A 229,491-nucleotide genomic window follows, 5' to 3' on the forward strand; every position below is an offset into this window, starting at 1 on the left:
TGTTGATACCAAAAAATCTGCTAAACGATTAGATCGTAAAATTAAATTAACCGATATTGAGGTAGCTGATGGTTACGTTGGAACCCTTGCTACATATGACGATTAATATCTGCTGTTAAATGATTTTCCGGGGTAATGGGATGTTCAAACATTAAACGAATCAAATCATGAAAATTAGATAATCTCTAATGAAAAAACGGCAAAATAGATATACATTCAACCATGTGTCACATAAGGTAATATACGTAGAATGCCGCTATAACAACGTTTTATTTATTTTAAGTAATAAAAAGAGTCTTGTGCGTTGTAACTTAGTATGGTAATTGTTAAACTTATTTATGTTGATTAGTTCATCTAGATATCAAAACTAGATGAAGAGGTAATCAATAATCCTATTGGATTAGGATCATAAATTAGATTAATAAAAGACGTTTAATTGTTAAAATTTTGAATTATATATGAGGAGTGCTTATTGTGAGTGTTTTAAATACAACAGAAATTATGGATTTAATTCCAAACAGATACCCAATTCTATACATCGATAAGGTTGATGAATTAATCCCTGGTGAAAAGGTAGTTGCTACCAAGAACGTTACTATCAACGAAAACTATTTCCAAGGTCACTTCCCTGGAAACCCAGTTATGCCTGGTGTTTTAATCATCGAAACTATGGCTCAAACTGCTTCAATCCTTATTTTGAAGAGTGAACAATACAAGGATAAGACTGCTTACCTTGGTGAAATTAAGGGTGCTAAGTTCAGAAAGATGGTTAAACCTGGAGACGTTGTACGTTTCGAAGTTACTATGGGTAAACAAAAGAAGAACATGGGACAAGTTGACTGTACTGCTTACGTTGGCGACAAGAAGGCTTGTTCAGCTCAACTAACATTTATTGTTCCAGACGTAAAACGTAAATAAGGAGGATAACTCTTATGGAAAAGCGTGTTGTAATTACAGGTATTGGTGCCGTTAGTCCATTGGGTAACGACGCTAACACATTCTTAGACAATATTTTTGCTTCAAAGACAGGTATTGCTCCAATTTCAAAGTTTGATGCTTCAGAAACTGGTGTTACTCTAGCTGCTGAAGTTAAAGATTTTGATCCACTAAAACGTATCGACAAGAAGATTTCAAAACGTATGGATGACTTCTCACGTTACGCTTTATACTCAGCTTACGAAGCTATGGAACAAGCTGGCCTAAAAGAAGGCGAATTTGATCCAGATGAATTAGGTGTTATCTATGGTTCAGGTATTGGTGGTTTAACAACTATCCAAGAACAAGCTATTAAGATGTCAAAGAAGGGTCCAGGTCGTGTATCTCCATTCTTCGTTCCTAACTCAATCATTAACATGGCTGCTGGTAACATTTCAATTAACTTAAATGCTAGAAACACTTCTCAAGCTATCGTTACTGCTTGTTCATCAGGTACTAACGCTATCGGTGATGCATTTGACTACATTCGTTTTGGTAAAGCCAAAATGATGATTACTGGTGGTTCAGAAGCCTCAGTTAACGAATTAGGTATTGCAGGTTTCGCTGCTCTATCAGCTCTTTCAACTTCAGAAACAGTTGAAGGTGGTTCAATTCCATTCGATAAGGATAGAAATGGATTCGTTATGGGTGAAGGTGCCGGTACTTTAGTTCTTGAAGAACTAGAACATGCCAAGGCTCGTGGTGCTAACATCTTAGCCGAAGTTGTTGGTTACGGTACTAACTCAGATGCTTACCACTTAACTGCTCCAAGACCTGATGGTTCAGGTGCTGTTGATGCTATGAAGTTAGCTCTTAAGGATGCTAACGTTGATCCTAAGGACGTTGACTACGTTAACGCTCACGGAACAAGTACTCATGCTAACGATTCAGCTGAATCACAAGCTATCAAGAAAGTATTTGCTGACAACGACCACATCAAGGTAAGTAGTACAAAGGGTATGACTGGTCATGCTCTAGGTGCTGCCGGTTCACTAGAAGCCGTTATCATGGTTGGTGCATTACAACGTCAACAAATGCCAGTTAACTACGGTGTTAAGAACATCGATCCAGAAGTTGAAGTAGAACTAGTAAACGAAGACAACAAAAAGTCACCAGTTAACTACGAAATTTCAAACTCATTTGGTTTTGGTGGTCACAACGCAGTTCTTGTATTCAAGAAGTACGAAAACGACTAATAAAACAATTAAAAGACGCGGTATAATACCGCGTCTTTTTTTCTGGAATTTATTGAATTTTTAAGGTTCCTGTTTGATAATGATAATATAAGTAATTTAAAAGGAGCATTCTTATATGGCAATTTTAGTACCAGGTGGAGCCGGCTACATCGGTTCTCACACCGTAGATCGTTTAATTGAAAAGGGTTACGATGTTGTCGTTGCAGATAACCTAGCAACTGGACACTTAGCTAGTGTCAACAAAAACGCAAAGTTTTACGAAGGAGACATCAGAGATGCTGACTTCCTAGACAAAATCTTTAACAATGAAAAGATTGATGGAATTATCCACTTTGCTGCTAACTCAATCGTTCCAGAATCAATGGAAAATCCATTGAAGTACTTTGATAACAATACTGGTGGGATGATTACTCTGCTAGAAGCAATGCAAAGACACAACGTTAACAACATTATCTTCTCTTCTACCGCCGCTACTTATGGAGAACCTGAAAGCATTCCCGTTAAGGAAACTGATTCTCAAGTACCTACCAATCCTTATGGTGAAAGTAAGCTAATGATGGAAAAGATGATGAAGTGGGCTGACGTTGCCTATGGCATCAAGTACACTGCACTACGTTACTTCAACGTTGGTGGTGCCAAGATGGACGGATCAATTGGTGAAGACCATGGTCCAGAAACTCACTTAATCCCAATCATTCTACAAGTTGCTCAAGGAACTCGTGATAAGCTACAAATCTTTGGTACTGACTACCCAACCAAAGATGGTACTAACGTCCGTGACTACGTCCACGTTGTCGATTTAGCAGATGCTCATATTCTAGCCCTAGACAGATTGATGAAGGGTGGAGAATCAGAAGCATTTAACCTAGGTTCATCAACTGGTTTCTCAAACAGAGAAATGCTAGAAACCGCTCGTAAGGTGACAGGCAAGGAAATTCCTGCCGAAGATGCACCAAGAAGAGCTGGTGACCCAAGTACACTAGTTGCTGACTCAACTAAGGCCCGTGAAGTACTAGGTTGGAAGCCTCAACATGACAATGTTGAAGATATTATCGCTAGTGCATGGACTTGGACTCAAAAGCACCCACACGGTTACGAAGATTAATATTTAATTATATTTGATTATAATCACATCTTTTTTCTTGAAAATAAATCATATGAGTTTTACCATGAGATTGAACTTAAGAAATAGGAGGCTGAATTTTCTATGAACAGATTAGAAGGACTTGAAGAAACAACCACTCTAAACAATGGCGTTGAAATGCCACGTCTTGGATTAGGTGTTTGGAAGACAGATAATACAAGTGCTAAAGAATCAGTTAAAGAATCAATCATCAAGGGTTACCATTTAATTGATACTGCAAAGCAATATGGTAACGAAACTGGTGTTGGTGAAGGAATTAAAGAAGGTTTGGCTGCAACCGGACAAAACCGTAAAGATTTATTTATTACAACTAAGTTATTCAACGGTGATCAAGGTTATGAAAGTACAATCAATGCCTTAAATGGTACACTAAAACGTCTAGACTTAACTTACATTGACCTATACTTAATGCACTGGCCAGTTGATGGAAAGTACATTGATACTTGGAAGGCAATGGAAGAACTATACCGCCAAGGTAAGATTAGAGCTATCGGTATTTCAAACTTCGATAACGAAAGATTACAAAACCTACTAGATCACAGTGATATTGTTCCTGCCGTTAACCAAATGGAATTCAATCCAGTTAACCAAGAAAAGGATATTTTAGAATTCAATAACCATGCTGGTATTCAACTAGAAGCATGGTCACCACTTGGTGGTGGGGAAGCCTTATCTAATGAAGAAATCAAGAAGATTGCTGACAAGTACAACAAGTCAGTCGCTCAAGTAATTCTTCGTTGGGACTGGCAAAAAGGTGTTGTAACCATTCCTAAGTCATCACATGAAGAAAGAATTATTCAAAACTCAGATATCTTTGACTTCAAGTTATCAGAAGATGACATGAAGACCATCGAAGGTATCGACAAGCAAAAGCGTAGTTTATGGTACCCTGATTTTGAATGGCACACTACCGGTAAAATGACAGATACTGTAGATAAGTGGGACGATTCTCCTGCTAACTACAAAGACTAGTTATACTAACTATTCAGAAAAAAGCGTTGTCTTTAATGACAACGCTTTTTCTTTTGTCCTATAATAGTATTAAATAACAAGAGAAATGGAGAATTGGATTGGAAAATAAGACACAAGCGCAAAAAAGATTAATCGGTGGAATTCTAGCCGTGACTGGGGCAATTCTTTGGGGGATTCAAGGTCCAGTATCACAATTTTTATTCCAAGATAATAACCTATCACCGGAATGGTTAATGGGAATTAAGATGGGAATTTCAGGGATTGTGATTCTACTATTCACTAACTTCATTAAAAAAGAACCAGTAATGGATCTTTGGAAGAAGCCAAAGAATCTGGGTGTGTTTGCTGTCTATGCCGTATTTGGTTTAGCTGCTGTGCAATATTTGTACCTAGTGACAGTTAACTTAAGTAACGCCGGAACGGCGACAGTTCTACAAAGTTTGGGAACGGTATTGATTGTTATCTTTACCGCCATTTTTTACCATCAATTGCCAAATAAGTACGAAGCATTCGCCGTATTAGTTGCCTTAATCGGAACATGGTTATTGGTAACAAAGGGACACTTGACTCAATTGGCCATCTCAACACCTGCATTAACTGCAGGACTATTGTTAGCGTTAGCGGGAGCAATTCAAACCATGCTACCGGTAAACCTATTGAAACGTTTTTCAACATTAGTCGTAGTCGGGTGGGCAATGCTAGTCGGTGGAATCATCTTTACCATCGTTCATCCTTTCTGGGTGGACGTTCCTAAGTTAACCTTAGGAACCGTATTAGGTGTCGGTTTTATTGTATTCTTTGGAACAATGATGTCATTTATTTGTTTCATCAATAGTTTGAAATTCATTTCACCTACGGTTGCAGGGATGCTTGATACATTTGAACCATTATCAGCTACCATCGGTGCCGTAATTTTCCTTAATACATCATTTAATGGCGCAGAAGTTATTGGAGGAATTTTGGTGCTAAGTACGGTATTTATCCTAGCTTTTGGAAATAAAAACGAATAAAAATAAAAAAAGATAATGAACAACGTGTTGACTTTCTCAGCACGTTGTTTTTATAATGTAATTGAATTATTAGATAAAGTGATTTTTGAGGGGAGACGTAGGTATGGTTAAACAAGATCGTAGAACAATCCAGACCAAGTCCCAGATTACTGATGCCCTAATTGAATTAATTCATACAAAGGGATTCAATAATTTGAGTGTTACTGACTTAACTAGAACAGCTGGAATTGGTCGCGGTACGTTTTACATTCATTATTTAGACAAGTTTGATTTATTGTCCAAAACAGAAACACGTTTATTGAATGAGATTCAAGATATTTTAAACGCGATTGTTCCAGAAGAATTAAAAACATTTTCTGAGAATAGTGAAAGTGCTCCATCAGAATTAGTAATCAAGACACTTGATTACTTTTACCAAAATTCCAAATTATTGTCCGCCTTACTATGCCCGGATGGTGATCCATATCTAATCGGCAAGATTAAGAAGATGTTTAAAGAAGTGATTGTTGAATCATTTCATGCAGCACCTTCTGAAATTGAATTCCATCCAGGAATTCCAAAAGATTATGTGATGGAAATAATTTTGGATAGGTTGATGAGTATTGTTGTTTATTGGATGAGCAAAGAATATCCAGAGTCTCCTAGTCAAATCGCTGAAATCATTAAGACGACGCAAAGAACTGCGCCTCAAGATTTAATTAATATTAAAAAATAAGGGGGAGAATTCAAATGCCAAAGTTTATTAAGAAGTATACTGGTAGCTTGATTGCATGGTTGGTTGTAGTAATCCTAAGTGTAGTCTTTTTACCAAACATGTCTAACTTAGTAGCACAAAAGGGCCAAACTAAGATTCCAGCTACTTCTCAAAGCCAAGTCGCCGAAACCATTCAAAAGCATTGGGGTCACGGTATTAGTAATACCATGGATACAGTTGTTGTTTTCAACAACGGTAATAGTAAAATCACTTCAAGTGACCAAAAGAAAATCGATGCTACAATTCAAAAATTAAAGGACAACAAGTCCAAGTACGGTATCAAGGGTGTAACCGCTCCATTTGATAACGACGCAACTAAGAAGCAATTAGTTTCAAAGGATAACACCACTGAAATTGTGCAATTAAACGTAACTAAGAAACGTTCAATACAAAGTGTTAACAACCAACTTAAGGATGCTGTTAAGACCTCTGGAATTAAGACTTACGTTACTGGTGGGGATATCCTAAACGATGACTTTAGAGTTTCTACACAAGAAGGAATTCAAAAGACTGAGATTATCGCCGCAGTATTTATCTTAATCGTATTGATTATTGTCTTTAGATCACCAATCGTGCCATTAGTATCACTATTGACTGTGGGTGTCTCATTCATCGTTTCATTGAGCATTGTTATGAACCTTGTTCAATACTTCGGTTTCCCACTTTCAAACTTCACTCGTGTATTCATGGTGGTTGTACTATTCGGTATTGGTACTGATTACAACATCTTGTTATACAACCAATTTAAGGAAGAATTGAGTAGGGGTAAGGATCAAATTCAGGCAACTATCGACGCAAGAAAAGTTGCCGGAAAGACAATCCTATACTCAGGTACATCAGTATTGATTGGTTTTGCAACATTAGCACTAGCTAAGTTCTCAATTTACCAATCAGCCGTTGGTGTAGCTGTTGGTGTTGCCGTATTACTACTTGTATTGGTAACATTGAACCCATTCTTCATGTCAGTTCTAGGTAAGAACATCTTCTGGCCTTCAAAGAACTTTGATGGTGAAGGAGAAAACAAGCTATGGAGCTTCTTATCAAACAAGTCAACCAAGTGGGCAATTCCAGCTATCGTTTTGGTACTAGTTGTAACTGTTCCATTCATGGCTACTTACAAGAATAATCTAAACTACGACAACAGTGTGGAACTACAAAACAATGTTCCTGCTAAACAAGGACTATTGACTGTTCAAAAGCACTTCTCAAAGGGTACTGCTGAACCTTCAACTATTTACATTAAGTCCGACCACAAGCTAAATAACGAAAAAGACTTGAATGAAATTGATCGACTAACCAAACAATTGGGTAAACAATCTGGCGTAAAGACTGTGGCATCTGTAACTCAACCAAGTGGTATGCCAATTAACCAACTATACGTAAACGACCAACTAGAAACACTAAATTCCAAGATGAAGACAGCTAAGAAGGGTATTAGCACCATCAAACAAGGTACTAAGAACTCATCATTCAACGCTACTCCATTAGAAGATATCGGTTCTTCAGCAATGACAATTGGCCAATACCTAAAGAATATTCAAGCAATGAGTAGTCAAACTGGTAACACCAATGGTCAAGCTGTATTGACTCAATTACAACAAAAGATGGCTTCAGTGGGTCAACCACTAAGCCAAGCACAACTACAAATTGTAGGTGCATTGTTACAACAAAGCGCAACTAAGCAACAAACACTAATGAGTGGTTTACAATCACAACTACAAGGCATTGCTTCAAATACCCAAGGTATTGGTGACAACGCCAAGGCATTAGCCGCTCAATTGAAAGAAACCCAAGCTAAGCTAAAGAAGGCTGGCGTTGGTCTAGATAAAATCGAAAAGGGAATGGGTAGTGCAAACTCTTACCTAAGTTCTCTATCAAACTCACAAGCTTCTGATTCATTCAATATTCCAGAAAGCGTTCTAAAGAGTGACACATTCAAGCGTTCAGTTAACACTTATCTATCAGAAGATAAGAAGACCGCTAAGATTACTGTTGTTCTAGACAAAGACCCTAACTCTGAAAGTGCAATGAACCAAGTTGATAACCTACAAACTAAGGTATACAACAATATCTCAGGTACCTCACTAGATCACAGTGTGGTTGCAATTGGTGGTCAAACTGCAACTACTTCTGATACTCACCACATCGCAAGTTCTGACTTCTTGAGAACTGCAGTTATCATGGTTATCGGAATTATGATTGCATTAATGGTTATTACCAGATCAATTCTTCAACCATTCTACATCTTAGGTACTTTAATCATTGCTTACATTTCATCACTAAGCATCACTAAGCTAATTAGTTCTGCTGTATTAGGTGAAAAGTTCCTAACTTGGAACACACCATTCTTTACATTCGTAATGCTAATCGCATTGGGTGTTGATTACAGTATCTTTTTGATGATGAAATACCGTGAATTCGGTAGCGTTGATGCTACACCTGAAAAACAAATTCAACATGCTTGTGCCGTTATCGGTACGGTGGTTATCTCAGCAGCTATCATTTTAGGTGGTACTTTTGCGGCACTAATGCCATCAGGAGTATTAACTCTAATTCAAGTTGCTATTGGGGTAATTGTTGGATTAATCATCCTAGTATTTATCATTCCAATGCTAATCTCAGCATTAATCAAATTGACCTATGGTCAGTCTGAAGATAAAGAATAGATGAAAATAACACGAATGAGAGACGATGGATTTTCCATTGTCTCTTTTTTAGTATAAATTATTTCATTTGAAAACATAAAAGGGTTATAATGAAAGCGCAATCATAATTAAAAATAAACATAAGAAGGTATAAATATGAAAAACATTTCATACGATAATTCAAAAAACGTCATTAATAAACCATTAGATTTTTTGTTACGTGCCATTATGTCATTAATAGGGGTTACCTTAATTGCTTTAGGTGCCGCCTTTATGCGCTCAGGACATGTCGGAATTGATCCTTTTACTGCTATGAATGCAGGGATGGCAAATAAGTTAGGAACTTCATTGGGTTCATTTCAACTATTCGCTAACTTAGTATTATTCATTATCGTTTTAATTTTCGATCGTAAACAAATTGGATTAGGTACCATTTTTAACATGGTGCTTGTGGGTTATGAAATTGAATATTTCAGTACTTTTTACTCAATGATTTTCCCAGGTAAGATTAGCATTCCAATGATGGTTTTCGATGCGATTGTTGGAATTTTGGTGTTTACACTAGGTACTTCTATTTACATGGCTACCAAATTAGGGGTATCCCCTTATGATGCATTAGCACCAATTATTTCAAATAAAACACACATTGAATACAGAAAGGTCAGAAGTGCTCAAGACATTATCTTTATGATTGTTGCAATTGTGGTATCTGGACCATTTGGAATTATGACCATCTTCACTGCATTCTTTGCTGGTTCATTGATTAGTTTCTGGAATAATACTGTTAGTCGCGAACTAATGACTCATATTGATCACTTCAGTCAAAGACCAAGTCTACACGATGCAGCTGGCGGATTGGTTAGTTTAGGAAAACGTGGTTACGATATCGTAAGCAGTGCATACCAAGATACCTACATTATGCAAAAGCAAATGTCTGGATACACTAACACCGAGATTGAAGAATTAATTAAGAAAACTAACGATAATATGAGAAAAAATCAACAAGTCCAATTAATTCTTAATAAGCGTTTGGAATCATTAAACGCTGAATTAAAGGAAAGAAAAGATAAAGATAAATAAAAAACTTGCATTCTTCATATATTTTCGGTAAGATTATTACAAATAAATGAACGAATAAAAATTGGAGGTTCAATCATGGCTGCTTGTTGTATTCTGACAATAAAACAAGATAATAATAATTTCTTCTTTAATCTGAACTAGTTGTTTAGTATAGTACGTAGAAGAGATTATTTCGCTATGAAAACTTCGGAAGCACTAGAAAAATGACTGGTAAGCAGTTATTCTTTCTAGTGCTTTTTTACCGCACTAGTTAGGAGAACTAGTGCGGTTTTTATTTATTCATGTAAAAAGGGGGATTTTTATGAATATTCTGTCTAAGGTGAATCGTAAGACATCATTGGCTAAGTTTATCGATAGGGATCAAAATTTACAAAGGACTATCGGCACTAAAGATTTAATCATGATGGGAATCGGTGCGGTTATTGGTGCAGGGATTTTCGTAATACCAGGAACGGTTGCAGCTACCACAGCTGGACCAGGAATCATCCTATCATTCGTAATTGCGACAGTTGTATGTTCACTTTGTGCAATGTGTTATGCTGAATTTTCATCAGCATTACCGGTTGCAGGGAGTGCATACACATTCGGTAACGTTATCTTCGGAGAAATTACTGGATGGATTATCGGATGGGGATTAATTCTTGAATACATGCTTTCAGTAGCAACCGTTGCATCAAGTTGGTCAGCATACTTGCAATCATTACTGGCTAATTTCGGAATCCACATGCCAAAGGCCTTATCAGCTAACTATGATCCGAATCACGGCACATATGTTAACCTGATTGCGATTCTAGTAGTGTTATTGATTTCATGGATTTTAACTAGGGGTGTTAAATCATCCACACGTTTAAACGACATAATGGTTTTAGTAAAAATTGCGATCATTATTGTCTTTGTAGTTGCCGGGGCATTCTTTGTTAAGCCTACTAACTGGAACCCATTTATGCCATTCGGTGTTAGTGGGGTCTTCACAGGGGCTTCGTTAGTATTCTTTGCGTACCTAGGTTTTGATGTTATTGCAGCCTCTGCAGGTGAAGTAAAGAACCCTAAAAAAACGATGCCAATCGGAATTATTGGGACATTAATCATTTGTACAATCTTGTACATATTAGTTTCAATTGTTCTTACAGGAATTGTACCTTATACAAAATTAAACGTTTCTGATCCAGTAACATTTGCACTACAAATGATTCACTTGGACAAACTTGGAATTTTAATTTCATTGGGTGCGCTAGCAGGTATGTTTACAATGATGGTAAACATGGTATTTAGTAGTTCACGTCTAATTTATTCCATCGGTCGTGATGGACTTTTACCCAAAAATTTGAGTAAAATAGACACTAAGAAGAACGTTCCAATTCACAGTGTTATCTTCGTAACAATTGTAATCGCCCTAATGGGTGGTATCTTCTCACTAGATAAGCTAGCCAGCTTAGTTAATATTGGGACATTAATTGCCTTTACATTCATGTCAATTGGGATTTTATTCCTAAGAAGACGTAAAGACATTAAAAATGATGGATTCAAGGTTCCATTATATCCAGTCTTACCAATTGTATCTGCGGTAGCATGTATTTACTTGTTAACACAACTACCACTTGATACATGGATTTTAGCAATCATCTGGTTTGCTGGAGGATTATGTATTTACTTCGGTTATGGAATTAAACATAGCCGTTCAAACAAATCATAATAACAATTTTGCTATTATGAACAAACGGGGAGTTTTAAAAATGGAAAAACAACATACAACGACTGAAAACGTCATGAAAGGTATTTTCTGGTCTGCGATGGCTTCAACCCTATGGGGTTTCTCAGGAGTTATCATGCAATTCGTTGCTAAAAACGAAGCAGTTCCTACTCAATGGTTCATTTCAGTTCGTACATTATTTGCAGGTATTTTATTGTTAGCTATTGGTTCAATTCACGTTGGTAAACATATTTTTGATGTTTGGAAGTCAAAAGAATCAATCATTAGATTATTCATCTATGCAATTTTTGGTTTAGCAGTTAACATGTCAACTTTCTATGTAAGTATTCAAGAAGGTAACGCTGCTACTGCCACAATCCTACAATACTTAGCACCAATCTTTATTGTTCTATATGGTTTAATCTTTATGAAGAAGAAACCTCTAAAGGCTGATGTTATTTCATTCTTACTAGCTTTAGTAGGGGTGTTCTTGATCATCACTAACGGACACATCGGTGAACTATCAGTTCCATTGACTGCCGTTATCTTTGGTTTACTATCAGCTGTTTCAGCTGCTGTATACTACTCAGTTCCAAAGCCATTATCAAAGGAAAACTCACCATTCGTTGTTCTAGGTTGGGGTACTTTGATTGCTGGTATTGGTTTTAACGCATACCACCCATTCTGGACTGATGCTCCTAAAATCACACCAGGTATCGTATTAGGTATCGGTGGAGTTATCTTAGTTGGTACTATCTTCGCATTCTCAGCTGTTCTATACAGTTTGAAGTTTGCTCCATCAGAAGTTTCAAGTATCGTTGATGCCGTAGAACCAGTGGTTACTATCATCTTAAGTATGATTGTATTCCACTTGATTCCAACACCAATCGAAGCACTTGGTGCAATCATCATCATCGTATCTATCTACTTCCTACAAAGATCTCACCAAAAGAGAGACAAGGAAGATTCAGATATTAGATAGCTTGTATAAAAAAGCTATCGAAAAGACCGTTTTTACGTATTATTTCGTGGAAATGGTCTTTTTCTATTTTCAAGCTTTCTTACTTGTGATATCTTTTTAATATAAGTTTCAAGTAAGAAAACTTTACATCTGCTGGAATTATAGCTTTATATGGGGTGAAAATATGGAAAACGAAACAGGCCTTTTAGAGACTAATGTCATGAAAGGTATCTTCTGGGCTTTCTTAGCTTCAGCACTTTGGGGTGTTTCAGGTACAATTTTACAATTCGTATCTCAAACAGAACATTTGGAAGCTAACTGGTTCTTATCAACTAGAACTATGATCTCTGGAATTGTGTTATTGATTATTTCTGCAATTATTTATAAAGGACACATTTTCAATGTCTTTAAGTCATGGAAATCATTCATTTGCATCGTGGCTTACGGAGTCTTTGGTCTAGGCGCCAACCTATACACTTTCTACATGAGTGTACAAACTGGTAACGCCAATGCATCAACTATCTTGCAATACTTAGCACCATTATTTATTCTATTGGGATCAATCATATTCCAACACAGAAAACCATTACCAATTGATATCATGGTTTTCGTAATTGCTTTGGCAGGAGTTGTATTATCTCTAACTAAGGGTGATTTCTCATCACTTTCAATTACTCCTGCATCATTAATCTGGGGAATTTTATCTGGTGTAACGGCAGCGCTATACGTTGTGCTTCCACGTCCAATCGTTGGACAAAGTTCACCAATGGTAATTCTAGGTTGGGGTACTCTAATCGCCGGAATTATCTTTAACTTAAAACAACCAATCTGGGTGCACATGCCACATTTAACTACTGGTATCGTATTCGGAGTTGGTGGAATTATTCTATTCGGAACAATTCTTCCATTCATGCTATTGCTACATGCTTTGAATTTTGCACCATCAGAAGTTGTTAGTCTAGTTGACGCAACACAACCTGTGGTTACTTTTATTTTAAGCATTATCTTCTTCCAAATTTCAATTAGCTTTATTGAAATTGTCGGTGCGGTTCTAGTTATTTTAGCAATATTCATTTTACAAAAGTCACATCGTAAATTAACGATTGATAAACATAGCGAAGCCTAAAAAATAAATAAAAAAAGGTCACTAATTAAAGTGACCTTTTTTGTTTGGCTTTATTTATTTTGGTTAGCAAATGCTGTAGCAGTCTTTGCAAGTTGGGTAGGAACGTCCTTAACTGCCATATTAACTTGAATTAATACGAACTTATCTGTTTCTTCTTTAGCTGTAGCCATTGCATCAAGCAATTCTTTTTCTGTTGATACTTCAATGAAATCATATTCATCTTCTTTAGCACCAAAAGCTTGAGGCATTAAACCATAGTTCAATTTAGGGACATCGTTATAAGGTTCGGTCATACCGTGGATAACTCTTTCAACTGTGTATCCGCTATTTTCAATAACGAACATTATAGGATTCAATTTTTCGCGGAAAGCTAAACCTAGTTCTTGAATTGTTAATTGCAATGAACCTTCACCAGTAGATAGAACAACTCTACGATTCTTGTTAGCAATTTGACTACCTAATGAAGCAGGGAATGCATATCCAATAGATCCCCATAGAGGTTGTCCGAAGAATTTTGCTCCCTTAGGCATTCTTTTATCTGCTAAACCAAAGAATGAGGTTCCTTGTTCAGCAACGATTGTATTGTTTTTTGATGCAAAATTTTGAATTGCATTATCATAAAAACTTTGTGTTAAAGTATTGTTAGATGGGGTTAATTCAATTTCTTTATTATTACCGTTAACTGCATTTAATGAAATTTCCAATTTGGTTGTTGATAAAGCATTTATAATGTTCTTGAAATTATAATCAGAGTCGACATCTTTGCCGTAAATTCTTGCGTTATCATAGTTAAGAACAATAGTGTTTGATTCGTCGAATTGTTGGGTGAATCCACCAGTAACTGAATCAGTTAGTCTGGCTCCAACAAGGATTACTGTATCCGCGTTTTCGACATATTTGTTGATATCTTCATCTGAAATTTGACCGTTGTAAGTTCCTACGAAGTTATCGAAACTTTCATCGATATTTCCTTTACCAAGTCCTAAGTCTAAAACTGGTATATTATTATTAGATGCAAAAGACTTAATATCATCAAATACATTAAAACGATCTACTTCGTGTCCCATGATGATAACAGGACTTTTACTGTTATTAATCGCTGATACTATTTGTTTTTCTGATTTATCTGAAATGATGGTATCTTTAGTAAATAGATTTTGAATATCATTTTGTAGGGATTTATTAACTTCCATTTCAACTAGGTTGGTTGGTAGAATGATGTAAGCAGGATTTTTAGTTTCATAAATATACTTAGCTACTTCGTTAATTTGATTGATAGCATTTTCACTGTCTAATCTTGCTGACTTGATACCAAGTGCACGATGAGCTTTTTCAAATCTATCAAAATTATGGTCTCCAAAAGTATGGTGGACTAAAGAACCGTTATTTTGAACCTTATTTGTAGGAGCTCCGACAATTTCTAATACAGGAACATGTTCGGCAATGCTTCCTGATAATCCGTTGATGGCACTCAATTCACCAACTCCAAATGTTGTGATGAATGTAGCAAATCCTTTTTCACGTGCATAACCATCAGCCATGTATGAGGCATTTAGTTCATTAGCGTTACCTTTCCAACTTAAATCAGGACGGTGTGTGATATGATCTAGTAATTGAAGATTATAGTCTCCAGGTACTCCAAAAATATCATCTGATCCCATATACTTAACAACATCAAGTAAATAATCTGATAATTTATAATTATCTGTCATTTAAAAAACTTCCTTTCTAGATTATGTCAATTTGATTGACATAATTGTTATTAATTATAGGATCAAAAAATAAAATGTCAACTAGATTGACATAAAAAGGGGAAATTTATATCAACAGTCAAGAAAAACTTTCAACCATATTCTTTGCATATCAACAGTTTTCATCGATGATAGATTTGAAAAAATATAATTTAAATAAAACTCAGCACAGAATAATTTACCTAGTTTCAGAATTGAACATAGCAAGTATCGGAAAAATTCAAAAACTCTTAAATATTTCGAGACAGGCATTTAATGTTAATCTTAGGGAACTAGTAGAAAGACAATTAATAAATGAAGTTACTTCTAAGAAGGATAAAAGAATCAAAACACTAGAATTAACCGAAAAAGGAATCGAATTAAATAATAAAGTTAATGCAGAACAGAAGAAAGAAATAGAAGCATTATTTGATAGAGTTAATAATGATTGGGAAAAGGCAATGATTGAATTGTCTAAAGAATATATAAATGAGTTAGATAAATAAAGAATTGCTGATATTACACTAAGAAGCGGCCTAATTTTAAGGTTCGCTTCTTTTTTATGTGTTAATATTGAACTTGTAAATTATATTTTAAGGAAGAATATCGATGAAAAAAGCGATTAAATTTTGGCCATACATGACAATCTTCTTGGTTGCTGTGTTAATAATGTTGCCACAAATCGTGACCGGATCATATATTTTAGGGGTCGACTCCATTTTTCACATGAATCGATTCTACGATGCGGCGATGCAACTAAAAACTGGCCATTTAAGTTACTTTATATCCATTTATGGATACCAACAGTCAGGAAGAATTATTAACGCTTTATATGGGCCATTAGCGGCTTATTTTAATGGTTTAATTCTCTTGATTGCCGGCAATTGGGTTAGGTACCAGATTGTCGCTTCATTGTTAACGTTATGCGTTAGTGGAATGACAATGTATAACCTAGCAATGAGAACTCACATTAAGAAAATATATGCACTCTTTGTCGGAATTGCTTACATGTCATCTTATTTGATCATGGGATGGGTTGTAGGGATGCAATTCACCGGATGGGGTGCTTCCTTATTACCTTGGTTACTAGCTGCTGGTTTTGACATGGTTGATTACAAATCAATCAACATGTTAAAACTAGCGATTCCAATGTCGATTCTGTTGCAGACTCATATGCTGAGCAGCTTGACTGGTGCATTGGCACTGGTTCCAATGTTTACCTATGGTGTAATTCATAGTGGTGAAAAACTAAAAATGTGGCGTAACGCCATCTTGTCAGTTTTACTAACATTGTGTTTGACAGCAAACGTTTGGTACGGAATGATGCAAATTTCATTCACTAACCACGCGTTAGGGGTGGCCCCACAACTTGATATGTATGAAGACTCGGTTGCTTTGTTTGGTAAGAACGTCTTCGTATTACCACCAATTTATTCAATTGGCTTTATCATTGTGGCGATTTACTTTGCGATTAACTTTAAAAAGATTAGCTCATCTCGAAAGATTATCTTTATTACTGGATTATTCTTCATGTGGATTTCCTCTGTGTTATTCCCATGGGGACCACTAGACAAGAAGTTTCCAAGTATTTCATACCTAATTCAAATGCCACGTCGTTTTGTCGTAATTCCATTCATCTTGCTATTAATCTGTGCAGGAATCATGATTAACGACACTTCAAAGAAAGAATGGATTAACTCATTTAAGAACTACGCGTTGTTGATTTTAACCTTCTTCATTATCTACGATGCGGGTGGACCAGTGAGAAAGGGTGTGCACTACTTCTTCTCACCTAAGGTAGTTCAAAACGATTACAACCTTCATTACCAAACGACCGACACTAATGACATCAGAAATAGTTTGTCATCTAAAGACACTGGTGCCGTTCTTAAGATGTTAACGAAGGCAACGCCGGATTACTTGCCGGTGCAATACAAGATGACCGCCTATAACTACTTTGATTATCATCCATATGGTAACTATGGTGATCAAATCATCAATTATAAGGGTGAGGTCGAAAAGACGATCAAACGAAATGGGCACTTATTGTTAACATGGGATAATGACTCTGACGACAATAAGTCGATGCAATTACCAATCTTTAAGTATGACGACACCAAGCTGATTTTAAACGGTAAGCACATTGGTAATGTTAAGCAAACCCAAATCGGTAGTGTGATTGTTAACTCAAAGCCTGGCCATAACAAACTTGAAATTTACTATCACGCAACACCAATCCTACTAGCTTTACTATGGGTTACTGTATTTAGTTGGATGGGATTGATTGCGGGAATTGTGATTTATCTAATTCTAAGATGGAAAAAACATATAAAAAGAAGCGCTTCGTAAAAAAACGCTTCTTTTTTATTTTTCAAAATGTTTTTGAATTTGGGTATTAATGTTTTCATTATGCTTTAGAGATGGGAAAACATATTTGTCAGCGGTTTGAATTAATACACCGTTAAATGCGATTGAGAACAAAGTCCCAATGCTTACAGAGTAAATACGGTGTAAGAAAATCGCACAGATTAAAATGATTGTGATAGGTGGTGCGAAGTCCAATAGTTGTGACTTGATGGCACTACCGTTTAAGTAATCAAAACGTAGAATGTTGGTGGTATCATCGTTGGGATGCATGAAGATGTTGGCACGTTGGTATAGTGAGATGGCTGTGCAGAAGCAACAAACCCCAATCAATGCCATTGGCACTCTGATGTATAGTGATAGGTGATTCCAACCTAATGATTCAAAGTAGTTGGTAAAGATTTGAATGAATGAGCTGAAGAAGATAATGAAGATGACTTCTTCAACAAAACGTAAGACATCAATGTGTTTAATCAAGATTTGGTTGGTTAAAGCATTAATGATTCCAAATGTAAAAATCATAATCCCAACGTCGACACCAAACAATTGATGGATGTTTACACATGCGGCGGTCCAGATACCGGAACCACAGCCGGATACAATTGTAAGAGCGTTTCCGAAGGCGTTTAATAATAGCCCAAAGATTAATGCTATAATTCTTGTTTTTAATGTATTAACAGATCGAATAACGATCATCTCCTAAAGTGAATTAAGTAACTTAATGATATCACATATAGCAGTGTAAATATGGTAAAGTATAAGAAAGGTGATTGATATGAAGGGTAAATATGAGGTAAATCGATATATTGGTGTTGTGGTTGATGAAGACCAATCAGGCCAATATGTAATTAAGAAGGACGACAAGGGTGAATTTAAACTTCACGATTGGCGAACCGGGAAGCATACCAAGGGTAAATTCAAAGGTGTCGGGCAATTGTTCCTAACTGAAAACAACATGTTAGTGGCAGTCGTCGACTATGAACCTGTGAAGTTCAAGGATCGTCATGAATTTACGCCATTGCAAAGATTTACCAGTGAAGTCCTAAGCGATGAACAATTAAATGAAGCTAAAAAAAGACTTGATTAGTATCAAGTCTTTTTTGTGGCGTTGTTATAACCAGTTGAGCTTATTAATAAGTAAGTTGAGCTTTGTTAAGCGTCGAAATTAATAGCAAATGCTTACTTCTTTAGAAGCTTTTCAGCGTTTGCTGCTACTTCATCATTAGACATGTCTAGGTAAGGATGCATCTTAGCTTCAGTAGCCATGGTGTCCTTGCCATCTTCTTCCATGTAGTGATTCCATAAAGCATCACGAACAGGTGTAGTATCTTCTGACCAATCGAATTCCTTGTTCATTGGTGTGTCTAATACTCTTTCTCTATCGTTTACTTTTTGTTCAGCGGTCATTGCCATAATAAATTTCCTCCTTATTTTTAAAGCTCAACTACATTATAATTCTTATATTCTTATTTGTTAAAAATTATGCTTTGGTAATTTATCAAAAGTAAAGAAGGTCGACTTAACTTGCATTTGAACCCGATTTCGTATATATTCATAAATATACTGAAGTGAGGCAAAAGTTTATGAGAGATAAATTTGCAACAAAGAATAAAATTGTTAATGGAATGTTCGAACTACTTAAGACCACGCCATTTGATGAAATTAATGTGAAAGATATCTGTGCACAAGCTGATGTTTCACGAATGACGTATTATCGAAATTTTCATAATAAAAAAGATATCATTATTTACAGATTTGATAGCTCATTTACCACGTTCATCCAACGTTTAGCATCAAGTCAGTCACACAATTTAACGGATATCGCTACCATTTTCTTCGAACTTGTCAAAGAGGATCAAGACATGATGGAAATGATTATGAAAAATGATTTATCAATGATCTTATTAGAACGACTAAAATACTATATTTCCGACTTGATTGATGAAAATGTTTTGGAAACCAGGGAAGAATCTTCCAAGATGTTAGTTTCATTAATTGCAGGAGGATTAACTGAAATCATTATTACTTGGACTGAGGATGGAATGAAGGAACCAATCCAATCATTGGTAATCTTCGTCTCTAAGTACATGCATTTCAAGATTAACTAACTTCCTATCTTAATTGATAGGGAGTTTTTTATTTTCAGACAATAAAAAAACACCCGAGAAAATCTCGGGTGTTTTTGATCTCTTTTTAAACTAAAAGTTAACTAAGAGGTTATCCTTATGCAGGAGTAACGTTAGCAGCTTGTGGTCCACGGTCGCCGTCTTCAACGTCCAATGTAACCTTTTCGCCTTCTTCTAGAGTCTTGAAACCTTCTTTGTTGATAGCTGAAAAGTGAACGAATACGTCACCGTCTTCAGTAGTGATAAAACCGTAACCTTTATCAGCGTTGAACCATTTAACAGTACCTTGTTTCATAATATGAAACCTCCTTGCACATATCGTGCGTTTTAAAATTCTTAATGTATCAAAAGCCTGAATCAAGGGGTCATTTCATAAAACTATAAAACAAGTAACCTTAACAATCGAAACTATGTAACACATTGGTAATAATATACCCGAAATATGGGGGGATGTCAACTAATATCAGAATAATAATTTTATTTATTTTTAATAATAGACATCATGTATAAACTATTGCTATAAAGGCATTTTTAAGCATTAACATATCTTTAATTCTTAAAAAATCACAAAAAATTTTTTAAAAAATAATTTCAAAATATACGAACGATTATAATCTTTTAATCTTAAATATACGTAAATTCGTTATAGTGTAAATTTTGCGCTAAATCATTTAAAATAGTGTTATTAAAGAAACGAGGGAACTAATATGAAAACTTTGGTGTTAGTATCACATCCTGAATATGATAATTCAATGACCGAAGCATTCTTAAAACAATGTCAGTCTGATATTGAAAATGTGGATTGGGTCATTTTAGATAATATCCAAACAGATTTTACTTTTGATAAAGAACAAGAACAACAAAGATTAGCACAATATGATCGCATTTTATTTCAATTTCCAATGTATTGGTACAGCGCACCTGCATTGATGAAGAAATATGAGGACGATGTCTTTACCAAGAACTTCATCGCTTATGAACAAGAGGGAGCATTGAAAGGCAAGGAAATGGGCATCATCACCACACTAGGTGATCCAATCAAGGACTACCAAGTTGGTGGCAGGGAAAGTTTTAGTATCTCTGAATTGTTAAAACCTTACCAGGCAATTGCTCAACGTGGCAAAATGAAATTCTTGAAACCGTTTGTTATTTCACAGTTTGCCTACATGACCGATTCGCAAAAACAAAAACTCTTAATTGATTATCGTAGTTATTTGACCAACGATAACTTTGACAGTTTTTCCAGTTTACAAAAATGGTACATCGACCAACTAACCGATTTAAAGGAATCCTTAGACGAGAACAAGCAAGCTAGAATGGATATCCTAATCGATTATCTTCAATCTAATTACGATCAATTGGACGAATTAAAATGGGAAATTGATTTAATCAAGAAGGAGGATGATGAATAATGGCTAGTCAAAACGAATGGTTGGACCAACAAATCGAAGAACTAAAAAAAGATGAAACTAGTTTTAAATTATTATCCTTCCTAGATGGGATTAAAGATATTAATAAGGAACAACAAAAAAGACTCCAACAAGCCCAAGATGAATTGGACGGTAGAATGTGGAGTCCTGATAAATGGTAATAAAAAAGACCCGCTTATGCGAGTCTTCTTTTTTTATTGTGCCCAGTGATTAATTGGACCAAATTTGTGAGCAACTGAAATTTCGTTCTTAATTGCCTTGTCGACATAGTCGTCAGCAATTCTGATAGCGTCGGCGATGGAAGTACCTTTAGCAATTTCAGATGTGATGGCTGCTGATAGAGAATCACCAGTACCGTTCTTATGTTCTGTATGGTAGTAAGGTCCTTCAATCCAGAAGTCTTCTCCGGATTCTAGTAGGACGTAATCTTTAACGACGTCTGTTTCACCAGCGACGTGTTTACCTTTAATAATAACGTTTTTAGCGCCTAAATCGCGAAGCTTTTTGGCGGCAACCTTGGTGTCTTCGTCTGAGTTAATTTCCATGTCAGCTAACTTTTGTGCTTCATAGAAATTAGGGGTCAAGACTGTGGCTAAAGGAATTAATTCTTCCTTCAAAGTGTCGTAAGCGGCTTGTTCAAGTAACATAGCACCATGCTTAGTCATGATTACAGGATCTACAACTAATGGACCAAAATCGTATTTCTTGTAGTTTTCAACTACTGTACGAATAAGTTCAGCATCGGCTAACATTCCTGTTTTTGATGCTAAAATCTTAAAGTCATCAGCTAAGTCTTTGAATTCTTGGTTGATGAATGAAACTGGCATAGAGACACTGTCATGAATACCAAATGAGTTACCTGCAACACACGCTGTAATTACGGAAGCACCGTAAGTATGATGCATAAAGAAAGTATGTAAATCGGCTTGCATTCCTGCACTTCCATCACTGTCTGAACCTGCAATGGTTAAAACTTGGGGAAAATCATTTGTCATAAAATTGCCACCTCTTATTATTAAATTGAAGTTATTTTAACACAAACTTGTAAATTGTAAACAATATCGATATAATAATGAGTGAATAATTCTAATTTGCGTTAGGTACCGTCTTTATATTATAATGGTACTAATTAATTTATGGTTAACAGGAAGGGGTGTCTCTAGTGAGAATTTGTCATCCAAATGGTGTTCAAGGACGTCGTCCAATCAACAACAACAAGCGTAACAAGAAACAAAAAGAAGTTGCTGACTTACAAAAATTCTTGAAGTCAAAGCCTGCTAAATAATCTTTTGGACTCAGATTTTCTGGGTCTTTTTTTGTACATAAAAGGAGAAAAAGATGGCTAGTAAATTTTATGCAGTAAGAAAAGGAAAAAAGCCCGGTATCTATAGCACTTGGGACGAATGTAAAAACCAAGTCAACGGTTTTCCCGGCGCCGAATATAAGAGCTTTAAGACTCAATCAGAAGCTAAGGCCTACATGGGGTTAAGTCAACCTGCCAAGAAGGCTGCACCTAAGATGGCCAAGAGTGGATCAATCACACTATACAGTGACGGTGGTTCTAGAAACCACGGAAACAAGCTCGGCCAACACGTCAAGGATGACGACAAGGCCGCCTGGGCATATTTAATTTTGCGCAATGGTAAGAAACATTATGCCTCTGATGGTGAATTCGGTGCTACAAACAATAAAATGGAAGTCTTAGGGCTAGTTAACGCCTTGCAGTACATCATAGACCAAGGATGGCAAAACGAGTCTATTGACGCTATATTGGACTCCAAGTACGTCTTAGATTCAATCACTAAGGGATGGCTAAACTCATGGCGTCGTCGTGGCTGGAAAAAAAGTGATGGAACAGTCATCAAAAATAAGAATGAATTTATGCAACTATCCGCACTACTAGGCCGATTTAAGCACTTAAACTTTAAATGGACTAAGGGTCATGCAGATAACTCTGGAAATAATTTTGTTGATAAACTTTTGAACGAAAAAATGGATGATATGAAATTAAATCAACCGAACAAGACAATCGTTCACTCGACATTTGAACAACCAAAACCAGCAGAAAAAAGTGTCGAAGAAGTCGTTAAACTATATGCACACGGTAAGCATATTAACGCTTCTGGTTTAAACCAATACGTTGCCGCAAATGGTCCATCTGTTTGGGCCTATTGCATCGACTTTGATGGTGAACTAACATCCAATAGTGGTGGAATGCAGGGTATTAATAATTCCAAGATGCAATTGGTATCAGTTATCAATGGTTTGAAGAAGTTAGTTGAACTGAATCTAAACTCAAAACAAGTTGAGGTGATCACACCTTCCTTGTACATTTCACAAACCGTAAACGATGGTAAGCTAGCGTACGCTAAAGCCCATGACTGGCAAATCTTTAACGGTGAGGTCATCACCAATGTAGATGAAATCAAACAATTGGCCGCTATTTTAGATGAATTTAAAACCATCAAATTTGTGAATGCTAATTTTGATAATGGTGACAATGCAATCACTACAGTTCAACAATTGTTAGACAATGAAGTTCGAAAGATTGATCCTGATTTAGCCGAAAAACTGGCACCAAAGCAAAAGGCGGAAGAACCAAAGCCACAAACTAAACAACCCGAGAAGGCCAAGGAATACATCGATAAGGATAAATCCGTATCGGACATCGAGAAGAGTCTTCGCGATTTAGGCTTTTTTGATAAATAATTTCATATGATACAATAATAATTGAATAAGTTATGAAAGCTGGCAAAATATGAAAACAGAACGTGAAAAAATGACGGCAGGAGAACCTTATCAACAATACGATGAAGAGTTACAACAAAGACGTAGTGTTGTTAGAAAAGAGTTAAGCGCCATTAATTCACTATCAGATAATAAAGAACAAAACCAACGATTAGCCAAGTTACTTGGAGATAGTGGTAAGAATCTATGGATTGAAACCGGCGTTGAATTTGATTATGGATACAATATTCATGTCGGAGACGACTTTTATGCCAACTACCACTTAACATTGTTGGACACATGCCCAATCACAATTGGAGATCATTGTTACTTCGGTCCAGACGTTGGATTGTACACACCGGTACATCCATTGGATCCGGACCAAAGAAAGGCCGATGTTGAAATGGGAAAACCAATTACCATCGGTGATAATTGCTGGCTAGGAGGACATGTGACTGTATTGCCCGGTGTTACATTGGGTGAAAATGTTGTCGTAGGTGCTGGATCAGTTGTCACCAAATCATTTGGGGACAATGTGGTCATTGTTGGTAATCCAGCTCGTGTTATTAAAACGGTCAAATAGGAATTAAAATATGCTTTTCAAACGCCCGTGCGGCCACATTTTACATAAATTGTTATTTGTGTATAATATAATTGAAATGCAAAAATAATTCGAATTTAATTTGTATAACCTTAGAAAAGCTGTGCAGATGGTCATTCGTTATATACGAATCACTTATTTGTGCAGCTTTTTGTGTTTAATCTCAGAGGAGGATTATTATTTTTAAAAGTAAAAATATCGACAAGCTCGTCTTTATTCCTACTGTCGTATTATTTTTAGGGGTTTCAGTATTTTTGATAATTGGTGGTTCTTCACTACAAGGACTTCTTAACAACGTATTGAACTGGGTAACCAGTAATATGGGTTGGGGGTACATGTGGATTTACATCATCAATTTCTTGTTTTTTGTATATTTGATGTTATCAAAGTATGGCAATATTCGTTTGGGTGAACCAACGGATAAGCCGGTGTACAAGAACTTCCAATGGGGTTCAATGGTCTTTGCGACCGCCATCGATGCCAGTATTCTAATGCTTAGCATGGTGGATCCATTGAGATACGTTCAACATCCAGAAGGATCTGTTAAACCATACTCAGTGACTGCTTACAATTTAGCTCACATGTATGGTCAATATGATTGGGGTCCAATGGCTTGGTTGATGTTTGCGGCACCCACGATTGCTATTGGTTATATGATGTATAACAAGAAACGCAAAATTCAATCTCTAAGCGATGCGATTACCATCTTAGATGGTGAAAAACTTTGGCAAAGCATTGCCAGAAAAATCGTAAACCTACTAGTAGTATTTGGAATCATGGGAGGGGTAGGAGCCTCCGTAGGTTTGGAAATCCCAATCATTTCCAAAGTTCTAAGTTCTTTAACCGGAATTCCTGACAATCTAAATATGAAGCTAGGATTATTTTTGGTATTATTTATTATCTTTGCATTAACTGTCTTTAAGGGACTAAATGGTGGAATTGATAAGTTAAGTAATGCCCACATCTGGACCGCTATTATTTTCCTAGCAATCGTCTTGCTAGTTGGTCCAACCGTATACATTCTAAATTCAGAAACAAACAGTGTCGGATTATTGATTCAAAAATTCATTCCAATGAGTATGAATACCGTGCCAAACGGTCGTCCTGGTATTGCCCAACAAGAAACCATTTTCTATTGGGGTTGGTGGTTATCATACATGCCATTTATGGGACTATTCATTGCTAAGATTTCCAAGGGACGCACAATCAGACAGATCGTCATGGGGATGCTTACCTATGGTGCTTTGGGATGCATGAGTTTTTATGCCGTCTTTGGTGGTTACTCACTATGGCTACAAAAGACCGGAACATTGAATTTAACTCATATCTTAAATACGCAAGGGCAAGCCGCTGTGATTTCAGCCGTTCTTGGAACCTTACCTATGAAGTATGTCATGTTTGCATTTTACTTTATTTCCTGTTTCATCTTCTTGGCAACCACGATTTCATCGTCAGCATTCGTGCTTTCTTCATTTACCAGTCTGCCACTTGGTCCTGGTAAAGAACCTAGTCGTGTTAACAGAATGACCTGGGTAGTTGTATTTATCCTATTCTCATTCAGTTTAGTTGTCGTTGGGGGATTTGAGACAGTTCAAACGTTCTGTACCTTAGCCGGTTTCCCATTGATGTTCGTCTGCATCTTGATCATTATGTCAGTCTTTAAGATGATTAAAAATGATCCTACCGTAATTAGAAATCCCAGATGGACACCACGTCGTGGGAAGAAACCAGTTACTGTTGAACGAAAGAGTGCCATTAAGGGTAAACTAATCCTATGGCCAAAAAACACAATTAATAGACATTAAAGTCTCTAAAAGCCACTAATGGATATAAAAAATCCATGTAGTGGCTTTTTTTGTGATAATATTTATATGTTATAAAAAATGAGGAGTTGAAGAGAAAATGGCTAAAAAAGTAATTATTCCTAAAGAATTTGCTCATTATTTAGGCGAACCACTTAGGGATTATGGCTTTGAAGTAGTGGAATTAGAAGATCAATACGCAGACTCTCTACTTCAACACAAAGATGCTGATGGAATGGTGCTTAATGCGACTCCATTAAGCAATGACACTATCGACCAAATGCCTAACCTAAAGGTTATCGCACGTTTTGGTGTGGGATACGATAATGTCGATTTAAACCACTGTAAGGAACGTGGAATTTACGTTACCAACACACCTGGTGGAAATGAAGTGGCAGTTGCTGAATGTGCCGTTACCGATATTTTAATTTTATCTAAGAATCTATACACAGTTTCTCAAAAAATGCATGAAGGTGATGACTCATACGCATTCCATCACCCATCACACGATATTAAGGGTAAGACAATTGGGATTGTTGGTTATGGAAACATTGGTCAACAAGCTGCCAAGATGCTTTCAGGTTTCGGCGTTAAGACATTAATCTGGAACAGAAGCCCTAAAACTTCTGAATACGGTGAATTTGTTGAATGGGATGAACTATTCAAACGTTCTGATTTCGTTTCACTACATCTACCAGCAGTGAAGGGAACTATCGGTTCTGTTAACAAAGACACATTCAAGATGATGAAAAAATCAGCATTTATCGTTAACTTTGCCAGAGGTGCAGTGATTAACGAACAAGACATGATCGAAGCCTTAAAGTCCGGTGAAATCGCCGGAGCAGGTCTAGATGTGTTCGAGAAAGAACCACTTCCAATGGACAGTGAACTAAGAAAACTACCAAACGTCTTCATGACTCCACATAACTCAGGATTCTCAGTGGAATCATTTACTAAGATTTCTAACATGGCAAGTAGTGAAGTAAACCACGTGCTAAAGGGTGAAAAGCCTGAATACTGCGTTAACGGTTTGAACTAATTCAACCAAAATAAAAACCCCGTAAGAATTATCTTACGAGGTTTTTTTATTTATTATAGTTTGTACTTTTCGTCGATGTCGTCGCCTTGAGAGGTTAGAATCTTTGGACCATCTTTGGTAATAGCAATGGTGTGTTCGTATTGAGCTGAGTTAGTACCATCTGATGATACGTAGTAAGTCCAGTCATCCTTGGCATCGTATCTGTCAGTGATTTCCCAAGTTCCTAGATTAACCATTGGTTCGATGGTAATGGTCATACCTTCCTTTAGACGTAGACCCTTACCAGGTTCACCGTATGCAGGAACGTTTGGTTGTTCATGCATAGTAGGTTGAATTCCGTGACCGATTAGTTCACGAACGTCACCCATGTGGTTTTGGTTTTCGATGAAGTCTTGGCAAGCAAAACCAATATCACCTAAACGGTTACCAACAACTGCTTGGTCAATACCACGGTATAGAGCTTCCTTACATACGTCCATTAGCTTTTGGTCTTCTTCTGAAATGTTTCCAACTGCATAAGTCCAGCAAGAATCGCTTTCAAAACCATCTTTGTTAACTGTCATATCAACCTTAACAATGTCACCATCTTTAAGTTTTAGACCCTTACGTGGAATTCCATGAGCTACTTCGTCGTTAACTGAAACACAAGTAGCAAACTTGTAGCCTTCAAAACCTTTTTCTGACGCCTTTGCACCATGTTCGGTGATATATTTGTCAGCAAATTCTTCGATTTCCCAAGTGTCTAGACCCGGTTTGATCATGTCACGTAAGCCAAGGTGAACACCAGCTAAGACTTCACCGGATTTGGCCATCATTTCGATTTCGCGTGGTGATTTAAGTGTAATCAAAATAAATTCTCCTTTATTCGTTCATATTTAGTCTATACCTATAATCTACTACAAATTACTAGATTTGGCTAATTAATGCACATAATTATGGATGTAAATTTTGTAATTTTCTAGTATGATAGAGAGTAGAAGAAAAGAGAGGGGAATCATCTTGAGTAAAACAGCTAAGACCAATATTATTTTGATTATTGTGACATTGATTGTCGCATTTTTCGCAGTTTTCTTCGCGATTAGAAGTGACAACTTATTAATGTCTCGATCATCTAGAGGTGGTCAAAACACACCAACATTGTACGTCCATGGTTTGGGTGGATCTCGAAGATCTACTAACCACTTGGCAACAATTGCATCACGTGATGGAGGTAACCGTTCATTAGTCATCTTAGTGGATAAGAACGGTAAGATTGATTACAAAGGAAAACTTCAATTAAATACCAGAAAGCCAATTATTCAAGTTATTTTCCAAAAGAAGTTCACACCAGTTGATAAACAAGTTAGCTGGCTACACGAAATCCTATTGAGACTAAGAGATCACTATGGATTTAAGTACTACAACGCTGTTGGTCACTCTACCGGGGCCGTTACTATTTTAGATACAGCTGCTAAGTACGATAAAGATGAAGACATGCCAAAACTACAAAAGTTTGTTTCAATCGCCGGACCATATGACGGGGTCATTAAGTTAAGTAGCATGGGAACAGATAATTACGTTGATTCACAAGGTAAACCAATGATTTACTCAGAATCAAACAAGTGGTTCCCATCATATCAAACACTATTAAATGATTGTAAGAACTTCCCTAAGGATGTATCAGTACTAAACATCTACGGAAACGATAATTCAAAACAAGATTCAGACGGTGTTGTATCAGTTGCTTCAGTGAAGTCCTTGAAGTACTTGATTGGTAAACGTGCTAAGAACTACGAAGAAATCCCAGTTAATGGGGTCAATGGTCAACACAGTCGTTTGCACCACAACATCTTCGTTGATCATATCATCGCTAGATTCTTGTTCGACGAAAATTAAGCAAAGCAAAATAGTTTACTTATTAAACCTAAATCGATAAAATAGAAAAAGTATTAATTTATAATGATTCTAAATTAGGAGATGAAGGTTTTGAAGAATTACGATTTAAATGGTAAGCCATACAATCGTTTTTTGTTCGTCATTGTATTACTTTTGGGTAGTTTTACAATGTCAATGAGCCAATCATCAATTTCAACTGCTTATCCTACCTTAATGAGCTCATTTGGAATTGATGCTTCGACTGTTCAATGGTTAACTACCGGATTTATGCTAATCATGTGTGTCATGATGCCGGTTAGTCCATGGTTACTTAACAACGTTAAGTTTAAGCAATTATTCTTATTGATTTTAGCAATTTTTGATATCGGAACTTTGATTGTGGTAGTTGCACCTAACTTCCCAGTGATGATGTTAGGTCGTGCAATGGAAGCAATCGCTGTTGGTATTTTGTTCCCATCATACCAATCAGTGTTGTTATACATTACACCGGAAGAAAAAAGGGGGACTACCATGGGATTTGCTGGCCTAATCATGGGTTCAGCACTTGCTTGTGGTCCAATTCTTTCAGCAATCGTTCTCCACTTCTCAGCATGGCGTGGATTATTCATCGTCTTTGCCGTTATCATTTCTGTTTTATTTGTGATTTCACTATTTGCAATTAAAAATGTCATGCCACAAAAGGAAAGTCACCTAGACTTCCCATCAGTGATACTATCAGTAGGTTTGATTGGGATCCTATACGTGGTTAACATGATTGGTAAGACCAACATTGATTTGACAGAAGCCATTATTATCTTGGTTGTAAGTATCTTAATGGTTGCGATGTTTGCAATTCGTCAATTCAAGATGGATCAACCATTACTACAATTGAGAGTATTGAAGGACTTTAACTACGACCTATCAGTCGGTTTAACAGGTGCTTCATACATTGCTTTGATTGTTGTTACAATCATTTTCCCACTTTACTACCAAGACGTATTGGGAGTAAGCAAGACCGTTTCTGGTTTAGCACTAGCTCCTGGTGCCATCGTATTAAGTTTATTAAACCCATTAACTGGTAAGTTAGCAGATAAGATTGGTTTTAAATCAACAATGCTAACAGGGATGTTCATGATTCTAGCCGGATGGTTAGTATTGAGCATCACCGGTGCCACATTGGGTCTAGTTCCAATGATGGTAATTGCAGCAATCATCGAAGGTGGAAACGCCTTTGTCATGATGCCAGCTGTTACAATGGGTGCTAACTCATTACCCAATGATTTAATTTCAGATGGGACTGCGGTTATCTCAACATTTAGACAAATTCTTGGATCAACCGGTGTCTTGGTTGCTACCTTGATTTTATCTAACGTGATGAACAACAACATTGCTAAGGGAATGAGTCATGCAATCGCCCAAATGGGTGGTTTCCATGTCGTCTTCATTACATTCTTTGTCATCGAACTATTCGGTTTAGCAATGGCATTAATGCTTAAGAACACTAAGAAATAAAACCAAAATAAAAAGGCCTGACGTATGTCAGGTCTTTTTATTACCAAATATTTACTCGTTTATCTTCAGGTAGGTACATTCCGTCCCCGGGTTGAACGTCAAAGGTCTTGTAGAAGTCTTCTAGGTTCTTCACTTGAACTTGTGCTCTTAGTTCAGTTGGAGCGTGCACATCGATTGATAGTAGTAATTGTTTGTATTGTTCAGTTGATTTTGTACGCCAGATAGTTGCCCAGTTGATGAAGAAGTCACGTAGGTTCACGTCTGATTCGCCCTTGGCAGCTTCTAGGGCACAGCTTAAACCACCGGCATCGGCGATGTTTTCAGAAACGGTCAACTTACCATTAACTTTTTGGCCGGCAAAGTCTAACCCATCGAATTCCTTAATCATGTTTTCGGCTAATGCATCGAAGTGTTTGTGATCATCTTCGGTCCACCAGTTGTTTAGGTTACCGTATTGGTCGAATTGACAACCGTTGTTATCAAACGCATGAGAGATTTCATGGGCGATAACGGCACCAATACCACCGAAGTTTTGACTTGATGATTGTTCTAGACTGTAGAAAGGTGCTTGTAGGATGGCAGCAGGGAAGACAATCACATTTTCTAGAGGTGAATAGTAAGCGTTAACTGTGTTAGCACTCATGTCCCAGATGCTCTTATCAACGGGTTGGTTCCACTTGCTGAACTTATCCTTAGTGATAATCTTGTCGATGTTTTCAACGTTAGTGTATAAATCACCGCCATCTTCCTTACCAACTACCTTGAATTGGTGATATAAAGGATTAATTTCATCAGGATAACCAACGTGAATTGCTAGGGCATTTAGCTTAGTGATTGCCATCTTCTTGGTATCTTCACTCAACCAGTCGTTTTGTGATAGACGCTTTTCGTAAACGTTAATCATTTTAACAACCATGTCGTGGACGTCTTGTTTTGCCTTTTCACCGAAGTATTTGCGACCGTAGTAGTCACCAACAACTTGGTCGAATAAACCAGATGATAGGTAGTAAGCGGCCTTCTTGGGTTTAGTAGCTTCCTTCTTACCTGAAAGGGTACGTGAGAAAGTCCCACCAATTTGACGGAATTCTTCTGATAGTAGTCCAGCTGAACCTTTAACGACCTTCACAATCATCCAATTCTTCATTTTGTAGAATGTATCGTCATTGACGATTTCATTGAATGCCTTGAAGTAGTCTGGTTCAGTTACGATGACTTGATCTGGAACTTGGCCAATTAGACCAGTCACGTAGTTATCCATATCAAACTTGTTGATTTGACTAGATAAGTCGTTGTAGCTCATTGGGTTGTACATCTTAGTGAAGTCGGCATTTTCTTCGGCTGACTTGATGTGTGGTGCAATTGTTCTATCAAAATCTTCAGCGGCATCGACGATGTTTTTAGCTTGTTGTTCGTCGTATCCAACCATGGTTAATAGCTTTTTCACCATGTCACGAAAGACTGGCATTAACTTGGCACTAGCCGGGTTTTGTTTATCATAGTATGTCTTATCTGGTAGGAAGGTTGAAGCACCGCTTGCGTACAATGCGTTGTACTTGGCGTTCTTCATGTCTGCTTCAATGCCGAAACCAAAAGGTAGGGGTAAACCAGACAAGGTCCAATCAGCTAGTTGTTGGTTTAAATCGTCGAATGATTTAACGTCTTCGATTCTTTGAAGGGTAGGTTTAAGTGGTTTGGCACCATCTTGTTCACGCTTATCAAAGTCCATTGCTAAATCGTATAACTTCTTGAATTCTTGCATATCGTCATTTGATGGTTGCATTGATCCATCAAGTAGGGCGTCAAAGTCATTCATTAAAGTTTTGTCGATGTTATCGACTAAGTCCATGAAACCACCGGTTGAAGAGTGATCTGAAGGAATGGTTGCATTCTTAACCCATTCACCGTTAACGGCTTGATAGAAGTCGTCTTTTATTAGTGATTCGTTAATCTTGTCATTACTCATTTTGACACCTCATTTACGTTTATTGTTTTGCTATATCCCTAGTATATAAAAAAGCTATTCTAAAGTTAATAGAATAGCTTTTCTTTATTATTATTTGTTGATTAAATCTTCGATTGAGTTGATGTTCTTCATGTACTTAGGAACAGCCAATCCAACCTTAGCACCATTCAAGTTTGGACCAACATCGTCGATTTTATCCTTGTATTGTTTCAAATATAAACCGGCAGTGTTAGGTAACCAAGCTGATAGTGAAGCATCAGCAGCGTTAGTTGCAATTGATGCCCACATTGGTTGCATTTCTAGTGCTTGGATAGTTGCCTTATAACCCATCTTGTTTAGAACTTCAGCCATCACATTAGTTGATGCGATTTCTGAATCCCAAGCAACGTAAGTTAATTTAACTGCTTTACCGTTACCACGAGGAGCACCCTTAGTCCATTCTTGGTATAACTTAGGGTTCTTCTTGATAAAGTTATCAGCAGCAACCTTAGGATCAACACCAGCATTAGTTTGTAGCATCACGTCTGACATTTGAGATGGAGTCCAGTGGAATTGCTTTAGAATCTTGTAAGCACCAGGATTATCCTTGGCTAGACCCTTTCTAGCAATTGTGTGGATTTGTTCTGAAGAACCGTAAACATTCTTAGGATCCTTTAGGAACTTAAGAGGGAACTTCTTGAACATCCAGTGTGGTTGCCATCCGGTAACTACGATTGGTTGTTTGTACTTAATTGCTTTAGCTAATGTAGAAGTCATTGCAGCAGTTGAACTAGTTTGTAGTTGCCACTTGTTTTGAGCTAAAGGATATTCCTTTAACGCATTTTGTGTAGAAGCCATAATACCAGCCCCGGCATCAATACCAGTAATGGTGTAGTTGATTTGAGGACCTAACTTCTTATGAGGATTGTATGGAGAAGTTAAACTACTACAAGCAGTTAGAACTGTTGCCATAAGAAACATGGTTAATGTTGCTAAAACATATCTAGTTTTCTTTCTCATTTAAATCCTCCTAATTAGTGTTTTTTGTTCTTGTTAAAGGCTTGAGTAACACGGTCTAGGATGATTGCTAGGATTACGATTGCAAAACCAGCAGTGAAACCAGAACCAGCGTTGTTTCTACCTACGGCGAAGTAAACTTCTGAACCAAGACCAACAGCACCAATCATTGAAGCGATAACTACCATTGATAGAGCGAGCATCATACCTTGGTTAACACCAGACATTAATGTGTTCTTAGCAATTGGTAATTCAACCTTGATTAGTTTTTGCCAACCAGTTGAACCGAATGAATCGGCAGCTTCAATTAAATCAGTAGGAACTTGTTCAATTCCTAGGTTAGTCATTCTAACTACTGGAGGTAGTGAGAAGATAACAGAAGCAATAACTCCGGGTACCATTCCGATCCCGAATAAAGCAACGGCAGGAATTAGGTAAACGAATGCAGGCATTGTTTGCATAAAGTCTAGGATTGGTTTAACGATTACCTTAACAGTGTGACTCTTTGCCATCCAGATTCCCAAAGGAATACCGATAACAACGATGATTAAACTAGAAGTAAGAACTAGTGTTAATGTTTGAGTCATATCTCTCCAGTAACCTTGGTTGTAAATTAATACAAGACCAATAAGTTCAAAGACCATTAGTCCCCAGTGCTTACTGTCATGTAATGCCCAGTAAGTAATACCTAGAACTAATATGATGAATAACCAAACGGGTAGTAAATCAAATACCCATTGGAATGAGTTAACGATTGCACCGATGAAATCAGTGATACCGTTGAAGAAACCAACGAATTGAGTTAACCAGTTAACAAAATTGTTAACCCAGTCAGCAAATGGAATTGGTTGCATAGTTAAAGAAAATAAATTAGCCATTATTTTGCACCTCGTTTCCAGAAATTGCGCCTAATACGGAACTTCTAATGATAATTCCTAGTAGTCGATCATTGTCATCCAATACCGCGAATGGTACTGAAGTCTTGGAAATGTCGTTTAATAGTGACTTGATAGGTGTATCAGGTGTAGTTGTTGGAACGTCGGTTCTAAGGATTGATTCTAAGTCACGTTTGTCATCTTCGATTTGCTTGATAACATCCTTAGCATCAATTAATCCCTTGAAGTGGTGTTCTGAATCAACAACGTAAACACTTGAGTTGTGGTTGTCCTTCATTAATCTTAGAGCGGTTCTTGGACCGTCTTTTTCGATGTTGATAACATCTGGTCTAATCATAACGCGGCTAGCAGTAAGAATCTTAGTTCTGTCCACACCTTCAATGAATTTTTCAACATAATCATTCTTAGGGTGTTGTAAGATATCTTCTGGTGAACCGATTTGAACAATTTCACCATCACGCATGATCATAATACGGTCACCAATACGTAGTGATTCGTTTAGGTCATGTGAGATGAAGATGATAGTCTTCTTTAGATGTGATTGTAAATCTAGCAATTCGTCTTGCATTTCTTTTCTGTTAAGTGGATCCAATGCTGAGAATGCTTCATCCATCAATAGAATTTCTGGATCATTAGCTAAACCACGAGCTAATCCGACACGTTGTTGTTGTCCACCAGATAATTCATTAGGGTATCTATCATCATATCCGTGTAAGCCAACTAGTTCTAGGCATTCGTGTGCCTTTTGATGTCTAGTTTCTTTATCGACTCCTTGGATTTCTAAACCGTAAGCGGTGTTTTCGATAATGGTTCTGTTAGGGAATAGAGCAAAGTTTTGGAATACCATACTCATCTTCTTACGTCTAAATTCACGTAATTCTTTCTTATCGAATTTAGTAATGCTTTCCCCGTCTAATAGAATTTCACCATCAGTTGGTTCGTATAAACGGTTCAACATTCTAATTAAAGTAGACTTACCACTACCGGAAAGTCCCATGATAACAAAGATTTCATTTTCGTTAACATCGAAGTTGGCATCGTGAACACCAACTACGCTGTTAGTTTTAGCTAAAATTTCATCTTTGGATTTTCCTTCGTTGATCATTTCTTTGGCACGACCAACATGACGACCGAAAATCTTGGTTAGATGTTTAACTTCAACTTTTTTGGTCATGATCTTCCTCCTTGAAATTGTAGTTTATTTAAAGCATAGGTACTATTATTACAAAGAAAAATGTTATGTGTCAAATAAGTTACATTCGCAAAATGCCGATTTGCCGGCTTTAAACGGCATAAGCTTGCATGATGGAGCCATTTAAGATTTATTTAATTAAAGTGTGTTAAAATGACCTAAATTGGAATTTTTAGGTTCAAAATTTGATAATTAAGAAGGAATTATTTTGGGTAATTTATTGAAAAAATTTCCTATCAAAATGGTGGGGATTTTTGCATTAATTGGGGTAATTTTAATGTTTTTTGTCAGTCACGATGACTTTTTATATACTCAACCAATTATGCAGATTCAAAAGGTCGAAGAACTTAGTAAGACTAAGGAAGTCGATACTTTTCAAAATGTTGATCACAGTTATGTACAAAAACTAAGTGGGGTAATCACCAACGGGAAACATAAGGGTGAACATATCTCGTTGAACAATACATATACAGACTCTAAGGCGATGGATAAGAAATACAAAATCGGCCAAAAAGCCTTTGTGGTCCTACACGGACAGGGCGAAAGCACCATTAAAGATGCCAAACGAGACACACCGGTCGTCTTTTTGATTTATCTAGCAATCGCCTTGATGTTTATCTTCCTTAAAATGGCGGGAATTACTGCTATCGGAAGTATCATCATTAATACCATCTTATTCATGGTGGCACTATACTTTGACGGCTTTAACAACGGATCCAACGTCCTATGGATTTTCTCCATATTAGCGGTGCTATTTTCAGCTATCACCCTTTGGTTGGTAATTGGCTGGAACCGTCAGATGTTTGTGACTTTAGGCTCGACTGTCGCATGTACCTTTTTGTCGATTCTAATCAGTTTGATTGTCTTTCGATTCACGCATGAAAGGGGCATCTTCTACGAATCGATGCAATACGTCACTCAGCCACCACGTCCGTTGTTCCTAGCTGAAACCATTATTGGTTCTCTAGGGGCGGTGATGGATGAATCTACCGATATTATTTCTTCATTATTCGCTTTGAAAATGGAACGTCCTGAAGTCTCAAGAAAACAACTATTCTTGTCAGGTCGAAACATTGGTAAGTCGATCATGGGCCCCCTAATTAACGTCTTATTCTTCATCTTTATGGGCGAAACTTTGTCGATGACACTTCTATTCTTAAAGAACGGAAATAGTTGGGGATACTCATTTTCAATGAACATGTCATTGGGGATGGTACAAAGTCTAATCAGTGGAATTGGAATTGTTCTAGCAGTTCCGGTTGCCAGTGGATTAACCAGTTTTTTTGCAGAAAAGAGGCGTAAATAATGAGTGCAATTATTGCTTTAGGGCTAGTCCTATTAGTACTAATGGTATTGGTAGGAGGTAAACAAGGTTTTCAATCATTTTTAAGTTTGGTGTTTAACTTTGGTTTCTTATTCTTTGCGATTGTCTTGATGGCATTTCACTTCCCACCAATCGTCGTCACTTTGATTGCCGGAGTGATCCTATTGGCATTGACCATCTTCTTGAGTGGAACCAATGATGAGACCAGTCGACTAGCGTTCATCGCTTCAGTATTGGTATTACTGTCACTTGTCTTATTGATTGTGCCAGTCGAACACTGGGCACAGGTCCAAGGATTCGGACTTGAAGATAGTGACGACCTAGAAGGGCTATCTCTACCAATCGGAATTAGTTTTATCGATATTGCCATTTCCACAGCCATCTTAAGTACGCTGGGTGCGATTGCCGAAGCAACCATGGCGATTGCGTCTGGTTTGGATGAAATTAAGGAACAACATCCGGATATCAAACCAAACCGTTTGTTCTTCGATGGGGTCTATGTCGGGAAACAAATTATCGGAACAACATTGAATACCTTATTCTTTGGATTATTCGGTGGCTCATTATCATTATTTGTCTGGTTCCACGGATTGTCCTATTCATTGAGTGACATTTTAAACGATAAGGTCTTTGATGCCGAGTTCATCATTATCTTGTTCTCACTAATCGGTGTTATCATCACGATTCCAATAACATCGTTTGTCATGACCGAGCAATTTAAAAACCAAAAAACAACAAAGTCCTAACATTGTTAGGGCTTTTTTATTGCATTTGTGCCGATAAAACTTAATACTAGACTTAAATTGAAAAGAGGCGTTGTTAATGAATAAAAAAATAGAATCAAATGACTTATTTGAATTGAAATCCATTACACAAGTTACTGCCATTAATGGAAATATTTTCGCTGTGTTAAACCGTGTCGACAAGCAAGAAAATACCTATTTTGCTGATATTATCAGCATTAACAACAAGAACGAAGTAAAGAAATGGACCGACGGTGGTAAGAACGTAAATCCCGTGCAAGTGGGCGATTACCTAGTCTATCTACATAATGGAGACCTAATGAGGATGCCACTATCAGGTGGTAGTGCTGAACAACTTACCAGGGATGCTAAGATATCCAAACTGATTAGTGGAAAAGACGGCCAAACCGTTTTCTACCAATCATCAGATAGCAAGGTACCAGCTAAGTTTGAAACTGCTAAATTCCCAGAAACTAGAAGAGTCCACCGTTTTGACAACCGTCATGATGGTATCGGTTGGGTCGATGATCAAGCTACAGACACCATCTATCGATACAATGTTAAGATGAACCAAAGAAACGAGGTCTACAGTTCTAAGTACGATTTGAGTTTGCAAGATGCTAACGCTAAACAAAATCGTTTATTGTTAATCAAACCAACTAATCCGACATTGGAAACTGAATCAGACGAAACTAGGGCGGTTTACGATGTTGATTTGACCAAGGATACTGAAAAGCAGGTTACATCAAGTATCGCTAAAGGTGAATTTAGCTACGCTAGTTATTCGCCAGACGGACAAAAGATTGCCGTTGTCGGAAACGATGCCAAGTATCCAAATGCAACCGTTAACGAGTTATACATCTATGATGAATCAAGCGACAAGTTAACCGACGTTACCAAGGAATTCGAGGGGGAAGTATTTGGCTCAATTACCGCCGACTTCATTCAAAACGAAGGGAGTCATTTAGTTTGGATGTCAGACACTAACTTTGTCTTTAGTGGTGTGACTCACGGCCACAGCGTTGTCTTTGAATACAACGGACACGACATTACCACGTTGTTTGAAGGTCACTGTCATGTCGTTGATTTAACCGCCATCGATGGTGAGGTGTACTTCAGTCTTTCAACTCCAACCACCCCAAGTCAATTAGTCCAACTAGTTGATCAACAACTAGACGTGAAGTTTGAACCTAACGCCAACTTCTCAGCACAACACGACTACGCTGACGTAACACCATTTGAAACACCGTCCAAAGACGGTAAGACTACTGTTGAGGGATGGGTATTGAAGTACACCGGTAGTTCCAACCATCTTCCAGTAATCCTATACGTCCACGGTGGTCCACAAGCTAACTACGGTGAAAGTTTCTTCCATGAATTCCAAGTCCTAGCTAGTCGCGGTTATGCCGTCGTCTACGTCAACCCACGTGGTTCTACCAGTTACGGTCAAGAATTCGAAACCGGCGTCATTGGTAGATATGGTAAGGAAGACTTTGCAGACGTGCAATCTGGTCTAGACGCTGCCTTAAGTCAATTCGCCGACCTAGATGAGCAAAACACCTTCATTGCCGGTGGATCATACGGTGGATTCATGTCCAGTTGGGCAATCGGTCACACCGACCGTTTCAACGCTGCGATTGTGCAACGTCCGGTATCTGATTGGCACTCATTATATGGAACATCCGACATCGGAGTTCGTTTTATCAGAAAAGAACTTGGCAAGGATCTATACGATGAGGGCGGATTGGAATACTACTGGGATTGCTCACCATTGAAGTACGCCCACAACGTCAAGACACCTACTAGAATTCAACACGGTGAATTCGACATGCGTTGTCCAGTTAACCAAAGTGAAGCATTATTCACAGCGATTAAGCAAACTGGAACAACTGTGGATTACATTCGTTATCCACAATCATTCCACGGATTCTCAAGAAACGGTTTACCAAACCTTCGAATCAAACGTTTATCAGACATCTATGAATGGTTTGATAAATATTTAAGATAGTATTAAGAAAAGCTGTTATGGAAACATTCAGCTTTTTTTATTAAATAAAAAATGACATAATAAAGTCATTACATAAAGAAAGCAGGACTGATAATGGATACTGTTATTTATTTAATTTTATTTTTTGTTGTAATCGCACTATTACTATTCGGTGCCTATGAAACACTACCAAAGATTCACAAGTTGAATAAGACCATCAACCAAAAGACACTTGATTCATTTGGCGGAGATAAGAAGCAAATCGAAGCATTTAAGTCAGGTGAAAAGAAGTTAAACGTCGTTACTGGTCAATACGTGATCTTAGCAATCGTTGCGACTGCGTTTGTTTTAAGCATCATCTTCCCAGAAATGGCCAACAACTACTTAATCATCGTATTATTTGTACTAGAAGCAATTTACATCTTCCTAGGATTAAAACTACCTAGTCTAGAAAAGAAACATGGTGAATTTACCGGGGATCTTTTAAAGAAACGTCTACAAGCCATTCGTCTGACATTTTTCGCATTCATCGGTTTCTTTGTAGCCGTAGATGTGTTAATTCTAATCATTGAATTGCTATTTTCTCAGAATATAAGATTGCTATAAAACACTGAAGGAGCCTTGATTAGGCTCCTTTTTATTTATTAAGAAAACATTAAATTAGAAAATAATGATAAAAATATGTTGCATTATTAGAAAATGGGTGTAGTATATAAAACAACTTAACCGATACGAATAAAACAAGATGATCAGGAGAGTAGTTATCCAATGATTGCGCAGAGAGTTCACGTTTGCTGAAAGTGAATGAATCAGAAGATGATGAATATGGCCTGTAATTTGGCATCGCTGATAATTAAGCGATGATGGGGTGGCAACCATTATTAATTGCACGCGTTTATATAGACGTTATTGAGGGTGGGAGTGCAAGCTTCCACTGAATTAGAATGGTACCACGGAACTCCGTTTCTAGATTTAATCTAGGAGCGGAGTTTTTTTTGTTGGCTAAGTTAAAAATTCCGTTACATACATTTATATTTTTTAGGAGGTTATTCTTATGAAGAAGAATTACAAGAAATTATTATTGGCTTTTACATTTTTATTGGTCTTACCACTAACCCTTTTAGCAAGTTGTGGTAAGGATTCAGGACACACCGTTAAGATTGGTATCATGGGTGGAGACACACGTGTTTGGAAAGCTGTTCAACAACGTGTTAAAAAAGAAGGCGTTGATTTACAACTAGTTCAATTCACTGATTACTCTCAACCAAACAATGCTTTAACTAACAAAGAAGTAGACATTAATGCATTCCAAAACTACGCATTCCAAGACAACTGGAACAAAGCTCACCACACTAAGATTGTAGCTATTGGTAAGACTATCTTCTCACCACTAACTTTATACTCCAAGAAGGTTTCAAGCCTAAAGGATCTAAAAGATGGCGCATCAGTTGCTGTTGCAAACGATGTTACTAACGAAGCTCGTGGACTAAAACTACTTGCTAGTGCGGGTCTAATCAAGCTAAAGAATACTGAATTACCAACTCCAAGTGACATTACTGAAAACAAGAAGCACCTAAAGATTGTTCCTCTAGATGCTGCCCAAACTCCAAGAGCTCTATCTGATGAAGATGCTGCTGTTGTTAACGGTAACTTTGCTCTAGATTCAAACCTAAGTTCAAAGGACATCTTATTCAAGGAACCTACAAACAAGGCTTCAATCCCATACATCAACATCATTTCAGCTAACAAGAGTGATGCTAACAACAAGTACTACAAGAAGGTTGTAAAGGCTTACCAAACTCAAGCTACTAAGGATCTTTTAAAGAAACTATACAAAGGTGAAAACATTCCTGCATGGGACATTAACTTCAACAAGTAAGGGTTAGAAACAAAATAGAGGTAGAGGTGAAACTATGGCACAAATTAGTCTAGAGCACATCGATGTCACCTTTAAGCAAAAACACCAAGTTTCAAAGGCGGTACAAGACGTATCGCTACAAATTGAAAAGGGTGACGCTTACGGTATCGTTGGTTATTCAGGGGCTGGTAAGAGTACTCTAGTACGAGTAATTAACCACCTGCAAAAACCAAGTGCCGGTAGGGTGATTATCGATAACAAAGATATTGATAAATTCAGCCATGCGCAAATTCGTCAATTAAGAAAGAATATTGGGTTTATTTTCCAACACTTTAACTTAATGAACGCCAGAACAATTGAAGACAACATTCTATACCCAATGGTTGGAACTAAGACTTCAAACGAAGAGAGAAAACAACGTGTTCAACGTTTGATCAATCTAGTTGGTCTAAATGGGAAGGAAAAATTCTACCCAGCCCAACTATCTGGTGGTCAAAAACAAAGAGTGGCAATTGCCAGAGCTTTGGCTAATAACCCACAAATCCTAATTAGTGATGAAGCAACCAGTGCGTTGGACCCAAAGACCACGCAAGCAATCTTGCAATTACTAAAGAAGATTAACAAGGAACTAGGCGTTACCATCGTCTTAATTACCCATGAAATGGACGTAGTTAAGTCACTATGTAATAAGGTAGCCGTCATGGATACTGGTAAGGTTGTCGAAAAGGGAAGTATCTTAGAAGTTTTCAGTAATCCTAAGACACAGCTAACCAAAGACTTTATAGACACCACCAACAACGTTAGAGAAGCTGTAAATACACTAAGCGCCCAAGAACGTTTCGTTGAATTATCACGTAACCAACAACTATTCAGATTGCATTACATTGGTGCTTCTACTGAAACACCAATCATCGTTGATTTGTACCAAAAGTTTGGTGCCGTCGCTAACATTGTATATGGAAACATTGAATTTATTTCAAACGTGCCATTAGGTAACTTGATTATCGAAATCGATGCTGAAGAATCAACTATCAAAGAAATCAAAGAATACCTTGCTGCAAAAGATGTTCATTTAACCAACATCAATTTGGATCAAGAAAAAATCAGAAATAGTAAGGAGGGATAGCAGATGAGTTCATTTTTGACACACTACCTACCAAACATGATGACAATGATTCCGGACTTTGAACAAGCCACAATCGAAACATTGTATATGACATTCGTAACAGCACTAATTGGTGGAATAATCGGTTTGTTTATCGGTGTTTTACTAGTCTTAACTGGACCAGAAGGAATCAGTGAAAACATTGCTTTCTACACAGTCCTAGATAAGATTGTGAACTTATTCCGTGCCATTCCCTTCATTATTCTACTAGCTGTGATTGCTCCATTTACCAGAATTATCGTTGGAACTGCAATCGGTACCACCGCTTGTATCGTTCCATTGGTAATCGCCGTAATTCCTTTCTACGCTCGACAAGTGCAAAACGCACTATTAGACGTTGATAGTGGAATCGTTGAATCAGCCCAAGCCATGGGTTCATCAACGTGGGGAATCGTCTTTAGAGTATATCTAAAGGAAGGATTACCTAAAATTATCCGTTCATCCGTGGTAACATTAATTAGTCTAATCAGTTTAACTGCAATGGCTGGTACCGTTGCCGGTGGTGGACTTGGTAACCTAGCCGTCATGGTTGGTTACCAAAGATATGAAAATGACGTTACCTTTGTATCATTAATCCTAATTTTGATTTTGGTATTCGTCATTCAAATTATCGGTGATATCTTGGCCAGATTAACTGATCACGAAAACGCAAAATAAGAGGGTAGATAATAATGGAAAAAGAAGAACAATTACAGGTATTAAAGGATTTAGTTGCCTTTAATACAGTAGATGCCAACGAAAAAGACATCGCAGATTATTTAAGCCAACTATTTAAGAAGCACGGCATCGCAAGTGAAATTGTGGACCAATTTGATAATAGAAGTAATCTAGTTGCTCACATTGGTAGTTCTTCTAAAAAGGTTTTGGCCTTTGCTGGTCATGAGGATACTGTTCACGAAAACAACTTGGCTGATTGGACCCACGATCCATTTATTCCATACGTCGAAGAAGGTAATATTTATGGTCGTGGTGTGACAGACATGAAGTCTGGTCTAGCAGCCCAAGTAATTGCACTAATCGAACTAAAAGAAGAACATGCTGATTTATCCGGTCAACTAAGATTTCTAGCAACCATCTCCGAAGAATTAACTCAGGGTGGGGCCAACTTCCTTTCAAAAAGAGGGGATGTTGATGACGTCGATGCAATCGTGATTGGTGAACCAACCGGTCAAAGACAAAGCAATCAAAACCACCATTATATTGTCTATGCTCACAAGGGAGCACTTATTTACACCGTTAAGAGTGTCGGAAAGGCAGCGCACAGTTCTACTCCAGAATTAGGGATCGATGCGATTGATAACCTTATCAACTATCGCCAAGAAGAAAAGCAATACTTTGCTAAACAAACCGGTGAAGATGATATTTTGGGTAAGACTATCTACACACCTGATATCTTTGAGGGTGGTAAACAGGTTAACTCAATTCCGGACTTTGCCTATCAAAAGGTCATGGTTAGAACCATTCCACAATTAAATAACGATCAAATCATTGCTGACTTGCAAGAATTGGTTGATTCATTTAACCAAAAGAATGGCTATAACCTTCAACTAGAGGTAAACTTCAGCGGTTATCCGGTCAAAAACGATGCCGATTCATCAATTGTCAACGCTGCTCAAGCTGCCAGTGAAGAAATTTTGGGGAATAAGCTTGACTTGAAGACGTTATCAATGGGAACCGATGCTTCTCAATTTAAGGAACGCAATCAAGACGTTGATGTTATCATCCTAGGCCCTGGTAATGACACTGCGCATCAAACGGATGAATACGTTGATTTAGAATCATTTTATTCATTCATACGTCTATATAAACAAATTGCAATTAACTATTTAAAGTAAATAAAAAAGCCTAAGCAAAAATGCTTAGGCTTTTTTGTTTTAGAATTCGTTCATTAATTTCCCCATGGCATAGTGAATGATCATGGTTAGAATTCCGATGATAATGTTTCTGATTACTGCGACTTTGACTTTACCGTCACCAAGTTTGGCACTCATAAAACCAGTAAGACCAACTGAGACGATAACGGCTAGAATGGTAGCTGGCCAGCGGTAAATTCCACTGGTTAGACTCATTGCAATAAGTGGGAATAATCCACCTAGTGCGGCTGAGAATAGGGATGAAAAGGCTGCTGACCATGGATTCATGTAGTGGTTTAATTCGATATTGTACTTGATGCTTACCATTGTTTCCAATGGTTTCTTAGCAATCAATTCATCGGCAATTTCTTTGGCGGTCTCTTCGGTAATTCCACGACTCATGTAGAATTCTTGCACAATCTTCTTTTCACCTGCTAGGTCGTTTTTTAATAAGTAGCGTTCTTTTTCAACCGATGAGCTTTCGGCGTCACGTTGTGAACTAACTGAGGCGTATTCACCGGATGCCATTGAGAAGGCACAGGCCAATAAATCTGATAGACCAGCGATAAAGATTGTGAAAATGTTTGGGGTTGCCACGGCAACTGAGAATAAGACACCTACGACGGTAAGGATTCCATCGTTAGATCCCAATACCCCAGCTCTTAAGGTGTTTAGTCGTTCGTCCATTGTGGCGGTTTGTTTTTTCTTTTCCATTGTTATTCCTCCCTAGGCTAGACTTCCGACTAGCAAACCAATTAGATAGGTTACTAGCATGGTTAACATTCCGGATGCGACGTTTCTTAATGTTGATTTCAAACGGTTGGCGTTACTCAACATTGCTGCAGCATATCCGGTCAGCGATAGGGCGATTAGAACCGCAATGAAAGTTGATATTACCTTGATGTTAGCGGGGAAGAGGGAGATAGCGACTAGCGGTAGGATTGATCCGGTCGGAAATGAAATCATTGACGCAATTGCAGCCGCGTATGGACTGGTGAATTGGTTAACGTTAAAACCGTATTTTTCACGAACTGTGGTCACCAAGGCGTCTTTGTTCATCATTTCAGTAGTGGCTTTAGTGGCAAGTTCGTCTGAGATACCACTACTCATGTACTTTTCTTTAACGATGTTGAATTCTGTTTGATAGTTGTCTCTTAAGGCGACCTTTTGTTTTTCAACGGCGTTCTTTTGAGAATCACTTTCTGAATTGACGGAGACATATTCTCCCATTGCCATTGAAACGGTTCCGGCGATCATGCCGGCAATCCCTGAAATGAAAATTGAGAAGGTATTGCTAGTGGCACCGGCAACCCCAATAACGATACCGGCAACCGATAGGATTCCGTCGTTAGAACCCATCACACCGGCACGGATGATATTAATGCGTTGTGCTAAAGTTTGTTTTTCCATATTGAAGGCCCTTTCTAGTTTAGAATGGTTATTAATTAGTAATTATTATAATTCACTTTTTTCGTAAAGTAAACCCTTCATTTTTAAGGTACTACCGAACAATTATTTTTTCAATAACTAACAAAAAAATTATTGGAAATATTGATATATCAATATTTTATATGATCAATAAAATTAGAAAATGATTAAAAATTATATTGTAATTTTAATGGAGTTATATTATAGTATTTAACAATATGATGCTCATTGAAAATTGGACTAATTGATTAAAAACAATCAATTGGTCCTTTTTTGCATATTTAGGAGGAATTGTAATGCCCAACTTATCATCATCACTTGTTGGTAAACATAACCAACGATTGAATGCATTAGCTCCATCAGGAATTAGAAGTTTTGATAAAAAAATCTCTTCCATCGATGGTTTAATTAAATTGACAATTGGAGAACCAGACTTGGATACTCCAGAACACGTTAAACAAGCAGGAATCGATAGCATTAAGAATAACGATTCCCATTATGCTGATCAAACTGGTAAAAAAGAATTGCGAGATGCTATCTCCAATCATTTATCAAATAAGTACGATTTAAAATACGATGCTGACAGTGAAGTGATTGTGACAGTTGGTGCGACAGAAGCCTTATACTCAACATTCCAAACAATTATTAACAAGGGAGATAAGGTAATCGTTCCAACACCTACTTTTGCTTTATACTTCCCAATCATCGAAATCCTAGGGGGAGAAGTCATTAAGGTCGATGTATCTGAAGACGACTTCATCTTAAAACCAGAAAAATTAAAGGCCGTATTAGACGAATATGGTGACTCAGTGAAGGCCTTACTATTGAACTATCCAAGTAATCCGACCGGAGTTGAATATTCAAAAGAAGACTTAGCCGGACTTGCAGAAGTAATTAAACAACATCCGATGTATGTTTTATCAGATGAAATCTATAGCGATTTAACATATGGAGTAGAGCACTACTCAATTGCCAACATGTTACCTGAACAAACAATTTACCTAAGTGGTTTATCAAAATCACATGCGATGACAGGTTATCGTGTTGGATACATCTGTGGACCAGCCGAATTCATTAAGAAGGTTGGAATGGTTCATGCGTTCGTAGTTACATCAGTTACAAATTCTGCCCAAGTTGCGGCTGCTGAAGCGCTAATCAACGGTGAAAATGATCCGATTGAAATGGCTAAAATTTACCAAGAAAGACGAGATATCCTATACAAAGGTTTGACCGAATTAGGTTTCTCGATGCCAGAACCAAAGGGAGCATTCTACATGTTCGCTAAGATTCCAGCACAATACGGTAAAGACGATGAAAGTTTTGCACTTGAATTAGCTAACAAGGCTAAGATTGGTGTTATCCCAGGTAGTGCATTTGGACCTGGTGGAGAAGGTTACATCAGATTGTCATATGCTTCATCTAAAGAAGTCATTTTAGAAGCGCTAAAACGATTACAAATTTTTATGAAATAAAGGGGTAATTAACATGGACAGAAGAATTCCAAACATCATGGGGACTCAACACCCAGACAACGCTAATGTTCCTTTTTTTAAGGACGATAACGACAAGTTCGTGTCCGCATTCAATGAAATTAACGAAGCGTATCAAAACTATTCCACATTAGATGCAGATGAATATATGTGGGATTGGGAAGGAAAACATGCAGATTCTTCCGTAATTGATCGTTTGTATTCTGAACATTACGATTACTTCAGTAAACATCCACTTGGAAACGACAAGTTCTTAACTTTCCGCTTACCAAACATCTGGGAAGAAACTGGTTATAGCTTAATGCAAGCTATGACTACTATCTTATTAGCTGAGGATTTTGCTCAAGACTTAGGTTTCAAAGACCGTCCATTATTCGAAGCAATCTTGCCAATGGCTAGAACCGCAGAACAATTGGTTAACATGGAAGAAAAATTCTCAAGCTTAGCTCACTTCAAATCAAAAGAATTTGAAAATGGTCACAAAAACAACGACCGCTTAAGAATGATTCCATTATTCGAAAGCTTTGAAGCTCAATTCAATGCTCCAGATATCTTGAAGAAGTACGTTGAAATTTACAAAGACGAATTTGGTGAAGACCTAACATACCTACGTGTGTTCTTAGCCGGATCAGATTCAGCTCTATCAAATGGTTTCTTAAACAGTATCATTGGTAACAAGTTAGCCTTAACTAAGTTAGGTGAATTTGAAAACGAAACAGGTATCGATGTATACCCAATCGCCGGTACCGGTAGTGCCATCTTTAGAGGAGGACTATCTCCACTAATGGTCGACAGATACCTAGAAGAATTCCCAGGTTTAAAGACTGCTACCATCCAATCAGCATTCAGATATGACTTTGACTTAGAAACTGTTGTAAAACCAGCTGTAGCTAAGTTACGTGATGGTCTACAACACAATGCCTTTAGAATCATCAACGACGATGATCAAAAGACATTACTATCAGTTGCTGATAAGGCCGCAAAACAATACCATGAAACTCTAGATCCACTAATCAACGACTTACAATCAGTCTTTGATTCATTCCCTAAGCGTCGTGATAGACACCAACACGTTGGTATCATCGGATATTCTAGAGATGTTGATGGATACAAGATGCCAAGAGCCATCACATTTACTGGTTCACTATACTCAGTTGGGGTTCCACCTGAAGTATTAGGTACTGGTCGTGTGTTAAGCCAATTAACTGACGATGAAATCAGAGCATTGAAGCAATACTATCCAAACATGAAACATGACTTTGCACATGTCTTGAAGTACTACAGTGCTGATGCATTAGATTCATTAATCGAAAAGAACGCTTCTTGGAAGGGTGTTAAAGAAGACATCCAAGCCATCGAAGACGCATTCGACATCAAGGCTGGCCCAACTAATGAAGAAGAAAAAGAACACGCTAAGTTAGCAAACGATTTAGTTCGTATTGATGACCAAGAAGTTCGTGAAATCTTAATTGAAAAGATGGGACGTCTAAGACATTTCTTAGGTTAATTCCAAACAAAAAAGCTAGTGAGAATTTACTCACTAGCTTTTTTATTATGCGTATTTGTTTTGATTGTGTTTTAATAGCCAGATTAACATGACAGTAACGATTAACATGATTACTGCTGCTACCCAGTAGGTGAAGTGCATTCCATAAACGAATAGGGAATCGTTACCAAAAGGGTAGGTGGTAATCTTTTTGCCGTTCTTAAAGCTCATTGCGCCATATAGGATGGATGTCGAGATTGATAAACCAAGGGTAAAACCAATGTTCCGACTCAACGCCAGGATTGAACCGGCAATACCTTGTTGATCCTTGGCAGCATTTTCCATCACCATTGGATTGTTTTGGAATAAACCGTTGGCAGTGGAGAAGACCACAAATCCTAATAGCATGAACATCAGTGTCCAGTTTGGTTGCATGATAGCAAAGATGACTTCGGCTGCTACGAAAACAAGTGAAGCACGTAGTGACATAATCACAGCACCGTACTTATCACATAGCACACCACCTAAGTAGGCTGTAAAGACGTTTACCACCGGTAGGACACTCATTAGTAGTCCGGTGTGTGATGGTGAGAACTTCAAGGTGTCTTGAATGTAGAAAGGAAGCAAGACGTTATTGAAGTAGATGATGATGTACATGAACATCAAAGCAATGATACTGATTGAAAAACCAGGATTCTTAAATAGGCTCAATGCTAATATTGGATCGTCGACACGACGTTCTACTACGATAAATGCGATTAGTAGAACTAGACTAGCGATAAATGACAAAATAACGCTGGTATTAGCGAAACCAATTTGTTGACCAGTAAATATACCAATAAAGAATAAACCGATTAGGACGGCCAAAATAATGAATCCTGGCCAATCAATATGAATGGCTTGGCCTTCATTGTTTGATTTTTTTTGATAGACGAATTCACCAAAGACGTATGCAAAGATTCCGATTGGAACGTTGAATAGGAAAATCCAGTTCCAATTGGCAATGGAAAGAATGATTCCGGCAACGGCTGGTCCGGCAATGTAACCGAGTTGACCGATGGTGGTGTTGATTCCTAACGCACGGCCGCGAAGGTTAAACGGAACGGATTCGGTGATGATTCCAAGGTTGGTTGCCATGGTCATGGAAGCACCCAGACCTTGTAGACAACGGGCAATCAATAAGACGATTAGGTTTTCTGAAAGTCCACAGATTAGTGAACTGATGGTAAAGATTAAAGTTCCGAGTTGAAATATTTTCGCCTTGCTGATTTGATCCCCTAGTTTACCGAATAAAATAAGCGACATACAGATAAGAATTAAGTAGGCCGAAGATATCCATTCTGCTTGGTTCATTGGAATATGTAAGTCTTTAGATATCTGCGGTAAAGCGGTATTTACGATACTCATGTCAACGGTTCCTAGAAAGGAAACTAATGCCACTGACAAGATAATAAAAAACTGTTTGCGATTCATTTGTGCACTTCCTTTAATTGATAATATTAATTGTATCAGATGAGCGACAAAAGAAAAATTATGGAGTATAGTATCGTAAATGATAAAAAGAAGGTGTCGCCATGGACATAGTCACAAACGATGAATATATCGGAGATAGCCGATTAGCTGAATGGTACTTCAAATCCAGGGATGGGTATGAGTTAGACAGCTTTTCATTAGGCTATTTTTTAAAAGACTTAGGTGATTTTGTAGTTGTGAAGACCATCGATTTAAATGGTGCGTTGGACACAGTGACAGCATTTTTGAAAAGTGACATTTTAGAAATAAGGTATGAAACGGCCTATACCGACATGCTGAATTCCTATATTGAACAGAATATGGAAAGTGATTTATACGATCCTTATCATTTAATGAACCAATGGGATACTTTTAACGCCAACACGATCCATCAGGTCTTATTGAATTGCTTTGAAGCCGAGAAGGTGATTAGTGTTTGTGTGTTAGAGGGCGAATACGTTGAGCATGGCAAGATTGTCCTATTGACCGACAACGTCATGACGCTCAATGAATCCGAGTATCTCGCTGATTTAAACGAGCATGAGAACTGCAACACGACAATTAGAATTAATAAAACCACAGAGATTAACTTCTTAAGTAAGAACAATCATTTATACGAGCAGTATTTATTGAAGAAGCCAGAATCAAATAATAAATAAAAAGAAATCGAGATGATTCGATGATTTATGGAATTCAATTAGATAGCGATAGTCGCTGTATTCACTACCATCAGCAACACGATATCGCGGCCATGGAATGTGGCCAGTGTCACCAATACTTTGCGTGTTATCAATGCCATAATTTAGTGGTTGATCACGACTTTGTACCGATTAGTACCAAAGACACTAAGCCGGTCATGTGTGGCCGTTGTAAGCACAAATTAAGCTTTCAACAATATCAAGACAAGGTATGCCCATATTGTTTCGCGCAATTCAATCCGAAGTGTGAATTACATGAACATTTATACTTTAAAGACTAAAAAAGACTAGCATCTGCTAGTCTTTTTTATTGCTTAATGGTATCGATGAAGGCTAGGTAATCAGCTTCTTCACCGGATTCTACTAAGTTATTTTGAATTGGTTCTGATAATAAATCGACTTCATCTGATTCGATGTAACCAACAAATGTGGCGTTACCCATTAGTTGAATCCAACGATTGTCTGGTTCTGTATGAACCTTAGTTTGCACCTTACCACCGGGGTTGAAGACGTCAATTGGTTCGTTGACGTCAACTAATTCAGGGTAGTTCATCGCAAATGCCATTGAAGTGGCAGACATTCCAGTTCCGCAGGCGTTGGTGAAACCAACACCACGTTCGAACGTTCTAACAAAGATCTTGTTCTTGCCTAAAATCTTGGCGAAGTTAACGTTGACACCATCTGGATAGTAGTCGTTTGGTTGATTTAGATAAGTTCCTAGATTGAATAGGGGTTCTTCTAAATCAGCATCATCTTCAACAAAACTAATTAAGTGTGGATTAGGAACAGCCATTGAAGTGAACTTTAGATGGTCACTAAATTCTGGAATTTCTTCGTTAATAATTTGGTCAAAATCTAAATTGGTATAGGGTAAATCTGCGGGTGAAAATCTAACTGGAGCGATTTGAACGCCGACCCATGAAACACCCTTTGCAATGTCGTCAAAAACATGGACGTTTAAGTCTGCTTGCATGGTTTGGACCTTAAAGTCAGTTTGATCGAACTTTTCGGCTAAGTAACGGCCAACACAACGAAGACCGTTACCACACATTGAAGCAACGCTGCCGTCTGAGTTAAAGACCTTCATTTGACCGATACATTCGTCGTGATCTGAGTGATTGACGACTAACAAACCATCTGAGTACGGTAAAACGTCGCTTTGAGCTAACTTTTTGGCTAGATAACTTAATTGGTAGTCATCCAATGAATCCTTTAGTTCATCGACATCCAATAAGAAGAAATGGTTCTCTGAACCGTGTACATAATGTAGCTTTGTCATAAATTAATCCTCCTTGAAGAATTGGTTGTAGATGCTTACAACAGCCGAATCAGTGTATTCTTGGTCGATTCCAATCATAATCGCAATCTTGGAAGCGCCTTGGTTAATCATGTTAATTGGAATTTTCTTTTCGGCTAATGGTTTGATGATTTGGCTGATTGAACCAACTGACACGGCCATATTTTCACCAACGACCATGATTAGTGCGTAGTTGTGAATCCATTCTAGTTTGTCAGGATGGATGGCTTCTGAAATTTCCTTACATAGGGCATGAATAGTGTCATCAGAGGCTTGGTTTCTATCAAAGATGATAGTCAAGTCATCGATACCTGATGGCATGTGTTCATATGAAATCCCATACTTTTTGAAAATTGAAAGGATGGTCAAAGTACCACCAATTTGCTTGTTCAATAGGTATGAGTGAAGGTACAAAGCTGAGAAACGATCATCGGCAGAAATCCCGGTGATGACGTGTGAATGCTTTACTTCGTCTTCTGGAACAATCAATGTTCCGGCGTCATCTGGTCGGTTAGTGTTTTTAACGTTGATTGTTACGTGACCCTTGATGGCGGGGATGATTGCTTCATCGTTAAAGACTGAGAAACCAGCGTAGGCCAGTTCTCGCATTTCACGATAACTCATCTTAGTGATTGGATATGGGTTATCCACTAGGTGTGGATTAATTGCGTAGATGGAGCTAACGTCTGTGAAGTTTTCGTATACATCAATATGTAGACCAGTAGCGACAATCGAACCAGTGATGTCTGAACCACCACGAGCAAATGTAGCGATGTTTCCTTCCTTGGTGTATCCAAAGAAACCAGGAAAAACTAATTTTTCATCGTCTGAATATTTGAAGTTTTCCAAATTGGTATAGGTCTCATCCAATAGGTTGGATGCGTTTGGATTAATGTCGTCTAAGACGATTCCAGCATCCTTAGGATCTACGAAACGAGCCTTCATTCCACGACTGTTTAATACCGCAGCCATTAACTTGGCGTTCATTCTTTCACCGTTGGCTTTGAATGCAGCCATTAGGTACTCGTCGCTTTTGTAATCTTTCTTTGCTAGGTTGGTGAATGTGTCCTTAATTCCGGCAAATTCATCTTCATCAACGTCATATGCGTTCGCGATTTCAGCGTAACGACTAATGATTTCATCTAGAGTAGCTTGATAATCCTCTTTGTTGATTACTTGGGTTGCGTATTGAATTAATAGATCTGTGATTTTGACATCATCATCAAAGCGTTTACCAGGAGCGGAAACGACAACGACTTTACGTTGTTCATCTTCTGAAATGATGTTTATAACCTTGGCGTATTGTTCGCTATTGGCTAGTGAACTTCCACCAAATTTTACTAATTTGGACATGTAAATCAACTCGCAATCTTAAATTATTGATTTGTATTTTAACATTAAAAAATAATTAGACAAGTTATCATTTTTGAAATTTTAACGCAATTTAAGTCGCTCATATGGAAGTAAAAAAACATAAAAAAAATTTCAAAAAATCGCTTGACGTAATTCAACTATTAGAATATAGTTAAACGTAATCGAAGAGGTCGCAAGCGAGATTAGTAGATGAAGTCAGTCACTGCAATGACTATGAGCTTTATTGAAAGGTGAACTTGCCGAAGTTAATGATTTTTTGCAGAGATCATTTTCTGGGACGTGTGTGAAGAATGCACGGACTGTCACAAGAAAATATGTCTTGTGGAGCGCTTTCGACAATTGAATCCTAAAAATTAGAAATTGATTAATAAAAATTTTAAAGGTTCTTTTGGATAGTGTTCCCACTCATCCAAAAGAACCTTTTTTGTTTTCAATTTGTCGAGTTTAAAACGACCTAAAGATCATTCGATTAGAAAGGCTGTTTATTATGACAAATCAAATTACAGATAATGACATTAATGCAGATGGACATTTGCAGATAGATGGTTGCGATGCAGTTGAACTTGCTCACCAATTTGGAACTCCATTGATGGTTTACAACGTTTCAGCTATCCGCGATCAATTCCATCAGTTTAATAAGATTTTTGAACAAAACGATATTGATTACGAGATTTCATACGCTAGCAAGGCGTTTGCCAATACAGCGATGTATCAATTGGTGAACCAAGAGGGCGGACACATCGATGTTGTTTCCGGAGGTGAAATTGCAGTTGCTTTGCATGCCGGTTTCCCAGCCGAAAAGATGAGTTTCCACGGTAACAACAAGTCTTTAGAAGAATTAAGACTAGCGATTAAAAATCACGTTGGTGTCATCATGGTTGATAACTTCCATGAAATTGAACTAATCAACCAAGTGGTTGAAGAATTGAATGAAACCACCAACGTCATCATGAGAATTACTTCAGGAATTACAGCTCATACTCATGAATTTATCCAAACTGGTCAGGTTGACAGCAAGTTTGGTTTTGATCTTGCATCAGGCCAGGTTGAAGAAGGGTTTGAACTACTACATAAGAACTCAAGAGTTCATGTATTAGGTTTTCATGCTCACATTGGTTCACAAATTTCATCACCAGATGGTTTCAATGCATTAGCCGTTAAGATGATGCAACTAGCTAACAAGTTCAACACAGAATACGACTTCACTACTAAAGTCTTGGACTTGGGTGGCGGATTTGGAATTCAATATGTTTCAACCGACGGCTACCTAGCTCCTGAAAAGTTTGTTGAAAGTATCATCAACACCATCAAGGAACAAGCCAGTCAATACAACCTACAAATTCCAGCTATCTGGATTGAACCAGGTCGAAGCATCGTCGGTTCAGCCGGTTTAACACTTTACACCGTTGGATCACAAAAGAGAGTTGACGGCATCAAGCCATACGTCGCAGTCGACGGTGGAATGGGTGATAACATCAGACCAATGTTATACGACGCTGAATACGAAGTTGTTTCAGCAAGCAACCCACGCGCCCAACCCGTTGAAGAGGTTCGTTTAGTTGGTAAGTACTGTGAATCAGGAGACGTCTTAATCAAGAACGCATCCGTTCCTAGCCTAAACGCCGGAGACGTCGTTGCCGTCTTAGACACAGGGGCTTACGGTTACTCAATGGCTTCCAACTACAACTTGAACCTAAAGCCAGCAATTGTCTTTGTGGAAAAGGGCAAGGCTCAATTAGTCACGAAGCGTCAATCATTTGAAAACTTATACGAACTAGATAATAACTTAGAATTAGGAGATTAATTATTATGGCAGAACTAAACGCACAAGAAATCATTAGATATATTCAAAACGCAGAAAAGAAGACGCCAATTAAGGCATATATTAATGGAAGAATTGCACAAATTGATTTTCCACAATCAGTAAAGGTATTCGGAAATGATCAAAGCGTAACTGTCTTTGGTGACTGGAAAGACATCGAACCAATCTTGAAGTCAGATTTAGTGACTGAATACGAATTGGAAAACGATTCTAGAAACTCAGCCGTACCACTATTAGACATCAAAAACGTTAACGCTCGTATCGAACCGGGTGCTACTATCAGAGACCAAGTTAAGATTGGTGACCGCGCCGTTATCATGATGGGTGCCGTTATCAACATCGGTTGTGAAATCGGTGAAGACACCATGATTGATATGGGAGTTGTCATGGGTGGTCGTGCCATCGTTGGAAAGCACAGTCATATTGGTGCCGGTGCAGTCCTAGCGGGTGTAATCGAACCAGCTTCAGCTACTCCAGTTCGCATTGACGACAACGTATTAATCGGTGCTAACGCCGTTGTAATCGAAGGAGTTCACGTTGGTGAAGGTGCCGTTGTTGCAGCCGGATCAATTGTTTTACACGACGTTGAACCAAACACATTAGTTGCCGGAAACCCAGCACGAAAAATTAAAGATATTGACGATCAAACCAAGGGAAAGACTCAATTAGAAGATGCACTAAGAAAGTTGTGATGATATGACCTTAGATTTAATTGCGGTGAGACGCCATTTGCATCAGATTCCAGAATTAGCGATGCACGAAAGTCAAACCCATCAATACCTATTAGAATTAATCAACGAATTTTCTACAGATAATATGGAAGTTTTTACTCCTGAACAATTACCAACTGCGATTTTGGTAAAGGTGAATGGAAGCAACTCGACTAAAACCATTGGTTACCGTTGTGATATGGATGCCCTACCGGTTAGTGAAAAGACTGGGTTAGAGTTTTCATCAAAGCACGAATCGGTGATGCACGCATGTGGACATGATATTCACATGACGGTTGCAATCGGATTGTTGGAACACTTTGCTCAACGTCAACCAGTCGACGACTTGATTTTCTTCTTTCAACCAGCCGAAGAAAGTGAAAGTGGCGCCAAGGTAGCAGTCGACAGCAACCTATTTGCAGGTGACTGGCATGTTGATGAATTCTACGGATTACACGACACACCAGAACTACCAGCTGGAACCATTGGCTGCTGCTATCCAACCTTGTTTGCCGGGACCAGTGAAGTAGATATTACCTTAATTGGTAAGAGTGGCCACGCTGCTTATCCACACCAAGCAAACGACATGGTGGTTGCTTCAGCAACACTAATTACCCAATTACAAACCATCGTTTCAAGAAATGTTGATCCAGTCCAAGGAGCGGTATTAACCTTTGGACAAATCAACGGTGGAACAATCAGAAATGTGATTGCCGGAAGAGTAGACATCAAAGGAACCATTCGTGGTTTGAACCAAGAAATGATTCAAACAGTTAAGACCAGGATTATTGAAATATGTAAGGGAATTGAAGTTGGTTTCAACTGTCAAGTGAATGTTGATATCAACCAAGGTGGCTACTACCCAGTCAACAATAACCAAAAGTTAACCGACCGTTTTATGAACTTTATGCAAGCAAATCCAGATGTGGATTTCACAGTCACAATGCCTGCAATGACCGGAGAAGACTTCGGTTACATTCTTCATCACTTTGATGGAACCATGTTTTGGCTAGGTGTTGGTAAAACATCAGCACTTCACACCGACACATTCAATCCTGATGAAAGCTGCATTGAAAAGGGAATTAACGCAATTAGTTCATTTTTAGAATTCGAAATGAGAGAAGACGATTAAAATGACACAAAATATTGATATTATGACCGCAATCATCACACCGTTTGATGATAATGGCAACATTGATTACGCTGCATTAGAAAGAGTCACTCAACACTGCCTAGAAAATGGCAGTCGTGGATTTGTGATTGGTGGAACCACAGGAGAAACACCAACGCTTACCACTGAAGAAAAGATTGAACTATATACTCGCTTTGGTGCCATGGTTGGCGACAGCGCATACGTGATTGCCGGAACCGGTAGTAACAACACAGAAGCAACTATCGAATTTAACCGCCAAGTGCAAACCATCGCCGGTATCGACGCCTTGTTAGTAGTCGTACCTTACTACAACAAGCCCGACCAACGTTCAATGATTGCTCACTTTACCTCAGTTGCTGATCAAGCAACGCTACCAATTTACATTTACAACATCCCAGGTAGAACTGGCGTTACCATGGCTAACGACACCGTAGTTGAACTATCACACCATCAAAACATCATCGGTGTAAAGCAATGTACATCAATGGAAGACCTAGAATACTTGGTTGACCATACAGAAGATGGTTTCCACGTATACAGTGGGGAAGATGCTCAAGCACTATTCGCCAAGGCTATCGGTGCAGATGGCATCATCTCAGTTGCTTCTCACATCTATGGCACCCAAATGCGTGAAATGTATGAAGCACTAGAAATCGGTGACTACCGTCATGCCGGTGAACTACAAAGATGGCTAACCCCACGTATGAATGCATTATTCATGTATCCATCACCATCCCCAGTCAAGGCCGTGTTAAACGCACAAGGCTTTGCGGTTGGGGGATGCCGCCTACCAATTTTGCCATTGGATGACGAAGAACGCAGGAACTTAGCGCGTCACTTGGAACTACCAGAAGACGCATTACTACATGACTTAGGTTTGGAGATGAGAAACTAATGAATATTTTTCTAGCAGGAGCAACTGGATCAATGGGCCAAAAAGTGGTCCACTTACTAGCAGATAAACCAGGATTCGACATCACAGGGATTCTAACCAGTAAAACTGACGTGAATCCAGGTGACTACAACCTATCAGATGACGTTAAAGTCTTTAACAGTTTAGAGGCTATCGAAGGTGACTACGACGTTTGGATTGACTTCACTCAACCAAACATCGTCTTTGATAACGTCAAATACGCAATTGAACACCACATCTCACCAATCGTTGGGACCAGTGGATTATCAGAAAACCAAAAACACGAATTAATCGTCCTAGCTGACGGTGAAAACGTCAACGGACTAATCGCCGCTAATTTTGGTTTATCAGCAGTGCTATTAATGCAATTTGCTCAACAAGCTGCTAAATACTTCTCAGACGTAGAAGTAATCGAAATGCACCATGAAGACAAGACTGACTCACCATCAGGAACTGCCATTCACACAGTCGACATGATGAGTGAAACCAAACAAGGACAAAACATCAACCAAGAAGATGAACCAGCTAGAGGGATGTACTACAAGGGGGTTCCCGTTCACGCTGTTCGACTACCCGGTTACGTGGCCCACGAACAAGTATTATTCGGTGGCCCCGGTGAAGCATTAACCATTCGCCAAGATTCATTCGATCGTGAATCATTCATGCAAGGAGTATGGGTAGCATTAGAAAAGCTTCCTGAACTACACGGCTTGGTCGATGGTCTAGAAAATATTTTGTAGGAAGTGATTGTATGCCAAGAACCAATCCACAGCTTTTGAGAACTTATAACCACCGTTTAAACGGAATCGCACCATCTGGAATTCGTCATTTCGACGACACGATTTCAAAAAACGAAGACCTAATCAAGTTAACTTTGGGGGAACCTGACTTAGATACCCCTGAACATATCAAGCAAGCTGCGATTCAAGGAATCAACGACAACGATTCACATTACTCAGCCCAAGCTGGAAAGGTCGAATTAAGACAATCAATTACTAATTACTTATCTACCCGCTGGGATATTGAATACGATGACGAAGAAGTCGTGGTGACAAACGGAGCGACTCAATCAATTTATTCAGCACTACAAGCAATCGTGAACCCTGGGGATGAAGTTATTATTCCTACCCCAATCTTTTCATTGTACGAACCAATCATTGAAATCTTGGGTGGTCACGTCGTCGATGTTGATACCAGTCAAACTGGTTTTAAATTGACACCAGCATTGCTAGAAGATGCCCTAAAACAACATCCAGGCGTCGTTGCATTAGTAATTAACGACCCTAACAATCCAACTGGTGTATCTTACACCGAAGACGAAGTTAAAAAGTTAGGACAAGTTATCGCCAAATCACCAATCTGGGTACTTTCAGATGAAATCTACGGTGAATTAACCTTTGATCATGATCATTACTCATTAGCACGCGAAATTCCAGACCAAGTGCTATACATCAATGGTTTATCAAAATCACATGCGATGACCGGATGGCGTTTTGGATACATATGTGGTCCAAGCGAAATTATGCAACGAATTAAAATGATTAACGCCTACATGGTGACCTGTGTCGCTGACAACGTTCAAGATGCAGCACTAGAAGCAATGACTAACGGTCAAGAAGACGCCTTTCAAGCTAAGGCAATTTATCAAAAACGTCGTGACTTTGTATCTTCTAGGTTAGATCAAATAGGTGTTGAATACGTGATGCCGACTTCAACATTCTATTGTTTCATCAAAATCGATGATAGTTACGGAAAAGATGACTATCAATTTGGTTTAGACCTAGCCAAAAAGGTTGGCCTAGGGGTAATTCCTGGTCGCATGTTTGGTAAGAGTGGGGAAGGTTACATCAGAATTTCCTTCGCCGCTAGTGAAGAAAAACTAACAGCCGGTCTCGATCGACTAAATAAATTTATTCAATTATTAGGAAAATGAATTGACAAATCTGAAAAATAAAGTATATTAATAATAAAGTGTATGCATATAAAAGACAGATGTCTATTCAAAATAGATAAAAAGTGAGGTTTGTAAAGATGAGAGAGTATAACGTAGCAATTTTAGGAGCAACAGGTGCAGTAGGTATGAGAATGGTCAGACAACTAGAGGACTCCACCGTCCCAGTTAAGAACTTGAAGTTACTTGCTTCAAGCCGTTCAGCTGGTACTAAGATTCAATTCAAGGGTGAAGAAATCGAAGTTGAAGAAACAACTCCAGATTCATTTGAAGGAGTCGACATTGTGTTAGCTTCAGCCGGAGGGGCTACTTCCAAGAAGTTCCTACCAGAAGCTGTAAAGCGCGGTGCCGTATGTATCGATAACACCAGTGCATACCGTATGGACCCAGATGTCCCACTAGTTGTGCCAGAAGTAAACGTTGATCAATTAGCTAACCATCGCGGAATTATCGCCAACCCTAACTGCTCAACCATTCAAATGGTGGTTGCCTTACAACCTGTCTTTGAAAAGTTTGGTTTAAACCAAATCGTTGTATCCACTTACCAAGCCGCTTCAGGTGCTGGACAATCAGCATTAAATGAATTTTACGGCCAAGCTCAAGACTACCTAGACGGTAAGGAAATGAGCGCAGATATTTTACCTACTAAGGGTGATAAGAAGCACTATCCTTTAGCATTTAACCTGTTACCACAAATTGACGTCTTTGAAGAAGACGGTTCTACTCATGAAGAATGGAAGATGGTTCATGAAACTAAGAAGATCATGTTAAACGACATGGATGCTTCAGACATCAAGGTTAACGCTACCTGTGTTCGTGTACCGGTTGCCATTTCTCACGGTGAATCCGTATACTTCGAAGTAGAAGACAAGTCAGCTACTAAGGAAGATATTCAACGCGTTATCGATCAATTCGATGGTGCAGTCCTACAAGACGACCCAGATCATCAAGTATATCCACAACCAATTACCGCAGAAGGCAAGCGTTCAACTTTCGTTGGTCGCATTCGTGCAGACCAAGAAAATCCTGGATGCTTTAACATGTGGGTGGTAGCGGATAACTTGTTAAAGGGTGCCGCTTGGAACACTGTTCAAAACGCTGAAGAATTAGTAAAGCGTGATTTAGTGCGTGTCCCAGAAGACTACTACCGTGGTTAAAAAGGATAAATAAAAAGAGTCACATTCGATTGAATGTGACTCTTTTTTGTTGTTATTGATTATCTTTTTTAGCTAATTCTTCTCTGCAATTTTTGCAAAGGCCAAAGACTTCAATATGAATCTTATTGGTTTGAAAACCAGTTTGATCCATCGCTTCCTTGGCTAATTCTTGTTTTAATTGCTTATAGTTAGGGAAGTCGATATCTTCGATTTTACCGCAATTATCACAAATGGCGTGGAAGTGAGGAGAACCAAAGAAATCATATCTAATTCCACCATCTTCAGCAGGTAGTGCAATGATAATATCTAACTTTTCGAATAATTGTAACGTGTTGTAAATGGTTGCAATACTTAGGTTAGAAAATTCTTGCTTCAAAGCTTCGTAGATAGTGTCTACGGAAGGGTGATTATCATGATTAATTAAATACTTTAAGATAATCTGTCTTTGAGGTGTAATTCTTACATTATTGTTGCGTAAGGTTTCTAAGGCCTTTTCGTACATTTCGTTAGACAAACACTCTACCCCCTTTGATTATTACTTTATAACTATTCTATCTTAATAATAAGATTAAAAAGCCCAGAAAGCAAATAAAATCAACTATAAAGCGTCAATTGCAGCCTTAATTTCATCATTTAATGGTGAAATGTTGAATTGAGAATTCTTATCAGGCCAGTATTGGTGTTTGAATTGAACAATTCGTCTAATTAATTCTAATTCTGCATCGGTAGAAATGTTTAAAACATTAACGTAGACGATGGGGGCATCGCTTTGCAGATTGGAGATACCAGCGACACCGACGAAATGTTTGGTCTCCTTATCCATAACACCCCATAGCAAACCCTTTTGACTCATGATGTCGTTCATGATGGCATTGATGAAGTTGGAAGTGCTCATGATGTCTGCTTTTTCATCTTGTTTCTTTTGAAAATCAATTACTGATTGAAGCTTAAATTCTGTTAACCAATCCATGTAAAAATGTTCGGTGATGATTGGTCTTAATCCTTCAAAACTACGCATAATAAGTCTCCTTAAATTTACTAGACTTTATTATAGTAGAGAAAAACTAAATTTGAAAGAAATCAGGTGTTAATCAAATAATTTTGAATTAACTGTTTAGCATTATTGGCAAAATATGCAATAATAGAAAGGAGATATTAAATTTTAAGCGAAAGTGAGATTTAATTATGACTGAAAAATTCTTAATTGGTACTTACACTAGAGATACAAGTGAAGGAATCTATGAAATCGAATTAGATGAAAACAAAAAGCAATTACAAAACCTACAATTGGTTGCCAAAGCTGGTAATCCAACATATGTAGCCGTTTCAAAGGCCAACCGTTTATACGCCATCGACAAGGGTGACAACGGTAAGGGTGGTGCACTAGCACTAGATAACTCAACTCGTCCCGCTAAGGAAATCAACGTTTGCTTAAACGAAGACACTAACCCAGCATACATCACTGTTGATGAAGGTCGTCAATTTGTTTACACTGCCAACTACCACACCGGTGAAGTAATGGTATACAAGATTGAAGAAGACGGATCACTAACTTACTTAAACAAGGTTGTTCATCAAGGTAACGTGGGTCCACGTCCAGAACAACAAAGTGGTGCTCATCCCCACTATGCTGATCTAACTCCAGATGGCCGTTTAGCTGTTGTCGACTTAGGCCAAGACATGGTTTACGTATACGACATCGCAGATGATGGTGCCTTAACCGAAGTTTCTACATTAAAGATGGAAGCTGGATTTGGTCCTCGTCATGTTGTCTTCGACGAACAAAAACACGTTGCATTCATCGTTGGTGAATTAAGCAGTAAGCTAGCTGTTGTGAACTACGATAAAAACGATGGCAGTTTCCACCTAGACCACATCGTTGCCACTATTCCTGATGACTGGACAGAACACAACGGTGCCGCTGCCATCCGTCTATCAAGTGATGGTAAGTTTGTCTACGTTTCAAACCGTGGTAACAACAGTATTGCGGTCTTTGAAGTTAAAGACAACGGTAAGGTTGAACTAATTCAACTAGCAAGCACTGAAGGTGACTTCCCACGTGACTTTAACTTCAGTAGCGATGAAAAGTTCATGGTAGTTGTTAACCAAAACACTAACGACGCTACCTTATACGAACGCGATGCTAACAGCGGTAAGTTAACTGTTGTTCAAAAGGATGTCCATGTTCCCGAAGGTGTCTGTGTCGCACGCGAAAAATAAATAATTAAAAAAGACTTACGGATTTTCCGTAAGTCTTTTTTTAGTGTTGTTGCCAAAAATGATTCAATTTTTGTTTAGTCTGATTGATGTTAAACGCGGTCGATAATTGACCCTGGTGCCAATTTCTTGGGAAGAGTTTTTGGTAACGATTTTGTTTGAATCGTTGATCCATTAGAACGACGTTTCCGACATCCTGGTTGGTTCTAATTAATCGACCGGCGGCCTGAAAAACATTGTTTAATCCCGGTAGTTGGTAAGCAAAGTCAAAACCATGACCGTTTTCGGCATCGAAGAAGTACTTGATTAAATCATTTTCTGGATTTAAACCGGGTAGTCCAACCGAGACAATCCCGACACCAATGAGGTGGCTACCCTTAAGGTCGATTCCTTCACAAAAGATTCCACCCAGTAGGGCAAAGCCGACCAAAGTGTCATTGTCATCTCGTTTAAACGTATCGATGAATGATTGTCGCTCTTCGGGACTCATTTCGCTTTCCTGAACGAGAACGTCGACGGTTGGATTTTCTTTTTCAAACGCTTCAACGACATCGTTTAAATACTTACCAGATGGTAGGAAGATGAGGTAATGACCATTCTTACTACTAATCATGGCGTTGATGGTATCGACAATTGGTTGAATACTGCTCTTTCGCTTGGCGTAGGTGGTTTGAATGTAGTTGGTAATAATCACCTGTTGGTTATTTGGATTAAACGGCGAATCGATTTCATAGACCAGACTGTCTTCTTCATCCCCTAAGACTCGTTGATAGTAGTCCATTGGTGAGAGAGTGGCCGAGAACAAGACGGCACTGCCACCGAGTTTGAGTGACTCACCGATAAACGGACTGGGGTCCATGCAGAACAGTTTGATGATGACGTTTTGGTCGCGGTCATAAAACATTCTGGTTTTAAACGTGTCGTCATATAGTTCGGCAATCCGTTGAAAACTAAGCAGGGTGAAGTAGTAATCGACAATCGTGTCGTTTAACTCTTCATCCTTTTCGTCTTTACCGAGCCAATCGGATATGACATCGCAGAGCTTATTGAGTTGTTTAACAAACGCGCTTGGCGGATTATCCAAGTGAACGTATTCCTCATCACTTTCGGTTAGCGGCTTGACGTTTAGGGTGTATGACCTGCGGAATGATTTCAATGCCTTATGCAGTCTTTCGTTATCCTTTTGGTCCTTGGTGGCCTTGATTAGGTCTGGTAACACCTTGTTGGAGATTGCTGCCGAGTACATGTCACGGGAACGGTTGACGAGGTTGTGGGCTTCGTCGATTAAAAAGATGTTGTCGGAATCTTCGACCGTGAAGAAACGTTGGAGGTGCACTTGTGGATCAAATAGGTAGTTGTAGTCACAGATGATGACGTCACAGAATTGACTCAGGTCGAGTGAGAATTCGAAAGGGTCAATCTTGTATTGTTCGGCGTATTGTTGAATTACGTCGAAGTCGATTTGATCGACATGTTCCAATACATCCTTGATGGCCGGTTTCAAACGGTCATAGTAACCAATCATGTATGGATTATCTTCAGGCTTTAAATCCTTTTCAGCCTCGAAGGTAATCTTTTCCTTGGCGGTTAAAGTGATGGTCTTGGCCTTTAGTCCCTTATTCATCATCAAGTCCATAGCTTCCTTGGCAACGATACGAGTGCTTTGTTTAGCGGTCAGATAGAAGATGCGATTGGCTAATTCTTGGCCCATCGACTTTACGGCGGGAAAGAGCGTCGAAATCGTCTTCCCAGTTCCAGTGGGAGCTTGCGCAAATAAGTGCTTGTGATTGGCGATTGTCTTGTAGACGACCGCGGAGAAGTTACGTTGACCGTGTCTGAATTCTTTAAACGGAAAGACCATTTGATTGGCGGTCTTGTTTCGTTCCTTAATAATGTCGGTTCTAAGTTTTAGCCATTCTTCGTATTCACTGATGAGGTTGTCGAAGAACTTTTTGGCCTCATCTCGATTGATGGTGATTTCATTGTCGGTGATGTTTTCATCGGGCGTTTGAACATAGGTAAGGGTCAACTTGACCTCATCTAGTTCATCAAATTTTTGCATCAATAGATGGGCGTATACCTTCACTTGACCCCAGTAGAGCGTCATGATGCTTTCCGGTAAGTCCTTAAATTCAACGTCGGATGTCTTAATTTCGATGATTTCGGCATCCTTACCGTCGATTAAAACACCGTCGGCACGACCTTCGATGTGAAAGTCGATGTCGTTGATCTTGAGTTTGGTATCCAAATAGTATTCACTCTCAAAGTGCATGTATTTGCTCTTTTGAAGTTTGCGGTGGATTTGGGCACCTTTTCTAGCAGTATTGGAGCTATTCAAACGGGCGTTTAAGTCACCACTTCTCAGTGTGAACTCGACTAGGTCTCTGATTCCGATGCGATTCAAGATGGTTCCTCCTTTCGTTTAGGATTGATATGTAATTTGTAACAGAATTGTAACTTATGAAAAAATTTTTGATGTGCTAGGCTAAATTATAGAGATAAAAGAAAGGGGTATATTTATGCCTAGAGGATTTAAAGAAGAATTAATGTTTACAGGGATGATGGCCGGACTTATGGTTATCGTTATGGAAGCATATAACATCGCGATGGCTAGCGGAATTCACGCCGGTTTTATTGTCGAAGTACTAGTGGGCTACCCACTAGCATTAGTAGTTGCCGCCATCTTAGATTTAGTGTTAGTTGGCCCACTCGTTAAAGCTATCTTTTTCAATTATATATTCAAACCAGAATGGGAACAAACACCAATTAAGATTGCGCTATGCATTTCAACCATGATGGTACTTGGCATGGTGACCTTAATGTCACTATTTGGAATCATCGTTACCTTTGGTTTTGAAAACATCACATGGGCAATGTATGGTCATGCATGGATTTTAAATCTATGCCTAGCATTACCACTACAATTAGTGATTGTTGGCCCAATCTGTCGCTTACTATTAGGTAAGATTCAAGCCGCAATTGATGAAAAATAATCATGAAAAGCTACCGGATATACGGTGGCTTTTTTTATTTCCTTGAATAAATCTAAATTTAGATAAATAATTACTGAAAAATATTCTAAATACCGTTATTATATAGGTAGAATAAGAATTCGAGGAGATATAACATGATTAAAATTGTGACGGATTCAACAGCTCTAATTCCAGAAGAAACTGTTAACAAGTACGACATTAAAGTAATTCCATTGAACGTCAACATTGGTACTCAAGCATATCAAGATGGCATTGATATGGATGGTCAAAAACTAATTCAATACATCAAAGACAATCCAAAGGGTGACTTTCCTACTACCAGTCAACCTTCAATCGGTCAATTCGTTGAAGTATACAACGAACTAACCAAGGACGGCGACACAGTTTTGTCACTACACATGACCGATTTATTAAGTGGAACTGTCCACGCCGCTAGCCAAGCTAGTGAAATCGCTGACGGAGACGTTAAAGTGGTTAACACTCACTACATCGATCAAAGTCTAGGTTTCCTAGTGGTTCAAGCAGCTAAGATGGCTCAATCAGGTGATTATACTCGTGATCAAATCATTGACCACGTGAACCATGACATTGAAAATTCCGAACTATACATCGGTGTAAGTACACTTGAAAACCTAGTAAAGGGTGGTCGTATCAGCAAGGCAACTGGTATCATCTCAAAAATGATGAACTTACACGTTGTCTTCCAACTATTACCAGATGACCTAAAGCTACAACTAAAGGGTCGCGGTAAGAAGACCATCACCAAGTGGTTGGATCAATTCTTTGAAACTAACGCCAACACCAACTACAAGTTCATCGGTATCAGTTACACTGGTAGTGACGAATTTGCGATGGCATTAAAAAAACGTCTGGAAGAACAATTCCCAAACGTTAACGTATTAGTTCAATATACTTCATCAATTGTTGCAGTTCATACCGGTGAAAATGCATTTGCCATCATGACTTGTAAACAAGATGACTAAAGATAACTGAAAAGATAATTCCTAAAATGGCACCAATGATAGGTCCTAAGAAAGGGACCACCGCATATCTCCATTGTGATAATCGTTTGTCGTAAGTTCTAGAAAAGAAGAAACGAGGAACCAAATCACGAGTGGGATTAAATGCGGCCCCAGTGATTGGAGCAACGATACTTATGATAATCATCATTAGTAATGATGAAAATAAGGTCTTGACCCACCATTGAGCATTGATGTCATTTTGCATTTCTGTATTAACGATAATCAAGAAGGTCCCGATGATTTCCCACTTGAAGTTACGCTTCCAATTGTTGACGTCGCGAGGGACGGTTGCATAGAAGTTCAAGTTCAAAGGAAGACTAGCCAACCATTTTGACCAGACGGCCTTGACGGTTAGTGATGCTAGCCAGGCACCGAGAATTTGGGTAAGTACTTCACCAATCATTAGCCACCAGTGAATTTGGTGGTTAACGGCTAGGGTGAGTGATACGACCGGATTGTATTCGGCGGTCCCAAAGAAGAAAGTTGTTAGAAGGGATGGAATCAGGATACTAATACCCCAGTAAAATCCGGTAATAAAACGGTTTTGTCCTTTGGGGAATAAGAAGTAGTTAATGATAACACTGGTTACTAATCCCAAGGATAACATTATGTAGGTTCCGATAAATTCACCTAATAATAGTTTCATTTCCATCCCTCCTTTAGCTGTCTACAAATGATAGATTATCACTTATTGAAATAAAATTAAAACCATATCAGATAAAAAGTGAAATCATTTCTTGGTTTCACTTTTTGTTTGCGTTTAGTTGGTTAATGATATCGATAACGTCTTGTTTGTTCACGAGACGGTGTTCTAAGGTGTTATAAAACATGGGTTGGTGTTGTTCGATGATTTTACGATCGGACTCGTTGCCGGAAAGGTAGGCGACGTCACAGGCATCCTCAATGTTTGCAAGTTTAGGAAAACCGGTCGCACTCATGACACTACCCAAGACAGTATCAGCATCCTCGTAATTTAAATCATCCAAGTATTTATCGTAATTCATCAATTCACCACCTAATCTTAATAAAAGATTATTATACAAATAGGTGGGCCAACTTGCTAGCAAATAGCTTTTACTAGTCGAAAAAATAATAATACTGTAATATGGTATATTAGTTAAAACAGTATGGTATTCCTCGGCGGGAACAATCGATAGGCATATCGACAGGCGGGCTCGCGTTAGATAGGCGCGAAGGAAATATTATACGAAGGAGACTTGTTATGCAAAGTCGAAATAAATGGTTTGCATTGGTCGCTGTCTGCCTAGGATTCTTCATGGGTCTGTTAGACGTGACCGTTGTAAACGTTGCTCTACCAACCATTCAGACTAGCTTTAACAGTAGTTTTAGTCAGTTACAATGGGTCATTAATGCTTACACATTAATGTTTGCGGCCGTGTTATTCCTAATTTCTAAGTTAGGGGACTTAATAGGGAGAAAACGCATTTTTATCATTAGTTTGGTACTATTCTCTGCTTTCTCACTAGCATGTAGTGTCGCACCAAGTATTACTTGGTTAATCATCTTCCGTGGCATTCAAGGAATCGGTGGTGCCGGAATGCTTAGCCTTTCCATGAGTATCATTGCCGACATCTTTGAAGGTCCATCAAGAGGATTAGCTCTTGGAATTTGGGGAAGTGTGGCCGGCCTATCCACCGCACTTGGCCCATTATTCGGGGGAATTCTACTTAGCTTCTTTAGTTGGGAATCCATCTTTTGGATGAATATCCCAATCGGAGTGATTGCGCTATTCATGAGTGCCAGATACATTCCAACTTCCAAGACGTTCAATAGTGGCAAAATCGATTTTATTGGAATGCTATTATCATTTGCCTTTATGTTCTGCATTATTTTAGGCTTAATTCAAAAAGAAACCCACTATGGATACTCTTGGTTCGATATGCACGTATTTGCCTTGTTGGCAGCTGGTGTTATTCTAATCGCCATTTTTGCCGTTTGGGAAAAGCACTTCGTTAGTCCAATGTTAGATCTTAGTTTGCTTAAAAACAGACAGGTAGCTGGAAGTGCCATTTCCAACCTAACATTGGGAATTGCCATCTATGCTGCATTTAGCTACATTATTGTGCTATCTCAAAACTACATGGGTTATTCCGCACTACAAAGTGGGGCGCAACTAATGCTAATTAGTGCATTCTCACTTGTGATTGGACCAATCTCTGGCAAGATTGCTACTAAGATTAATCCGGGACTAATCATCAGTTTCGTATTAATTCTAGCCGGTGTCGGGATGTTTGTCCTACCAGTCTTCTTGGGTAACCAAAACCACTGGTATGGTCTAATTCCTACCTTTGTTACCCTAGGTTTAGCCAATGCATTCGTTAATCCACTATCATCTAACATCGCCGTTAGTTCCGTCGAACCAAAGGAAATTGGAATGACCTCTGGATTATTAAACGTTGGTAAACAATTCGGGACCAGTCTAGGACTAGTCGTATTAGGATTAGCTTTGACCGACACCTACAATGATCACTTAGTTACCTCTAAGATGAGTGATTCATTGATGCATGTGTTCCAAAATGCTGGACCATTTGCGGGTAGTGAAATCGCTGAAAAGATGCACAACTCATCATTGTTATCCATCGTGCACAATGCCTTTTATCGAGGAATTGATAGCGTGGCGTTTACGGATGGTTTCATCTTTATCGTTGCCGGAATTCTTTGCTACATCTTATTATGTATGAGAAGCAAAAAGAGTAAATAAAAAAGTCGCTCGTAAAAGCGGCTTTTTTTAGTGGCGACTTGATTGGTGGCCACCGTTATTTGATAGTTTAATGTTGTTTCGTTTGAACTTTTGTTGAGCTGAGTCTGGTTGGAAATCAAAGTGGTGCATGCGACCATTATAAGGTTTTCCGGCCATCTTGATTTGCACCCAGTCAGCCATGATGCGTTGCATATTTTGCGCTGCTTTAACGCGGCTTTCAATGCCTTCGGTCTTGGCAGCGGGTTCGATATTATCTCTCAATTGATTGATCAACTTTTGGTGGTAGACCAATAGTGATTGGGTCAAAGGAGAGTCCTTGTATGAGTTGAATAGGCGTTCGATAAAACGCATTGCGTCTTTTGAGTTTTTGGGTTCGTAAAATCTTTCGTTATTATCCATAATTGCCTCCAAAAAAATAACCATCATGCATATTATACATGATGGTTATCATTTTACATTGATTAGTCTTCCAATTCAATTTGACCAGTTAAGCTGAATAAGAAACTTAATAGGACAGCTAGGAAACCACCAACAACGATACCGTTGTCTAGGATGATTTGAGCAGCTTGTGGAAGTGATCTGAAGATTTGTGGGTAAACTGTTACACCAATACCAGTACCAACTGATAGGGCAACAATTAATAGGTTCGCATTCTTGTTGAAGTCAACGTTTTGTAGAATACGGATACCTTGAACCCCAACCATACCGAACATTACAACCATGGCGCCACCAAGCACTGAACTTGGAATTACGGTTGCCACGGCACCAGCCTTAGGAAGTAGACCTAAGATTAATAGGAATAATCCGGCGTAGTAGATTGGGCGTTTAGTCTTAATACCTGATAGTTGAACCACACCAACGTTTTCTGAGAAAGTTGAGTATGGGAAGGTGTTGAAGACACCACCAAGCATAGCGGCGATTCCTTCAGCACGGTAACCGTTAGCTAGGTCTTTTTCACTTAGCTTACGACCAGTTAAATCACCAAGTGCCAAGAAGACACCGGTTGATTCCACCATGGTAGTTAGTGATACTAAAATCATGGTTAGAATAGCTGACCAACTGAAGTGTGGTGTACCGAAGTAGAAAGGTTGTGGGAAGTGGAACCAGCTAGCTTGAGCAACTGAAGCAAATGAAATCATGCCAAGTGCATAAGCAATCACAGTTCCGACTACCATCCCAACCAATACAGAGATTGATCTGAAGAAACCTTTTCCAAAGATGTTAATCAAGATAATAACAGCCATGGTAATTAGACCGACGATTAAGTCGTGAGGGTCAGCGAAGTTCTTAGCTGAAGCATTTCCACCACCCAAGTTTTGAACGGCAACTGGTACTAATGAGAATCCAATAATGGTAATTAGTGAACCAGTCACAACTGGTGGGAAGAACTTACGTAGTTTTGCGAAAAGTCCTGAGATTAAGAATACGAATAAACCAGAACAAATAATAGCTCCATAAATATATGCGACACCTAAAGTACCACCGATAGTTTCAAGTGGTGTAATAACTTGTACCGCACATCCCAATACAACGGGAAGACCAATCCCAGTAAGTGGGGTCTTCTTAAGTTGTAGTAGTGTGGCAATCCCACACATAAAAATATCTGCAGAAACCAGGTAAGTCATTTGAGCTGCATTGAAGTGTAAGAAAGCACCGATTAGCAATGGGACAATAACGTCACCTGAATACATTGCTAACAAGTGTTGGAAACCTAAAATGGCAGCCTTGAATTGGGATACCTGTTGCAAATTGCTTTCATGATTATCCAAACAAAATTCCTCCTAATATTTAATTATTACCCTGAAAAATAAAAAAGCCTCAATGCTAGAAAAAGCAAAGAGACCTTCATCTTTTTGCTTATAGTCCGAACTTTACGGTTCCGGGTAGAAACTTACCAACCTTATTATGGTAAATATATAGGCAATAACTGATTTAATTTTGTAAATTCAATATTAGACGAATTTTGCGAAAAAAGCAATCCTTATAATGAATATAATTGTTCACTTTCACAAATATAATGTACAATGGAAAGTACTATTTGATAGAAACGAGGGGGGATAATCTTGAAGCATATTTTAGCAATTCACACCGGTGGAACTATTTCAATGTCTCAAGACGAAAGCGGGGAAGTTGTTCAAAATGAACAAAATCCAATCGCCAATCAACAAGATAATTTATTAGATCAAGGAATCGATATTACTAATGAGGAGATTTTTAACTTACCATCTCCACATATGACCCCTGATAGAATGCTTGAAATCGCTAATCGAATTAAGGAAGCAAGAAAGCAAGGATACAACGGTGTCGTAGTTACTCACGGTACCGATACCCTAGAAGAAACTGCCTACTTCTTGGACTTAACTTTGGCCAACGATTTTCCAGTTGTCGTAACTGGAGCCATGCGTTCATCAAATGAAATTGGTTCAGATGGTCTATACAACCTATTGAATGCTGCAGCAACCGCTGCTAGCCCACAAGCTAAGAACAAGGGTGTCTTGGTGGCAATGAACGATGAAATTCACACCGCCAGATACGTTACTAAGACCCACACTACTAACGTGGCGACTTTTAGAACACCAACATTTGGTCCAATCGGAATTATTTCTAAGCATGAACCAACATTTTACCAAGAACTAATCCAAAGTGAAGTCGTCGACGTTGATTCTCTAGTTGATCACGTTTACTTAATCAAGGCCTTTGCCGGAATGGACGGCACCTTGTTTGACGCTTTAGATAATGATCAAACTAATGGTCTAGTAATCGAGGGACTAGGTGCTGGTAACCTACCTCCTGAAACATTAGATTCAGTAAAACGTTTAGTCGACAGAAATATTCCTGTCATTTTGGTTTCCAGATGTCTAAGTGGGGTTGCCCAAGACATCTACGCATACGAAGGTGGAGGAATCCAACTGGAAGAAATGGGCTTAGAATTCTGTCACGGTCTAAACGGTCAAAAAGCACGTATTAAATTAATCATTGCGTTAAGTGCGCACAAGTCTGGTGAAGAGTTAGCTAGATTTATGAGTAACGCAATATCATAGAGTGAGGGATGTTTATGAACTCTATCATTGCAGATTTAAATGCAGCAATGAGCAAGAAACAACTGGTGAATATCTACCTAAACACTGGTGATATTTTTTATACCGGATATATTGAAACTTATAACGATGACGAGGTCATCATTGCCACATACGAATCAAGCGGTCTAGCCGACGGATACGTCGCAATGAAGACTGCCATCATTGAGAGTGTGGAACGTCAAAGTGAAGACTTAGACAGCATCAAAGAAAAGATGTTAATCGCAAAGGACGAAGGATTAATGGAATCCAAACCAAGCCAATTACACTTTGATACCAACAACAACTTGTTCCCACAAATTTTAATTCAAGCATACTTAAACCAAGAGGTAATCCTAATTCATGACAATGAAGCGGAACGTTTCTACACAGGGATGGTTAAGAAAATCAGCAATGATTCTTTTAAGTTCCTACGCATTAACAAGTTCGACTTCATGCAAAATGAATTGGTCACCATGGGCTTTAACCAAAGCATGATCATTGAATTCCAAGGTCGTGAACTAAGTGTCATGAGCAAGGTAATGGGTAAGGTAAAGGAACAAAACATTGCCAAGACTGCTGAATCAATCAACAACATCATTGATTTATTGAACGATTCATTCCATCATCACAACCTAGTCGAAGTCCGTTGCCGCTATAACGACCACTTCTTCTATGTTGGTGAGGTCATCATGTTAAACGATAGCGGTGCCATCCTGAAGGTGGTCGACATGTCCGGTCAATTCGGTGGCTATGTCTTCATTCGAATGAATGGCATCCAACGAGTAACCGTTGGCAACGACTACCTTGAATTGGTTCAACTAATGAAGGACCAAAACATTGCTGATCATAATGCATCACAACCGGTATTAAACGATTCACGCGAATTCGACAGTACCGAAGATAATTTAAACGCTATCTTGACGCAATCCATGAACAAGCATCAATTGATTCGCTTACAATTGAAGTCCGGCAGTAACTTCTTGGGTTACCCGGAAAAGATTGGGCCAGAATCAATGAAGTTCAGTCTATTGGATGAAACAGTTAACTTCTTCATTTACGGACAAAAAATTCCTTTAAATGACATCGTTGAAGTTGGTTTTGAATACATCTACGCTTATTTAGATGAACAACGTCTAAGAAGAAAAGGCGATATGTAATAAAAAAGGAACCCGATATTTCGGGTTCCTTTTTTGCTTAGCCTAATTTTTGTTTGATAATATCTACTTCATCTTGATTTGGGGATCTGCGCATGCTCTTAATGTCATGCAATTCCTCTACACTAAAATGTAGGTTATAAGCCAATAATGTATCTGGCATATCATTATTCTTTTGATAAGTAACAATTTCTTCAGCAATCTTATTCAATTTACGATTCATAAGAACCCTCCTAACAAAATCCATCCGACAATTACATTATAACTTATTTTAGTATAAGAATAAAAATAAAGTCTAAAAAATTAGGATAATTTGGACAGCGACAACCACAACCAAGAAAATTAGGTAGTCAGTTGGCTTGATTATGATCTTTTTGAAATGGGTTCGGCTGTTTCCTTCAACGAATAAATGTGAATTCATTCCTTGAGCTAGTAGGGTGGACCAGTTCATGGCAGCTAGGATTGACTTGAAGTAAAGGGTTGGAGAAACATAGGATAGATGCACGTTTCTCATTTTAGCGGCTAACTTGATGTCGACAATCTCTTGTTTGATGGTTTCAATCAAGTTAAAGGCGCCCATGACTCCGTAGGCAAACTTGCTGGGCACGTGAAAATTTTGTTCCAGACTACCAGCCAAATCCTCGATGGAGGTCTTACATGTGTAAGTTCCACCCAGTGTGACAAACGCGTATAGACGAGTCACCAATAAGATACCGTATTGATAGTCACCATTCATCTTTTGGGCGAAATAAATTCCGGCCGCGGGAATTAAAGTGACGAATAATAAGTATAGGATTCGCTTAAATGAAGCGAAGAAGATTAGATAGATTAGACTAACAACGAAGATAACTAGGTTTAGTCTAACTGATGTTGTAAATGAAATTTCCAAGGCAATCACTAACATCATCAGTAGTTTTAATACGGGATTCATTAAAAGGCCTCCTGATAAGTTAGTTTGTGATCATCAAATGCTAAATGGTAATCAACTAGGTTCTCTAGGCCATGAGTTTGGTGAGAGATTAGCAGTTGCGTTTGACCGTAAGCCTTTGCGTGATTCAATAAATCAACGACGACGGCAACATATTCAACGTTGATACCATTAAAAGGTTCGTCTAAAAGAAGAAGTGAGTGTCCCATCATGACCATGCTTAGGATTTGTAGTCGTTTCTTTTGGCCATCACTTAAAGAGTAGATGACACGATCGGATAGCTCATCTAGACCAAGTCTTTGAGTGTATTCAGCGATTTGGTCGTCGTCCAACCAGTGGTTGAATGCATTCTTCTTGGATAGTTCTAGTTCGTCTTCGACGGTGATTTTAATGAATTGCTTGGTTGATTCTTGGAAAATCATTCCAACACTTTGTAAGTACTTGTTTAAACGGATTTTGCGAATTGATTTGTGGTTGAAGTTAATTTCACCATCAAAATCATGTTGCTTGATAAATGTTTTGAACAGACTTGATTTACCACATCCGTTGGGACCGGTAATTAAGGTGGTTTTTTGCTTCATCAAGTCTAAATCTAAATGATTAATTAATTGCATGTCATAGTTGGCAATTGATAAATCTACGCAGTTAACGATGGGTTCTCCAACAACTTCGTTTGATAGTGGACGATTTGTGGAATTGTTGAATTGATTGAATAATTCTTTGACTGCCGCATCATCTAAAGGTTTAAACGTTGTTTTGTTTTCATCGAAACCGATTAACTGGTCGATTTGATTTTCGTAGCCCATAAGGTCGTGATCGATGCCGATGACAATCTTGCCTGATTCCTTTAGCTGGCTCAATAGACTAATCAGTTCCAGGCGAGATATGATATCGACATTGGCAAATGGTTCATCCAATAGAATAACAGGAGCGTTAATTGCTACGATTATACTTAGTGCAACTTTTTGTTTTTCACCACCGGAAAGAGTCTTGAATTCGCGCTTTTTTAAATTATTGGTATGAGTGAAAGAAAGGGCATCTTCGATGACTTGATCCATTTTATCAGGTTCAACTTGAAGATTTTCTAGGGTGAAGATGAATTCGTCTTCCACGGTAGCCATACAAAATTGTTGCATTGGATCTTGGAACATCATGGAAATAGTTTGTCGCAATTCCCATTCTGAAAATTCAGCGATGTCTTGGTGATTAAAATTGATAACGCCGTCGATAGTACCGTCGTTATATTGTGGATAAAATCCTGCGATTGTCTTCAAAAGCGTTGATTTACCAGAACCAGAAGGACTGTATATCAATGCCATTTGATTTGATTCGAAAGCCAAGCTAACCCCTTTAAAAGTCGGCTTCGAAGTACCAGTATATTGGTATGTCAAATTGTTAATTGATAAGTTATTCAAAAATTGACACTCCTATTATTTGATAACGTGACTGTTTTCCAACATGTTGGCAATTAGTTTTGATAACACACCACCAAAGATGAAAATTGAAATGAATCTTGCGATGAATAAGATGATAAGCATGTGGATAGAATAAGCATTGTAACCACTCTTGAACCAGTCATAGATAAATGTGATTACAGTAGTAGAGATGGTAGTAGCGAATACACCTAACCAATCGAAGTGCTTGTATTTAGTAGCAGCGAAACCTAATTCAGTTGCGATACCTTGTTCGATACCAGAGATGATTGTTTCGACACCCCATTGTCCACCTAAGAACATTTCAACGATGGCCCCGATTACCTCAGCTAGTAAGGGAGCACCTGGACGTTTGAAGATAAAACCTGCAAGTGGAGCTGCCATTATCCAAAGACCAAGTAGTAGATCGTTAGCAAGAGGTGCAAGACCATAGGGAGTAAGTGCAAGACTTACTGCGTTGTATAGAAAACCTGTGGCGAAGAAGATAATTCCACAGATAATTGAGATTAATGTAAGTAAAATGATGTTTCTAAGTGACCATGTGTTTTTCATAGTTTCCTCCAAAAAAAGGACCCCAAACAGCAAGTGTTTGGAGTCCAATTTATTTCATAATTTGTAAAGCATTAAAAATAAAAGGGTTGTTTTCCTTCGCAGGGATTATCCTGAATCAGGTACTATGGGTATGAATCTCAGCCGAATTCCGGCACCCCAAACATTAATTATCAATTTAAATTAACTATACTATTTATTAATTTTAAATGCAATGCTTATATTTTCATTAACAATTTTAAAAAGCTAGACACCTTGTCGTAACGGCGATTTCGTGGTAACTTTAGATAGTGAAATTATGATAAATGGAAGTAAATATGAATGAAGAAATCAATAAAAAGACTAACAATAATATTCGTCGCGGCGATTGGATTAGGGGCATACGAACAATTCAGTAATCCATTCTCGTTTATTCGACAAGAATACACCAAAATAACAAACTCAAAACAAGGTTATCAACCTGACTACCAACAAGATCCACAAAACTATAAGACCGACTTAATTAAGATGTCACAGGATAAAGTAAAGAACGCGAGTGCTGCTGTGGCATTAGATTCTACCAAGAATAAGGTCGTTTATTCACAAAACGGGGACAAGAAGATTAAGGTCGCATCATTAGCCAAACTAATGACCTTATATCTAGCGATTCAAAAGGCCGAAAAGACCAACGGCTGGAATCAAGTTGTCGACACCAGTAATAAGGGATTAAAGAAACTAGGAAACGACGTGGAACTAGGTGGATTTAAGTTCAGGGACGGACATAAGTATACAGTTCGTGATCTATACAAAGCTGCTTTAGTCCAATCATCCAACAATGCTGCGATCGCATTGGGCCAATGGGTGGCAGGTTCTAATGTGAAGTTCATCAAGATGATGAACCAACAAGCTAAAGCGTGGAATTTAGACGCTACCTTTGTGTCATCATCAGGACTTGAAAACAGCGACCTAGCTAAGTTTGGTTATGCTCAAGTCGGTGGTAAGGACGACGCTAACATGATATCTTCTAAGAGTATCGCAATCATCGCTGATCATGTTCTATCAATTTATCCAAAAGTAATTGATGATGCTAAACAAGTATATGAAAAAGTTGATGGTCAAACTTTATTTAATGAAAATAGTTTACTACCTGGTAGACCTTTTTACGATGAAAGTTTGCATGTCGATGGTTTAAAGACCGGTTATACTGTTGCCGCTGGACTATGTCTAGTTGCGACTGCTCAACAACCTGGCAAAGACAGAGTAATCACCGTCGTTGTTAACGATTATGCCGAATTTTCCGACACTGCCAAGTTGATTAAACTGGTTAACAACCACGATTCAGCTTTGAAATAATAATAGTTAGCATAAGAATTTTGTATTTTTTCTAAAATAGTGTAGAATAGTAAAGTATCTTTGATTACTAGTATAAAGGAGAAGATTTATGGAATCGGCCTGGAATATAGTTGGCCTACTTCTTTGGATAATTTTGGTTATTTATGCAATTTTTATTATTCATAACATCGGGGTAAGAAGAAGTAGGCTAATCATAAATGGGCACTACGACTTTTCATTAACTCACCATTTAAAGACGATTGCACAAATCGTCGTGTTATTTGCTGGGATTGGATTTATGTCTTTTGAGACATTCTATCCAAACGTTAATGGATCAAATGTTGTCACAACACGTGACTTCAAGCCATTAATTTTGGATACCAATGGTAACAGCTCTTACTATGTGAAGGTCAAAAGTGGGAATAATTCATCTTTGAATCAGTCTTACTCATATTTGGTTAATGGACAACGTCTATCAGTATCAAGTTCAGCATCAAGCGTGCTAGTTGGTACTAATAGCGAAATTAATGTTCAAAAGTCAGCGGTTAGATGGAATGACAATGAAGCTAAGACGCTAGACAAGAAATACCAAAGAGCGTGGGTTGCCGACGTAACCGTTACGTATAAAGACAGTTTTTGGAATGGAATCGGATTACATGCAGGACGTCAGTTCAAGAGTTATACTCTAATCCGTATTCCGGATAATTCATTTATTTATAACGAAAAATAAAAAGCCGCTGGATTTAATCCAGGGCTTTTTTCGTTTAGTCTTGTTTTTGTAGTTTTGAATGGTGAACTCCATAAACGAAGTAGAAGATAAATCCAATCACGATCCAGATACCAACGGAAATCTTGGTAATGTCTGGAAGCATGATGATGAAGAAGATGCTGAATACACCAGCTACGATTGGTAGGAATGGATACCATGGCATCTTGAATCCTGTGTTTTTAATATCTTTTCTACGACGAAGTTTGATAACACCAAATGAGATAAATGCGAAGGCAATCAATGTTCCAGCGTTAATCAATGATGCTAGTTGCGTCAATGGAACCAAACCAGCAAAGACAGCTTGAACGATAGTTGCAATGATAATCGCGTTCTTGGGTACTGAATGCTTGGCGTTAACACGGCCGATGAACTTAGGCAAAAGGCCGTCTCTACCAAGTGCGTATACTAGGCGAGAACCACCGATGAACATAGTTACCATGGCGGTAAAAATTCCAAACAAAGCACCGATAGTAATTAGTTTATTGAATGCTGACAAGTGAATAATTTGAAGAGCATAAGCTGCAGGATCATCAACATTTAGTTCTTTGTAATTAACGATTCCAGTAAGTACCATTGAAAATGCAACATATAAAACTACGGCGATAATCACAGTACCGATAATTCCCTTGATCACGTTCTTACCGGGGTCAATGGTTTCAGCGGAGTTAGAAGCTAATGCATCAAAACCAATGAAAGCAAAGAAGACAGTGGCAGCTGCTGTGAATATACCACCCATACCAAATGGAGTTGAGTGGAATTGAGCAGGGTAGAAAGGAACATAATTACTTGTCTTAACGTAGAAAGCACCGATGATGATGAAAATAATGATAATGGCGACTTTGACAATCACGGCGAAGTTTTCAACGCGTTTTGACATTTCCGAACCCATTAGCAGAATTCCCGCAATCACAATCACAATGAGGACGGCTGAGATGTTAATCACGCCACCTTCCATTGGACTGGCTTGTAGGGCGGTCGGTAAATTAATTCCGATGGCGGCTAAGATATTGTTATTAAAGTAAGCGGCAAAACCGGTAGCTTCTGCCGATACTGCTAAGAAGTATTCAAGGATTAGGGCCCAACCCAAAATCCAACCAACAATTTCACCATAGACAACTGAACCAAATGAGTAAGCTGATCCGGCAATTGGCATGGCCGATGAAAATTCTGCGTAGGCCATACCAACTAATCCAGAAACGATGGCTGCCATTAAAAAGGCAATCGCAACGGCTGGACCAGCATGACTGGCGGCTTCGTGTCCGGGAAGGATGAAAATCCCGGTACCAATCACGGCACCGATACCCAAACCAATCAAGTCTTTAGTGGTCAAAGACTTGGATAATCGTGAATCGGCCTCTAAATAATTGCTAACCGATTCCTTTTTAAAAATTTGCATAGATATCAACACCTTTTCTTGTTTATTTGTACTATTAACTATATAATGAGTACCAACATAAGTAAAATTAATAAATTCAATATTTACATAAGAAAAGATGATATAAGATGAATCGATTTATTGTACTAGAAGCAGTATTACAGAATAAGAGTTTCACTAAAGCCGCAGAACAACTGGGTTATACCCAATCTTCTGTTAGTCAAATGATGTCCAATTTGGAAAAGGAATTCAACATGCACATCCTAAAGCGTTCCAGATCAGGAGTTGAGTTAACACCGGATGGGGAAAAACTTTATCCACATATCAGACAAGCGCTTCGTCAATACCGTGGATTAATTGACACCGCTAACGAAATCAATGGCCTTCAATCAGGAACGGTCAAAATTGGGGCAATTACTAGTGTTAGTTGTTACTGGTTGCCAGACCTCTTCAAAGAGTTTAAGGCTCTTTATCCACAGATTAATTTCGTTTTAAACCAGGGTGACTATGGAACCATCATCGATTGGTTGAAAACCGACCAAATTGATTTTGCCATCATGACCGCTGAATACGGAGAAGGTTTTAATAAGACAATTGTCCACAACACTAACATGAATGCGTTCATTCCAGTTGATCATCCATATGCCAACGCCGATGCAGTGCCAATTGAAGCCCTCGCAGATGATCCATTCATCCTAGTTGAGGGTGGTGGATACAGTGAACCACTTGAAGCATTTAAATGTTCCGGTGTCACACCAAACGTGCGCTACAAGATTCAAGATGACTACACCATCATGGCGATGGTTGAAGCAGGACTAGGGGTCAGCATACTATCCGAATTAGTTTATCGTCGTACCGACTTCAATATCGTCAGTAAGCCGGTTGAACCAAACGTGACTAGACCAGTCGCAATTGTTTATAAGAGTAAAGACGAGCTACCAATCGCCAGTCAACACTTTGCGAAATTTATCATTGATAGAAAAGAAGAACTCAAATAAAAAAAGCCATTCGATTGAATGGCTTTTTTGCTTACATGTAAATGGTTGGGTTTTCAACAAAGATGTCTAATAGCTCTTTGGCGATATCGTCTCCGGCGCGTAAGATTGAATCATTAACACCTGGACGAGGGATAGCTGAGGTAACGAAGTACAACCCTTCGGTATTTAATCCCCATGTGTATAAGTTTGGTTGGCCGACCACTTGGTCAGTCTTAATGTCGATATCCACAGATGAGTTATCCACTGTTTCACCATCAGATAAGGTGATTGGAAGTGGCTTGATTAAGCCGTTATCCATCATGCTTGTGATAACAGGGTTTGCGGAAACCTTGGTAACAGGAGCGTTGGTACGTGCTTCGATTAAAGCATCACCGTGGATAATTTCTTCACCGTAGAATGCTGAACGGGTGATGAACTTGTGGTTGGCACCGATAACTTGCATTTGAGGACCGATAATCTTCACGATACCGGCATCCATCAATGCTAGGATTTCTTGGCTTCGAACTGCTGGAGCACCTTGTGATAGGAACTTCATGTCCGAAGAGAAACGACCTAGGTACTTATGCACCAAATCATCGTTTGTAAATAAGTGATTAGATAACACGTAACGAATGTTGTCACGAAGATCACGTAGCATTTCTAGTGAACCGATGACAGGACCGGTCTTAGAGCCTAGTAAAGCGTCGTCGATCATTTCTTTTAACCAAGTCTTGATGTGTTCTTGATAGTTATCCAGTGTGGATATCTTTACACCAGCGACTGGGTTTAAAATCTTGTCCCAATCAAAGACTTCTTCAGTTGGTAGGTGGTAACTACCGATTAAAGCGTTGTGGTTGTCAGTTTCTTTGAACTTCTTTTGGAAGTCTTCAACATCGATTTCTGGATGTTTTAGACTGAATAAAAAGCTGTAGTAACGATATTCGATGTCTAATCTTAATAACATGTGGAAATCTTCGAATGAGATATGGCCATCCTTTAGATGTTTATCCACATTTTCGTTGGTTAAAAAGACAGCTGGATAGTTTTCGTTGAATGCCTTTTGACTAATTGCTTTAGGATAGTAAGGCACACCACGTCTTGAACCAGCAAAGATAGTAGGTTCATCACCTGATGCATGGTAAGTTAGGGTATCGTCACCGTTGTTGGTGAAGTATCCACCACGGCCCTCGGTTAGACGGGATACGAAGTCATTAAAACTAAGACCCATTCCACGGATAATCACATTTTGATCACTGGTGATTGTTGATAAATCCGCTTCATCAGCTTCACCAGGTAAAATGTAGGTTAGACCGTAGTCCTTAGCGTATTTTTGAAGTGATTCTTGGTCTTTGGTTAACTTGTTTTCTTGTTGACCTAGACTGAATACTAGCTTATCAACAGGATAATCCACATCACCCACAGATACGACGAAAGAATCATCCTTGACCTTTTCGACGTTATCCACATTTTGGTTGAAGTGAACAGCCAAATTGATGTTGTCGTTGTCCTTGATTTGTTCAACTAATTGTTGGAAGAACCATTGGCAGTAGGCACCGCAAATGGCACGAGGAACATAACTTCTGTCGTTAATCTTATCAACAGCTGTTAGTAACTCGTCTTTGTTATCAACATCTAGACTGTTGATAAACTCATTTGAGATATCTGATTGGCACCATTGCGAAATACTTAGTGCATCTTTTTGTCCATCATCGAATAATGAAAGTTCATTGGCAGGGGTATTCATAATTAGACTAATTGGTTGTTTGACTTTCCAGACACGGCCACCTGCAACGGCACGGTCGAAAAGATGAATTGTTAAATTGTCATGATCAGATGATTCAAAGTTTTGAATCAAATTGTTAAGCATTAACAGACCACGAGGGCCTGCACCGATAATTCCGATTTTCATTTCGAACACTCCTTTATAATAAGATAATAACATGATTGAAAAAGTGATTTCATTTTTAACGCATTATTTTCTAAAAATGATTATGGATTATGATAAAATGATAGCTAAGGATGGTGTTAATAATGAGTGAATTAATTCCAGAAAACATGGACGAAGTAAAATTAAAGATGGCTCGTATGTTAATCGACGGACATAAGGTAACCGAAGAAGAAGTAATCTTCCAAGCGGTTGCTGATTTATTCCAAGATTACCTAGAAGAAGCAGAAGAAGGTCACTACGACACTTCTAAGCTAGCTGATGATGGAGTAACTTTCACAGTTACCGGTATCAGTGGTCGTCAAATTGCTGAATTTAAATCAAATGGAGAAAGCTTCGTTGAGGACTTCAAAAAAGACGCATTAGATTTGTGTTTTAGACTAGAAGACGAAGCCCAACGAATTGCTCGACTATAAAAATAAAAAGCGTTGCCAAATCGGCAACGCTTTTTTATTAGTTTTCAACAGGTAAATCGACTTTTACTCGTTCGATAATGTGACCTTCGATGTTATGAAGTAGTTCGTTGTACCAGAAGCCATCCTTGAAGTTTAGCTTTTGGTCTAACGCATAAACGGTCAATGTGTAATCATGCACACCACTTGGTGGCTTAGGTCCCATGTACTTGTGACTGATAGGTTGATCACCTAGGTTATAGATGTGACCAGCTGAACTGTTGTTACCTTGAGTCCAGTGTAGTGGATTTTCTTGACTTGCGTTTTCAGGAACAACCACGTCCTTACCATCTAGTCCAGCGACTAACCAGTGAATCCATTCAAAACCACATACTGGAATTGAATCTAAATCGGTTAGTGCAAAGGCGATTTCCTTGGTGTCGGCAGGAACATCTTCAATTGAGAAGGGAAATGATACGATTGGAAAATCGTTTTGCTTAAACTCCTCAGCTGCATGACGAGTGTACTTGTCTGGTAGACGGTTGTTGTCTAATTGAACGTTTACTTTCATGAATAATCCTCCTATCTAACAAATTTTAAGATGTAATAACCCTGTGAATCGGCTGAAACGGTATAGGTTTGATAACCAGCTTGAACCCACTGACTTTGCGTTGCCTTAGCGTAGTTTTGCGCGTCAGCAACAGAACTAAAGATGTGAGTACCATCAAACATGGTCTTCTTCTTTGATTGGTTTGATGAATTACTCTTAGTTTGGTTATTCTTACTTTGTTCGGATGTGTTTGATTCATCCATACTTGAACTACTTTGATTACTTGATTGAGTCATCTTAGTGGCTTGATTGTCATGGCTGCTAGTGAAGTAGGTAACGGCTTTTACTCCGCCTAAGATTAACGCTGCCACAACGACGATAAAGATAATAATTGGCCAAATGTGATTTGAATTTGACTGATTATTTTCGGAGTTCATAAATGTATCATCGAAAGTATATTTACGAATACGGTTGTCATTGTCACCATTATTCATAATAATAATCCTCCATTCGGAAAAAAGATTTGCACTTATATTATAACAAATATTGAACCTGATAGGAATTAAGCTAAATGTTTGAAGATATCGATAAATAGCTATAGTGTTTTAATTAAGGAGGGATGAAACATGACAATTGGATTTATCGGAACCGGTGTAATGGGTTCCTCAATGATTAATAATTTATTGAAAGCAGGATATGAGGTAAACGTATTTAACCGTACCAAGGCTCACGCGCAAAGCGTCATCGATAACGGTGCTAAGTGGTTAGATACGCCTGAACAAATCGCACAATCTTCAGATGTTGTGATCACAATTGCTGGTTTCCCTGATGACGTAAAAGAAATTTACTTTGGTGATAACGGATTATTCAAGGGCGCCGATTCAGACACCATCTTGATTGATTCGACCACTTCAACACCAAAATTAGACGAAGAAATCTTTGCTGAAGGCCAAAAGAAGGGTATCGAAACATTGGATGCCCCCGTATCCGGTGGTGATGTTGGTGCAAAAAAGGGTGCCTTAACCATCATGGTTGGTGGTAATCAAGAAACCTTTGATAAGGTTAAACCAATTCTAGATACCATGGGCAGCCAAGTAAAACTATTTGGTGGTGCCGGTAAGGGTCAACATACTAAGATGGCAAACCAAATCATGATTGCAGGTACAATGACTGGAATGGTCGAAATGTACGAATACGGTAAGGCTGCCGGATTGGACTTAGGTTCAATGATGGATACCGTCTCAAGTGGTAGTGCAGATAACTGGAGCTTAGATAACTATGGCCCACGTGTATTGAAGGGTGACTTTAAGCCTGGATTTTCAGCTAAGCACTTCTTGAAGGACTTACGAATCGCCTTACAAGGTGCTGAAGAAATGCACATTGATTTACCAGCTACCAAATTAGCTAAACAATTATACGACAAGATGGTTAACGATTATCAATTAGGTGATGACGGAACCCAAGGACTTGTCAAAATTTACGAAAAATAAGCTAAACAAAAAGAAGGCATCAAATGATGCCTTCTTTTTTTATTGAATATCGTTGAAGAATGTAAGTAATTCTTCTTTGGTTAGCTTTTGTTTGTCTTCACCTGAAATGTCGTATGAAATCTTTCCTTGGTGAAGTACCAATAGGCGGTTTCCATACCTCAATGCATCTTCTAGGTGGTGGGTAATCATAAGACAGGTTAGGTTTTGTTCCTTAATGGTTTCATCAGTGATGTCCATTAGGTTTTGGGATGTCTTAGGATCCAAAGCAGCGGTATGTTCATCTAGTAGTAAGATGCCAGGTTTTTTAATGGTTGCCATTAGAAAACTCAAAGCTTGGCGTTGACCACCAGATAGACTACCAGTCGCAGTGTTTAAACGATGATCTAAGTTGTTGTTCATCTTAGCGGTGATGTCTTTGAAACGTTTCATTTCACCCTTTAGTTTACGAGGTATTAGGTGATGGTGACCACCACGTTTTTCAGCAAGCAATAGGTTTTCGGCAACTGTCATACGAGGAGCAGTTCCTAGCTTAGGGTCTTGGAAGACACGGCTTAAAAATGATGTACGTTTAACAACTGACATGTTAGTAATGTCTTTATCCTTGTAGATAACCTTACCAGCAGTAGGGCGAAGGTTACCACCAATGGTGTTGAATAACGTTGATTTACCAGCACCGTTGGAACCTAAGATGGTGATGAAGTCTCCTTCATGAATATCTAGGTCAACATGATCTAAGATGTTTAATTCTTCTGGAGTATCTTCGTTAACGGTCTTTACGACATCTTTTAATTGAAAGATTGTCTTAGTCATTTTTTAGCCCCCTCTTTAAGACATGTTTTAGATGGAAGCGACTTTCGAATGCGGGAAGACCCATGAAAATCGCAAGTAGGATTGATGAGATTAAGTTCAAGTCGTTGGCATTGAAACCAAGTTGTAGCACTAGTAGTAATACTAGACGGTATAAAATACTACCGACGATTACGGCAACAAGACGTTGGTTCATGGTTAAGTCACCGAAGATAACTTCACCAATGATGATTGATGCTAAGGCAACAACGATGATACCGATACCCATGTTAACGTCTGAGTAACCGTTGTTTTGAGCAACTAAAGCACCACCTAAGGCGATTAGTCCGTTAGATACACTCACACCCATGATTTTCATGTTGTCGGTGTTGATACCTAGTGATTCGGCCATGTTTTCGTTATCACCAGTGGCGATGAAGGCTTGACCTAAATCAGTTTGTAGGAAGTAAATAAGGATTAAAGTTACGACGGTGATGACGATGAAACCAACGAATACACCATCGAAGTAAGGTGGTAATGATTGTAGAAACTTACCACTTAGTAACGTAGGAAGCCCTAATAGTGATTGGTTGGGCTTACCCATGATTCGAAGATCGATTGAATATGAAGCAGTCATTACTAAGATTCCGGCAAGTAGTACAGGAATCTTTGCTTTAGTGTATAAAAGACCGGTAACAAGACCAGCGACACATCCAACTAAGAAGGCGAGGATGGTAGCTAAAACAGGATTGACACCATGAGCAATTGCCGTAACGGCTGTTGCAGCACCCATTGGGAAAGTTCCTTCAACGGTCATATCAGGGAAGTCTAGAATTCTAAATGTTAGGTAAAGACCAATTCCGATTACGGACCATAATAGTCCTTGTCCGATTGCTGAAATAATTAAACTCATTTGTAAATCACTCCTTTTCTTTTGGCTTCCTTAATTAGGTAGTCAGGAATCTTGATACCAAGTTTCTTAGCTTGGCCTAAGTTGATTGCTAGGTCACCATGACTTAGCTTTTCGATAGGCATGTCGGCTGGGTTAGCACCCTTTAGAACACGAGCAGCCATCTTACCAGTTTGGACACCCAGCTTGTATTGGTTTAAACCAATGGTAGCTAAAGCACCTTGCTTAACAACAGTTGAAGCAGTAGGAAAGACTGGAACGTTCTTAGTGTTAGCAACGTTTACTAGTGTTTGGATTGCTGAAGCAACGGTGTTGTCATTTGGTACGTAGACAGCATCAACGTTTTGTACCATTTGAGTGGCAACTTGGTTTAAGTCGTTAGTGTTTGAAATTGAGTATCCCTTAACGTTAACGTGTTCTTTCTTGCATAGTTCTACGAATTGATGATATTGAGATGTAGCTGAATCATCACTTGATGTGTAAATTACCCCTAGAGTATGTAGATTAGGCATAATTTCTTTGATTAGCTTTAATTCTTCCTTCATTGGAGGAAAATCTGAAACACCTGTAACTTGGCGTCCGGGGTGTTCGTTCGAATCAACCAAGCCAGCTGACTTAGGGTCAGTAATCGCACCTAGAATAAGCGGTGCGTTTTTAACTGTATTAGCTAGTACTTGCGCTGATGGGGTGGTGATACCGATTGACATGTCGACGTTTTCGGTTGCAAACTTAGAACTCATTGTCTTTAAGTTTCCTTGATCACCTTCTGCGTTTTGAAAATCAATATTGATGTTTTTACCTGGAGTGTAACCAGATTCTTTTAATCCATCGATAATTCCTTTATGGATTGCGTCTAAAGCGGGATGTTCTGTAAGTTGTAAAATCCCAACAGTAGGGGTGTGATCACGACTGATCTTGTGTGGTTGTTTTTCTTGGTAAAAACCAAATCCTAGTAAGACGACCAGGACAAAAATGACTGTATAAAGTCTTTTCATAACTCATTCTCCTTTTGTCATAAAGCTTAAAATGGTAAATAAATGCAATAAAAAAACGGATAACCCAAGACACTACAGGTTACCCGTTCTTATGGCCTGTGGTGTTCGAATCATATCCGCACAGGCTTATTTATTCGTGAGAAAGAAGCCGGTACAGATGCGCTTAATGATTGCATCATAAGTCGCATCTATACTAGTAATGCGACCTATAGGCACCAGCTTTGCCAACGAGAACTTAGACTTGTTGATAAAATATTCTTCATTGGTTCTTTCTCCTCTCAATTTAAGTTAAGTTCATTTTAAGTTTAAGAATTACAATTGTCAAGAAATAAAACATAGAGCAAATAAAAAAGAACACCATTTGGTGTTCTTATGCTTTATTTGTCTTCTTTATTTTCGTCAGTTGGTTCATCTTCATATGCGTCTAGATTGATTTGGTCATTGACCACTTTAGCATTATGAAGATCAGTACTTACCATTGAACTGGAAATTCCCCATCTGTAGAAAGCTAGGGAAACAATAATAATCACAACGAAGTCCAATGGATATGGAATCCAGTTTTGACCACCAAATGGTGCTGAACCTACGTATGACATTACTGAGATGAAGATTAGGTAACCAATCATCCAGAAACTACCGGCAAATTGGTTCTTTGTCTTTTTCCAGTCAGTTTTCCATTCAAAGTAGAAGTAGAATGGAAGACCTAATAGAATAACTACGATAACCTTAACGGTTGTTGGCCACATTGCCCAGTAAGCAGCTAAACTAGCTAATACAAAGGCGAAAGGTGCCATAAATTGTAGCATTCTCATACGAATTGGACGTTTGAAATTAGGTGCCATCTTTCTCAATGATGTTACTGTAACTGGACCAGTTAAGTATGCAATCAATGTTGAAGTAGAAATAACACTAGCAAGTGTACCCCAACTTCTGAATAGAGCAACTAATAGAACAGAGATGATCATATTAACAACCATCGCAATTCTTGGAACACCCCAACGTTCGTTAATTTTACCTAAGAACTTAGGCATGTGTTCATTTTGTACCATGGCAGCAAGAGTACGACTTGTTTGAGCAACAAATGAAACTCCTGTACCAAATGGTGAAATGAATGCGTCAAAGTATAGCAATACGGCAAGCCAGTGTAGGCCTAACATAATTGCTAAGTCGGCGAATGGTGATTCGAAGTTGATACCATGCCAACCTACCTTGGCAAGTACTGATGGTTCTACGGCACTAATGAATGTAAATTGAAGTGCAACGTAGATAACAATACTAATAGCCAATGAAATTGTAATACCTAAAGCGATATTACGTTTAGGGTTCTTAATTTCTTTTCCCATGTTAATAACAACTTGGAAGGCATTGTATGAGAAAATAATTCCTGAAGCTGTTGTTGCTGAGAAAATAGCAGCGCTACCATAAGGCATGAAACCTTGTGATGCGAAGTTTCCACCATGGAATCCTGATAGGAGTAACATGATGATAGTAAGTAGCGGAATTCCTAGTTTGAAAATTGAAATGAAACTAGTGAATTTAGCTAGTAAATTAACAGACCAATAATTTAATAGCGTGAAGACTAATATGAAAAGAAAAACGACAAATAAACCTAGATTAGAAATTTCTCCATTTACGATAAAACCGTGAGTCCAGTGAGCCCATTTCCATGGCCATGAACCCATGTATTGGGTTGCGGCAACGGCTTCGATTGGAATCAAGGTAACTAATGATACCCAGTTAGACCAGGCAGCAATAAAACCTAATAGAGACCCGTGGGTGTATTGAGCGTACTTACTCATACCACCACTTTCGGGGAACATTGAACCTAGTTCGATATAGTTAAAGGCGATAGCACCGATAACAATAGCACCGATTACCCATGAGATGATAGCAGCTGGACCAGCAACACGGGAAGCTTCCCATGAACCGAATAACCAACCTGAACCAATAATGGAACTAAGTCCCAACATTACAATTTGAAATAAACCTACTTTTCTTGATTTCTTATTTTTTTTCATAAAACTCCTTTCATGGTCTTTGAGTATACTAACAAAAATCCATGTCCATGTAAAATGTTTAAAGACCTACCATGACACAGTTTTTGCTGCTTATTGGGCATAATAATAACGTTTGTTAGCACTTAAAATTAATTAAAAAAAGTGTGATATTGATTATAATTCTTAATTAATATTCACAAATCTCAATTACATTTTTTTCTGGATCATTTATGAAAAGTGAATTCATTGGTCCATTGGAACCATGAACCTTTTTGGGTCCATCGATGATGGTAACACCATAGTTGGCTAAATGGGCACTTAAGTCCGTTAATGAGTCCTTCACAATGATGCAGAATTTAGATGAACCCGGCGTAGGATTTTCCGGGACATTATCGTCACTGTCATTTTGAAGGAAGATTAGTTTTTGTTTGCCAAGTTGAAATTCAAGTCTGTCATCTGTGAATTCAACGATTGGAAGATCTAAAACTTCATGGTAAAAACGCATGCATAGCTTTAAATCATTGGCAAAGATTGTAATATGGTCAATATCTTTGACCTTCATTATGATCATTCCTTTTTTAAATTTTTACACAATCAATTATACCATTATCGACGGAGTTGCAACGATTTAATGTTGCTGAAAACGCCGAAAAATTGACGTTTAGTCCTAAAATGTGTTAATTTTGTAATTATATATAAGTACGGAATAGAAAAAAGGAGAAAAAGACTGTGGCTTTATTAGATGTTAAAGATATCAGTATGGGTTTTGCCGACAAAAAACTATACGATGAAGCAAGTTTTACCCTTAATAAGGGTGAACATATGGGAATTGTTGGACAAAACGGGGTAGGAAAATCTACTTTGATTAAGATTATTACCGGAGTGGAATTGCCAATTTCAGGTTCAGTGAAGTGGCAAAACAATGTAAGCGTTGGTTACTTGGACCAATACGCCGATATTCCAGAAGGAATGACATTGATTGATTTCTTACACACTGCTTATCAAGACCTATACGATAAATCAAAGCACATGCAAGAATTGTATGAACAATATGCAGAAAACTTTGATGACAAGTTATTAGAACAAGCGGGAAGAATTCAAGAAGAACTAGAAGCAAAACGCTTCTATGATATTGAGACCGAAATTGAACGAGTAATCACCGGTTTAGGTCTAGATGATGTCAAACGTGATCAACAAATCACCAACATGTCAGGTGGACAACGTTCAAAGATTATCCTAGCTAAATTAATTCTAGAAAATCCAGACGTTATCTTACTTGATGAACCTACTAACTACCTAGACGTTGCCCACATTGCGTGGTTGGAAGACTACATCAATGGTTTTGACGGTGCCGTAATGGTAATTTCCCATGATTACGACTTCTTGGAAAACGTTACTAACTGTATCGTAAATATCGCCTTTGGTAAGATTACCAAGTACCGTGGTGACTTCAAGTCAGCCATGCGTCAAAAGGCTGAACGTGAAATGGTTCAACAAAGAGAATACGATAAGCAACAAGTTGAAATTGAAAAGGCCAAAGCCTTCATTAGAAAGAACAAGGCCGGTTCAAAATCAACAATGGCTAAATCAAGAGAAAAGATGCTATCACATATGGAATTGGTTGATCCACCTTCGACTAACATCCACGCATCATTTAACTTCCCATATGAAGACACTGGTTCACAAAATGCATTGGTTGTCGACGAACTATCAGTTGGTTATGACAAACCATTACTAAAACCAGTTAGCTTCTCAGTTAATACTGATGAAAAGGTTGGTTTCCAAGGATTTAACGGGGTTGGTAAGTCAACTCTAATCAAGTCCATTCTAGGAATCCTAGAACCAAAGGGTGGAAAGGCAACATTCTCACCATCAGCTAAGGTTAGTTACTTTAGCCAAGATTTGGTATGGAGCAACAATAATGAAACTCCAATGCAAATCATTCAAAACAAGTTCCCTAAGTTGGAACAAAAAGAAATCAGAACAAAACTTGCTAAGTGTGGTTTGGATTCAGCAAATGCTTCTAAGCCAATTGGTGAATTATCCGGGGGAGAACAAACAAAGGTTAAGCTAGCGATGTTGGAATTCACTCCATCTAACTTCTTGATCATGGACGAACCTACTAACCACTTGGATGATGAAACCAAAGAATCACTAAAACACGCAATTAACAACTTCCCAGGAAATGCAATCATCGTATCTCACGAAACTAGTTTCTATAATGGACTAGTGGACAAGGTCTTAGATGTTGAAAAACTAAGTCTAAGGGATGCCGACGAAATAGCCAAAGCACAAGGACAAGTAAATAACTAATTGTAATAAGGAGGCGGACAACATCTATAATAGTCGAAAAGTATGGCTGATAATCGCAGATATTATGATGTTGATTTGGGCGCTTATATGTATTGAATGGTTAACCGTCAAAATTATTTTCATCGCCTTAGTATTATTCTTCGGCGGTCGCAATTTATACATTGACGATGGCCAATTGATCGATACGAGATACAGTGTCATAACAGCTTCCTGTTTCGCTTTATTTATTTTAATTAGTTTGTTTTAAACCCAAAAAAGAACCTACCATATCATGGTAGGTTCTTTTTTTACATAAAGTTACTTGGTTCGTCAGCGTAGTCATTCATAAAGTTCTTAGCGTCACTGTATGAGGCAAACTGACTGATGATGGTGATATCTTCTTTGTGTTGACGGTCGTTTCGATAATTTACCTGTTTAACCAAAAAGTATTCTTTAATATCATCTAGGGCCTGTGATTCATTATTTCTTACGTATATTTGGAGGTAAACGTGTTGGTTGGAGAATTCCAATTCACGTTTTGATAGTTTGATGTATCCCTTGGAATTCAATTGATTTTGACGGGGATGTTTTTCTGCAAGGGCGTTATCGCTGTTACAGAAGTAAACTAAGAACCAGTAAATGTTTAAGAAGAACATGAATAGGGCGAAGCAGTTTCTAAATAGGGTTTGCCAAAAATCAGAACCCGCTGCATAAGATCTTGCTTCGACGATGAACTTGAAGTCGATTAGACTTTCCAAGTTAGTAGCAAGCAAACAAACGGTGAAGACGATAATCCACACGTATTTGTATAGCTTGATTAGTTGGCGCCAGAAATTATGATGCAGGTTATCGAGATATCGATGGTGCATCGAAGCTTCTGATACTAGGAATAATCCGCACAATAGAATGAAACAGATTAATGGAATTTTGTAACTTGTAATTAAGTAGAAGATACTTAATAGGAAGTTATTCATTGAGTTGGTTAGAAAAGACGGTACTCGATATCCAAAGATTTCAAGGACAACAAGGATAATTGCGCCTTCTCTGAATAGGTTGATGAATCGTTCAACGCTGTTGCTATTGGTTCGATTCAATACGATATTATAGACGTTTTGCATTTTGATGAACTCCTTTAATTCATTAAAGATAGTTATACCACGAAAACATTAAAAATAATATAAAAAAAAGACCTAGTAGGTCTTTTTTTCGAACCCAGTGGGTTCTTTTTTCAGACCCCGTGGGCTTTTTTTCAGAACCAGTCGGGTTCTTTTTTCAGCCCCCGTAGGGCTTTTTTATTACTTATTAAATGTATCGTTTTCCACTTCACGAATGAAAGTAGCTAAATGATCGTAGTAAACTGGGGCATTATCAATCATGTGATGATGACCGGCATTAGGAGTTGATACAAACTTAGCGTTTGGAATCATCTTAGCCATACGTTTACCAGTTTCAACAGGCATTGATTCATGTTCACCGAAGGTAACTAGGGTAGGGACATGGTTTTCTGATAGGTGATCAGTGTTGTGCCATTCACCTAATTTACCAGTGATAACGAATTCGTTGTCACCTTGGAACTTGTTGTAAATATCAGTGTTGGATACGCCGATTAGGTGTTCCAACTTAGATGGTTGCTTACGGTCGATGTAACCCTTGTTTAGTTGATCAACATCGTTTTGGTAACGTTGATTGTCGTAGTCGTTTTCGGCTTCGCACTTCTTCATGAATGCTAATTCGTCAGGAGCGAATTCCTTTTCACGAATTTCGTCTAAGTGCTTAGTGTAATCATCAATGTCATCGACCATTGATGAGATGATGGCACCCTTTAGGTGGTCACCGTATTTTTGTGCGTATAGTTGAACTAACACACCACCCCAAGATTGACCAATTAAGTAGAAGTCATCTAGACCTAATTTTTGTCTAACTTCTTCAACTTCGTCAACGTAGTAGTCGTAAGTTAAAATCTTGTCAGCAATCTTAGGGTCTGAAAAATCAGGGGTATCGGAATACCATGAACCTAATTGATCGTAGTAGGTAACGGCAACATCTAGACCTTGTTTCTTCAATTGGTCAGCTGAGTCTTCCCAGTATTCGTGGGTTCCACCAGGGCCACCGTGTAGGGCAAGTAATTTAATCTTACCTTCTCCAGAAGTGTGGGTCCATAAATGATAGCCATTATCTAAAGTGATAATTTTTGTTTGTTGTTTCATGACAATCCCTCGTTTCAATCTAAATTATTATTAATATTAGTCCTTGTTGAAGGGTAGTTCAACCGCTGAGTCTGATAAATCGATGGTGTACTTCACATCTTGGTTACCACGAATTGACTTGTCAAAGTCGGTTGCATAGATAACAACAGCTAGTTGGTGACCAGCCTTAACCTTGTAGACATTTGGTTGTAAATCAAAGTTAACTTCGTAGAATTCATCAGCCTTTAGATCACTTACTTGGTAAGCGTTGTTCCTGTTTTGCATGTTGATATGACCTTCAGCAATCTTCTTAAATGGAGTCTTCTTACGACTCATCTTGAATTCGCGAAGGTTGTCTTCACGCCATAGGTAGCCTAATTGAATCCTAGCGTGGTCAACAGATTCTGGTTGAGCGTTTAATCTGAAGTCTTCACCTAAATCGATTAGTTGGGCACTTAGCATACCGAAGTCTTTTGAAGATGATGCGGTCAAGTGGATGTGTGCCTTACCGTTGATAGTGACATCCTTTAGAAGCCTGTCGAAGGTAAAGACGACACGGTTGTCATTGATAGGAGCATCGCTTCCACCAATTACCAAGTCGTTTTCCCACTTGTTGACGTCATTGCAGTATGATTCAAAGTCCTTTTCGTCTAGTGAGTCTGAGAAACTAACCTTGTCGTCAGCGACTTCAGAATCATCTGATGGTTTAGCTAATTCAAAACGTTTTAGGTTTTCATCTTCGTCGAATTCATCAATTGCATACCAGTTTTGGTCGGTCGCATTGTCTTGGACCAAGATGTTAGGGATTAGGTTGTCGGCGTCGTTTTCAACTTCCATTAACTTGTTGGTGAACCATAGGTTGACCATGTCAGTGAAATCAAGTGATTGGAATGCATTAATGTAGATGTGTTGACCTTGGTGTAAAATCATCTTCTTTGAGATGTTTAATGGGTCAACGGCATGCCAGATGTTTGCGACATTAATTGGTTTGACGTTTTCGTCGTTTAAACCGTGAATGAAGAACATGTCAGCCTTAATCTTCTTAGCGTCGTTTAGGTAGTTACGCTTGTCCCAAAAGGCGTTGTAATCACCAGATTCTCGATCTTGTTCGTTAGTGATGTTGGTTAAATGGATTTCCCATTTCTTTTCGTTCTTGATGTCTTCGGCAGCGGATTTCTTACGACTGTAAGTTTCGGCAGCTAATACATCGGCATCTTCACCTTGGAAACCACCGGGTGCCATGACTAGTCCGTTTTCACGGTAGTAGTCATACCAACTAGAGATAGCGGCTTCAACTAGGCAGGCCTTTAATCCAGCAACACCAGTTGTGGCAGCAGCAATTTGTAAGGTACCTAAGTATGAACGACCAGACATTGCGACGTTACCATTTGACCAGTAGGCTTCGATTTGATTGTTGTCAGTACGGTTGGTAAATGCAACACGGTTGCCGGCAAGCCATTCGATAACGGCAGTTGCTGAGATGGTTTCATACTTATCACCAGTGGTTCTAAAACCGTCTGATTCGTAAGTACCGATACCAGCGGAGTAGACAACGGCGTATCCACGAGCTAAGAAGTAATCGTTTAGAGTGTATGATTGTTCACGGCTAAATGTTTGTTCAGCCTTTCTAGTCTTACCTTCAACGTTACGTGCGGCAGGTAGTTCTGGTTCTTTTTCCTTCTTACTGATGTCTGATAGAGATACAGTGTTGGGTTCTTTGTGCTTAAGACCTAGGTTAACGTTGTGGGTTAACTTTTCTCCGTCGGCATCGTTGGTGCCTTGGTTGTAAGGACTAGCGGTAAAGATGACCGGAACGGCTTTCTTGTTGCTTTCCTTTGGACGAACGATTTCAGTCTTTAGTAGGTCTAACTTACCGTCGTTGTCGGTGTCCATTGGGGCTTCAACATAGACAACTTCGCGAATTAGGTCGTTAGTGTCATAGACCGGCATACTCTTACCATTGAAGATAAGTGGCTTGTCGAATTGGTTGTAGTTTTGCGCGAAGTAGCCTTCACCGGCTAGGTAGTCGATTAAAGTTACACCGTATTTAGTGTGGGTATTTAGTAGAAGATACCATGCACAAATCACGTCGTATAGGTTCATTGGATCATGAACGTCGGCGACTGGTAGGTTTAGGGTTTGCATCTTAGTGATTGAGTTATCGATTAAGAAGTCTTCACCGACTGTGAATTGTAGAAGTTGTAACGCAATGTTGTAAAACGCAATCTTGGATAGTGGCGCGTTTTTGTCTAGGTAGGTTAGTGCGTCATCTTCGAAACTAGCCATGATTTGTGAGATTTTTTGTCCTCGAATGGCTAAACTTTGTGAATCTAAAAAGTAAGTCATCAAGAAGTGTTTTAATAGTGCTGATGGGTTGTCAATTTTATCAGTTTCTTCGTCTAAGAAATGAATAGCTCGTAATTCGTTCTTAGCAACTTTTAAATTGTAATCAGCAATTGCATATTGATGATTTTTCATAATTATTCTCCTAACTTATGTATAGGTTTGCTTTCATTATATCAGATTAAGCAAAACATCTATTCAGTTTTACTGATAAATACTTAATGATAATCTAGCAAAATGATATAATGATAGCAAATCAAATGTGGAGGGATGATTATGGTAACAGAGATTGACGGAGGTGCCATCGTGTACCGCGTAGTTGATAACAAACCAGTCTACCTATTAGAAAAAAGTGCTACTAGTGACTTCTGGGGCTTTCCTAAGGGTCACGTTGAAGGCGATGAAACGCTAGAACAAGCAGCTATTAGAGAAATTAAGGAAGAAACTGGCATTGATGCCACCATTGATACCGAATTTAGTATTGATGCAAACTATGACATGAAAAACGGTCACCATAAAGTGGTTACTTTCTATACTTCTCAAGTCGATAGTGATAAAGTGACGCTACAGGCTGAAGAAATCAGCGACTATGTCTGGGCTCCATTTGACGAAGCAATGAAGACCGTTACCTTTGATAATCTAAAAGACATTTTGAAACATACTAACGAATACATCGTAGAAAAGCTGGGATAGCCAATGGATGCAAAGAAATTAATAGTGATTACCGGTCCGGCGGGAAGTGGTAAGACTTCTCTTCGCGACTACGTGATTGACAAGTACCACGCAGCTAAAGTAATTACACATACCACAAGAGCACCACGAGATGGTGAACAAAATGGTATTGATTATTATTTTGAAAATAACGAATCATTTAATCAATTGCATTTATTGGAACACGTTGAATATTCACATGCTAAGTACGGATCCTCAATGGAGGGCATTAACGAAGCATGGGCCAAAAATGATTTAGCAATTATTGTCTTAGATACATTAGGGGCAGCTACATATAAGAAAAAACTAGGTGATCAAGCAATCGTCTGGTTTGTCCAAGTCAACGACCCAGTTATCTTACGCGAACGAATGATTAAACGCGGTGATGATATCGAACGTGTTAATCAACGAATTTGCAGTAACGAATACAAACGCGATATTGAAATCCCAGACAACTTAAAAGATGTAGCTACTATCATTGAGAATAATGATTGGCAAAAAGCGCAAAACCAAGTTGACGAATTAATCAAAACAAACTAAAAAAAGACCTAACATGAAGTTAGGTCTTTTTATTTATATTAATCGAATGATTGCTAATGAGATAATTCCGACAATCACGACCACCAATAAACTCTTGGTGATGATTGCAGCAATAACTGATGGGATTGATGCGATTAGGTTTTCCCAGTTGATGGAAGGTAAGTGGCCCAGGTGTTGGACGAATAGTTGTGAGAACCACAACGTTGCCATGATCACGATGGGGACGAAACTTAAAAACTCTTCAACTGGTTTCGATAGTTTGAATTTCTTTAATAGGATGAACGGCATCACACGTGACAACCAGGTAACTAGCGTACATCCAATCACGGTTAGTAGGACGAAATTAAAAGAAGACATGTTTGATAATCACTCCAATCAGACAAGTAATTAGTGTTACTAGTAGGATTAATAGGTTGCTTGGAATAAAGATTAATCCAATAAATACCATGATGAAGGTGATTAAAATCATCAGTAGTTTTAATTTCAATGGCATACCGTTTTTGGCAATCACTTGTAAGTAAAGTAGCCCTATAAACATTGCGACAAGGGCAAAGTCTAACCCAATTGCGTATGGATCATGAATGAAACTACCGGCTACAGCTCCTACAAATGAGGCACCGGCCCAAGTTAAGTAAGAAACGATGTTGGCGGTATTGAACCAGGTAAACGTTAACTGATTATCAGTATAGTTGACCTTATTCATACCCAACGCAAAACTCTCATCGGTTAAAAAAGATCCAATTAAGATGTTTTTGAGCATCGAATCGTTTTTGAAATATGGTGCAGTGGTAATACTCATTAGGATCATTCTGGAGTTGACCAGAAAAATCGCTAGCACAATCGAGAAAACTGGATTGTGTAAAGCCATCATTGATACCAAAATGAATTGCGCTGATCCAGCATAGACGGTCAATGACAAAATGGCGACTAGCCAGGGGCTAAAGCCAAGGGATTTCCCGATAATCCCAAAGGCGAGACCGATTCCGATGTAGCCAAACATGGTGGGAATACTATCTTTGATTGCTGCTTTTGCGGTTAGCTGATTGTCGATACCTCATCACATCCTTATAAAATAGTTAGTTGTTAATAAGATATTGTTTAAATCGCTCGCTGTCAACAGCGGTTAGTTCAGCTTTGACCTTGGTTCCTTCAGCGACATATTCGGTTGAAAGCACGTTGGCCTTAGTGTTTAGGTAGTTGACGATGTCACCTTTATCAAACGGAATTAAAAATTCTTCGGTGACATAATCCTTGTAACTGTTTTCTCTAATGATTTGAACTAATTCATCGATGGAGTCCTCTTCTAGAGCTGCCATGATTAGGTTGTCACCGGCACGTTGTGGACGGGGTTCGTCTAAGATGTCGGCTTTATTGAAGACGGTAATCATTGGGATGTTTTCGACCCCGATTTCCTTCAACGTTTGTTCAGTGGTCTTCATCATTAGTTCCTTATTTTCATCGGCTTCGTCGACTACTTGGACCAATAAGTCTGCGTTGGCAGCTTCAGCCAAAGTCGAACGGAAGGCCTTTACCAATTGGTGAGGTAACTTACTTACGAAACCAACGGTATCAGATAACAACATGGTCTTGTTGTCGTCGAAAATTAGTTTTCTAACGCTGGTATCCAAGGTGGCAAACAACATGTTTTTAACCATTACTTGCTTTTCTTGGTTTTCACCGTAGCGATTAACCAGTTGGTTCATGATGGTCGACTTACCTGCATTGGTGTATCCCACCAAAGCAACAGTAGGGATGTTTTTACCATCACGTTGCTTTCTTTGGGTTAAGTCTGATTTTTGGATGTCCTTTAGTTCTTGTTTGATGTGAGAAATATCTTTTTCAATCACACGACGGTTTAATTCCAGTTGAGATTCACCGGAACCACGGTTGGTGAATCCACCACCACCGCTACCAGTTTGTTGATCTAGTCGTTGGCTAGCACTGGTGTGCAAACGTGGTAGTTGGTATTGCAACTTGGCCAATTGAACTTGCAGTTTGGCTTCGTGAGTTCTGGCACGGTTGGCAAAGATTTCCAAAATTAGACCAGTACGGTCGATGATTTTTGTTTCTGTTTGCTTTTCTAAGTTTCTGATTTGGCTAGGTGATAGTTCATCGTTAACAATGACCATGTCAGCGTCTTTGTCTAAGACGGTCATCTTTAGTTCCTCAACTTTACCTTTACCGAAGTATGTGGCTTTATCGGGATGATCTAGCTTTTGAACCAGACGAGCCACAACTTCTAGGTTATTAGCTTCAGCTAAGGCAGCTAATTCAGTCATTGAGTACTCGAATTGCTCATTGTCTAGGTTTAAACCGATGATAACGGCAGTTTGTTGTTCTGTATCCAAATGAATACCTCCTTGTTATTTTTATCCATTATACCATTTACGTATCATTAATAAGAATGGTTATAAAAAAAGAAAATCGAATAAAAATTAGAGAGTTTTAATAGAATTATGAGTGTGTCTTTTATAATGATTAGATTATCTAAATCATTCATCCGGCTTGATATCTTAACGTTTTCTTTACTTTTGAGATTAAAAAGATTCAACTAAATTAGAATTAAATTAGAAAAAGTATTGCATTTTATAATGAGAAGGTGGTATCATTTTCTCAATCCTTTTAAACAAAAACTTTTTAGTAAGGAAATTGGGGGTATTTGGAAATGAAAATGAAATCCGTAGTAAAGCTAGGGGTTGTTGGTGCAGCATCAGCATTCCTACTAGCAGCTTGTGGTAATTCTTCAAAAGAATCCACAAGTAAGTATATTAACTGGCAAACCAGTTCTCAATTACCAACATTGGATGCTTCAAAAGCAACCGATACAGTTAGTTTTGGTGCGTTAAACAATAGTAATGAAGGACTATTAGTTAACGCAGCTAACAACAAGGTAAAACCTGGTGTAGCCGAAAGTTACAAGGTATCAAAAGACGGTAAGACATATACATTCAACTTACGTCATTCAAAATGGAGTGATGGTAAGCCCGTAACTGCCAAAGACTTCGTCTACGGTTGGCAACGTACTGTAAACCCTAAGACAGCTTCACAATACTCATACCTATTCTCCAACGTTGCAAACGCTGATGCGATCGGTAAGGGTAAGGCACCTGTTTCATCATTAGGTATCAAAGCCGACGGTGATTACAAAGTTGTAGTTACATTAGACAAACCTCAAGATTACTTCAAGTACTTAGTAACCATGGCACCATTCTTACCACAAAGCGAATCAGCTGTTAAGAAGTTCGGTTCAGCTTACGGTACATCAAGTAAGGACATGGTATACAACGGACCATTCAAGGTTGAAGGATGGACTGGTACAAACAACTCATGGACTTTAGTTAAGAACAAGGACTACTACAATGCAAGCAAGATTAAGGTTGCTGGTGTTAAGTTCAACGTTCAAAACGATGCCAACACTTCATTAAACCAATATGAAACTGGTGAACTTGATGAAACTGCATTATCAGGTGCACAACAAGTTTCTAAGTACAAGAATTCAAGCGAATTCCATTCACAAAAACAAGCATCAACTTTCTACATCGAATTAAACGAAAAGAAAGATCCTATCTTTAAGAACGCAAACATTAGAAAAGCTATCTCATTAGCAATTGACCGTGATGAATACACTAAGAACACTTTAGGTGACGGTTCAATCTCAGCTGTAGGTTACGTATCACCAGACATGTCAAAACGTAACGGTAAAGACTTTACTGAATACGCTGGAACTAAGACTGGTGTAACTTACAACTTAGCAGAAGCTAAGAAACTATGGGCTAAGGGTCTAAAAGAAGTTGGTAAGAAGTCAGTTAACTACTCAATCCTATCTGATGACACTGATAACGGTAAGAAGACTACTGAATTCCTACAAACTGCTCTAGAAAAACTACCTGGCCTAAAGGTATCCGCACAAAACATTCCATTCAAGTCAAGATTAAACCGTTCACAAAATGGTCAATTTGACATGGTTGTTAGTGCATGGGGTGCTGATTTCCCAGACCCAATTTCATTCCTACAACTATTTACTTCTGATGGTTCATACAACAACGGTAAGTGGAGCAACGCTAAATACGACGAATACGTTAAGAACGCTGAAGGCGTAGACGCAAACAACCCTGCAAAACGTTGGGACGATCTAGTAAATGCTGAAAAAGAATTAATGGCTGACCAAGGAATTATTCCTCTATACCACCAAGTAACTTCTGAAGCTATCAAGCCTCGTGTAAGTGGTGTACAATTCTTCCCTACTGGCTCACCTTACGACTTTAGAGATGCTACTATTTCAAAGAAGTAAAACCTAATTAAATTAAGTTTTTCATTGTGAAGAGTTTTAGATAGCTACTATAATGGATGTAGTCGAATCTAAAACTCTTCCGTACATAAAGGGGAATTTTCCCTGAAAGATTGTGAGGATAAAATAATATGGTTAAGTTTTTAGCAAAACGAGTTTTCTACTTGTTATTAACGTTATTCATAGTTGTCACTGTGACATTCTTCTTAATGAAGTTAATGCCAGGGACTCCATTGACTAACGAAGCCAAGCTTTCTCCAGCTGAACGTTACATGGTGTTAAAACAATACGGCTTGGATAAACCAGTTTGGCAACAATACATTAGTTACCTAGTGAACGCCGTTCAAGGTAACTTTGGAACATCATTCCAATTCAGTGATCAACCAGTTTCATACCTAATCTCAAGTCGTATGGGACCATCACTTCTATTGGGTGCTCAAGCAATGGTTGTTGGTGTTATCGCCGGTATCATTGTTGGTGCTGTCGGGGCAATCAAGAAGAGTACTTGGGTTGATACTTCAACTACTATCATCTCAATTCTAGGAATTTCAATTCCTTCATTCGTCTTCTCAGTATTACTACAATATGTAATTGCTTTGAAGTGGGGATTACTACCAATCGCCGGTTGGAGTGGATTTGCATACACAATTCTTCCAACATTAGCATTGGCAGCAATGCCATTAGCCGAATCAGCACGTTTCGTACGTACTGAAATGGTTGATGTTTTAAGTTCAGACTACATTGAACTAGCAAGAGCCAAGGGTCTAAGCAAGTTCGGTATCATCTACCATCATGCTTTAAGAAATAGTTTAATCCCATTGGTAACAATCATCGGGCCATTGGCCGTAAACATCATGACTGGATCACTAGTTGTTGAAAACATTTTCGCAATTCCAGGTATTGGTGAACAATTCGTTAACTCAGTGTTAACAAACGATTACCCAACAATCATGGGACTTACAGTTATGTATTGTTTCCTATTATGTGTCGTATTATTAATTACCGACATCGTATACGGAATAATCGATCCAAGAATCAGAGTAGCGGGGGGAAGAGAATAAAATGGCAGATAAAGCAAAACAACTACCAAAAGACGCCTTTGAACCATTATCAGATGGTGCACATTTAGATAATGAAAAAATCGCGGCTCCTTCTCTTACTTTTGTGAAGGATTCATGGCGTCGTCTAAAGAAAAACAAAGCGGCAATGATTTCACTATACATTTTGATTTTCTTATTTGTTGTATCATTTGGATCAGCATTGATTCCTGCATTCAGCAGTATTTCAACTCATCCAAACTTAAACAACTTACCACCACGTATTCCTGGAATTGACATTCCTGGATTTAACGGAACTTTAGTGCAAGGTGGAGCACGTGTTAACGCCTATACAGGTGCCGCTGCTAACCATTACTTCTGGTTAGGTAGTGACTACTTAGGTCGTGACTTGTTCGCAAGAACATTATTCGGTACTAGAATTTCACTATTAATCGCCGTTGTCGCAACTTTCTTCGATCTAACTATCGGGGTTGCTTACGGAATTATCTCAGGTTGGATTGGTGGAAAGGTTGATACTTTCATGCAACGTGTCATCGAAATCCTACTATCAATTCCTAACCTAGTTGTTATGATTCTTCTACTATTGGTATTAAAACCAGGTATTCCTGCAATCATCATTGCGATTGCATTTACTAGTTGGATCAACATGGCTCGTTTAGTTCGTGCACAAACACTTGAACTAAAGAGTCAAGAATTCGTGCTAGCTGCACGTTCACTGGGTGAAAGTTCATTTAAGATTGCTTTCAAGCACTTATTACCAAACTTAACTTCAGTGATTATCATTAATACAATGTTCACTATTCCAAGTGCAATCTTCTTCGAAGCATTCCTATCATTTATCGGAATTGGGGTTCCAGCCCCAGCTGCTTCATTAGGTACTTTGATTAGTAACGGTCAAAAGTCATTCCAATTCTTACCATATCAAATGTGGGTTCCAGCAGTCGTTCTTTCATTATTAATGATTGCATTCAACATTTTAGGTGATGGTCTAAGAGATGCATTTGACCCTAAATCAAGAGAGTAGGTGACAAGAATGGAAAACAAGGAAAACATCCTAGAAGTTAGAAATTTATCAATTAATTTCAAAACTTACGCGGGTACTGTTCAAGCCATTCGTGACATTAGTTTTGATTTAAAGAAGGGTGAAACCCTAGCAATCGTTGGGGAATCAGGTTCTGGTAAATCAGTAACTACTCGAAGCATTATGGGTTTGAACGCAACCAACGCTGATGTTGTCGACGGAAGCATCGAATTCGATGGCCAAGACATTTTACAATTAGACGAAAAAGAATTAAGTAAATTACGTGGTAGCAAGATTGCTGAAATCTTCCAAGATCCAATGACTTCATTGGACCCAACTATGAAGATTGGTCGCCAAGTTGCTGAACCACTAATGATTCACCAAGGTTTATCCAAAGAAAAAGCAATGGCTAAAGCCTTGGAAATGTTAAAACTAGTAGGTATTACTAATGCCGAAGAACGAATTAATGACTATCCATACCAATTCTCTGGTGGGATGAGACAAAGAATCGTGATTGCGATTGCGTTAGTAAACTACCCAGAAATCTTAATCGCTGATGAACCAACCACTGCGTTGGACGTTACCATCCAAGCTAAGATTCTGGAATTAATGAAGGAATTACAAACCAAGATTAACACTTCAATCATCTTCATTACCCATGATTTAGGGGTAGTTGCAGGTATGGCTGATCGTGTTGCAGTTATGTATGCGGGTAAAATCGTTGAATACGGAACTGTTGATGAAATCTTCTACAATCCAAAGCACCCATACACTTGGGGCCTATTAGGATCAATGCCTACTTTGGATACCAACGAAGATGTATTACCATCAATCCCAGGTACTCCTCCAGACCTATTGGAACCACCAGTAGGGGATGCATTTGCTGCTAGAAATAAGTATGCATTAAAGATTGACACAATTGAACAACCACCATTCTTTAAGGTTTCTGACACTCACTACGCAGCAACATGGTTGTTAGATGATAGAGCTCCTAAGGTAACTCCACCAGCTGACATCGTAAAGCGTCAAGAACACTTTAAAAAGACTAAACAAGGATAGGTGGTGACAATATGTTAGATAAAGATGCACCCAAAATTTTAGAAGTAAAGAACTTAAAACAATACTTTAACGTTGGTCGTAAAGACGAAGTTAGAGCTGTTGATGATATTACCTTCAACGTCCATGAAGGGGAAACCTTCGGACTAGTTGGTGAATCTGGCTCCGGAAAGACAACCACAGGTCGTGCAATTAGTCATTTGTATGAACCAACAGGTGGCGAAATCATCTTTGAAGGCAAAGATGTTTCAAAGCTAAAGACTAAAAAAGATGAAAAAGAATTCAGAAGTGATATCCAAACCATCTTCCAAGATCCTTACGCATCATTAAACCCTCGTATGAAGGTTAAAGACATTATTGCCGAAGGTATCGACATTAACCACTTAGCCAAAGACAAGGCTGACCGTGATGCTCAAGTCGAAGAATTATTGGAAACTGTTGGTTTGAACAAAGAACATGCCAACAGATATCCTCATGAATTCTCTGGTGGACAACGTCAAAGAATTGGGATTGCCCGTGCTTTAGCTGTTAAACCAAAGTTCATCATCGCTGATGAACCAATCTCTGCATTGGACGTGTCAATCCAAGCCCAAGTAGTTAACCTACTTAAGGACTTACAAAAGAAACGTAAGCTAACATACTTATTTATTGCCCATGATTTATCAATGGTTAAATACATTAGTGACCGTATTGGTGTTATGCACTATGGTCGTATGTTAGAAATTGCTGATGCCGATGAACTATATGCTCATCCATTACACGATTACACCAGAAGTTTACTTTCAGCTGTTCCGGTACCGGACCCTGAATTTGAAAGACAACGTAAGATCGTCGATTACGATGCAAGTGTTGAAAGTGACGGAAAGCAACGTAAGTTAGTTGAAATTGCTCCTAACCATTATGTTCGTGCTGCCGATGACGAAATTCAAATGTACAAGGATCGCTTAAACAGCTAAAAAAATAACCGTTACTTTATTAAGTAACGGTTATTTTTACGTTAATTAGACGTTTTCACTTAAGTTGTTGTAGTATTCAACGCTGATTTCACTGGCGTCAGCATTTGATACTAATTTTGAAACACTGCCGTTTTCGATTGGTTCGGAAACATCGATGGTGTCATCCTTGAATTGGTCAACAGCCCATCTGATGATGGTACCGTGAGCCGCAATCATGATGTTGTCACCGTCGTTAGCGTTTTGAATGACTTTCTTTAAGCCAGGGATGAAACGATTCAATAAGTCTTGATTGTTTTCAGCATCACCGTATGGATCGTGGGCAGCGATTAAATCGGCTGTACCACCCATACCTAGTTTGCTAATCATCTTGGCGTAATTGTCCATGCCGTCTGGTCCACCAATTTGGTGCCATGCAGCTTCACTATCGTTTCCTTCAAAGTAACCAAAGTTTTCTTCACGGAAAGCTTTATCTGCAATAGGTTCTTCAATATCTGAGGGATTTTGTTGCAATACATATTTTCCAGTATCAAAAGCACGAGGCATATCACTGGAATATGCATGATTGAATGTAATTGAGCTTAATCTTTTTCCGGCATCAATGGCATCGGCAATTCCCTTTTCAGTAAGAGGGGCGTTGGCGATTCCTTGAATACGGTTGTATTTATTTAAATAAGTTTGTCCATGACGAACAAGATAAATGTTAATCATCAGAAAAAACCTCCTGACATATTTGTATGTCTACATTTTATCATATATGGCAAGCGTAGAGAAAAGATTAGGTTAAGCCTCGATTTGCTTTTCTTTCTATCATATATGTGCTAAAATTAATAACCAAATTTTAAGATAGGAGCGTAGCTCAAATGTCTGAATCAATTAAAGAACAAGAACAAAAACACTTAAATGATGTTTTAGCGAAGGTCGAAGTTGCCAAAGCTGAAGCCGTTAAGAAAATTAATCGTGCCGAAAAAGATGAACACGATATCAATAAAAACTTCTATAATGATGTGCGTTTGAAGACCAGTACCTATTCTGGAATGATGGAAACATCAGTCTCCATTCGTCAACAACAACAAATGCTAGAAGAACGTGAAAATAGTTGGAAACATGCAACTAAGGAATACGACAAGCTTGCCAAGATGCAAGAACGTCCTTACTTTGCTCGTCTAGACTTCGAAGAAGAAGGCGAACACAAGGCAGAAACTATTTATATCGGTTTAGGTTCTTTTGCCGATAGCCCAGATCACTACTTGATTTATGACTGGCGTGCTCCAATTTCGAGTATCTACTACGATAGCAAAATTGGTAAATTGACCTACCACACACCAATGGGTGAACAAACCGTAAACGTGACTTTAAAACGTCAATTCCAAATCAAGGATGGAAAGATTGAAACCATCTTTGATACCGACCAAGTGGTTGGGGATCAAATGCTATTGGATAACCTAAATGGTAAGTCCAATACCAAGATGAAGAGTATCGTTACTACCATCCAAAGAGAACAAAACAAGATTATCAGAGATACCAAGTCAGACTTGTTATTCGTACAAGGTGCTGCCGGTTCTGGTAAGACAGCTGCGGTATTGCAACGTGTTGCCTTCTTATTGTATCAATACAGAGGAAAATTAAGTTCAGCACAAGTCGTATTATTCTCACCTAACCAATTGTTCAATGATTACATCAACCAAGTGTTGCCTGAATTGGGTGAACAAAACATGGTGCAAATGACTTACTACCAATACAGTAGTTTGCGTGTGCCTAAGTTCAAGGTTGAAACTCTTTCAGAACGTTTCGAAGAAGATAATTCAGAAGATAAGAAATTAAGAAACATCAACAACCTAAAGAACAGTCTAGAATTCTTCAAGGCTGAAACTGCCTACACTAACCACTTGAACAGTGAAGACATGAAGTTCAAGAACTTGAAGTTCCAAGACGATATCTTTATTTCAAAGGAACAAATCGCAGAAATCTACTACAGTTTCAATGAAAACTACAACCTAAGAAACCGTCTAGACGCTACCAAGGAACGCTTGATTAAGATTTTGAACCGTCGTGTCAAAGTCGAAATGAAGAAGCCTTGGGTAGAACAAGCGGTCCAAGACTTGAGTAGAGAACAAATTCAAGCCGTGCAAAATGCACATCCAGACGAATTCGAAAATGCTGATAAGGAATTCGACTTCTTAGCAAGACACATCGTTATCGGCGCCTTCAAACGTATTAGAAAACAAATCGTCCATGGTCGTTTCCTAGGTGTTAACAACCAACTAGTGCACTTCTTAAGAAACGTGCCAAACCTAATCGACTTATCCAAGTACGACCTAACCAAGGAAGACTGGACCAAGTCAGTTGATGCTTCAATCAACCAAATGAAGAACGGTCACATCTCAATGTCAGATGTTTCAGTATACCTATACCTATTCGACCGTATCTCAGGTAAACGTCCTAAGACCGACATCAAGTACCTATTCATTGATGAAGTCCAAGACTACACCGCATTCCAAATGGCATTTATGAAGTTCACTTTCCCACGTGCTCGTTTCACCCTATTAGGAGACTTGAACCAAGCTATCTTCACTCATGAAAATAGTCATACATTGCTATCAGAACTATCAACCATGTTTGATCCTGAAAAGACTAACGTTGTGCAACTTACTAAGTCATACCGTTCAACTGAACAAATCACTGACTTCACTAAGCACATTCTAGAAGGCGGTAGCCAAATCGAATCATTCGCGCGTGTTGGGGACAAACCAGTCATGCAAGTGGTTGAAAATAGGGATGCTGCTCTTGATAAATTAGTTGCTAGAATTGATAATGATAAGGAAAAACACGATACAACTGCCATTATTGTCAAAACTTTGGCTGATGCGAAGTTATTATCCGAACAATTAGACGACAGAAACGTAAAAAATACGCTTATACAGACCGAGAACCAACGTTTGACTACTGGAACCCTAGTAATACCTGCTTACCTTGCTAAAGGGCTAGAATTTGACTCTGTGGTCATGTTTGACGCAGATGACAAACATTTTGGTGACGAAGCAGACCGTCAATTGGTTTACACAATCTGTACTCGTGCCATGCATGAACTAACAATTATCGCTGAAGGAAAGCCAACTCACTTGTTTGATGTTGTGCCTAGCGATTTATATGATTTACAATAATCGCAATTAGTAACAAATAAAAGCGCCTATCCATAGGGATTAGGCGCTTTTTTGTCGTTTCTAAGATGTTCGGTGGTATTATGGACGTACTACTTTTATTTGAACGGAGGCGTAAAATTGTCAGATCCAATCAATTACTACGCATTTAAGAAAGACGAGTGGAAGGACTTATACAAGTTACGCTCGATTCCCGTTACTACCGACGGGCTAAAACAAATTAAGGCCTTTAACGATGAGATTTCGATTCAAGACGTGCGCGACGTTTACATTCCCATCGTTCATTTGTTGGACCTATGTACCCAAAACTTTAACCAATGGCAAAAGACCAAGACCGCCTTTTTGGATAAGCAAGACAGAAAGGTGCCATTTATCATCGGGATTTCCGGAAGTGTGGCCGTTGGTAAGTCAACTACCGCCAGACTATTGGAAGTATTGCTATCAAGATACTTCGAAGACAAGAAAATCCAATTAATCACTACCGATGGATTCTTGTATAATTCCGCTGAATTAAAACGTCGTGGCATCATGGACAGAAAAGGATTCCCTGAAAGTTATGACATGAAGTCATTGATTAACTTCTTAAACGAAGTGAAGTCAGGAAAGCACAACGTCAAAGCACCAGTCTACTCACACGACGTCTACGACATCATTCCAGACAAGTTCGATATCATCGATCAACCGGACGTCTTGATTATCGAAGGGATTAACACGTTACAACTACCAAGTAACCAACAAATCTACGTTTCCGACTTTACCGACTTCTCAATCTACATCGACGCCGATGATGACTTGATTGAACAATGGTACATCGAACGTTTCGAAGAGCTAATGGATACCGCATTCCAAAATCCATCTAACTACTACTACGAAATGGCTCATACCGATCGTAAGAAGGCCATCGAGACCGCCAAGGATGTTTGGCAACAAATTAATTTACCTAATTTGTTGGAAAATATTAAGCCTACCAAGACTAGGGCAGACCTAATTATTCACAAAACAGACAACCATCGTATCGATAAAATTTTGCTTAGAAAGTACTAGATTTAATTTGACGCCATTCATTTTTCTATGTATGATAAATACAATTTAATGATTGGAGAGTGAATGGTTTGGCTGAAATGGATTTATCATCGTTTGATAAAATCTTGGTGCTTGACTTCGGAAGTCAATACAATCAATTAATCACCCGTCGTATTCGTGATTTTGGTGTATATTCTGAACTAAAGCCCCATGATATGACCATCGACGAAATCAAGGCTTTTAACCCTAAAGGGATTATCTTCTCTGGGGGTCCTAACAGTGTGTATGCAGAAGATGCATTAACTGTTGATCCTAAAATTTTCGAAATGAATATTCCAATTCTAGGTATCTGTTATGGTATGCAACTAATGGCATATAACCTAGGTGGAGGACAAGTTGATGGAGAAGACCATGGACAATATGGTCACGCTGACATCGACATTACCTCTGATAATGCGGAACTATTCAAAGATTTGCCTAAGGAAGAACCAGTTTGGATGAGTCATGGAGACCTTGTTCGTAAGGTTCCAGATGGCTTTGAAAATGTGGCAACTGCGGACGGTTGCCCAATTACTGCAATGCAAGATACCGCTAGAAAGTTCTATGGAATTCAATTCCATGCGGAAGTTAGAAATACCAAGTACGGTACTGACATCCTAAAGAACTTCGTGTTTAACGTTTGTGGCGCAGAAGCTAACTGGTCAATGAATGACTTTATTGACTTACAAATCAAGCAAATCAGAGAAGAAGTTGGCGACAAGAAGGTTATCTTAGGTCTATCCGGTGGGGTAGATTCAAGTGTAACCGGTGTGTTATTGAACAAGGCCATTGGTGATCAACTAACTTGTATCTTTGTTGACCACGGTCTACTTCGTAAGAACGAAGTGAAGGAAGTAATGGATAGTCTAGAAGGCAAGTTTGGTCTAAACATCATCCAAATTGATGCAAGCAAACGTTTCTTAGACAAGTTATCCGGTGTTACTGATCCTGAACAAAAGAGAAAGATTATCGGTAATGAATTTATCGAAGTCTTCAATGAAGAAGCTTTGAAGCTTAAGGATGTTGATTTCTTAGCTCAAGGTACTCTATACACTGACGTTATTGAAAGTGGTACTAACACTGCTGAAACTATCAAGTCTCACCATAACGTTGGTGGTCTACCAGAAGACCTACAATTCAAATTAATCGAACCAGTTCGTTCATTATTCAAGGACGAAACTAGACGCTTGGGTGAAGAAATGGGTATGCCAGACTACTTAGTATGGCGTCAACCATTCCCAGGTCCTGGTCTAGGTATTCGTGTTATTGGTGAAGTTACTGAAGACAAGCTAGAAATTGTTAGAAACAGTGACTACATCTTACGTCGTGAAATTGCCGCTGCTGGATTAGATAAGGATATTTGGCAATACTTCACCATTCTACCTGGTTTTAGAAGTGTTGGTGTGATGGGTGACGGTCGTACTTACGACTACACCATCGCTATCCGTGCTGTTAATTCTATTGATGGAATGACTGCTGATTTCGCTAAGATTCCTTGGGATGTCTTATCAGAAATCTCAACTAAGATCACAAACGAAGTAGAAGGGGTAAACCGTGTAGTATACGATATTACTAGTAAGCCACCTTCGACAATTGAATGGGAATAATCTATATAAATAAGTTGAATTCAATACATTGATTTAACGGCATTTAAATGAATATTAAGGGATTTAGAGCTATTTAAATTAACATGATTCCCCCCTAAATCCCCCCCCAGAAGAGCTTTCAATTATGAAAGTTCTTTTTTTAAAATTTCTTAAACTTTATTAGATAGACAGGTTAAAAAATCAGTTATATAATTATAAAGTAATTAGAACTTTCTTTTGATCATCTTAAAAGATTAAAAGCCTAAAAAGGCATAAGGAGATAGATATTATGATTAAAGTAAAGAACGTATTATTAACAGCATTAGTAGCAACATTTATGGTCGGTGGAATTGCATCAGTTGAAGAAGCATCTGTAAACGCAAATGCTCAAACTGTACATGTACACCATGCAAAGAAACATGCTAAGAAACATGCAAAGAAACATGCAAAGAAACATGCAAAGAAACACGCTAAAAAGCACACTAAGAAACATTCAAAGAAACGTGTTGTAAAGAAACATGTTAAGAAGAGCGCTAAGAAACATATACGTAAAGTAGCTAAGAAACATGTAGCAAAGAAAGTTGCTAAGAACACTGATAACAACCCAGCAAACCCATTGGCACGTAACAACAAACGTGTTGCATTACCACAAGACACCGAATACGTAGGTTACGTATACACTTACGGTCGTGGATATAACTCAGCTAAGAACATTGGTCGAGTAGCACCATACCTAAAGCTAAAAGCTGTACGTGAAGACGGCATGTCCGATGCTAAATGGGCACAAACACAACGCGATGTTTACATGTCAAACGAAGTAAACAAAGAAGCCGCACAACAAGGTACATTCGCCCTATTTGGCGGAGACTTGAGGGAAGAATTGAACACTAATGGTTCAAGAATCGATTTCAATGCATACCAAGCAGCAGTTGAAAAGTATGGTTGGAAGCTAAAAGCCAACGCATGGGGTATCTAATGCCTCATCAACCAAGCACTATGTCACAGGGACATTCATCAGGTTAGACTCCTGATAGTGCTTTACCGTCATACGATGGCGACTACGAACGTAGTCAAACTGGGGATAACCCCCAACACCACAAAATGTCCATGAATAAAGTTAAATAAAGATCAAAAAAAGCCAATCAATTGATGATTGGCTTTTTATTTATCAAAGGTTATCATCTAGGAAATCTGACAATCCCTGTATTGATTCGTGATGTGTTGTATTTTTATATCTTTGTTCTATATTCAATACTTCATTTAAAACTCTGGTAACGGTTATTACATTTTGATTAAATAAACTATTGAAACCATTTATTGTATCTTCTTCATTAACATTATCATCAAATATATTGTCGTCTGTGGTTTTATTAATGTTTTCTAAGTAATTTGAGTAAAAATTCGAAATGTTATTTCTTGCTGTTTCAATTTTTCCTTCGAAATCGTTATTTTCTATAGGATTTTCAATCTGGGTATTGAACGCTCCCCAAATTGATTCATTTCCATTTATGTTTTTTTCAAGTGAATAGAAATAATTTTCGATATTACAGATGAAACTATCTCCAGCATGAAAATCATAATTGGAAAAACGATATATTGCTTCAACTGAACTGACATAATACTCTGGATGATTATCATCAGGATGTAGGTGTTTTATTATAACTTTTGATGAATTATTACTCCCATGAATGTGGTATGTGAGTCGCTTTTTAATATTTTTTGTTTCGCCAATATAGTATATTGGATTAGCATCTGGTACTATTCCATCTTCATCAGGAGTAGGATCAAGTCTTATTTTATATATGTAAAAATCTGTACACATGTTATCATCTTCCTTTTTGTATTAATATGGTCAATAATAATTTTATAACTAAACGTAAAAATTATAATGACAGTCGTTATTTTTAATGAAAAATTAAGGATTGAACGATGTTGGAAGTGATGGGTTTTCTAAAACACAGCGCTTTATCTGGTTTATATACATATGTCTTATTTTCATAAGAAAAAATTAAACTTCTTATCGCTTTCTTATTTTTATCTTTTTAATGGTATTATTTATAAGTGATTAAATTAATACATATGTTTTATATCTGGGGGATATTAATATGAACAAAACATTAATGACTACAATGGCAGCAGGTGCCGTCTTCGGTGCTGGTGTTGTAGCAACACAAGGCACTCAAGCACATGCGGATGCTAAGAGTGATATTCAAGCAGCACAAAACAAGGTTAATGCTGCAAAAGCAAAGGTCGACAAGTTAAGTAAGGGGACAAAGGTCACTGAAGTACAAGGTGGTATTCCAGCTCATTTGAAGCAACAAATTACTGATGCACAAAACAAAGTTAATGGCATACAACACACCTTAGATGCTGCTAATGGCGATATGCAATATTACCAAAACCAAAAAGTTATTTTACAAAAGCAATTGGATGCTGCAACAGCCAAGACAAATTCAATTAGTGATAATGACCCATCTTTCCAACAAGTATGGACCGACTTCTATAGTGTGCAATATGACATGCAAGACAATGATGCACAAATTAAAAACGCAGACGGTTGGATTGGCTCGTACCATATGGAACTACAAGATGCACAAAACGACTTAAAAGCACTTCAACACAAAGCTAAGAACTATGGCGGAAAGACTGTCACAGTTAAGAAAGTTGATCAAGCAGCCTTAGCTGCTGCTAAGAAGGAATACCAAGCCGCTGTTAAGGCATTGAAAGATGCCAAAGCAGGTAAAAGTAAGTGGAAGATTCCAGCAACCAGTGGTCATAACAAGTACACAAAGAAGGCTGCCAAGAAGGAAGCTGCCAAGAAACATGCACCTAAGAAGATCGTTAAAAAAGCTAAACAATTATTCAAGATTGATGTCAAGGCAAGCAAAGTTTACTCATACAAGACCATCGATCTACACAAATCCGGTCGTAAACTGGAAAAGAAAGGAACTAAACTACCGGTTTACAAGATTGTAAAGAAAGGTCATAAAGAGTTCTACCTAATTAAAGGCAACCGAGTAATTACAGCTAATAAGCACGACGTGATGAAAATTAAATAAACCCAAATAAAAAAGCCTAACCATTGCGGTTAAGCTTTTTTATTTTACTTTCTTGTTTGTCCGTCACCGTTAATGACGTATTTATATGAAGTTAGTGCTTCTAGTCCCATTGGGCCTCTGGCGTGGAGTTTTTGAGTAGAGATACCGATTTCGGCACCAAAACCAAATTCGAAACCATCGGTGAAACGAGATGAGGCGTTGACGTAGACGCAGGCGGCATCAACTTGTTGTTGGAATGAAACTCCGGCAGCGTAGTCGTTAGAAACGATTACTTCGGAGTGGTGAGTTCCGTGTTCATTGATGTGATCAATGGCTGCTTGTCTTGAATCAACTACCTTAATGGAGATGATTAATGCATTGTATTCTGTGTCCCAGTCCTCTGTGGTAGCCGGGATGACATCGTCTACGATTGCTCGAGTGGCTTCGTCACCGCGGACTTCAACACCACGTTCACGTAAATCACTGATGATATCTGGTAGGTAGTCATCAGCAACATCCTTATGGATTAATACCTTTTCAGTGGCATTACATACGGAAGGGCGTTGCACCTTACCATTGATGATGATGTTTCTAGCCATTTGTTTATCGGCATCCTTATCAACGTAGATGTGGCAGTTACCAGCACCGGTTTCAATCACTGGTACGGTTGCGTTGCTTAAGACAGTTTGGATTAATCGGGCACTTCCGCGGGGGATTAGGACATCAACATAATCGTTTAGTTCCATGAATGCTTGAGCCAGTTCATGGGATGGATCATCGATGACTTGAATCATGTTTGCGTCTAAGTCATTTTGCTTTAAAACATCACGTAAGATATCGGCTAAGACGACGTTAGAGTTGATTGATTCCTTGCCACCACGAAGGATGACGGCGTTACCGGATTTAAAACAAAGTCCGGCGGCATCGATTGTGACATTTGGTCTGGCTTCATAGATGATACCGACCACACCTAATGGGACACGTTGTTTGACGATTCTAAGACCGTCTTCGTTTTCCCATCCGCCGTCAATCTTAGCGGTAGGGTCAGCTAGTCCGACCAATTTGAGTAGTCCATTGGCCATGTCTGAGATACGTTTTTCGTCTAGTTTTAAACGGTCGATGAACTTGGCTTCGATTTGAGGATTTTGTAAATCCTTTTGGTTGGCAGCAATAATCTCATCGGTCTTATCGACAATCGCCTTGGCGAATTGTTTTAAGATATCGTTCTTAGTAGTGGTAGATAGGCCAGCTGATTGAAAGCTGGCTTTTTTAGCGTTTTTGCCAAATTGAATTAATTCTTGTTTATTCATTTGTACGACCCTCCATAGTTTCGGCACCGAAGTAGGTACCAACGGGGCGACCAGAAATGAAGTCGTTGATGATTGCTGGATCATCACCATTTAGGATTGCCATCTTACGGTGGTTATCCAAGATGATCTGTGCAGCGTTTAATTTGGTTTGCATACCACCGGTTCCGTATTGCGAACCGTGGCCACCGGCAACTTGCATCAAGTCATCGCTAATTTCTGGTACCCATGACAGTAGTTTTGCGTTCGGATTGTCCTTCGGGTTGGCATCGAACAATCCATCGATGTCGGATAGGATGATTAGTAGGTCGGCATCGACAAAGTTAGTCACGATGGCGGCTAGTTGATCGTTTTCACCGAAACTGGTTTGGTGATTGAATTCGTCGACTGAGACGGCATCGTTTTCGTTGATGATGGGGACGACCTTATCTTCTAAAAGGGTGTTAATGGTTTTAAGTACATTTTCACTGCTCTTAGGATAGTCAACCACGTCACGTGTTAATAGTAGTTGTGCCACGGTTTGGTCTGATTCCTTAAAACTATCGGAGTATAAATCCATTAATTCGCTTTGACCGATGGCTGATAGGGCTTGTAGTTGACCGATGTCGGTAGGACGTGTCTTTAATCCGATGGTGTTCATACCGACACCAACGGCTCCGGAAGTTACCAAGATAACCTCGTGGCCACTTTGATTTAATTGACTCAACACGGATGATAATGTGTGAATTGTTTTCATATTAATACTGTTGTCAAAATTGATGATGGAGCTGGTCCCGATTTTGACAACGATTCGTTTATATTTACTTGTCATATTCATGATCTCCTGTTCTTTAAAACTAGTTTACTTTAATTTGAAAAAAGTAACAATATGTAAATTAAAATTGCATTAGATAATGATTAGATGTATTGTAATTGTTAATATTTTAAAGGGGGTTATTTGATGGCTGATAAAAGAAGATGGATAGGGCTCGTATTGGTAATTGTAGGTAGTATATCCTGGGGTGCTTCCGGAACGGTTGCTGACTACATGTTCTTAACGCAACACGTACCTGTTCTTTGGGTCGTTGGTATTAGAATGTTTTTAGCAGGAATCCTACTATTATTGACTTTTAAGGTTACTGTTGGTGGATCCATTTTTACGATTTGGCATGATAAAAGTCAGGCAAGCTTATTAATTTGTTTTGCCATCTTTGGAATGCTGATGTCGCAATTCAGCTACTTATCAGCTGTTAGGTTTGGTAACGCAGCGACTGCAACTGTTTTACAATTTACTACTCCTGTCTTTATTATCATCTATTATTCGATTTCTAGGCGCAAATTACCTGTTAGATTGGATGTTATTTCAATTATTTTAGCCGTAGTTGGTACATATTTACTGGCGACAAAGGGAGATTTTGGATCATTAACCATCTCAAAGTTGGGACTATTCTTCGGTATCTGTGCTGGAATCGCGGGTGCAAACTGTACGCTTATTCCAATCAAACTCTTAAACAAGTACGATCCAAGATTAGTCTGTGGATGGGCAATGTTACTTGGTAGCTTACCCATTCAACCAATCGTCGTAATTGACACACCGCACGTAAACATAAACGAAACATTAATATTTGAATTGATTTTCATTACAATCGTAGGAACCATGATTGCATACTTATTTTATGTCGCTAGTCTAAATTATTTAGAACCTGCGGTAACCGGAACATTAAGTTCGTTTGAACCGCTAACTGCTGCGATTTTATCTGTATCTTTTTTACATCTAAAGCTAACCCTTGTTGAAGTAATAGGTGGGTTATTAATTTTGATGATGGCATTTGTTCAAGCGTTACCACAGAAAAATAAATTAGAATAGAAACTTTATAAAATGATAGAACCCTTATGAATAGTGATATCTTTCACAATGTTAGAGTTAAATGATAAAAATGTTATTAAAAATTTATTATATTTAGCTTTATTATCGGATGAAAAGGTGTTACATTATATGTGAAAACAGTATCAAATTGTATTTATTAAAGGAGATTTTATCAATGAAAGCTGCAGTAGTAAGAGACAACTCAGATGGATATGTAGATGTTAAAGATGTTGAACTTCGCCCAATTGAAAATGGTGAAGCTCTAGTTCAAGTTGAATACTGTGGTTTATGCCACACCGACTTACACGTTGCCAACGGAGACTTTGGTGACCAAGCTGGCCGTATTATCGGTCACGAAGGTGTAGGTAAAGTTATTCAAGTTGCCGATGATGTAGATAATCTAAAAATTGGTGATCGTGTATCAATCGCTTGGTTCTTCAAGGGATGCGGTCACTGTGAATACTGCCTAAGTGGTAGAGAAACATTATGTCGTGAAGTTAAGAATGCTGGTTTCACTGTTGACGGTGCTATGGCTGAACAAGTGATTGTTGATGCTAAGTACGCTGTTAAAGTTCCAGAAGGTTTGGACCCAATCGAAGCTACTTCATTAACTTGTGCCGGTGTTACTATGTACAAGGCACTAAAAGTTGGTCACACTAAGCCAGGTCAATGGGTTGAAATGGTAGGTGCCGGTGGTTTAGGTAACCTAGGTGTTCAATTCGCCAACAACGTATTCGGTGCTAACGTTATCGCCGTTGCTCGTGGTAACAACCTAGAAAAGGCCGAAGAATTAGGTGCTAAGAAGGGTATCGACTACCGTTCAGAAAACCTATCAGAAAAGGTTAAGGAAGCAACTAACGGTGGTGCACACGTTTCAGTTATCACTGCTGTTAACCCAATCGCCTTTGATCAAGCTATCAATGCTTTACGTCCAGACGGTCACTTAGTTGCCGTTGCGCTACCAAAAGGTAACATGGACCTAAACATTGCCCAAACTGTATTGAACGGAATCCACGTTGAAGGTTCACTAGTTGGTACTAGAGAAGACCTACGTGAAACTTTCCAATTCGGTGCTGAAGGTAAGGTTAAGCCAATCGTTCACACTAGAAAGCTATCAGAAATCAACGATGTTATCGATGAAATGAAGAACGGTAAGATTGTTGGTAGAATGGTCATCGATTTTACTAAATAATTTTTAACTAATTAAAGCATTGTCTTTTGGACAATGCTTTTTTTGTACTAAAATAATGACATTAGGAGGTTTGGTTATGGCTAAATATATTTTTCATCCAAATGACATCAATGAACTAAAGAAACAATACGATGTAGCAATCGTTGGTTCCGGTGCCACAGGATTAATTAGTGCAATTCAAGCTGCAGAACTGGGTCTAAAACCAGTAGTATTAGAAAAGATGGGCAAGTTAGGTGGTAACTCTACTAGAGCTTCTTCTGGAATGAATGCTGCTGAAACTTCCGTTCAATTACAACACCACGTGGTAGATAGTTTCCAAGATTTCTATGACGACACGTATATCGGTGGTGGCAAACAAAATAACGTTGATTTACTGAAATACTTTACCGAACACGCTGCGTTAACCGTTGATTGGTTAGCCCAACATGATATCAATCTAGATGACTTAACAATCACTGGTGCGATGAATACCAAGCGTACACATCGCCCAAGTTCACAATCCCCAATCGGAGCTTACTTGGTCACTAGTTTCCTACAAATCATCGAAAAGATGGGCATCGAAGTCTACAACAATGTCGATGTTACAAAAATCGATAATAATGGTGCAGACATCTCAGGTGTCGAAGTTAAGGATGCCGATGGCAATGAACATTCAATCAATGCTGGTGCGGTCATTTTAGCTACCGGTGGTTTTGGTGCCAACAAGCAACTAATCGGTCAATACCGAGATGACTTGACTCACTACCGTACCACTAATCAAGAAGGAGCAACCGGGGATGGCTTGAAACTAGCCACCGATGTTGGGGCTGCCTTGGTCGATATGGACAAGATTCAAGTTCATCCAACAGTTCAACAAGATAACGATCACGCATTCTTAATCGGTGAAGCCATTCGTGGAGAAGGTGCCATCCTGGTAAACACCAATGGTGAACGTTTCGTTAACGAATTGGATACTAGACAAAAGGTGACCGACGCAATCAACCAACAAGACACCAAACATGCTTATTTAATCTTAGATGAAGAAGTCGTTAACCACGCTCAAGCAGTGAAGTTCTACGACTCCATGGGAATGGTTATTCATGGCAATACCATCGAAGAATTAGCTGATAAGATTGGTGCCGACGAAAAGACATTGGCAGATACAATTGCTAAGTGGAATCAAGCCGTTGAAAGTGGCAAGGATGACCTAGGTCGTACCACTGGAATGAGTCGTCAATTAACTCATCCAGATTACATGGCCATTCACATTGCCCCAGCCGTTCACTACACCATGGGTGGAATTAAGATTAACCACTTCACCCAAGTTCTAGACGACAACGATGACGTGATTAACGGTTTGTTTGCTGCGGGAGAAACATCCGGTGGTTTGCACGGTAACAACCGTATCGGTGGTAACTCAATTGCCGAAACCGTCGTCTTTGGTCGCCAAGCTGGCCAACAAGTTTTCAAGTATTTAAACAAATAAGATAGATAAAAATAAATAAAGGAGGTTTACATATGCACAGTGGAGAAATTGCAGAATGGGTTGCAGCGATTGCCGAAGCATCTTCAGTCGTGGTCGCATTATTTCTTCCATACTACAACCAGCACGTTGAAAATAAGCGTAAGTTACGCAACGTTAAGATGTTGATTCATCGTATGGGTAAACGTGCCATGAATGGTGATGAGGATGCGATGGAACATCTTCAAGCCATTTTAACTACTGCTTATCTAAAAAACATGAATTCAAAGACAGAAGACGTCATTAATGATGGCCAACAAATATTAGATATCATGAATATTAGTGAGGGAAAACCAAACGCAGAACAAAAGGGTCAAATCAAAAAGTTACTACGCGAAATTGATGAAATCTAAAAAAAGAAGCCGTATTTACGGCTTCTTTTTTATTTGTTGTAATATTGAACGTTTCTTTCGTTTAGTGGTTGGCAATCACGATTATTTTTACCGAATTGAGCGATGAACCAATCGACTTGCTTTGGACTCACCGTTAGTTTGGAATTATCGATGACTAACCATTCGATGCCTTCAGTTAAAGGTGGGGTGGTTAGTGATCCTTGGTAGTGAAAACCAGTTGAGAGACTGGAAATCCAGTTGGTTAGTTTTAATGACACACTGTGGCGATTACCTTCTTCAAAGTTATTGATAATGTCTTGTAACTCAGAATTGGCATTACCTAAAGTAGGAAATACTGCTACCACGACGGTTTGACCGATTTCATTTTCATGAACGAGATGGATTTCAATCGGATTAACCTTACCGTCGACGACATGCTCAGCAGGAGCGTGGAAGTGCACCTGTTTGAACTTAAAGTCACGATTAAAGATGGTAGCATGGCCCATTCCTGTCAAACGAATGGTAGTGTGGTCATCAATTTCTGTATTTAATTGGTAGAACTCATTGGCATGAATTGGCAGATAATCAGCGAAATGTTGACTGTCATGAGTTGATAGAATAATTGGTGATTGGCAATGACCAAAGTCGTTCTCCCAATTATTTTGTTCATTATAATCTAACATATGATATGTATCTTCTTTCCATTAATAATATGAGTTTGCTTTTCTAGTATGTTAATATAACATACATGGTAATTAATACAACTCGGAGGAAATTATTGTGCAATTCACATGGCAAAATCAAGATGAACAAAATGCTGGTATCAAGAAGTTCTTAGGTGCCCATGGCGTGTCGCATCGGATGTATAATGATGTTAAATCAACTGGGACAATTCTAGTGAATGGTAACGTAGTTGGTTTGGATTATAAACTTGCCGTGGGCGACGAAGTGACGGTAATCTTTCCACCGGAAACAAGTGATGATGAGGTTGCATTCAGCGATGAAGAAATCGATGTCATCTATGAAGATGATAATTGGCTGGTGGTGAATAAACCAGCTGGGCTAACCAGTGTGCCGGGACCATCTAATCGTGTTGATACGTTGGTCAACCGCATTAAGGGCTATTTGAAAAAACAGGGTAGCACCGATTTAAGACCACACCTAATCACGCGATTGGATCGTTTTACATCTGGCATTGTCTTGGTCGCCAAGAACCGTTTAGCCAATAGTTTAGCTAACCAACAGGTAGCCCAACACAAGATTGATAAGATGTACTACGCTGTCGTTGACGGTACCGGCCTAGATGACCATGGGATGATTGATCAACCAATTGGGCGTGTCGGTGACAACTTCAGAAGAGAGGTCATCGAAGACGGTCAAAATGCCAAGACCGAATACTGGAAAATCACTGAGTTTGATGATTCCACATTAGTGCGTTTGAAACTCCACACTGGACGAACTCATCAAATTAGAGTTCATATGACATCACTAGGGCATCCACTATTGGGGGATGAATTATATCAGGGAGCACTTGATAGAGGCATTGACCGCCAAGCGCTTCACGCTTACTACTTACAGTTTATTGATGAATTAGCAAATCAAGTTCGCACTTTTGAAATTGAATTACCAGCGGATATGAAATCTGTGGTAAAGGAGGATCATAATGACTGAAAAAGCCAAATTAGTACATTGTATTGTCGATGATGCACAACTATATTCTGATGAAGGTTTCTACCTAGGAGACTTGGCCCAACCGATTTCCAATGCGGTCAAATCCGATTATCCAGGAGCTAAGGTCACCAGTTTTATCTGCGCTCACCATCTATTGAAGTATCGAATGTCTAGGGTGGACTCATTAATCAATGCCGACTTAAAACAAAGTCAAAAGATTAACCGTAAGTTGACCAAGGCACTACAAAACGATAACTATGAAATCAGAGACGTCAACGAGGCTTTGCAACAAAGCCTAACCTTTGGACAAAAAATATCGGATGCGGTTGCTAGATTTGGGGGTAGTTGGACCTTTATCTTCATCTTTATCGTCATCTTGATTATTTGGATGATCATCAATGGTTTGGCACTATTCGGTGTTCATTTTGATCCATATCCATACATTCTATTGAACCTATTCTTGAGTTGTTTCTCAGCAATTCAAGCCCCAATCATCATGATGAGTCAAAACCGTGCCGCTGAACGTGACCGTTTGCACTCAGAAAATGATTTTCATGTTAACTTAAAATCAGAACATGAACTAAGAATTATCCACGCTAAGCTAGACCACTTAACCCAAAATCAATTACCTCATGATTTGGAAGTTGAAAAATTACAACTACAAATCCTAGGTGAAGTTAGAAGCGAGCTAGCTAAGTTGCGTGACGAAAACACTAAATTAAAAGAAAAACTAAAACAACAGGAGAATCAATAATGGAAGATAACATTCAATTAGGTGCAGACGTTTTCAACAAGATGATGTTTGTGCTAGAAACGCCAGTAACACAAGACAACCACAAGTACTACAAATTCATGGATCAAGAAATGCAAGAAATTGCTGACAACATCTGGGCAATGCCTGCATACATGAAGGAAGACGATGATTTTTCAATGTTCTTCATCATCACTGAAATCGAAAGTGGTGAAACAGTCGTTGCGTTCTCAGAAGGTAGCTTACAAGATGGTAACTTCTCATTAGGAGAACCAATGGTTTCTGGAAAGGGACTTAATATTTTAAACGAACATGATGAAAAAAGAGCAGCCTCAGTTCTTCATTTCTTAAACCAAATTTCCAAAGCGGCTGAAGGAAATTGGAGAATGATTGAGGACTAAAATTCTCGATTTTTAACATGTTCTCAAGGTGCGTCATGATGGGCTTTATGAGAGTTTTCATAAAAGTCCATTTTTTTGTAAAAAAGTCTTTGCTTTTTGGAAAAATGGTGGTAATATTTTCTAGTCGCTAAAATGCTAAATATTTAAATCAAACACAAAAAGGGGGGGCTTAGATCATGTTAATGAGAAGAGCACAAATCGAAGATTTTAACGCAATTGAACAAATTATTTTCGAAGGGAAGGAATTGCTTGCCAAACAGGGTGTGAACCAATGGCAAACAGGATACCCAAATGCAGAATCATTAATGAACGACATCGTAAACGGATGGACTGTTGTACTTGAAGAAGATGGTGAAATCTTAGGCACAGCTGCCGTGATTGACGGACTAGACACTAGTTACGAAAATCTTGATGGTCAATGGTTGACTGACGGCCCTTACCTATCTATTCACCGCGTTGCAGTTTCCAACAGACACCACGGTAGAGGATTGGCTCAAAAGTTATTTGAAGGCATCTTCAATGCAGTGGAAAAAATGGACAACGTTCAAAGCGTTCGTATTGACACAAACCCACTTAACTTGGGCATGCAACATGTCATCAAGAAAGCTGGCTTTGTAGAAACCGGCAGAGTGGTTCCAATCTCTGCAACAGACTCATCAAACGTCGTAATGAACTACGCATACGAAAGAGTAATTAAACAACCAATGTTAATTGCCTAAGCTGATTTTTTTAAATCAGCTTTTTTTGTATTCTGACAAAAGGTATAATGAAATTGAATGGAGGAGGTGGCATCATGCACGAACATGAACATAACGATGTTAACGCAATGTCGCAACGTCGTTTTTTTACGGTGACAATCTTAAACTCATTAATTACTTTAATTGAGTTTTTAGGGGGAATCTTTTCAGGAAGTTTGTCACTATTATCAGATGCTTTTCACAATTTTGCTGATTCAGCATCAGTAGTTGGTAGTTATTATGCGCACCGAATTAGTCAAAGACCCCAAAATCAATTGAATACCTTTGGGTACAAGCGAGCTCAGATTATCTCAGCGTTTCTAAATTCACTATTTCTAGTGATTATCTCCGTTGTCCTAATCGTTGAAGGGGTGCAAAAACTATTCAAACCAGAACAGATTAACGGAAACTTAATGCTAATTGTTGCTGTGGTTTCGACAGTTGCTAATTTGGTATCCACACTACTATTAAGTCGTGGTTCAAAGCATAATCTAAACATTCGAGCTACATATTTACATTTATTGAGTGATACTTTAGCTTCACTTGGTGTTATCCTAGGTGGGATTTTAATTAAGTTATTCGATTGGGTGCTAGTCGATCCAATCATCACCATCATCGTCGCACTATACATTTCAGCTGAAGCATATCCAATCATTAAAAAGACCGTTAAGATTTTGATGCAGGGATCACCAACGGTTGATTGCTATGCAATTCAAAAGGACATGATGAACATTGAAGGAATTACCGGAGTTCACCACGTTCACATCTGGTCGGTAGATGAAAACAGTATCGTATTCTCAGCGCACATTAACATGCAAGACATGCTAATTTCCGAGGCTGAAAAGATTTATGATCCAGTTGCCAAACTATTACATGATAAGTACGGCATCGAACACGTCACACTTCAAGCCGAAGTAGAACGCGGGAAGAAAGAGGATTTATATCTCGATTCCAGAAACGATATTGATTAATAGATAAAATAAAAAAAGACGCTTTTCAAAACGAAAAGAGTCTTTTTTGTTTTGAAAAACGGCCTTTTAAATTATACCCCGTGTGGAGCAGCTACAAATTGTCTGTCATACCACTCGTTCCAAGTGATTTCGCTATTACCATTGGCGAAGTATTTCATATCTAATTCGCCCAATAACTTGGCATAGCTATGACTACAATAAATGATGGTGTCCTTGGCAGCATGTTCTAATGATTCGAACTTGTTGCGGTAGACCTCCTGATTGATTTGCCATAACATCGATTGGTCAGGAACCTGACTTAAAATCTCCATGTTCTGGCTTCTGTAACAACGAACGTAAAATTCGCTGAATGACTTGATACTAGTAACTTTGGCTTGTTCGCTAAGCTCATCGAAACTGAATAACTTTTCTCCCATAAAAACGCCTCACTTTCGTATCGTAGATATTAATATTTAATATCTCGCCTTAATTATATAATTTTCCCCGAAAAATAGAAATAAAAATGGTAAAATAGTATATAAAGTTGTAAGATACTCTTTAGTAGATTTGAATTTAGGAGACATGGATATAAAAATGACCCCAAAAAAAGAGGACTATTTAAAAATTATTTTTGAGCTAGGTGGAACCAAAGAAAAGGTATCCAACAAGAGGATTGCCATTAGTTTGGACATTGCACCAGGATCAGTTACTGAAATGGTTAATAAGCTATTAGATGAAGGATTAGTTGAACACGAACCATACTCTGGAGTGTCCTTAACTGACGACGGAATCAAGTTAGCTGAAGTCCTAGTTAGAAAACACCGTATTTGGGAAAGTTTTTTAGTAAACGAACTAGGATATCCACTTCCAGATGTTGATAAAGAAGCTGAAGTGTTAGAACATTCTACCAGTGGTAGATTGCTAGAAGCAATGTACAAAAAATTGGGGAACCCATCTCACTGTCCACATGGAGGAGTTATTCCGAACATGTCAGGACACTATAAAGAAGATAGCCATCGCCTATTAAATGATGCTGATGACGGCGAAACAGTCGTTGTTGACCGTTTCATCGATAATCACGACCTACTAACATATTTAGGCGACATTCAATTAGATATTGGCGACAAGCTTAAGGTAATTAAGCATTCACCATTTGAAGGACCGGTAACAGTCCAAAATCTAACTGATAATCAAGAAAGTGACATTAGCTACAAGGCTTCTCACTACGTATTTATAAGAAATGCTGATTAATTAAAAGACTGAATTGAAATATTCAGCCTTTTTTATTATCATCATAATCAATGTTATAATTAGAAAAATATTAGATGACACGGAGGTGAGATGGTTGAACGAAAGACAAAGAAGTAAGTTAGTCGTTGAGACCTGTCTACTTGCTGGAAAGATTATGATTGAAAATGGATCTGAAATGGTCAGAGTTACCGATACCATTGATCGAATTTCAAGAAATGCCGGGGCCACCGAGGCCAGGGCGTACGTTACTTTGACTGGAATTATCATGTCAGCAACGCCTGACATGGGTTCACAGGTCACAGCAATTGATAAAAGAACGTTTGATTTGGAGAAGGTATCAACGGTTAATGATTACTCTCGTCAGTTCGCTGATAAGAAAATCTCACTGGGTGAATTCTATCGCCGTTTAAAACGAATGGATAAGGACGTTAAACCATTCCCATTCTGGCTTCAAATGATTGGTGCATTCATGGTTAGTGCCACTCTGGAAGTGGTATTTAGAAGTAACTACACTGATTTCTGGGCAGCCGGATTTGTTGGGATGATGGGTTGGTGCATTTATTGTTTGACCGATCACTACACGGATATTCGTTTCTTAAATGAATTCATAGCGGCTATTTGTATCGGCTTTATGTCGATTCTGATTATTCGAGCCGGCATCGCAAAGAGTGCCGATGATTTAATCATTGGGGGATTAATGCCACTAGTTCCCGGGGTACCGATTACCAACGCGGTAAGAGATACCTTGTCTGGTAATTTGGTTTCTGGGCCATCAAGAGGAATTGAAGCGATTATGAGTGCCTGTGCACTAGGTTTTGGTGTGGCAATGGCAATTAAGATTTTGGGGTGATTTATATTGGTAACCGTAATTATTTATAGTGTGTGCGTTTATTTTGCCACCATCGGATTTGGTTTATTAATTAATCTACCCAGAAAAGCATTGAACATGGCCGGAATCGTTAGTTTGATTGGCTGGTTAGTCTTTCACATCGTCAGCGTTCACATGGGCGGATACTTAACCGCAGATATTTTAGGAACCTTCACTGTTGGGATATTGAGTATCTTCGCATCGCGTTACAAGAAGATGCCGGTCATTATCTTTAATATTCCAGCGTTGGTGCCACTAGTTCCAGGAGGACAGGCTTATCAAGTTATGAAGTGTTTAGCAATTGGTAACTATGCGCTAGCCAAGTCCAATTTGATCCAAGTTATCTTTATTGCTGGTGGAATCGCATCTGGTTTTTTATTCGCGGAATTTTTAAACCAACTATACTTAAGATTGAAAACATATTTGAGAACAAAAAAAGCAACGAGATAATCTCGTTGCTTTTTATTTTGCGTTTTATCCAAAGAAAAAACTGATGATTAAAACGATTAGAACAAAAGTGGTAATCCAAACGTATAGCATATCTTTTTCCTTGTAGAAGGAATAGATTGATACGATTACTCGTAATACGGGAGTAAGGATTAGACAAAAGATTCCAAGCATCATAATCGCGTATGGTTTTAATGTCGCAATTCCACTAAAGATGGCTTTAAAAGTAGTAGGGAAGGCGTCGTGAGCATATCCAGACTTACCGGTGATTAGAAGTAGTAATAATCCAATAATCATGATGGTAGCTGAGATGACAACACCGACACGTAAAATCTTTCCGATTACTAATTCGATACGATTCATTTCTTCTTTAGTTGCTGGTTGTTGTGTATTCATGATCTAACCTCCTAGAATCCTTTGTATAACATGCTACATGCGATGTAGAACATGATAGGGACGAAGATAATACGAATCCATCTAGCAGGAAGTACTTGCATGATGCGAGAACCAACTGTCGCACCAACTAGAATTCCTAGTGCTAATGGCACGGCAACTTGTGGCAAGATTGAACCGTTGAAGAAATACACTGTTGCAGAAGCAGCCGCGGTAACTCCCATCATTAGGTTACTAGTTGCACTTGATGGTTTTAAAGGCATCTTCATGAAGGTATCCATTGCGATTACCTTGAAGGCACCTGAACCAATTCCAAGTAGCCCGGAAGCCAGACCTGCACCAAACATTACGGATAGACCACCGGGGATGTTTTCCACCTTGTAGTCGATTTGTTTCTTTTCAGCCTTATCGTAGTAACTTGAGTTAAGACGAAGTTTTTCAGCTAATTTATCATCTTTGGTGCTTAGATTGGACTTGTTTTTGTTCAATAATTTCTTGACCATGTTAAATGCGGAGAATAGTAGTAATAGTCCAAATAGTATGTAAAGGTATTTAGGCTCTAGAATTCCTGTAAGTAAGGCCCCAGATAGTGCACCAATAGTAGTGGCAATTTCTAAAAACATTGCAACACGTAAGTTTAATACTTCATCTTTTAGATAAGCGATAGTTGATCCAGAACTAGTGGCGATAACCACAACGATACTGGCCCCGATAGCGTATTTAATATCTAAATGGAAGAAGAGTGTTAGGACAGGGGTGACGATAATTCCACCACCCAATCCTAGGACAGCGCCACCGATACCCGCTAGGACACCGATGACAATCATAAGAATGACTGTTTCAATCATTTGTAGCTCCTCCTAAAATTATAAATTACTTAATATTATAACAATTATTAGTTTCATTGCACCTATTCCAAGTTCTAAAATTAGAAAATACCCTTAAGAATAGCATTAGCTGTGGTATAATGGCATTAAAAAGTGATTAGGAGGATCGATGCATTATGATCATCGATAAGGATTACACCCGCGGTATCAGACTTTTCGTTGGGTTAGTTTTATCATTATTTATTACTGCATCGGTAATGATTGACTCAGGCTATCTAAGATTTCTTGACTCAATCTTTATCGGTCAAATCCAAAAAACTACTGGCGGATTCAAGGACACAATCATGCACATGGCTACCACATTAGCTAGTCCAAAGATGGATATCATTTGGATTTTCGTTTTGGCATTCTTCATGTGGGGATTCAAGTTTAAGCTTCAAGCCCTATGGGGAATCTTTACATTAGCAGGTGCTGACGTAATTGGATTCATTGTTAAAAACATTGTTAGACGTGACCGTCCAGTATTCCACAGCGCATCTGATACCGGATTTAGTTTCCCAAGTGGACACGTATTAGGTATCTTCATCGTCATTGCGGTTGTATGGATTGTCATTCTTCCACATATCCAAAGTAACTTAATCAGAAGACTACTATATGTACTAACGTTCCTATTTGTCCTATTGGTAATGGTATCTAGAATTTATCTAAATGCTCACTTCCCAACAGACACTGTTGGTGCCGTAGTTATCGGTTACACTTGGGTACAAGTATCTGAAATGTTATATGTAAGATATGCGCCAAGATTAAAACAACACTGGCGTCCAGTTTTACACTCATACCTTTAATAAAAAAGAACTGATGAAATTCATCAGTTCTTTTATTTTGCCCAGATTTCATCTAACCAGGTAATGGCAAGGTCAAACCATTCGGCGACACGGGCGTTATTGGAATCTTCATTCCAGGATGTAATATTATTGGCAAGTCCCATTCCGTGAGGACCGTGGTGGAAGATGTGTAATTCATTATCCACATTGTATTCGTTTAACTTAATGGAATACTTAAGCGCGTTTTCCACAGGAACGAATGGATCGTCGGCGGTGTGCCAGATAAATGTTGGCATGTTTTTAGCTGAAACGTGTTCGTCAGCCTGTACTTGTTGTTCATCTGATACCCAGTTTAAGATGCTTTCCTTATCCTTAGGGAAACCACAGGTTAAGTTAGTCACAGGGTAGCTTAGGATAACCGCATTTGGTTTCAAAATCTCTGCGTTATCCACACCGGCTAGTTTTTGCATCCAATCGGTGTGATAAAAGTCATTGTAGAGACTACAGATATGACCACCAATGGAGAATCCGGCAATCACGATTCTACTTTCATCGATATTGAATTCGTTGGCGTGTTCTCGAATGTATTTGATGCTGTTGGCCAATTCCTCTAGTGGATTGGGCATTAGTGGCATTGCTTCTTGTTCGAATGTGTATCTTAGATAGAAACTTTGGTAACCGTTGGCACTGAAATTGAGTGCAAAGCTTTCTGCTTGGTGGAGTGAAATGTGAGTATAAGATCCACCGGGAACGACGATTACGGCAGGATATTTGTATTGATTAGTTTGCACATCTGCTGATTTAAGATATCCTTGAAGAAAAGCGTTTGAGTTTTGACGAATCGATTCTCTGATGATTCTCATGTAAGCACCTCTCAAATATGTTTTACATATATTTTAACGCAAGGAGATAATGATTGTGGATAAAAAGAATAATTCACCTGAAAAAGAAGTGGCAGTCACTGAGTTACGCACAGATGATTTTGCCGACTATTATGAAATGATGCGCGATGAACAACTAGCCAAAAAGACCGGCTTTGAGCCAGTTAACGATGAAAGAAAGGCGCATATGCTGTTCGAATCCGAAAATGATACCAATAAAACGTATGCAATTCGACTTATCAACGGTGGAAAACTAATCGGGATTATTAATATTTTTCCTGAAATTGGGGATAACTTCGAACCAGATTACGAAAATATCGAATTAGGTTACTTTATTAACACAAGTTATCAACAGCGTGGATACATGACCTATGCATTGGGTGAAGTTTTAAGTTGTCTAAAAGCACCCGTAAAGGTGGTCGAAGCAACGGTTGAAGCCCGTAATTTACCTTCGCAAAAAGTTTTACACAGTTTAGGTTTTACACAGGTGGATGAATACGAAGACAACCTCGTTTTTGAAATGAAAGTAAAATAGTATTGTAATCGTAAAGACATTAATATATAATGTTGTAGAAATCTAAGAAGAGGCGCAGCTGACAAAAGTAGCCATCATGAGTCGATAGGGCGACAACGATTGATGGTGAAAGGGGATGTCTGCCGAAACGACCGATTCCTTATGAATCGAGTTTGTTGGGTTCTAGCTTAATAGGCTAGAGACTGTCGTGGTTGATTCCACGGAGTGCTTTGTGATCAATAATTAAAAGAAATTATTATGGTCTCTTCTTGTGTTTACAGGAAGAGACTTTTTTAGTTATTATCGGCACCTCTTAGAAATACTTATAGAGGGTGAAATACATCATGAGTGAAAACTCAAATAATCATGTAAAGAGAGGTTTAAAGACTAGACACGTTTCTATGATTGCCTTAGGTGGTTCAATCGGTACCGGTCTATTCGTTGCCTCTGGTTCAGTTATTAGCCAAGCGGGACCTGGTGGAGCATTAGTTGCTTACTTATTAATGGGACTAATGGTTTACTTTTTAATGACTAGTTTAGGTGAAATGGCAACCAACACACCTATTTCAGGTTCATTCGCGGCTTACGCAGGTAAGTACGTTGACCCAGCGCTTGGATTTGCCATGGGTTGGAACTACTGGTTCAACTGGGCCATTACCGTTGCCGTTGATATCTCAACTGCAGCTTTAGTAATGAAGTTCTGGTTACCACACATGCCAGGTTGGATTTTCAGTGCGATTACATTAGCACTAATCCTTTGTGTGAACGCATTATCAGTTAAGTCATTCGGTGAAACAGAATTCTGGATGTCATTGATTAAGGTTATTACAATCTTTATCTTCTTAGCTGTTGGTGTTTTAACCATTTTTGGTATCATGGGTGGCCACTACATTGGTTTATCTAACTTCACTTACAAGCAAGCGCCATTCGTTGGTGGTATTCCAATGATTTTAGCGGTATTCGTAGTCGCTGGTTTCTCATTCCAAGGAACTGAATTAGTTGGTATTACTGCTGGTGAATCAGATAACCCAAGAGAAGCCGTTCCACGTGCGATCAAGGATGTTTTCTGGAGAATTATCTTATTCTACATCCTAGCAATCTTCGTAATTGGTGCAATCATTCCTTACACTAGTCCTGATCTATTAGGTTCAAGTGCTACCGATGTTGCAATTAGTCCATTTACAATCGTATTCAAGCGTGCTGGTTTAGCAGCCGCTGCTTCTATTATGAACGCTGTTATCTTAACTTCAGTCATTTCATCAGCTAACTCAGGAATGTATGCTTCAACTAGAATGCTTTACTCAATGGCTCACCAAGGATTCGCTCCTAAGGCTATGGGTAAGACTAACCGTCGTGGTATTCCAGTTGGTGCCTTAACAGTTACTACTGTGATTGCATTACTTACTTTCATTACAAGTATCGAAGGTCCACAAATTTATTTATGGTTAGTTGCCGCTTCTGGTCTTACTGGTTTTATTGCTTGGGTCGGAATTGCACTATCACATTACCGTTTCAGAAGAGCCTTCATCAAGCAAGGTCATTCACTAGATGAATTGAAGTACCATGCTACTTGGTTCCCAATTGGGCCAATCATTACTTTAATTCTATGTATCCTAGTTATTTGTGGTCAAAACGTAAACTCATTTGCTAACTGGGATTGGGAACAAATCGGAATTACTTACATCTCAGTACCACTTGTATTAATCCTATACATTGGTTACAAGATTAAGCACAAGACACATCTAATTCCTCTAGATAAGGTTGATGTATCTCCTTCTGATTTAAGAGATGAAGAAAAATAATATAATGAAGATGCCGTTTTAACGGCATCTTTTTTGTTTGCCATCAATTTCTTCATATTCAAAACGACTTGAATGTATTAAAATAGTATATTAGAAAACGAAATTAAGGAGATTATTATGATAGTACTTGCTGGAACCATTGGAGCCGGAAAAACCTCTTTAACTAAGATCCTATCTGCTCATCTTGATTCAACTGGGTATTACGAATCAGTGGACGATAACGAAATTCTTCCATTGTTTTACAAGGATCCTAAGAAGTATGCATTCTTATTACAAATTTACTTCTTAAATACACGTCTAAACAATATTGAAAAGGCCCACAACGAAAAGTTAAGTGTTATGGACCGTTCTATCTACGAAGATTCATTACTATTTAGATTGAATGCTGATATGAAACGTGCCACTTCAACTGAAGCTGATATCTACGATTCATTGTTGGAAAATATGATGGAAGAAATTCCTGGTTCATTGAACCAAAAGAATCCTGATTTATTAATCCACATCAACATTTCATTCGATACCATGTTAAAACGAATCAAAAAACGTGGTAGAAGTTACGAACAAGTGGATAAAGATCCAGAACTATACAACTATTACCAAGACTTAAATAGTCGTTACAACGACTGGTATGACAACTACGATTTATCTCCTAAGATGCAAATCGACGGTGATAAGTTTGACTTTATCGAAAACGAAGAAGATTTAGCAGCAGTTCTAAAACAAATTGATGAAAAAATTGCTGAATTGAACTTAAAATAGTTGCCAATCACATTTTTTTATAATATTATTGAGTCAACAAATAAACGCAAGGTATGTTTTTAAGTAGACAACAAAGAGATGCAATGGTTGGTGTGAATTGCAAGTCGAAATTCCGGCATACGCAAAAGCGGGTAGGTAATGCTACACGGCAGGTGACCGTTATCTCCAAACGAGTGTTTAGCATGTGCTAAGAACTTGGGTGGTACCGCGAAAAGAAGACCTTCGTCCCAATGGATGGAGGTCTTCTTTTTTATTTGCAAAATTGGAGGTATTTACTATGTTAGATATGAAAATGATTCGTCAAAACGCTGACTGGGTAAAGGAAAAGTTAGCTACTAGAAATATCAAAGCTGAAACAATCGATGAACTATTAGGTTACGATGAAAAGCGTCGTGAACTAATCGTAAAAAGTGAAGGATTAAAAGCTAAGAAGAACGAAGTATCAAAGAAAATTGCGGAAGCAAAACGTAACAAGGAAGACGCTGCTGACGCCATCGCTGAAATGCAACAAGTAGGTAAGGAAGTTAAGGAATTAGATGAACAACTTGAAAAAGTTGAACAAGATCAACAAGACTTAGCGGCGCACTTACCAAACATTCCAGCAGATGACGTTCCAGTTAGTTTGACTGAAGAAGGTGCCGTTGAACTAAGAAAATACGGTGAACCTCGTAAGTTTGACTTCGAACCAAAACATCACTGGGACTTAGGTGAAAAGTTAGGCATCTTAGACTTCGAAGCAAGTGCTAAGGTTTCCGGTAGTCGTTTTGTTTACTACATGGGTGCAGGTGCACAGCTAGAACGTGCCATTTACAACTTCTACTTAGACCAAAATGCTAAGGCTGGTTATAAAGAAGTATTACCACCATACATGGTAAACTCAGCATCAATGTATGGTACTGGTCAATTCCCTAAGTTTAAGGAAACAAAGGCCGGTTTCGAAATTGCTGACAGTGATTTAACAATGATTCCTACTGCCGAAGTTCCATTGGTAAACTACTACAGAGATGAAGTAATGGATGCAGACAAACTACCAGTTAAGTTCACTGCACTATCACCAGCATTTAGATCAGAAGCTGGTAGTGCCGGAAGAGACACAAGAGGTCTAATTCGTCTACACCAATTCAATAAGGTAGAAATGGTTCAATTCACTAAACCTGAACAATCATGGGATGCACTAGAAAGCATTACTGCACATGCAGAAGACCTATTGAAGATGCTAGGTATTCCTTACCATGTAATCACATTAACTACTAGTGACATGAGTTTCACTGCTGCAATGACTCATGACATCGAAGTATGGATGCCAGCTCAAGGTCGTTACCGTGAAATCTCAAGTTGTTCAAACACCACTGATTTTCAAGCACGTCGTGCACACATCCAATACAGGGATGAAAATGGTAAACTACAATATGTTCACACTCTAAACGGTTCTGGCTTAGCTGTTGGTAGAACTGTAGCTGCTATCTTAGAAAACTTCCAAAATGAAGATGGATCAATCAACATTCCAGAAGTACTACAACCATACATGGGTGGTAAGACTAAGATCGAAAAAGAAGACTAATTGAATAGTTATAACTAAAGCGATAATCGAAAGATTGTCGCTTTTTTATTTTTTTGAAAAAAAGGGTAGACAGATAGCAGAAATTTAGATATAATATTTTTTGTTGAGTTAAAGAGAACGGCTCAGAAGCAAGTCATATCAACAATTAAGTAAAATTTCTTGTTGACATCACTTGAAAGAAATGATATTATTAAATAGTTGTCTTGTTAAGAGATAACTTGGAAGACCTCATGGAGGATTAGCTCAGTTGGGAGAGCATCTGCCTTACAAGCAGGAGGTCACAGGTTCGAGCCCTGTATCCTCCATATGAGCCGTTAGCTCAGCCGGTAGAGCATCTGACTTTTAATCAGAGGGTCGGCAGTTCGAACCTGCCACGGCTCATTGGCTCTATGCCATATACATTTTAATATAATCATGCGGGCGTGGCGGAACTGGCAGACGCGCTAGATTTAGGTTCTAGTTTCCTTATGGAAGTGGGGGTTCGAATCCCTTCGCCCGCATTTGCAATTTGCATAATTGCTGCCGACTTAGCTCAGTTGGCTAGAGCGCTTCACTAGTAATGAAGAGGTCGGGTGTTCGAATCATCTAGTCGGCATTATGCGGAAGTAGTTCAGTGGTAGAACATCACCTTGCCATGGTGGGGGTCGCGGGTTCGAATCCCGTCTTCCGCTTTTGCATAGTTCTGCCGGGGTGGCGGAATTGGCAGACGCACAGGACTTAAAATCCTGCGGTTAGTGATAACCGTACCGGTTCGATCCCGGTCCTCGGCATTTCAATAATTTAATACTATTATGCACCCATAGCGCAACTGGATAGAGTGTCTGACTACGAATCAGAAGGTTGTAGGTTCGACTCCTACTGGGTGCATTTTTTTATTTTCGGGAAGTAGCTCAGCTTGGTAGAGCACCTGGTTTGGGACCAGGGGGTCGCAGGTTCGAATCCTGTCTTCCCGATAATATAACCAAAAGAGAAAACATTAATTTGTTTTCTCTTTTTTGTTTTTCGTTAAAAATCTTTGCATTTTCAATATAAGTCCGTATAATTATAGTCAGAATTAGTCAAAGAAAGAGGTGGTATTATGCAGGGTAAGAATATTTCGGATATTATTGAGAAGTATTTAAAGGAAATGATTGCTGAAGACGAGAGAGTCGAAATAAGTAGATCTGATATTGCCAGCCATTTCGATGTGGTTCCATCACAAATTAACTATGTTATTAAGACTAGGTTTACCATTCAAAATGGATACGTAGTCGAAAGTAAACGTGGTGGCGGTGGATATATCCGCATTGAAAAGGTGAAGCTGCTTGATAATATAGATATTTTAGATACGCTGATTAATGCCATTGGCGACGATTTAACACAACGTGAGGGTAAAGCAATTATCAACACTTTGGTGTTAAATGATCTAATTACTGACAATGAAGCCGATTTAGTGTTAGCATCTATTAACAAGCAGACACTAACCGTTGGCAACAAACTACTTGAAAATGAGATTAGAGCGAATATAATGGTCGCAATACTTGATCATTTAAGATACAAAAGCTAGAAAGTGAGGCACGATATGGATAACATTTTTACTCCAAGCGCAAAGAACGTATTGATTTTGGCACAAGAACAAGCCAAAGTGTTTGGCCACCAAGGGATTGGGACAGAACACTTATTACTAGCTTTATCTATGGAAGATAACGGCATCGCAAAGTCAGCCTTAAAGCAATGCGATGTACACGAAGATGATATTAAAGGCGAAATGGAAATCTTGGTTGGGTACGGTAACCTAACCGATTCAGACAAGGACACATACCTACCATACTCACCTAAGGCTGAAGCAATCTTGACCTTATCTGGCCAAATTGCGAAGAAATACGGTGCAATTAAGATAGGAACAGAACACTTATTACTTGCCATCTTAGATACTCCAGACACTTTAGCTGCTAGAATTCTAGTGGCACTAAACGTGGTCGAAGTAAACGACGTAAAGAAGGTGCTATTACGCAAGATGGGATTCCCAGGCGATTCAAGTTCAAACTCAAAGAACATTCCACTACCAGGAACTAGAGCAGCTCGCAACAATGGAACTACTCCTACATTAGACTCACTTGCTACTGACCTTACTAAGTCAGCCAAAGATGGTCTAATTGATCCTACTATTGGTAGAGACGATGTTATCAAACGTGTAATTCAAATCCTTAGTCGTCGTACTAAGAACAACCCAGTGCTAATCGGGGAAGCAGGGGTAGGTAAGACTGCTGTTGTTGAAGGCTTGGCACTAAAGGTTGCTCACAGACAAGTTCCAGAAGACATGCAAAATAAGCGTATCATGATGCTTGAAATGGGAACTCTAGTCGCTGGTACTAAATACCGTGGTGAGTTTGAAAAACGTTTAATGAAGATTATCAGTGAAATCAAGTCAGTTGGTAATGTAATCCTATTCATTGATGAACTACACACTCTAATGGGTGCCGGTGGTGCTGAAGGAGCTATCGATGCTTCTAACATCCTAAAGCCTGCGCTTGCAAGAGGAGATCTTCAAACCATCGGTGCTACTACTTTGGATGAATACCAAAAGTACATCGAAAAAGATGGTGCATTAGCTAGAAGATTCGCAACTGTTTCAGTTGATGAACCTACTAGAGATGAAGCTGTCGAAATCCTAAAGGGAATTCGTCCTAAGTACGAAAGCCACCACCAAGTAAAGATTACCGATGATGCGATTGAAAAGGCCGTTGATTTATCAAGCAGATACATCAGCAACCGTTTCCTACCTGATAAGGCAATCGACTTGATGGATGAAGCAGCCGCAATGGTTAGAATCAACAACCTAGACGAAAACAATCCATTAGAAGAACTAGAAAACAAGATTAACGAATACAGTACTCAAATGGAAAGTGCTATCGAAGAACAACGATTCGAAGATGCCGTTTCACTTCGTCAAAAGGAACAAGAACTACAAGAAGAACTAAAGACTAAGCGTCAAGAAACCGCTGATATCAAAAAGCAACGTCAAGAAGACCACAACTTCGATATCGAAGAAACCGGTGAAGATGTCGCTAAGGTTGTCTCAGAATGGACTGGGGTTCCAGTAACTAAGATGACTAAGGCTGACAGCAAGCGTTTGGTTAACCTAGAATCAATCCTACACAAGAAGATTATTGGTCAAAACGAAGCCGTTTCTGCCGTATCACGTGCAATTAGACGTGCTAGAAGTGGAATCAAGGATCCAAATAGACCAATCGGTTCATTCATCTTCTTAGGTCCTACCGGTGTTGGTAAGACTGAATTAGCTAAGGACTTAGCTGAAGAAATGTTTGGTTCAAAGGATGACATTATCAGAATTGATATGTCAGAATACATGCAAAAGGAATCAGCTTCTCGAATGGTTGGTTCAGCTCCAGGATACGTTGGATACGATGAAGGTGGCCAATTGACCGAAAAGGTAAGACAACATCCATACTCAGTTGTCCTATTCGATGAAGTAGAAAAGGCTCATCCAGATGTCTTCAACTTGCTACTACAAGTATTAGATGATGGATACCTAACAGATTCTAAAGGTAGACATGTCGACTTTAGAAATACTGTCCTAATCATGACTTCTAACCTAGGTGCTAGAACACTACGTGATAAGAAGACCGTTGGTTTTGGTGCTGAACTAGATCATGACGATGAAAACTACAAGCTAATGAGAAAGACAGTCGAAGAACAAATGAAGAGATTCTTCAGACCAGAATTCTTAAACCGTATCGATGAAACAATCATCTTCCACGAACTAAACGAAAAACAAGTTCAAGAAATTGTTAAGCTAATGGCTAACGATTTATTGAAACGAGTTCACGACTTAGGCATCAACGTGAAGATGACTCCAGCAGCAATCGAATTAATTGCTAAGAATGGGTTCAATCCTGAATACGGTGCGCGTCCAATCCGTCGTGCATTGCAAAACGATGTTGAAGATAAAGTTTCTGAAGAAATTCTTTCTGGTGAAATTAAACCAGGGGATGACGTTTCAATCGGAGCATCTAAAGGCAAGATTACAATCACTAAAAAAGAAGCCGTTAAGGCATAATAAAAAAGAGGGAATTATCCCTCTTTTTTATTGTCTAAATCTTGACTTTATATACCTTCGAGAGTATCATACTAAATATATAACTACGAAGTGAAATGTGTGTCGGCGATCTATTGTCCGTCAGACACGCCTATATTAACCAAAAATAAGCTTCAATTTGAATTGCTTATTTTGGTTTTTTTTTGCTCATTTTTAGATAAAAAGGGTAAAAAAATGCATTTGTAACACAATTGTAATATTTCACTTACGTAGAAATTTTTGGAGGGGTGAAGAACTTGGCAGGACATTTAGTTAAATATGGTAAACACCGTATTCGTAGAAGTTACTCTCAAATCAAGGAAGTTCTTGATTTACCTAATTTAATTGAAATTCAAACCGATTCATACAAGTGGTTCTTAGATGAAGGTTTGCGTGAAATGTTTAACAGCATTATGCCAATTGATGATTTCCAAGGAAAACTATCCTTAGAATTTGTTGATTACCAATTATTAGAACCTAAGTACACTGTTAATGAAGCAAGAGATCATGAGGCTAACTACTCAGCTCCACTTCATATCACATTGAAATTGACCAATCATGAAACTGGTGAAATTAAGACCCAAGATGTATTCTTTGGCGATTTCCCATTGATGACTGATCAAGGTACTTTCATTATTAACGGGGCAGAACGTGTAATTGTTTCACAATTAGTTCGTTCTCCTGGTGTATTCTTCCACAAAGAAGAAGACAAGAATGGACGTATCAGCTATGGTACTACTGTAATTCCTAACCGTGGTGCCTGGATGGAATTCGAAACTGACGCAAAGAACTTATCATACGTTCGTATTGATAGAACTAGAAAGCTACCAATTACTGAACTAGTTCGTGCATTAGGTTTCGGTTCAGATGACGAAATTACTCAAATTTTGGGTAGCAATGATAGTCTTTCATTGACTCTTGAAAAAGATGTCCACAAAGACACAGAAGATTCACGTGTTGAAGAAGCATTAAAGGACATTTACGAACGTCTACGTCCGGGTGAACCTAAGACTGCTGATTCATCTCGTAGCCTATTGACTACTCGTTTCTTCGATCCAAAACGTTACGACATGGCTCCTGTTGGTAGATACAAGACTAACAACAAGTTAAGCCTAAAGACTCGTTTACTAGGATTAACCCTTGCTGAAACTTTAGCTGATCCAGATACTGGTGAAATTATTGCTAAGAAGGGTACTGTAATTGATAAGAATGTCATGAAGGAATTAGCTCCATACTTGGACCGCGAAGACTTCAAGGCATACACTTTCAACCCTTCAGAACAATCAGTTGTTCCAGAACCAATGACTGTACAAATCATCAAAGTACAATCAGAAAAAGACCCAGATCATGTTGTTAACATGATTGGAAACGACAACATCTCATTGGATTACCATCACATCACTCCAGCAGATATCATTTCTGCTATCAACTACTTCTTCAACTTGCAAGAAGGAATTGGTGAACCTGATGATATTGACCATTTAGGTAACCGTCGTATCCGTTCTGTTGGTGAATTACTACAAAACCAATTCAGAATTGGTCTAGCAAGAATGGAACGTGTAGTAAGAGAACGTATGTCAATTCAAGACACTACTACTGTTACTCCACAACAATTAATCAACATTCGTCCTGTAGTAGCTTCAATTAAGGAATTCTTTGGTTCATCACAATTGTCACAATTCATGGACCAAACTAACCCATTGGGTGAATTAACTCATAAACGTCGTCTATCTGCATTGGGACCTGGTGGTTTGACTAGAGACCGTGCCGGATACGAAGTTCGTGACGTTCACTACACTCACTATGGTCGTATTTGTCCTATTGAAACTCCTGAAGGTCCTAACATTGGTTTGATTAACTCACTTTCAAGTTATTCTAAGGTTAACAAGTACGGTTTCGTGGAAACACCTTACCGTCGTGTATCATGGGATACTCACAAAGTAACTGATAAGATTGATTACTTATCAGCTGACGAAGAAGATAACTTCGTAGTTGCTCAAGCTAACTCTCCATTAAATGAAGACGGATCATTCAAGAACGATGTTGTTATGGCAAGATACAAGTCAAACAATATTGAAACTAAGATTGAAAACGTTGACTACATGGATGTTTCTCCTAAGCAAGTAGTTTCAGTTGCCACTGCATGTATTCCTTTCTTGGAAAACGATGACTCCAACCGTGCCTTGATGGGTGCCAACATGCAACGTCAAGCTGTTCCTTTGGTTAACCCACATGCACCACTAGTTGGTACTGGTATTGAATACAAGGCAGCTCATGACTCTGGTGTTGCTTTAATCTGTAAACACCCAGGTACTGTTGAATACGTTGACGCTGACGAAGTACGTGTTAGAAGAGAAGACGGTTCATTAGATACTTACAAGCTAATGAAGTTCCAACGTTCAAACGGTGGTAAGAACTACAACCAACGTCCAATCGTTCGTGTAAACGACAAGGTTGACGCTGATGAAATTCTAGCCGACGGTCCTTCAATGGAAAACGGAGAACTTGCTTTAGGTCAAAACCCAGTTGTTGCGTTCATGACTTGGCAAGGTTACAACTTCGAAGATGCCATTGGTATTTCAGAAAGATTAGTTCGAGAAGATGTATACACTTCAATTCATATTGAAGAATACGAATCAGAAACTAGAGATACCAAACTTGGACCTGAAGAAATGACTAGAGAAATTCCTAACGTTGGGGAAGACGCTTTAAGAAACCTTGACGAAGAAGGAACTATCAGAATTGGTGCTGAAGTACATGATGGTGACATCTTAGTTGGTAAGGTTACTCCTAAGGGTGTAACAGAATTATCAGCTGAAGAACGTTTACTACATGCTATCTTCGGTGAAAAGTCTAGAGAAGTCCGTGATACTTCACTACGTGTACCTCACGGTGGTGGCGGTATCGTTCAAGACGTTAAGGTCTTCACTAGAGAAAATGGTGATGAATTAGCACCAGGTGTAAACAAGATGGTTCGAGTTTACATTGCTCAAAAACGTAAGATCCAAGTAGGGGACAAGATGTCTGGTCGTCACGGTAACAAGGGTACTGTTTCCATTGTTATTCCTGAAGAAGATATGCCTTACTTACCAGATGGTACTCCAATTGATATCCTATTGAGTCCCATGGGTGTGCCTTCACGTATGAACATTGGACAAGTTCTTGAATTACACTTAGGTATGGCTGCTAAAAAACTAGGTATCCACGTAAGTACTCCGGTATTCGACGGTGCTCGTGATTCAGATATCTGGGACGCTGTTAAGGAAGCTGGTATGGCTTCAGACGGTAAGTCAGTTGTTTACGATGGTAGAACCGGTGAACCATTCGATAAACGTGTTGCAGTTGGTGTAATGCACTACTTGAAACTTGCTCACATGGTTGACGATAAGATCCATGCTCGTTCAATTGGACCTTACTCACTAGTTACTCAACAACCACTTGGTGGTAAAGCACAATTTGGTGGACAACGTTTTGGTGAAATGGAAGTTTGGGCCCTAGAAGCTTATGGTGCCGCATACACACTACAAGAAATCTTGACTTACAAGTCAGATGACGTTGTTGGTCGTGTTAAGACATACGAAGCTATTGTTAAGGGTGAACCAATTCCTAAGCCAGGTGTTCCTGAATCATTCCGTGTTCTTGTAAAAGAACTTCAAGCTCTAGGATTAGACATGAAGGTTCTTAACGAAGACAACCAAGAAATCGAACTTCGTGACTTAGACAGCGAAGAAGACGACGGTGTTGTTAACGTTGATGCTTTAAGCAAACTAGCTGAAAAGCAAAAGAAAGAACAAGAAGAAAAAGATGAAGAAAAGTCTGAACAAGACGATAAAGCAAACACCAACTTTAAGGAATAAAGAAAGGGGACTATCCATTGGTCGATGTAAACAAATTTTCAAGCATGCAAATTGGATTAGCTTCTTCTGATAAAATTCGTAGTTGGTCATTTGGTGAAGTTAAAAAGCCAGAAACTATCAACTACAGAACTTTAAAACCAGAAAAAGATGGTCTATTCGACGAAAGAATTTTCGGTCCTACAAAGGATTGGGAATGTGCTTGTGGTAAATATAAACGTATTAGATACAAGGGTATCGTCTGTGATCGTTGTGGAGTAGAAGTTACACGTGCTAAAGTACGTCGTGAACGTATGGGTCACATTGAATTAGCTGCTCCAGTAACTCACATTTGGTACTTCAAAGGAATTCCAAGTCGTATGGGTCTTGTGTTAGACATGAGCCCACGTGCTTTGGAAGAAATTATCTACTTTGCTTCATACGTTGTTACAGATCCTGGTGATACTCCACTAGAAAACAAGCAACTAATCTCAGAACAAGATTACCGTGAAAAGAAACTTGAATACGGTAACCGTTTCGAAGCTAAGATTGGTGCTGAAGCAATTAGAACTTTATTGAACAATGTTGATATCAATAAAGAAGTTGCTGAACTAAAAGATGAACTAAAGAAGGCTACTGGTCAAAAGCGTGTTAGAGCGGTTAGACGTCTAGATATTCTAGAAGCCTTCCTACAATCAGGTAATGACTTGTCATGGATGGTAATGGAAGCAATTCCAGTTATTCCACCTGACTTAAGACCAATGGTACAACTAGAAGGTGGCCGTTTCGCCACTTCTGACTTAAATGACTTGTACCGTCGTGTTATTAACAGAAATAACCGTCTAAAGAGATTATTAGATCTACATGCTCCTGGTATCATCGTTCAAAACGAAAAACGTATGCTACAAGAAGCTGTTGATGCTTTAATCGATAACGGTCGTCGTGGTCGTCCTGTTGCCGGTCCTGGTAACCGTCCACTTAAGTCACTATCACACATGCTTAAAGGTAAGCAAGGTCGTTTCAGACAAAACTTACTTGGTAAGCGTGTTGACTACTCTGGTCGTTCTGTTATTGATGTTGGACCATTCTTGAAGTTCAACCAAATGGGACTTCCAGTTCCAATGGCCATGGAATTATTCAAGCCTTTCATTATGAAAGAACTTGTAAAACGTGGTAGTGCTTCAAACATTAAGTCTGCTAAACGTCAAATCGAACGTAAAGATGAAGAAGTATTCGATGTATTGGATGACGTAATTAAGGAACATCCAGTATTACTTAACCGTGCGCCTACATTGCATAGATTAGGTATTCAAGCATTCGAACCAGTATTGGTTTCAGGTAAATCAATGCGTCTTCACCCATTAGCTTGTGAAGCTTACAACGCCGATTTTGATGGTGACCAAATGGCCATCCACGTTCCTTTATCAGACGAAGCACAAGCTGAATCAAGACTATTGATGCTAGCTGCTACTCATATTCTTGCCCCTCGTGATGGAAACCCAATCGTTGCTCCTTCTCAAGATATGGTTATCGGTAACTACTACTTAACTATGGAAGAAGAAGGCCGTGAAGGTGAAGGTATGATCTTCAATACACCTGAAGAAGCTAAACTTTCATACCAAAGTGGTTTAACTCACTGGCACACTCGTGTTGGTATTGCCGCTTCATCAATGAGCGAAAAGCCATTCACTGACGAACAAAAGGACAAGATTTTGGTAACAACTATTGGTAAGATTATCTTCAACGGTATTCTTCCAAAGACATTCCAATACTTGAACGAACCAACTGATACTAACCTACATGGTCACTTATCTGACAGTTTCTTCCTAGAACCTGGTGAAGATATCCATGAACACTTGAAGAATGCACCTCTAAACGGTGCCTTCAAGAAAGGTTTCTTATCAGACATCATTGCTGAAGTTTACAAGCAATACAAGGTAACTGAAACTTCACAACTACTAGATAGAATGAAGGACTTAGGTTACAACGAATCAACTAAGTCAGGTTTAACTGTTGGTATCACTGATGTTACTGACCTTAAGTCAAAACCTCAAATTATTGCTGATTCACACAAAAAAGTTGAAAACGTTACAAAACAATTCCGTCGTGGTTTAATTACTGACCAAGAACGTTACGAAAGAGTTATCGGTATCTGGAGTGATGCTAAGGATGAAATTCAAAACGACTTGTTGAAGAACTTCGATCCTCAAAACCCTATCTTTATGATGAGTGACTCTGGTGCCCGTGGTAACATCTCTAACTTTACTCAATTAGCTGGTATGCGTGGTTTGATGGCCGCACCTAATGGTGAAATCATGGAACTACCTATCACTGCTAACTTCCGTGAAGGTCTATCAGTTCTTGAAATGTTCATTTCTACCCACGGTGCCCGTAAGGGTATGACTGATACTGCCTTGAAGACTGCCAACTCAGGTTACTTAACTCGTCGTCTAGTTGACGTGGCTCAAGACGTTATTATCAGAGAAGAAGATTGTAACACTGACCGTGGAGTTATCGTTGCTGCATTGAAGCAAGGTAATGAAATGATTGAACCTCTATACGACAGAATCATCGGTAGATATGCTATGAAGACAGTTAAGAACCCAGAAACTGGTGAAGTAATTGTTAAGCATAACCAAATGATTAACGAACCTGAAGCTGAAGCAATTGAAGCTGCTGGAATTGAAGAAGTTGAAATTCGTTCAGCATTCACTTGTAACACAGTTCACGGGGTTTGTGAAAAATGTTACGGTCGTAACTTAGCTACTGGTTCACCTGTAGAAGTTGGTGAAGCAGTTGGTACTGTTGCTGCTCAATCAATTGGTGAACCTGGTACTCAATTAACTATGCGTAACTTCCATACCGGTGGGGTTGCTGGTAACGCCGATATCACACAAGGTCTTCCTCGTGTTCAAGAAATCTTTGAAGCTAGAAACCCTAAAGGTAAAGCAGAAATTACTGAAGTTACAGGTACTGTATCTCTAATTGAAGAAAACCCTGCTGAAAGAGTGAAGGAAGTTACTGTTAAAGGTGACGCCGACACTAGAACTTACAAGGTTCCAATTAATGCTCGTATGAACGTGGCTGAAGGTGACTTCATCCGTCGTGGACAAGCTATTAATGAAGGTTCAATTGATCCTAAGGAACTTATCAAGGTTCGTGATTCACTATCAACTGAAGTATACTTGCTAAGTGAAGTTCAAAAGACTTACCGTATGCAAGGGGTAGAAGTTAGTGATAAGCATGCTGAAATCATGGTTCGTCAAATGCTACGTAAGGTAAGAATCATGGACTCAGGTGACACTGACGTTCTTCCAGGTACTTTAATGGATATTAATGACTTTAAGGAAGCTAATGCTGACGCAGTTATTTCTGGTAAGATTCCAGCAACTGCACGTCCAGTTATCTTAGGTATTACTAAGGCGGCCCTAGAAACTAACAGTTTCTTATCAGCTGCATCATTCCAAGAAACTACTCGTGTTCTAACAGATGCTGCTATCCGTGGAAAGAACGATCCATTAGTTGGTCTTAAGGAAAATGTTATTATTGGTAAGCTAATTCCAGCTGGTACTGGAATGAAGACTTACGGTGAAATCAACGCTAAAGTTGAAGAACAAGAATCACCAAAAGTTGATTCAAACGACGTTTACTCAATTAGCCAAATTGAAAAACGTATGAATGAAGAAGACGTAAATAACCAATAATTTACAACTTAAAAATAGCAATCGCTAAATAGCGGTTGCTATTTTTTTATACATAGAAACATCAAATAAGATAAATATATAAATGGAATAAACGGAATTTTACCACTGGCTTGTTTAATAAACGGATAGGCAACTAGTGCGAAGAGACTAGCAACAAAGATAATTAATAGAATGTGGTTACCGATTAATAGAAACAAAATCGCAAACAGATCGATATCTGCTTCACCGATAAAGTGATAGTTGTAGTTTAAAAGATAGAAGAAAAAATAAATCGGCATTAATATCAAAATTCTAGAGAAAGGGAGAGCAAAAATAAAAACAATTAATAGCAGTGAGTGTAGAATAATACTTGAAACCATTTGCTTGTGCATATCTTCTAGACTTAGGTAGAAAAGATAGATAATGATAAGCAATGGCAGCATACTTCTGGTTTCAATAAATATTAATGGAAAGATTGTGCCTAAGAACACTTCGTTTACAAACGAGAAACTCGAGTAGGTCTTATGACAGTACCTGCATCTACCATGATTGAGTAGATAAGAGAAGATAGGGATTAAATCAATCACCTCTAGTTGATGTTTGCAGACATCACAATGGGAGAATCCCAAGAGACTTTCTTGATGTTTTCGTCGATAGAATAGGGCAGTGAGAAATGATCCAAAGGAAGAACCTAGGATAAATAAAATGAATAAAAACATATTTAAAACCTCCAATATTATTTACGAAAGAATTCCTAAGTTTCATTGACACAAATTAGACGTCGTGATAATATTATTAAGTGCTTATTCATCCGGTGAACTTTTACATAAAAAAGAATCACCTGGATGTGTGGACTTAAAAATAAATTTTATTGGAAGGAGGAATTTTTAGATGCCTACTATTAACCAATTAGTACGTAAAGGTCGTCATTCTAGAAGTTCTAAATCAAAAGCCCCAGCTTTAAACCATGGGTACAACAGTTACAAGAAGAAGCAAACTAACAACCCTGCTCCTCAAAAACGTGGAGTAGCTACCCGTGTTGGTACTATGACTCCAAAGAAGCCTAACTCAGCTCTACGTAAGTACGCCCGTGTTAGACTTTCAAACTTGATTGAAGTTACTGCATACATTCCTGGTATTGGTCACAACCTTCAAGAACATAGTGTTGTTTTAATTCGTGGTGGTCGTGTTAAGGATTTACCTGGGGTACGTTACCACATCGTTCGTGGTGCTCTAGATACTGCCGGTGTTGCTGATCGTCGTCAAGGTCGTTCAAAATACGGTACTAAGAAGCCTAAAGACTAAAACATTTATTCCGCTATAAGAAAACAAGGAGGATTTTTAAATGCCAAGAAAAGGAAATGTTCAAAAACGTGAAGTTCTTCCTGATCCAATCTACAACTCAAAATTGGTTTCAAGCTTAATTAACCGTTTGATGTTAGATGGTAAGAGAGGAACTGCATCAGAAATTTTATATGGTGCATTTGATCTTATTAAGAAAGAAACTGGAAATGACCCAGTTGACGTATTCGAAGAAGCTATGAACAACGTTATGCCTGTACTAGAAGTTAAGGCTCGTCGTGTTGGTGGATCAAACTACCAAGTTCCTATCGAAGTACGTCCTGACCGTCGTGTTACTCTAGGTTTACGTTGGATCGTAAACTATGCACGTCTACGTGGTGAACACACAATGGTTGAACGCCTAGGTCGTGAACTTATGGATGCTGCTAACAACACAGGTGCTTCAGTTAAGAAACGTGAAGACACTCATAAGATGGCAGAAGCTAACCGTGCATTTGCTCACTACCGTTGGTAAAATAAACGTACAAACTTATTTGTACATTTAATTGAGTGGCTAATGTGTTATTATATTAGCCACTTTTTTACAAAAGAGATTTATTTTTGAGAGGAGAAACTTTTTATAATGGCTAACAAACGTGAATTCCCATTAGAAAAAACTCGTAATATCGGTATCACTGCTCATATTGATGCCGGTAAGACTACTGCTACTGAACGTATCTTGTACTACACTGGTAGAATCCACAAAATTGGTGAAACTCATGATGGTGCTTCACAAATGGACTGGATGGTACAAGAACAAGAACGTGGTATCACTATCACTTCAGCTGCTACTACTGCACGTTGGAAAGATACTCGTATCAACATCATCGATACTCCAGGACACGTGGACTTCACTGCCGAAGTTGAACGTTCACTACGTGTTCTAGATGGTTCAATTACTATCTTGGATGCTGCTGCTGGGGTTGAACCTCAAACAGAAACTGTTTGGCGTCAAGCTTCAGAATACGAAGTTCCTCGTATCGTATTCGCTAACAAGATGGATAAGCTAGGTGCTGACTTCGAAGCTTCTGTAGAATCTCTACACGAACGTTTAGATGCTAACGCACACGCTATCCAAATTCCTATCGGTAAGGAAGACACTTTCCAAGGTGTTATCGACCTAGTAGAAATGAAAGCATACATCTACGATCTAGATGAAAATGGTTCAAACTACGATATCGTTGATATTCCTGACGAATACAAAGAAAAAGCTGATGAAGCACGTGCTAACTTAATTGAATCACTTGCTGACATCAACGACGGAATCATGGAAAAATACCTTGAAGGTGAAGAAATTTCAGTTGATGAAATTAAAGCTGCCATTCGTCAAGGTACTCTTAACCTAGAATACTACCCAGTATTAGCTGGTTCAGCATTCAAGAACAAGGGTATCCAAATGTTAATGGACGCCGTATTGGACTTCTTACCATCACCACTTGATGTTCGTCCATACAAGGCTACTGATCCTGAATCAGGTGAAGATGTTGAACTTAAAGCTGATGACAACAAGCCATTTGCTGCCCTAGCATTTAAGGTTGCAACTGACCCATTCGTTGGTCGTTTAACTTTCATTCGTGTATACCAAGGTACTCTAGAATCAGGTTCATACGTTCTTAACGCAACTAAGGACAAACGTGAACGTGTTGGTCGTTTACTACAAATGCACTCAAATGATAGAACTGAAATCCCAGAAGTGTTCTCTGGTGATATCGCTGCCGCTATCGGTTTGAAGAACACCACTACTGGTGACTCACTAACTGATCAAAAGCACCCATTACACCTAGAATCAATGGTATTCCCAGATCCAGTTATTTCTGTGTCTGTTGAACCTAAGACTAAGGCTGACCAAGACAAGATGAACATTGCCCTACAAAAGCTATCAGAAGAAGATCCTACATTTAAGGCTGAAACTGATAACGAAACTGGTGAAACTATTATCGCCGGAATGGGTGAACTTCACTTGAACATCATCGTTGACCGTATGAAACGTGAATTCAAGGTTGAAGCTACTATTGGTCAACCACAAGTTGCCTACAGAGAAGCATTTACTAAGCCAACTAAGGCTCAAGGTAAATTCGTTCGTCAATCTGGTGGTAAAGGTCAATATGGTGACGTTTGGATTGAATTTACTCCAAATGAAACTGGTAAAGGTTTCGAATTCGAAAATGCTATCGTTGGTGGGGTTGTTCCTCGTGAATACATTCCTTCAGTTGAACAAGGTCTAAAAGAATCAATGGCAAACGGTGTTCTTGCTGGTTACCCATTGATTGACGTTAAGGCTAAGTTATATGATGGTAGTTACCATGATGTCGATTCATCAGAAGCTGCATTTAAGGTTGCTGCATCATTAGCATTAAGAAATGCTGCTAAGTCAGCTGGCCCAGTTATCCTAGAACCAATCATGAAAGTTGATATCGTGGTTCCAGAAGAATACATGGGTGATGTTATGGGACAAGTTACTGCACGTCGTGGTAACGTTGACGGTATGGAAGTTAGAAACAAAGCTCAACTAATCCATGCTATGGTTCCACTATCAGAAATGTTCGGTTACGCAACTACATTGCGTTCAGCATCTCAAGGTAGAGGTACTTTCTCAATGACATTCGATCACTACTCACCAGTTCCAGCCGCAGTTCAAGAAGAAATTATTGAAAAGAACGGTGGAAACAAGTAATTAGTGTTTCTAAATTAAGAAGTGTTGATTAATTTCAACGCTTCTTTTTTTGTACATAAAAAATCATTCATAAAAATAGGGGAATTTTAACCATTAATATGTATAAAGAAGAAAAATTTTATAATTTATTGGTGTTTTTATATTTATTTAAATGATTTAGTTTTATGATCGAACAAATATAATATGGAAGAAAAAATAAAAAATTTCAAATTTTTTTGAAAAAAGTTGGAATAAAAAATTTAAAAATAATTTCAATAAAATGAGTGAAAACCCTTGAAACACCGCAGAAAATCTAGTATTATATACAAGTACCTGTTCGAGGGGTTAGTATGCTCTCAAGCAGATATGAGAAAAGCGTTGATGTGGGAGGTTGCGACACACCCGGCCACTTTGTCATGAAGGGTGCGCCGGTAATTTCCACGGAGTTAGTCGTATTTAAAATACAGACGAGGAGGGAAAATAATGGCAAAGCAAAAGATTCGTATCCGTTTAAAGGCATATGAACATCGTACTTTAGATCAATCAGCTGAAAAGATTGTGGCTACTGCGCAAAGAACTGGTGCTAGTGTTTCTGGTCCAATTCCATTGCCAACAGATAGAACTGTTTATACTGTTCTAGCTTCACCACATAAGTTTAAGAAGTCACGTGAACAATTTGAAATGTTGACTCACAAACGTCTTATCGACATCTTAAACCCAACACCAAAAACAGTTGATTCACTAATGAAGCTTGATTTACCAAGCGGTGTTGATATCGAAATTAAACTATAATTAATCAAAATTACAATATATCGGAGGTGTACTCATGACCAGAAAAGGAATCTTAGGTAGAAAAGTCGGAATGACTCAAGTTTTCACTGAAAACGGTGAATTAGTACCAGTTACTGTTGTAGATGTAACTCCAAACGTTGTTCTACAAACTAAATCAACTGAAACTGATGGATACAACGCTATCCAACTTGGTTACGAAGACAAACGTGATGTTTTAAGTAACAAACCAGAAAAAGGTCATGTAGCAAAAGCAAATACAAATCCTAAGCGCTTCATTAAAGAAATCAGAGATGTTGAGCTTAGCGATTACAATGTAGCAGACGAAATCAAGGCAGACATTTTTGAAGCCGGTGACATCGTAGATGTAACAGGTATCACAAAGGGTCATGGTTACCAAGGTAACATTCATAAGGATGGTCAAGCTAGAGGTCCTGAAACTCACGGTTCTAGATACCACCGTCGTCCTGGTTCACTTGGTGTAATTATCAACCGTGTTACTAAGGGTATGAAATTACCAGGTAGAATGGGTAACAAACAAGTTACTATTCAAAATCTTGAAGTAGTTAAGGCTGACGTTGACAACAACGTAATCCTAATTAAGGGTAACGTTCCTGGTGCCAACAAGTCATTCCTAACTGTTAAATCTGCAGCTCGCGGATCACAAAAATAAGAAAGGAGGAACCATAAATGACAAGCGTAGCATTATACAAACAAGATGGTAGCAAGAACGGAAACGTTGAATTAAACGATGAAATCTTTGCTATCGAACAAAACGACAGTGTTGTATTTGACGTTGTTTTGATGCAAAGAGCATCAATGCGCCAAGGTACACACGCTGTAAAGAACAGAAGCGCTGTTAGAGGTGGTGGTAAGAAGCCATGGCGTCAAAAGGGTACTGGACGTGCTCGTCAAGGTTCAATCCGTTCACCACAATGGCGTGGGGGTGGAATTGTCTTCGGACCAACTCCTCGTTCATACAGCTACCACTTACCAAAGAAGGTTAGCCGTCTAGCTATCAAGTCTGTTCTATCAGAAAAGGTTGCTAACGACAACTTCGTAGTTGTTGACTCATTAAGCTTCGATGCTCCTAAGACTAAAGACTTCTCAGAAGCACTAAACAAGCTAAATGCTTCAACTAAGACATTAGTAGTCTTGGAAGAAGACAACAAGAACGCTGTATTATCAGCTCGTAACCTAAAGAACGTTGAAATTGTTTCAGCTAAAGGTTTAAACACATTGAGCGTTGTAAACAGTGACAAGATTGTCATCACAAAGGCTGCTCTTTCTCAAGTAGAGGAGGTGCTCGCATAATGGAATCACGTGATATTATCCTACGTCCCGTTATTACAGAACAATCAACTGCTATGATGGACGAAAAGAAATACACTTTTGATGTTGACTTACGAGCAACTAAAACACAAGTGAAGAACGCAATTCAAGACATCTTTGATGTTAAAGTTGCAAATGTAAATATTATGAATCTTAAAGGTAAGCTAAAGCGCCAAGGTCGTTTCTCTGGTTACACTAAGAAACGTCGTAAAGCGATCGTTACTTTATCAAACGATTCAAAAGAAATTAACTTATTTAGCAATAAATAAAATATCAATTTAGGAGGAAAACACCGTGGCTATTAAAAAATACAAGGCAACCAGTAATGGTCGTCGTAACATGACTAGCATTGACTACAGTGTTTTGACTACTTCAAAACCTGAAAAGTCATTATTGGCTCCTAAGTCACACACTGCTGGTCGTAACAACTATGGTCATATGACTGTTCGTCACCGTGGTGGTGGTAACAAGAATCAATACCGTATTATTGATTTCAAGCGTAACCATGACGACGTTGATGGTATCGTTAAGACTATCGAATACGATCCAAACCGTACTGCTAACATTGCGTTAGTTGTTTACACTGACGGTATCAAGTCATACATTCTAGCACCTAAGGGTCTAAAAGTTGGCGACAAGGTTCAATCAGGACCAAACGCTGATATCAAACCAGGTAATGCATTAGCATTGAAGGATATCCCTGTAGGTACAGTTATTCACAATATCGAATTAAAACCAGGTAAGGGTGGACAATTAGTTCGTTCTGCTGGTACTTCAGCTCAACTATTGGGTAAGGAAGGAAAATACGTACTAGTTCGTCTAGCATCAGGTGAAGTTCGTATGATTCTTTCAGTTAACCGTGCAACTATTGGTAGCATTGGTAACGAAGAACACTCATTAGTTAACATTGGTAAAGCTGGTCGTAACCGTTACAAGGGCCAACGTCCACACGTTCGTGGTTCTGTAATGAACCCTAACGATCACCCTCATGGTGGTGGTGAAGGTAAAGCTCCAGTTGGTTACCCATCACCATTATCACCATGGCACAAGAAGACTGTTGGTAAGAAGACTCGTAGTAAGAAGGCTCGTTCCAACAAGTTCATCGTTCGCCGTCGTAAGGGATCAAAGATGTAATAAACTAAGTTATACCTTCGGGTATACACTTCCCTATACTGATTTTGAAGAGGAGGTTTCATAATGTCTCGTAGTTTAAAAAAGGGACCTTTTGCCGATAAGCATCTTTTAAAGAAAATCGATGCTCAAAAAGACCAAGACAAGAAAGACGTAATCAAGACATGGTCACGTCGTTCAACAATCTTCCCTAGTTTCATTGGCTACACTATCGCTGTTTATGATGGAAGAAAGAACGTTCCAGTTTATATTCAAGAAGATATGGTAGGTCACAAACTAGGTGAATTCGTACCAACTCGTACTTTCCATGGACATGGAAACGACGATAAGAAAACTGTTTAAGCAAGGAGGATAACAAATGGCTGAACAAGTTACATCAGCAAAAGCTACTGCTAGAACTGTTCGCATTGCCGCACGTAAGGTCCGCCTTGTAGTTGATCTTATTAGAGGTAAAAGCGTTTCAGAAGCAGCTGCAATCTTGAAGTTCACTCCAAGAGGAGCTTCACCAGTTGTTTCAAAAGTTTTAATGTCAGCTGTAGCAAATGCAGAAAATAATTTTGATTTAGATCGTGAAGACTTGGTAGTAAGCGAAGTTTTTGTTAACGAAGGACCAACTTTAAAACGTTTCCGTCCAAGAGCAAAAGGTTCTGCTTCTCCAATCAACAAACGTACTAGTCATATCACAGTTGTAGTATCAGAAAAATAGGAGGGATTAGCCGTGGGTCAAAAAGTAAATCCTACTGGATTACGTGTCGGAGTTATTCGCGATTGGGACGCAAAATGGTACGCTGAAAAAGCTGATTTTGCTAACGATTTAAACGAAGACCTAAAAATCCGTGAATACATTAGTAAGAGACTCGCTGACGCTTCCGTATCAAGAGTTGTTATCGAACGTGCTGCAAAGCGTGTTAACGTTTCAATTCACACTGCTAAACCAGGTATGGTTATCGGTAAAGGCGGATCAGAAGTCGAAAATCTTCGTAAAGAATTAAACAATTTAACAGGTAAGAGAGTTCACATCAACATCATCGAAATCAAGAAACCTGATTTAGATGCAAAACTTGTTGGTGAAAACATTGCTCGTCAATTGGAAGGCCGTGTAGCATTCCGTCGTGCAATGCGTCAATCAATGCAACGCTCTCGTCGTGCCGGTGCTAAGGGTATCAAAACTCAAGTTGCTGGTCGTCTAAATGGTGCAGATATGTCACGTGTGGAAGCATACGCTGAAGGAACTGTTCCATTGCATACACTAAGAGCAGACATCGATTACGCTTGGGAAGAAGCTCACACTACTTACGGATCAATTGGTGTAAAAACTTGGATCTACCGTGGTGAAGTTTTACCACAAGCAGTTAACGATGCTCAAGAAAACGATAAAGGAGGGAAATAAACATGCTAGTACCAAAACGTGTTAAGTTCCGTCGTGAACACCGTGGTAAGTTACGTGGTCATTCAAAGGGTGGAAACACTGTTTCATTCGGTGAATTTGGTTTACAATCAATCGATTCACATTGGATCACTAACCGTCAAATCGAAGCTTGTCGTATTGCTATGACAAGACATATGAAGCGTGGTGGGAAAGTTTGGATTAAGATTTTCCCTCACAAGTCATACACTGAAAAAGGTGTAGGGGTTCGTATGGGTAATGGTAAAGGTTCTCCAGCAGGATGGGTTGCTCCAGTTAAACGTGGAAAAGTCCTATTCGAAGTTGGTGGAGTTTCTGAAGAAGTTGCTCTAGAAGCTTTACGTTTAGCTTCAGCTAAACTTCCTGTTCGAACAAAGATTATTAAACGTGAGGAAGTAGGTGGCGAATCAAATGAAGGCTAAAGAAATTAATGAACTAACCACTGCTCAAATGCATGAAAAAGAACAAAGCTACAAAGAAGAACTATTCAACCTTCGTTTTCAATTAGCTACTGGTCAATTGGAAAACACTGCAAGATTGAAGCAAGTTCGTAAGAACATTGCACGTATCAAAACTGCTTTGCGTCAACAAGAACTAAACAAATAGAATACGATAGGAGGTCAATGTAATATGGAACGTAATATGCGTAAGGTCTACAGAGGCCGTGTTGTTTCAGACAAGATGGACAAAACCATCACTGTTGTTGTTGAAACTTACAAAACACATCCTACTTACGGAAAACGTGTTAAGTACTCAAAGAAGTACAAGGCTCATGATGAAAACAATGAAGCTAAAATGGGCGATGTTGTAGAAATTATGGAAACACGTAAGCTATCAGCTACTAAGAATTTCCGTCTAGTTAATATCGTTGAAAAAGCTGTTATTATCTAACATAAGAATTTTATCGTATTCTGAGTAAATACCGGAAGGAGGGTATTAGCTAATGATTCAACAAGAAAGTCGTTTGAAAGTTGCTGATAACTCAGGTGCTCGTGAACTTTTAACTATTAAAGTTTTAGGTGGATCAAGCAGAAGATATGCAGGTATCGGTGATATCATTGTTGCTACTGTTAAACAAGCAACACCAGGTGGCGTTGTCAAAAAGGGTGACGTTGTTAAGGCTGTAATCGTAAGAACTAAGTCAGTATCACGTCGTGCAGATGGTTCATACATCCGTTTCGATGAAAATGCTGCCGTACTTGTTCAAGATGATAAAAGTCCAAAGGGAACTCGTATTTTCGGACCAGTTGCACGTGAACTACGTGACAACGAATTCATGAAGATCGTTTCTCTAGCCCCTGAAGTACTTTAATTAATCAATGTCAACCAAGGAGGTGCCAAGAAATGTTTATTAAAACCGGTGACAAAGTTCGCGTTATTAGTGGTAAGGATAAAGGTAAAGAAGGTACTGTTACCAAGACTATCGCTTCAAAAGATCGCGTAATCGTTGAAGGCATTAACATTGTTAAGAAACATCAAAAAGCTTCACAAGCTAACCCACAAGGTGGCATTAATGAAGTTGAAGCTCCTATTCATGTTTCAAACGTTATGTTAATTGACCCATCAACTAACGAACCAACTAAGGTTGGATTCAAAATTGAAAATGGTAAGAAAGTTCGTATTTCTAAAAAATCAAACAAATCAATCGATTAAAATTTAATTGAAAGGAGGATACCTTTCCATGTCAAACCGTTTACAAGAAAAGTACAAAAATGAAATTACAAAAGCATTAGTTGAAAAGTTTAACTACTCTTCAGTTATGCAAGCTCCAAAAATTGAAAAGATCGTTCTAAACATGGGTGTTGGTGACGCTGTTACTAACGCTAAGAACTTAGACGAAGCTGTTTCAGAATTAACTCTAATTTCTGGTCAAAAACCTCTAGTAACTAAGGCTAAGAAATCAATCGCCGGCTTCCGTTTACGTGAAGGTATGTCAATTGGTGCCAAAGTTACTCTACGTGGTGAACGTATGTATGACTTCTTAGACAAGTTAGTTAACGTTTCATTACCACGTGTTCGTGATTTCCATGGTGTTAACAACCGTTCATTCGACGGTCGTGGTAACTACACTCTAGGTATTCGTGAACAATTAATTTTCCCAGAAATTAACTACGATAACGTTAACCGTGTACGTGGATTAGACATCGTTATTGTTACAACTGCTAACACTGACGAAGAATCCAAAGAATTGTTAACTCAATTCGGTATGCCATTTGCAAAATAATAGGAGGGTATAAATAATATGGCTAGAAAAGCATTAGTTGTAAAAAGTGAACGTCCTGCTAAATTCTCAACAAGAAATTACACTCGTTGCGAACGCTGTGGTAGACCTCATTCAGTTTACAAGAAGTTTCATTTATGCCGTCTATGCATCAGAGATCTTGCGCACAAAGGCCAAATCCCTGGTATGAAGAAGGCAAGTTGGTAAAATTAACTATAATTAGATAGGAGGTCTACGTTAATGTCCATGACAGATCCAATCGCTGACTTATTAACTAGAATTCGTAACGCCAACATGGCTCGTCACGATTCAGTTGAAGTTCCAGCTTCAAAAATCAAAAACAACATTGCTGAAATCTTAAAACGTGAAGGTTTCGTTCGCGATGTTGAATACGTTGAAGACGACAAACAAGGCGTTATCCGCGTATTCCTAAAATATGGTAAGAACAATGAACGTGTTATCACTGGTTTGAAGCGTATTTCAAAACCAGGTCTACGTTCATACGTAAAATCTGATTCAATTCCTAAGGTATTAAATGGTTTAGGTATTGCAATTATCTCAACTTCTGAAGGTGTTATCACTGATAAAGAAGCTCGTGCTAAAAAAATTGGTGGAGAAGTATTAGCTTACATTTGGTAATACTTTTTGCTTGAATTGGAGGTGTAATGAAATGAGTCGTATTGGTTACAGAAAGATTGTTTTACCTGAAGGTGTTGAATTATCAACTGAAGGTAACAACGTAACTGTTAAAGGTGCTAAGGGTTCACTAACTCGTGAATTCTCACCAATTATCAAGATGAACGTTAATGATAACGTTGTAACTTTTGAACCAGCAGTTAGATACGATAACAAGACCCGTGCAATGCACGGTACTATGCGTGCTAACTTAAACAACATGGTTGAAGGTGTATCAAATGGTTTTACTATGACACTTAAGCTAGTCGGTGTTGGTTACCGTGCTCAAGCTAAAGGTTCTGTCCTAGAATTAAACGTTGGTTACTCCAACCCTGTTGAAATGGAAATCAATGATGATCTTAAGGTTGAAACTCCAGACAGTTTAACTATTACTGTCAGCGGTATCAACAAAGAACACGTTGGTGACTTTGCAGCTCGTGTTCGTGCTGTTCGTTCACCTGAACCTTACAAGGGTAAAGGTATTCGTTACGAAAACGAAGTTGTTCGTCGTAAGGAAGGTAAGACAGGTAAGTAATGAGTTAAATCTCATTGCTTAACTATTTTAATTAATATTTAAGAGGTGACTATTTTGATTAATAAACCAGATAAAAACAAGACACGTCAACGTCGTCACTTGCGTGTCCGTAACAAAATCTCTGGTACTGCTGTGTGCCCACGTTTGAACGTTTACCGTTCTAACAAAAACATCTACGCTCAAGTTATTGATGACGTAGCGGGTGTTACGCTTGCTAGTGCCTCAACTCTAGACAAAGAAGTTAACGGTTCAAACAAGACTGAACAAGCATCATCTGTTGGTGCTTTAGTTGCCAAACGTGCCGTTGAAAAAAATGTTAAAAATGTTGTTTTCGACCGTGGTGGTTACTTATACCATGGACGTGTACAAGCTCTTGCTGAAGCTGCACGTGAAAACGGACTAGAATTTTAATAAAAGGAGGAATAACCGCAATGGCTGAATTTATTGATCCAAATAAATTAGAACTTGAAGATACTGTCGTATCAATCAACCGTATTACTAAGGTTGTTAAAGGTGGACGTCGTCTACGTTTTGCTGCTTTAGTTGTTGTTGGTGATAGAAATGGTCACGTCGGATTCGGTACTGGTAAAGCTCAAGAAGTTCCAGATGCTATCCGTAAGGCTGTTGAAGATGGTCGTAAGAACTTAATTAGTGTTCCTAAGGTTGGTACTACTATTCCTCATGAAATTATCGGTACTTATGGTGGTGGTAAGATCATGTTAAAACCTGCTGAAGAAGGTTCTGGTGTTGCCGCTGGTGGTGCCGTTCGTTCAGTTATGGAATTAGCTGGTATTGACGATGTTACAAGTAAGCGTTTAGGTTCAGATACTCCAATCAATGCTATTCGTGCTACTTTTGAAGGACTAAAAGCATTGAAGAGTGCAGAAAAAGTTGCTACTTTACGTGGCGTTTCTGCTCAACATTTAGCAGAATAAGGAGGGGTTAGAAGATGGCTCAATTAAAGATTACTTTAACTCACAGTGCAGAACACCGTCTCCCCAAACAACGTAAAATTGTTAAGGCGCTAGGTTTAGGTCGTATTAACAGTACTGTTGTTAAACCTGACAACGAAGCAACTCGTGGAGCATTGTTCCATATCGCACACTTAGTTAAAGTTGAACAAGTTAAGTAATAAATAACAAGGAGGTGCACTTCAAATGAAATTACATGAATTAAAAGCTGCCGAAGGTTCACGTTCATCAAGACAACGTCTAGGTCGTGGATTAGGAAGTAAAGGTAAGACTTCTGGTCGTGGACAAAAGGGTCAAAAGGCTCGTAGTAAGACACGTGTTGGATTCGAAGGGGGCCAAATGCCTTTCTACCGTAGAATTCCTAAGCGTGGTTTCACTAACATTAACCGTAAGGAATACGCTATCGTTAACTTATCTACTTTAGATCAATTTGACGACGGTGTTGAAGTTACACCAGAAACTTTAATGGAAGCTGGTATCGTTAAGAGTGCCAAGGATGGAATTAAGATTCTAGGTAACGGTGAACTTAACAAGAAGCTAACTGTTAAGGCTAACAAATTTTCTGATGCTGCTAAGGCAGCCATCGAAAATGCTGGCGGTAAGATCGAGGTGATCTAGATGCTATCAGCCTTGAAAAACGCTTTTAAGGTAAAAGATATTAGAAATAAAATCATGTTTACTTTGGGAGTATTGATTGTTTTTAGATTAGGTGCTTATATTACAGTTCCTGGTATAAATGCTAAAGCACTCCAAAGCGTTGCTTCATCTGGCTTGGTTAGCATTTTAAACACCTTTAGTGGTGGTGGATTAACTAACTATTCACTATTTGCTATGGGTGTTTCACCATATATTACTGCGCAAATCATCGTTCAACTATTACAAATGGACATCGTTCCTCGTTTTGTTGAATGGAGCAAACAAGGTGACGTGGGTAGACGTAAGTTGAACCAAGTTACCAGAATACTTACAGTATTTCTTGCTTTCGTGCAGTCTATTGGAATTACAGCCGGATTTAACACTTTAAGCAGTTTGAACCTTGTTCAAAATCCTGGTCCTGCTACTTATTTGAGTATCGGTTTAATTTTAACCGGTGGTTCAATGTTAACAACTTGGATGGGTGACATGATTACTGATCGTGGTATCGGTCAAGGTGTTTCAATGATCATCTTCGCCGGTATTATCGCAAGAATTCCTACAGGAGTTCAACAATTATATAAGGAATACATCGTTGGAGATACTTCTTCACAACTATGGCCTTCTATCTTATTCTTAGCTGCGCTATTCGTTGTAATTCTAATAATTGTTACTTTTGTTACCTGGTTCCAACAAGCTGAACGTAGGATTCCAATTCAATATACTAGAAGAGAAACAGGCGCGGGTGACAATAGTTACCTACCTTTAAAGGTTAACGTTGCCGGTGTTATCCCTGTTATCTTCGCCAGTTCGTTTATCTCAACACCACAAGCGATCTTGCTTTTCTTTGCAGGTAAACATTCTGGTGATGGTTGGTACCAAGTATTGAGTAACGTATTTAATATGCAAACTCTTTCAGGTGCTACCTTATACACTGTATTAATTGTTGTCTTTACATTCTTTTACGCTTTTGTTCAAGTTAACCCTGAAAAACTTTCAGAAAACTTGCAAAAACAAGGAAGCTATATTCCAGGTGTTTGGCCAGGAAATGGAACTCAAACTTACGTATCAAAAGTCTTAATGAGACTTAGCGTAGTTGGAGCCCTATTCCTAGGAATTGTTGCTTTAATTCCTTTAATTGCACAAAACGTTTGGAGCTTAGACGAATCCATCGGTTTAGGTGGTACTAGTTTACTAATTGTTGTTGGTGTTGCCATCGAAACAATTAGACAAATTCGTGGTTTAATGATGAAACAAGAATATGTTGGATTCATTCAATCACCTCGTCCAAATGATTTATAAAAGTGTGAATGGAGGTAATTAAATATGTCAATGAACTTAATCTTAATGGGGCTTCCTGGAGCTGGTAAAGGTACACAAGCTGAATCCATTATTGAAAATTATGGTATTCCACATATCTCTACTGGAGATATCTTTCGTGCCGCTATAAAAGACCAAACTGAAATGGGATTAAAGGCAAAACAATATATTGACAAAGGGAACTTGGTTCCTGATGATGTAACATGTGGAATTGTTAAAGATCGTCTTGCACAAGATGATACTAAAAAAGGATATATGTTAGACGGTTTTCCTAGAACTATCGAACAAGCAAATGCTTTACAAGAAATTTGTAAAGAGCTTGATCGTCCATTGGATGCTGTTATAAATATTGACGTTGACCCTAAAGTTCTTGTTGATCGACTTTCTGGTAGATTTATTTGTAAGAACTGTGGTGCCACTTACCACAAGCTATACAAAATGCCAAAAGTTGAAGATACTTGTGATATTTGTGGTGGCCATGAATTTTATCAACGTAGTGATGACAAGCCTGAAACAGTTAAGAATCGTTTAGATGTAAACATCAAGATGAATACACCATTAATTGATTTTTACAAAAAACGTGATTTATTATTCACTGTTGATGGTGGTCAAGATATTGATGATGTTACTAAAGACATTGACAAAATACTTAAGCAATTCAAGTAATTGCTTCTGCGGCTAGCATTTGTTGCTGGAAGTATGTTTGTGTGATAAACTAACCCATGTGTATTTGCGATTAGCTACATGGCGGTCTTTGTCGATAATATCTTGGCATTTGGCTACCTTTATGTAGTAATCGTATTTTTCGAGGAGGAAAATTCTTTGTCTAAAGATAATGTTATTGAAATTGAAGGTAAGGTTAGCGAAACCTTACCAAATGCTATGTTTCGTGTTGAACTAGAAAATGGTCACGAAATTTTAGCTCACGTTTCCGGTAAAATCAGAATGCATTACATTCGTATTTTACCTGGTGATCGTGTCACAGTTGAAATGTCACCATATGATTTAAGCAAGGGACGTATTACTTACCGTTATAAGTAAGGATACTGTCTTGAAGTATAGGAGGGTTATATAATGAAGGTTCGTCCATCAGTAAAACCAATGTGTGAAAATTGTAAAGTAATTAAGAGAAAAGGCCGTGTTATGGTCATTTGCTCAAATCCAAAACATAAACAAAGACAAGGTAAGTAATTTTATATAAACAGGAGGTGTGTTTGAATGGCTCGTATCGCCGGAATTGATTTACCACGTGATAAGCGTATCGTTATTGGTCTAACTAGCATCTTTGGAATCGGTCAAAGCAGAGCTGCTGAAATCCTTTCAAAGGCTGGCGTTTCAGAAGATGTTCGTGTTCGTGATCTAACTCCAGACCAAGAAGATAAAATCCGTGAAGTTGTTGACAATTACAAAATTGAAGGTGACTTACGTCGTGAAGTAAGAATGAATATCAAGAAGCTTCAAGAAATTGGTTCTTACCGTGGAATGCGTCACCGTCGTGGTTTACCTGTTAGAGGTCAACACACAAAGAACAACGCCCGTACTCGTAAGGGTAAAAAAGTAACTATTGCTGGTAAGAAAAAATAATAAATAAAGGAGGTTAGTAAATCATGGTTCAAAAGAAAGGTTCTCGTAAGCGTAGAGTAAAGAAGAACATCGAATCTGGTGTTGCTCACATTCACTCTACTTTTAATAACACATTAGTTATGATTACCGACATGCAAGGTAATGCAATTGCTTGGTCATCTGCTGGTGCTTTAGGATTCCGTGGAAGTCGTAAATCAACTCCATTTGCTGCCCAAATGGCTTCAGAAGCCGCTGCTAAGACAGCTATGGAACATGGTATGAAGACTGTTGAAGTTGCTGTTAAAGGTCCTGGTTCAGGTCGTGAATCAGCTATCCGTGCACTTCAATCAACTGGTTTAGAAGTTGCTGCTATTCGTGATGTTACTCCAGTTCCACATAATGGATCTCGTCCTCCAAAGCGTCGTAGAGTTTAATTTATTCTCATCTCTGTATGATGGACTAATTAATATTTAACTCAGAGCGTTTTGAAAGGGGTAGAAGATAAGAATGATTGAATTTGAAAAACCTAATATTCATAAGATTGATGAAACTGATAATTATGGAGAAGTTGTTGTTGAACCACTAGAACGTGGATACGGAACAACTCTTGGAAACTCGTTGCGTAGAATTTTACTTTCATCTTTACCTGGTGCAGCCGTAACTAGCATTCAAATTGATGATGTTTTACATGAATTTTCTACAGTACCTGGTGTTGTAGAAGACGTAACTCAAATTATTTTAAATGTTAAGAAGATTTCATTGAAGTTGGATGCCGAAGATGGCGAAGACAAAGAAATGGAAATCAATGTTACAGGTCCAGCTCAAGTAACTGCTGGAGACATTCAGGCTGATGGTGATGTAACTGTCTTAAATCCAGACTTACACATCGCTACAGTTGCTGAAGGTTCTACATTCCACATGAGAATGACTGCAAACAAGGGTCGCGGATATGTTTCTGCTGATGAGAATAAGGCTCGTAATGATGGAATGCCAATCGGTGTCTTACCAGTTGATTCCATTTATACCCCAATCGAACGTGTTAATTATCAAGTTGAAAACGCACGTGTTGGTCAAAGATCTGACTTTGATAAGCTAACTCTTGACGTTTGGACTGATGGTTCCATCACTCCTAGTGAAGCAATTAGTTTAGCAGCCAAGATTCTAAACGACCATCTTGCTATGTTTGTTGATCTTACCGATGAAGCCAAGAACACTGAAGTTATGGTTGAAAAGGAAGAAACACACAAAGAAAAGATGCTTGAAATGACAATTGAAGAATTGGACTTATCAGTTCGTTCATACAACTGTTTGAAGCGTGCAGGAATCAACACTGTTCAAGAATTAACCAACAAAAGCGAAGCAGACATGATGAAGGTTCGTAACTTAGGACGTAAGTCACTTGTTGAAGTAAAGAATAAGTTAGAAGCCCTTGGATTGTCATTGCGTAAAGAAGATTAGTATAAAGGAGGATATCCATTTATGAGTTACCGTAAATTACAACGTACTAGTGCACACCGTCGTTCATTACTACGTAACCTAACTACTGACTTGTTAGTAAACGGTGAAATTAAGACCACTGAAGCTCGTGCTAAAGAAGTACGCTCAACTGCTGAAAAGATGATTACTCTTGGTAAGCGTGGAGATCTTCATGCTCGTCGTCAAGCTGCAGCATTCCTACAAAACGTAGTTGCTGACGCTAAAGAAGATGGTGATGACGTAACTGTTACTACTGCATTACAAAAGCTATTTGATGAAATTGCTCCTAAGTATGCAGAACGTAATGGTGGTTACACTCGTATTCTAAAGACTATGCCTCGTCGTGGTGACGGTGCATCAATGGTTATTTTACAATTAGTTGATTAATTAATCGTAAACTTAATTAAATAGTAACAACAAATCACTAGGGCTATTGATATAAAGCGTTATGATGATGGGCAAGCCCCAAGTCTAGCTTGAATGGAGCTTTGCTTCGCATCAATAGCCTATTAGTGATTTTTTTATACATAATTTTAAACGGGGTGAATGAAGTGTCTAGTAAGATTATCAATGTATCAAACCTAAAATTTAAATATACTGATTCAACCAACTTTGCTGTAAATGAATTATCCTTTGATATTAATGAAGGTGAATGGGTATCCATTATCGGAAAAAACGGTAGTGGAAAATCAACACTAATTAGCTTACTAGATGGTTTATTAAAGGCCCAAAGTGGCAGTATCAGAGTTGATGGAATTGAATTAAACGAAGATACTGTTAATGACATAAGGGATAGAATTGGAATTGTTTTCCAAGATCCTAACAACCAATTTGTGGCATCAACAGTTCAAGACGATATCGCATTTGGTTTAGAAAACAGAAACATACCACAAGACAAGATGAAGACTGCCGTCGAAAAGGCATTAACCGACGTTGATATGCTGGACTATTCTGAAAAGGACCCAACCAGATTATCAGGTGGACAAAAGCAACGTGTTGCCATTGCAGGGATTCTAGCCATGAATCCTAAGATTATTATCTTGGATGAAGCCACTAGCATGTTGGATCCAAAAGCAAAGTACTTAATAACAAATTTGATTAATGAGGTTAGAACAAAGTATAATCTAACTGTATTATCGATTTCACACGATATTAACGAAATCGAAAAATCAGATCGTACGATTCTAATTCGTGACGGTAAGATGGTACTAGATACCACTCCACAAAAGCTATTCACTGAATTAGACAATGTCGAGGAATATGGTTTGAAGCTACCATTCTCAGAACAATTACGTTTGAGATTGAAGGAAGAGGGCTTTGATATTTCTGATGACTATTTGAATGACGAGGAGATTGTAGAATGGATAACGCAATATTATTCAAAAATGTAAGCCACGTATATCAAGAAAACACGCCATTAGAATTTCATGCTCTAGAAGATGTCTCATTGAAGATAAAGAGTGGTTCTTTTGTTTCAATTATTGGTAAGACTGGTAGTGGGAAATCGACATTGATTAAACACATTAATGCCTTATTAAAACCAACTAGTGGGAGTGTCACGATTGGCGATAAGGAAATCACAAGTCATACCAATAACAAGCATCTAAAACCACTTCGTCAAAAGATTGGAATGGTCTTCCAGTTTCCAGAACAACAATTGTTTGCGGAAACAGTGGAGGAAGACATTGCATTTGGTCCAAGTAATTTTGGTGTGACCGGAGACGAATTAAACGATACTGTGATGCATGCAGCTGAATTGGTTCATTTAGACCACGACCTATTGAAGAAGTCACCATTTGATTTATCGGGTGGTCAAAAGAGAAGGGTAGCAATCGCTGGAGTCCTAGCAATGAACCCAGAAATTCTTGTGTTGGATGAACCAACCGCTGGTTTAGATTTAGAGGGACAACAATACATTCTCGACTTAATTAGAAGACTTAATCGAGAAGAAAACATGACAATCGTTTTAGTCAGTCACCAAATGGATGACGTCGCTAAGTACTCTGATCGAGTAGTCGTGATGAGTGGCGGTAAGGTTGTAAAAAAATGTTATCCGGACGAACTATTCACTGATGTGGATTTCTTGAACAAGTATGATTTGCAAGTACCTGAGACTGTTAAGATTACCAAGGATTTGGCTGATAAAGGTGTAACACTAGATAAGTTATCTTTAGACGCGGACGAATTAATTAACGGCATCATTAATAAATTAAGGAATGAAGATAAGGATGAATAACTTTATATTTGGAAGATACCTTCCTGGTAACTCACTAATTCATAAAATGAATCCAGCCGCCAAGATGTTAATAGCATTTGCCTATATCATCATGGTTTTCTTTGCCAACAATTTAATTACATACGTCGTGATGGCAACCACTGTTTTGTTATTCGTCTTGTTATCAAAGTGTCCTTTTGGATACTTCATCAAGGGATTAATGCCAATGCTGTGGGTGATTATCTTCACAGTCATGATTCAGGTATTCTTTGGATCAGGTGGCCACGTTTACTTTTCATGGGGAATTGTTAAACTAACAAGTTATGGAATTTTAAACGCAGTCGTATTAACGATTCGTTTTATGCTAATTATTGCGATGTCGACTGTGTTGACACTAACAACATCACCACTTGAAATTTCACAAGGTATTAGTGCGCTATTAAAGCCACTAAAGCGATTTAAATTCCCAGTTGAAACTTTCTCTTTGATGATTTCAATCTCATTGAGATTTGTGCCAACCTTAACGGATGAAACTAAATTAATCATGGATGCACAACGTTCTCGTGGTGTCGACTTCGGTGATGGGGGATTAATCAAACGTGTTAAGGCGTTTGTCCCATTATTGATACCTTTGTTTGTCAGTGCATTCAAGCATGCTGATGATTTAAGTATTGCGATGGAAGCAAGGGGATATCAAACTAACAAGGAACGTTCTCACTTCCATACATTTAAATGGAAACCAAATGATTTTGTATGCATGCTATTAATTTTAGTCATGGCGATAGTTATATTTATATATAGGAGTTAGATAATAGAAATGTCATATCGTTATAAAATCACGATGGCTTATGATGGGACCGATTTTTACGGTTTTCAACGTCAGCCAAAGAAAAGAACCATCGAAGGAATATTAACCAAGATTGTTAATAAGATGGCCAAAAATCCGGAGCCAGCAATTACCGTTTATGGATCCGGTAGAACAGACGCAGGGGTTCATGCATTAGGACAGGTCGCTCATTTTGACTTTCCATACGACCTGCCTGAAGAAAACATGCTAAAGGCATTGAACAGCATGCTACCTTTGGATGTTCAAATTAAAAAGGTAGAAAAAGTTCCAAGTGACTTTCATGCTAGATACGATGTATCAGGGAAGCGATACATGTATCGAATGGATATGGGTGAATTCCGTAATCCATTCAAACGCAGGTATACAGCTCAATGGAGATTCCCGGTTGATATCGACAAGATTAACATTGCGCTAAAAGACCTGATTGGTGAACATGACTTTACTAGTTTTGTTGCCTCAGGTTCATCAGCTAGAACCAATGTCAGAACCATCTACGAAGCAAAATGTCGAATTGATGAAAAAGAAAATGAATTGATATTCGAATTTTACGGTAATGGTTTCCTATATAACATGGTTAGAATCATGGTAGGGGTATTAGTTGAAATTGGTTCTGGTTCAAGGGATGTACATGATATTTTAAGACTATATGAAGTTAAGGATCGTACTGAAGCAAGAAGAACTGTTCCCGCTAGCGGACTGTACTTAAAACATGTATACTATGAGGGAGATGATCCTGCTCATCCTACAAAACTACCTCATCATCAAAGATGATTTTAGGTTGACTTTATAATTAAAAAATTGTAGTATAAAGCATGGTATTGTTTGCCCCACAATAAGCCCCGGAAACTTATATTGGTGTCGAACAAACACAGAAACATGGAGGAAGATTAAAGTGCGTACAACATATATGGCAAAACCAGGTGAAGTAGAACGCAAGTGGTACATCATTGACGCAACTGATATCAGTTTAGGTCGTCTATCAACTGTCGTTGCTTCTATTTTACGAGGAAAAAACAAGCCAACATTTACACCTCATGTAGATACTGGCGATAACGTTATTGTTATTAATGCTTCAAAAGTTGCATTAACAGGTCGTAAAGCTAGCGATAAGCTATACTCCCACCACACAGGTTATTTAGGTGGTCTAAAACAAAAAACTGCTGGTCAAATGTTAAATGATACTCCAGACAAGTTAGTTGAAACATCAGTTAAAGGTATGCTACCAAGTGGTACATTAGCTCACAAGCAATTACTACACTTACACGTATACGCTGATGCTAACCATGCTCACGAAGCACAAAACCCTGAAGTATTAGACATTAATAACCTAATTTAAGGAGGAAACTTAATTGGCTCAAGTACAATATCGCGGCACAGGCCGTCGTAAAGACTCAGTAGCCCGAGTAATTTTAGTACCCGGTACTGGTAAAGTTGTTATGAACAAAAAGGATATTGAAGATTACATTCCATTCCCTAACTTAAGAGCAGTGGTAATGCAACCATTCAATGTTACTGAAACATCAGGTAACTACGATGCTTTAATCAATGTTAACGGTGGTGGTTTCTCAGGACAAGCTGGTGCAGCTCGTCACGGAATCGCTCGTGCATTGCTAGAAGTAGATCCTGACTTCCGTGCTTCATTAAAGAGTGCCGGTTTATTAACTCGTGACGCTCGTATGAAAGAACGTAAGAAACCAGGTCTTAAGAAAGCTCGTAAAGCTGGTCAATTCTCAAAACGTTAAGATACACTTATCTTTCTGTTTTCAAAAGGACTTCCCGTGTGGAAGTTCTTTTTTTATACATAAGTGGACTTATTAATTAAAATAGTGTTTAATATTCAATGTCGTTTTATATGAAAGTAAAAAATCTCAAAGAGGAGATGATGATCATTAGAAATAAGGCATACAAGATGAACATCTTATCCGTGTTTATCGCAATAATTATCATACAAACAAGTATTCCTGGATTGGGAAACATTCCAATTGGGCCACTTAGCGTTACTATTATTCCAATTACAGTTGTACTAGCTGCGATTCTTCTTGGAACCAAAGATGGAGCAATTGTTGGTGGTATTTGGGGATTAATCACCTTTATCCGAGCATTCTGGTGGCCAACTAGTCCGTTAGCAATTTACGTATTTACTAACCCAATAGTTTCTATTCTACCTAGAATCTTGGTTGGATTAGTGGCAGGACTTATTTTTACGCATCTATACAAGCCTAACAAGCCATATCGTATGTACATGGCAATCACTGGATTTGTTAGTTCACTAGTTAACACAGTCGTGTTATTAGGCTTGGTCTATGTATTCTATCGTGGGGATGCATTTAACATTTATCACATTAACGTTGATCAACTACTACCATACTTATTATTTGTAGCTGCAACTAATGGTTTAATTGAAGCAATTCTATCAGCAGCATTGGTACCGGTAATTGGTTCACCATTATTAAGAATACGAAAAAAAAGCACCGATGACTAATGTCATCAGTGCTTTTTTATTATTTTTCTTCGTCTTCAGTGGCTTCACTATCTTTGTTTTTACCCTTGGAGTTGTGAGGTCCTTCTTTAACCATGGTGATATTCTTGTTGTTAATAACAATCTTTCCGTGGTATTTGTCCTCTAATGCAGGATCGGTAGTTTGAAAACCAATCATGTATGAGTTGTTGTATCCTTTTTCAATGATTCCTTGGAATTTCTTCTTTTCTAGCATGAATGATACTTGATCACCAATATCAAAAGGTGATTTGTCATTGCTTGTTAATTTATCTTTTACCAAAAGCATACATCTCCTAACTTATACCTTAAAATTACAGAAAAATGAGTCATTTGTCAATTAAACAATATTTAAGTTAAAATTTGATTTTCTTTTTTTTAGTGAATAGTTTAGAATATTAAATAATATAAGGAGAGATTCTGTGAGTAAAAGAAGATATCGAAAAAGAAGAAAGAAGAAAACATCTAACTTTGGATGTCTTATTTTTATTTTAATCGTTGGAGTGCTGTTATTCGCAGGCGGAATGAAGATATTTGATCGCATTTACACGTATGATTCATATACACAACAGAATGTGTTAAAGAAGCATCGCAAGTTTATCAATGCCTTATTACCGGCCGCAAATGATGTGCAAAGACGTTACAACATCCTAGTTAGTATCAGTCTGGCCCAAGCAATCCTTGAGTCAAACTGGGGAACTAGTCAATTATCTAGTCAATATAATAACTTATACGGTGTTAAAGCGTCTGGAAACCAGCCATCGGTGAATCTTTCTACCCAAGAGTTCGTAAACGGCCAATTTATCACCATCACAGGTCGTTTTAGAGTATATAACAGTTGGTCCGAGTCAGTCGAAAGCCACGCGTTATTGCTCGTAAATGGGACTGATTGGAACCCAAATCAGTATAAGGATGTAATTGATTCAGATAATTACGTTGCTGCTGCTAAGGGGCTACAAGTTGACGGATATGCGACAGATCCAACATATCGCAATAAGATTATTGAAATTATCCGTAAGTACAAGCTATATCAATATGATAAACAAACTACCACTACAGGAGGAACATCAAATGAAACTACTGGAAGATAAGATTAAAGAAGTCGGACGTGTACTACCAGGGGATGTATTAAAAGTTGATGCATTTCTAAACCATCAGGTTGATCCTAAGTTGATGGCTGAAATGGGTAAGGAATTTGCCAGACTATTTAAGGACGACAACATTACTAGAATCGTAACTGTCGAATCTTCTGGAATTGCTCCTGCAGTAATGGCTGGATTGTACATGGATGTACCAGTTGTCTTTGCTAGAAAACACAAAAGTTTAACACTAACAAATGACGTATATACTAGTGAGGTATATTCATACACTAAACAAACCAGCAACCAAATTAGTATCGATAAAAGATTTATTCAACCAAATGACCGTTTACTAATCATTGATGATTTCTTAGCCAATGGCCAAGCCGTTCAAGGATTATTGGATGTAGCTAAGCAAGCTAATGTATCAGTTAATGGAATTGGTATCGTAATTGAAAAGTCATACCAAAAGGGCCACGAGTTGATTGAAAAGACAGGGATTCATCTAGAATCACTTGCGAAAATTAAATCACTAGATAACGACAAAGTCACTTTTGTAGAAGATTAAAAAGCGTCGGCATAATTTGCCGACTTTTTTATTTGGTGCTAAATGAAAATATGCCCAGCTATGATATAATTAAGCTATATATAAATTTGAGAGGATTGTGTTTTTTGTGCCAGTAAACGATTTAATTTCAGGAATGAATGATAAACAAAAAGAAGCAGTATTATGTACCGAAGGTCCTCTATTGATAATGGCCGGTGCAGGTAGTGGTAAGACCCGTGTCTTAACCCATCGCATTGCTTACTTAATCGAAGAAAAAAACGTATTGCCATGGAATATCCTAGCAATTACTTTTACCAATAAAGCAGCTCGTGAAATGAAAGAACGTGTTTCTAACCTACTAGATTACGGTGGAAACGACGTTTGGATTTCTACTTTCCATGCTCTATGTGTCAGAATTTTAAGAAGACACATTGATAAGATTGGTTTTAACCGTGCATTTACCATTGCCGGTAGTAGTGAACAAAGAACCTTGGTAAAGAGAATTCTAAAGGATTTTGATATTGATCCTAAGAAGAATGATCCAAGAGCAATTCTTTCAGCTATTTCAAACGCTAAAAATGATTTATTAGATCCAATTCAATACAGTGAATCAATCGACCACAACAGTCCATTTGAAGAAACTGTATCTAAGGTTTATGACGAATACCAAAAACGTCTTCACGGAAACCAAGCATTGGACTTTGATGATTTAATCATGTTAACCATCCAATTGTTTGAATCCGACAAGGAAACATTGGAATACTACCAAAACAAATTCCAATACATTCACGTCGATGAATACCAAGATACCAATGAAGCTCAATACAAACTAGTTACTATGCTTGCTAAGAAGTACAGAAACATCTGTGTTGTTGGGGATTCTGATCAAAGTATCTACGGTTGGCGTGGTGCCAACATGAACAACATCTTGAACTTCCAAGATGATTACAACGATGCCCACACAACATTACTTGAACAAAACTACCGTTCAACTAAGAACATCTTAAGTGCTGCTAACGACGTTATTCAAAACAACGTTGCTAGAAAGGCCAAAAACCTTTGGACTGAAAACAAAGAAGGGGACAAGGTTTCATACTACCGTGGCCAAAGCGAAATTGATGAAGCACGTTTCGCAGTTACCCAAATTCAAAAGATTATGGATGAAAAGCATTACTCATACAATGATTTTGCTATCCTATACCGTACCAATGCTCAATCACGTATCATTGAAGAAACACTTCTAAAATCAAACATTCCATACAACATTGTTGGTGGACACAAGTTCTACGACCGAAAGGAAATCCAAGACATCTTGGCTTACCTAACATTAGTAGCTAACCCAAGTGATTCAATGAGTTTAGAACGTATCATCAATGAACCTAAACGTGGAATTGGTGCATCAAGTGTTGATAAACTTAGAATTTTCGCCGGTGAAAACGGTTGGTCAATGCTAGAAGCTGCCAAGAACGTTGATTTAAACAACACACTTTCAAGTCGTGCTAGAAATTCAATTGCTGACTTTGCCAACGTGATGACTAAGATTCAAAAGGTTGCCAAAGAAGGTAGCGTAACAGATGTTGCCCAACACGTATTGGATGACACTGGTTACCTAGCAGAACTAAAGAAGACCAACTCACTTGAAAACAAAGCTCGAATTGAGAACATTGAAGAATTTATTTCAGTAACTCAACAATTCGATACCAACAGAAGCGAAGAAGACAACGAAGATGGTAATGAACCACTAACTGACTTCTTAGCAGATCTTGCCTTAGTTTCCGCACAAGACGACGTTGAAGAAAATTCTCCACAAGTTACCCTAATGACACTTCATGCTGCCAAGGGTCTAGAATTCCCAGTTGTATTCTTAATGGGAATGGAAGAAGGAATCTTCCCACTAGGTCGTTCAATGGAAAATGAAAAGGAACTAGAAGAAGAACGTCGTTTAGCATACGTAGGAATTACCCGTGCACAAGAAAAATTATTCTTAACTAACGCGTTCTCAAGAATGTTATATGGTCGTCGTCAAACTAATCCTGAATCTCGTTTTGTAAATGAAATTTCACCAGAATTGATTGAATCAGAAAACAACTTTGCACAAAGCAGTACTGTAAAGACACCATTTGATTCAAACAGAAACCAACGTAATGCGCGTTTTGCGCAACAACGTGCTTACAAGCAACCAGCCAAGAAGGTTCAAAAACCCGAAGAAACTGGTGCTGACAAAAAGGCATGGACCGTTGGTGACAAGGTTGAACACAAGGCCTGGGGAACAGGTACTGTTGTGAAAGTTAACGGTACTGGCGAAGATATGGAACTAGATATTGCCTTCCCAGACAAGGGATTAAAGAGACTATTAGCTGCATTCGCACCAATTCAAAAAGTTCAATAGAGGTGAGCTAATTGACTGATCAAAGTAACGATATTCAAACTGAATACAATAAATTAAAAGACCAACTAAAGACTTGGAGTCGTCAATACTATCAAGAAGATAGTCCAAGCGTAGAAGATCATGTCTACGATATGAGCTACCGCCGACTTCAAGAAATCGAGGCTAGCCATCCTGATTTAATTGATAGTGATTCACCAACCCAAAACGTTGGGGGACAAACTTTACCTGGTTTCAATAAGGTCAATCATGAAATTCCAATGCTTTCTTTAGGGGATGTCTTCTCTGAAGAAGAACTAAAGGACTTCATCGATCGCTTGGATAAGAACTATCCAGAAATCAACGAGTATAACTGTGAATTAAAAATTGATGGTTTAGCAATTTCACTTCGCTATGAAAACGGGATTTTAGTTCAAGGTTCAACTCGTGGAAATGGAACAATTGGTGAAGATATCACCAACAACCTAAAAACGATTGAATCAATTCCACAAAAGTTAACTCGTCCAATCGATATTGAGGTGCGTGGTGAATGCTACATGCCTAAGTCATCTTTTGTGAAACTAAATGAACAACGTGAAAAAGATGGTGAATCAGTTTTTGCCAACCCACGTAACGCGGCAGCCGGAAGTCTAAGACAATTAGATTCAAAGGTTACCGCACATCGTAAACTAAGTACCTTCATGTACAACGTTGCAAATTACGATGACCTAGAAACTAATACCCAAGCTGGATTATTGGAAGAACTTAAGGACTTAGGTTTCACCATTAATCCCACATACCGTGTGATTAAGAACATGGACGATGTCCATGACTACATCGAATATTACACACAACGTCGTGATGAACTAAGCTATGGTATCGATGGAATTGTTATTAAGGAAAACGACTTATCCTTACAAGAACAAATCGGAACCACTGTGAAGGTGCCAAAGTGGGCGATTGCTTACAAGTTCCCACCCGAAGAAGTTGAAACTAAGCTATTAGATATCGAATGGACCGTTGGTAGAACCGGTGTGGTTACACCAACTGCCATCATGAACGAAGTTCAACTAGCCGGTACCAAGGTTTCCAAGGCATCATTGCACAACCCAGACTATTTAGAAGAAAAGGGTGTTCGCATTGGTGACACCGTGAAGTTGCACAAAGCGGGCGATATCATTCCAGAAATTTCTGAATATATCCCAAGCAAACGTCCAGCTGACAGTGTGGAATATGTTATTCCAACCACTTGTCCATCATGTGGTGACAAACTAGTTCACTTGGATGATGAAGTTGCTTTGAGATGCATTAATCCAAAGTGTCCAGCTCAATTGAGTGAACAAATTAATCACTTTGCATCCAGAAATGCGATGAACATTGATGGATTGGGTCCAAGAATTGTCCAACAACTATTTGATCGTCACATGTTAGATGATGCGGCTAGTTTGTATAAACTAACTCAAGAAGAACTTGAAACCCTAGATAAGTTTGGTAGCAAGTCTGCAACTAACTTATTATCTGCAATTGATAATAGCCGTAGTAATTCCGTTGAAAGATTATTATTTGGTTTAGGAATCAGACATGTTGGTGCTAAAGCCGCTAGAATTATCTCTGAACACTTCGGTGACATGGATAAGCTAATGGCAGCCAGTGCTGAAGACATTGCTGAGATTAACGGAATGGGCCAAACAATCGCTGATAGCATTGTGACTTACTTTGAAAATCCGGAAGCACAAAAACTAATTGATGAATTTAAATCAGTTGGTGTTAACATGCAATATCTAGGAGCTACTCAAGCTGATATTGATACTTCTGATTCACCAGTTGCTGGAAAGACAATGGTCTTAACCGGAAAACTTTCAGAATGGACACGTCCAAAGGCTAGTGAATGGTTAGAAAACCATGGAGCTAAAGTTACCGGAAGTGTTTCTAAGAAGACCGATGTTTTAATCGCCGGTGAAGATGCCGGAAGTAAGTTAACAAAGGCCCAAAGCCTCGGCGTAGATGTATGGACCGAACAAGATTTTATTGCTGTAGTTAATGAAACTAAGTGATTTGTGGAGGAAAGCAAATTGAAAAAATTAAACGTTTTATTTGTAGCACTACTAAGTGCATTAGTGTTAGCAGCTTGTGGAAGCAACGATGACAGTAGCAGTTCATCTGGTACTCAAGTTATTTCCCAAACTAATAGCAATTATTATCAAGGTGTAATTAAGAATGGTCACTACTTAACAAGTAAATCCAGAGGGGTTTCTGTTCAACAAAATGACAACCAATTGAACCTAAAAGGGTTTGAAAACGGATTACTAAGTATCTCAAAGGATCAATTCCCAACAGATACATACATCTTACAAGAAGGCCAATACATCGACACTAGTACTGCCGAAGATTGGTTAGGTCGTAAGAGTAAGAACAATCCTGATGGTTTAAACCCAGCAGGTAGTGATACTAAGGAACCACTTTACTTACAACAAATGGACGAACAAGATTTCATGGAACAAAGTCATGGCTCTCTAAAGATTAAGGGAATGACCGTTGGTCTTGGAATTAACTCCGTTTACTACTACCGTAAGGAAGCTTATGGTGCCGTTTACCAAAAGAAATTAAGCGATAGTGATATTGAAAAACAAGGTAAGGAAATTGCTGACAAGGTATTACAACGTTTAAGACAAAAGAAGGACCTAAAGAACATTCCAATCGTAATTGCTTTATACAAACAAGCACCTAACGATAGTCTAGTCGGAGGTAACTTCTACTCATACTCAGTTAATAAGGCCGGATCAACCAGTGTTGATAACTGGAAATCACTAGATATTAAGAACTATGTCCTACCAGATAGTTCAACTAGTGAAGTTAACAGTAATGACGAAGATGCTTTTGAAAACTTCAAGAACCAAGTACAAAAGTTCTTCCCTAACCTAAGTGGTGTTACTGCTCAAGCTCATTACGTTGATGGAAGCTTACGTGGTCTACACGTTAACATTACCACTCAATTCTATGGTCAAAGTGAAATCATTAGTTTCACTCAATACGTCGCTTCTACAGCTAAGAAGTACTTACCAAACAACATTCCAATTGATATCCAAGTTAGTTCTTCAGAAGGAATTCAAAGCTTCTTATCAAGAAAAACTGGATCAAAGAATTTCTATACTCACGTTTTTACCAGTTACTAATGTGAATGTGTTAAAATACTGATAGCAGTATTATCAATATATATAAGAAAGAGGGAACAACGATGTCTGAAAAAATTAGTAAAGAGACAGTAAGTCACGTTGCATCATTGGCTAAGCTAGAATTAACCGATGAACAACTACCATACTTTACTGACCAATTAGGTAGTATCATGGGAATTTTTGATTCCTTAAATGATGTAGATACTAGCAATGTCGAACCAACATTTAGTGTTACAGATCAAATTAACGTTATGAGAGAAGATGTTGCTGATAATTGGGGACAAAGGGATGCATTACTAGATAACGCACCAGATGTTTCCGACGGATTAATTAGAACACCTACAATCATTGATGAAAGCGGGGACTAGTGAAGATGGACTATTTAGGAAAAGATATTTTTAGCATTCACGAAAGCCTAGTTAATGGTGATATTACCGCCGAAGAATTAACAAGACAAACAATTGAAAATGCTAAGAAGAACGATGAAGATATTAACGCTTTCGTCGTTTTCGATGAAGAAAATGCAATTAAGCAAGCCCAAGAAATTGATAAGGCCGGAATTGACCCAGATAACGTATTATCAGGTATTCCAGTTGCTATGAAAGATAACATGTTAACCAAGGGTGTATTAACATCTGCAGGTTCAAAGATGCTATCAAACTTCAAACCAATCATTGATGGTACAGCCGTTGCTAAGATGAAAGAAGCAGGCACTATCAACATTGGTAAGACCAACATGGATGAATTCGCCATGGGTGGTTCAACTGAAACTTCATTCCATGGTAAGACTAAGAACCCATGGAACTTAGACAAGGTACCTGGTGGATCATCAGGTGGTGCCGCTGCTGCAGTTGCTGCAGGGGATGTCTTAGTATCACTAGGTTCAGATACCGGTGGTTCAATCAGACAACCAGCATCATTTAACGGTATCGTTGGTATGAAACCAACATACGGTCGTGTATCTAGATGGGGATTAATTGCATTCGCATCAAGTTTAGACCAAATCGGTCCATTGACTAGAACTGTTAAGGATAACGCCGTAGTTCTAAATGCCATTGCTGGTAAAGATGAACATGATATGACAAGTTCAAACAAGGAAGTTCCTGACTTTACTGCAAACATCGATAAAGGTGTTAAGGGTATGAAGATTGCTTTACCTAAGGAATACTTAGGTGAAGGTGTCGACAAGGATGTTCAAGACGCTATTTTAGCCGCTGCTGACAAGTACCGTGAATTAGGTGCAACTGTTGAAGAAGTATCTCTTCCAAACAGTAAGTACGGTGTAGCAGCTTACTACATCATTGCTCCTTCAGAAGCATCATCAAACTTACAACGTTTCGATGGAATTCGTTACGGTTACAGAGCAGAAGATGCTAAGAACCTAGAAGAATTATACGTTAAGAGTCGTTCACAAGGTTTTGGAGATGAAGTTAAGCGTCGTATCATGGTTGGTACTTACTCATTATCAGCTGGTTTCTTTGATGCTTACTTCAAGAAGGCCGCTGAAGTTCGTACTTTAATCATTGACGACTTCAAGAAGGTTTTCCAAGATTACGATGTGATCTTAACTCCAACAGCTCCTACTCCAGCATACAGCTTGAAGGATGAAAAAGACCCAATCACTATGTACATGAATGATATTCTAACCATTCCTGTTAACATGGCAGGTCTTCCAGGAATGTCAGTTCCTGCAGGTTTCTCAGACGGACTACCAATTGGTATGCAATTAATCGGTAAGCCATTTGATGAATCAACTTTATACCAAGCTGCTTACGCTTTCGAACAAAACACTGATTTCCATAAGCAAGATCCAAAGATGGGGGGAGCACAATAATGAACTTTGAAACTACAATTGGACTAGAAGTCCACGTTGAATTAAAGACTAACTCTAAGATTTTCAGTCCATCTCCCGTACAATACGGGGTTGACCCTAACTTAAACACCAACGTAATTGATTGGGGATACCCAGGGGTATTACCATCAACCAACAAAGGTGTTGTTAAATCAGGTATTATGGCTGCTTTAGCACTACATGCTGAAGTTGAAAAACACCCTCACTTTGATCGTAAAAACTACTTCTATCCAGATAATCCAAAGGCTTACCAAATCACACAAAAGGATACTCCTGATGCCCATGATGGTTGGATTGAAATCGAAGTAGACGGTAAGAAGAAGAAAATCGGTATCGAAGAAATGCACATTGAAGAAGATGCCGGTAAGAATACCCACGGAAACAAGTTCTCTTACGTTGACTTGAACCGTCAAGGTACTCCACTTATCGAAATTGTTTCAAAACCAGACATCGCTTCACCTGATGAAGCATATGCTTACCTTGAAGCTTTACGTGAAAGAATCCTATTTACAGGAATTTCTGACGTTAAGATGGAAGAAGGTTCAATGCGTGTGGACGTTAACGTTTCAATCCGCCCATACGGTCAAAAAGAATTCGGTACTAAGGTCGAATTAAAGAACTTGAACTCATTTAACTACGTAAGAAAAGGTCTTGCATACGAAGAAAAACGTCAACAACGTGTAATCATGGCTGGTGGCGAAATTCAACAAGAAACTAGACGTTTCGATGAAACAACTGGTAAGACTGTCCTAATGCGTGTTAAGGAAGGTGCGGATGATTACAGATACTTCCCAGAACCTGACCTACCAGCACTAGACATCACAGATGCATGGATCAACGAAATTAACGATTCAATGCCTGAAATGCCAGCTAGTCGTCGTCAACGTTACGTTAACGACTTTGGTTTGAAGGACTACGATGCAATGGTTCTTACTCAAACTAAGGAAATGGCTGACTTCTTCGATGCCATGATTAAATTAGGTGCAGATCCTAAGATGGCATCTAACTACCTACAAGTTAACGTTAACGCTTACTTGAATGATGAACAAAAAGACTTATCTGAAACTGAAATTACACCAGAAAACTTAGCTACAATGATTAAGCTAATTGAAGACGGTACTATTTCATCTAAGATGGCTAAGAAAGTCTTCAAGGGTATTACTGAAGGTAAAGAACCTAAGAAGTTCGTTGAAGACAATGGAATGGTTCAATTATCAGATCCAGCACAATTACAACCAATTATTGATGAAGTGCTATCAAACAACCCACAATCTGTGGAAGACTTCCATAATGGTAAAGACCGTGCTATTGGTTTCTTAGTTGGTCAAATTATGAAACAAACTCGTGGTAAAGCTAACCCACAAGTTGTTAACAAGTTATTAATGGCATCCATTAATAAATAAAGTTTAGGAGAATTTGGAAATGCAAAAAAGGGCACGTGTAATATACAATCCAACATCTGGCCGTGAGGCTTTGAAACGCAACCTGATTGATATTCTCGCTGTTTTCGAAGAAGCTGGTTATGAAACTAGTGCATACGCAACCACTCCTAAACCTAACTCAGCACGCGATGAAGCCAAGAGAGCATCATTGGATGGCTTTGACTTAATCGTTGCTGCTGGTGGGGATGGAACTATTAACGAAGTTGTTAATGGGATTGCACCACTAGAAAAACGTCCTAAGCTAGCAATTATTCCAGCTGGGACTACCAATGACTTTGCCCGTGCATTGCATATTCCAAGAGAAAATCCAATTGAGGCGGCCAAAGTTGTTTTGAAAGGCCAAACTTTTAACATGGACATTGGTAAAGCTGGAGAAAAATATTTCATGAATATCGCTGGTGGAGGTTTGTTAACCGAATTAACCTACGATGTTCCTTCAGATTTAAAGACCATTTTTGGTTACTTGGCTTATCTAGTTCGTGGAGCTGAGTTGCTTCCAAGAATTAAGCCAATCGAAATGGATCTTGAATATGATGGTGGAGAATTCAAAGGTAAAGCTTCAATGTTTTTACTTGCTATGACTAACTCAATCGGTGGTTTGGAACAAATCGTTCCTGACGCCAAGTTAGATGATGGTAAGTTTACAATGATTATTGTTAAGACCAGTAACATCGTTGAAATTGTTCAACTACTTGCGAAAGTCTTAAGTGGTGGTCGCCATATCAATGACCCTCGAATCATTTACAAGAAGACCAGCAAGTTAGTTGCTAATCCTGTCGAAGACAAGATGCAAATTAACCTTGATGGTGAATATGGTGGCGACGCACCAATGACGTTTGTTGACTTAAAGCAACATATTGAAATGTTTGCTAATGTCGATGAAATGCCAAAGAAGTCTATCAGTTTTGATGCTGAAAAGGCCGAAAGAGAATTCGTCGATAAAGTTGATAAATTATCATAGTGGAATTTAAAAACGAAAAGTTTTGTTGTATGATTATTTTAGAAGATTACAACAAAACTTTTTTGTTTAGAAAAAGGGGTAAATATGAAATTTAAAGCACCAGTTACAAAGAACGAAGAATATGAAGTCGATATTATCGACTTAACTTACCAAGGCTTGGGAGTAGCCAAGATTGAGGATTATCCTTTGTTTATTGAAGACACTCTTCCAGGCGAAAAAGCTTTGATTAAGGTAATCAAAGTTAACCAAAACTTTGGTTTCGCGAAGTTAGAAAAGTTACTAACTAAATCACCAGATCGTGTAGAAAACATCGACAGAAACTACACTCGTACAGGAATCGCTCCATTACAACATCTAAAATACGATGCTCAATTGGAATTCAAACAACACCAAATCCAAGAACTTTTCGATAAGTCAAAGATGGATGTTGAAGTATTGCCAACTATTGGGATGGATAACCCAACTCATTACAGAAACAAGGCCCAAATTCCAGTTCGTTCAATTAATGGAAAACTACAAACTGGTTTCTTCCGTAAGCACTCACACGACCTAGTAACCATTGAAGATTTCTACATTCAAGATCCTGAAATCGACAAGGCTATCGTTGTTGTTAGAGACATTCTACGTAAGTACCACATCGAACCATACAATGAAACTAAGCACAGTGGTGTGATTAGAAACATCATGGTTAGAAGAGGTCATTACACTAACGAAATGATGATTGGTTTGATTACTCGTACCAAGAAGATTCCAATGGTTGATATCATCGTCCGTGAAATCAAAGAAGCCTTACCAGAAGTAACAAGTATCATGCAAAACATCAACTTGTCAGATGGTAACGGATTGTTAGGTAAGAGTACCGTTTGCCTTGATGGTAAGAAGTACATCGAAGATAAGTTACTTGGTTTGAAGTTCGCTATTTCATTGAACTCATTCTACCAAGTTAACCCAGAACAAACTGAAAAGCTTTACTCTCTAGCAATCGAAAAGGCGCAACTAGATGGTACTCAAACAGTAATCGATGCTTACTGTGGTATCGGGACTATCTCATTAGCCGTTGCTGAACATGCTAAGAAGGTTTATGGTGTGGAAATTGTTAAGGAAGCCATCGAAGATGCTAAGATTAACGCTCAAAAGAACCACATCAACAACACTACTTTTGTAACCGGTAGTGCTGAAGACCAAATGGAAAAATGGCAAGCACAAGGATTGAAACCAGATGTTATCATGGTTGATCCTCCACGTAAGGGACTTGCATCATCATTCATCGATAGTGCTGCTCAAGTAGCACCTAAGAAGATTGTTTATGTATCATGTAACCCATCAACATTAGTACGTGATGCTCGTCGTTTAGCTGAATACGGTTATGAAATTACTCAACCAGTTCAACCGGTTGACCAATTTCCACAAACTGTTCACGTTGAATCAGTGACAGTGTTTGAAAAGAAATAGATTAAGAAAAAGACACCCTGTGAGAGGGTGCCTTTTTTTAGTTTAATATTAAAATAATATAACTATTTATTAAATGCTGTTGTTTAAGCTCAATATTACATTTATACTTTAAATATAAATACTGAGAGGATTTTTTGGAATGAAGAACTTTGATAACGTTACGGAAAGAGTTATAGATGATCTAAAAAAAGAAATTAAATCACATAGCAAAATAAAGATAGCGGCTGCATCTTTTTCAATATACGCTTATGAAGCATTAAAAAAAGAACTTGAGAAGGTGGAGTCTGTTCAATTTTTATTTTCGAGTGATTTGTTTACAAAAGAACAAATTCCAAAGAAAGAAAGAGAATTTTACATTCCTAGGTTAAATCATGAGAGTAAGCTTTACGGTGATGAATTCGAAATTAAGATTAGAAACGAATTGACACAAAAAGCGATAGCTAAAGAAGCTGCTGAGTGGATAAAAACTAAAGTAACTTTTAAATCTAACGTTTCAGGTCAAAGAATGGACAATTTTATGACTATTGAAAATGGAAGTGATATTGCAGTCTATGCACCTGTCGATGAATTCACAACTGCTGATTTAGGGGTTACCAAAGGGGATAAATTAATTTACAACATATCTAAAATGGAAAATGAAAATACTAAAAGATTTTTGAATGCTTTTGACGTTGTTTGGAATAACCCAGAGTACGTTGATGAGGTTACAGATAATGTATTAGATAATATAACGGCAGCATATCAAGAAAACTCTCCAGAGTTTATTTACTATGTTGCACTATATAATATTTTTAGTGAATTTTTAACTGATTTAGATGAAGACTACATACCTAACGATAGAACAGGATTTAAAGAATCAAAAATTTGGTCATTATTGTATGATTTTCAAAAAGATGCTGTTATCGGAGCAATTAGTAAACTCGAAAAACATAATGGTGTCATTCTAGCCGACTCAGTTGGTTTGGGTAAGACTTTTTCAGCAATCGGAGTTATAAAATACTACGAATCCAGAAACAAGAACGTTCTTGTATTATCTCCAAAACGACTAAAGGACAATTGGAATAACTATAAGAATAACTATAAAAATAATCCATTAGCTGAAGACCGTTTAAGATATGACGTGTTGTTTCACACCGACATGGATAGAGAAAATGGTGAAAGTAATGGAATTGATTTATCTAAAATAAATTGGGGTAATTATGACTTAGTTGTTATTGATGAAAGTCATAATTTCAGAAATGGTGAAGGAACAACACATAAAAAACACGATGATTCCGAAAATAGATATCAAAAGTTGATGAGAAAAATCATCAAATCAGGTGTTAAGACAAAGGTTTTAATGCTTTCTGCTACACCTGTTAATACTGATTTTTCTGATTTGAAAAATCAATTAATGTTAGCAGCTGAGGGAGATAGCGATAATTTAAGTGAAACATTAAACACTGAAAGTAATGTTACTGAGATATTTGCACAAGCGCAACGAGCATTTAAGGATTGGTCTTCTTTAGATGCCGTAGATCGTACAACAGAAAAACTTTTGGATATGTTAGATTTTGATTTTTTTGAATTACTGGATAGTGTCACTATTGCAAGAAGTCGTAAGCATATTGAAAAGTATTATGACAATGCAAAAATTGGAAAGTTTCCAACTAGATTATCGCCAATAAATAAGAGCCCTAAATTAACCGATTTGGAAATTTCTTATGATGATCTTTTTGGGTTCATAGATCAACTTAATCTAGAAGTTTACAATCCGCTACAATATGTTTATCCATCTAAATTGTATAAATACATTGATTCTTCTCAACCTAATGCATCAACTTGGGGTAATAGAGAAAAGGGACGTAATCAGTTAATGATTACTAATTTATTGAAGAGAGCTGAAAGCTCAATATATTCTTTTAGAAAAACCAGTCAGAATATTTTGAATAACATTGAAGGAAAGCTTCAAGTGATAAATGAATTTGAAAAATATAAGCATGGAACTGTTGATAATTTTTCTTCAGAACTTGATGATGATGATTTTGTTGTTGGTAAAGATTTAAAAATAAGCATAAAAGATATGGATTATGTATCATGGCGAAAACAGCTTATAAATGATAAAGAAGTATTTAACAACATGCTAGATGTAGTAAGCGAAATTACTCCTAATCATGATACTAAGATGATGGAACTACAGAAACTAATTAAGCATAAAATTGAACATCCTATTAATAATGATAATAAAAAAATTCTGATTTTTACTGCTTTTGCTGATACAGCTAATTATTTATATGATAATCTATCTGGTATTTTATTTGATAATGAAAATATTAATACTGCATTGATTTCTGGAGATAGAACAGCATCTACAATTCCAAATTTAAAAAATGATTTTAACCATTTACTTACATTGTTTAGTCCTAAATCAAAAAACAGGGATGCTTTAGGAATCACCGGAGATATCGACGTTGTAATAGCGACTGATGTTATCAGTGAAGGACAAAATCTACAAGATGCTGATTACCTAATAAACTATGATATACACTGGAATCCAGTTAGAATAATTCAAAGATTTGGTAGAATTGATAGAATTGGATCTGATAATTCAGAAATACAAATGGTTAATTTTTGGCCAGATATTTCATTAGATGAATATATTAATTTGAAAGCAAGGGTAGAGAATCGAGCAAAGTTGATTGCAATATCATCAACAGGTGAAGATACTATTGATAATACTGACCCTGACATGGCCTATAGAAAGAAACAATTGGAAACACTACAAAATGAAGTGGTTGATCTAGAAGATATGTCTAGTGGAGTTAATATCATGGATTTAGGACTAAACGAATTTCAATTAGATCTTCAACAATTAAGAGAAAAGTATGGAGACTATGAAGCAAAGCCATTTGGAATTCATGGAGTTGCAAAAGCAGATGATAATCACCCATCAGGAGTAATTTTCGTATTGCGTAATCGAAATAATGCCATGAATATTGATAAGCAAAATAGATTACATCCTTTCTATTTGATTTACATTTCTGATGATGGACAAATTATTTCTAGTCATTTGAATCCTAAATCAATATTGGATGATATGAGATTCTTGTCTAAAAATTATGATGAACCATTATATGAACTAACTGATAAATTTAATTCAGAAACAAATAATGGAAAGAATATGGATAAGTACTCTATATTGCTTAATTCCGCTATTGATTCAATGATTAGTAAGAAAGAAGAGAATGACTTAGATAGCTTATTTACAAGTGGTGGAACAACAGCACTAGAGAATGATGTAAATGGATTGAATGATTTTGAATTAATAGATTTCCTAGTAGTTAAAGGTGATTAAATGATATTAGATATACCAAAATCGGCAATTATTAATAGAATTATTCCAAAGGATAGGTTTAATTTTAAAAATCCAACCAGTATAGAAAGGATTAGATGGATTGCCAAGTTATCCCAAATTACGATTAATGTTATATCGAATAATGTTAATGAAATTGAAGTTATCAGTGTTGATATACCTGATTTTGATATTAGTGTAATTAAAGAAATTAAGGATAAGATTCCGCAAGAAATACTTTTTATCGTTAACGAAGATATTGCTGTAATGGAATACAATAAACAATTTTTTTATAAAAAAATAGATAGTAAACTATCCATGACAGGAATATCAACAGACGATATTAGAGATAATTTTGTTAGACAAATATTGGGAATAGGAGACACATCCATTCCTTTAACTGATCAAATAAATAAATATAATAAATGGAAACAATTAGATAACAACATAACTGATATTAATAACAAAATAAAAAAGAGTACGCAATTAAATAAGAAACAAGAATTGGCTAGAAAAAGATATGTATTGGAACAAAGAAAAATAAAGATTGAAGGAGAATTATAATGACCGATAGACCAGAAAAAATAGACCTCTCTGATGTTAAATCACGTAAGGTTGATGAAAATATGTTAAATGAATTACGCGATTTATTTGAAAAGGCTGATGAACAAAAGGAAAGATATGATTTTACATGGAATGGAAAAGCTAAGGCATATTTTGAAGCAGCTTCTCCATCAACTAAAACGTTAAAGCCAGATGAAAAAGAAAGTGTTGATTTTAAAAACTCTGAAAATTTATTCATTACAGGTGACAATCTGGAAGCACTAAAGTTAATGCAAGAATCTTATTTAGGAAAAATTGATATGATTTATATTGATCCTCCTTATAATACCGGAAAAGATTTTGTGTATCATGATAATTTTAGAAAAAATAAGAAAGACTCTGATTTATCTGAAGGTAATGTTGACGAAGAAGGAAATAGGCTCGTAAAAAATGAAAAAAGCAGTGGAAGATACCATTCTGACTGGCTTTCGATGATGTATCCTAGACTAAAAATCTCTAGAGATTTATTGAAGGATAGTGGATCTATTTTCGTGTCTATTGGAGATGCTGAACAAGCTAATTTAAAACTTTTAATGGATGAAGTTTTTGGAGAAGACAATTTTGTCTATGAACTATCTGTGGTAACGAGTTTAAATGGTAACGACAATTCTAGTGGGATGATGGAAACAAATGAATATGCTTTTATTTATTCAAAGGATAAAGAAAAATTTGATGTTGGAGTTTTGCCGATAGATGAAGGAGAAGAACTTCTGGAATGGAATCAAGACGAAAAAGGTTATTGGAAGGTTGGTGGCTCACTTAAAGCAACCGGGATAAATGCTCCTAGATCAGCTAGACCTAAATTGTTCTATCCAATATGGATAAATAAAGAAACGCTTGATTTTAGTCTAACACCTAAAAATAGTGATGAATGGGATAAGATAATTCCACTGACCAATGGTGAAGAAATGAGATGGTATTGGTCAAAGGATAAAATGACTAGGGATAAAGATGACGTGATAGTAAAAAAAGTTAAAGATGGTTATTCGCTTTATAAAAAGCAAAGACCAGCCTTGGGTGACTTACCAAGTAAAAGAGGTAAGACAACTTTTTATAGCCCTAAATATTCAACGTCAAATTCGAATTCATTAATAAAAAAATATTTTAATGGTAAAAAGATTTTCGACTATTCTAAATCAGTTGATTTAATAAAAGATTTTATATCATTATCTAATTCAGGCGATGATGCAATCATAATGGATGCTTTTGCAGGTAGTGGAACAACTGCTGATGCCGTTATGAGGCAAAATAAAGAAGATGGTGGTAATAGAAAATTTATAATGGTAACACTCGATGAAAAAACTCCTTTAGACTCATTGGCATTTTCAAATGGATATAAAACAATTGATAAAATATCAAAGGATAGGATTAAAAAAGCAGCTAAAACTATAGGAGATAATAGTGGATTTAGGGCTTTAACTGTATCCAATACTAATTTAAGAGATGATGTTTTTAAAAAATCTTCTGAACTTCAACAAGGTCAATTAATAATGGATATTGACAATAATTCAGATAATCGTTCTGATTATGAATTACTTTATGATGTTTTAATAAGTAGCGCTTTTGAATATAATCGTCCTATTTCTATTGATAACTTAGATGGTGAAAAAATTATTAAATACGATTATTTTGGTGAACTTTCAGGTGTAATTGGTTATTTTGGAGAAAATTTAACAGATGATTTAATTAGAAAGATTGCATCATTAAAACCTCTTGTTGCTGTTTTTAAAGAATCGACTTTTGATAAATCATCACAAAAGGTGAACTTATTAGAACAATTTAGAATTACAAGCCCTGATACCAAAGTCAAAGTAATTTAATAATAGTATTTTGTAATATAATGGAGGATTAATATGAAGCTTCAATATAAGAATCAACAGTTTCAAGATGATGCCGTTTATGCTGTTACATCTGTATTTGAAGGTCAACCTAAACAAAGTAAAACATCATACATGATGGATACTGGAAATGATCAAAACATAGTATTAGATATAACGTCTGGATTTAAAAATAATTTTATAACTTTATCAGATGAGCAAATATTAAAAAATATAAAATATGTGCAGAAGAAAAACGGTTTATTACAAGACTCCGAATTAAATAAAATGGATATTGGTGGAAAAGACAAAGATACCAAGGTTGATAATTCTAGAAGTAGTTTGACTCTTACTGTTGAAATGGAAACTGGTACTGGTAAAACATATACTTATATTAAAACCATGCTGGAATTAAACCAAAAATATGGATGGTCAAAGTTTATTATTGTAGTTCCAAGCGTGGCAATTAGAGAAGGTATTGCTAAAACTTTTGATTCAACAGCTGAACATTTTAAAAGAGAATATGGAAAGTCCATTAGATCATTTATATATAATTCAAGTAATTTAGAAAAAATTGATGCTTTTGCTAGTGATGCTGGAATCAATGTAATGATAATAAATACTCAAGCTTTTAACGCAAGAGGGGCAGATGCTAGACGTATTGATATGGTTCTTGATCAGTTTAGGGGTAGAAAGCCAATTGACATAATTGCTGCTACAAACCCAATTATGATTATTGATGAACCACAATCAGTACTTGGCGGAACAAAATCACAGTTAAATGCTACCAGAGTTGGTCTTGCCAAGTTTAATCCTCTTTTTTTCGTTAATTACTCAGCAACTCATAGAGAAAATTACAATATGGTATATCGTTTGGATGCAGTGGATGCATATCAAAAGAAATTAGTAAAAAGGATTTCAGCTAAAGGAATCGAAATGGTAGGCTCTAATGCATCAAATGGATATCTATATTTGGAATCTATTAAAGAAAGTCCTACTTTGAAAGCTAGAGTTAATTTTGAAAAAATATCATCTAAAGGACAAGTTGTTAAAACGTTTAAGTTACTGGATAAGGGTGATAACATATATAATCTTTCTGGTGAGATTGAATCTTATCGTAATGGATTTGTTGTTTCTGAAATAAATGCCAATGAACAATTTATAGAATTTACAAATGGGATTAAGATTAATGTTGGACAAGTTATCGGCGATGCTAATGAAGAGGATCTAAGAAGAATTCAAATTAGAGAAACTATAAAATCTCACCTTGATAAAGAAGAAAGTTTATTTAAAAGAGGAATTAAAACACTATCACTTTTTTTTATTGATGAAGTAGTTAAGTATAAAGATTATGATTCTGAGGATAATAAAGGTAAGTATGCTCATATTTTTGAAGAAGAATATGAAAAGTTAGTTAAAGATAAACTTACAAATAGTTTTCTGGATGATAAATATCGAGAATATCTAGAAAGAGATATTAATAAGCCAGAAACAGTTCATGCAGGATATTTCTCAGTTGATAAAAAGGGTAAATCTGTTGACAGTAAAGTTAAAAGAGGAAGAGAATCAAGCGATGACATTTCTGCCTATGATTTAATTATGAAAGATAAGGAAAGATTACTATCTTTTAAGGAACCTGTTAGATTTATATTCTCCCATTCTGCATTAAAAGAAGGATGGGATAATCCAAATGTATTTCAAATAGCCACCTTACGTCAATCCTCTTCAGAAATTAAGAAAAGACAAGAAATTGGGCGTGGACTTAGATTATCTGTAAACCAGAATGGTGATCGTCAAGATGCAGAGGCACTTGGTGAAAATGAAGTTCAACAAGTTAATGTTTTGACTGTAATTGCAAATGAAAGCTACGAAAATTTTGCCGCAGAATTGCAAAAAGAAATATCCGAGTCAGTAAAGAATCGTCCTAAGTTTATTGAACCTAGGTTATTTGAGGGTCAAGAATTTGAAGCTAAGGATAGTGATGGAAACGTTATTGATAAAATGACTGTTGATAATTCACAAGCTGCTGAAATTTGGTCAGACTTAAAATCAGGAAGTATTATTGATAGTGATAAGCAATCAACAAGCGAATATAAATCATTGTCTAGCGAAAATCAAAAGCTAAAAATAGAGAACGTATTAAATGAGGACTATAAAAAGTTTGCAAATTCAATCCAGCATTTAATTAACAGCGTATATGATCCTAAGGATATAATCGTTGATAATGCTAACAAGAGAACAAAACTAAAGCTTAATAAGGAAAGATACGCAAGTAAAGAGTTTAAGGAACTTTGGTCTAAAATAAATCATAAGTCTTATTACACAGTTGATTTTGATGATCAAGAAATTATTGATAAGTCCATACAAGTTATTGATAAGAGCCTCACTGTAACAACATTAAAGGCGCGTATAACAGAAGGAAATATGAGTGCTAATGATAATGGCACATCTTTCAAAGTTGACAGTAAAGAGTTCGAAGAAATCTATAATCCAGTTAATGAAGTTAAGTATGATTTAATTGGAGAAGTAGCTGATAAAGTAGGATTGCTCAGAAAAACGGTAGGACAGATACTATCCGGAATTAATTCAGAACAATTTGATAAATATAAGTTAAATCCTGAAAACTTTATTGCTCAAATAAGTAACATAATTAATGGTGTAAAAGCTCAAAATATCATTTCACATATTGTTTACAATAAACTTGATGAGGTTTGGGATGAAGATGCAATATTTGCTAACAGTGATATTCAAGGGATCATGGGTGAAAATGTTTTTGAAGCCAAGAAGCACCTTTATGACAAGATTAGAATAGATTCTAAAGTAGAGAAGAGTTTCTACAATGAATTAGATGAGGAAAATAATGTTGAAATGTACGTAAAGCTTCCAGGTGGATTTTATATCAATACGCCAGTAGGTAGATATAACCCTGACTGGGCTATCGTATTAAATGAACCTGAAAGAAAGCATGTATACTTTATTGCAGAAACAAAAGGAAATTCTGATAATATCGAGTTAAGTCTAAAGGGTGTTGAAAATGCCAAAATAGAAGCAGCTCGTCAACACTTCAAGGTTATTTCCAATAGCGAAGTAACTTATGACGTTGTAGATAGTTACGAAAAAATGATGGATAAATTGTCATAAAAAAAGATACCCTGAGAAGATAGGGTGTCTTTTTTATTTGTCATTAGCTGACATTGTTAACAGTTAATCTACGTCTTATAATTAAACTAGTAACTAAAAACATGGAGGCATTTGATTATGTCTAAAAATAAACACGACATTGAAGAAGAAAGGGCTATGGTAGAAGCCCTAAAAGTTATGCAAACCCTCGGCGGGAAAATGACCAGAAAAGAAATCAGAAGTGAAATTAGGGATAATTCTGATGTATTTTCCGAAGATGAGGTTGATGAGGTAAAGGTTTCAAAGAAATCTGGCGCTAAATATCATCCTTTCCAATACCTATTTAATCATGCAGTTAAGAAGTTAATAAAGTCAGGTTATTTTGTAACCGAAGATAATAGAGTTTTAGAATTATCTGAAAGTGGAAGAACTGTTGATTTAAATAATTTTCCAGAAGTAGGGATGTATTACCTTTCTTGATTGATAACAAGAAATCTAAGGCCAAGGCCGATGAAATTATCGATGATCTTGATGATGATACAGTAGATAATGAACCATGGAGAGATCAATTATTGAACGCCTTATCAAGTATGAGCCCACAAAAGTTTGAGCTATTTAGTCGAGGACTATTGAAGCAAATGGGAGTCGATATTGACGATGAAATTGGCATTCAATATGTCGCTGATGGTGGATTAGATGGTTTTGGATATATTACATCTGACGACTTTAGAACCACACGAGTGGCATTACAATCTAAAAGATGGGAAAACAAAGTTTCAACACCTGAAATCGATAAGTTTAGAGGTGCAATGGATAAATATAATGCAGAATTTGGTATCTTTATTACCACCTCTGACTTTACAAGAGAAGCAATTAAAGTCGCTAGACAAGGAACAAGAGTGATTACTTTAATTAATGGTGATAAGATTTGTGACCTTGTTGCTAAATACCAATATTATGTCCAACCAGTTACAACATATAAACTTGGTAGCTTTTACACTGATAAAGACTAACTAAAAGACACCCCTCCAGGTGTCTTTTTTTGCACTCCCCACATTTTAGGTATATATTAATCCCTATTAAAAATATCAAACATCAAAAATTAAATATAAAAGTAGGCGAAAAATTATGCGTATTAATATTATTCAACATACTCCAAACGAACGACCAGGTTCGATTTTGGATTGGGCACATGACAGGGGACATGATGTTTACATTTACCATCCATACCAATTTGGTATCCTACCAAAGGTGGAAGAAACAGATATGTTGGTTATCATGGGTGGTCCAATGAGTGTTAACGATGATATTGATTGGATTGAGTTCGAACGCGACATTATTAGAGAACTCGCTGAAAGAGACGTTCCAATCTATGGTGCCTGTTTTGGTGCGCAACAAATTGCCAAGACATTCGGTGCCAAGATTACCACTTCAACAGCCAAGGAAGTTGGTTGGGCACCAGTTTATTTAAGATCCGAACGCATTCCTGGAATTTACAACAAGCTTACTGCAATGCATTGGCACGGTGAAATGTTTGAAATTCCAAAGAACGGTGAATTATTGTTCTCCAGTGACTTGGTGGAAAACCAAGGATTCATCATTGGCGACAGAATTGTTGGGTTACAATTCCACTTTGAATTAGGTACCGATGAAGTCAGAGAAATTGTTACCAATGATAACAAGTACGTCGAAGGATCAGCTTTGAATCAAACCAATGAAGATATCCTAGCTAGACCAGTACCCAAAGAAAACAAACAAGTGATGTATGCAATCTTAGATTACATCGCTAAAGGCAAATAATCGCCATATTAGACACTTTATTTATCATTAATATAAGTAGACGAAACGTCTATTAAAATTGATTTAAACAATAATTTAATACGAAAAAAAGCATTCGAAGTTAATCGAATGCTTTTTTATTATTTACTGTTTTTCAAATGTCTTTGTTGTAGGTAGTAAACCGGAATACCGATTAATGTTAATAGTAATCCGACTAATGCCAAACCAGTTTGAGTAATCAATGTTTCGGCAAGGATGAAGATACCACCAACTAAGGCGATGATTGGTACGATTGGGTACCATGGCACCTTGTATGGACGAATCATTTCTGGTTCCTTACGACGAAGCTTGAATACAGCAATGAATAGTAGACAGTTAAAAATCCACATAACGAACACTAACATGTCAGTTAATAGGTCAAAACTACCAGCAAAAATCATTAGAATAGCGATTACGAATTGGAAGATTCCAGAAGTGTAAGGGACGCGAGTCTTCTTTGAAAGTTTAGCGAACCAATCACTAAATGGAAGTGACTTGCTTTGACCCATAGCATAAGGAATTCTCATACCTGATAGGGTGTAACCGTTCAATGAACCGTAAACAGAAACTAGAATACCGATAGTAACTAACTTACCACCGAATTCACCGAATAGCTTGATAGCAGTTTCTGAAGCGGTGTTTTGGTTACCAGCGATGTGATCAATGGGAAGTGTCTTTAAGAAGGCAACGTTTACCAATGTGTAGATAACCATAATCAAACTTAGACCGATAATGATGGCCTTTGGTAAGTTCTTCTTAGGGTTCTTAATTTCACCGGCAACGTCACAAACACCAATCCAACCATCGTAAGCAAACATAGTTGCTAGTAAACCTGAACCAAAAGCAGTCCAGACATTAGCGTGATCACTTGGACTAATTGGTAAGAATGAAACGTGAACAGCACCAGGAATAAATAGACCAAAAATAGCAATTAAAATAATTGGAATTAGCTTACAAATAAGGGCGATTGTTTGAACGTTTCCACTAATCTTTGATCCCAATAAGTTAATGAATAACACACTCAATGCCACAATGATTGCCATTGGGTTTAAGATGTTTGGGTTTAAATGGAATAGGTTAATTAATTGTGTTGAGAAAATAATTGCTTCAGCGGCAATGTTGGCAGGGTAGTAGACCAAGATTTGGGCCCAACCCATTGAAAAACCAGTTAGCGGACCATAAGTATAATCAAGATACTTGATGGCTCCACCGGTCTTAGGAATGGCAGCTGCTAATTCAGATACAGTCAAACCGGCACAGATGGTTAGTAATCCACCAACAATCCATGCTAAAACGGTTAGGGTAAATGAATGAGTGCTGTTAACAACACTGGCGGTCTTAAAGAACACACCGGCACCGATAACAGTTCCCATAACAGTTGAAAGAGCAGCCATCATGCCAATTCCACGTTTTAATTCGTTTTCTTGCATGACGAATTTCCTCCTATATAATTTTCATCTAAAAAAAGGAGGGGCCTAAATAGACACCCAACCTTTTTTCAAAAATAATATTAGTTATTATTTGTTTTCATTTTCAACATCGTGTTTACGTTGGAATTCAGCAATGTTCTTGTATTCAGTTTGAAGTTGACGACTCAAACGAATATAGATAGGAGCTAATTCACGGTAAACCTTGTAGTTGTCAGGATTTGGCTTGTGGGCGTTAGTTACTCCAACGAAGTCCTTAACCTTTTCTAGGTCATCGATGATACCTAATGAGTACATACCTAATGTGGCAGCACCTAAAGCAGTACCTTCGAAGCTTTCTGGAATGTTAACATCTTGTTCGAAGATGTCAGCTAACATTTGACGCCATAATTCTGAACGAGCAAAACCACCAGTAGCTTGAATACTTGTTGGTTTACCAACAACTTCTTCTAAGGCAAGACTAACGGTGTATAGGTTAAACACGATTCCTTCTAGAGCAGATCTAATCATATGAGCACGAGTGTGAATACGAGTTAGACCGAAAAATGAACCACGAGCGTTAGCGTCCCAGATAGGAGCACGTTCCCCACCTAAGAATGGGTGGAATAGTAATCCATCAGAACCTGCTGGAATATTTGCGGCGATTTCAGTTAATAAGTCGTATGAATCCATGTGCATTTGTTCGGCAGTAACCTTTTCAGGTGCACATAGTTGATCTCTTACCCAACGGAAGACGATACCACCGTTGTTAACAGGTCCCCCGACAACCCATTTGTCTTTTGATAAGTAGTAACAGAAAACACGACCCTTAGGATCAATAACAGGTTTGTCAGTAACGACACGAACGGCACCAGAAGTACCAATTGTAACAGCTAGAACACCTGGCTTAATAGCGTTAACACCAAGGTTAGCTAATGGACCATCTGAAGAACCGATAACGAATGGAGTATCTTCATCGATACCAATTACGTTAGCGTAAGCTTTGTTTAGTCCCTTGAATTGGTATGTAGTGTCAACTAATTCAGGAAGTTGGTCACGTGATACACCAGTTAATTCAAGTGCTTCTTCGTCCCAATCCATCTTGAAGATGTTGAACATACCAGTAGCATTGGCAATTGAGTAATCTTCTTTTAATTCACCAAATAGTTTGTATAGGATGTATTCCTTGATACCTACGAAGTAGGCAGCCTTGTCGTATACATCTTTTCTTTCATTCTTCAACCACATTAACTTGGTTAGAGGAGTCATAGGGTGAACTGGAGTACCAGTCTTTTCGTATAATTCCTTAGCCTTACCGCTTTCCTTTAGTTGGTCAGCGTAGTTAACGGCACGGTTATCAGCCCATGTAATAGCACGAGTTAATGGTTTGTGGTTTTCATCAAGTAAAATCAAACTGTGCATAGCACATGAGAATGAGATACCCTTCAATGTACCATGTTTAAGGTCAGCCTTACGTAAAACTTCAGTTAGACCTGCAAGCATGGCAGAGAAGATTTCTTCTGGATCTTCTTCGGCCATATCTGGAGTATCTTGGTATAAAGGATAACCATCGTTTGAGTATCCCTTAACTTCTCCATCGGTATCGTACAAAACAGTTTTTACACTGGTTGTTCCAATATCAACACCAATGATGTAGTTCATAACATAACTTCCTTTCGATCTAAAAAGAGAGACTTAATTTATTTTTTAATAATGTTAACTATTATAATAAAATCCGCATAAAAAGTCATCACTAATTTATTTAGTTACCGCTTTCATTATATTGAAAACAAAAGGCCGATTCAAGTGTTTTAACGTGTTTTATAGTAATTTGCAGTCATTATGATTATAATAAGGTTAATTGTATAAAAGAGGTGAGTGAATGGATACCAGAATGTCTTTGTATCATCAAAAAACAAAGTCTACTAAAAACTACGGCCAGTTTTTTAAAAAATATGCATGGTTAATTGCAATTTTAATTGTTTTACTAGGTTCAATCTTTGGATATGTTGCATACCAAAGTTATGAAAATAATATGATTAATAAGTATCAAGTTAAGGGAATCATGATTAGTCAATCAAACGGTTATATCGATTTCGTAACCCTAGCTAATACCGGCCAAAAGTTTGTCTACATTCGTGCCAGTCAGGGTGCTACATATACAGATGATGACTTCAGTGATAATTTCCAGCGCAGCCAGGGGTCTGGTTTGCAGGTTGGTTCTTACCATGTTTTTAGTACGCAAACCGCGATTAAAGATCAATTGAAGAACTTTACACGAGAAGTTGGCGATGACTACGGAACATTACCACCATTAGTAGAGGTGACTTCGCCTTTATCAGATGATCAGGTTCACCGACTTTCTGAATTCATTTACATGGTTCATAAATACTATGACACCAACGTAGTTGTAAGAAGTAGCACGAGTGTCTTCAATCGATTAGACAAAAAGATTGATCATGACGTGCAGTTCTTCAGTGGAAACGTGAATAATAAACGTGCTAATTTTATCGAAGTGAAGAATAATCGAAAGATTAATATTGATGGTTCAAACGTTTACGTTAACCAGATTGCCTTTAACGGTAACAAGAAAGGTTGGCAACAGTATCTATTGAAGAATCAAGACCGTTAATAAACATCGATATTAATGAAGATATTTGCTAAAATAGAAGATGTATTAATTCGAATTTAAGTAGGGGAACCCAGAATGTTAGAACAATTTCAAAAGTATTTTAACAAGCTTGGATATGACAAACAGACGCTGATTCAAGAACGTGTCTATCCAATTATCAAGAACCACGATAGTGTCTTAGGACTATCACCAACCGGATCTGGAAAAACAGTTGCATTTTTAATTCCAAGTATCGAAATTCTAGAACCTGAAGGTGGTTCACAATTACTAATCATCGAACCATCTCAAGAACTAGCAATTCAAACCGCAAAGGTAGCCAGAAACTGGGCTAATTTGCGTGGAATGAAAGTGTTAGCCTTAACTGGTGGTGCCAACATCAAACGTCAAATGGAACGTTTGAAGAAACATCCTGAAGTAATCGTTGGTACAGCAGGTAGAATCAAGAACTTAATCGATGATAAAAAACTAAAAACACATCTTTTTTCTACTATTATAATTGATGAAGCTGACGACCTATTACAAGGTGAAACTTTGACCACGGTTAGAGACATTGTTTCCTCCATGATGTCAGATGTTCAATTGGAATTCTTCTCAGCCACAGCAACACCAATTCTAGACCAACTATCTGGTTGGTTTGGTAACCGTGACATCCAAAAGGTTGACGTTCGTGCAGAAGACAAGACCCAAGGTCACGTTGAACACGGCATGATGAACGTCTTGCGTAAGAACAGAAACAAGATGTTGGCACGTTTACAACACGTTGCTGGTTTCAAAGCATTGGTATTCTTCAATCAGACCGTTGATTTGAACAAGACCTACAGTTTCTTCGTTCATAATCACTATCAAGGTGTGGCCAAACTAACATCTGATCAAAATCAAACCAAGCGTCAAAAGGCGATGGATGATTTCAGATTAGGTCGCATCAAGTTATTACTAACCACTGATGTTGCTGCTCGTGGTTTGGATATTGCTAAACTTCCAGCAGTTGTTAACTACGATTTACCTGATGAAGCTATTGACTATGTTCACCGTGTTGGTAGAACCGGTCGTATGGGTGAAGACGGAATGGTAATTAACTTCGGTGATGATCATGATTTAAGAGACTTGAAGAACCTATTATCTGATTATGATTTTGAATTCCAACCAAGGTACTTCTATAAGAATAAGATTGTAAAGTCGGTTCCAAAGACTGCTGAAAAGGTGGTTGAAGTGGTTGAAAAACCAGCTAAAAATGATAAGTCATCTAAGGATGAATCAAGCAAGCCTCGTGTTAAGAAGGTTAAAAAACAAGTTGTTTCTAACCCAGCACCTAAAAAACGCGTCAAGAAAAACAAGCATACCAAGAACAAAGGAATGCGTAATAAATGGCGTAAAAACAACAATAAGTAGGGTTAAGGAACTTTACATTGCTTTATTAAAATGCGACAATATTAGTTGTCGTTTTATGGCTCCATAGCACAACTGGATAGGGCGACCGCCTCCTAAGCGGCTGATCTCGGTTCGATTCCGAGTGGGGTCATAAAAAAAAGAACTCACATTTATTAGGTGAGTTCTTTTTTTATATTTACATAACTTTTACATTAAAATGACTTTAAATTTACAAATTGCCGATATACTAAGCTTGTAACATAAAATATTGGTTAGGAGATATTGATATGATTAAAATGAATAAGGTTCTATCAATTGCTTCAGTTGTTTTAGTTTCAGGTTCACTATTGGCTGCCTGTGGTAGCACAAGCGGTTCACAAGCTAGTGGGGATGTATCAGTTGTCGGTTCAACTGCTTTACAACCATTAGTCGAACAAGCTGCAAAGGATTACCAAAAGGATAATTCAGGTGTTAACATTTCTGTTCAAGGTGGCGGATCTGGAACAGGATTAAGCCAAGTTCAATCTAAGAGTGTTTCAATCGGTAACTCAGATGTGTTTGCCGAAAACCAAAATGGAATTGACGCTAGCAAGTTAACAGATAACAAGGTTGCCGTAGTTGGGATGGCACCAGTTGTTAACAAGGGCGTGGGTGTTAAGAACATTTCACTAGAAAACCTAAAGAAGATTTTCGAAGGTAAGATTACTAACTGGAAAGAACTTGGTGGTAAGAACCAAAAGATTGATGTTATCAACCGTGTAAAGGGAAGCGGAACTAGAGCTACTTTCGAAAGTAATGTTTTGAAGGGTGCCTCGGCTATCCAAACCCAAGAACAAGATTCTAACGGTGCAGTAAAGAAAATTGTTTCAACTACTCCTGGAGCAATTAGTTACCTAGCATTCTCATTCATTGACAGTAGTCTTCAACCACTATCAATTGACAATGTTGCCCCAACAGACAAGAATGTTGAAACCAACGCTTGGAAGATTTGGTCATATGAACACATGTACACACCAAAGAAGGCTGACAAGAACGCTACTAAGTTCATCAAGTATGTTGAATCTGGTAAAGTTCAAAAGACTTTAGTTAACAAGCTAGGATACATCAGCATTTCAGACATGAAAGTAACCAAGGACAGTAACAACAAAATCGTAAAATAAACCAATGACAAGAGATCAGTTTAATTAAGCTGGTCTCTTTTTTGTACCATTTTCTAAAATTTACATAAAATTTACAAAAAATCTAAATTAGATTTACATTAAATCGGTATACTTGTATTTGTAAATTAAAAAAGGATGATTTTATTATGATAAAAATTAAGAAGTTAGCGATTATGACATCGGCAGTCTTATTCGCTGGAACAGTTTTAACTGCGTGCGGAGTAAACTCTGCGTCAAACGATAAAATTACAGCGGTTGGATCAACTGCTTTACAACCGTTAGTAGAAGAAGCAGCAAACGATTACCAAAAGGACCACAAAGGCCTTTCAATTACAGTTCAAGGTGGGGGTTCCGGTACCGGTTTGAGTCAATTACAAGCTAAGGCCGTTACAATTGGGAACTCAGATGTGTTTGCTGAAAACCAAAAGGGAATTAAAGCCAAAGACATCGTTGATCATCAAGTGGCGGTAGTCGGAATCACACCGGTTGTTAACAAGGGTGTGGGAGTTAATAACATCAGCATGAAAAATTTACAAAAGATTTTCGAAGGTAAGATTACCAATTGGAAACAAGTTGGTGGTAAGAACTTGCCAATCGAAGTTATTAATCGTGTTAAGGGCAGTGGTACCAGAAACACATTTGAAGCAAATGTGATGGACGGCCATAGTACCGTGAAGGCACAGGAACAAGACTCGAACGGAACGGTTAGAAGAATCATTGCTACCACGCCTGGAGCAATCAGTTACCTATCATTCTCGTTTGTCGATAAGACCATTCAATCACTATCAATTGATAACGTGAAACCAATTGATAAAAACGTTGAAACCAACGCTTGGAAGATCTGGTCATATGAACATATGTACACAGCTAAGAAGGTTAGTGACAACACTAAGAAGTTCTTGGCATACATGAATTCAGAAGAAGTACAAAAAGGTTTAGTAAAGAAATTAGGTTACATTAGTATCAGTGATATGAAAGTGAAAAGGGATGCTAACAACAAAGTAATCAACTAATTGGAGGAAGACTCATGGAAATTAATAAGAAAATATTAATGCCATCCAAGGAAACACGCCAAGAAAGATTTGGTCGTACTTTAAGTTTTATCAGTATTTCAGCAATTGTCGTCTTGGTGGCTTTGATTTTATACTTCATCATCTCAAAAGGGATTTCTACCTTTACTGATAACCACGTTAACTTGTGGGACTTTATCAGTAGACAAGATTGGTCACCTTCAACCATTGGAAAAGATGGTAAACCAGAAGTAGGGGCACTACCTATGATTGTGACATCATTCAGTGTTACTTTCCTATCTGCCTTACTAGCAACACCATTTGCGATTGCTTCAGGGATTTACATGACAGTCATTGGTCCCAAGAAGAGCCGTGGATTCCTACAAACTGTTATCGAATTACTAGTTGGTATTCCTTCAGTTGTTTACGGATTTATCGGTTTAACCATTATCGTTCCAATTGTAAGAACTTTATTCGGAGGAACTGGTTTTGGGATTCTATCAGCAACATTAGTATTGTTCGTCATGGTGCTACCAACCATCACATCACTAACTGTTGATAGTCTAAACGCCGTACCAAAGCATTTATCTGAAGCATCACTTGCTTTAGGTGCTACACGTTGGCAAACCATTTACAAAGTTATTCTAAGATCAGCAACACCAGGTATCTTAACAGCCATCATCTTTGGAATGGCCAGAGCATTCGGTGAAGCCTTAGCCGTACAAATGGTAATTGGTAACGCCATCTTGATGCCAAAGAACTTGATTACACCATCATCAACATTAACCAGTCAATTAACTACCGGAATTGGTAACACTGTAATGGGAACTCTAGGAAACAATGCACTATGGTCATTAGCCTTGGTTCTACTACTAATGTCACTATTCTTTAACATCTTGGTTAAGTTAATTGGAAAGAGAGGTAAGTTCTAATTATGAATCCAAAAGTAGTTAATAAAATTGCGACCGGCGTGATTTACGGTCTAGTAATTCTAGTCGTTGCAATTTTAGCAGCATTAATCGGTTACATCTTGGTAACCGGTGTGCCTCACATTTCATGGCACTTCTTAACCAGCCCTGCTCAATCATTCTTAGCTGGTGGGGGAATTAGAGATCAACTATTTAACTCAATCTACCTATTAGTTCTTACATTAATCATTTCATTTCCAATTGCTTTAGGGGCCGGAATTTACCTAGCTGAATATGCTCCTAAGAACTGGTTTACTGAAATCATTAAGACAACCATCGAAGTATTAAGTTCACTTCCATCAGTGGTCGTTGGACTATTCTGTTACCTATTATTCGTTGTTCAAATGAGAATGGGATTCTCAATCCTATCAGGTGCAATTGCACTTACATTCTTCAACTTACCTCTATTAACAAGAAATATTGAAACATCACTAGAATCAGTTTCATCACTACAAAGAGAAGCTGGATTATCATTAGGTCTATCACAATGGAAGACAATCACTGGTATCATCCTACCGGCTGCAGTTCCTGGAATCATCACAGGGATTATCCTAAGTGCCGGTAGAGTATTCGGTGAAGCTGCCGCATTGATTTACACAGCAGGTCAAAGTGCTCCATTCGTGGATTACACTAACTGGAACATCTTCTCAGACACTAGTTTCTTAAACCCACTACGTCCGGCAGAAACACTAGCCGTTCACATTTGGAAGGTTAACTCAGAAGGAATCACTCCTGACGCTAACGCCATCTCAAGTGGATCATCAGCCGTATTAATTATCGTAATTCTACTATTTAACATTTTCGCGCACTGGATTGGAAACCGTTTGTACAAGAAAATGACTTCTAGTAAGTAAGGAAGGTTTAACATGAAAAACTACAATTTAAATCAACAATATGTACGTGACTTCGCAGTCGAAAACGCAATTGAAGCTCACCATGTAAACGTTTCTTATGGTGAACACCAATCGATTTTTGACGTATCACTATCATTTCCTCGTTTTAAAGTAACTGCCATGATTGGTTCTTCTGGATCAGGTAAGTCAACTTTCTTACGTTCAATCAACAGAATGAATGATAACGTGGCGACTGTCGATGGCGACATTATGTATAGAGACGTTAACATCAACGACGATAAGATTAACGTTTACGAATTAAGAAAACACATCGGAATGGTGTTCCAACGTCCAAACCCATTTGCTAAGTCCATTCGTGAAAACATCACTTTTGCACTTAAGAAGCACGGTATCAAGGACAAAAAGGAACTAGACGAACGTGTTGAAACCAGTCTAAGAGAAGCAGCTTTATGGGATGAAGTAAAGGACAAACTAGACGAAAGCGCGCTATCACTATCAGGTGGACAAGCTCAACGTTTATGTATCGCACGTGCGATTGCCATGAAACCTGACGTGTTACTACTTGATGAACCAGCATCAGCGCTAGATCCAATCTCAACTTCAAAGATTGAAGATACACTAAACCGTTTGAAGGAAAAATACACAATCATCATTGTTACTCATAACATGCAACAGGCTTCTAGAATGAGTGATTACACTGCATTCTTCCACCAAGGCCACTTAATTGAATTCAACAAGACTTCTCACATCTTTACCAGACCAAAGATGCAAGCAACAGAAGACTACATTTCAGGAAACTTCGGGTAGGTGAATTACATGACTTCTATTTTAAAAACAGAAAACGTTCATTTATACTACGGTGAAAAGGAAGCCCTACATGGCTTTGACATCGAATTTGAACAAAACGAAATCACTGCTTTAATCGGACCATCCGGTTGTGGTAAGTCAACATTTCTAAGATGTTTAAACCGTATGAATGACCTAAGAAACAACACAACAGTTACTGGTAGTTTTAAAATTGGTGATCAAGACATCTATGCACCAACTACTGACATGACCGAATTAAGAAAAGAAATCGGAATGGTATTCCAACAACCAAACCCATTTCCTTTCTCTGTCTACGACAACGTGGCATATGGTTTAAGAATTGCCGGTGTTAAGGATAAAAAGGTATTAGATGAAGTAGTTGAAAAGAGTCTAAAGCAAGCTGCCGTTTGGGACGAAGTAAAGGATGATTTAAACAAGAACGCATTATCATTCTCAGGTGGTCAACAACAAAGAATTTGTATCGCCAGAGTGTTGGCGGTAAAACCTAAGATTATTTTGATGGATGAACCTACTAGTGCGCTAGACCCAATCTCAAGTGCCAAGATTGAGGATACTCTGTTAGAATTAAAGAAAGATTTTACAATCATCATCGTTACTCACAACATGCAACAAGCATCAAGAATTGCTGACAAGACAGCATTCATGCTAAACGGGGATTTAATTGAATACAACAAGACTTCTAAGATGTTCTTAAATCCTGATAAGCAACAAACTAGTGATTACTTAAATGGAGAATTCGGATAGGAGAGCTGATTATGAGTCAAACATTTAACGACAAACTAAAAGTACTACAAAAGACCTACATGAAGATGGGAATTGATGTTTCTGATCAAATTTATCAATCAATAAAGGCCTTCACTGAAAACGATCAAAAACTAGCTACCGAAATTGTTAATCGCGATAGCAAGGTTAATGACGAAGAAGTTGATCTAGAAAAAGAAGCACTAAACTTAATTGCATTAAGACAACCTGTTGCTTCTAACTTCCGTTCAATCATCACCTTATTAAAGGCTAGTTCTGATTTGGAACGAATTGGTGATCACGCATCATCAATCGCCAGAGAAACTCTTCGTATCAACACAGAAAGTCGTATTCCAGAAGTGAACGAAGCTATTAACCAAATGGCCTTAAAGATTAGGGGAATGCTTGAATCATCATTGGATGCTTATGTCCATGCTGATCAAGAAGCAGCAAAGCTAGTCGCTCAAGAAGATATATTAATCGATAAGAAGTTTGTTTTAGCTAAAAATCTAATCGTTTCTGAAATGGAAAAGAATAGTGATAAAATTGAACTAGCAACTATCTACTTAATGGTAGTTCGTTACCTAGAACGTATTGGAGATCATATCGTTAACTTATCAGAATGGATTGTATATAATGCTACTGGTAAGATTGTTGAATTAAACCCTGGTAAGATTGAACCAGAATTGATTGCCAAAGAACTAAAAAACAATCCAAAATAGGGAGGTTTAGAATGGATGCAAAGTCTGTTGTTAGTAACAAAACAATTAAGATTAGCCGCTGATGTAAGTCAATTAGCGTTGCAAGATGAATACTTTGTTAATAGCGTTAGTGATGATGAAGATATCGAAATTATGGCTAAAAAGAACAACGTCTTTGCCGTCATTATTGATTTATCAATCTTTGAAGACTTTAGTCACGTTAAAAGGCTGATTGAACAAGTTACTAAGACATTCTCAGGCCCTATTATTACTTTTGATGACCACTATGATGATCAAAAAGAAAGAGATTGTTTTGAATTAGGAGTCAACGATTACTTCAGTGACTTCGTTGATGCCCAAAGAATCATGTTAAGAACATTAAAACGTGTCAAAATATATGATGAGATGGTAGAGGATAGCGATAAGACTAAACGTAAAGAGCATTTTAAGGACTTTGAGATTAGTCTGAAGCATTTTCAGGTAAAGTATAAGGGAGAGGTTTTAAACTTCACACCGAAGGAATTTAACATCTTCTATTACCTAATCAGACATCATGACCAGGTATTGAGTAGAGAACAAATTTTTAACGGTGTCTGGCGTGAAGATCGAGACGATGGGGATGCATTTATATCATCTCGTATCGTTGATATGCACGTTAGCCACGTTAGAGATAAACTCAAAGATTTACCCGGAAACGACGTTGAAATTAAAACAGTTCGTGGATTTGGATACGTATTACAATGAAAAAATCCCGCTTGGTTATTCCAAGCGGGATTTTTGTTTTGGGTTTTATTAGTTTAAGAATGCAGTAACTGCAGCTGCTAGAATAATGATAACTAAACCGATTATTGTAACAACCATTTCTTTTTTAGTCTTGTTTTGGTGTAGGAAGTAGATACTAGTTAGAGTAGCTAATACAACAGAAGTTTGAGATAGCACGAAACCAGTAGCTAAACCATTCATTTTAGGTTCTGCAGAGATTAAGTAAGTTAAAGCTGCAAATCCGAAGAAGAAACCTGAAATGATTTGTAGATAAGAAGACTTAGTAGCAAATACATTGTTGTTCTTAACGTGGAACAAGCAGTATACAACAGCAACTAAGAACATTCCAAGAGCTTGTGGGAAGAACGCATGCATACCGTCTAAGTGACTTGATGCTTGAGGTGCAGCTGAGTAACCCCAGTAACCAATAACACCGATAACTAAAAGACCAATTGCTTTCTTTAAGTCAGCAGAGCTTTTAGTATCTTTATGTTCTTGCCAAGCAGTCATAGTAGCACCAATGATGATTACGATTAAAGCAACGAAACCAATGATACGGTGTGATTCTGAGTGCCAGTTACCTAATGCAAACACACCCCATAGTGCAGTTACAATTAATTGTAACGCAGTGGTGATAGGCATTACTCTAGAAGATCCAACTAATTCAAAGGCTTTAAATGACATGATTTGTCCGAAAGCCCAACCAGCACCTGAAAGTAATGCAAGTGCAAAATCCATACCAGTCGGAATTGAATTACCTGAGATTAAAAGAAAAATAGCAGCGAAAATAAGTGTTCCTAGAGTGGAACCATAAATTTGGTTAGTAGGTTTGCCTCCAAATAATGAAGCAATTGTAGGGTATAGACCCCAACCTAGAACTGGACCTAGTCCAATTAATAAAGCAACAGCGTTCAAAGCGTGTCCTCCTTATCCTTATATATTATTTCTATAATTAACAATTTACCACAAGTGTTGGTATCATAGTTAGAAATCAAACGTATTTCATTTAAACTTAAATAAATCTTAAGTTTTAAAACGCCTAAAGTAATATAACATATTTATTAGGGACTATGTTTTAAAAAGTGTAATGAAATCGTTTTCATTTCCCAAGAAGTATGTTATATTATTTTTACGGAAAAGTAAAGCGCTTACATTCAGGAAACATAAAATTATTTTTAATAAAAGAAGGGGTATTAAACTATGCCATTTGTTGTATTAGTATTAGGAATATTATTGCTTTTGTTCCTAATCATTAAATGTAAATTAAATACATTTATTTCATTAATTGTTACATCTGTTATTGTTGCGTTAGGTTTAGGAATGAACCCAGCACACATCGCTGTTTCCATTAAAAACGGTATCGGAAGTTCTTTGGGGGAACTAGTTATCGTCTTTGGATTTGGTGCAATGATTGGTCGTTTAGTTGCTGATGCTGGTGGTTCTTATAGAATTGCCAGAACACTAATCGATCTATTCGGAAAAAAGAGACTTCAATTTGCAATTGTTGTTGCTTCATTTATTATCGGAATGTCATTATTCTTCGAAGTTGGATTGGTTCTATTAACTCCAATCGTATTCGCCGTTGCACTAGAAGCTGAAGTTCCATTCGTTTACCTAGGTATTCCAATGGCAGCTGCATTATCAGCTACTCAAGGATTCCTACCACCACAACCTGCTCCAACTGCAGTTGCTACTGCTTTAGGCGCAAACATTGGTCAAACACTTCTATTAGGTATTATCGTTGCTATTCCTTGTGTTATCGTAGCCGGTCCTTTATACACAAAGATTGCTAAGAAGGTTGCTCCAGAAACATTCGTTGTAAAGACTTCACTACCAGCATTTGGTGAAATGAAGAAGTATGATTTGAAGGACACTCCAAGCTTTGGAATTGCCGCATTTACTTCATTACTACCAGTTATCTTAATGGCTATTTCCACTGTTTACGACATGGTATTTAACGGTGGTAAAGCCGTTGAAAATCCACATGGTATTGGTGCTGTTATCGCTATGTTTGGTAACCCAGTTATTGCCATGATTGTTACTTTACTATTTGCTATCTGGGCAATGGGCTTCCACCGCGGTAAGAAGATGGAAGATATTACAAACACTGTTACTGAAGCCATTAAGTCAATTGCAATGCTACTAATGGTTATCGGTGGTGGATCAGCATTCAAACAAGTATTAATTGACGGTGGTGTTGGTAAAGCCGTTCAAAACGTAATGGGCCACGCTAACTTATCACCAATCATCTTAGCTTGGTTAATCGCTGTTATCCTACGTGTTTCATTAGGTTCAGCTACTGTTGCAGGTATGACTGCTGCTGGACTAGTAACTCCATTAATGCACTCAATGAGCGTAAGCCCAGTATTAATGGCTTTAGCAATTGGTGCTGGATCACTTGCTGCATCACATGTTAACGATGCCGGATTCTGGATGTTCAAAGAATACTTTGACTTAAATGTAAAACAAACATTAAAAATTTGGACTGTATTAGAAACAGTTATTTCTGTTACTGGATTATTAATGGTACTTCTACTAAGTCTATTTATTCACTAATAAATATAAATACGAAAAAAGCGATGAGATAAATTTATCTCATCGCTTTTTTTATTTTTCTTTATGATTAACGAAAACTACGAATTTTGACCAGAAGTAATTAAAGATAATTACGACAACCTGACCAAAGATTTTTAGTAAATCAAAATTATTAACGCTAATGATTGAAACACCAATTATTAGTATGATTTCTTCTAAAATTAATGAAGCCACACGGCCAAGGAAGAATGAAATCATTTCCGAAAGGTATTCTTTAGCAGTATTGGCCTTGGATTCAAATACCCATTTTCTGTTGGTAAAGAATGCAAACAATACACTTGCTATCCAAGCAATCAATGTGTTCCAGAATACGTCCATGTTTGGTAATAGGCGATAAAGCACTAATGCGACAACAATGTCGATAACAGTGGTTAATACACCCCAAAACAAATAGGCAATTATTTGCTTGTATTTTTTCCACAAATTTTTCATTATTTCTTCTCTTTCACAATGTATTTAGGACGATGCTTTGTTTCTAAGTAAATTTTTCCGATGTAGTTACCAACGATTCCTAGACAGAATAATTGAACACCGTTAATTAATAGAATAATTGATACTAATGATGGCCATCCTGATACGGATCCACCAAATAAAATAGCTCTTAAAATAACAAAGAATAGTCCAATTAGTGATAGGAAGAATGAAACACCACCAACCCAGGTTGCCACTTTAAGTGGGACATCTGAGAAGTCGACGATTCCTTCCAATGAATATTCAAGTAGTTGATATAGTGACCAGTGTGATTCACCAGCTGCTCTTTCAACACCATCGTATTCGATGTATTTAGTTTTAAAACCGACCCAACTAAAGATACCCTTAGTGAAACGGTTGTACTCAGTTAATTTCAAAACATTGTCAACGTATTGACGAGTCATTAGACGGTAATCTCTAACGTTTTGTTTAATTTCAACATCAGACATTTTGTTGATAACCTTGTAAAAACTTGAAGATAGGAAAGCTCTCACAAAGTTTTGTTTTCTACTCTTTTGCACACAGCCAACGACGTCGTAATCGTCTTCTTTTATGTACTTAATCATTTGAGGAAGTAATGCAGGTGGATCTTGTAAGTCCACGTCCATAACAGCAACATAGTCACCGCCAACGTTTTCTAATCCAGCTGACATTGCAGATTCCTTACCAAAGTTACGTGAGAATGATACGTAATGAACGTTTTCATCGGTTTCACGTAACTTCTTAATTTCTTCTAAAGTGTTGTCAGAAGAACCATCATTAATAAACCAGTATTCGTGATTGTAGTCAACGTGGTTAGCGTGCATTTCGCTGAAGACACGTTCGACTTCATCATAAAAGATTTTAATGGAAGGCTCTTCATTATAACAGGGTACAATTAAACCAATAGTTTCCATAATTGTAACCTCCTTCATTAATCCATAATTATTTATATTTTATCATAATACTTCAAAAAGGTTTTCATAGATAGCACTAAATTTTTATTAAGATGTATTTATGGTCGGCAACCGCGTCATTATTTTGTTATAATTAGATAAATATACTTTTTTGTGGAGGCATAATCTTGAAAAAACCGATTAAAGTGATGACCATCTTTGGAACTCGTCCAGAAGCTATTAAGATGGCTCCAATCATTCTAGAAATGAAAAATAATTTAGATGAGTTTCAACCCATCACAGTTTTGACTGGCCAACATAAAGAAATGCTAGATCAAGTTATGGATATTTTCCATATTGAAGCTGATTACAATTTACACGTAATGAAAGCACAACAAACATTAAGTTCAATTACAACCACTGTCATTAACAAACTAGACAGTATTATTAACGAAGCAAAACCTGACATCATCTTGGTCCATGGTGATACCACAACCACATTTGCCGCTGCAGTCAGCGCATTTTACCACCAAATTCCACTAGGTCACGTTGAAGCGGGACTTAGAACTTGGGACAAGTACTCACCATATCCTGAAGAAATGAACCGTCAAATGACCGACATTCTTTCAGATGTTTACTTTGCACCAACTGAATTAAGTAAAGAAAATCTATTAAAACAAAATCTAAAAGAAGACCGTATCTATATTACAGGGAACACCGCGATTGATGCGTTAAAACAAACCGTTGATAGAAACTATCACCACAGTGTGTTAGATGATATCGATAAGACTCACAAGATTATTCTATTAACCATGCACCGTCGTGAAAACCAAGGTGAACCAATGCGTCGTACCTTTGAAACAATCAAAAACGAAGTATTGAACAGAAAGGATATCGAAGTCGTATATCCAGTTCACTTGAGTCCAGCAGTGCAATCTGTTGCTCACAGTGTGTTCGATGGGGTTAACCGTGTTCACTTAATCGAACCATTGGACGTGGTTGATTTCCATAACATGGCAGCTCGCAGTCACTTCATTATGACCGACTCTGGAGGAGTTCAAGAAGAAGCTCCTTCATTGGGTAAACCTGTATTGGTACTAAGAGAAGCTACTGAACGTCCAGAAGGAGTCGATGCTGGAACACTTAAGCTTGTGGGAACTGATCCGAAAAAGATTAGCGCAAGCATTGACCAACTATTAGACGATACAGAAGAATACAAAAAGATGGCCACTGCCAAGAATCCTTACGGGGATGGGACTGCTTCTAAGCAAATCCTAGACGCAATTAAAGAAGTGTTTGCTAGTAATAAACTAAGTGGTGATCATAATGAAGCTTAATAAAGACACCGCTAGAAAATGGAAGCATTTCTTTTTAGTCGTAAAGAAGCATTATAAAGAATCAAACGTGTCCGATTCAGCAGTTGTGATTGCCTTTTATTCTTTGCTATCACTATTTCCAGCGACCATCATCGTTGGAAACCTACTAGAATTGTTGCACGTTAACCAATACGAAATTTTAGACTATTTAGAACCATTGTTACCATCAACGGTTTTCAAGACAGTTAGTCCAATCGTTATTTCCGCTTTAAAGGGCGCCAATGCCGATAAGTTGTCGATTGGTTTAATTGTGGCTATCTGGTCAGCCAGTCGGGCCTTAGCAGCATTTCAACGTGCGGTTAACTCGTCGTATGGAATAAAAAACGAAAGTAATCTGATGAATCGAATTGTTTCGTTTATCTGGATGCTATTGTTAGTAATTTCGTTAGGGATTTTCCTATTATTCTTTGGTTTTGGAAAAGTCATCATTAGCTACTCAGCTTATCTAATGGGATTATCCAAGATGAATGTGGGACTATTTATCCTGTTGAGATATCCATTAACCATCATTGGGGTATTCCTATTGGTACTATTGATGTATTATTTCGTGCCAAACGTAAACACCAAGTGGCGTTATGTTTGGATGGGATCATTGATTGTGACAATCGGTATGATTGTTCTATCCAAAGGATTCTCCATTTATCTTCACTACTTCGCACGTAGTGTCGATGCCTATAAAGCATTAGGAACCTTTGTTATTTTAATGCTTTGGTTATACATCATTGGAATGATATTGATTTTAGGTGCTGTTATTAATGCTTCCGTGCAAGATGTTAAGAACGTCGAGATTAAGGGCAGAAAGCCTAGCATTAAATCATTTATTCCAAACAAGAAGAGATAAGATTGCAAAACAAAAAAATCGTTGATAAACATCAACGATTTTCTTTTTAACCATTTATTTTTTTGTAAGTATCAACTAAACTTGAGGCAAATTCGTCAAGTTTTTCAATGTCGTCTTCATCTGGTTCCAAGTTGATTTTAACACCTTCAAAACCTTGAGTGGCGTTAGTCTTCTTGAATTGATTGATGAAGTCATCAACTGAAGTATTGAAGAATTCTTCGTAGAAGATATCACCTGAACCGGCAACACCAAAGACCTTGTTTGACAGGTCTAAGTCACCTAAGTCATCGAAGAAGTCTAATCCTTCTTCTGGAAGGTGACCTTCGTTGTAGGTGTATGCACAAACGACACAGATATCTGCATCTTCAAAATCTTGTGCATCTGTTTGTGAAATTTCGGTTTGGGTAACTTCAGCGCCTAAATCTTCTAGGCCTTCAGTAACGATATCAGCGACGTCTTCGTTGTTACCTGTGATGGTTGCAAAAACTACATGTGCTTTCAAAGTAATATACGTCCTTTCGCAATCTGATAACTAATTATACCAAATGTAAAATGGGATGTTAAATAAAGGAGTGAGAGTAATGGCATCTAAAATAACCATGATTGAAGCCCAAAAGAGAAAAGGGCGTTTTAATGTGTACGTAGATGGGGTATACGCGTTTCCAATCAGTGAAAACGTAATGATTAAATATCGTATCTTTAAGGGGATGGAAATCGACGATGAACTAAAAGAAGAACTAGTCAATGCAGATGACATTTCCAAACTTTACAGTAAGGCGATTAACTTCTTATCCCACCAATTAAGAACCGAAAACGAAGTCGTAAAGAAACTTCAAACCTATAGTGAAAACGAACAACACATTGCTGCAGTCATGCAAAAACTAGTTGAATTAAAGCTAGTCAATGATCAAAGCTATGCTGACAGTTATGTGCGAACAGAAGTGAAGAAGCAGGATAAGGGGCCATCCAACGTCTTTTATAAGCTAAAGGAAAAACAAATCAACGAAACCTTGATTGAAAACGCCTTGAATAACTTCTACTCACACGAAGAAATGATTGAAAACTGCCAAATTCAAGCTGATAAAATTTTCAAAAAACATAAGCGCGACGCGTTCAAGAATCGTTTGGATAAGACTAAGCTAGCGTTGATGAAGAAGGGTTATCCAACCGATATTGTTTTAAGCGTCATGGAGGACATGGACTTTCAAGTCGATGAAGAAGACCAAATGGATTTATTGAGACAACAGGGTGAAAAGATATGGCATCGTAATCGTAAGTACGACGGGATGCAAAGAGTCATGAAGACCAAGCAAGCACTTTACCGCAAAGGTTTTGATATGGATGATATCAATTCATTCATAGATGATAAAAATATGGATGAATAAAATGGTATAATGATTATTGGAGGTTTCGAATATGTTTAATAAAATTAAAAATTCCTCGATAATCCTATGGACAGTGGAATTGCTACTGGTCGTAAGCATTATCTGGATATGTACAAAACTGGAGTTCATTTTCAGACCAATTGGGATGTTTATCTCAGCAGTATTCATGCCAATCCTAATCGCTGGGGTATTATTCTACATGCTAAACCCAGTGGTTAACCTAATAATGAAAATTAAAATTAGTAAAACCAAAAGGATTTCCCGTAACTGGGCAATCTTGATTGTATACATATTTCTAATTGGAATAATCGTATATCTATTCTCATCCTTTCTACCACGTTTGGTAACTCAGGTAACCAACTTGGTTACTAACCTACCAAAGATTGCAGACGACATTAACCACTATGTGGAGGTGCACAGTCAAAAGGGTATCTTTAAGAAATTCTATTCATCTGAATACATTTCTTCACTACAAAGTTACGTTTATAACTATTTCCAACATAGTTTGGGCGGGATTACTTCTAGTGTCGGATCAATCATTTCAACCGCAGCTTCAGCCGTGATTGTGATGATTACTGTTCCAGTGGTATTGTTCTACATGCTAAAAGATGGACACAAGATGGTTCCAAACATCGCTAAGATGCTACCACCAAGAAGTCGTCGCAGAACAATTAGACTCTTAAACAAAATGAGTGACACCATTTCTCATTATATTGGTGGTCAAATGATTGAATGCTTGTTCGTTGGGGTATTTACATCTATCGGTTACGTTCTAATCGGTCAAAAGTACGCACTACTACTAGGGGTGTTTGCCGGAATCTGTAATATCATTCCATACGTTGGTCCATATATTGGGATTATGCCATCAGTATTCGTCGCACTTTCTACCAGTGTCAGCGAGTTAGTATGGGTGGTCATCGTTGTAATTATTGTTCAACAACTAGACGGTAACTTAGTTTATCCAAATGTAATCGGAAAGTCTTTGAATATTCATCCACTAACCATTATAATTATCTTAATGGCTGCCGGAAATATTGCTGGTTTAATGGGAATGATTCTAGCAATTCCGCTATATGCAGTTGTGAAAGTGGTTGTACAATATCTATACAGTATTTGGATGATTGAACAATCACATAAGTGAGTTAGCAAAAACAAAGAGAGACAAAGCAGGAGATAATATGACAAAAGTAATTACTTATGGAACATTTGACCTACTACACAAGGGTCATGTTCGTTTATTAAAACGTGCCAAGGAATTAGGGGACGATTTAACAGTTTGTGTTTCTACCGACGAATTTAACGCTGAAAAGGGTAAGAAGGCTTACACTTCATACGAAGACAGAAAGTATGTTTTAGAAGCTATTCGTTACGTTGATCACGTGATTCCAGAAAACAACTGGGACCAAAAGATTAAAGACGTTGTTGATAACAACATCGACATCTTCGTTATGGGAGATGATTGGGAAGGAAAGTTCGACTTCCTAAAGGACTACTGTAAAGTCGTTTACCTACCAAGAACTGAAGGTATTTCAACTTCTAAGATCAAGAAAGACTTAGGTCTTACTGACGAAGACGATTGGAAGAAATAAAAAAGGACATCCTCGATTTAATCGGGGATGTTTTTTAATTCTCATATGGAAGATTGTTTTAATATGTTACAATTGTATTTATATATTATAAAACGGAAGGATTCGAATAATGGGTAATAAAAAAATAGAGCAAAGCGTTAATAAACGTCGTACTTTTGCCATCATCTCTCACCCGGATGCTGGTAAGACTACAATTACTGAACAATTACTATTGTTTGGTGGAATTGTACGTGAGGCCGGTACAGTTAAGGCTAAGAAGTCAGGTAACTTTGCAAAGTCTGACTGGATGGAAATTGAAAAGAAACGTGGAATTTCCGTTACTAGTTCAGTGATGCAATTTGATTACGCTGGTAAGCGTATCAACATTTTGGATACCCCAGGACACCAAGATTTCTCAGAAGATACTTACCGTACTTTGATGGCCGTTGACTCTGCAGTCATGGTTATTGATGCTGCCAAAGGGATTGAACCACAAACTAAGAAATTATTCCAAATTTGTAAGATGCGTGGAATTCCAATCTTTACTTTCATGAACAAACTTGACCGTGATAGTCGAGACCCAATGGAATTAATCAGCCAACTAGAAGATGTCTTGGGAATCGAAGGATACCCAATGAACTGGCCAATCGGTTCAGGGAAAATTCTAAGAGGACTATACGATCGATACAACAAACGTGTCGAACTATACCGTCCAGAAGATGAAAATAATCCATACTTACCATTGGATGAAGACGGTAACTTGTTAGAAGACAACAAGTTAGCTGAAGACAGTGTTTACCAAGATGCTAAAGAAAGCATGGACCTAATCACTGAAGCAGGTAATCCATTCGACGAAGAAAAGATTAAGAATGGTGAACAAACTCCCGTATTCTTCGGTTCAGCCTTAGTTAACTTTGGGGTAAAGACTTTCTTAGATGCATATCTAAACTTTGCGCCAAAACCAGGTGAACACGAAACTGAAAACGATGTTGAAGTAAAACCTGAAGATGAACAATTTACTGGTTTCATCTTTAAAATTCAAGCTAACATGAACCCTAAGCATAGGGATCGTATCGCATTCGTGCGTGTATGTTCTGGAATGTTTGAACGTGGTATGGACGTTACTTTGGAAAGAAACCAAAAGAAGCTACGTCTATCTAACGTGACTGAGTTCATGGCTAACACTCGTGAAAACGTTGAAAATGCCGTAGCCGGTGACATCATTGGTTTGTACGATACTGGTAACTTCCAAATTGGTGATACCATTTACTCTGATAAACGTGATGTTAAGTTTACCAAGCTACCTCAATTTACTCCTGAGCTATTCATGAAGGTTTCTGCTAAGAATGTTATGAAACAAAAATCATTCCACAAGGGAATCCAACAACTGGTTCAAGAAGGTGCGGTTCAACTTTACACATCTTACACTACTGGTGACTATATCCTAGGTGCCGTGGGTCAACTTCAATTCGAAGTTTTCCAATTCAGAATGCAAAATGAATACAACTCTGAAGTTGTAATGGAACCAATGGGTAACAAGACTGCACGTTGGATTAACCCAGACCAATTAGACGAAAAGATGTCTTCATCTAGAAACATCTTGGTAAAAGATGGTCATGGCGATCCATTGTTCTTATTCGAAAATTCATTTGCTGAACGTTGGTTCAAGGAAAAGTATCCAGATGTAGAACTTACTTCAAAACTATAAAACGAAAAGAGCTTAGATATTATCTAAGCTCTTTTTTTACGTCATCGGAAACGATATAGTGAAGATTATTAATTTCGACCCATTGGAGATCGTTTTGATCAACAATCTCTTGGGTAACGATGAATGAATTACCATTGTGCAAGAATCCGATACAGCTACCATAAGGGAAGTTGTAAACGGCCACACTCTGATGATTATTGTTTTCAATCGTTGCGGGGTAGTGGACCTTTTTAATCTTCCATGAGTCCGTGTTGGTCAGTTCCTTAGCGAATGGATATTGCATTCTAAAGAAGTTTCTATCGACGATCCATTGGTTTGGTCCGATGTTTAACCACAGAGCGTCGTCAGTGGTGACTTGATAAAATACCTTCCAAATACTTTTCTTTGGTAACAAGACGTGTAGAACATCACCGTTAGTGTCGTTGTAGACTCTGGTGTATTCTCTTAAACGAATGTAGAAAGTGTCCTTTTGGACGCTGTGCCAATCGTTTCGACGGTAGTAGATGATTAAATGCTTCATGTAGTCATCAAAGATACCGTTTGAATCACCTGAATAGTTGATTAGTTTAAAACCAGATAGTTCTGGGATGTTAATTTGAAATTCATTGTTATATTTACCGATTGCCATTTGAGGAAGACGAATCATTGAATATGTATCATAGTTAATGAAGAAAATATTAACTGGTTTTCCATTCAATCGATTATATTGAAGGGTGACTTCGTTATCTTCTTTTTGCATGTAGGTTGAAATACCTTCGATTTTGAATAGAACATAGTGATCAAAATCGGGGATGATGAAACTGACTGGATCACCGACGAATCCGTGAATTACATTGAACTCGTGAAGATAGTGACCGTCTTCATCTACATAGTATATGGTCATCTTTGCCCTTGGTTTAGGAGAAGGGGAAGAGGTTTCTTCAATATCATCGGTGGGTGCTTCTACAGGTTCATCAACGGATTGCGTTGTGAAATCTGTGAAGTCATTTTCTTGTGGTTCATTTGGTTTACGTTTGGGTTTAAACAAACGAATGATGTCATGAATAAAATGAAACATACCTTTTCCTCCTCTCTAATAACCATATTAACATATGATAGTACAAAAAAAGTTAAAAAAACAGCTAAGAATAAGTCTTAGCTGTTTTTATATCTATTCAATTATTTTGCGTTAACGAATACCTTGTTTTCGTCATTGACCTCAACGCTTAGGTGTTTGCTACTTGGGTTGTTTAGATAGTAGTCAGCGACCTTATCTTCAACTTCTTCTTGGATTACACGGCGAAGTGGACGGGCACCCATTTCTGGGTTGTAGCCTTTTTCGACTAGTTTATCCTTGGCAGCATCAGAAACATCGATGGTGATACCACGGTTTTCTAGCATCTTGTTAACATTGTCTAGCATCAAGCTGACAATCTTCTTCAAGTCATCCTTGCTTAGTTGGTTAAATTCGACAATGTCATCGAATCTGTTTAGGAATTCTGGCTTGAAGTAATCACCCAACTTATTCAATACTGAATGAGTCTTGTTATTAGCTTCAGCACCAAAACCAACGCTGGCAGTGGAAGCACCGGTACCGGCGTTACTTGTCATGATGATGACAGTATCCTTGAATGATACGGTTCGTCCTTTAGAGTCTGTCAAACGACCATCGTCTAGGATTTGTAGGAAAGCGTGGAGAACGTCTGGGTGAGCCTTTTCAATTTCATCGAAAAGAATTAGGCTGTAAGGATTTCTTCTTACCTTTTCGGTTAATTGACCGGCTTCATCGTGACCAACATAGCCAGGAGGTGAACCGATTAGTTTAGAAATGGAATGTGGTTCACGGTATTCGGACATGTCGAATCTAATCATTGCTTCCTTGGAACCAAATAGTTGCTTAGCTAATTGCTTTGCAAGTTCAGTCTTACCAATTCCGGTAGTTCCTACAAATAGGAATGATCCGATTGGACGACCGGTTCCGTTGAAACCAATTCGGTTACGCTTGATAGCACGAGCAACTTTTTCGATTGCTTGGTTTTGTCCAATTACGCTACCAGCTAGCTTCTTGTCTAAGTCCTTTAGATTATCCTGTTCTTGTTCTTGCAATTGACCAACAGGAATCTTGGTGATGGATTCGATAATTCCTTCAATATCTTTCGTAGATACAGTAGGGTAAGTATTATCTGATTCGTCGAAGTCTTTTAACTTGTAGTTTAATTCTTCAATCTTATCACGATAGAAGGCGGCTTTTTCGTAGTCTTCCTTTTGTAGGGCATCCTTCTTTTCACTTTCGCACTTGCTTAGTTCTTCCTTTAAATCATCAGGAGACTTAACGTCTGATTTGATATTAAGCTTAGAACCGGCTTCATCGATTAAATCGATGGCCTTATCTGGCAAGAAGCGGTCTTGGATGTAACGGTTTGATAGGTAAACCGCAGCTTTGATGGCATCATCACTGTATTTAACGTGGTGATACTTTTCATAACGCCCCTTGATACCGTTTAAGATATGAAGCGCTTGTTTCAATGAAGGTTCATCAACTTGGACGGTTTGGAAACGACGAGCAAGCGCAGAATCCTTTTCGATACCACGGTATTCGTTTAGGGTAGTAGCACCAATTAGTTGGAAACTACCACGAGCTAAGGCAGGTTTTAAAACGTTTCCTGCATCCATGGCACCGTCGGCATTACCGGCACCCATAATTTCATGAATCTCATCAATGAATAAGATGATGTTCTTGTCTGATTGAACTTCCTTGATTAGTTCTTGCATTCTTTGTTCGAATTGACCACGCATGGATGTTCCTTGAACAATGGATACAACATCTAATCTGATAACACGTTTGTTCTTTAACTTATCTGGAACTTCGTGATGAGCAATCTTTAGTGCTAGTCCTTCGACGACAGCAGTCTTACCAACACCGGCTTCACCAATTAGAACAGGGTTGTTCTTGGTTCTTCTGTTTAGGATTTCAATCACACGATCGATTTCCTTATCACGACCGATAACAGGATCAATCTTGTTCTTTCTTGCTAAGTCGGTTAAATCATATCCATATTTTTCTAACACAGAGTTGGAATTGTTATTATTGTTATTTTTTTGCTGATTATTCTCAGGACGGCGGATAGAATTTTGATTGCTTTGATTCATCGCGTTAAATAAGTCATCTAAGCTACTGAAACCAAATGGATCATTCATCATATCAACACCTCCGTTATTACGATATTGTTCGGATTGTTGACTCAACTTTTGGTAACAGTCCTGACAGATATCAATATGTCTCTTTTCGCCATTGAAATTGACGAGTAAATGAATGGTTGCCTCATTTATATGGCAGTTTTCACATTTCATACGACTGCTCCTTTCTGAAAACAACTAAATGGTTAAAGGTTATTTTGACCTTTACTGACCATTTGTAAAAACATTATAACTCATCGTAAATTTAGTGCAAGCAATTTGATTAGATTAAAATAATTCCTATTTTTTTCATATTTTTTAATTATGATATGTTTTAATTAGTGGCAATCGTATATAATATATATTGAAAGAGGGAATATAATTATCGCAGATAAGAATTATACTGAATTATTAAATGACCTAAAAGACAACAAAATCAAAGAATTGGTAGTCAAACCCGACGAGTTCACTGAGTTTCAAGTTGCATACATGAACTTTGATACCAGAAAGCGCGTGATAGGGAAGGCCGATCAGAACGGTGTAATTACGTATACTTACCTATCTGATAGTGGTACCAATAGTTAAAAATGTTGAGTTTTATCACATTAATTGATATTCTAAAATTAGTATAAGAATAAAAGGAGATTTTCAAAATGGAAAAACGTCAATTTAAAGTTGTTTCTGAAACTGGAATCCATGCTCGTCCTGCAACACTTTTAGTTCAAACTGCTACTAAATTCAAATCAGAATTAAAACTAGAATACCTTGGCAACACTGTTGACTTAAAGTCAATCATGGGTGTTATGTCATTAGGTGTTGGTCAAAACGCCGAAGTAACTGTTATTGCTGATGGTCCTGACGAAAAAGACGCAATTGAAGCAATTGCAAAGTCATTCAAAGATGAAGGATTAACTGATTAATTACAAGTTATATATGGTACGTCTATTAAAATAATGAGTCAGAAATATTTTATGTTTGGTTGTCATAATAGTTCATTGTCATTATTGAACGAATATGGAAACAACTACTTCGATAGAATTGTTCTGGCTCGTTTTTTTTATTGAAATAGGGAATTATGGCATTCACATGAGTTTGCAATGCAAACAGCAAAACAATATAATTACAAATAATTAATAATAAAAGAAAAGGAGGTGCTACTATGAATATTGGAATTTTTACGGATACTTATTTTCCACAGGTTAGTGGGGTTGCCACATCCATTAAGACATTAAAAGATCAATTGGAAAAAGATGGTCATCAGGTGTATATCTTTACTACAACTGATCCTCACGTTGATAAGGCCACATACGAAAAGAATATTTTTAGATTTTCCAGTATCCCCTTTATTTCTTTTACTGACCGCAGAATCGCGGTAAGGGGAATGATCCAAGCTTATCAAATTGCTAAGAAACTTAACTTGGATATTATTCATACACAGACTGAGTTCTCAATGGGAATTATCGGTAAGTTCGTGGCGAAGTTCTTAAGAATCCCATGCGTACATACTTATCACACAATGTATGAAGACTACTTACATTATGTAGCCAAGGGTAAGCTACTAAGACCGGTACATGTTAAAGATGCAACTTTAGCGTTTTGTCACAATATGTCAGGGGTAGTGGCGCCAAGTAAAAAAGTATTAGACACGTTAGTTAGATACGGGGTGAAAAGCCCGATTAGAATTATCCCAACCGGAATTAATATCAATAAATTTGCGACTCAATCTGATTTTGATTTACGTAAATATTTAGGAGTAGATAAGGACGCTCCTGTGCTATTATCAGTGAGTCGTTTGGCTTACGAAAAAAATATCAAGGAATTAATTAACTCCATGCCAACAATCTTGGCTGACAAACCACTAACCCAATTAGTGATTGTCGGGGATGGACCAGCCGGAGAAGACTTGAGAAAGCAAGTAGATGACATGAAGCTAAATGCTAACGTTAAATTTGTTGGTGAAATTAATAACGACGAGGTATATAAATATTACCGAAATGCCGACTTGTTTGTATCGACATCTAATTCTGAATCACAAGGTTTAACTTATATTGAAGCAATGGCCGCCGGGGTTAAGGTAGTGGTTGCATCGAGTCCATATACTGAGGACCTATTAAGTGATAAGGCATTAGGGATGACCTTCTCAAATAAAGATGGCTATGTTTCAAGCGTATTGGAATACTTGAATCAAACTAAAGCTAAACCAGATCAATCAAAGGAAGAACTTAGACAAACTAAGTTACATGAAATATCATCTGAAAACTTTGCCAATCGAATTGTGGCCTTTTATAAGAGTGCCCAATTAGACTTCAACAAAGAATTTAGCGATGATAATGGGATAAGCGACTAGGAGGATTTATGATAAAAATAGATATGTTTTCAACTGCCGACAAGGTAAAGGGACAGGGAGTTGGTAGTGCCTATCTAGAGTTAATTAAATTAATGGAAAAGCGTTTTTCAGATGAGTTTGTCATTGAAATCAATGATCCAAAGAAATCTGATATTACTCACTACCATACGATTAATCTAAGATATTACTTCTCTACTTTCCAAAAGAAACGTGGAAGAAGAATCGGGTATGTGCACTTTCTACCAGAAACATTGGAAGGAAGCTTAAGTCTACCCAAGCCAATCAAATGGATTTTTTATAAGTATGTAATTGCGTTTTACAAACGAATGGAACATATTGTAGTTGTTAATCCAACTTTTATACCTAAGTTGGAAGCATATGGAATTAATCGTGATAAAATTACTTACATTCCAAACTTCGTTAGCAAGAAGGAATTCTTTCCTTTCACTGAAGACGAAAAGCTGGCTGCTCGAAAAGAACTTGGCATCGATAAAGAGAAGTTCGTCGTTGTGGGAACCGGTCAAGTTCAAACCAGAAAGGGAATTCTTGATTTTGCCAAACTAGCCGAAGAAAACCCAAATGTCGAATTTATTTGGGCAGGTGGTTTCTCATTTGGTAAAATTACTGATGGATACAAGAACTTAAGACTGTTGGTAGACAATCCACCCGCAAACCTTAAATTCCCAGGAATCGTGGATCGTGATAAATTAGTTCAATACTACAACGTTGCTGATTTATTCTTATTACCATCATTTAACGAATTGTTCCCAATGTCAGTACTGGAAGCATTCTCTTGTGGAACTCCAGTGATGCTTAGAAGTTTAGATTTATATAAAGAAATCATCAGTGGTTACTATGAACCATTTACTACTTTTGAAGAAATGAATGATAGTTTACATCGCTTAATTGATAATCGAGATGAATTAAAAGAATTGTCTGATAAAGCACTAGCTGCATCTGATTACTATTCAGAAGATCATCTAGCTTCGATTTGGCATAAATTCTATAAAGGTCAGATAAAAGAGGGATAGTAATGTCGAAGAGAAATGTAATAACGTTCTTTATGATGTTTCTAATCGGGATACTGATTTTTTGGTATTTCATCAGAGATATCAATATGGATGTATTGATTGCAGATTTTTTTACTATTAATTGGTGGTGGATTGCCGTTGCCTTCCTATGTATGTTGTTATACTTAGGACTAGAAGCGGTGGTTACTAAGACAATTGTTGATACCCAAGTTGACCACTTTACTTGGTGGGATGCGATTAGAGTCCCATTGGTTGAACAACTATTCAACGGAATCACACCATTCTCATCAGGTGGACAACCAGGACAACTATATGTAATGGTTCAAACGGGCGTTGATGCTGGTAAGGCCAGTTCGACGCTATTGATGAAGTTTGTTGTCTTTCAAACCATGATAGTAATTAATTTCATTTTGAGTCTTATTGTCGGTTTTCAATATGTGGAAGAAAAGCTACACTACCTAGCCTGGCTGGTACTGTTTGGCTTCTTCGTTCACCTATTTGTAATTGTCGCCTTGTTATTAATCATGTATTGGTATACATTTACTAAGAAACTGGTTGATAATTTGGTAAAACCACTTAAAATCTTTATGAAGGATGAAAAGTACCTTTCATTTAAAGAGATGTTAGACAACAAAATCGATACATTCCATATGGAAAGCATCAGAATTGCTAAACAATGGAAGCTAATGTTAAAGATTATTGTTATTACTTTCTTCCAACTAGCTTTCTACTACCTAATTCCATATTTCATTATCTTGGCATTAGGATTCGATCAAGTTAACATCATTATGATTGTTAGCTTACATGTATTAATCTTTATGATAATCTCACTATTCCCAATTCCAGGAGGAGCTGGGGGAGCAGAGTACAGTTTTGAAACTCTGTTCAAGAGCTTTATCACCAATAACACGAAGTTAATTCTCGCGTTAATTGCTTGGCGCTTGATAACTTATTACTTAGGAATGATTTTAGGGGCGGTAGCATTCTTTATTCGACCCAATAAGATTGATAAGTAAATTTACTAACACTTTATATTTTTTATTTTGGAGGCATAGAAATGTCTAGTCATATTAAGAACACCAGAAGGTTCTTTAATACAAAATTTGGCTTTTTTGTATTAATCGTGGCCTTATTCTGGTTGAAAACATATATTTCATACCGTATTGATTTTACCTTAGGTGCAAAGGGTGGCATTCAACAATTCCTGTTGGCTGTTAACCCACTACCAGCTGCATTACTAATCTTTGGGATTGCTTTGTACTTTAGAGGAAAACTAGCTTACTGGCTAATGATTATTATTGATTTAATCGAATCAATTTGGATTTTTGCCAACGTTTTATACTACCGTGAATTCTCTGATTTCCTATCATTTGGAATCATCAAGGGTTCAGGTACTGTTCAAAACAACCTTGGTAAGAGTTTAGCTGAAATCTTACATCCATTAGATTTCTTCGTATTTATCGATGTTGTTGTATTGATTTTATTATTACTATTCAGGGTAATTAAGGTTGATCATGCTCCATTTAAGAAGCGAAACGCCTTTGCAATCACCATCTTATCTTTAGTATTGATGTTTGCTGAATTTGGTGTATCTAATGCAGACAGATCAGGTCTATTAACAAGAACATTTGATAACAACTACATTGTTAAGTACCTTGGTTTAAATGAATATGCAGCATTTAATGCATATCAAACCCACAAAGAAAGTCAAACTAGAGCTGAAGCTAAACCATCTGATTTAAATAGTGTCCTTACATATCTAAAGCACAACCGTAGTAAGTCTAATATCGAATACTACGGTAAGGCTAAGGGTAAGAATGTCTTTATCATTCATTTGGAAAGTTTCCAACAATTCTTAATTGATTACAAAGTTGATGGTAAGGAAGTAACTCCAAACCTAAACAAGTTCTACCATAATCAAAATACATTATCATTTGATAACTTCTACCACCAAGTAGCACAAGGTAAGACCTCTGATGCTGAAATGATGCTAGAAAACTCACTATTCGGTTTACCAGAAGGATCAGCAATGGTTACTTACGGTACCCAAAACACATACCAAGCTGCACCAGCTATCTTAGCTCAAAAGGGTTACAGTACTGCTGCATTCCATGGGGATGTGCCTAGTTTCTGGAATAGAGATAATGCATACAAGTCATGGGGATACCAATACTTCTTTGATTCAAACTACTACACTGAAAAACCATCATACAGTGTTGGTTACGGTTTGAAGGATAAGATCTTCTTTAAGGATGCTGCCCAATACATCCAACAATTACCACAACCATTCTATGCAAAACTAATTACACTAACTAACCACTATCCATATGAATTGGATAAACAAAACGTATCATTCCCAGCAACTAAGACTGGTGACAATACTGTTGATCCATACGTACAAACTGCTCACTACCTAGACCAAGCCTTTGGTGAATTCATGAATTACCTAACTAAGACAGGTCTAATGAAGAACAGTATGATTGTGCTATACGGTGACCACTATGGTATTTCAAACAACCATAGACCAGCTATTGCTCAATTACTACACAAGAAGTCTATTAACAGCTTTGACTTAGCACAATTCCAAAAGGTTCCATTCATGATTCATATGGATGGCCTAAAGGGTGGAATTGATCACACTTACGGTGGAGAAATTGACGTATTACCAACACTATTACATCTACTAGGTGTAAAGGACGATAATACTATCCAATTCGGTAATGATTTGTTATCTAAGAAGAGAAACCAAGTTGTTGCATTTAGAAATGGAGACTTTGTATCTCCTGAATACACAGTAGTAGGTGGAAGTGTATACCTAACTAAGACTGGTAAACAAATCACACCAAACAAGAAGCAAGCTGCTGAAATTAAGAAGATGCAAAACCACGTTACTACAGAACTATCTCTATCAGATAAGGTAGTGCTAGGTGACTTACTACGTTTCTACAACCCTAAGGGCTTCAAGAAGGTAGATAAGAAGTCATACAGCTACAAGTATGCTGATGGAATGAAACTTCTTAAGGAAATGGATAAAAAGAAGAAGACTGATCTATTGAATAAGTTGAAGAAGAAAGATACTTTGAACTTATACAAGACAGATGCACCTGAATTGAAATAGTTTCAAAACAAAAGGACGACTTTAAAAGTCGTCCTTTTTATTTTTAAATTAATGTTGACGCGGTGTCGATATTTTGATAATATAAATATTGCTGTTGATGAGGCGGTCAAAAACCTCGTTAAAACGTTAAAAGATCAATAAAAAAACTGTTGACTTTACGTTAACAAGATGGCATAATATTTATTGTTGTCGATAAGCGACAAACGTTGATGTGAAAACATTCATCAACAAAATAAATAAAAAAGTTATTGACACTGTGTTGATAATTTGTTAATATTAAATAGTTGTCAATTGAGACAACGGTTGATATTAAAAGGTAGATCTTTGAAAACTGAACAAGATTGATAATCGATGATGTGTAAGGAACTTACAACTTGGTTGTAAGAATTAAACATTGCGAAGTCAATTCGCTTATAAAATAACAATTTATTCAGAAGAGCTA

At 38.0% G+C, this 229,491-nt stretch carries 225 protein-coding genes, 9 tRNA genes, 2 pseudogenes, 4 riboswitches and 1 other annotated feature; of the genes and pseudogenes, 175 read left to right on the forward strand and 61 right to left on the reverse strand.

The genetic code is table 11. From position 1 onward, the window contains the following. Nucleotides 1-474: 474 nt before the first annotated feature. The 11 genes from fabZ to KTJ72_RS02540 all read left to right on the forward strand — a co-directional run bounded on the left by fabZ (nt 475) and on the right by KTJ72_RS02540 (nt 13,553). Nucleotides 475-918: a 3-hydroxyacyl-ACP dehydratase FabZ gene (gene fabZ, locus KTJ72_RS02490; RefSeq protein WP_034532426.1), complete on the forward strand. Its 444-nt coding sequence runs from the start codon at nt 475-477 to the stop codon at nt 916-918. A 14-nt stretch (nt 919-932) separates the two neighbouring features. Further along, nucleotides 933-2,171, forward strand: a complete 1,239-nt coding sequence (gene fabF / locus KTJ72_RS02495) for a beta-ketoacyl-ACP synthase II (RefSeq protein WP_053792048.1) — start codon at nt 933-935, stop codon at nt 2,169-2,171. 115 nt (nt 2,172-2,286) lie between these two features. Continuing rightward, nucleotides 2,287-3,276 (forward strand): UDP-glucose 4-epimerase GalE, encoded by a 990-nt coding sequence (gene galE / locus KTJ72_RS02500; protein WP_041153062.1) that lies wholly within the window; start codon nt 2,287-2,289, stop codon nt 3,274-3,276. A gap of 102 nt (nt 3,277-3,378) precedes the next feature. Continuing rightward, entirely contained in the window at nt 3,379-4,287 is a 909-nt protein-coding gene (locus KTJ72_RS02505) for an aldo/keto reductase (protein WP_053792963.1), read from the forward strand. A 98-nt stretch (nt 4,288-4,385) separates the two neighbouring features. Then, complete coding sequence (locus KTJ72_RS02510) at nt 4,386-5,297, forward strand: DMT family transporter (protein WP_217304072.1); 912 nt, start codon at nt 4,386-4,388, stop codon at nt 5,295-5,297. A gap of 103 nt (nt 5,298-5,400) precedes the next feature. Continuing rightward, complete coding sequence (locus KTJ72_RS02515) at nt 5,401-6,012, forward strand: TetR/AcrR family transcriptional regulator (protein WP_057198386.1); 612 nt, start codon at nt 5,401-5,403, stop codon at nt 6,010-6,012. Between the two features lie 14 nt (nt 6,013-6,026). After that, entirely contained in the window at nt 6,027-8,717 is a 2,691-nt protein-coding gene (locus KTJ72_RS02520; protein WP_217304073.1) for an MMPL family transporter, read from the forward strand. Nucleotides 8,718-8,852: 135 nt separating this feature from the next. Next, nucleotides 8,853-9,776, forward strand: a complete 924-nt coding sequence (locus KTJ72_RS02525; RefSeq protein ID WP_053796889.1) for a YczE/YyaS/YitT family protein — start codon at nt 8,853-8,855, stop codon at nt 9,774-9,776. A gap of 301 nt (nt 9,777-10,077) precedes the next feature. Beyond that, nucleotides 10,078-11,469 carry an amino acid permease gene (locus KTJ72_RS02530; RefSeq protein WP_041153057.1) on the forward strand — a complete coding sequence of 464 codons (1,392 nt, stop codon included), beginning with the start codon at nt 10,078-10,080 and terminating at the stop codon, nt 11,467-11,469. 40 nt (nt 11,470-11,509) lie between these two features. Then, on the forward strand, nt 11,510-12,448 hold the full coding sequence (locus KTJ72_RS02535; RefSeq protein ID WP_217304074.1) for a DMT family transporter: 939 nt from the start codon (nt 11,510-11,512) through the stop codon (nt 12,446-12,448). A gap of 163 nt (nt 12,449-12,611) precedes the next feature. Further along, complete coding sequence (locus KTJ72_RS02540) at nt 12,612-13,553, forward strand: DMT family transporter (RefSeq protein WP_094751074.1); 942 nt, start codon at nt 12,612-12,614, stop codon at nt 13,551-13,553. 50 nt (nt 13,554-13,603) lie between these two features. On the opposite strand, the gene KTJ72_RS02545 is transcribed toward KTJ72_RS02540, so the two are convergent. After that, on the reverse strand, nt 13,604-15,265 hold the full coding sequence (locus tag KTJ72_RS02545; RefSeq protein ID WP_217304075.1) for an alpha-keto acid decarboxylase family protein: 1,662 nt from the start codon (nt 15,263-15,265) through the stop codon (nt 13,604-13,606). 167 nt (nt 15,266-15,432) lie between these two features. Between KTJ72_RS02545 and KTJ72_RS02550 the strand changes: the two genes are divergently transcribed. Both KTJ72_RS02550 and KTJ72_RS02555 read left to right on the forward strand, forming a co-directional pair. Continuing rightward, nucleotides 15,433-15,789 carry a MarR family transcriptional regulator gene (locus tag KTJ72_RS02550; RefSeq protein WP_057198375.1) on the forward strand — a complete coding sequence of 119 codons (357 nt, stop codon included), beginning with the start codon at nt 15,433-15,435 and terminating at the stop codon, nt 15,787-15,789. A 103-nt stretch (nt 15,790-15,892) separates the two neighbouring features. Then, nucleotides 15,893-17,632: a glycosyltransferase family protein gene (locus KTJ72_RS02555; RefSeq protein WP_217304076.1), complete on the forward strand. Its 1,740-nt coding sequence runs from the start codon at nt 15,893-15,895 to the stop codon at nt 17,630-17,632. A gap of 15 nt (nt 17,633-17,647) precedes the next feature. On the opposite strand, the gene KTJ72_RS02560 is transcribed toward KTJ72_RS02555, so the two are convergent. Further along, nucleotides 17,648-18,343, reverse strand: coding sequence for a DUF6198 family protein (locus tag KTJ72_RS02560; protein ID WP_225349265.1), 696 nt, complete (start codon nt 18,341-18,343; stop codon nt 17,648-17,650). A gap of 79 nt (nt 18,344-18,422) precedes the next feature. Here KTJ72_RS02560 and KTJ72_RS02565 point away from each other — a divergent pair, with 79 nt between their 5' ends. Then, complete coding sequence (locus tag KTJ72_RS02565) at nt 18,423-18,734, forward strand: DUF7671 family protein (RefSeq protein ID WP_053792037.1); 312 nt, start codon at nt 18,423-18,425, stop codon at nt 18,732-18,734. Between the two features lie 92 nt (nt 18,735-18,826). On the opposite strand, the gene KTJ72_RS02570 is transcribed toward KTJ72_RS02565, so the two are convergent. Beyond that, nucleotides 18,827-19,060: a P8 family protein gene (locus KTJ72_RS02570; protein ID WP_371416561.1), complete on the reverse strand. Its 234-nt coding sequence runs from the start codon at nt 19,058-19,060 to the stop codon at nt 18,827-18,829. Nucleotides 19,061-19,230: 170 nt separating this feature from the next. Here KTJ72_RS02570 and KTJ72_RS02575 point away from each other — a divergent pair, with 170 nt between their 5' ends. Then, the gene (locus KTJ72_RS02575; protein ID WP_034530570.1) at nt 19,231-19,755 is read left to right on the forward strand and encodes a TetR/AcrR family transcriptional regulator; all 525 of its coding nucleotides are present in this window, start codon (nt 19,231-19,233) and stop codon (nt 19,753-19,755) included. A 115-nt stretch (nt 19,756-19,870) separates the two neighbouring features. On the opposite strand, the gene KTJ72_RS02580 is transcribed toward KTJ72_RS02575, so the two are convergent. Further along, nucleotides 19,871-20,068: a cold-shock protein gene (locus KTJ72_RS02580; protein ID WP_034530568.1), complete on the reverse strand. Its 198-nt coding sequence runs from the start codon at nt 20,066-20,068 to the stop codon at nt 19,871-19,873. A gap of 412 nt (nt 20,069-20,480) precedes the next feature. Here KTJ72_RS02580 and KTJ72_RS02585 point away from each other — a divergent pair, with 412 nt between their 5' ends. Both KTJ72_RS02585 and KTJ72_RS02590 read left to right on the forward strand, forming a co-directional pair. Beyond that, complete coding sequence (locus KTJ72_RS02585; RefSeq protein WP_041153052.1) at nt 20,481-21,185, forward strand: NAD(P)H-dependent oxidoreductase; 705 nt, start codon at nt 20,481-20,483, stop codon at nt 21,183-21,185. Continuing rightward, complete coding sequence (locus KTJ72_RS02590) at nt 21,185-21,364, forward strand: hypothetical protein (RefSeq protein WP_034530555.1); 180 nt, start codon at nt 21,185-21,187, stop codon at nt 21,362-21,364. The genes KTJ72_RS02585 and KTJ72_RS02590 overlap by 1 nt, the downstream gene beginning before the upstream one ends. Before the next feature lie 33 nt (nt 21,365-21,397). Here the strand turns inward: KTJ72_RS02590 and thiD are convergent, their stop codons facing one another. Next, nucleotides 21,398-22,198 carry a bifunctional hydroxymethylpyrimidine kinase/phosphomethylpyrimidine kinase gene (thiD, locus tag KTJ72_RS02595; RefSeq protein ID WP_041153051.1) on the reverse strand — a complete coding sequence of 267 codons (801 nt, stop codon included), beginning with the start codon at nt 22,196-22,198 and terminating at the stop codon, nt 21,398-21,400. Between the two features lie 167 nt (nt 22,199-22,365). On the opposite strand from thiD, the gene KTJ72_RS07150 reads away from it, so the two are divergent. The 5 genes from KTJ72_RS07150 (at nt 22,366) to KTJ72_RS02615 (ending at nt 27,372) form a co-directional block, all read left to right on the forward strand. Then, nucleotides 22,366-22,488: a hypothetical protein gene (locus tag KTJ72_RS07150; RefSeq protein WP_257719910.1), complete on the forward strand. Its 123-nt coding sequence runs from the start codon at nt 22,366-22,368 to the stop codon at nt 22,486-22,488. Between the two features lie 53 nt (nt 22,489-22,541). Then, on the forward strand, nt 22,542-23,912 hold the full coding sequence (locus KTJ72_RS07170; protein WP_217304077.1) for a ribonuclease H1 domain-containing protein: 1,371 nt from the start codon (nt 22,542-22,544) through the stop codon (nt 23,910-23,912). A gap of 49 nt (nt 23,913-23,961) precedes the next feature. After that, complete coding sequence (locus KTJ72_RS02605) at nt 23,962-24,513, forward strand: sugar O-acetyltransferase (RefSeq protein ID WP_053792034.1); 552 nt, start codon at nt 23,962-23,964, stop codon at nt 24,511-24,513. A 233-nt stretch (nt 24,514-24,746) separates the two neighbouring features. Further along, nucleotides 24,747-26,336 (forward strand): BCCT family transporter, encoded by a 1,590-nt coding sequence (locus tag KTJ72_RS02610; RefSeq protein ID WP_041153049.1) that lies wholly within the window; start codon nt 24,747-24,749, stop codon nt 26,334-26,336. A 97-nt stretch (nt 26,337-26,433) separates the two neighbouring features. Further along, nucleotides 26,434-27,372, forward strand: a complete 939-nt coding sequence (locus KTJ72_RS02615; RefSeq protein WP_041153048.1) for a phosphoglycerate dehydrogenase — start codon at nt 26,434-26,436, stop codon at nt 27,370-27,372. Nucleotides 27,373-27,425: 53 nt separating this feature from the next. Here the strand turns inward: KTJ72_RS02615 and map are convergent, their stop codons facing one another. Continuing rightward, a complete protein-coding gene (gene map, locus KTJ72_RS02620; protein WP_054608424.1) occupies nt 27,426-28,220 on the reverse strand; it encodes a type I methionyl aminopeptidase in 795 nt (264 codons plus the stop codon). Nucleotides 28,221-28,335: 115 nt separating this feature from the next. Between map and KTJ72_RS02625 the strand changes: the two genes are divergently transcribed. Beyond that, the gene (locus KTJ72_RS02625) at nt 28,336-29,247 is read left to right on the forward strand and encodes an alpha/beta hydrolase (protein ID WP_094751068.1); all 912 of its coding nucleotides are present in this window, start codon (nt 28,336-28,338) and stop codon (nt 29,245-29,247) included. Nucleotides 29,248-29,337: 90 nt separating this feature from the next. Further along, on the forward strand, nt 29,338-30,738 hold the full coding sequence (locus KTJ72_RS02630; protein ID WP_371416559.1) for an MFS transporter: 1,401 nt from the start codon (nt 29,338-29,340) through the stop codon (nt 30,736-30,738). Nucleotides 30,739-30,778: 40 nt separating this feature from the next. On the opposite strand, the gene KTJ72_RS02635 is transcribed toward KTJ72_RS02630, so the two are convergent. From KTJ72_RS02635 to KTJ72_RS02650, 4 genes are all read right to left on the reverse strand, one after another. Next, nucleotides 30,779-32,701 (reverse strand): M13 family metallopeptidase, encoded by a 1,923-nt coding sequence (locus KTJ72_RS02635; protein ID WP_094751067.1) that lies wholly within the window; start codon nt 32,699-32,701, stop codon nt 30,779-30,781. 90 nt (nt 32,702-32,791) lie between these two features. Next, entirely contained in the window at nt 32,792-33,700 is a 909-nt protein-coding gene (locus tag KTJ72_RS02640) for a glycine betaine ABC transporter substrate-binding protein (protein ID WP_034535062.1), read from the reverse strand. A gap of 14 nt (nt 33,701-33,714) precedes the next feature. Continuing rightward, on the reverse strand, nt 33,715-34,575 hold the full coding sequence (locus KTJ72_RS02645; RefSeq protein WP_094751065.1) for an ABC transporter permease: 861 nt from the start codon (nt 34,573-34,575) through the stop codon (nt 33,715-33,717). After that, complete coding sequence (locus tag KTJ72_RS02650) at nt 34,568-35,767, reverse strand: quaternary amine ABC transporter ATP-binding protein (RefSeq protein ID WP_041153039.1); 1,200 nt, start codon at nt 35,765-35,767, stop codon at nt 34,568-34,570. The genes KTJ72_RS02645 and KTJ72_RS02650 overlap by 8 nt, the downstream gene beginning before the upstream one ends. Before the next feature lie 295 nt (nt 35,768-36,062). On the opposite strand from KTJ72_RS02650, the gene KTJ72_RS02655 reads away from it, so the two are divergent. The 8 genes from KTJ72_RS02655 (at nt 36,063) to KTJ72_RS02690 (ending at nt 44,697) form a co-directional block, all read left to right on the forward strand. Then, a complete protein-coding gene (locus KTJ72_RS02655; RefSeq protein WP_249419544.1) occupies nt 36,063-37,091 on the forward strand; it encodes a YibE/F family protein in 1,029 nt (342 codons plus the stop codon). Beyond that, on the forward strand, nt 37,091-37,855 hold the full coding sequence (locus KTJ72_RS02660) for a YibE/F family protein (protein ID WP_217304079.1): 765 nt from the start codon (nt 37,091-37,093) through the stop codon (nt 37,853-37,855). The genes KTJ72_RS02655 and KTJ72_RS02660 overlap by 1 nt, the downstream gene beginning before the upstream one ends. Nucleotides 37,856-37,931: 76 nt before the next feature. Continuing rightward, nucleotides 37,932-39,860: a S9 family peptidase gene (locus KTJ72_RS02665; protein WP_217304080.1), complete on the forward strand. Its 1,929-nt coding sequence runs from the start codon at nt 37,932-37,934 to the stop codon at nt 39,858-39,860. Nucleotides 39,861-39,953: 93 nt separating this feature from the next. Further along, nucleotides 39,954-40,445, forward strand: a complete 492-nt coding sequence (locus KTJ72_RS02670) for a hypothetical protein (RefSeq protein WP_217304081.1) — start codon at nt 39,954-39,956, stop codon at nt 40,443-40,445. Nucleotides 40,446-40,575: 130 nt separating this feature from the next. Beyond that, nucleotides 40,576-40,810, forward strand: a binding site (T-box leader). An 83-nt stretch (nt 40,811-40,893) separates the two neighbouring features. Next, nucleotides 40,894-41,718 (forward strand): MetQ/NlpA family ABC transporter substrate-binding protein, encoded by an 825-nt coding sequence (locus KTJ72_RS02675; RefSeq protein WP_041153035.1) that lies wholly within the window; start codon nt 40,894-40,896, stop codon nt 41,716-41,718. Between the two features lie 34 nt (nt 41,719-41,752). Further along, nucleotides 41,753-42,823 carry a methionine ABC transporter ATP-binding protein gene (locus KTJ72_RS02680; RefSeq protein WP_217304082.1) on the forward strand — a complete coding sequence of 357 codons (1,071 nt, stop codon included), beginning with the start codon at nt 41,753-41,755 and terminating at the stop codon, nt 42,821-42,823. 3 nt (nt 42,824-42,826) lie between these two features. Continuing rightward, on the forward strand, nt 42,827-43,519 hold the full coding sequence (locus tag KTJ72_RS02685; protein WP_217304083.1) for a methionine ABC transporter permease: 693 nt from the start codon (nt 42,827-42,829) through the stop codon (nt 43,517-43,519). 14 nt (nt 43,520-43,533) lie between these two features. Then, a complete protein-coding gene (locus tag KTJ72_RS02690) occupies nt 43,534-44,697 on the forward strand; it encodes an ArgE/DapE family deacylase (RefSeq protein ID WP_217304084.1) in 1,164 nt (387 codons plus the stop codon). Nucleotides 44,698-44,736: 39 nt separating this feature from the next. On the opposite strand, the gene KTJ72_RS02695 is transcribed toward KTJ72_RS02690, so the two are convergent. Next, complete coding sequence (locus tag KTJ72_RS02695) at nt 44,737-45,429, reverse strand: VIT1/CCC1 transporter family protein (protein WP_217304085.1); 693 nt, start codon at nt 45,427-45,429, stop codon at nt 44,737-44,739. A 12-nt stretch (nt 45,430-45,441) separates the two neighbouring features. Further along, complete coding sequence (locus tag KTJ72_RS02700) at nt 45,442-46,125, reverse strand: VIT1/CCC1 transporter family protein (RefSeq protein WP_217304086.1); 684 nt, start codon at nt 46,123-46,125, stop codon at nt 45,442-45,444. A gap of 314 nt (nt 46,126-46,439) precedes the next feature. Between KTJ72_RS02700 and KTJ72_RS02705 the strand changes: the two genes are divergently transcribed. After that, a complete protein-coding gene (locus KTJ72_RS02705) occupies nt 46,440-47,615 on the forward strand; it encodes an aminotransferase class I/II-fold pyridoxal phosphate-dependent enzyme (protein ID WP_217304087.1) in 1,176 nt (391 codons plus the stop codon). 13 nt (nt 47,616-47,628) lie between these two features. After that, the gene (ppcA, locus tag KTJ72_RS02710; RefSeq protein ID WP_053796860.1) at nt 47,629-49,140 is read left to right on the forward strand and encodes a phosphoenolpyruvate carboxylase; all 1,512 of its coding nucleotides are present in this window, start codon (nt 47,629-47,631) and stop codon (nt 49,138-49,140) included. 45 nt (nt 49,141-49,185) lie between these two features. Here the strand turns inward: ppcA and KTJ72_RS02715 are convergent, their stop codons facing one another. Beyond that, a complete protein-coding gene (locus KTJ72_RS02715; RefSeq protein WP_217304088.1) occupies nt 49,186-50,592 on the reverse strand; it encodes an MFS transporter in 1,407 nt (468 codons plus the stop codon). A 101-nt stretch (nt 50,593-50,693) separates the two neighbouring features. Here KTJ72_RS02715 and KTJ72_RS02720 point away from each other — a divergent pair, with 101 nt between their 5' ends. Together KTJ72_RS02720 and KTJ72_RS02725 are read left to right on the forward strand one after the other, a co-directional pair. Further along, on the forward strand, nt 50,694-51,290 hold the full coding sequence (locus KTJ72_RS02720; protein ID WP_057198347.1) for a hypothetical protein: 597 nt from the start codon (nt 50,694-50,696) through the stop codon (nt 51,288-51,290). 20 nt (nt 51,291-51,310) lie between these two features. Further along, complete coding sequence (locus KTJ72_RS02725; RefSeq protein WP_217304089.1) at nt 51,311-51,610, forward strand: CHY zinc finger protein; 300 nt, start codon at nt 51,311-51,313, stop codon at nt 51,608-51,610. Between the two features lie 26 nt (nt 51,611-51,636). On the opposite strand, the gene dapF is transcribed toward KTJ72_RS02725, so the two are convergent. Together dapF and KTJ72_RS02735 are read right to left on the reverse strand one after the other, a co-directional pair. Then, the gene (dapF, locus tag KTJ72_RS02730) at nt 51,637-52,608 is read right to left on the reverse strand and encodes a diaminopimelate epimerase (RefSeq protein ID WP_217304090.1); all 972 of its coding nucleotides are present in this window, start codon (nt 52,606-52,608) and stop codon (nt 51,637-51,639) included. Between the two features lie 3 nt (nt 52,609-52,611). Then, a complete protein-coding gene (locus KTJ72_RS02735) occupies nt 52,612-53,979 on the reverse strand; it encodes an aspartate kinase (RefSeq protein ID WP_217304091.1) in 1,368 nt (455 codons plus the stop codon). A 177-nt stretch (nt 53,980-54,156) separates the two neighbouring features. Beyond that, nucleotides 54,157-54,341, forward strand: a riboswitch (Lysine riboswitch). A 146-nt stretch (nt 54,342-54,487) separates the two neighbouring features. Here KTJ72_RS02735 and lysA point away from each other — a divergent pair. The 7 genes from lysA (at nt 54,488) to KTJ72_RS02770 (ending at nt 61,706) form a co-directional block, all read left to right on the forward strand. Further along, nucleotides 54,488-55,804, forward strand: coding sequence for a diaminopimelate decarboxylase (gene lysA / locus KTJ72_RS02740; protein WP_217304092.1), 1,317 nt, complete (start codon nt 54,488-54,490; stop codon nt 55,802-55,804). A gap of 5 nt (nt 55,805-55,809) precedes the next feature. Next, nucleotides 55,810-56,514: a 2,3,4,5-tetrahydropyridine-2,6-dicarboxylate N-acetyltransferase gene (dapD, locus tag KTJ72_RS02745; protein WP_217304093.1), complete on the forward strand. Its 705-nt coding sequence runs from the start codon at nt 55,810-55,812 to the stop codon at nt 56,512-56,514. A 4-nt stretch (nt 56,515-56,518) separates the two neighbouring features. Then, nucleotides 56,519-57,664 (forward strand): N-acetyldiaminopimelate deacetylase, encoded by a 1,146-nt coding sequence (locus tag KTJ72_RS02750; RefSeq protein WP_217304094.1) that lies wholly within the window; start codon nt 56,519-56,521, stop codon nt 57,662-57,664. Between the two features lies 1 nt (nt 57,665). Continuing rightward, nucleotides 57,666-58,580, forward strand: a complete 915-nt coding sequence (gene dapA / locus KTJ72_RS02755; protein WP_217304095.1) for a 4-hydroxy-tetrahydrodipicolinate synthase — start codon at nt 57,666-57,668, stop codon at nt 58,578-58,580. Continuing rightward, nucleotides 58,580-59,338 (forward strand): 4-hydroxy-tetrahydrodipicolinate reductase, encoded by a 759-nt coding sequence (gene dapB, locus KTJ72_RS02760; protein ID WP_217304096.1) that lies wholly within the window; start codon nt 58,580-58,582, stop codon nt 59,336-59,338. Before dapA ends, dapB begins: the two co-directional genes overlap by 1 nt. A gap of 11 nt (nt 59,339-59,349) precedes the next feature. Then, the gene (locus tag KTJ72_RS02765; RefSeq protein WP_217304097.1) at nt 59,350-60,531 is read left to right on the forward strand and encodes an aminotransferase class I/II-fold pyridoxal phosphate-dependent enzyme; all 1,182 of its coding nucleotides are present in this window, start codon (nt 59,350-59,352) and stop codon (nt 60,529-60,531) included. A 98-nt stretch (nt 60,532-60,629) separates the two neighbouring features. Further along, nucleotides 60,630-61,706 (forward strand): aspartate-semialdehyde dehydrogenase, encoded by a 1,077-nt coding sequence (locus tag KTJ72_RS02770; RefSeq protein ID WP_217304098.1) that lies wholly within the window; start codon nt 60,630-60,632, stop codon nt 61,704-61,706. A 52-nt stretch (nt 61,707-61,758) separates the two neighbouring features. Here KTJ72_RS02770 and KTJ72_RS02775 read toward each other — a convergent pair whose 3' ends face one another. Both KTJ72_RS02775 and KTJ72_RS02780 read right to left on the reverse strand, forming a co-directional pair. Next, nucleotides 61,759-62,220 carry a Fur family transcriptional regulator gene (locus tag KTJ72_RS02775; protein WP_249419545.1) on the reverse strand — a complete coding sequence of 154 codons (462 nt, stop codon included), beginning with the start codon at nt 62,218-62,220 and terminating at the stop codon, nt 61,759-61,761. Nucleotides 62,221-62,304: 84 nt separating this feature from the next. Further along, complete coding sequence (locus KTJ72_RS02780; protein ID WP_217304099.1) at nt 62,305-62,724, reverse strand: hypothetical protein; 420 nt, start codon at nt 62,722-62,724, stop codon at nt 62,305-62,307. Nucleotides 62,725-62,891: 167 nt separating this feature from the next. Here KTJ72_RS02780 and KTJ72_RS02785 point away from each other — a divergent pair, with 167 nt between their 5' ends. Next, entirely contained in the window at nt 62,892-63,926 is a 1,035-nt protein-coding gene (locus KTJ72_RS02785; RefSeq protein ID WP_217304100.1) for a lactonase family protein, read from the forward strand. Nucleotides 63,927-63,966: 40 nt separating this feature from the next. Here the strand turns inward: KTJ72_RS02785 and KTJ72_RS02790 are convergent, their stop codons facing one another. Beyond that, nucleotides 63,967-66,330, reverse strand: coding sequence for an ATP-dependent DNA helicase (locus KTJ72_RS02790; RefSeq protein WP_217304160.1), 2,364 nt, complete (start codon nt 66,328-66,330; stop codon nt 63,967-63,969). Nucleotides 66,331-66,442: 112 nt separating this feature from the next. On the opposite strand from KTJ72_RS02790, the gene KTJ72_RS02795 reads away from it, so the two are divergent. Continuing rightward, the gene (locus KTJ72_RS02795) at nt 66,443-66,916 is read left to right on the forward strand and encodes a DUF2798 domain-containing protein (RefSeq protein WP_217304101.1); all 474 of its coding nucleotides are present in this window, start codon (nt 66,443-66,445) and stop codon (nt 66,914-66,916) included. Between the two features lie 134 nt (nt 66,917-67,050). Next, entirely contained in the window at nt 67,051-67,899 is an 849-nt protein-coding gene (locus KTJ72_RS02800) for a DegV family protein (RefSeq protein WP_217304102.1), read from the forward strand. On the opposite strand, the gene KTJ72_RS02805 is transcribed toward KTJ72_RS02800, so the two are convergent. Both KTJ72_RS02805 and KTJ72_RS02810 read right to left on the reverse strand, forming a co-directional pair. After that, nucleotides 67,874-68,584 (reverse strand): MIP/aquaporin family protein, encoded by a 711-nt coding sequence (locus KTJ72_RS02805; protein ID WP_178391607.1) that lies wholly within the window; start codon nt 68,582-68,584, stop codon nt 67,874-67,876. The genes KTJ72_RS02800 and KTJ72_RS02805 overlap by 26 nt on opposite strands. Before the next feature lie 97 nt (nt 68,585-68,681). Continuing rightward, nucleotides 68,682-68,942 carry a hypothetical protein gene (locus tag KTJ72_RS02810; protein ID WP_217304103.1) on the reverse strand — a complete coding sequence of 87 codons (261 nt, stop codon included), beginning with the start codon at nt 68,940-68,942 and terminating at the stop codon, nt 68,682-68,684. 218 nt (nt 68,943-69,160) lie between these two features. On the opposite strand from KTJ72_RS02810, the gene KTJ72_RS02815 reads away from it, so the two are divergent. After that, on the forward strand, nt 69,161-70,660 hold the full coding sequence (locus KTJ72_RS02815; RefSeq protein WP_217304104.1) for an MFS transporter: 1,500 nt from the start codon (nt 69,161-69,163) through the stop codon (nt 70,658-70,660). Between the two features lie 27 nt (nt 70,661-70,687). Here the strand turns inward: KTJ72_RS02815 and KTJ72_RS02820 are convergent, their stop codons facing one another. Both KTJ72_RS02820 and KTJ72_RS02825 read right to left on the reverse strand, forming a co-directional pair. Continuing rightward, nucleotides 70,688-71,059: a hypothetical protein gene (locus KTJ72_RS02820; protein WP_053791993.1), complete on the reverse strand. Its 372-nt coding sequence runs from the start codon at nt 71,057-71,059 to the stop codon at nt 70,688-70,690. A 62-nt stretch (nt 71,060-71,121) separates the two neighbouring features. Then, entirely contained in the window at nt 71,122-72,429 is a 1,308-nt protein-coding gene (locus KTJ72_RS02825) for a nucleobase:cation symporter-2 family protein (RefSeq protein ID WP_041153007.1), read from the reverse strand. Between the two features lie 71 nt (nt 72,430-72,500). Continuing rightward, nucleotides 72,501-72,600: riboswitch (purine riboswitch) on the reverse strand. Between the two features lie 120 nt (nt 72,601-72,720). Here KTJ72_RS02825 and KTJ72_RS02830 point away from each other — a divergent pair. Together KTJ72_RS02830 and KTJ72_RS02835 are read left to right on the forward strand one after the other, a co-directional pair. Continuing rightward, entirely contained in the window at nt 72,721-73,701 is a 981-nt protein-coding gene (locus tag KTJ72_RS02830; protein ID WP_346726677.1) for an asparaginase, read from the forward strand. Nucleotides 73,702-73,715: 14 nt separating this feature from the next. Next, nucleotides 73,716-74,876: a hypothetical protein gene (locus tag KTJ72_RS02835; protein WP_217304106.1), complete on the forward strand. Its 1,161-nt coding sequence runs from the start codon at nt 73,716-73,718 to the stop codon at nt 74,874-74,876. Nucleotides 74,877-74,913: 37 nt separating this feature from the next. Here the strand turns inward: KTJ72_RS02835 and KTJ72_RS02840 are convergent, their stop codons facing one another. The 4 genes from KTJ72_RS02840 to KTJ72_RS02855 all read right to left on the reverse strand — a co-directional run bounded on the left by KTJ72_RS02840 (nt 74,914) and on the right by KTJ72_RS02855 (nt 77,786). Continuing rightward, on the reverse strand, nt 74,914-75,096 hold the full coding sequence (locus tag KTJ72_RS02840; RefSeq protein WP_034530908.1) for an LBP_cg2779 family protein: 183 nt from the start codon (nt 75,094-75,096) through the stop codon (nt 74,914-74,916). 72 nt (nt 75,097-75,168) lie between these two features. Continuing rightward, complete coding sequence (locus KTJ72_RS02845; RefSeq protein ID WP_217304107.1) at nt 75,169-75,804, reverse strand: energy-coupling factor transporter transmembrane component T family protein; 636 nt, start codon at nt 75,802-75,804, stop codon at nt 75,169-75,171. Then, the gene (locus tag KTJ72_RS02850; protein WP_217304108.1) at nt 75,804-77,216 is read right to left on the reverse strand and encodes an ATP-binding cassette domain-containing protein; all 1,413 of its coding nucleotides are present in this window, start codon (nt 77,214-77,216) and stop codon (nt 75,804-75,806) included. Before KTJ72_RS02850 ends, KTJ72_RS02845 begins: the two co-directional genes overlap by 1 nt. 15 nt (nt 77,217-77,231) lie before the next feature. Beyond that, nucleotides 77,232-77,786, reverse strand: coding sequence for an ECF transporter S component (locus KTJ72_RS02855; RefSeq protein ID WP_217304109.1), 555 nt, complete (start codon nt 77,784-77,786; stop codon nt 77,232-77,234). 74 nt (nt 77,787-77,860) lie between these two features. Then, nucleotides 77,861-77,955: riboswitch (TPP riboswitch) on the reverse strand. Nucleotides 77,956-78,104: 149 nt separating this feature from the next. Here KTJ72_RS02855 and KTJ72_RS02860 point away from each other — a divergent pair. Further along, a complete protein-coding gene (locus KTJ72_RS02860; RefSeq protein ID WP_217304110.1) occupies nt 78,105-79,115 on the forward strand; it encodes a D-alanyl-D-alanine carboxypeptidase family protein in 1,011 nt (336 codons plus the stop codon). 88 nt (nt 79,116-79,203) lie between these two features. Next, the gene (locus KTJ72_RS02865; protein WP_053796831.1) at nt 79,204-79,824 is read left to right on the forward strand and encodes an LVIS_2131 family protein; all 621 of its coding nucleotides are present in this window, start codon (nt 79,204-79,206) and stop codon (nt 79,822-79,824) included. A gap of 34 nt (nt 79,825-79,858) precedes the next feature. Here the strand turns inward: KTJ72_RS02865 and KTJ72_RS02870 are convergent, their stop codons facing one another. Then, on the reverse strand, nt 79,859-81,259 hold the full coding sequence (locus tag KTJ72_RS02870; RefSeq protein ID WP_217304111.1) for an APC family permease: 1,401 nt from the start codon (nt 81,257-81,259) through the stop codon (nt 79,859-79,861). 107 nt (nt 81,260-81,366) lie between these two features. Here KTJ72_RS02870 and KTJ72_RS02875 point away from each other — a divergent pair, with 107 nt between their 5' ends. Then, a complete protein-coding gene (locus KTJ72_RS02875; protein WP_217304112.1) occupies nt 81,367-82,236 on the forward strand; it encodes a LysR family transcriptional regulator in 870 nt (289 codons plus the stop codon). 31 nt (nt 82,237-82,267) lie between these two features. On the opposite strand, the gene KTJ72_RS02880 is transcribed toward KTJ72_RS02875, so the two are convergent. Beyond that, entirely contained in the window at nt 82,268-84,124 is a 1,857-nt protein-coding gene (locus tag KTJ72_RS02880) for an FAD/NAD(P)-binding protein (protein WP_217304113.1), read from the reverse strand. 122 nt (nt 84,125-84,246) lie between these two features. On the opposite strand from KTJ72_RS02880, the gene KTJ72_RS02885 reads away from it, so the two are divergent. After that, nucleotides 84,247-84,576 carry a hypothetical protein gene (locus KTJ72_RS02885; RefSeq protein ID WP_041152962.1) on the forward strand — a complete coding sequence of 110 codons (330 nt, stop codon included), beginning with the start codon at nt 84,247-84,249 and terminating at the stop codon, nt 84,574-84,576. Between the two features lie 37 nt (nt 84,577-84,613). Here the strand turns inward: KTJ72_RS02885 and KTJ72_RS02890 are convergent, their stop codons facing one another. After that, nucleotides 84,614-85,123, reverse strand: coding sequence for a YbhB/YbcL family Raf kinase inhibitor-like protein (locus KTJ72_RS02890; RefSeq protein ID WP_217304114.1), 510 nt, complete (start codon nt 85,121-85,123; stop codon nt 84,614-84,616). An 11-nt stretch (nt 85,124-85,134) separates the two neighbouring features. Then, nucleotides 85,135-85,596, reverse strand: a complete 462-nt coding sequence (locus KTJ72_RS02895; protein ID WP_217304115.1) for a hypothetical protein — start codon at nt 85,594-85,596, stop codon at nt 85,135-85,137. A gap of 132 nt (nt 85,597-85,728) precedes the next feature. Here KTJ72_RS02895 and KTJ72_RS02900 point away from each other — a divergent pair, with 132 nt between their 5' ends. Then, on the forward strand, nt 85,729-86,592 hold the full coding sequence (locus KTJ72_RS02900; protein WP_217304116.1) for an NAD(P)-dependent oxidoreductase: 864 nt from the start codon (nt 85,729-85,731) through the stop codon (nt 86,590-86,592). 39 nt (nt 86,593-86,631) lie between these two features. Here KTJ72_RS02900 and KTJ72_RS02905 read toward each other — a convergent pair whose 3' ends face one another. The 5 genes from KTJ72_RS02905 to KTJ72_RS02925 all read right to left on the reverse strand — a co-directional run bounded on the left by KTJ72_RS02905 (nt 86,632) and on the right by KTJ72_RS02925 (nt 91,842). Then, nucleotides 86,632-87,402 carry an ABC transporter ATP-binding protein gene (locus tag KTJ72_RS02905; RefSeq protein WP_217304117.1) on the reverse strand — a complete coding sequence of 257 codons (771 nt, stop codon included), beginning with the start codon at nt 87,400-87,402 and terminating at the stop codon, nt 86,632-86,634. Next, a complete protein-coding gene (locus KTJ72_RS02910; RefSeq protein WP_034531435.1) occupies nt 87,395-88,291 on the reverse strand; it encodes an ABC transporter permease in 897 nt (298 codons plus the stop codon). Before KTJ72_RS02910 ends, KTJ72_RS02905 begins: the two co-directional genes overlap by 8 nt. Next, entirely contained in the window at nt 88,288-89,283 is a 996-nt protein-coding gene (gene trpX, locus KTJ72_RS02915; RefSeq protein ID WP_217304118.1) for a tryptophan ABC transporter substrate-binding protein, read from the reverse strand. Before trpX ends, KTJ72_RS02910 begins: the two co-directional genes overlap by 4 nt. A 377-nt stretch (nt 89,284-89,660) precedes the next feature. After that, nucleotides 89,661-91,301: an APC family permease gene (locus KTJ72_RS02920; RefSeq protein ID WP_041152957.1), complete on the reverse strand. Its 1,641-nt coding sequence runs from the start codon at nt 91,299-91,301 to the stop codon at nt 89,661-89,663. A gap of 166 nt (nt 91,302-91,467) precedes the next feature. After that, the gene (locus tag KTJ72_RS02925; protein WP_041152956.1) at nt 91,468-91,842 is read right to left on the reverse strand and encodes a VOC family protein; all 375 of its coding nucleotides are present in this window, start codon (nt 91,840-91,842) and stop codon (nt 91,468-91,470) included. A 197-nt stretch (nt 91,843-92,039) separates the two neighbouring features. Here KTJ72_RS02925 and KTJ72_RS02930 point away from each other — a divergent pair, with 197 nt between their 5' ends. Beyond that, nucleotides 92,040-93,593: an ABC-F family ATP-binding cassette domain-containing protein gene (locus KTJ72_RS02930; protein WP_034531619.1), complete on the forward strand. Its 1,554-nt coding sequence runs from the start codon at nt 92,040-92,042 to the stop codon at nt 93,591-93,593. Nucleotides 93,594-93,880: 287 nt separating this feature from the next. On the opposite strand, the gene KTJ72_RS02935 is transcribed toward KTJ72_RS02930, so the two are convergent. The 3 genes from KTJ72_RS02935 to KTJ72_RS02945 form a co-directional block, all read right to left on the reverse strand. After that, on the reverse strand, nt 93,881-94,690 hold the full coding sequence (locus tag KTJ72_RS02935) for a hypothetical protein (RefSeq protein ID WP_034531443.1): 810 nt from the start codon (nt 94,688-94,690) through the stop codon (nt 93,881-93,883). A gap of 177 nt (nt 94,691-94,867) precedes the next feature. Beyond that, the gene (locus KTJ72_RS02940) at nt 94,868-95,779 is read right to left on the reverse strand and encodes a proline iminopeptidase-family hydrolase (RefSeq protein WP_217304119.1); all 912 of its coding nucleotides are present in this window, start codon (nt 95,777-95,779) and stop codon (nt 94,868-94,870) included. 36 nt (nt 95,780-95,815) lie between these two features. Continuing rightward, nucleotides 95,816-98,236, reverse strand: coding sequence for a Xaa-Pro dipeptidyl-peptidase (locus KTJ72_RS02945; protein WP_217304120.1), 2,421 nt, complete (start codon nt 98,234-98,236; stop codon nt 95,816-95,818). 141 nt (nt 98,237-98,377) lie between these two features. On the opposite strand from KTJ72_RS02945, the gene KTJ72_RS02950 reads away from it, so the two are divergent. Then, nucleotides 98,378-98,794 (forward strand): bis(5'-nucleosyl)-tetraphosphatase, encoded by a 417-nt coding sequence (locus KTJ72_RS02950; protein WP_041152952.1) that lies wholly within the window; start codon nt 98,378-98,380, stop codon nt 98,792-98,794. 3 nt (nt 98,795-98,797) lie between these two features. Then, on the forward strand, nt 98,798-99,352 hold the full coding sequence (locus KTJ72_RS02955; RefSeq protein ID WP_217304121.1) for a guanylate kinase: 555 nt from the start codon (nt 98,798-98,800) through the stop codon (nt 99,350-99,352). 33 nt (nt 99,353-99,385) lie between these two features. Here the strand turns inward: KTJ72_RS02955 and KTJ72_RS02960 are convergent, their stop codons facing one another. The 3 genes from KTJ72_RS02960 to hflX are packed head-to-tail and all read right to left on the reverse strand — an operon-like array spanning nt 99,386 to nt 101,706. Then, on the reverse strand, nt 99,386-99,709 hold the full coding sequence (locus KTJ72_RS02960) for an AzlD domain-containing protein (protein ID WP_217304122.1): 324 nt from the start codon (nt 99,707-99,709) through the stop codon (nt 99,386-99,388). Further along, nucleotides 99,696-100,403: an AzlC family ABC transporter permease gene (locus KTJ72_RS02965; RefSeq protein ID WP_217304161.1), complete on the reverse strand. Its 708-nt coding sequence runs from the start codon at nt 100,401-100,403 to the stop codon at nt 99,696-99,698. The genes KTJ72_RS02960 and KTJ72_RS02965 overlap by 14 nt, the downstream gene beginning before the upstream one ends. A 25-nt stretch (nt 100,404-100,428) precedes the next feature. Next, complete coding sequence (gene hflX, locus KTJ72_RS02970) at nt 100,429-101,706, reverse strand: GTPase HflX (RefSeq protein WP_424580175.1); 1,278 nt, start codon at nt 101,704-101,706, stop codon at nt 100,429-100,431. Between the two features lie 311 nt (nt 101,707-102,017). On the opposite strand from hflX, the gene KTJ72_RS02975 reads away from it, so the two are divergent. From KTJ72_RS02975 to KTJ72_RS02995, 5 genes are all read left to right on the forward strand, one after another. Then, nucleotides 102,018-103,643 (forward strand): peptide ABC transporter substrate-binding protein, encoded by a 1,626-nt coding sequence (locus KTJ72_RS02975; protein ID WP_094751016.1) that lies wholly within the window; start codon nt 102,018-102,020, stop codon nt 103,641-103,643. 128 nt (nt 103,644-103,771) lie between these two features. Next, nucleotides 103,772-104,701, forward strand: a complete 930-nt coding sequence (opp3b, locus tag KTJ72_RS02980) for an oligopeptide ABC transporter permease (RefSeq protein ID WP_034531454.1) — start codon at nt 103,772-103,774, stop codon at nt 104,699-104,701. A 1-nt stretch (nt 104,702) separates the two neighbouring features. Beyond that, a complete protein-coding gene (locus KTJ72_RS02985) occupies nt 104,703-105,722 on the forward strand; it encodes an ABC transporter permease (RefSeq protein ID WP_217304123.1) in 1,020 nt (339 codons plus the stop codon). Between the two features lie 9 nt (nt 105,723-105,731). Beyond that, complete coding sequence (locus KTJ72_RS02990; RefSeq protein WP_053796808.1) at nt 105,732-106,778, forward strand: ABC transporter ATP-binding protein; 1,047 nt, start codon at nt 105,732-105,734, stop codon at nt 106,776-106,778. 11 nt (nt 106,779-106,789) lie between these two features. Beyond that, nucleotides 106,790-107,731, forward strand: a complete 942-nt coding sequence (locus KTJ72_RS02995; protein WP_217304124.1) for an ABC transporter ATP-binding protein — start codon at nt 106,790-106,792, stop codon at nt 107,729-107,731. A gap of 45 nt (nt 107,732-107,776) precedes the next feature. On the opposite strand, the gene KTJ72_RS03000 is transcribed toward KTJ72_RS02995, so the two are convergent. Continuing rightward, nucleotides 107,777-108,439, reverse strand: coding sequence for a histidine phosphatase family protein (locus KTJ72_RS03000; RefSeq protein ID WP_308438157.1), 663 nt, complete (start codon nt 108,437-108,439; stop codon nt 107,777-107,779). Between the two features lie 152 nt (nt 108,440-108,591). Between KTJ72_RS03000 and helD the strand changes: the two genes are divergently transcribed. The 4 genes from helD to KTJ72_RS03020 all read left to right on the forward strand — a co-directional run bounded on the left by helD (nt 108,592) and on the right by KTJ72_RS03020 (nt 114,513). Continuing rightward, on the forward strand, nt 108,592-110,892 hold the full coding sequence (gene helD, locus KTJ72_RS03005; protein WP_053796807.1) for an RNA polymerase recycling motor HelD: 2,301 nt from the start codon (nt 108,592-108,594) through the stop codon (nt 110,890-110,892). Nucleotides 110,893-111,009: 117 nt separating this feature from the next. Continuing rightward, nucleotides 111,010-111,933 (forward strand): type I pantothenate kinase, encoded by a 924-nt coding sequence (gene coaA / locus KTJ72_RS03010; RefSeq protein WP_054608347.1) that lies wholly within the window; start codon nt 111,010-111,012, stop codon nt 111,931-111,933. 77 nt (nt 111,934-112,010) lie between these two features. Then, the gene (gene guaA, locus KTJ72_RS03015; RefSeq protein ID WP_217304162.1) at nt 112,011-113,558 is read left to right on the forward strand and encodes a glutamine-hydrolyzing GMP synthase; all 1,548 of its coding nucleotides are present in this window, start codon (nt 112,011-112,013) and stop codon (nt 113,556-113,558) included. Between the two features lie 268 nt (nt 113,559-113,826). Beyond that, on the forward strand, nt 113,827-114,513 hold the full coding sequence (locus tag KTJ72_RS03020) for a hypothetical protein (protein WP_217304125.1): 687 nt from the start codon (nt 113,827-113,829) through the stop codon (nt 114,511-114,513). Nucleotides 114,514-114,705: 192 nt separating this feature from the next. On the opposite strand, the gene KTJ72_RS03025 is transcribed toward KTJ72_RS03020, so the two are convergent. Then, complete coding sequence (locus tag KTJ72_RS03025) at nt 114,706-115,359, reverse strand: GIY-YIG nuclease family protein (RefSeq protein WP_217304126.1); 654 nt, start codon at nt 115,357-115,359, stop codon at nt 114,706-114,708. A 283-nt stretch (nt 115,360-115,642) separates the two neighbouring features. Here KTJ72_RS03025 and KTJ72_RS03030 point away from each other — a divergent pair, with 283 nt between their 5' ends. Next, the gene (locus KTJ72_RS03030; RefSeq protein ID WP_217304127.1) at nt 115,643-116,596 is read left to right on the forward strand and encodes a hypothetical protein; all 954 of its coding nucleotides are present in this window, start codon (nt 115,643-115,645) and stop codon (nt 116,594-116,596) included. A gap of 44 nt (nt 116,597-116,640) precedes the next feature. On the opposite strand, the gene KTJ72_RS03035 is transcribed toward KTJ72_RS03030, so the two are convergent. Beyond that, nucleotides 116,641-117,885, reverse strand: coding sequence for a glutamate-5-semialdehyde dehydrogenase (locus KTJ72_RS03035; RefSeq protein ID WP_249419548.1), 1,245 nt, complete (start codon nt 117,883-117,885; stop codon nt 116,641-116,643). Then, complete coding sequence (gene proB / locus KTJ72_RS03040; protein ID WP_249419549.1) at nt 117,878-118,693, reverse strand: glutamate 5-kinase; 816 nt, start codon at nt 118,691-118,693, stop codon at nt 117,878-117,880. The genes KTJ72_RS03035 and proB overlap by 8 nt, the downstream gene beginning before the upstream one ends. Nucleotides 118,694-118,822: 129 nt before the next feature. Here proB and KTJ72_RS03045 point away from each other — a divergent pair, with 129 nt between their 5' ends. The 4 genes from KTJ72_RS03045 (at nt 118,823) to KTJ72_RS03060 (ending at nt 122,774) form a co-directional block, all read left to right on the forward strand. Then, entirely contained in the window at nt 118,823-119,728 is a 906-nt protein-coding gene (locus KTJ72_RS03045) for a DMT family transporter (protein ID WP_057198232.1), read from the forward strand. 175 nt (nt 119,729-119,903) lie between these two features. Further along, nucleotides 119,904-120,920 (forward strand): alcohol dehydrogenase AdhP, encoded by a 1,017-nt coding sequence (gene adhP / locus KTJ72_RS03050; RefSeq protein WP_217304129.1) that lies wholly within the window; start codon nt 119,904-119,906, stop codon nt 120,918-120,920. 76 nt (nt 120,921-120,996) lie between these two features. Further along, nucleotides 120,997-122,385: a flavocytochrome c gene (locus KTJ72_RS03055; protein ID WP_217304130.1), complete on the forward strand. Its 1,389-nt coding sequence runs from the start codon at nt 120,997-120,999 to the stop codon at nt 122,383-122,385. A 32-nt stretch (nt 122,386-122,417) separates the two neighbouring features. Continuing rightward, nucleotides 122,418-122,774, forward strand: a complete 357-nt coding sequence (locus KTJ72_RS03060) for a hypothetical protein (protein ID WP_041152937.1) — start codon at nt 122,418-122,420, stop codon at nt 122,772-122,774. 29 nt (nt 122,775-122,803) lie between these two features. Here the strand turns inward: KTJ72_RS03060 and KTJ72_RS03065 are convergent, their stop codons facing one another. Beyond that, a complete protein-coding gene (locus KTJ72_RS03065; RefSeq protein WP_217304131.1) occupies nt 122,804-123,436 on the reverse strand; it encodes a carbonic anhydrase family protein in 633 nt (210 codons plus the stop codon). A gap of 97 nt (nt 123,437-123,533) precedes the next feature. On the opposite strand from KTJ72_RS03065, the gene KTJ72_RS03070 reads away from it, so the two are divergent. The 5 genes from KTJ72_RS03070 (at nt 123,534) to KTJ72_RS03090 (ending at nt 127,284) form a co-directional block, all read left to right on the forward strand. Further along, nucleotides 123,534-124,424 (forward strand): RluA family pseudouridine synthase, encoded by an 891-nt coding sequence (locus KTJ72_RS03070; protein ID WP_217304132.1) that lies wholly within the window; start codon nt 123,534-123,536, stop codon nt 124,422-124,424. Further along, on the forward strand, nt 124,417-125,178 hold the full coding sequence (locus KTJ72_RS03075) for a DUF1003 domain-containing protein (RefSeq protein ID WP_094751235.1): 762 nt from the start codon (nt 124,417-124,419) through the stop codon (nt 125,176-125,178). Before KTJ72_RS03070 ends, KTJ72_RS03075 begins: the two co-directional genes overlap by 8 nt. Next, on the forward strand, nt 125,178-125,576 hold the full coding sequence (locus tag KTJ72_RS03080; RefSeq protein WP_034535177.1) for a hypothetical protein: 399 nt from the start codon (nt 125,178-125,180) through the stop codon (nt 125,574-125,576). Before KTJ72_RS03075 ends, KTJ72_RS03080 begins: the two co-directional genes overlap by 1 nt. A 176-nt stretch (nt 125,577-125,752) precedes the next feature. Next, complete coding sequence (locus tag KTJ72_RS03085; RefSeq protein WP_041152933.1) at nt 125,753-126,295, forward strand: GNAT family N-acetyltransferase; 543 nt, start codon at nt 125,753-125,755, stop codon at nt 126,293-126,295. A gap of 74 nt (nt 126,296-126,369) precedes the next feature. Beyond that, nucleotides 126,370-127,284 carry a cation diffusion facilitator family transporter gene (locus KTJ72_RS03090; protein ID WP_041152932.1) on the forward strand — a complete coding sequence of 305 codons (915 nt, stop codon included), beginning with the start codon at nt 126,370-126,372 and terminating at the stop codon, nt 127,282-127,284. A 71-nt stretch (nt 127,285-127,355) separates the two neighbouring features. Here the strand turns inward: KTJ72_RS03090 and KTJ72_RS03095 are convergent, their stop codons facing one another. After that, on the reverse strand, nt 127,356-127,700 hold the full coding sequence (locus KTJ72_RS03095) for a hypothetical protein (RefSeq protein ID WP_057198220.1): 345 nt from the start codon (nt 127,698-127,700) through the stop codon (nt 127,356-127,358). A 157-nt stretch (nt 127,701-127,857) separates the two neighbouring features. On the opposite strand from KTJ72_RS03095, the gene KTJ72_RS03100 reads away from it, so the two are divergent. From KTJ72_RS03100 to KTJ72_RS03110, 3 genes are all read left to right on the forward strand, one after another. Beyond that, complete coding sequence (locus tag KTJ72_RS03100) at nt 127,858-128,514, forward strand: metal-dependent transcriptional regulator (protein ID WP_034531476.1); 657 nt, start codon at nt 127,858-127,860, stop codon at nt 128,512-128,514. A gap of 85 nt (nt 128,515-128,599) precedes the next feature. After that, the gene (locus KTJ72_RS03105) at nt 128,600-129,364 is read left to right on the forward strand and encodes a threonine/serine exporter family protein (protein ID WP_171823659.1); all 765 of its coding nucleotides are present in this window, start codon (nt 128,600-128,602) and stop codon (nt 129,362-129,364) included. Nucleotides 129,365-129,394: 30 nt separating this feature from the next. Next, nucleotides 129,395-129,832 carry a threonine/serine exporter family protein gene (locus KTJ72_RS03110; protein WP_248595974.1) on the forward strand — a complete coding sequence of 146 codons (438 nt, stop codon included), beginning with the start codon at nt 129,395-129,397 and terminating at the stop codon, nt 129,830-129,832. A gap of 24 nt (nt 129,833-129,856) precedes the next feature. On the opposite strand, the gene KTJ72_RS03115 is transcribed toward KTJ72_RS03110, so the two are convergent. Beyond that, nucleotides 129,857-130,225 (reverse strand): DUF1634 domain-containing protein, encoded by a 369-nt coding sequence (locus KTJ72_RS03115; RefSeq protein WP_034531479.1) that lies wholly within the window; start codon nt 130,223-130,225, stop codon nt 129,857-129,859. An 11-nt stretch (nt 130,226-130,236) separates the two neighbouring features. Then, nucleotides 130,237-131,070 carry a sulfite exporter TauE/SafE family protein gene (locus tag KTJ72_RS03120; protein ID WP_041152928.1) on the reverse strand — a complete coding sequence of 278 codons (834 nt, stop codon included), beginning with the start codon at nt 131,068-131,070 and terminating at the stop codon, nt 130,237-130,239. 155 nt (nt 131,071-131,225) lie between these two features. Between KTJ72_RS03120 and KTJ72_RS03125 the strand changes: the two genes are divergently transcribed. Next, nucleotides 131,226-131,894, forward strand: coding sequence for a phosphatase PAP2 family protein (locus KTJ72_RS03125; RefSeq protein WP_034531481.1), 669 nt, complete (start codon nt 131,226-131,228; stop codon nt 131,892-131,894). 32 nt (nt 131,895-131,926) lie between these two features. On the opposite strand, the gene KTJ72_RS03130 is transcribed toward KTJ72_RS03125, so the two are convergent. After that, complete coding sequence (locus tag KTJ72_RS03130; RefSeq protein ID WP_217304133.1) at nt 131,927-132,736, reverse strand: lp_1002 family arylesterase; 810 nt, start codon at nt 132,734-132,736, stop codon at nt 131,927-131,929. Nucleotides 132,737-132,785: 49 nt separating this feature from the next. Between KTJ72_RS03130 and KTJ72_RS03135 the strand changes: the two genes are divergently transcribed. The 16 genes from KTJ72_RS03135 (at nt 132,786) to rpoC (ending at nt 149,005) form a co-directional block, all read left to right on the forward strand. Beyond that, on the forward strand, nt 132,786-133,289 hold the full coding sequence (locus KTJ72_RS03135) for a GNAT family N-acetyltransferase (RefSeq protein WP_217304134.1): 504 nt from the start codon (nt 132,786-132,788) through the stop codon (nt 133,287-133,289). Nucleotides 133,290-133,328: 39 nt separating this feature from the next. Beyond that, nucleotides 133,329-133,507, forward strand: a riboswitch (Lysine riboswitch). A gap of 105 nt (nt 133,508-133,612) precedes the next feature. Further along, a complete protein-coding gene (locus KTJ72_RS03140) occupies nt 133,613-135,070 on the forward strand; it encodes an amino acid permease (RefSeq protein WP_057198208.1) in 1,458 nt (485 codons plus the stop codon). Nucleotides 135,071-135,187: 117 nt separating this feature from the next. Next, nucleotides 135,188-135,829 (forward strand): deoxynucleoside kinase, encoded by a 642-nt coding sequence (locus KTJ72_RS03145; protein ID WP_034531485.1) that lies wholly within the window; start codon nt 135,188-135,190, stop codon nt 135,827-135,829. A 277-nt stretch (nt 135,830-136,106) separates the two neighbouring features. Further along, a complete protein-coding gene (gene serS / locus KTJ72_RS03150; RefSeq protein ID WP_094750951.1) occupies nt 136,107-137,390 on the forward strand; it encodes a serine--tRNA ligase in 1,284 nt (427 codons plus the stop codon). Between the two features lie 232 nt (nt 137,391-137,622). Next, a tRNA-Val gene (locus KTJ72_RS03155) sits at nt 137,623-137,695 on the forward strand. Between the two features lie 3 nt (nt 137,696-137,698). Continuing rightward, nucleotides 137,699-137,771: transfer RNA gene (locus KTJ72_RS03160), tRNA-Lys, on the forward strand. A 35-nt stretch (nt 137,772-137,806) separates the two neighbouring features. Continuing rightward, a tRNA-Leu gene (locus KTJ72_RS03165) sits at nt 137,807-137,890 on the forward strand. Nucleotides 137,891-137,911: 21 nt separating this feature from the next. Then, nucleotides 137,912-137,985, forward strand: a tRNA-Thr gene (locus KTJ72_RS03170). Between the two features lie 4 nt (nt 137,986-137,989). Further along, nucleotides 137,990-138,061: transfer RNA gene (locus KTJ72_RS03175), tRNA-Gly, on the forward strand. Between the two features lie 13 nt (nt 138,062-138,074). After that, nucleotides 138,075-138,160 (forward strand) — tRNA-Leu (locus KTJ72_RS03180). A gap of 23 nt (nt 138,161-138,183) precedes the next feature. Continuing rightward, nucleotides 138,184-138,257: transfer RNA gene (locus tag KTJ72_RS03185), tRNA-Arg, on the forward strand. Nucleotides 138,258-138,269: 12 nt separating this feature from the next. After that, nucleotides 138,270-138,343 (forward strand) — tRNA-Pro (locus KTJ72_RS03190). Nucleotides 138,344-138,468: 125 nt separating this feature from the next. Further along, nucleotides 138,469-138,936, forward strand: a complete 468-nt coding sequence (locus tag KTJ72_RS03195) for a CtsR family transcriptional regulator (protein WP_217304135.1) — start codon at nt 138,469-138,471, stop codon at nt 138,934-138,936. A gap of 15 nt (nt 138,937-138,951) precedes the next feature. Then, on the forward strand, nt 138,952-141,450 hold the full coding sequence (locus KTJ72_RS03200; protein WP_041152922.1) for an ATP-dependent Clp protease ATP-binding subunit: 2,499 nt from the start codon (nt 138,952-138,954) through the stop codon (nt 141,448-141,450). 266 nt (nt 141,451-141,716) lie between these two features. Beyond that, on the forward strand, nt 141,717-145,325 hold the full coding sequence (gene rpoB / locus KTJ72_RS03205) for a DNA-directed RNA polymerase subunit beta (protein WP_034534412.1): 3,609 nt from the start codon (nt 141,717-141,719) through the stop codon (nt 145,323-145,325). Nucleotides 145,326-145,342: 17 nt separating this feature from the next. Then, on the forward strand, nt 145,343-149,005 hold the full coding sequence (gene rpoC / locus KTJ72_RS03210) for a DNA-directed RNA polymerase subunit beta' (RefSeq protein WP_041152920.1): 3,663 nt from the start codon (nt 145,343-145,345) through the stop codon (nt 149,003-149,005). A gap of 38 nt (nt 149,006-149,043) precedes the next feature. On the opposite strand, the gene KTJ72_RS07115 is transcribed toward rpoC, so the two are convergent. Then, complete coding sequence (locus KTJ72_RS07115) at nt 149,044-149,283, reverse strand: hypothetical protein (protein WP_225349261.1); 240 nt, start codon at nt 149,281-149,283, stop codon at nt 149,044-149,046. Between the two features lie 168 nt (nt 149,284-149,451). Beyond that, nucleotides 149,452-149,703, reverse strand: a pseudogene (locus tag KTJ72_RS07190) (prepilin peptidase); the annotation flags it as partial. 172 nt (nt 149,704-149,875) lie between these two features. On the opposite strand from KTJ72_RS07190, the gene rpsL reads away from it, so the two are divergent. From rpsL to KTJ72_RS03410, 39 genes are all read left to right on the forward strand, one after another. Then, a complete protein-coding gene (gene rpsL, locus KTJ72_RS03220) occupies nt 149,876-150,289 on the forward strand; it encodes a 30S ribosomal protein S12 (protein WP_034531492.1) in 414 nt (137 codons plus the stop codon). Between the two features lie 40 nt (nt 150,290-150,329). Next, a complete protein-coding gene (gene rpsG, locus KTJ72_RS03225) occupies nt 150,330-150,800 on the forward strand; it encodes a 30S ribosomal protein S7 (RefSeq protein ID WP_034531493.1) in 471 nt (156 codons plus the stop codon). Between the two features lie 108 nt (nt 150,801-150,908). Continuing rightward, nucleotides 150,909-152,999 (forward strand): elongation factor G, encoded by a 2,091-nt coding sequence (gene fusA, locus KTJ72_RS03230; protein ID WP_057198200.1) that lies wholly within the window; start codon nt 150,909-150,911, stop codon nt 152,997-152,999. A 462-nt stretch (nt 153,000-153,461) separates the two neighbouring features. After that, nucleotides 153,462-153,770, forward strand: a complete 309-nt coding sequence (gene rpsJ / locus KTJ72_RS03235; RefSeq protein WP_034531495.1) for a 30S ribosomal protein S10 — start codon at nt 153,462-153,464, stop codon at nt 153,768-153,770. 34 nt (nt 153,771-153,804) lie between these two features. Continuing rightward, nucleotides 153,805-154,440 carry a 50S ribosomal protein L3 gene (rplC, locus tag KTJ72_RS03240; protein ID WP_034531496.1) on the forward strand — a complete coding sequence of 212 codons (636 nt, stop codon included), beginning with the start codon at nt 153,805-153,807 and terminating at the stop codon, nt 154,438-154,440. Between the two features lie 17 nt (nt 154,441-154,457). After that, nucleotides 154,458-155,081 (forward strand): 50S ribosomal protein L4, encoded by a 624-nt coding sequence (gene rplD, locus KTJ72_RS03245; protein WP_034531497.1) that lies wholly within the window; start codon nt 154,458-154,460, stop codon nt 155,079-155,081. Then, nucleotides 155,081-155,368, forward strand: a complete 288-nt coding sequence (rplW, locus tag KTJ72_RS03250) for a 50S ribosomal protein L23 (protein WP_034531498.1) — start codon at nt 155,081-155,083, stop codon at nt 155,366-155,368. The genes rplD and rplW overlap by 1 nt, the downstream gene beginning before the upstream one ends. Before the next feature lie 25 nt (nt 155,369-155,393). Continuing rightward, entirely contained in the window at nt 155,394-156,233 is an 840-nt protein-coding gene (rplB, locus tag KTJ72_RS03255; RefSeq protein WP_034531499.1) for a 50S ribosomal protein L2, read from the forward strand. A gap of 63 nt (nt 156,234-156,296) precedes the next feature. Continuing rightward, a complete protein-coding gene (gene rpsS, locus KTJ72_RS03260; protein ID WP_034531502.1) occupies nt 156,297-156,572 on the forward strand; it encodes a 30S ribosomal protein S19 in 276 nt (91 codons plus the stop codon). A gap of 16 nt (nt 156,573-156,588) precedes the next feature. Beyond that, complete coding sequence (rplV, locus tag KTJ72_RS03265; protein ID WP_034531503.1) at nt 156,589-156,936, forward strand: 50S ribosomal protein L22; 348 nt, start codon at nt 156,589-156,591, stop codon at nt 156,934-156,936. 12 nt (nt 156,937-156,948) lie between these two features. Further along, nucleotides 156,949-157,620 (forward strand): 30S ribosomal protein S3, encoded by a 672-nt coding sequence (rpsC, locus tag KTJ72_RS03270; RefSeq protein ID WP_034531504.1) that lies wholly within the window; start codon nt 156,949-156,951, stop codon nt 157,618-157,620. Between the two features lie 2 nt (nt 157,621-157,622). Next, nucleotides 157,623-158,057, forward strand: coding sequence for a 50S ribosomal protein L16 (gene rplP, locus KTJ72_RS03275; protein ID WP_034531505.1), 435 nt, complete (start codon nt 157,623-157,625; stop codon nt 158,055-158,057). Next, nucleotides 158,047-158,241, forward strand: coding sequence for a 50S ribosomal protein L29 (rpmC, locus tag KTJ72_RS03280; RefSeq protein ID WP_034531506.1), 195 nt, complete (start codon nt 158,047-158,049; stop codon nt 158,239-158,241). Before rplP ends, rpmC begins: the two co-directional genes overlap by 11 nt. A gap of 24 nt (nt 158,242-158,265) precedes the next feature. After that, nucleotides 158,266-158,526 (forward strand): 30S ribosomal protein S17, encoded by a 261-nt coding sequence (gene rpsQ / locus KTJ72_RS03285; RefSeq protein ID WP_034531507.1) that lies wholly within the window; start codon nt 158,266-158,268, stop codon nt 158,524-158,526. A gap of 52 nt (nt 158,527-158,578) precedes the next feature. After that, nucleotides 158,579-158,947, forward strand: a complete 369-nt coding sequence (rplN, locus tag KTJ72_RS03290) for a 50S ribosomal protein L14 (RefSeq protein WP_034531509.1) — start codon at nt 158,579-158,581, stop codon at nt 158,945-158,947. Between the two features lie 32 nt (nt 158,948-158,979). Next, complete coding sequence (gene rplX, locus KTJ72_RS03295) at nt 158,980-159,288, forward strand: 50S ribosomal protein L24 (protein ID WP_034531511.1); 309 nt, start codon at nt 158,980-158,982, stop codon at nt 159,286-159,288. Between the two features lie 28 nt (nt 159,289-159,316). Further along, on the forward strand, nt 159,317-159,859 hold the full coding sequence (gene rplE, locus KTJ72_RS03300; protein ID WP_034534416.1) for a 50S ribosomal protein L5: 543 nt from the start codon (nt 159,317-159,319) through the stop codon (nt 159,857-159,859). Between the two features lie 18 nt (nt 159,860-159,877). Then, nucleotides 159,878-160,063 (forward strand): type Z 30S ribosomal protein S14, encoded by a 186-nt coding sequence (locus tag KTJ72_RS03305; protein WP_034531514.1) that lies wholly within the window; start codon nt 159,878-159,880, stop codon nt 160,061-160,063. 33 nt (nt 160,064-160,096) lie between these two features. Further along, the gene (rpsH, locus tag KTJ72_RS03310; RefSeq protein ID WP_034531516.1) at nt 160,097-160,495 is read left to right on the forward strand and encodes a 30S ribosomal protein S8; all 399 of its coding nucleotides are present in this window, start codon (nt 160,097-160,099) and stop codon (nt 160,493-160,495) included. A 31-nt stretch (nt 160,496-160,526) separates the two neighbouring features. Then, nucleotides 160,527-161,066 carry a 50S ribosomal protein L6 gene (rplF, locus tag KTJ72_RS03315; RefSeq protein ID WP_217304136.1) on the forward strand — a complete coding sequence of 180 codons (540 nt, stop codon included), beginning with the start codon at nt 160,527-160,529 and terminating at the stop codon, nt 161,064-161,066. 54 nt (nt 161,067-161,120) lie between these two features. Beyond that, nucleotides 161,121-161,477, forward strand: a complete 357-nt coding sequence (rplR, locus tag KTJ72_RS03320; protein ID WP_080695536.1) for a 50S ribosomal protein L18 — start codon at nt 161,121-161,123, stop codon at nt 161,475-161,477. A 20-nt stretch (nt 161,478-161,497) separates the two neighbouring features. Then, a complete protein-coding gene (rpsE, locus tag KTJ72_RS03325) occupies nt 161,498-162,001 on the forward strand; it encodes a 30S ribosomal protein S5 (protein WP_034531520.1) in 504 nt (167 codons plus the stop codon). A gap of 14 nt (nt 162,002-162,015) precedes the next feature. Continuing rightward, nucleotides 162,016-162,198 carry a 50S ribosomal protein L30 gene (rpmD, locus tag KTJ72_RS03330; RefSeq protein ID WP_034531522.1) on the forward strand — a complete coding sequence of 61 codons (183 nt, stop codon included), beginning with the start codon at nt 162,016-162,018 and terminating at the stop codon, nt 162,196-162,198. 25 nt (nt 162,199-162,223) lie between these two features. Further along, nucleotides 162,224-162,655 (forward strand): 50S ribosomal protein L15, encoded by a 432-nt coding sequence (rplO, locus tag KTJ72_RS03335; protein ID WP_057198196.1) that lies wholly within the window; start codon nt 162,224-162,226, stop codon nt 162,653-162,655. After that, nucleotides 162,656-163,972 carry a preprotein translocase subunit SecY gene (gene secY, locus KTJ72_RS03340; protein WP_034531525.1) on the forward strand — a complete coding sequence of 439 codons (1,317 nt, stop codon included), beginning with the start codon at nt 162,656-162,658 and terminating at the stop codon, nt 163,970-163,972. A gap of 30 nt (nt 163,973-164,002) precedes the next feature. Next, nucleotides 164,003-164,656 (forward strand): adenylate kinase, encoded by a 654-nt coding sequence (locus tag KTJ72_RS03345; protein WP_283249200.1) that lies wholly within the window; start codon nt 164,003-164,005, stop codon nt 164,654-164,656. Between the two features lie 156 nt (nt 164,657-164,812). After that, nucleotides 164,813-165,031, forward strand: a complete 219-nt coding sequence (infA, locus tag KTJ72_RS03350) for a translation initiation factor IF-1 (RefSeq protein ID WP_034531529.1) — start codon at nt 164,813-164,815, stop codon at nt 165,029-165,031. 33 nt (nt 165,032-165,064) lie between these two features. Next, nucleotides 165,065-165,181 carry a 50S ribosomal protein L36 gene (rpmJ, locus tag KTJ72_RS03355; RefSeq protein WP_034531530.1) on the forward strand — a complete coding sequence of 39 codons (117 nt, stop codon included), beginning with the start codon at nt 165,065-165,067 and terminating at the stop codon, nt 165,179-165,181. 27 nt (nt 165,182-165,208) lie between these two features. Further along, nucleotides 165,209-165,574, forward strand: coding sequence for a 30S ribosomal protein S13 (gene rpsM, locus KTJ72_RS03360; protein ID WP_034531532.1), 366 nt, complete (start codon nt 165,209-165,211; stop codon nt 165,572-165,574). Nucleotides 165,575-165,597: 23 nt separating this feature from the next. After that, a complete protein-coding gene (gene rpsK / locus KTJ72_RS03365; protein WP_034531534.1) occupies nt 165,598-165,987 on the forward strand; it encodes a 30S ribosomal protein S11 in 390 nt (129 codons plus the stop codon). Nucleotides 165,988-166,060: 73 nt separating this feature from the next. Next, nucleotides 166,061-167,011, forward strand: a complete 951-nt coding sequence (locus KTJ72_RS03370) for a DNA-directed RNA polymerase subunit alpha (protein WP_034531535.1) — start codon at nt 166,061-166,063, stop codon at nt 167,009-167,011. Between the two features lie 21 nt (nt 167,012-167,032). Continuing rightward, nucleotides 167,033-167,416: a 50S ribosomal protein L17 gene (rplQ, locus tag KTJ72_RS03375; protein ID WP_034531537.1), complete on the forward strand. Its 384-nt coding sequence runs from the start codon at nt 167,033-167,035 to the stop codon at nt 167,414-167,416. A gap of 176 nt (nt 167,417-167,592) precedes the next feature. Then, complete coding sequence (locus KTJ72_RS03380) at nt 167,593-168,420, forward strand: energy-coupling factor transporter ATPase (protein ID WP_217304164.1); 828 nt, start codon at nt 167,593-167,595, stop codon at nt 168,418-168,420. Then, the gene (locus tag KTJ72_RS03385; protein WP_057198192.1) at nt 168,390-169,265 is read left to right on the forward strand and encodes an energy-coupling factor transporter ATPase; all 876 of its coding nucleotides are present in this window, start codon (nt 168,390-168,392) and stop codon (nt 169,263-169,265) included. Before KTJ72_RS03380 ends, KTJ72_RS03385 begins: the two co-directional genes overlap by 31 nt. Beyond that, the gene (locus KTJ72_RS03390) at nt 169,258-170,052 is read left to right on the forward strand and encodes an energy-coupling factor transporter transmembrane component T family protein (protein ID WP_057198190.1); all 795 of its coding nucleotides are present in this window, start codon (nt 169,258-169,260) and stop codon (nt 170,050-170,052) included. Before KTJ72_RS03385 ends, KTJ72_RS03390 begins: the two co-directional genes overlap by 8 nt. 9 nt (nt 170,053-170,061) lie before the next feature. Further along, on the forward strand, nt 170,062-170,862 hold the full coding sequence (gene truA, locus KTJ72_RS03395; RefSeq protein WP_057198187.1) for a tRNA pseudouridine(38-40) synthase TruA: 801 nt from the start codon (nt 170,062-170,064) through the stop codon (nt 170,860-170,862). Between the two features lie 121 nt (nt 170,863-170,983). Then, nucleotides 170,984-171,427, forward strand: coding sequence for a 50S ribosomal protein L13 (rplM, locus tag KTJ72_RS03400; protein ID WP_034531544.1), 444 nt, complete (start codon nt 170,984-170,986; stop codon nt 171,425-171,427). A gap of 13 nt (nt 171,428-171,440) precedes the next feature. Further along, nucleotides 171,441-171,833, forward strand: a complete 393-nt coding sequence (gene rpsI, locus KTJ72_RS03405; protein ID WP_034531546.1) for a 30S ribosomal protein S9 — start codon at nt 171,441-171,443, stop codon at nt 171,831-171,833. A 140-nt stretch (nt 171,834-171,973) separates the two neighbouring features. Beyond that, nucleotides 171,974-172,573: an ECF transporter S component gene (locus KTJ72_RS03410; RefSeq protein ID WP_057198185.1), complete on the forward strand. Its 600-nt coding sequence runs from the start codon at nt 171,974-171,976 to the stop codon at nt 172,571-172,573. A 19-nt stretch (nt 172,574-172,592) separates the two neighbouring features. Here KTJ72_RS03410 and KTJ72_RS03415 read toward each other — a convergent pair whose 3' ends face one another. Then, nucleotides 172,593-172,871 (reverse strand): hypothetical protein, encoded by a 279-nt coding sequence (locus tag KTJ72_RS03415; protein ID WP_081034738.1) that lies wholly within the window; start codon nt 172,869-172,871, stop codon nt 172,593-172,595. A gap of 241 nt (nt 172,872-173,112) precedes the next feature. Here KTJ72_RS03415 and KTJ72_RS03420 point away from each other — a divergent pair, with 241 nt between their 5' ends. From KTJ72_RS03420 to KTJ72_RS03495, 16 genes and pseudogenes are all read left to right on the forward strand, one after another. Continuing rightward, the gene (locus KTJ72_RS03420) at nt 173,113-173,679 is read left to right on the forward strand and encodes a glycoside hydrolase family 73 protein (protein WP_080695538.1); all 567 of its coding nucleotides are present in this window, start codon (nt 173,113-173,115) and stop codon (nt 173,677-173,679) included. After that, nucleotides 173,660-174,235, forward strand: coding sequence for a xanthine phosphoribosyltransferase (locus KTJ72_RS03425; RefSeq protein ID WP_217304137.1), 576 nt, complete (start codon nt 173,660-173,662; stop codon nt 174,233-174,235). The genes KTJ72_RS03420 and KTJ72_RS03425 overlap by 20 nt, the downstream gene beginning before the upstream one ends. A gap of 106 nt (nt 174,236-174,341) precedes the next feature. After that, nucleotides 174,342-176,603 carry a DNA helicase PcrA gene (pcrA, locus tag KTJ72_RS03430; RefSeq protein ID WP_217304138.1) on the forward strand — a complete coding sequence of 754 codons (2,262 nt, stop codon included), beginning with the start codon at nt 174,342-174,344 and terminating at the stop codon, nt 176,601-176,603. Between the two features lie 11 nt (nt 176,604-176,614). After that, nucleotides 176,615-178,633 carry an NAD-dependent DNA ligase LigA gene (ligA, locus tag KTJ72_RS03435; RefSeq protein WP_217304139.1) on the forward strand — a complete coding sequence of 673 codons (2,019 nt, stop codon included), beginning with the start codon at nt 176,615-176,617 and terminating at the stop codon, nt 178,631-178,633. A gap of 18 nt (nt 178,634-178,651) precedes the next feature. Then, nucleotides 178,652-179,752, forward strand: coding sequence for a CamS family sex pheromone protein (locus KTJ72_RS03440; RefSeq protein WP_094750959.1), 1,101 nt, complete (start codon nt 178,652-178,654; stop codon nt 179,750-179,752). A 62-nt stretch (nt 179,753-179,814) separates the two neighbouring features. After that, complete coding sequence (gatC, locus tag KTJ72_RS03445; RefSeq protein ID WP_034531556.1) at nt 179,815-180,120, forward strand: Asp-tRNA(Asn)/Glu-tRNA(Gln) amidotransferase subunit GatC; 306 nt, start codon at nt 179,815-179,817, stop codon at nt 180,118-180,120. A gap of 5 nt (nt 180,121-180,125) precedes the next feature. Then, nucleotides 180,126-181,586 (forward strand): Asp-tRNA(Asn)/Glu-tRNA(Gln) amidotransferase subunit GatA, encoded by a 1,461-nt coding sequence (gene gatA / locus KTJ72_RS03450; RefSeq protein ID WP_034534434.1) that lies wholly within the window; start codon nt 180,126-180,128, stop codon nt 181,584-181,586. Beyond that, nucleotides 181,586-183,007, forward strand: a complete 1,422-nt coding sequence (gene gatB / locus KTJ72_RS03455) for an Asp-tRNA(Asn)/Glu-tRNA(Gln) amidotransferase subunit GatB (protein ID WP_034531560.1) — start codon at nt 181,586-181,588, stop codon at nt 183,005-183,007. Before gatA ends, gatB begins: the two co-directional genes overlap by 1 nt. A gap of 19 nt (nt 183,008-183,026) precedes the next feature. Then, a complete protein-coding gene (locus KTJ72_RS03460) occupies nt 183,027-184,007 on the forward strand; it encodes a diacylglycerol kinase (protein ID WP_057198176.1) in 981 nt (326 codons plus the stop codon). Between the two features lie 84 nt (nt 184,008-184,091). Then, on the forward strand, nt 184,092-185,459 hold the full coding sequence (gene rlmD / locus KTJ72_RS03465) for a 23S rRNA (uracil(1939)-C(5))-methyltransferase RlmD (RefSeq protein WP_198177939.1): 1,368 nt from the start codon (nt 184,092-184,094) through the stop codon (nt 185,457-185,459). 139 nt (nt 185,460-185,598) lie between these two features. Next, a complete protein-coding gene (locus KTJ72_RS03470; RefSeq protein ID WP_217304140.1) occupies nt 185,599-188,793 on the forward strand; it encodes a helicase-related protein in 3,195 nt (1,064 codons plus the stop codon). After that, nucleotides 188,794-189,354: a DUF4391 domain-containing protein gene (locus tag KTJ72_RS03475; RefSeq protein ID WP_217304141.1), complete on the forward strand. Its 561-nt coding sequence runs from the start codon at nt 188,794-188,796 to the stop codon at nt 189,352-189,354. Then, complete coding sequence (locus tag KTJ72_RS03480; RefSeq protein ID WP_217304142.1) at nt 189,354-191,213, forward strand: site-specific DNA-methyltransferase; 1,860 nt, start codon at nt 189,354-189,356, stop codon at nt 191,211-191,213. The genes KTJ72_RS03475 and KTJ72_RS03480 overlap by 1 nt, the downstream gene beginning before the upstream one ends. Nucleotides 191,214-191,246: 33 nt before the next feature. Then, entirely contained in the window at nt 191,247-194,351 is a 3,105-nt protein-coding gene (locus tag KTJ72_RS03485) for a type III restriction-modification system endonuclease (protein WP_217304143.1), read from the forward strand. 117 nt (nt 194,352-194,468) lie between these two features. Next, nucleotides 194,469-195,343 (forward strand): annotated as a pseudogene (locus KTJ72_RS03490) (restriction endonuclease). A gap of 115 nt (nt 195,344-195,458) precedes the next feature. Then, nucleotides 195,459-196,130 (forward strand): type 1 glutamine amidotransferase, encoded by a 672-nt coding sequence (locus KTJ72_RS03495; RefSeq protein WP_217304144.1) that lies wholly within the window; start codon nt 195,459-195,461, stop codon nt 196,128-196,130. Between the two features lie 119 nt (nt 196,131-196,249). On the opposite strand, the gene KTJ72_RS03500 is transcribed toward KTJ72_RS03495, so the two are convergent. Both KTJ72_RS03500 and gntK read right to left on the reverse strand, forming a co-directional pair. Further along, nucleotides 196,250-197,578 (reverse strand): APC family permease, encoded by a 1,329-nt coding sequence (locus tag KTJ72_RS03500; protein WP_057198165.1) that lies wholly within the window; start codon nt 197,576-197,578, stop codon nt 196,250-196,252. An 87-nt stretch (nt 197,579-197,665) separates the two neighbouring features. Beyond that, nucleotides 197,666-199,216: a gluconokinase gene (gntK, locus tag KTJ72_RS03505; protein ID WP_034534860.1), complete on the reverse strand. Its 1,551-nt coding sequence runs from the start codon at nt 199,214-199,216 to the stop codon at nt 197,666-197,668. Between the two features lie 220 nt (nt 199,217-199,436). On the opposite strand from gntK, the gene KTJ72_RS03510 reads away from it, so the two are divergent. The 11 genes from KTJ72_RS03510 (at nt 199,437) to KTJ72_RS03560 (ending at nt 208,560) form a co-directional block, all read left to right on the forward strand. After that, the gene (locus KTJ72_RS03510; RefSeq protein ID WP_217304145.1) at nt 199,437-200,186 is read left to right on the forward strand and encodes a GH25 family lysozyme; all 750 of its coding nucleotides are present in this window, start codon (nt 199,437-199,439) and stop codon (nt 200,184-200,186) included. A gap of 75 nt (nt 200,187-200,261) precedes the next feature. Continuing rightward, the gene (locus KTJ72_RS03515) at nt 200,262-201,575 is read left to right on the forward strand and encodes a DEAD/DEAH box helicase (protein ID WP_217304146.1); all 1,314 of its coding nucleotides are present in this window, start codon (nt 200,262-200,264) and stop codon (nt 201,573-201,575) included. Between the two features lie 57 nt (nt 201,576-201,632). Beyond that, nucleotides 201,633-201,705: transfer RNA gene (locus tag KTJ72_RS03520), tRNA-Arg, on the forward strand. Nucleotides 201,706-201,850: 145 nt separating this feature from the next. Then, entirely contained in the window at nt 201,851-202,714 is an 864-nt protein-coding gene (locus KTJ72_RS03525; RefSeq protein ID WP_217304166.1) for a phosphate ABC transporter substrate-binding protein PstS family protein, read from the forward strand. A 155-nt stretch (nt 202,715-202,869) separates the two neighbouring features. Beyond that, the gene (locus tag KTJ72_RS03530; RefSeq protein ID WP_346726678.1) at nt 202,870-203,727 is read left to right on the forward strand and encodes a phosphate ABC transporter substrate-binding protein PstS family protein; all 858 of its coding nucleotides are present in this window, start codon (nt 202,870-202,872) and stop codon (nt 203,725-203,727) included. Between the two features lie 14 nt (nt 203,728-203,741). Then, nucleotides 203,742-204,656: a phosphate ABC transporter permease subunit PstC gene (pstC, locus tag KTJ72_RS03535; RefSeq protein WP_217304148.1), complete on the forward strand. Its 915-nt coding sequence runs from the start codon at nt 203,742-203,744 to the stop codon at nt 204,654-204,656. 2 nt (nt 204,657-204,658) lie between these two features. Next, nucleotides 204,659-205,546 (forward strand): phosphate ABC transporter permease PstA, encoded by an 888-nt coding sequence (pstA, locus tag KTJ72_RS03540; protein ID WP_041152894.1) that lies wholly within the window; start codon nt 204,659-204,661, stop codon nt 205,544-205,546. A gap of 12 nt (nt 205,547-205,558) precedes the next feature. After that, a complete protein-coding gene (gene pstB, locus KTJ72_RS03545) occupies nt 205,559-206,353 on the forward strand; it encodes a phosphate ABC transporter ATP-binding protein PstB (protein ID WP_217304149.1) in 795 nt (264 codons plus the stop codon). A 9-nt stretch (nt 206,354-206,362) separates the two neighbouring features. After that, a complete protein-coding gene (gene pstB, locus KTJ72_RS03550; protein WP_034534864.1) occupies nt 206,363-207,118 on the forward strand; it encodes a phosphate ABC transporter ATP-binding protein PstB in 756 nt (251 codons plus the stop codon). An 11-nt stretch (nt 207,119-207,129) separates the two neighbouring features. Beyond that, nucleotides 207,130-207,837 (forward strand): phosphate signaling complex protein PhoU, encoded by a 708-nt coding sequence (gene phoU, locus KTJ72_RS03555; RefSeq protein WP_094750974.1) that lies wholly within the window; start codon nt 207,130-207,132, stop codon nt 207,835-207,837. 15 nt (nt 207,838-207,852) lie between these two features. Continuing rightward, nucleotides 207,853-208,560, forward strand: a complete 708-nt coding sequence (locus KTJ72_RS03560; protein ID WP_217304150.1) for a response regulator transcription factor — start codon at nt 207,853-207,855, stop codon at nt 208,558-208,560. A gap of 48 nt (nt 208,561-208,608) precedes the next feature. Here KTJ72_RS03560 and rbsU read toward each other — a convergent pair whose 3' ends face one another. Then, a complete protein-coding gene (rbsU, locus tag KTJ72_RS03565; RefSeq protein ID WP_041152891.1) occupies nt 208,609-209,493 on the reverse strand; it encodes a ribose/proton symporter RbsU in 885 nt (294 codons plus the stop codon). A 285-nt stretch (nt 209,494-209,778) separates the two neighbouring features. Here rbsU and KTJ72_RS03570 point away from each other — a divergent pair, with 285 nt between their 5' ends. Next, nucleotides 209,779-211,134, forward strand: a complete 1,356-nt coding sequence (locus KTJ72_RS03570; protein ID WP_041152890.1) for a gluconate:H+ symporter — start codon at nt 209,779-209,781, stop codon at nt 211,132-211,134. Between the two features lie 51 nt (nt 211,135-211,185). Here KTJ72_RS03570 and KTJ72_RS03575 read toward each other — a convergent pair whose 3' ends face one another. After that, a complete protein-coding gene (locus KTJ72_RS03575; RefSeq protein WP_217304151.1) occupies nt 211,186-211,605 on the reverse strand; it encodes a GtrA family protein in 420 nt (139 codons plus the stop codon). Next, the gene (locus KTJ72_RS03580; protein ID WP_217304152.1) at nt 211,605-212,540 is read right to left on the reverse strand and encodes a glycosyltransferase family 2 protein; all 936 of its coding nucleotides are present in this window, start codon (nt 212,538-212,540) and stop codon (nt 211,605-211,607) included. The genes KTJ72_RS03575 and KTJ72_RS03580 overlap by 1 nt, the downstream gene beginning before the upstream one ends. Before the next feature lie 188 nt (nt 212,541-212,728). Between KTJ72_RS03580 and wecB the strand changes: the two genes are divergently transcribed. Both wecB and KTJ72_RS03590 read left to right on the forward strand, forming a co-directional pair. Then, on the forward strand, nt 212,729-213,856 hold the full coding sequence (wecB, locus tag KTJ72_RS03585) for a non-hydrolyzing UDP-N-acetylglucosamine 2-epimerase (RefSeq protein ID WP_217304167.1): 1,128 nt from the start codon (nt 212,729-212,731) through the stop codon (nt 213,854-213,856). After that, nucleotides 213,846-214,736 carry a YihY/virulence factor BrkB family protein gene (locus KTJ72_RS03590; protein ID WP_041152887.1) on the forward strand — a complete coding sequence of 297 codons (891 nt, stop codon included), beginning with the start codon at nt 213,846-213,848 and terminating at the stop codon, nt 214,734-214,736. Before wecB ends, KTJ72_RS03590 begins: the two co-directional genes overlap by 11 nt. Nucleotides 214,737-214,782: 46 nt before the next feature. On the opposite strand, the gene KTJ72_RS03595 is transcribed toward KTJ72_RS03590, so the two are convergent. Next, nucleotides 214,783-215,238 carry a flavodoxin gene (locus KTJ72_RS03595; protein WP_176589797.1) on the reverse strand — a complete coding sequence of 152 codons (456 nt, stop codon included), beginning with the start codon at nt 215,236-215,238 and terminating at the stop codon, nt 214,783-214,785. A 79-nt stretch (nt 215,239-215,317) separates the two neighbouring features. On the opposite strand from KTJ72_RS03595, the gene recX reads away from it, so the two are divergent. The 4 genes from recX to KTJ72_RS03615 all read left to right on the forward strand — a co-directional run bounded on the left by recX (nt 215,318) and on the right by KTJ72_RS03615 (nt 219,397). Then, nucleotides 215,318-216,121, forward strand: coding sequence for a recombination regulator RecX (recX, locus tag KTJ72_RS03600; protein WP_217304153.1), 804 nt, complete (start codon nt 215,318-215,320; stop codon nt 216,119-216,121). 31 nt (nt 216,122-216,152) lie between these two features. Further along, entirely contained in the window at nt 216,153-217,262 is a 1,110-nt protein-coding gene (locus KTJ72_RS03605) for an AI-2E family transporter (RefSeq protein WP_094750979.1), read from the forward strand. 37 nt (nt 217,263-217,299) lie between these two features. Then, entirely contained in the window at nt 217,300-217,710 is a 411-nt protein-coding gene (gene tagD / locus KTJ72_RS03610; RefSeq protein ID WP_034531602.1) for a glycerol-3-phosphate cytidylyltransferase, read from the forward strand. A gap of 109 nt (nt 217,711-217,819) precedes the next feature. Continuing rightward, nucleotides 217,820-219,397 (forward strand): peptide chain release factor 3, encoded by a 1,578-nt coding sequence (locus tag KTJ72_RS03615; protein ID WP_217304154.1) that lies wholly within the window; start codon nt 217,820-217,822, stop codon nt 219,395-219,397. Nucleotides 219,398-219,416: 19 nt separating this feature from the next. Here the strand turns inward: KTJ72_RS03615 and KTJ72_RS03620 are convergent, their stop codons facing one another. Beyond that, a complete protein-coding gene (locus tag KTJ72_RS03620) occupies nt 219,417-220,454 on the reverse strand; it encodes a MucBP domain-containing protein (protein WP_217304155.1) in 1,038 nt (345 codons plus the stop codon). A gap of 101 nt (nt 220,455-220,555) precedes the next feature. Then, nucleotides 220,556-222,727 (reverse strand): ATP-dependent Clp protease ATP-binding subunit, encoded by a 2,172-nt coding sequence (locus tag KTJ72_RS03625; protein WP_217304156.1) that lies wholly within the window; start codon nt 222,725-222,727, stop codon nt 220,556-220,558. Nucleotides 222,728-222,937: 210 nt separating this feature from the next. Between KTJ72_RS03625 and KTJ72_RS03630 the strand changes: the two genes are divergently transcribed. The 6 genes from KTJ72_RS03630 to KTJ72_RS03655 all read left to right on the forward strand — a co-directional run bounded on the left by KTJ72_RS03630 (nt 222,938) and on the right by KTJ72_RS03655 (nt 229,049). After that, nucleotides 222,938-223,138: an ATP-dependent metallopeptidase FtsH/Yme1/Tma family protein gene (locus KTJ72_RS03630; protein WP_094750983.1), complete on the forward strand. Its 201-nt coding sequence runs from the start codon at nt 222,938-222,940 to the stop codon at nt 223,136-223,138. Between the two features lie 68 nt (nt 223,139-223,206). After that, on the forward strand, nt 223,207-223,473 hold the full coding sequence (locus tag KTJ72_RS03635; RefSeq protein WP_034531608.1) for a phosphocarrier protein HPr: 267 nt from the start codon (nt 223,207-223,209) through the stop codon (nt 223,471-223,473). Nucleotides 223,474-223,712: 239 nt separating this feature from the next. Beyond that, on the forward strand, nt 223,713-224,900 hold the full coding sequence (locus KTJ72_RS03640; protein ID WP_217304157.1) for a glycosyltransferase family 4 protein: 1,188 nt from the start codon (nt 223,713-223,715) through the stop codon (nt 224,898-224,900). Between the two features lie 8 nt (nt 224,901-224,908). Then, nucleotides 224,909-225,931 carry a glycosyltransferase family 4 protein gene (locus KTJ72_RS03645; protein ID WP_217304158.1) on the forward strand — a complete coding sequence of 341 codons (1,023 nt, stop codon included), beginning with the start codon at nt 224,909-224,911 and terminating at the stop codon, nt 225,929-225,931. A gap of 2 nt (nt 225,932-225,933) precedes the next feature. Continuing rightward, a complete protein-coding gene (locus KTJ72_RS03650) occupies nt 225,934-226,947 on the forward strand; it encodes a lysylphosphatidylglycerol synthase transmembrane domain-containing protein (RefSeq protein WP_034534826.1) in 1,014 nt (337 codons plus the stop codon). Nucleotides 226,948-226,988: 41 nt separating this feature from the next. After that, the gene (locus tag KTJ72_RS03655) at nt 226,989-229,049 is read left to right on the forward strand and encodes an LTA synthase family protein (RefSeq protein WP_041152877.1); all 2,061 of its coding nucleotides are present in this window, start codon (nt 226,989-226,991) and stop codon (nt 229,047-229,049) included. The last annotated feature ends 442 nt before the right edge of the window (nt 229,050-229,491 follow it).

Origin of the sequence: Apilactobacillus waqarii (assembly GCF_019061205.1) — a bacterium.
GTDB lineage: Bacteria > Bacillota > Bacilli > Lactobacillales > Lactobacillaceae > Apilactobacillus > Apilactobacillus waqarii.

Excerpts from the sequence above, each read along its gene's own strand:
- fabF (WP_053792048.1), top strand. The coding sequence starts at position 933 with ATGGAAAAGCGTGTTGTAATTACAGGTATTGGTGCCGTTAGTCCATTG.
- galE (WP_041153062.1), top strand. The coding sequence starts at position 2,287 with ATGGCAATTTTAGTACCAGGTGGAGCCGGCTACATCGGTTCTCACACC.
- KTJ72_RS02505 (WP_053792963.1), top strand. The coding sequence starts at position 3,379 with ATGAACAGATTAGAAGGACTTGAAGAAACAACCACTCTAAACAATGGC.
- KTJ72_RS02515 (WP_057198386.1), top strand. The coding sequence starts at position 5,401 with ATGGTTAAACAAGATCGTAGAACAATCCAGACCAAGTCCCAGATTACT.
- KTJ72_RS02520 (WP_217304073.1), top strand. The coding sequence starts at position 6,027 with ATGCCAAAGTTTATTAAGAAGTATACTGGTAGCTTGATTGCATGGTTG.
- KTJ72_RS02525 (WP_053796889.1), top strand. The coding sequence starts at position 8,853 with ATGAAAAACATTTCATACGATAATTCAAAAAACGTCATTAATAAACCA.
- KTJ72_RS02530 (WP_041153057.1), top strand. The coding sequence starts at position 10,078 with ATGAATATTCTGTCTAAGGTGAATCGTAAGACATCATTGGCTAAGTTT.
- KTJ72_RS02535 (WP_217304074.1), top strand. The coding sequence starts at position 11,510 with ATGGAAAAACAACATACAACGACTGAAAACGTCATGAAAGGTATTTTC.
- KTJ72_RS02540 (WP_094751074.1), top strand. The coding sequence starts at position 12,612 with ATGGAAAACGAAACAGGCCTTTTAGAGACTAATGTCATGAAAGGTATC.
- KTJ72_RS02545 (WP_217304075.1), bottom strand. The coding sequence starts at position 15,265 with ATGACAGATAATTATAAATTATCAGATTATTTACTTGATGTTGTTAAG.
- KTJ72_RS02550 (WP_057198375.1), top strand. The coding sequence starts at position 15,433 with ATGATAGATTTGAAAAAATATAATTTAAATAAAACTCAGCACAGAATA.
- KTJ72_RS02555 (WP_217304076.1), top strand. The coding sequence starts at position 15,893 with ATGAAAAAAGCGATTAAATTTTGGCCATACATGACAATCTTCTTGGTT.
- KTJ72_RS02560 (WP_225349265.1), bottom strand. The coding sequence starts at position 18,343 with ATGATCGTTATTCGATCTGTTAATACATTAAAAACAAGAATTATAGCA.
- KTJ72_RS02565 (WP_053792037.1), top strand. The coding sequence starts at position 18,423 with ATGAAGGGTAAATATGAGGTAAATCGATATATTGGTGTTGTGGTTGAT.
- KTJ72_RS02570 (WP_371416561.1), bottom strand. The coding sequence starts at position 19,060 with ATGGCAATGACCGCTGAACAAAAAGTAAACGATAGAGAAAGAGTATTA.
- KTJ72_RS02575 (WP_034530570.1), top strand. The coding sequence starts at position 19,231 with ATGAGAGATAAATTTGCAACAAAGAATAAAATTGTTAATGGAATGTTC.
- KTJ72_RS02580 (WP_034530568.1), bottom strand. The coding sequence starts at position 20,068 with ATGAAACAAGGTACTGTTAAATGGTTCAACGCTGATAAAGGTTACGGT.
- KTJ72_RS02585 (WP_041153052.1), top strand. The coding sequence starts at position 20,481 with ATGAAAACTTTGGTGTTAGTATCACATCCTGAATATGATAATTCAATG.
- KTJ72_RS02590 (WP_034530555.1), top strand. The coding sequence starts at position 21,185 with ATGGCTAGTCAAAACGAATGGTTGGACCAACAAATCGAAGAACTAAAA.
- thiD (WP_041153051.1), bottom strand. The coding sequence starts at position 22,198 with ATGACAAATGATTTTCCCCAAGTTTTAACCATTGCAGGTTCAGACAGT.
- KTJ72_RS07170 (WP_217304077.1), top strand. The coding sequence starts at position 22,542 with ATGGCTAGTAAATTTTATGCAGTAAGAAAAGGAAAAAAGCCCGGTATC.
- KTJ72_RS02605 (WP_053792034.1), top strand. The coding sequence starts at position 23,962 with ATGAAAACAGAACGTGAAAAAATGACGGCAGGAGAACCTTATCAACAA.
- KTJ72_RS02615 (WP_041153048.1), top strand. The coding sequence starts at position 26,434 with ATGGCTAAAAAAGTAATTATTCCTAAAGAATTTGCTCATTATTTAGGC.
- KTJ72_RS02625 (WP_094751068.1), top strand. The coding sequence starts at position 28,336 with ATGATAGAGAGTAGAAGAAAAGAGAGGGGAATCATCTTGAGTAAAACA.
- KTJ72_RS02635 (WP_094751067.1), bottom strand. The coding sequence starts at position 32,701 with ATGAGTAATGACAAGATTAACGAATCACTAATAAAAGACGACTTCTAT.
- KTJ72_RS02640 (WP_034535062.1), bottom strand. The coding sequence starts at position 33,700 with ATGAGAAAGAAAACTAGATATGTTTTAGCAACATTAACCATGTTTCTT.
- KTJ72_RS02645 (WP_094751065.1), bottom strand. The coding sequence starts at position 34,575 with ATGGCTAATTTATTTTCTTTAACTATGCAACCAATTCCATTTGCTGAC.
- KTJ72_RS02650 (WP_041153039.1), bottom strand. The coding sequence starts at position 35,767 with ATGACCAAAAAAGTTGAAGTTAAACATCTAACCAAGATTTTCGGTCGT.
- KTJ72_RS02655 (WP_249419544.1), top strand. The coding sequence starts at position 36,063 with ATGTTTTTTGTCAGTCACGATGACTTTTTATATACTCAACCAATTATG.
- KTJ72_RS02660 (WP_217304079.1), top strand. The coding sequence starts at position 37,091 with ATGAGTGCAATTATTGCTTTAGGGCTAGTCCTATTAGTACTAATGGTA.
- KTJ72_RS02665 (WP_217304080.1), top strand. The coding sequence starts at position 37,932 with ATGAATAAAAAAATAGAATCAAATGACTTATTTGAATTGAAATCCATT.
- KTJ72_RS02670 (WP_217304081.1), top strand. The coding sequence starts at position 39,954 with ATGGATACTGTTATTTATTTAATTTTATTTTTTGTTGTAATCGCACTA.
- KTJ72_RS02675 (WP_041153035.1), top strand. The coding sequence starts at position 40,894 with ATGAAGAAGAATTACAAGAAATTATTATTGGCTTTTACATTTTTATTG.
- KTJ72_RS02680 (WP_217304082.1), top strand. The coding sequence starts at position 41,753 with ATGGCACAAATTAGTCTAGAGCACATCGATGTCACCTTTAAGCAAAAA.
- KTJ72_RS02685 (WP_217304083.1), top strand. The coding sequence starts at position 42,827 with ATGAGTTCATTTTTGACACACTACCTACCAAACATGATGACAATGATT.
- KTJ72_RS02690 (WP_217304084.1), top strand. The coding sequence starts at position 43,534 with ATGGAAAAAGAAGAACAATTACAGGTATTAAAGGATTTAGTTGCCTTT.
- KTJ72_RS02695 (WP_217304085.1), bottom strand. The coding sequence starts at position 45,429 with ATGGAAAAGAAAAAACAAACCGCCACAATGGACGAACGACTAAACACC.
- KTJ72_RS02700 (WP_217304086.1), bottom strand. The coding sequence starts at position 46,125 with ATGGAAAAACAAACTTTAGCACAACGCATTAATATCATCCGTGCCGGT.
- KTJ72_RS02705 (WP_217304087.1), top strand. The coding sequence starts at position 46,440 with ATGCCCAACTTATCATCATCACTTGTTGGTAAACATAACCAACGATTG.
- ppcA (WP_053796860.1), top strand. The coding sequence starts at position 47,629 with ATGGACAGAAGAATTCCAAACATCATGGGGACTCAACACCCAGACAAC.
- KTJ72_RS02715 (WP_217304088.1), bottom strand. The coding sequence starts at position 50,592 with ATGAATCGCAAACAGTTTTTTATTATCTTGTCAGTGGCATTAGTTTCC.
- KTJ72_RS02720 (WP_057198347.1), top strand. The coding sequence starts at position 50,694 with ATGGACATAGTCACAAACGATGAATATATCGGAGATAGCCGATTAGCT.
- KTJ72_RS02725 (WP_217304089.1), top strand. The coding sequence starts at position 51,311 with ATGATTTATGGAATTCAATTAGATAGCGATAGTCGCTGTATTCACTAC.
- dapF (WP_217304090.1), bottom strand. The coding sequence starts at position 52,608 with ATGACAAAGCTACATTATGTACACGGTTCAGAGAACCATTTCTTCTTA.
- KTJ72_RS02735 (WP_217304091.1), bottom strand. The coding sequence starts at position 53,979 with ATGTCCAAATTAGTAAAATTTGGTGGAAGTTCACTAGCCAATAGCGAA.
- lysA (WP_217304092.1), top strand. The coding sequence starts at position 54,488 with ATGACAAATCAAATTACAGATAATGACATTAATGCAGATGGACATTTG.
- dapD (WP_217304093.1), top strand. The coding sequence starts at position 55,810 with ATGGCAGAACTAAACGCACAAGAAATCATTAGATATATTCAAAACGCA.
- KTJ72_RS02750 (WP_217304094.1), top strand. The coding sequence starts at position 56,519 with ATGACCTTAGATTTAATTGCGGTGAGACGCCATTTGCATCAGATTCCA.
- dapA (WP_217304095.1), top strand. The coding sequence starts at position 57,666 with ATGACACAAAATATTGATATTATGACCGCAATCATCACACCGTTTGAT.
- dapB (WP_217304096.1), top strand. The coding sequence starts at position 58,580 with ATGAATATTTTTCTAGCAGGAGCAACTGGATCAATGGGCCAAAAAGTG.
- KTJ72_RS02765 (WP_217304097.1), top strand. The coding sequence starts at position 59,350 with ATGCCAAGAACCAATCCACAGCTTTTGAGAACTTATAACCACCGTTTA.
- KTJ72_RS02770 (WP_217304098.1), top strand. The coding sequence starts at position 60,630 with ATGAGAGAGTATAACGTAGCAATTTTAGGAGCAACAGGTGCAGTAGGT.
- KTJ72_RS02780 (WP_217304099.1), bottom strand. The coding sequence starts at position 62,724 with ATGCGTAGTTTTGAAGGATTAAGACCAATCATCACCGAACATTTTTAC.
- KTJ72_RS02785 (WP_217304100.1), top strand. The coding sequence starts at position 62,892 with ATGACTGAAAAATTCTTAATTGGTACTTACACTAGAGATACAAGTGAA.
- KTJ72_RS02795 (WP_217304101.1), top strand. The coding sequence starts at position 66,443 with ATGCCTAGAGGATTTAAAGAAGAATTAATGTTTACAGGGATGATGGCC.
- KTJ72_RS02800 (WP_217304102.1), top strand. The coding sequence starts at position 67,051 with ATGATTAAAATTGTGACGGATTCAACAGCTCTAATTCCAGAAGAAACT.
- KTJ72_RS02805 (WP_178391607.1), bottom strand. The coding sequence starts at position 68,584 with ATGAAACTATTATTAGGTGAATTTATCGGAACCTACATAATGTTATCC.
- KTJ72_RS02810 (WP_217304103.1), bottom strand. The coding sequence starts at position 68,942 with ATGAATTACGATAAATACTTGGATGATTTAAATTACGAGGATGCTGAT.
- KTJ72_RS02815 (WP_217304104.1), top strand. The coding sequence starts at position 69,161 with ATGCAAAGTCGAAATAAATGGTTTGCATTGGTCGCTGTCTGCCTAGGA.
- KTJ72_RS02820 (WP_053791993.1), bottom strand. The coding sequence starts at position 71,059 with ATGGATAATAACGAAAGATTTTACGAACCCAAAAACTCAAAAGACGCA.
- KTJ72_RS02835 (WP_217304106.1), top strand. The coding sequence starts at position 73,716 with ATGAACTCTATCATTGCAGATTTAAATGCAGCAATGAGCAAGAAACAA.
- KTJ72_RS02840 (WP_034530908.1), bottom strand. The coding sequence starts at position 75,096 with ATGAATCGTAAATTGAATAAGATTGCTGAAGAAATTGTTACTTATCAA.
- KTJ72_RS02845 (WP_217304107.1), bottom strand. The coding sequence starts at position 75,804 with ATGAATCCCGTATTAAAACTACTGATGATGTTAGTGATTGCCTTGGAA.
- KTJ72_RS02855 (WP_217304109.1), bottom strand. The coding sequence starts at position 77,786 with ATGAAAAACACATGGTCACTTAGAAACATCATTTTACTTACATTAATC.
- KTJ72_RS02860 (WP_217304110.1), top strand. The coding sequence starts at position 78,105 with ATGAAGAAATCAATAAAAAGACTAACAATAATATTCGTCGCGGCGATT.
- KTJ72_RS02865 (WP_053796831.1), top strand. The coding sequence starts at position 79,204 with ATGGAATCGGCCTGGAATATAGTTGGCCTACTTCTTTGGATAATTTTG.
- KTJ72_RS02870 (WP_217304111.1), bottom strand. The coding sequence starts at position 81,259 with ATGCAAATTTTTAAAAAGGAATCGGTTAGCAATTATTTAGAGGCCGAT.
- KTJ72_RS02875 (WP_217304112.1), top strand. The coding sequence starts at position 81,367 with ATGAATCGATTTATTGTACTAGAAGCAGTATTACAGAATAAGAGTTTC.
- KTJ72_RS02880 (WP_217304113.1), bottom strand. The coding sequence starts at position 84,124 with ATGAAAATCGGAATTATCGGTGCAGGCCCTCGTGGTCTGTTAATGCTT.
- KTJ72_RS02885 (WP_041152962.1), top strand. The coding sequence starts at position 84,247 with ATGAGTGAATTAATTCCAGAAAACATGGACGAAGTAAAATTAAAGATG.
- KTJ72_RS02890 (WP_217304114.1), bottom strand. The coding sequence starts at position 85,123 with ATGAAAGTAAACGTTCAATTAGACAACAACCGTCTACCAGACAAGTAC.
- KTJ72_RS02895 (WP_217304115.1), bottom strand. The coding sequence starts at position 85,596 with ATGAATAATGGTGACAATGACAACCGTATTCGTAAATATACTTTCGAT.
- KTJ72_RS02900 (WP_217304116.1), top strand. The coding sequence starts at position 85,729 with ATGACAATTGGATTTATCGGAACCGGTGTAATGGGTTCCTCAATGATT.
- KTJ72_RS02905 (WP_217304117.1), bottom strand. The coding sequence starts at position 87,402 with ATGACTAAGACAATCTTTCAATTAAAAGATGTCGTAAAGACCGTTAAC.
- KTJ72_RS02910 (WP_034531435.1), bottom strand. The coding sequence starts at position 88,291 with ATGAGTTTAATTATTTCAGCAATCGGACAAGGACTATTATGGTCCGTA.
- trpX (WP_217304118.1), bottom strand. The coding sequence starts at position 89,283 with ATGAAAAGACTTTATACAGTCATTTTTGTCCTGGTCGTCTTACTAGGA.
- KTJ72_RS02920 (WP_041152957.1), bottom strand. The coding sequence starts at position 91,301 with ATGAAAAAAAATAAGAAATCAAGAAAAGTAGGTTTATTTCAAATTGTA.
- KTJ72_RS02925 (WP_041152956.1), bottom strand. The coding sequence starts at position 91,842 with ATGAAGGTCAAAGATATTGACCATATTACAATCTTTGCCAATGATTTA.
- KTJ72_RS02930 (WP_034531619.1), top strand. The coding sequence starts at position 92,040 with ATGGGTTTTGCCGACAAAAAACTATACGATGAAGCAAGTTTTACCCTT.
- KTJ72_RS02935 (WP_034531443.1), bottom strand. The coding sequence starts at position 94,690 with ATGCAAAACGTCTATAATATCGTATTGAATCGAACCAATAGCAACAGC.
- KTJ72_RS02940 (WP_217304119.1), bottom strand. The coding sequence starts at position 95,779 with ATGAAACAACAAACAAAAATTATCACTTTAGATAATGGCTATCATTTA.
- KTJ72_RS02945 (WP_217304120.1), bottom strand. The coding sequence starts at position 98,236 with ATGAAAAATCATCAATATGCAATTGCTGATTACAATTTAAAAGTTGCT.
- KTJ72_RS02950 (WP_041152952.1), top strand. The coding sequence starts at position 98,378 with ATGGTAACAGAGATTGACGGAGGTGCCATCGTGTACCGCGTAGTTGAT.
- KTJ72_RS02955 (WP_217304121.1), top strand. The coding sequence starts at position 98,798 with ATGGATGCAAAGAAATTAATAGTGATTACCGGTCCGGCGGGAAGTGGT.
- KTJ72_RS02960 (WP_217304122.1), bottom strand. The coding sequence starts at position 99,709 with ATGTCTTCTTTTAATTTCGTCCTACTAACCGTGATTGGATGTACGCTA.
- KTJ72_RS02975 (WP_094751016.1), top strand. The coding sequence starts at position 102,018 with ATGAAAATGAAATCCGTAGTAAAGCTAGGGGTTGTTGGTGCAGCATCA.
- opp3b (WP_034531454.1), top strand. The coding sequence starts at position 103,772 with ATGGTTAAGTTTTTAGCAAAACGAGTTTTCTACTTGTTATTAACGTTA.
- KTJ72_RS02985 (WP_217304123.1), top strand. The coding sequence starts at position 104,703 with ATGGCAGATAAAGCAAAACAACTACCAAAAGACGCCTTTGAACCATTA.
- KTJ72_RS02990 (WP_053796808.1), top strand. The coding sequence starts at position 105,732 with ATGGAAAACAAGGAAAACATCCTAGAAGTTAGAAATTTATCAATTAAT.
- KTJ72_RS02995 (WP_217304124.1), top strand. The coding sequence starts at position 106,790 with ATGTTAGATAAAGATGCACCCAAAATTTTAGAAGTAAAGAACTTAAAA.
- KTJ72_RS03000 (WP_308438157.1), bottom strand. The coding sequence starts at position 108,439 with ATGATTAACATTTATCTTGTTCGTCATGGACAAACTTATTTAAATAAA.
- helD (WP_053796807.1), top strand. The coding sequence starts at position 108,592 with ATGTCTGAATCAATTAAAGAACAAGAACAAAAACACTTAAATGATGTT.
- guaA (WP_217304162.1), top strand. The coding sequence starts at position 112,011 with ATGGATTTATCATCGTTTGATAAAATCTTGGTGCTTGACTTCGGAAGT.
- KTJ72_RS03020 (WP_217304125.1), top strand. The coding sequence starts at position 113,827 with ATGATTAAAGTAAAGAACGTATTATTAACAGCATTAGTAGCAACATTT.
- KTJ72_RS03025 (WP_217304126.1), bottom strand. The coding sequence starts at position 115,359 with ATGTGTACAGATTTTTACATATATAAAATAAGACTTGATCCTACTCCT.
- KTJ72_RS03030 (WP_217304127.1), top strand. The coding sequence starts at position 115,643 with ATGAACAAAACATTAATGACTACAATGGCAGCAGGTGCCGTCTTCGGT.
- KTJ72_RS03035 (WP_249419548.1), bottom strand. The coding sequence starts at position 117,885 with ATGAATAAACAAGAATTAATTCAATTTGGCAAAAACGCTAAAAAAGCC.
- proB (WP_249419549.1), bottom strand. The coding sequence starts at position 118,693 with ATGACAAGTAAATATAAACGAATCGTTGTCAAAATCGGGACCAGCTCC.
- KTJ72_RS03045 (WP_057198232.1), top strand. The coding sequence starts at position 118,823 with ATGGCTGATAAAAGAAGATGGATAGGGCTCGTATTGGTAATTGTAGGT.
- adhP (WP_217304129.1), top strand. The coding sequence starts at position 119,904 with ATGAAAGCTGCAGTAGTAAGAGACAACTCAGATGGATATGTAGATGTT.
- KTJ72_RS03055 (WP_217304130.1), top strand. The coding sequence starts at position 120,997 with ATGGCTAAATATATTTTTCATCCAAATGACATCAATGAACTAAAGAAA.
- KTJ72_RS03060 (WP_041152937.1), top strand. The coding sequence starts at position 122,418 with ATGCACAGTGGAGAAATTGCAGAATGGGTTGCAGCGATTGCCGAAGCA.
- KTJ72_RS03065 (WP_217304131.1), bottom strand. The coding sequence starts at position 123,436 with ATGTTAGATTATAATGAACAAAATAATTGGGAGAACGACTTTGGTCAT.
- KTJ72_RS03075 (WP_094751235.1), top strand. The coding sequence starts at position 124,417 with ATGACTGAAAAAGCCAAATTAGTACATTGTATTGTCGATGATGCACAA.
- KTJ72_RS03080 (WP_034535177.1), top strand. The coding sequence starts at position 125,178 with ATGGAAGATAACATTCAATTAGGTGCAGACGTTTTCAACAAGATGATG.
- KTJ72_RS03085 (WP_041152933.1), top strand. The coding sequence starts at position 125,753 with ATGTTAATGAGAAGAGCACAAATCGAAGATTTTAACGCAATTGAACAA.
- KTJ72_RS03090 (WP_041152932.1), top strand. The coding sequence starts at position 126,370 with ATGCACGAACATGAACATAACGATGTTAACGCAATGTCGCAACGTCGT.
- KTJ72_RS03095 (WP_057198220.1), bottom strand. The coding sequence starts at position 127,700 with ATGGGAGAAAAGTTATTCAGTTTCGATGAGCTTAGCGAACAAGCCAAA.
- KTJ72_RS03100 (WP_034531476.1), top strand. The coding sequence starts at position 127,858 with ATGACCCCAAAAAAAGAGGACTATTTAAAAATTATTTTTGAGCTAGGT.
- KTJ72_RS03115 (WP_034531479.1), bottom strand. The coding sequence starts at position 130,225 with ATGAATACACAACAACCAGCAACTAAAGAAGAAATGAATCGTATCGAA.
- KTJ72_RS03120 (WP_041152928.1), bottom strand. The coding sequence starts at position 131,070 with ATGATTGAAACAGTCATTCTTATGATTGTCATCGGTGTCCTAGCGGGT.
- KTJ72_RS03125 (WP_034531481.1), top strand. The coding sequence starts at position 131,226 with ATGATCATCGATAAGGATTACACCCGCGGTATCAGACTTTTCGTTGGG.
- KTJ72_RS03130 (WP_217304133.1), bottom strand. The coding sequence starts at position 132,736 with ATGAGAATCATCAGAGAATCGATTCGTCAAAACTCAAACGCTTTTCTT.
- KTJ72_RS03135 (WP_217304134.1), top strand. The coding sequence starts at position 132,786 with ATGATTGTGGATAAAAAGAATAATTCACCTGAAAAAGAAGTGGCAGTC.
- KTJ72_RS03140 (WP_057198208.1), top strand. The coding sequence starts at position 133,613 with ATGAGTGAAAACTCAAATAATCATGTAAAGAGAGGTTTAAAGACTAGA.
- KTJ72_RS03145 (WP_034531485.1), top strand. The coding sequence starts at position 135,188 with ATGATAGTACTTGCTGGAACCATTGGAGCCGGAAAAACCTCTTTAACT.
- serS (WP_094750951.1), top strand. The coding sequence starts at position 136,107 with ATGTTAGATATGAAAATGATTCGTCAAAACGCTGACTGGGTAAAGGAA.
- KTJ72_RS03195 (WP_217304135.1), top strand. The coding sequence starts at position 138,469 with ATGCAGGGTAAGAATATTTCGGATATTATTGAGAAGTATTTAAAGGAA.
- KTJ72_RS03200 (WP_041152922.1), top strand. The coding sequence starts at position 138,952 with ATGGATAACATTTTTACTCCAAGCGCAAAGAACGTATTGATTTTGGCA.
- KTJ72_RS07115 (WP_225349261.1), bottom strand. The coding sequence starts at position 149,283 with ATGCCGATTTATTTTTTCTTCTATCTTTTAAACTACAACTATCACTTT.
- rpsL (WP_034531492.1), top strand. The coding sequence starts at position 149,876 with ATGCCTACTATTAACCAATTAGTACGTAAAGGTCGTCATTCTAGAAGT.
- rpsG (WP_034531493.1), top strand. The coding sequence starts at position 150,330 with ATGCCAAGAAAAGGAAATGTTCAAAAACGTGAAGTTCTTCCTGATCCA.
- fusA (WP_057198200.1), top strand. The coding sequence starts at position 150,909 with ATGGCTAACAAACGTGAATTCCCATTAGAAAAAACTCGTAATATCGGT.
- rpsJ (WP_034531495.1), top strand. The coding sequence starts at position 153,462 with ATGGCAAAGCAAAAGATTCGTATCCGTTTAAAGGCATATGAACATCGT.
- rplC (WP_034531496.1), top strand. The coding sequence starts at position 153,805 with ATGACCAGAAAAGGAATCTTAGGTAGAAAAGTCGGAATGACTCAAGTT.
- rplD (WP_034531497.1), top strand. The coding sequence starts at position 154,458 with ATGACAAGCGTAGCATTATACAAACAAGATGGTAGCAAGAACGGAAAC.
- rplW (WP_034531498.1), top strand. The coding sequence starts at position 155,081 with ATGGAATCACGTGATATTATCCTACGTCCCGTTATTACAGAACAATCA.
- rpsS (WP_034531502.1), top strand. The coding sequence starts at position 156,297 with ATGTCTCGTAGTTTAAAAAAGGGACCTTTTGCCGATAAGCATCTTTTA.
- rplV (WP_034531503.1), top strand. The coding sequence starts at position 156,589 with ATGGCTGAACAAGTTACATCAGCAAAAGCTACTGCTAGAACTGTTCGC.
- rplP (WP_034531505.1), top strand. The coding sequence starts at position 157,623 with ATGCTAGTACCAAAACGTGTTAAGTTCCGTCGTGAACACCGTGGTAAG.
- rpmC (WP_034531506.1), top strand. The coding sequence starts at position 158,047 with ATGAAGGCTAAAGAAATTAATGAACTAACCACTGCTCAAATGCATGAA.
- rpsQ (WP_034531507.1), top strand. The coding sequence starts at position 158,266 with ATGGAACGTAATATGCGTAAGGTCTACAGAGGCCGTGTTGTTTCAGAC.
- rplN (WP_034531509.1), top strand. The coding sequence starts at position 158,579 with ATGATTCAACAAGAAAGTCGTTTGAAAGTTGCTGATAACTCAGGTGCT.
- rplX (WP_034531511.1), top strand. The coding sequence starts at position 158,980 with ATGTTTATTAAAACCGGTGACAAAGTTCGCGTTATTAGTGGTAAGGAT.
- rplE (WP_034534416.1), top strand. The coding sequence starts at position 159,317 with ATGTCAAACCGTTTACAAGAAAAGTACAAAAATGAAATTACAAAAGCA.
- KTJ72_RS03305 (WP_034531514.1), top strand. The coding sequence starts at position 159,878 with ATGGCTAGAAAAGCATTAGTTGTAAAAAGTGAACGTCCTGCTAAATTC.
- rpsH (WP_034531516.1), top strand. The coding sequence starts at position 160,097 with ATGTCCATGACAGATCCAATCGCTGACTTATTAACTAGAATTCGTAAC.
- rplF (WP_217304136.1), top strand. The coding sequence starts at position 160,527 with ATGAGTCGTATTGGTTACAGAAAGATTGTTTTACCTGAAGGTGTTGAA.
- rpsE (WP_034531520.1), top strand. The coding sequence starts at position 161,498 with ATGGCTGAATTTATTGATCCAAATAAATTAGAACTTGAAGATACTGTC.
- rpmD (WP_034531522.1), top strand. The coding sequence starts at position 162,016 with ATGGCTCAATTAAAGATTACTTTAACTCACAGTGCAGAACACCGTCTC.
- rplO (WP_057198196.1), top strand. The coding sequence starts at position 162,224 with ATGAAATTACATGAATTAAAAGCTGCCGAAGGTTCACGTTCATCAAGA.
- secY (WP_034531525.1), top strand. The coding sequence starts at position 162,656 with ATGCTATCAGCCTTGAAAAACGCTTTTAAGGTAAAAGATATTAGAAAT.
- KTJ72_RS03345 (WP_283249200.1), top strand. The coding sequence starts at position 164,003 with ATGAACTTAATCTTAATGGGGCTTCCTGGAGCTGGTAAAGGTACACAA.
- rpmJ (WP_034531530.1), top strand. The coding sequence starts at position 165,065 with ATGAAGGTTCGTCCATCAGTAAAACCAATGTGTGAAAATTGTAAAGTA.
- rpsM (WP_034531532.1), top strand. The coding sequence starts at position 165,209 with ATGGCTCGTATCGCCGGAATTGATTTACCACGTGATAAGCGTATCGTT.
- rpsK (WP_034531534.1), top strand. The coding sequence starts at position 165,598 with ATGGTTCAAAAGAAAGGTTCTCGTAAGCGTAGAGTAAAGAAGAACATC.
- KTJ72_RS03370 (WP_034531535.1), top strand. The coding sequence starts at position 166,061 with ATGATTGAATTTGAAAAACCTAATATTCATAAGATTGATGAAACTGAT.
- rplQ (WP_034531537.1), top strand. The coding sequence starts at position 167,033 with ATGAGTTACCGTAAATTACAACGTACTAGTGCACACCGTCGTTCATTA.
- KTJ72_RS03385 (WP_057198192.1), top strand. The coding sequence starts at position 168,390 with ATGGATAACGCAATATTATTCAAAAATGTAAGCCACGTATATCAAGAA.
- KTJ72_RS03390 (WP_057198190.1), top strand. The coding sequence starts at position 169,258 with ATGAATAACTTTATATTTGGAAGATACCTTCCTGGTAACTCACTAATT.
- truA (WP_057198187.1), top strand. The coding sequence starts at position 170,062 with ATGTCATATCGTTATAAAATCACGATGGCTTATGATGGGACCGATTTT.
- KTJ72_RS03410 (WP_057198185.1), top strand. The coding sequence starts at position 171,974 with ATGATCATTAGAAATAAGGCATACAAGATGAACATCTTATCCGTGTTT.
- KTJ72_RS03420 (WP_080695538.1), top strand. The coding sequence starts at position 173,113 with ATGAAGATATTTGATCGCATTTACACGTATGATTCATATACACAACAG.
- KTJ72_RS03425 (WP_217304137.1), top strand. The coding sequence starts at position 173,660 with ATGAAACTACTGGAAGATAAGATTAAAGAAGTCGGACGTGTACTACCA.
- gatC (WP_034531556.1), top strand. The coding sequence starts at position 179,815 with ATGTCTGAAAAAATTAGTAAAGAGACAGTAAGTCACGTTGCATCATTG.
- gatA (WP_034534434.1), top strand. The coding sequence starts at position 180,126 with ATGGACTATTTAGGAAAAGATATTTTTAGCATTCACGAAAGCCTAGTT.
- gatB (WP_034531560.1), top strand. The coding sequence starts at position 181,586 with ATGAACTTTGAAACTACAATTGGACTAGAAGTCCACGTTGAATTAAAG.
- KTJ72_RS03460 (WP_057198176.1), top strand. The coding sequence starts at position 183,027 with ATGCAAAAAAGGGCACGTGTAATATACAATCCAACATCTGGCCGTGAG.
- rlmD (WP_198177939.1), top strand. The coding sequence starts at position 184,092 with ATGAAATTTAAAGCACCAGTTACAAAGAACGAAGAATATGAAGTCGAT.
- KTJ72_RS03470 (WP_217304140.1), top strand. The coding sequence starts at position 185,599 with ATGAAGAACTTTGATAACGTTACGGAAAGAGTTATAGATGATCTAAAA.
- KTJ72_RS03475 (WP_217304141.1), top strand. The coding sequence starts at position 188,794 with ATGATATTAGATATACCAAAATCGGCAATTATTAATAGAATTATTCCA.
- KTJ72_RS03480 (WP_217304142.1), top strand. The coding sequence starts at position 189,354 with ATGACCGATAGACCAGAAAAAATAGACCTCTCTGATGTTAAATCACGT.
- KTJ72_RS03485 (WP_217304143.1), top strand. The coding sequence starts at position 191,247 with ATGAAGCTTCAATATAAGAATCAACAGTTTCAAGATGATGCCGTTTAT.
- KTJ72_RS03495 (WP_217304144.1), top strand. The coding sequence starts at position 195,459 with ATGCGTATTAATATTATTCAACATACTCCAAACGAACGACCAGGTTCG.
- KTJ72_RS03500 (WP_057198165.1), bottom strand. The coding sequence starts at position 197,578 with ATGCAAGAAAACGAATTAAAACGTGGAATTGGCATGATGGCTGCTCTT.
- gntK (WP_034534860.1), bottom strand. The coding sequence starts at position 199,216 with ATGAACTACATCATTGGTGTTGATATTGGAACAACCAGTGTAAAAACT.
- KTJ72_RS03510 (WP_217304145.1), top strand. The coding sequence starts at position 199,437 with ATGGATACCAGAATGTCTTTGTATCATCAAAAAACAAAGTCTACTAAA.
- KTJ72_RS03515 (WP_217304146.1), top strand. The coding sequence starts at position 200,262 with ATGTTAGAACAATTTCAAAAGTATTTTAACAAGCTTGGATATGACAAA.
- KTJ72_RS03525 (WP_217304166.1), top strand. The coding sequence starts at position 201,851 with ATGAATAAGGTTCTATCAATTGCTTCAGTTGTTTTAGTTTCAGGTTCA.
- pstC (WP_217304148.1), top strand. The coding sequence starts at position 203,742 with ATGGAAATTAATAAGAAAATATTAATGCCATCCAAGGAAACACGCCAA.
- pstA (WP_041152894.1), top strand. The coding sequence starts at position 204,659 with ATGAATCCAAAAGTAGTTAATAAAATTGCGACCGGCGTGATTTACGGT.
- pstB (WP_217304149.1), top strand. The coding sequence starts at position 205,559 with ATGAAAAACTACAATTTAAATCAACAATATGTACGTGACTTCGCAGTC.
- pstB (WP_034534864.1), top strand. The coding sequence starts at position 206,363 with ATGACTTCTATTTTAAAAACAGAAAACGTTCATTTATACTACGGTGAA.
- phoU (WP_094750974.1), top strand. The coding sequence starts at position 207,130 with ATGAGTCAAACATTTAACGACAAACTAAAAGTACTACAAAAGACCTAC.
- KTJ72_RS03560 (WP_217304150.1), top strand. The coding sequence starts at position 207,853 with ATGCAAAGTCTGTTGTTAGTAACAAAACAATTAAGATTAGCCGCTGAT.
- KTJ72_RS03570 (WP_041152890.1), top strand. The coding sequence starts at position 209,779 with ATGCCATTTGTTGTATTAGTATTAGGAATATTATTGCTTTTGTTCCTA.
- KTJ72_RS03575 (WP_217304151.1), bottom strand. The coding sequence starts at position 211,605 with ATGAAAAATTTGTGGAAAAAATACAAGCAAATAATTGCCTATTTGTTT.
- KTJ72_RS03580 (WP_217304152.1), bottom strand. The coding sequence starts at position 212,540 with ATGGAAACTATTGGTTTAATTGTACCCTGTTATAATGAAGAGCCTTCC.
- wecB (WP_217304167.1), top strand. The coding sequence starts at position 212,729 with ATGACCATCTTTGGAACTCGTCCAGAAGCTATTAAGATGGCTCCAATC.
- KTJ72_RS03590 (WP_041152887.1), top strand. The coding sequence starts at position 213,846 with ATGAAGCTTAATAAAGACACCGCTAGAAAATGGAAGCATTTCTTTTTA.
- recX (WP_217304153.1), top strand. The coding sequence starts at position 215,318 with ATGGCATCTAAAATAACCATGATTGAAGCCCAAAAGAGAAAAGGGCGT.
- KTJ72_RS03605 (WP_094750979.1), top strand. The coding sequence starts at position 216,153 with ATGTTTAATAAAATTAAAAATTCCTCGATAATCCTATGGACAGTGGAA.
- tagD (WP_034531602.1), top strand. The coding sequence starts at position 217,300 with ATGACAAAAGTAATTACTTATGGAACATTTGACCTACTACACAAGGGT.
- KTJ72_RS03615 (WP_217304154.1), top strand. The coding sequence starts at position 217,820 with ATGGGTAATAAAAAAATAGAGCAAAGCGTTAATAAACGTCGTACTTTT.
- KTJ72_RS03620 (WP_217304155.1), bottom strand. The coding sequence starts at position 220,454 with ATGTTTCATTTTATTCATGACATCATTCGTTTGTTTAAACCCAAACGT.
- KTJ72_RS03625 (WP_217304156.1), bottom strand. The coding sequence starts at position 222,727 with ATGAAATGTGAAAACTGCCATATAAATGAGGCAACCATTCATTTACTC.
- KTJ72_RS03635 (WP_034531608.1), top strand. The coding sequence starts at position 223,207 with ATGGAAAAACGTCAATTTAAAGTTGTTTCTGAAACTGGAATCCATGCT.
- KTJ72_RS03640 (WP_217304157.1), top strand. The coding sequence starts at position 223,713 with ATGAATATTGGAATTTTTACGGATACTTATTTTCCACAGGTTAGTGGG.
- KTJ72_RS03645 (WP_217304158.1), top strand. The coding sequence starts at position 224,909 with ATGATAAAAATAGATATGTTTTCAACTGCCGACAAGGTAAAGGGACAG.
- KTJ72_RS03650 (WP_034534826.1), top strand. The coding sequence starts at position 225,934 with ATGTCGAAGAGAAATGTAATAACGTTCTTTATGATGTTTCTAATCGGG.
- KTJ72_RS03655 (WP_041152877.1), top strand. The coding sequence starts at position 226,989 with ATGTCTAGTCATATTAAGAACACCAGAAGGTTCTTTAATACAAAATTT.